The 230686-nt window shown below is 44.8% G+C and carries 215 protein-coding genes, 27 tRNA genes, 7 rRNA genes, 1 other RNA gene and 1 riboswitch (2 of these 251 only partly in view); of the genes, 108 read left to right on the plus strand and 142 right to left on the minus strand.

Annotated features, from left to right (window positions below; all coding sequences use genetic code 11):
- Together mrcB and hrpB are read right to left on the minus strand one after the other, a co-directional pair.
- Window positions 1-1536, minus strand: partial view of a penicillin-binding protein 1B gene (gene mrcB / locus AC3CID_RS12905; protein ID WP_146454935.1) — the 5' portion only. The gene continues 864 nt to the left of window position 1, outside the view; only the first 1536 of its 2400 coding nucleotides appear in the window; the start codon lies at window positions 1534-1536; the stop codon falls past the left edge of the window.
- A complete protein-coding gene (gene hrpB, locus AC3CID_RS12910; RefSeq protein WP_488527295.1) occupies window positions 1533-3971 on the minus strand; it encodes an ATP-dependent helicase HrpB in 2439 nt (812 codons plus the stop codon). Before hrpB ends, mrcB begins: the two co-directional genes overlap by 4 nt.
- A 94-nt stretch (window positions 3972-4065) precedes the next feature.
- Between hrpB and sfsA the strand changes: the two genes are divergently transcribed.
- The 7 genes from sfsA to panC all read left to right on the plus strand — a co-directional run bounded on the left by sfsA (window position 4066) and on the right by panC (window position 10221).
- A complete protein-coding gene (sfsA, locus tag AC3CID_RS12915) occupies window positions 4066-4827 on the plus strand; it encodes a DNA/RNA nuclease SfsA (protein WP_054547498.1) in 762 nt (253 codons plus the stop codon).
- Window positions 4828-4962: 135 nt separating this feature from the next.
- Window positions 4963-5409 (plus strand): RNA polymerase-binding protein DksA, encoded by a 447-nt coding sequence (gene dksA / locus AC3CID_RS12920; RefSeq protein WP_017073117.1) that lies wholly within the window; start codon window positions 4963-4965, stop codon window positions 5407-5409.
- 199 nt (window positions 5410-5608) lie between these two features.
- Window positions 5609-6484 carry a tRNA glutamyl-Q(34) synthetase GluQRS gene (gene gluQRS / locus AC3CID_RS12925; RefSeq protein WP_114633995.1) on the plus strand — a complete coding sequence of 292 codons (876 nt, stop codon included), beginning with the start codon at window positions 5609-5611 and terminating at the stop codon, window positions 6482-6484.
- 183 nt (window positions 6485-6667) lie between these two features.
- Window positions 6668-8023, plus strand: a complete 1356-nt coding sequence (gene pcnB / locus AC3CID_RS12930; protein ID WP_004735460.1) for a polynucleotide adenylyltransferase PcnB — start codon at window positions 6668-6670, stop codon at window positions 8021-8023.
- Window positions 8020-8505, plus strand: a complete 486-nt coding sequence (gene folK / locus AC3CID_RS12935; protein WP_054547496.1) for a 2-amino-4-hydroxy-6-hydroxymethyldihydropteridine diphosphokinase — start codon at window positions 8020-8022, stop codon at window positions 8503-8505. The genes pcnB and folK overlap by 4 nt, the downstream gene beginning before the upstream one ends.
- Window positions 8506-8527: 22 nt before the next feature.
- Window positions 8528-9322, plus strand: coding sequence for a 3-methyl-2-oxobutanoate hydroxymethyltransferase (panB, locus tag AC3CID_RS12940; protein WP_054547495.1), 795 nt, complete (start codon window positions 8528-8530; stop codon window positions 9320-9322).
- An 8-nt stretch (window positions 9323-9330) separates the two neighbouring features.
- Window positions 9331-10221 (plus strand): pantoate--beta-alanine ligase, encoded by an 891-nt coding sequence (gene panC, locus AC3CID_RS12945; protein WP_054547494.1) that lies wholly within the window; start codon window positions 9331-9333, stop codon window positions 10219-10221.
- Between the two features lie 106 nt (window positions 10222-10327).
- On the opposite strand, the gene AC3CID_RS12950 is transcribed toward panC, so the two are convergent.
- The 3 genes from AC3CID_RS12950 to AC3CID_RS12960 all read right to left on the minus strand — a co-directional run bounded on the left by AC3CID_RS12950 (window position 10328) and on the right by AC3CID_RS12960 (window position 13970).
- A complete protein-coding gene (locus AC3CID_RS12950) occupies window positions 10328-11098 on the minus strand; it encodes an ABC transporter permease (protein WP_004735456.1) in 771 nt (256 codons plus the stop codon).
- Window position 11099: 1 nt separating this feature from the next.
- Window positions 11100-12017, minus strand: coding sequence for an ABC transporter ATP-binding protein (locus tag AC3CID_RS12955; RefSeq protein WP_054547493.1), 918 nt, complete (start codon window positions 12015-12017; stop codon window positions 11100-11102).
- A 321-nt stretch (window positions 12018-12338) separates the two neighbouring features.
- On the minus strand, window positions 12339-13970 hold the full coding sequence (locus AC3CID_RS12960; RefSeq protein WP_488527296.1) for a SulP family inorganic anion transporter: 1632 nt from the start codon (window positions 13968-13970) through the stop codon (window positions 12339-12341).
- A 287-nt stretch (window positions 13971-14257) separates the two neighbouring features.
- Here AC3CID_RS12960 and can point away from each other — a divergent pair, with 287 nt between their 5' ends.
- Window positions 14258-14917: a carbonate dehydratase gene (can, locus tag AC3CID_RS12965; protein ID WP_004735453.1), complete on the plus strand. Its 660-nt coding sequence runs from the start codon at window positions 14258-14260 to the stop codon at window positions 14915-14917.
- 94 nt (window positions 14918-15011) lie between these two features.
- Here the strand turns inward: can and hpt are convergent, their stop codons facing one another.
- On the minus strand, window positions 15012-15542 hold the full coding sequence (gene hpt, locus AC3CID_RS12970) for a hypoxanthine phosphoribosyltransferase (protein ID WP_004735452.1): 531 nt from the start codon (window positions 15540-15542) through the stop codon (window positions 15012-15014).
- Between the two features lie 337 nt (window positions 15543-15879).
- Between hpt and AC3CID_RS12975 the strand changes: the two genes are divergently transcribed.
- Window positions 15880-16485, plus strand: a complete 606-nt coding sequence (locus AC3CID_RS12975) for a LuxR/HapR/OpaR family quorum-sensing transcriptional regulator (protein ID WP_054547492.1) — start codon at window positions 15880-15882, stop codon at window positions 16483-16485.
- Between the two features lie 191 nt (window positions 16486-16676).
- Here AC3CID_RS12975 and lpdA read toward each other — a convergent pair whose 3' ends face one another.
- From lpdA to ampD, 5 genes are all read right to left on the minus strand, one after another.
- Window positions 16677-18104: a dihydrolipoyl dehydrogenase gene (lpdA, locus tag AC3CID_RS12980; RefSeq protein WP_004735450.1), complete on the minus strand. Its 1428-nt coding sequence runs from the start codon at window positions 18102-18104 to the stop codon at window positions 16677-16679.
- Window positions 18105-18346: 242 nt separating this feature from the next.
- A complete protein-coding gene (gene aceF, locus AC3CID_RS12985; protein WP_488525023.1) occupies window positions 18347-20236 on the minus strand; it encodes a pyruvate dehydrogenase complex dihydrolipoyllysine-residue acetyltransferase in 1890 nt (629 codons plus the stop codon).
- A 26-nt stretch (window positions 20237-20262) separates the two neighbouring features.
- Window positions 20263-22926, minus strand: coding sequence for a pyruvate dehydrogenase (acetyl-transferring), homodimeric type (gene aceE, locus AC3CID_RS12990; RefSeq protein WP_171315082.1), 2664 nt, complete (start codon window positions 22924-22926; stop codon window positions 20263-20265).
- 62 nt (window positions 22927-22988) lie between these two features.
- Entirely contained in the window at window positions 22989-23750 is a 762-nt protein-coding gene (gene pdhR / locus AC3CID_RS12995; RefSeq protein ID WP_009847596.1) for a pyruvate dehydrogenase complex transcriptional repressor PdhR, read from the minus strand.
- Window positions 23751-24233: 483 nt separating this feature from the next.
- The gene (gene ampD / locus AC3CID_RS13000; RefSeq protein ID WP_488526653.1) at window positions 24234-24833 is read right to left on the minus strand and encodes a 1,6-anhydro-N-acetylmuramyl-L-alanine amidase AmpD; all 600 of its coding nucleotides are present in this window, start codon (window positions 24831-24833) and stop codon (window positions 24234-24236) included.
- A gap of 83 nt (window positions 24834-24916) precedes the next feature.
- Between ampD and nadC the strand changes: the two genes are divergently transcribed.
- The 8 genes from nadC to yacG all read left to right on the plus strand — a co-directional run bounded on the left by nadC (window position 24917) and on the right by yacG (window position 32056).
- Window positions 24917-25807, plus strand: coding sequence for a carboxylating nicotinate-nucleotide diphosphorylase (nadC, locus tag AC3CID_RS13005; RefSeq protein ID WP_488526654.1), 891 nt, complete (start codon window positions 24917-24919; stop codon window positions 25805-25807).
- Between the two features lie 255 nt (window positions 25808-26062).
- Window positions 26063-26527 carry a pilin gene (locus AC3CID_RS13010; protein ID WP_488526655.1) on the plus strand — a complete coding sequence of 155 codons (465 nt, stop codon included), beginning with the start codon at window positions 26063-26065 and terminating at the stop codon, window positions 26525-26527.
- Complete coding sequence (gene pilB, locus AC3CID_RS13015; RefSeq protein WP_488526656.1) at window positions 26527-28212, plus strand: type IV-A pilus assembly ATPase PilB; 1686 nt, start codon at window positions 26527-26529, stop codon at window positions 28210-28212. The genes AC3CID_RS13010 and pilB overlap by 1 nt, the downstream gene beginning before the upstream one ends.
- Window positions 28213-28226: 14 nt before the next feature.
- Complete coding sequence (locus tag AC3CID_RS13020) at window positions 28227-29456, plus strand: type II secretion system F family protein (protein WP_237291070.1); 1230 nt, start codon at window positions 28227-28229, stop codon at window positions 29454-29456.
- 67 nt (window positions 29457-29523) lie between these two features.
- Window positions 29524-30393 carry a prepilin peptidase gene (locus AC3CID_RS13025; RefSeq protein WP_004735439.1) on the plus strand — a complete coding sequence of 290 codons (870 nt, stop codon included), beginning with the start codon at window positions 29524-29526 and terminating at the stop codon, window positions 30391-30393.
- Between the two features lie 2 nt (window positions 30394-30395).
- Window positions 30396-31010 carry a dephospho-CoA kinase gene (gene coaE, locus AC3CID_RS13030; RefSeq protein WP_488526657.1) on the plus strand — a complete coding sequence of 205 codons (615 nt, stop codon included), beginning with the start codon at window positions 30396-30398 and terminating at the stop codon, window positions 31008-31010.
- Window positions 31011-31036: 26 nt separating this feature from the next.
- On the plus strand, window positions 31037-31777 hold the full coding sequence (gene zapD, locus AC3CID_RS13035) for a cell division protein ZapD (protein ID WP_017087400.1): 741 nt from the start codon (window positions 31037-31039) through the stop codon (window positions 31775-31777).
- Between the two features lie 81 nt (window positions 31778-31858).
- On the plus strand, window positions 31859-32056 hold the full coding sequence (gene yacG / locus AC3CID_RS13040; protein WP_488526658.1) for a DNA gyrase inhibitor YacG: 198 nt from the start codon (window positions 31859-31861) through the stop codon (window positions 32054-32056).
- Here the strand turns inward: yacG and AC3CID_RS13045 are convergent.
- From AC3CID_RS13045 to ffh, 6 genes are all read right to left on the minus strand, one after another.
- Window positions 32053-32211: a hypothetical protein gene (locus AC3CID_RS13045; RefSeq protein WP_488526659.1), complete on the minus strand. Its 159-nt coding sequence runs from the start codon at window positions 32209-32211 to the stop codon at window positions 32053-32055. The genes yacG and AC3CID_RS13045 overlap by 4 nt on opposite strands.
- 220 nt (window positions 32212-32431) lie before the next feature.
- On the minus strand, window positions 32432-32785 hold the full coding sequence (gene rplS, locus AC3CID_RS13050; protein ID WP_004735514.1) for a 50S ribosomal protein L19: 354 nt from the start codon (window positions 32783-32785) through the stop codon (window positions 32432-32434).
- A 59-nt stretch (window positions 32786-32844) separates the two neighbouring features.
- Entirely contained in the window at window positions 32845-33585 is a 741-nt protein-coding gene (gene trmD, locus AC3CID_RS13055) for a tRNA (guanosine(37)-N1)-methyltransferase TrmD (protein ID WP_004735512.1), read from the minus strand.
- A gap of 26 nt (window positions 33586-33611) precedes the next feature.
- Window positions 33612-34166 carry a ribosome maturation factor RimM gene (gene rimM / locus AC3CID_RS13060; protein ID WP_004735510.1) on the minus strand — a complete coding sequence of 185 codons (555 nt, stop codon included), beginning with the start codon at window positions 34164-34166 and terminating at the stop codon, window positions 33612-33614.
- A 24-nt stretch (window positions 34167-34190) separates the two neighbouring features.
- Window positions 34191-34439, minus strand: coding sequence for a 30S ribosomal protein S16 (gene rpsP, locus AC3CID_RS13065; protein WP_004735508.1), 249 nt, complete (start codon window positions 34437-34439; stop codon window positions 34191-34193).
- A gap of 212 nt (window positions 34440-34651) precedes the next feature.
- Window positions 34652-36046: a signal recognition particle protein gene (gene ffh / locus AC3CID_RS13070; protein WP_004735506.1), complete on the minus strand. Its 1395-nt coding sequence runs from the start codon at window positions 36044-36046 to the stop codon at window positions 34652-34654.
- Between the two features lie 200 nt (window positions 36047-36246).
- Between ffh and AC3CID_RS13075 the strand changes: the two genes are divergently transcribed.
- On the plus strand, window positions 36247-37041 hold the full coding sequence (locus AC3CID_RS13075) for a cytochrome C assembly family protein (RefSeq protein WP_017079954.1): 795 nt from the start codon (window positions 36247-36249) through the stop codon (window positions 37039-37041).
- A gap of 127 nt (window positions 37042-37168) precedes the next feature.
- Window positions 37169-38440, plus strand: a complete 1272-nt coding sequence (locus AC3CID_RS13080; protein WP_004735502.1) for an HlyC/CorC family transporter — start codon at window positions 37169-37171, stop codon at window positions 38438-38440.
- 188 nt (window positions 38441-38628) lie between these two features.
- On the opposite strand, the gene luxS is transcribed toward AC3CID_RS13080, so the two are convergent.
- The 24 genes from luxS to pncC form a co-directional block, all read right to left on the minus strand.
- Window positions 38629-39147 (minus strand): S-ribosylhomocysteine lyase, encoded by a 519-nt coding sequence (gene luxS, locus AC3CID_RS13085; RefSeq protein ID WP_017079953.1) that lies wholly within the window; start codon window positions 39145-39147, stop codon window positions 38629-38631.
- A 24-nt stretch (window positions 39148-39171) separates the two neighbouring features.
- Entirely contained in the window at window positions 39172-39822 is a 651-nt protein-coding gene (locus AC3CID_RS13090; RefSeq protein ID WP_054547482.1) for a transglycosylase SLT domain-containing protein, read from the minus strand.
- Window positions 39823-39832: 10 nt separating this feature from the next.
- Entirely contained in the window at window positions 39833-41401 is a 1569-nt protein-coding gene (gene gshA / locus AC3CID_RS13095; RefSeq protein WP_029222726.1) for a glutamate--cysteine ligase, read from the minus strand.
- Window positions 41402-41501: 100 nt separating this feature from the next.
- Window positions 41502-44360, minus strand: a complete 2859-nt coding sequence (locus tag AC3CID_RS13100) for a M16 family metallopeptidase (RefSeq protein WP_065205148.1) — start codon at window positions 44358-44360, stop codon at window positions 41502-41504.
- Between the two features lie 9 nt (window positions 44361-44369).
- Entirely contained in the window at window positions 44370-44831 is a 462-nt protein-coding gene (locus AC3CID_RS13105; RefSeq protein WP_004735497.1) for a YqaA family protein, read from the minus strand.
- Window positions 44832-44837: 6 nt separating this feature from the next.
- Window positions 44838-45791: an NADP-dependent oxidoreductase gene (locus AC3CID_RS13110; RefSeq protein ID WP_004735496.1), complete on the minus strand. Its 954-nt coding sequence runs from the start codon at window positions 45789-45791 to the stop codon at window positions 44838-44840.
- A 171-nt stretch (window positions 45792-45962) separates the two neighbouring features.
- Window positions 45963-47093 (minus strand): sodium ion-translocating decarboxylase subunit beta, encoded by a 1131-nt coding sequence (locus AC3CID_RS13115; RefSeq protein ID WP_004735495.1) that lies wholly within the window; start codon window positions 47091-47093, stop codon window positions 45963-45965.
- 9 nt (window positions 47094-47102) lie between these two features.
- Window positions 47103-48884, minus strand: a complete 1782-nt coding sequence (gene oadA, locus AC3CID_RS13120; RefSeq protein WP_428786281.1) for a sodium-extruding oxaloacetate decarboxylase subunit alpha — start codon at window positions 48882-48884, stop codon at window positions 47103-47105.
- A gap of 31 nt (window positions 48885-48915) precedes the next feature.
- The gene (locus tag AC3CID_RS13125) at window positions 48916-49173 is read right to left on the minus strand and encodes an oxaloacetate decarboxylase subunit gamma (RefSeq protein ID WP_010435831.1); all 258 of its coding nucleotides are present in this window, start codon (window positions 49171-49173) and stop codon (window positions 48916-48918) included.
- Between the two features lie 375 nt (window positions 49174-49548).
- Window positions 49549-49625 (minus strand) — tRNA-Arg (locus tag AC3CID_RS13130).
- Between the two features lie 84 nt (window positions 49626-49709).
- A tRNA-Arg gene (locus AC3CID_RS13135) sits at window positions 49710-49786 on the minus strand.
- A gap of 84 nt (window positions 49787-49870) precedes the next feature.
- A tRNA-Arg gene (locus tag AC3CID_RS13140) sits at window positions 49871-49947 on the minus strand.
- Between the two features lie 99 nt (window positions 49948-50046).
- Window positions 50047-50123: transfer RNA gene (locus AC3CID_RS13145), tRNA-Arg, on the minus strand.
- A 101-nt stretch (window positions 50124-50224) separates the two neighbouring features.
- A tRNA-Arg gene (locus AC3CID_RS13150) sits at window positions 50225-50301 on the minus strand.
- A gap of 101 nt (window positions 50302-50402) precedes the next feature.
- Window positions 50403-50479: transfer RNA gene (locus AC3CID_RS13155), tRNA-Arg, on the minus strand.
- A gap of 84 nt (window positions 50480-50563) precedes the next feature.
- Window positions 50564-50640 (minus strand) — tRNA-Arg (locus tag AC3CID_RS13160).
- An 85-nt stretch (window positions 50641-50725) separates the two neighbouring features.
- Window positions 50726-50818, minus strand: a tRNA-Ser gene (locus AC3CID_RS13165).
- Between the two features lie 48 nt (window positions 50819-50866).
- A tRNA-Arg gene (locus AC3CID_RS13170) sits at window positions 50867-50943 on the minus strand.
- A gap of 46 nt (window positions 50944-50989) precedes the next feature.
- Window positions 50990-51082: transfer RNA gene (locus AC3CID_RS13175), tRNA-Ser, on the minus strand.
- A gap of 476 nt (window positions 51083-51558) precedes the next feature.
- Window positions 51559-51756, minus strand: a complete 198-nt coding sequence (gene csrA / locus AC3CID_RS13180; RefSeq protein WP_004415691.1) for a carbon storage regulator CsrA — start codon at window positions 51754-51756, stop codon at window positions 51559-51561.
- 92 nt (window positions 51757-51848) lie between these two features.
- Window positions 51849-53030, minus strand: coding sequence for an aspartate kinase (locus tag AC3CID_RS13185; RefSeq protein ID WP_080583151.1), 1182 nt, complete (start codon window positions 53028-53030; stop codon window positions 51849-51851).
- 220 nt (window positions 53031-53250) lie between these two features.
- Window positions 53251-55833: an alanine--tRNA ligase gene (gene alaS, locus AC3CID_RS13190; RefSeq protein ID WP_488526660.1), complete on the minus strand. Its 2583-nt coding sequence runs from the start codon at window positions 55831-55833 to the stop codon at window positions 53251-53253.
- 343 nt (window positions 55834-56176) lie between these two features.
- A complete protein-coding gene (gene recA / locus AC3CID_RS13195; protein ID WP_004735435.1) occupies window positions 56177-57217 on the minus strand; it encodes a recombinase RecA in 1041 nt (346 codons plus the stop codon).
- Between the two features lie 138 nt (window positions 57218-57355).
- Window positions 57356-57850: a nicotinamide-nucleotide amidase gene (gene pncC, locus AC3CID_RS13200; protein ID WP_029406152.1), complete on the minus strand. Its 495-nt coding sequence runs from the start codon at window positions 57848-57850 to the stop codon at window positions 57356-57358.
- A 124-nt stretch (window positions 57851-57974) separates the two neighbouring features.
- On the opposite strand from pncC, the gene mutS reads away from it, so the two are divergent.
- Entirely contained in the window at window positions 57975-60536 is a 2562-nt protein-coding gene (mutS, locus tag AC3CID_RS13205) for a DNA mismatch repair protein MutS (RefSeq protein ID WP_372243657.1), read from the plus strand.
- Between the two features lie 157 nt (window positions 60537-60693).
- On the opposite strand, the gene rpoS is transcribed toward mutS, so the two are convergent.
- The 13 genes from rpoS to rlmD all read right to left on the minus strand — a co-directional run bounded on the left by rpoS (window position 60694) and on the right by rlmD (window position 74833).
- A complete protein-coding gene (rpoS, locus tag AC3CID_RS13210) occupies window positions 60694-61674 on the minus strand; it encodes an RNA polymerase sigma factor RpoS (protein ID WP_004735404.1) in 981 nt (326 codons plus the stop codon).
- A gap of 98 nt (window positions 61675-61772) precedes the next feature.
- Complete coding sequence (gene nlpD, locus AC3CID_RS13215; RefSeq protein WP_029222472.1) at window positions 61773-62687, minus strand: murein hydrolase activator NlpD; 915 nt, start codon at window positions 62685-62687, stop codon at window positions 61773-61775.
- A 34-nt stretch (window positions 62688-62721) separates the two neighbouring features.
- Complete coding sequence (locus tag AC3CID_RS13220; protein ID WP_004735402.1) at window positions 62722-63348, minus strand: protein-L-isoaspartate(D-aspartate) O-methyltransferase; 627 nt, start codon at window positions 63346-63348, stop codon at window positions 62722-62724.
- Window positions 63349-64092: a 5'/3'-nucleotidase SurE gene (gene surE / locus AC3CID_RS13225; protein WP_004735400.1), complete on the minus strand. Its 744-nt coding sequence runs from the start codon at window positions 64090-64092 to the stop codon at window positions 63349-63351.
- 76 nt (window positions 64093-64168) lie between these two features.
- Window positions 64169-65215 (minus strand): tRNA pseudouridine(13) synthase TruD, encoded by a 1047-nt coding sequence (gene truD, locus AC3CID_RS13230; protein ID WP_428785169.1) that lies wholly within the window; start codon window positions 65213-65215, stop codon window positions 64169-64171.
- A 22-nt stretch (window positions 65216-65237) separates the two neighbouring features.
- Window positions 65238-65717, minus strand: a complete 480-nt coding sequence (ispF, locus tag AC3CID_RS13235) for a 2-C-methyl-D-erythritol 2,4-cyclodiphosphate synthase (protein ID WP_029225100.1) — start codon at window positions 65715-65717, stop codon at window positions 65238-65240.
- Window positions 65718-65719: 2 nt separating this feature from the next.
- Entirely contained in the window at window positions 65720-66421 is a 702-nt protein-coding gene (gene ispD / locus AC3CID_RS13240) for a 2-C-methyl-D-erythritol 4-phosphate cytidylyltransferase (RefSeq protein WP_428785168.1), read from the minus strand.
- A complete protein-coding gene (gene ftsB, locus AC3CID_RS13245) occupies window positions 66421-66702 on the minus strand; it encodes a cell division protein FtsB (protein WP_004735394.1) in 282 nt (93 codons plus the stop codon). Before ftsB ends, ispD begins: the two co-directional genes overlap by 1 nt.
- A gap of 251 nt (window positions 66703-66953) precedes the next feature.
- Complete coding sequence (eno, locus tag AC3CID_RS13250) at window positions 66954-68252, minus strand: phosphopyruvate hydratase (protein WP_004735393.1); 1299 nt, start codon at window positions 68250-68252, stop codon at window positions 66954-66956.
- 81 nt (window positions 68253-68333) lie between these two features.
- Window positions 68334-69974, minus strand: coding sequence for a CTP synthase (gene pyrG / locus AC3CID_RS13255; protein WP_114634010.1), 1641 nt, complete (start codon window positions 69972-69974; stop codon window positions 68334-68336).
- A 132-nt stretch (window positions 69975-70106) separates the two neighbouring features.
- Entirely contained in the window at window positions 70107-70922 is an 816-nt protein-coding gene (gene mazG / locus AC3CID_RS13260; RefSeq protein WP_428785166.1) for a nucleoside triphosphate pyrophosphohydrolase, read from the minus strand.
- Window positions 70923-71151: 229 nt separating this feature from the next.
- Complete coding sequence (gene relA / locus AC3CID_RS13265) at window positions 71152-73377, minus strand: GTP diphosphokinase (protein ID WP_004735390.1); 2226 nt, start codon at window positions 73375-73377, stop codon at window positions 71152-71154.
- Between the two features lie 136 nt (window positions 73378-73513).
- Window positions 73514-74833: a 23S rRNA (uracil(1939)-C(5))-methyltransferase RlmD gene (rlmD, locus tag AC3CID_RS13270; RefSeq protein WP_488526661.1), complete on the minus strand. Its 1320-nt coding sequence runs from the start codon at window positions 74831-74833 to the stop codon at window positions 73514-73516.
- A gap of 165 nt (window positions 74834-74998) precedes the next feature.
- Here rlmD and barA point away from each other — a divergent pair, with 165 nt between their 5' ends.
- Complete coding sequence (gene barA, locus AC3CID_RS13275; RefSeq protein ID WP_428784804.1) at window positions 74999-77818, plus strand: two-component sensor histidine kinase BarA; 2820 nt, start codon at window positions 74999-75001, stop codon at window positions 77816-77818.
- A gap of 125 nt (window positions 77819-77943) precedes the next feature.
- On the opposite strand, the gene acpS is transcribed toward barA, so the two are convergent.
- The 11 genes from acpS to rpoE all read right to left on the minus strand — a co-directional run bounded on the left by acpS (window position 77944) and on the right by rpoE (window position 87232).
- On the minus strand, window positions 77944-78324 hold the full coding sequence (gene acpS, locus AC3CID_RS13280; RefSeq protein WP_017077798.1) for a holo-ACP synthase: 381 nt from the start codon (window positions 78322-78324) through the stop codon (window positions 77944-77946).
- A gap of 95 nt (window positions 78325-78419) precedes the next feature.
- On the minus strand, window positions 78420-79157 hold the full coding sequence (gene pdxJ / locus AC3CID_RS13285; RefSeq protein WP_009847651.1) for a pyridoxine 5'-phosphate synthase: 738 nt from the start codon (window positions 79155-79157) through the stop codon (window positions 78420-78422).
- Complete coding sequence (gene recO, locus AC3CID_RS13290) at window positions 79154-79882, minus strand: DNA repair protein RecO (protein ID WP_012604785.1); 729 nt, start codon at window positions 79880-79882, stop codon at window positions 79154-79156. Before recO ends, pdxJ begins: the two co-directional genes overlap by 4 nt.
- A gap of 102 nt (window positions 79883-79984) precedes the next feature.
- Window positions 79985-80956, minus strand: coding sequence for a GTPase Era (era, locus tag AC3CID_RS13295; protein WP_004735384.1), 972 nt, complete (start codon window positions 80954-80956; stop codon window positions 79985-79987).
- Window positions 80949-81626: a ribonuclease III gene (gene rnc / locus AC3CID_RS13300; protein WP_004735383.1), complete on the minus strand. Its 678-nt coding sequence runs from the start codon at window positions 81624-81626 to the stop codon at window positions 80949-80951. Before rnc ends, era begins: the two co-directional genes overlap by 8 nt.
- A gap of 26 nt (window positions 81627-81652) precedes the next feature.
- Window positions 81653-82549, minus strand: coding sequence for a signal peptidase I (lepB, locus tag AC3CID_RS13305; RefSeq protein ID WP_017077797.1), 897 nt, complete (start codon window positions 82547-82549; stop codon window positions 81653-81655).
- A 97-nt stretch (window positions 82550-82646) separates the two neighbouring features.
- A complete protein-coding gene (lepA, locus tag AC3CID_RS13310; RefSeq protein WP_017084320.1) occupies window positions 82647-84440 on the minus strand; it encodes a translation elongation factor 4 in 1794 nt (597 codons plus the stop codon).
- 137 nt (window positions 84441-84577) lie between these two features.
- Complete coding sequence (locus tag AC3CID_RS13315) at window positions 84578-85048, minus strand: SoxR reducing system RseC family protein (RefSeq protein WP_017084321.1); 471 nt, start codon at window positions 85046-85048, stop codon at window positions 84578-84580.
- A complete protein-coding gene (rseB, locus tag AC3CID_RS13320; RefSeq protein ID WP_114634014.1) occupies window positions 85045-86007 on the minus strand; it encodes a sigma-E factor regulatory protein RseB in 963 nt (320 codons plus the stop codon). Before rseB ends, AC3CID_RS13315 begins: the two co-directional genes overlap by 4 nt.
- Window positions 86004-86627: a sigma-E factor negative regulatory protein gene (locus AC3CID_RS13325; RefSeq protein WP_114634015.1), complete on the minus strand. Its 624-nt coding sequence runs from the start codon at window positions 86625-86627 to the stop codon at window positions 86004-86006. The genes rseB and AC3CID_RS13325 overlap by 4 nt, the downstream gene beginning before the upstream one ends.
- A 26-nt stretch (window positions 86628-86653) precedes the next feature.
- The gene (gene rpoE / locus AC3CID_RS13330) at window positions 86654-87232 is read right to left on the minus strand and encodes an RNA polymerase sigma factor RpoE (RefSeq protein ID WP_004735377.1); all 579 of its coding nucleotides are present in this window, start codon (window positions 87230-87232) and stop codon (window positions 86654-86656) included.
- A gap of 389 nt (window positions 87233-87621) precedes the next feature.
- On the opposite strand from rpoE, the gene nadB reads away from it, so the two are divergent.
- Entirely contained in the window at window positions 87622-89238 is a 1617-nt protein-coding gene (nadB, locus tag AC3CID_RS13335; protein ID WP_017084322.1) for an L-aspartate oxidase, read from the plus strand.
- Between the two features lie 73 nt (window positions 89239-89311).
- Here nadB and AC3CID_RS13340 read toward each other — a convergent pair whose 3' ends face one another.
- Window positions 89312-89752, minus strand: a complete 441-nt coding sequence (locus AC3CID_RS13340; RefSeq protein ID WP_488526662.1) for a protein YgfX — start codon at window positions 89750-89752, stop codon at window positions 89312-89314.
- On the minus strand, window positions 89700-89960 hold the full coding sequence (locus AC3CID_RS13345) for an FAD assembly factor SdhE (protein WP_004735374.1): 261 nt from the start codon (window positions 89958-89960) through the stop codon (window positions 89700-89702). The genes AC3CID_RS13340 and AC3CID_RS13345 overlap by 53 nt, the downstream gene beginning before the upstream one ends.
- A 167-nt stretch (window positions 89961-90127) precedes the next feature.
- Here AC3CID_RS13345 and ygfZ point away from each other — a divergent pair, with 167 nt between their 5' ends.
- The 3 genes from ygfZ to AC3CID_RS13360 all read left to right on the plus strand — a co-directional run bounded on the left by ygfZ (window position 90128) and on the right by AC3CID_RS13360 (window position 92333).
- Window positions 90128-91099: a tRNA-modifying protein YgfZ gene (gene ygfZ / locus AC3CID_RS13350; protein WP_054547464.1), complete on the plus strand. Its 972-nt coding sequence runs from the start codon at window positions 90128-90130 to the stop codon at window positions 91097-91099.
- Between the two features lie 4 nt (window positions 91100-91103).
- Complete coding sequence (locus AC3CID_RS13355; RefSeq protein WP_054547646.1) at window positions 91104-91565, plus strand: aminoacyl-tRNA deacylase; 462 nt, start codon at window positions 91104-91106, stop codon at window positions 91563-91565.
- Between the two features lie 561 nt (window positions 91566-92126).
- On the plus strand, window positions 92127-92333 hold the full coding sequence (locus AC3CID_RS13360) for a DUF1107 domain-containing protein (RefSeq protein WP_004735370.1): 207 nt from the start codon (window positions 92127-92129) through the stop codon (window positions 92331-92333).
- 155 nt (window positions 92334-92488) lie between these two features.
- On the opposite strand, the gene AC3CID_RS13365 is transcribed toward AC3CID_RS13360, so the two are convergent.
- From AC3CID_RS13365 to AC3CID_RS13375, 3 genes are read right to left on the minus strand one after another with little or no spacing between them, the layout of a single operon-like run.
- The gene (locus AC3CID_RS13365) at window positions 92489-93712 is read right to left on the minus strand and encodes an FAD-dependent 2-octaprenylphenol hydroxylase (protein ID WP_488526663.1); all 1224 of its coding nucleotides are present in this window, start codon (window positions 93710-93712) and stop codon (window positions 92489-92491) included.
- Between the two features lie 12 nt (window positions 93713-93724).
- Window positions 93725-94903, minus strand: coding sequence for a 2-octaprenyl-6-methoxyphenyl hydroxylase (gene ubiH, locus AC3CID_RS13370; RefSeq protein WP_488526664.1), 1179 nt, complete (start codon window positions 94901-94903; stop codon window positions 93725-93727).
- 24 nt (window positions 94904-94927) lie between these two features.
- Window positions 94928-95503, minus strand: coding sequence for a YecA/YgfB family protein (locus AC3CID_RS13375; RefSeq protein WP_171313212.1), 576 nt, complete (start codon window positions 95501-95503; stop codon window positions 94928-94930).
- Between the two features lie 307 nt (window positions 95504-95810).
- Here AC3CID_RS13375 and zapA point away from each other — a divergent pair, with 307 nt between their 5' ends.
- The 5 genes from zapA (at window position 95811) to serA (ending at window position 99169) form a co-directional block, all read left to right on the plus strand.
- Window positions 95811-96119, plus strand: a complete 309-nt coding sequence (zapA, locus tag AC3CID_RS13380; RefSeq protein WP_004735366.1) for a cell division protein ZapA — start codon at window positions 95811-95813, stop codon at window positions 96117-96119.
- An 11-nt stretch (window positions 96120-96130) separates the two neighbouring features.
- A non-coding RNA gene (gene ssrS / locus AC3CID_RS13385) (6S RNA) lies at window positions 96131-96313 on the plus strand.
- Between the two features lie 6 nt (window positions 96314-96319).
- A complete protein-coding gene (locus AC3CID_RS13390; protein WP_488526665.1) occupies window positions 96320-96919 on the plus strand; it encodes a 5-formyltetrahydrofolate cyclo-ligase in 600 nt (199 codons plus the stop codon).
- Window positions 96920-97021: 102 nt separating this feature from the next.
- On the plus strand, window positions 97022-97678 hold the full coding sequence (gene rpiA, locus AC3CID_RS13395; RefSeq protein WP_054547459.1) for a ribose-5-phosphate isomerase RpiA: 657 nt from the start codon (window positions 97022-97024) through the stop codon (window positions 97676-97678).
- Window positions 97679-97939: 261 nt separating this feature from the next.
- Complete coding sequence (serA, locus tag AC3CID_RS13400) at window positions 97940-99169, plus strand: phosphoglycerate dehydrogenase (RefSeq protein WP_017077788.1); 1230 nt, start codon at window positions 97940-97942, stop codon at window positions 99167-99169.
- Between the two features lie 120 nt (window positions 99170-99289).
- Here the strand turns inward: serA and AC3CID_RS13405 are convergent, their stop codons facing one another.
- Entirely contained in the window at window positions 99290-100003 is a 714-nt protein-coding gene (locus AC3CID_RS13405; RefSeq protein ID WP_054547458.1) for an oxidative stress defense protein, read from the minus strand.
- Between the two features lie 110 nt (window positions 100004-100113).
- Entirely contained in the window at window positions 100114-101010 is an 897-nt protein-coding gene (locus AC3CID_RS13410; RefSeq protein WP_488526666.1) for a LysR family transcriptional regulator ArgP, read from the minus strand.
- 142 nt (window positions 101011-101152) lie between these two features.
- Here AC3CID_RS13410 and AC3CID_RS13415 point away from each other — a divergent pair, with 142 nt between their 5' ends.
- Window positions 101153-101782, plus strand: a complete 630-nt coding sequence (locus AC3CID_RS13415; protein ID WP_479306262.1) for a LysE/ArgO family amino acid transporter — start codon at window positions 101153-101155, stop codon at window positions 101780-101782.
- Between the two features lie 110 nt (window positions 101783-101892).
- Here AC3CID_RS13415 and mscS read toward each other — a convergent pair whose 3' ends face one another.
- The 5 genes from mscS to tkt form a co-directional block, all read right to left on the minus strand.
- The gene (mscS, locus tag AC3CID_RS13420; RefSeq protein ID WP_102569438.1) at window positions 101893-102759 is read right to left on the minus strand and encodes a small-conductance mechanosensitive channel MscS; all 867 of its coding nucleotides are present in this window, start codon (window positions 102757-102759) and stop codon (window positions 101893-101895) included.
- Between the two features lie 378 nt (window positions 102760-103137).
- A complete protein-coding gene (gene fbaA, locus AC3CID_RS13425; protein ID WP_004735492.1) occupies window positions 103138-104214 on the minus strand; it encodes a class II fructose-bisphosphate aldolase in 1077 nt (358 codons plus the stop codon).
- Window positions 104215-104369: 155 nt separating this feature from the next.
- Window positions 104370-105533, minus strand: coding sequence for a phosphoglycerate kinase (locus AC3CID_RS13430; RefSeq protein ID WP_004735491.1), 1164 nt, complete (start codon window positions 105531-105533; stop codon window positions 104370-104372).
- Window positions 105534-105699: 166 nt separating this feature from the next.
- Window positions 105700-106749 (minus strand): erythrose-4-phosphate dehydrogenase, encoded by a 1050-nt coding sequence (epd, locus tag AC3CID_RS13435; protein WP_032545991.1) that lies wholly within the window; start codon window positions 106747-106749, stop codon window positions 105700-105702.
- Window positions 106750-106964: 215 nt separating this feature from the next.
- Complete coding sequence (tkt, locus tag AC3CID_RS13440) at window positions 106965-108959, minus strand: transketolase (protein WP_371706787.1); 1995 nt, start codon at window positions 108957-108959, stop codon at window positions 106965-106967.
- Between the two features lie 377 nt (window positions 108960-109336).
- Between tkt and metK the strand changes: the two genes are divergently transcribed.
- The 4 genes from metK to AC3CID_RS13460 all read left to right on the plus strand — a co-directional run bounded on the left by metK (window position 109337) and on the right by AC3CID_RS13460 (window position 113065).
- The gene (metK, locus tag AC3CID_RS13445) at window positions 109337-110491 is read left to right on the plus strand and encodes a methionine adenosyltransferase (protein ID WP_004735487.1); all 1155 of its coding nucleotides are present in this window, start codon (window positions 109337-109339) and stop codon (window positions 110489-110491) included.
- A 368-nt stretch (window positions 110492-110859) separates the two neighbouring features.
- Window positions 110860-111657 carry a DUF2189 domain-containing protein gene (locus AC3CID_RS13450; RefSeq protein WP_146454201.1) on the plus strand — a complete coding sequence of 266 codons (798 nt, stop codon included), beginning with the start codon at window positions 110860-110862 and terminating at the stop codon, window positions 111655-111657.
- Between the two features lie 78 nt (window positions 111658-111735).
- Window positions 111736-112236, plus strand: coding sequence for a SprT family zinc-dependent metalloprotease (locus AC3CID_RS13455; RefSeq protein WP_012604825.1), 501 nt, complete (start codon window positions 111736-111738; stop codon window positions 112234-112236).
- Between the two features lie 97 nt (window positions 112237-112333).
- On the plus strand, window positions 112334-113065 hold the full coding sequence (locus AC3CID_RS13460; protein WP_488526667.1) for an endonuclease: 732 nt from the start codon (window positions 112334-112336) through the stop codon (window positions 113063-113065).
- A 68-nt stretch (window positions 113066-113133) separates the two neighbouring features.
- Here AC3CID_RS13460 and AC3CID_RS13465 read toward each other — a convergent pair whose 3' ends face one another.
- The gene (locus tag AC3CID_RS13465) at window positions 113134-114480 is read right to left on the minus strand and encodes a hypothetical protein (RefSeq protein ID WP_171313540.1); all 1347 of its coding nucleotides are present in this window, start codon (window positions 114478-114480) and stop codon (window positions 113134-113136) included.
- Between the two features lie 194 nt (window positions 114481-114674).
- Between AC3CID_RS13465 and rsmE the strand changes: the two genes are divergently transcribed.
- From rsmE to AC3CID_RS13490, 5 genes are all read left to right on the plus strand, one after another.
- On the plus strand, window positions 114675-115406 hold the full coding sequence (gene rsmE / locus AC3CID_RS13470; RefSeq protein ID WP_146454206.1) for a 16S rRNA (uracil(1498)-N(3))-methyltransferase: 732 nt from the start codon (window positions 114675-114677) through the stop codon (window positions 115404-115406).
- Window positions 115407-115415: 9 nt separating this feature from the next.
- Window positions 115416-116366 (plus strand): glutathione synthase, encoded by a 951-nt coding sequence (gshB, locus tag AC3CID_RS13475; RefSeq protein WP_004735482.1) that lies wholly within the window; start codon window positions 115416-115418, stop codon window positions 116364-116366.
- Window positions 116367-116481: 115 nt separating this feature from the next.
- Entirely contained in the window at window positions 116482-117045 is a 564-nt protein-coding gene (locus tag AC3CID_RS13480) for a YqgE/AlgH family protein (protein ID WP_146454208.1), read from the plus strand.
- A 79-nt stretch (window positions 117046-117124) separates the two neighbouring features.
- Window positions 117125-117547, plus strand: coding sequence for a Holliday junction resolvase RuvX (ruvX, locus tag AC3CID_RS13485; protein ID WP_146454210.1), 423 nt, complete (start codon window positions 117125-117127; stop codon window positions 117545-117547).
- Window positions 117548-117645: 98 nt separating this feature from the next.
- Window positions 117646-117807, plus strand: coding sequence for a hypothetical protein (locus tag AC3CID_RS13490; protein ID WP_171313542.1), 162 nt, complete (start codon window positions 117646-117648; stop codon window positions 117805-117807).
- Window positions 117808-117884: 77 nt separating this feature from the next.
- Here the strand turns inward: AC3CID_RS13490 and AC3CID_RS13495 are convergent, their stop codons facing one another.
- On the minus strand, window positions 117885-118994 hold the full coding sequence (locus AC3CID_RS13495) for a PilT/PilU family type 4a pilus ATPase (RefSeq protein WP_065205686.1): 1110 nt from the start codon (window positions 118992-118994) through the stop codon (window positions 117885-117887).
- 14 nt (window positions 118995-119008) lie between these two features.
- Complete coding sequence (locus tag AC3CID_RS13500; RefSeq protein WP_076678824.1) at window positions 119009-120046, minus strand: type IV pilus twitching motility protein PilT; 1038 nt, start codon at window positions 120044-120046, stop codon at window positions 119009-119011.
- Between the two features lie 26 nt (window positions 120047-120072).
- Here AC3CID_RS13500 and AC3CID_RS13505 point away from each other — a divergent pair, with 26 nt between their 5' ends.
- From AC3CID_RS13505 to hemW, 7 genes are all read left to right on the plus strand, one after another.
- Window positions 120073-120777 (plus strand): YggS family pyridoxal phosphate-dependent enzyme, encoded by a 705-nt coding sequence (locus AC3CID_RS13505; RefSeq protein WP_488526668.1) that lies wholly within the window; start codon window positions 120073-120075, stop codon window positions 120775-120777.
- An 84-nt stretch (window positions 120778-120861) separates the two neighbouring features.
- Window positions 120862-121680, plus strand: a complete 819-nt coding sequence (gene proC / locus AC3CID_RS13510) for a pyrroline-5-carboxylate reductase (protein WP_017077774.1) — start codon at window positions 120862-120864, stop codon at window positions 121678-121680.
- A 75-nt stretch (window positions 121681-121755) separates the two neighbouring features.
- On the plus strand, window positions 121756-122313 hold the full coding sequence (locus AC3CID_RS13515) for a YggT family protein (protein ID WP_004735475.1): 558 nt from the start codon (window positions 121756-121758) through the stop codon (window positions 122311-122313).
- A gap of 29 nt (window positions 122314-122342) precedes the next feature.
- Entirely contained in the window at window positions 122343-122633 is a 291-nt protein-coding gene (yggU, locus tag AC3CID_RS13520; RefSeq protein ID WP_009847703.1) for a DUF167 family protein YggU, read from the plus strand.
- 28 nt (window positions 122634-122661) lie between these two features.
- Complete coding sequence (locus AC3CID_RS13525; RefSeq protein ID WP_004735472.1) at window positions 122662-123093, plus strand: DUF4426 domain-containing protein; 432 nt, start codon at window positions 122662-122664, stop codon at window positions 123091-123093.
- Window positions 123094-123141: 48 nt separating this feature from the next.
- Complete coding sequence (locus AC3CID_RS13530) at window positions 123142-123741, plus strand: XTP/dITP diphosphatase (protein ID WP_237300293.1); 600 nt, start codon at window positions 123142-123144, stop codon at window positions 123739-123741.
- A complete protein-coding gene (hemW, locus tag AC3CID_RS13535) occupies window positions 123741-124928 on the plus strand; it encodes a radical SAM family heme chaperone HemW (RefSeq protein WP_488526669.1) in 1188 nt (395 codons plus the stop codon). Before AC3CID_RS13530 ends, hemW begins: the two co-directional genes overlap by 1 nt.
- Window positions 124929-125212: 284 nt before the next feature.
- On the opposite strand, the gene glsB is transcribed toward hemW, so the two are convergent.
- The gene (gene glsB, locus AC3CID_RS13540; RefSeq protein ID WP_004735469.1) at window positions 125213-126133 is read right to left on the minus strand and encodes a glutaminase B; all 921 of its coding nucleotides are present in this window, start codon (window positions 126131-126133) and stop codon (window positions 125213-125215) included.
- A 187-nt stretch (window positions 126134-126320) separates the two neighbouring features.
- Window positions 126321-127040 (minus strand): tRNA (guanosine(46)-N7)-methyltransferase TrmB, encoded by a 720-nt coding sequence (trmB, locus tag AC3CID_RS13545; RefSeq protein WP_108101751.1) that lies wholly within the window; start codon window positions 127038-127040, stop codon window positions 126321-126323.
- Window positions 127041-127205: 165 nt separating this feature from the next.
- On the opposite strand from trmB, the gene mutY reads away from it, so the two are divergent.
- The 16 genes from mutY to AC3CID_RS13625 all read left to right on the plus strand — a co-directional run bounded on the left by mutY (window position 127206) and on the right by AC3CID_RS13625 (window position 133563).
- The gene (gene mutY / locus AC3CID_RS13550; RefSeq protein WP_488526670.1) at window positions 127206-128267 is read left to right on the plus strand and encodes an A/G-specific adenine glycosylase; all 1062 of its coding nucleotides are present in this window, start codon (window positions 127206-127208) and stop codon (window positions 128265-128267) included.
- A gap of 28 nt (window positions 128268-128295) precedes the next feature.
- Window positions 128296-128568, plus strand: coding sequence for an oxidative damage protection protein (locus AC3CID_RS13555; RefSeq protein WP_171309481.1), 273 nt, complete (start codon window positions 128296-128298; stop codon window positions 128566-128568).
- A gap of 69 nt (window positions 128569-128637) precedes the next feature.
- A complete protein-coding gene (mltC, locus tag AC3CID_RS13560) occupies window positions 128638-129771 on the plus strand; it encodes a membrane-bound lytic murein transglycosylase MltC (protein ID WP_017084369.1) in 1134 nt (377 codons plus the stop codon).
- 103 nt (window positions 129772-129874) lie between these two features.
- Window positions 129875-129950: transfer RNA gene (locus AC3CID_RS13565), tRNA-Phe, on the plus strand.
- Between the two features lie 74 nt (window positions 129951-130024).
- Window positions 130025-130100 (plus strand) — tRNA-Thr (locus AC3CID_RS13570).
- A gap of 7 nt (window positions 130101-130107) precedes the next feature.
- Window positions 130108-130183: transfer RNA gene (locus AC3CID_RS13575), tRNA-Phe, on the plus strand.
- Between the two features lie 56 nt (window positions 130184-130239).
- Window positions 130240-130315, plus strand: a tRNA-Asn gene (locus AC3CID_RS13580).
- A gap of 70 nt (window positions 130316-130385) precedes the next feature.
- Window positions 130386-130461, plus strand: a tRNA-Thr gene (locus AC3CID_RS13585).
- 7 nt (window positions 130462-130468) lie between these two features.
- Window positions 130469-130544 (plus strand) — tRNA-Phe (locus AC3CID_RS13590).
- 56 nt (window positions 130545-130600) lie between these two features.
- Window positions 130601-130676, plus strand: a tRNA-Asn gene (locus AC3CID_RS13595).
- Window positions 130677-131177: 501 nt separating this feature from the next.
- On the plus strand, window positions 131178-132803 hold the full coding sequence (locus AC3CID_RS13600; RefSeq protein WP_488526671.1) for a methyl-accepting chemotaxis protein: 1626 nt from the start codon (window positions 131178-131180) through the stop codon (window positions 132801-132803).
- Between the two features lie 235 nt (window positions 132804-133038).
- Window positions 133039-133114: transfer RNA gene (locus AC3CID_RS13605), tRNA-Phe, on the plus strand.
- Between the two features lie 56 nt (window positions 133115-133170).
- Window positions 133171-133246 (plus strand) — tRNA-Thr (locus tag AC3CID_RS13610).
- A gap of 24 nt (window positions 133247-133270) precedes the next feature.
- Window positions 133271-133346, plus strand: a tRNA-Asn gene (locus AC3CID_RS13615).
- 36 nt (window positions 133347-133382) lie between these two features.
- Window positions 133383-133458, plus strand: a tRNA-Thr gene (locus tag AC3CID_RS13620).
- Between the two features lie 29 nt (window positions 133459-133487).
- Window positions 133488-133563 (plus strand) — tRNA-Asn (locus tag AC3CID_RS13625).
- Window positions 133564-133912: 349 nt separating this feature from the next.
- On the opposite strand, the gene AC3CID_RS13630 is transcribed toward AC3CID_RS13625, so the two are convergent.
- The 15 genes from AC3CID_RS13630 to AC3CID_RS13700 all read right to left on the minus strand — a co-directional run bounded on the left by AC3CID_RS13630 (window position 133913) and on the right by AC3CID_RS13700 (window position 149428).
- Window positions 133913-134308, minus strand: a complete 396-nt coding sequence (locus AC3CID_RS13630) for a DUF2391 family protein (RefSeq protein WP_017079303.1) — start codon at window positions 134306-134308, stop codon at window positions 133913-133915.
- Window positions 134309-135331: 1023 nt separating this feature from the next.
- Window positions 135332-135408, minus strand: a tRNA-Asp gene (locus tag AC3CID_RS13635).
- Between the two features lie 30 nt (window positions 135409-135438).
- Window positions 135439-135554 (minus strand): 5S ribosomal RNA (gene rrf, locus AC3CID_RS13640).
- A gap of 42 nt (window positions 135555-135596) precedes the next feature.
- Window positions 135597-135673 (minus strand) — tRNA-Thr (locus AC3CID_RS13645).
- A 72-nt stretch (window positions 135674-135745) separates the two neighbouring features.
- Window positions 135746-135861, minus strand: a 5S ribosomal RNA gene (gene rrf / locus AC3CID_RS13650).
- Between the two features lie 98 nt (window positions 135862-135959).
- A 23S ribosomal RNA gene (locus AC3CID_RS13655) occupies window positions 135960-138853 on the minus strand.
- Between the two features lie 301 nt (window positions 138854-139154).
- A tRNA-Ala gene (locus tag AC3CID_RS13660) sits at window positions 139155-139230 on the minus strand.
- Window positions 139231-139251: 21 nt separating this feature from the next.
- Window positions 139252-139328, minus strand: a tRNA-Ile gene (locus AC3CID_RS13665).
- A 66-nt stretch (window positions 139329-139394) separates the two neighbouring features.
- Window positions 139395-140949, minus strand: a 16S ribosomal RNA gene (locus AC3CID_RS13670).
- A gap of 419 nt (window positions 140950-141368) precedes the next feature.
- A 5S ribosomal RNA gene (gene rrf / locus AC3CID_RS13675) occupies window positions 141369-141484 on the minus strand.
- A gap of 98 nt (window positions 141485-141582) precedes the next feature.
- Window positions 141583-144476 (minus strand): 23S ribosomal RNA (locus tag AC3CID_RS13680).
- A gap of 357 nt (window positions 144477-144833) precedes the next feature.
- Window positions 144834-146388 (minus strand): 16S ribosomal RNA (locus AC3CID_RS13685).
- The 16S, 23S and 5S rRNA genes sit together here with 4 tRNA genes alongside, the layout of an rRNA operon.
- Before the next feature lie 622 nt (window positions 146389-147010).
- Window positions 147011-148264 carry a cyclic di-GMP phosphodiesterase gene (locus tag AC3CID_RS13690; RefSeq protein WP_488526672.1) on the minus strand — a complete coding sequence of 418 codons (1254 nt, stop codon included), beginning with the start codon at window positions 148262-148264 and terminating at the stop codon, window positions 147011-147013.
- Window positions 148265-148347: 83 nt separating this feature from the next.
- Window positions 148348-148755, minus strand: coding sequence for a VOC family protein (locus AC3CID_RS13695; RefSeq protein ID WP_004735357.1), 408 nt, complete (start codon window positions 148753-148755; stop codon window positions 148348-148350).
- 588 nt (window positions 148756-149343) lie between these two features.
- Window positions 149344-149428, minus strand: a tRNA-Leu gene (locus tag AC3CID_RS13700).
- A 195-nt stretch (window positions 149429-149623) separates the two neighbouring features.
- Between AC3CID_RS13700 and AC3CID_RS13705 the strand changes: the two genes are divergently transcribed.
- Complete coding sequence (locus AC3CID_RS13705) at window positions 149624-150100, plus strand: RDD family protein (RefSeq protein WP_017083738.1); 477 nt, start codon at window positions 149624-149626, stop codon at window positions 150098-150100.
- 63 nt (window positions 150101-150163) lie between these two features.
- Here AC3CID_RS13705 and lptG read toward each other — a convergent pair whose 3' ends face one another.
- Window positions 150164-151234, minus strand: a complete 1071-nt coding sequence (lptG, locus tag AC3CID_RS13710; RefSeq protein WP_428783870.1) for an LPS export ABC transporter permease LptG — start codon at window positions 151232-151234, stop codon at window positions 150164-150166.
- Between the two features lie 3 nt (window positions 151235-151237).
- Window positions 151238-152338: an LPS export ABC transporter permease LptF gene (gene lptF / locus AC3CID_RS13715; protein ID WP_488526673.1), complete on the minus strand. Its 1101-nt coding sequence runs from the start codon at window positions 152336-152338 to the stop codon at window positions 151238-151240.
- Window positions 152339-152530: 192 nt separating this feature from the next.
- Here lptF and pepA point away from each other — a divergent pair, with 192 nt between their 5' ends.
- The 3 genes from pepA (at window position 152531) to AC3CID_RS13730 (ending at window position 157584) form a co-directional block, all read left to right on the plus strand.
- The gene (gene pepA, locus AC3CID_RS13720; RefSeq protein WP_004735335.1) at window positions 152531-154051 is read left to right on the plus strand and encodes a leucyl aminopeptidase; all 1521 of its coding nucleotides are present in this window, start codon (window positions 152531-152533) and stop codon (window positions 154049-154051) included.
- A gap of 106 nt (window positions 154052-154157) precedes the next feature.
- Window positions 154158-154607: a DNA polymerase III subunit chi gene (locus tag AC3CID_RS13725; protein WP_054548291.1), complete on the plus strand. Its 450-nt coding sequence runs from the start codon at window positions 154158-154160 to the stop codon at window positions 154605-154607.
- Between the two features lie 103 nt (window positions 154608-154710).
- Window positions 154711-157584 (plus strand): valine--tRNA ligase, encoded by a 2874-nt coding sequence (locus tag AC3CID_RS13730; protein ID WP_488526674.1) that lies wholly within the window; start codon window positions 154711-154713, stop codon window positions 157582-157584.
- Between the two features lie 119 nt (window positions 157585-157703).
- On the opposite strand, the gene AC3CID_RS13735 is transcribed toward AC3CID_RS13730, so the two are convergent.
- On the minus strand, window positions 157704-158705 hold the full coding sequence (locus tag AC3CID_RS13735) for a M48 family metallopeptidase (RefSeq protein ID WP_488526675.1): 1002 nt from the start codon (window positions 158703-158705) through the stop codon (window positions 157704-157706).
- Window positions 158706-159878 (minus strand): YjgN family protein, encoded by a 1173-nt coding sequence (locus AC3CID_RS13740; RefSeq protein WP_135458598.1) that lies wholly within the window; start codon window positions 159876-159878, stop codon window positions 158706-158708.
- 239 nt (window positions 159879-160117) lie between these two features.
- Between AC3CID_RS13740 and AC3CID_RS13745 the strand changes: the two genes are divergently transcribed.
- Entirely contained in the window at window positions 160118-161023 is a 906-nt protein-coding gene (locus AC3CID_RS13745) for a bifunctional helix-turn-helix transcriptional regulator/GNAT family N-acetyltransferase (RefSeq protein ID WP_171312975.1), read from the plus strand.
- 93 nt (window positions 161024-161116) lie between these two features.
- Here the strand turns inward: AC3CID_RS13745 and AC3CID_RS13750 are convergent, their stop codons facing one another.
- Together AC3CID_RS13750 and rraB are read right to left on the minus strand one after the other, a co-directional pair.
- A complete protein-coding gene (locus AC3CID_RS13750) occupies window positions 161117-161914 on the minus strand; it encodes a glycosyl hydrolase 2 galactose-binding domain-containing protein (RefSeq protein WP_146456652.1) in 798 nt (265 codons plus the stop codon).
- Window positions 161915-162039: 125 nt separating this feature from the next.
- Window positions 162040-162456 (minus strand): ribonuclease E inhibitor RraB, encoded by a 417-nt coding sequence (rraB, locus tag AC3CID_RS13755; RefSeq protein WP_004735324.1) that lies wholly within the window; start codon window positions 162454-162456, stop codon window positions 162040-162042.
- Window positions 162457-163033: 577 nt separating this feature from the next.
- Here rraB and arcA point away from each other — a divergent pair.
- The 5 genes from arcA to AC3CID_RS13780 all read left to right on the plus strand — a co-directional run bounded on the left by arcA (window position 163034) and on the right by AC3CID_RS13780 (window position 167633).
- Window positions 163034-164254 carry an arginine deiminase gene (arcA, locus tag AC3CID_RS13760; protein WP_004735323.1) on the plus strand — a complete coding sequence of 407 codons (1221 nt, stop codon included), beginning with the start codon at window positions 163034-163036 and terminating at the stop codon, window positions 164252-164254.
- A gap of 156 nt (window positions 164255-164410) precedes the next feature.
- Window positions 164411-165415, plus strand: coding sequence for an ornithine carbamoyltransferase (locus AC3CID_RS13765; protein ID WP_488526676.1), 1005 nt, complete (start codon window positions 164411-164413; stop codon window positions 165413-165415).
- A 288-nt stretch (window positions 165416-165703) separates the two neighbouring features.
- A complete protein-coding gene (gene pyrB, locus AC3CID_RS13770; RefSeq protein WP_004735321.1) occupies window positions 165704-166633 on the plus strand; it encodes an aspartate carbamoyltransferase in 930 nt (309 codons plus the stop codon).
- Between the two features lie 12 nt (window positions 166634-166645).
- A complete protein-coding gene (gene pyrI / locus AC3CID_RS13775; protein ID WP_341636141.1) occupies window positions 166646-167107 on the plus strand; it encodes an aspartate carbamoyltransferase regulatory subunit in 462 nt (153 codons plus the stop codon).
- A gap of 136 nt (window positions 167108-167243) precedes the next feature.
- Window positions 167244-167633 (plus strand): RidA family protein, encoded by a 390-nt coding sequence (locus tag AC3CID_RS13780; RefSeq protein ID WP_004735319.1) that lies wholly within the window; start codon window positions 167244-167246, stop codon window positions 167631-167633.
- A 120-nt stretch (window positions 167634-167753) separates the two neighbouring features.
- On the opposite strand, the gene AC3CID_RS13785 is transcribed toward AC3CID_RS13780, so the two are convergent.
- The 8 genes from AC3CID_RS13785 to mlaF form a co-directional block, all read right to left on the minus strand.
- Window positions 167754-168479, minus strand: a complete 726-nt coding sequence (locus tag AC3CID_RS13785; protein WP_488526677.1) for a 1-acylglycerol-3-phosphate O-acyltransferase — start codon at window positions 168477-168479, stop codon at window positions 167754-167756.
- A gap of 152 nt (window positions 168480-168631) precedes the next feature.
- Window positions 168632-169897, minus strand: a complete 1266-nt coding sequence (gene murA / locus AC3CID_RS13790; RefSeq protein ID WP_029224837.1) for a UDP-N-acetylglucosamine 1-carboxyvinyltransferase — start codon at window positions 169895-169897, stop codon at window positions 168632-168634.
- Window positions 169898-169905: 8 nt separating this feature from the next.
- Window positions 169906-170160, minus strand: coding sequence for a BolA family iron metabolism protein IbaG (gene ibaG / locus AC3CID_RS13795; RefSeq protein ID WP_017073431.1), 255 nt, complete (start codon window positions 170158-170160; stop codon window positions 169906-169908).
- Between the two features lie 13 nt (window positions 170161-170173).
- Entirely contained in the window at window positions 170174-170482 is a 309-nt protein-coding gene (locus tag AC3CID_RS13800; RefSeq protein ID WP_004735315.1) for an STAS domain-containing protein, read from the minus strand.
- The gene (locus AC3CID_RS13805; protein ID WP_237291209.1) at window positions 170482-171111 is read right to left on the minus strand and encodes an MlaC/ttg2D family ABC transporter substrate-binding protein; all 630 of its coding nucleotides are present in this window, start codon (window positions 171109-171111) and stop codon (window positions 170482-170484) included. The genes AC3CID_RS13800 and AC3CID_RS13805 overlap by 1 nt, the downstream gene beginning before the upstream one ends.
- Before the next feature lie 52 nt (window positions 171112-171163).
- Window positions 171164-171655, minus strand: a complete 492-nt coding sequence (gene mlaD / locus AC3CID_RS13810) for an outer membrane lipid asymmetry maintenance protein MlaD (protein ID WP_054548285.1) — start codon at window positions 171653-171655, stop codon at window positions 171164-171166.
- A 2-nt stretch (window positions 171656-171657) separates the two neighbouring features.
- The gene (gene mlaE, locus AC3CID_RS13815) at window positions 171658-172437 is read right to left on the minus strand and encodes a lipid asymmetry maintenance ABC transporter permease subunit MlaE (RefSeq protein WP_004735312.1); all 780 of its coding nucleotides are present in this window, start codon (window positions 172435-172437) and stop codon (window positions 171658-171660) included.
- Window position 172438: 1 nt separating this feature from the next.
- Complete coding sequence (mlaF, locus tag AC3CID_RS13820) at window positions 172439-173233, minus strand: phospholipid ABC transporter ATP-binding protein MlaF (RefSeq protein ID WP_146456656.1); 795 nt, start codon at window positions 173231-173233, stop codon at window positions 172439-172441.
- Window positions 173234-173498: 265 nt separating this feature from the next.
- On the opposite strand from mlaF, the gene AC3CID_RS13825 reads away from it, so the two are divergent.
- The 12 genes from AC3CID_RS13825 (at window position 173499) to mgtE (ending at window position 182769) form a co-directional block, all read left to right on the plus strand.
- Window positions 173499-174464 (plus strand): calcium/sodium antiporter, encoded by a 966-nt coding sequence (locus AC3CID_RS13825; RefSeq protein WP_146456658.1) that lies wholly within the window; start codon window positions 173499-173501, stop codon window positions 174462-174464.
- Window positions 174465-174498: 34 nt separating this feature from the next.
- Window positions 174499-175470 (plus strand): KpsF/GutQ family sugar-phosphate isomerase, encoded by a 972-nt coding sequence (locus tag AC3CID_RS13830; RefSeq protein WP_054548283.1) that lies wholly within the window; start codon window positions 174499-174501, stop codon window positions 175468-175470.
- Window positions 175470-176027 (plus strand): 3-deoxy-manno-octulosonate-8-phosphatase KdsC, encoded by a 558-nt coding sequence (gene kdsC / locus AC3CID_RS13835; protein WP_054548282.1) that lies wholly within the window; start codon window positions 175470-175472, stop codon window positions 176025-176027. Before AC3CID_RS13830 ends, kdsC begins: the two co-directional genes overlap by 1 nt.
- A complete protein-coding gene (gene lptC, locus AC3CID_RS13840; RefSeq protein WP_102442585.1) occupies window positions 176024-176587 on the plus strand; it encodes an LPS export ABC transporter periplasmic protein LptC in 564 nt (187 codons plus the stop codon). The genes kdsC and lptC overlap by 4 nt, the downstream gene beginning before the upstream one ends.
- Window positions 176568-177062 (plus strand): lipopolysaccharide transport periplasmic protein LptA, encoded by a 495-nt coding sequence (lptA, locus tag AC3CID_RS13845; RefSeq protein WP_004735305.1) that lies wholly within the window; start codon window positions 176568-176570, stop codon window positions 177060-177062. Before lptC ends, lptA begins: the two co-directional genes overlap by 20 nt.
- Before the next feature lie 2 nt (window positions 177063-177064).
- Entirely contained in the window at window positions 177065-177790 is a 726-nt protein-coding gene (lptB, locus tag AC3CID_RS13850; RefSeq protein WP_004735304.1) for an LPS export ABC transporter ATP-binding protein, read from the plus strand.
- A gap of 54 nt (window positions 177791-177844) precedes the next feature.
- Entirely contained in the window at window positions 177845-179305 is a 1461-nt protein-coding gene (locus AC3CID_RS13855) for an RNA polymerase factor sigma-54 (protein WP_004735303.1), read from the plus strand.
- Between the two features lie 60 nt (window positions 179306-179365).
- Window positions 179366-179653: a ribosome hibernation promoting factor gene (gene hpf / locus AC3CID_RS13860; RefSeq protein WP_004735302.1), complete on the plus strand. Its 288-nt coding sequence runs from the start codon at window positions 179366-179368 to the stop codon at window positions 179651-179653.
- Between the two features lies 1 nt (window position 179654).
- Window positions 179655-180116, plus strand: coding sequence for a PTS IIA-like nitrogen regulatory protein PtsN (gene ptsN, locus AC3CID_RS13865; protein ID WP_004735301.1), 462 nt, complete (start codon window positions 179655-179657; stop codon window positions 180114-180116).
- 1 nt (window position 180117) lies between these two features.
- Entirely contained in the window at window positions 180118-180987 is an 870-nt protein-coding gene (gene rapZ / locus AC3CID_RS13870) for an RNase adapter RapZ (RefSeq protein WP_004735300.1), read from the plus strand.
- 2 nt (window positions 180988-180989) lie between these two features.
- Window positions 180990-181265: an HPr family phosphocarrier protein gene (locus AC3CID_RS13875; protein ID WP_004735299.1), complete on the plus strand. Its 276-nt coding sequence runs from the start codon at window positions 180990-180992 to the stop codon at window positions 181263-181265.
- Window positions 181266-181413: 148 nt separating this feature from the next.
- Window positions 181414-182769, plus strand: coding sequence for a magnesium transporter (gene mgtE / locus AC3CID_RS13880; RefSeq protein WP_004735298.1), 1356 nt, complete (start codon window positions 181414-181416; stop codon window positions 182767-182769).
- Window positions 182770-182931: 162 nt separating this feature from the next.
- Here mgtE and pmbA read toward each other — a convergent pair whose 3' ends face one another.
- Entirely contained in the window at window positions 182932-184275 is a 1344-nt protein-coding gene (gene pmbA / locus AC3CID_RS13885; protein ID WP_488526678.1) for a metalloprotease PmbA, read from the minus strand.
- Window positions 184276-184393: 118 nt separating this feature from the next.
- Between pmbA and yjgA the strand changes: the two genes are divergently transcribed.
- The gene (gene yjgA / locus AC3CID_RS13890) at window positions 184394-184918 is read left to right on the plus strand and encodes a ribosome biogenesis factor YjgA (RefSeq protein ID WP_017083748.1); all 525 of its coding nucleotides are present in this window, start codon (window positions 184394-184396) and stop codon (window positions 184916-184918) included.
- A gap of 106 nt (window positions 184919-185024) precedes the next feature.
- Here yjgA and thiQ read toward each other — a convergent pair whose 3' ends face one another.
- The 5 genes from thiQ to mpl form a co-directional block, all read right to left on the minus strand.
- On the minus strand, window positions 185025-185729 hold the full coding sequence (thiQ, locus tag AC3CID_RS13895; protein ID WP_020477151.1) for a thiamine ABC transporter ATP-binding protein: 705 nt from the start codon (window positions 185727-185729) through the stop codon (window positions 185025-185027).
- Entirely contained in the window at window positions 185729-187342 is a 1614-nt protein-coding gene (gene thiP, locus AC3CID_RS13900; protein WP_065207454.1) for a thiamine/thiamine pyrophosphate ABC transporter permease ThiP, read from the minus strand. The genes thiQ and thiP overlap by 1 nt, the downstream gene beginning before the upstream one ends.
- Before the next feature lie 124 nt (window positions 187343-187466).
- A complete protein-coding gene (gene thiB / locus AC3CID_RS13905) occupies window positions 187467-188459 on the minus strand; it encodes a thiamine ABC transporter substrate binding subunit (RefSeq protein WP_146456662.1) in 993 nt (330 codons plus the stop codon).
- 53 nt (window positions 188460-188512) lie between these two features.
- Window positions 188513-188632, minus strand: a riboswitch (TPP riboswitch).
- Window positions 188633-188675: 43 nt separating this feature from the next.
- Window positions 188676-189299, minus strand: a complete 624-nt coding sequence (locus tag AC3CID_RS13910) for a flavin prenyltransferase UbiX (protein WP_016787846.1) — start codon at window positions 189297-189299, stop codon at window positions 188676-188678.
- A 37-nt stretch (window positions 189300-189336) separates the two neighbouring features.
- Entirely contained in the window at window positions 189337-190695 is a 1359-nt protein-coding gene (gene mpl / locus AC3CID_RS13915; RefSeq protein WP_488526679.1) for a UDP-N-acetylmuramate:L-alanyl-gamma-D-glutamyl-meso-diaminopimelate ligase, read from the minus strand.
- Between the two features lie 270 nt (window positions 190696-190965).
- Between mpl and fbp the strand changes: the two genes are divergently transcribed.
- Entirely contained in the window at window positions 190966-191976 is a 1011-nt protein-coding gene (fbp, locus tag AC3CID_RS13920) for a class 1 fructose-bisphosphatase (protein WP_065207457.1), read from the plus strand.
- Window positions 191977-192067: 91 nt separating this feature from the next.
- Here fbp and AC3CID_RS13925 read toward each other — a convergent pair whose 3' ends face one another.
- The 4 genes from AC3CID_RS13925 to tamA all read right to left on the minus strand — a co-directional run bounded on the left by AC3CID_RS13925 (window position 192068) and on the right by tamA (window position 198381).
- Window positions 192068-192424 carry a DUF2799 domain-containing protein gene (locus AC3CID_RS13925; protein ID WP_146456668.1) on the minus strand — a complete coding sequence of 119 codons (357 nt, stop codon included), beginning with the start codon at window positions 192422-192424 and terminating at the stop codon, window positions 192068-192070.
- 83 nt (window positions 192425-192507) lie between these two features.
- Complete coding sequence (locus tag AC3CID_RS13930) at window positions 192508-192864, minus strand: gamma-glutamylcyclotransferase family protein (RefSeq protein WP_146456670.1); 357 nt, start codon at window positions 192862-192864, stop codon at window positions 192508-192510.
- A 49-nt stretch (window positions 192865-192913) separates the two neighbouring features.
- Window positions 192914-196672 carry an autotransporter assembly complex protein TamB gene (gene tamB, locus AC3CID_RS13935; RefSeq protein WP_488526680.1) on the minus strand — a complete coding sequence of 1253 codons (3759 nt, stop codon included), beginning with the start codon at window positions 196670-196672 and terminating at the stop codon, window positions 192914-192916.
- On the minus strand, window positions 196669-198381 hold the full coding sequence (tamA, locus tag AC3CID_RS13940) for an autotransporter assembly complex protein TamA (protein ID WP_146456674.1): 1713 nt from the start codon (window positions 198379-198381) through the stop codon (window positions 196669-196671). The genes tamB and tamA overlap by 4 nt, the downstream gene beginning before the upstream one ends.
- 195 nt (window positions 198382-198576) lie before the next feature.
- Between tamA and msrA the strand changes: the two genes are divergently transcribed.
- On the plus strand, window positions 198577-199206 hold the full coding sequence (msrA, locus tag AC3CID_RS13945) for a peptide-methionine (S)-S-oxide reductase MsrA (RefSeq protein ID WP_488526681.1): 630 nt from the start codon (window positions 198577-198579) through the stop codon (window positions 199204-199206).
- A gap of 110 nt (window positions 199207-199316) precedes the next feature.
- Here the strand turns inward: msrA and AC3CID_RS13950 are convergent, their stop codons facing one another.
- Entirely contained in the window at window positions 199317-199517 is a 201-nt protein-coding gene (locus AC3CID_RS13950; RefSeq protein WP_004735283.1) for a DUF1107 family protein, read from the minus strand.
- 252 nt (window positions 199518-199769) lie between these two features.
- Between AC3CID_RS13950 and AC3CID_RS13955 the strand changes: the two genes are divergently transcribed.
- From AC3CID_RS13955 to AC3CID_RS13985, 7 genes are all read left to right on the plus strand, one after another.
- Window positions 199770-200321, plus strand: coding sequence for a YtfJ family protein (locus AC3CID_RS13955; RefSeq protein WP_017078800.1), 552 nt, complete (start codon window positions 199770-199772; stop codon window positions 200319-200321).
- 90 nt (window positions 200322-200411) lie between these two features.
- A complete protein-coding gene (locus tag AC3CID_RS13960; protein WP_488526682.1) occupies window positions 200412-200702 on the plus strand; it encodes a DUF2607 family protein in 291 nt (96 codons plus the stop codon).
- Between the two features lie 41 nt (window positions 200703-200743).
- A complete protein-coding gene (gene zrgA, locus AC3CID_RS13965; RefSeq protein ID WP_488526683.1) occupies window positions 200744-201481 on the plus strand; it encodes a zinc uptake protein ZrgA in 738 nt (245 codons plus the stop codon).
- A gap of 139 nt (window positions 201482-201620) precedes the next feature.
- A complete protein-coding gene (locus tag AC3CID_RS13970; RefSeq protein ID WP_019824198.1) occupies window positions 201621-202337 on the plus strand; it encodes an ABC transporter ATP-binding protein in 717 nt (238 codons plus the stop codon).
- Window positions 202334-203593, plus strand: coding sequence for an ABC transporter permease (locus tag AC3CID_RS13975; RefSeq protein WP_054548270.1), 1260 nt, complete (start codon window positions 202334-202336; stop codon window positions 203591-203593). Before AC3CID_RS13970 ends, AC3CID_RS13975 begins: the two co-directional genes overlap by 4 nt.
- A 14-nt stretch (window positions 203594-203607) precedes the next feature.
- On the plus strand, window positions 203608-204123 hold the full coding sequence (locus AC3CID_RS13980) for a DUF3299 domain-containing protein (protein ID WP_004735277.1): 516 nt from the start codon (window positions 203608-203610) through the stop codon (window positions 204121-204123).
- A gap of 351 nt (window positions 204124-204474) precedes the next feature.
- Window positions 204475-205383 carry a TIGR03899 family protein gene (locus AC3CID_RS13985; RefSeq protein WP_488526684.1) on the plus strand — a complete coding sequence of 303 codons (909 nt, stop codon included), beginning with the start codon at window positions 204475-204477 and terminating at the stop codon, window positions 205381-205383.
- 165 nt (window positions 205384-205548) lie between these two features.
- Here the strand turns inward: AC3CID_RS13985 and cysC are convergent, their stop codons facing one another.
- The 4 genes from cysC to cysD all read right to left on the minus strand — a co-directional run bounded on the left by cysC (window position 205549) and on the right by cysD (window position 210341).
- Entirely contained in the window at window positions 205549-206169 is a 621-nt protein-coding gene (cysC, locus tag AC3CID_RS13990) for an adenylyl-sulfate kinase (RefSeq protein ID WP_019825496.1), read from the minus strand.
- 24 nt (window positions 206170-206193) lie between these two features.
- Entirely contained in the window at window positions 206194-207918 is a 1725-nt protein-coding gene (locus AC3CID_RS13995) for an SLC13 family permease (RefSeq protein WP_065207468.1), read from the minus strand.
- Between the two features lie 65 nt (window positions 207919-207983).
- Complete coding sequence (gene cysN, locus AC3CID_RS14000) at window positions 207984-209414, minus strand: sulfate adenylyltransferase subunit CysN (protein ID WP_017083766.1); 1431 nt, start codon at window positions 209412-209414, stop codon at window positions 207984-207986.
- Between the two features lie 18 nt (window positions 209415-209432).
- Window positions 209433-210341: a sulfate adenylyltransferase subunit CysD gene (gene cysD, locus AC3CID_RS14005; protein ID WP_004735271.1), complete on the minus strand. Its 909-nt coding sequence runs from the start codon at window positions 210339-210341 to the stop codon at window positions 209433-209435.
- Window positions 210342-210791: 450 nt separating this feature from the next.
- Here cysD and AC3CID_RS14010 point away from each other — a divergent pair, with 450 nt between their 5' ends.
- The 11 genes from AC3CID_RS14010 to AC3CID_RS14060 all read left to right on the plus strand — a co-directional run bounded on the left by AC3CID_RS14010 (window position 210792) and on the right by AC3CID_RS14060 (window position 220794).
- A complete protein-coding gene (locus tag AC3CID_RS14010) occupies window positions 210792-212768 on the plus strand; it encodes a bifunctional 2',3'-cyclic-nucleotide 2'-phosphodiesterase/3'-nucleotidase (protein WP_017069395.1) in 1977 nt (658 codons plus the stop codon).
- Between the two features lie 327 nt (window positions 212769-213095).
- Entirely contained in the window at window positions 213096-213683 is a 588-nt protein-coding gene (locus AC3CID_RS14015) for a DedA family protein (RefSeq protein WP_488526685.1), read from the plus strand.
- Complete coding sequence (locus AC3CID_RS14020) at window positions 213680-214813, plus strand: ATP-grasp domain-containing protein (RefSeq protein WP_017063716.1); 1134 nt, start codon at window positions 213680-213682, stop codon at window positions 214811-214813. The genes AC3CID_RS14015 and AC3CID_RS14020 overlap by 4 nt, the downstream gene beginning before the upstream one ends.
- 19 nt (window positions 214814-214832) lie before the next feature.
- Window positions 214833-215375: a hypothetical protein gene (locus AC3CID_RS14025; protein WP_280584389.1), complete on the plus strand. Its 543-nt coding sequence runs from the start codon at window positions 214833-214835 to the stop codon at window positions 215373-215375.
- Window positions 215376-215377: 2 nt separating this feature from the next.
- A complete protein-coding gene (locus tag AC3CID_RS14030) occupies window positions 215378-216127 on the plus strand; it encodes an NRDE family protein (protein ID WP_488526686.1) in 750 nt (249 codons plus the stop codon).
- 12 nt (window positions 216128-216139) lie between these two features.
- On the plus strand, window positions 216140-216577 hold the full coding sequence (locus tag AC3CID_RS14035) for a YHS domain-containing (seleno)protein (RefSeq protein ID WP_017083771.1): 438 nt from the start codon (window positions 216140-216142) through the stop codon (window positions 216575-216577).
- A 10-nt stretch (window positions 216578-216587) separates the two neighbouring features.
- Window positions 216588-217031 (plus strand): hypothetical protein, encoded by a 444-nt coding sequence (locus AC3CID_RS14040; RefSeq protein WP_004735264.1) that lies wholly within the window; start codon window positions 216588-216590, stop codon window positions 217029-217031.
- A 12-nt stretch (window positions 217032-217043) separates the two neighbouring features.
- Complete coding sequence (locus AC3CID_RS14045) at window positions 217044-218798, plus strand: bifunctional lysophospholipid acyltransferase family protein/GNAT family N-acetyltransferase (protein ID WP_488526687.1); 1755 nt, start codon at window positions 217044-217046, stop codon at window positions 218796-218798.
- 71 nt (window positions 218799-218869) lie between these two features.
- Entirely contained in the window at window positions 218870-219436 is a 567-nt protein-coding gene (locus AC3CID_RS14050) for a Crp/Fnr family transcriptional regulator (RefSeq protein WP_114634052.1), read from the plus strand.
- A gap of 57 nt (window positions 219437-219493) precedes the next feature.
- Entirely contained in the window at window positions 219494-219946 is a 453-nt protein-coding gene (locus AC3CID_RS14055; RefSeq protein WP_488526688.1) for a GNAT family N-acetyltransferase, read from the plus strand.
- Window positions 219946-220794, plus strand: a complete 849-nt coding sequence (locus AC3CID_RS14060; protein ID WP_017096572.1) for a DMT family transporter — start codon at window positions 219946-219948, stop codon at window positions 220792-220794. Before AC3CID_RS14055 ends, AC3CID_RS14060 begins: the two co-directional genes overlap by 1 nt.
- 59 nt (window positions 220795-220853) lie before the next feature.
- Here AC3CID_RS14060 and AC3CID_RS14065 read toward each other — a convergent pair whose 3' ends face one another.
- Window positions 220854-221438 (minus strand): LysM-like peptidoglycan-binding domain-containing protein, encoded by a 585-nt coding sequence (locus AC3CID_RS14065; RefSeq protein WP_065207478.1) that lies wholly within the window; start codon window positions 221436-221438, stop codon window positions 220854-220856.
- Window positions 221439-221651: 213 nt separating this feature from the next.
- Here AC3CID_RS14065 and bamJ point away from each other — a divergent pair, with 213 nt between their 5' ends.
- On the plus strand, window positions 221652-222272 hold the full coding sequence (gene bamJ, locus AC3CID_RS14070) for a BamJ family beta-barrel-assembly machinery protein (protein WP_017078817.1): 621 nt from the start codon (window positions 221652-221654) through the stop codon (window positions 222270-222272).
- Window positions 222273-222406: 134 nt separating this feature from the next.
- The gene (locus tag AC3CID_RS14075; RefSeq protein ID WP_065207479.1) at window positions 222407-222901 is read left to right on the plus strand and encodes a DUF2780 domain-containing protein; all 495 of its coding nucleotides are present in this window, start codon (window positions 222407-222409) and stop codon (window positions 222899-222901) included.
- 318 nt (window positions 222902-223219) lie between these two features.
- Here the strand turns inward: AC3CID_RS14075 and rplQ are convergent, their stop codons facing one another.
- The 15 genes from rplQ to rplE form a co-directional block, all read right to left on the minus strand.
- The gene (gene rplQ / locus AC3CID_RS14080; protein WP_004729812.1) at window positions 223220-223600 is read right to left on the minus strand and encodes a 50S ribosomal protein L17; all 381 of its coding nucleotides are present in this window, start codon (window positions 223598-223600) and stop codon (window positions 223220-223222) included.
- Window positions 223601-223624: 24 nt separating this feature from the next.
- Entirely contained in the window at window positions 223625-224617 is a 993-nt protein-coding gene (locus AC3CID_RS14085; RefSeq protein ID WP_004729813.1) for a DNA-directed RNA polymerase subunit alpha, read from the minus strand.
- Between the two features lie 22 nt (window positions 224618-224639).
- Entirely contained in the window at window positions 224640-225260 is a 621-nt protein-coding gene (gene rpsD / locus AC3CID_RS14090; protein WP_004729814.1) for a 30S ribosomal protein S4, read from the minus strand.
- A 31-nt stretch (window positions 225261-225291) separates the two neighbouring features.
- The gene (gene rpsK / locus AC3CID_RS14095; RefSeq protein ID WP_004738778.1) at window positions 225292-225681 is read right to left on the minus strand and encodes a 30S ribosomal protein S11; all 390 of its coding nucleotides are present in this window, start codon (window positions 225679-225681) and stop codon (window positions 225292-225294) included.
- Window positions 225682-225700: 19 nt separating this feature from the next.
- Window positions 225701-226057, minus strand: a complete 357-nt coding sequence (gene rpsM / locus AC3CID_RS14100; RefSeq protein ID WP_004738779.1) for a 30S ribosomal protein S13 — start codon at window positions 226055-226057, stop codon at window positions 225701-225703.
- Between the two features lie 149 nt (window positions 226058-226206).
- The gene (gene rpmJ / locus AC3CID_RS14105; protein WP_000868186.1) at window positions 226207-226320 is read right to left on the minus strand and encodes a 50S ribosomal protein L36; all 114 of its coding nucleotides are present in this window, start codon (window positions 226318-226320) and stop codon (window positions 226207-226209) included.
- Window positions 226321-226361: 41 nt separating this feature from the next.
- Entirely contained in the window at window positions 226362-227696 is a 1335-nt protein-coding gene (secY, locus tag AC3CID_RS14110) for a preprotein translocase subunit SecY (protein WP_004736759.1), read from the minus strand.
- Between the two features lie 20 nt (window positions 227697-227716).
- Entirely contained in the window at window positions 227717-228151 is a 435-nt protein-coding gene (rplO, locus tag AC3CID_RS14115; RefSeq protein WP_004736758.1) for a 50S ribosomal protein L15, read from the minus strand.
- 5 nt (window positions 228152-228156) lie between these two features.
- The gene (gene rpmD, locus AC3CID_RS14120; RefSeq protein WP_004736756.1) at window positions 228157-228333 is read right to left on the minus strand and encodes a 50S ribosomal protein L30; all 177 of its coding nucleotides are present in this window, start codon (window positions 228331-228333) and stop codon (window positions 228157-228159) included.
- A 7-nt stretch (window positions 228334-228340) separates the two neighbouring features.
- On the minus strand, window positions 228341-228841 hold the full coding sequence (gene rpsE, locus AC3CID_RS14125; RefSeq protein WP_004736754.1) for a 30S ribosomal protein S5: 501 nt from the start codon (window positions 228839-228841) through the stop codon (window positions 228341-228343).
- A 14-nt stretch (window positions 228842-228855) separates the two neighbouring features.
- Window positions 228856-229209, minus strand: coding sequence for a 50S ribosomal protein L18 (gene rplR / locus AC3CID_RS14130; RefSeq protein ID WP_004736752.1), 354 nt, complete (start codon window positions 229207-229209; stop codon window positions 228856-228858).
- A 9-nt stretch (window positions 229210-229218) separates the two neighbouring features.
- Complete coding sequence (gene rplF / locus AC3CID_RS14135; RefSeq protein WP_004736750.1) at window positions 229219-229752, minus strand: 50S ribosomal protein L6; 534 nt, start codon at window positions 229750-229752, stop codon at window positions 229219-229221.
- Window positions 229753-229762: 10 nt separating this feature from the next.
- Complete coding sequence (rpsH, locus tag AC3CID_RS14140) at window positions 229763-230155, minus strand: 30S ribosomal protein S8 (protein ID WP_004736749.1); 393 nt, start codon at window positions 230153-230155, stop codon at window positions 229763-229765.
- A 29-nt stretch (window positions 230156-230184) separates the two neighbouring features.
- Window positions 230185-230490, minus strand: a complete 306-nt coding sequence (rpsN, locus tag AC3CID_RS14145; protein ID WP_004736747.1) for a 30S ribosomal protein S14 — start codon at window positions 230488-230490, stop codon at window positions 230185-230187.
- Window positions 230491-230506: 16 nt separating this feature from the next.
- Window positions 230507-230686: the end of a 50S ribosomal protein L5 gene (gene rplE, locus AC3CID_RS14150; RefSeq protein ID WP_004736744.1), read on the minus strand. The gene runs 360 nt beyond the window's last position; only the last 180 of its 540 coding nucleotides appear in the window; its start codon lies beyond the right edge, outside the window; its stop codon occupies window positions 230507-230509.

Consider the following 230686-nt stretch of genomic DNA (forward strand, 5'->3'; position numbering starts at 1 on the left):
GGGTTGCTCTAATGCGGTTAAGTAGATTGCTGGTTTAACCAAAGAACCAATAGGACGACTCGCATTCAAGGCTCGATTGAAACCATCGTAGCCAGTGCGTTTACCACCGACCATCGCACGAATTTCACCAGTATTTCTATCCACTGCAATAGCAGCAGCCTCTAGCTTGTTACCTGCAGTTTTAGATAAATCAGGCACCTTACGAGCAATCGATGTCTCTAGCTTGTCTTGAGAAACAGGATCCAGAGAGGTAAATACTCGAATGCCTTTCTGTGCTTCAAATCGATCACCGACATATCTCTTAAGCTCAATATTGACTTGCTGGAAGTAAGCGGGCTGACGGCTCGCAATGCGTGGGTTATCTTGAATATCCAAGTCTCGGCTTGCGGCTTCTTCGTACTGTTTCGGCGTCAATATGTCTTGTTGCATCAGCAAACGTAGAACCAAATCTCGTCGAGTCTTAGCTCGCTCAGGGTAACGAACCGGGTTGTAATACGAAGGTCCTTTGACCATACCGACCAGCAGTGCTAGTTGGTCGATTCGGAGTTCTTGAATCGGTTGCCCGAAATACAAGCGAGATGCTAATCCAAAGCCATGAATCGCTTGCCCACCATTTTGCCCAAGATAAACCTCGTTTAAGTAGGCTTCTAAGATGCGGTCTTTGCTGTAACGATGATCCAAAATAAGTGCAATATAGGCTTCGCGAACCTTACGCCATAATGTGCGCTCGCTAGATAAGAACAGGTTTTTTGCCAACTGTTGCGTCAACGTACTACCACCTTGTACGGTTCGCCCTGCTTTTACATTGACCACCATCGCACGAGCGATTGCCAGTGGCGATACCCCATCGTGCTGATAGAAATTTCGGTCTTCGGTTGCCAGCAATGCATCAACCATCACCTCTGGGAACTGATTACGTTTTAAGAACAGACGCTGCTCATCGCTACTTTTTTCAAGCATGCCAAGCATTTTTGGTTCAACACGCAGATACCCCATGTCGCCTTTCTTCTCTAGCGACTGAATACGAGTTAACTCGTTACCGTTGAAATGCAGCATCACATGACGATCCGCTTCCGGTCCATCGACAAACTCGAACGGGCGACGAATCATTTCAATCTTGGTTGAGGAAGAAGAGTATTCGCCAGGGTGACGAGGAGCGTTCACCTTACGATAATTGAGTACATCCAGCTCATTCTTAACCTGCACCAAACTCACCTGAGTTCCCGGAGACAGGTCCAGCACTCGCGCATAAACCACGGTTGGCAAATCAAACAGCTGACCTTCAAAACGTTGCTTGACCACAGAATCAAGATAAATACCGACGAACAACAGCAATGCGGCGAGCGCTAGGCCCACTTTCCAAGAAATGCCCCACAGGATCTTCAACCAACCTCTCTTACCTGACGACTTAGCTTTAGGTTTAGTCTTTTTCGCTGCTGCTCTTGGCTTTCTAGGCTTGGCTTTGGTCGCTGGTGACTTCTTTGCTGGCGCTTTTTTAGGTGGTGCTTTTTTTGGCGTTAACATTTTGGTCATCATCGATTCAACTGTCGTTTAGTTTTAGTGGTTGCTACATGATTAGCAGGGTCATCTGGCCAAGGATGTTTTGGGTAACGGCCTTTCATTTCTTTTTGTACTTCTTTGTAGGCGCCAGCCCAAAAGCCAGCTAAATCTTGAGTAATTTGTAGTGGTCGTTGTGCTGGAGAAAGTAGCTCAAGCACCACTTTTTTACGCCCTTGCGCAATTAATGGCGAGTCTCGTTCACCAAAGACTTCCTGCATTCGTACTGAGATCATTGGCTCAGACTGATACTGGTAGCGAATTGCTTTTTTACTGCCCGTCGGCATCAGATAGTCAGAAGGCAGCCATTGATCAATTTCTTGATTCAACGGCCAACCAAGGTATGCCGACAGTGCTTGTTCAATCGATACATTCGACAGCCCTTTGGCAGACTTAATGCCATTCAGATATGGTGATAACCACTCATCAAGATGTTCAATCAAACTCGCGTCATCCATCGCAGGCCAATCATGCTCAGGCATCCAAAGCTCTGCACAGCGTACACGCTCAACAAACTGTTTAGCCGAAGGGGTCCAATGTAAGCGATCCAGTCCGCATCGAGCGATATAATTGAGTAGCGCTTTGCTCGCCTGATTCACATCAGGCTCTGGTAAAGCTTTGGTGCTGATAATCAACTTACCCAAAGACACTCGCTGCTCTGCCACTAAGCGGCCACGTTTCTCATCCCAATCGGCGTAATCTGAACGCACAAACAGTTTTGGGAATTCAGCTTCTAGCTGCGAAATATCAACGGCAGTGGCTAAGAAAATCTGGCTGGCTCGCCCTGTGCTACGCATCAAATCAATCACTACGATATAGTCATTGTTCGCCAATGGATCATCGTCACGAACCTCTGCCCCGTGGCCATTAGCAAGAAGGAAAGCACTGCTGGTTGCGCTTCTCACTTGTGCAATTCGGTCTGGGAAGGCAAAACAAAGCACTAATGGTAGCAATGATTCGTCAAGTTGTGACAAATCTAAGTGATGATTGAGTTTACTTGCGAGGCTTTTTGCGCGTTGCATTACAACACTGTTTTTCGAGTGTTTTCTTTGCTTAAGGCGATGCAATGAATGCTGAATATCCGTCACATTGCGCTCAGGCTCTTCAAGTAAAGCAGCAGCAACAATCGAGATGTTCAGTAGTTCTTGGCTACTTTGCTGCGCTTTAATTAGCATACTGGCGATACGAGGTTCAAGTCCTAAGCGTTGAGCCTGTTTTCCTAGTGCCGTAAATTGACCATTACCGTCTAACAGTTCCAGGTTTTGTAAGAGTTGCTTGGCTTGTTCTGTTGAAGCTTTCGGTGGAGTGTCTAACCATTGCAATTCATCAGCACTTGCGGCTCCCCATTGTGTCAATTCAGACACCAACGAAGACAAATCAGAATGAAGAATCTCAGGTTCTGGCACAGCAGGTTGCTGCATCAACTGTGTTTCGCTGTACAAACGAACACACAGGCCCTCTTCAATTCGCCCAGCACGACCTGCTCTTTGTTCAGCAGAAGACTGCGAGATTTTCACTTGCTCAAGCTTAGTAATACCGGTTTTCAGATCGAACTTCGCCACACGCTCAAGCCCGGAATCGACCACCAGTCGAATACCTTCAATGGTCAAAGAAGTCTCAGCAATATTGGTCGCTAACACCACCTTTCGACGCCCTTTCTCTGATGGCGCGATCGCTTTCTGCTGTTGAGGAAAACTGAGTTGTCCATACAGAGGACACACATCGATATCGCTGGCGAGTTGTTCCAGTTGAGATTCGACTTGCTTAATCGCCGAGACACCCGGCAAGAAAGCCAAAAGTGAGCCTGACTGTTTCTCCATCAGAGAACGAATCACGCTGGCCATCTTAGGGGCTAAATATTCATTCGAGCCTAATGGCTGATAACGGAAGTCGACCGGGAAAGTTCGCCCTTGTGATTCAACATACTTGGCATCAGGCAACAAAGATTGCAAAGCTTGTTGATCTAACGTCGCCGACATTACAATCACTTTTAGATCATCACGCAGTGCTTCTTGGATCTCTAAGCTAAAGGCCAGCGCGGTATCTGCATGGATACTGCGCTCATGAAACTCATCAAAGATCACCATATCAACCCCAGTCAATTCAGGGTCGGTCTGGATCATTCTCGTCATAATCCCTTCGGTTACGATTTCCAAGCGAGTCGCACTGCTGGTTTTAGATTCACCACGAACTCTAAAACCTATGCTCTCTCCCACTTTTTCTCCCAATTGGCTGGCTAAGTAAGTTGCGATATTCCTTGCCGCCAAACGCCTCGGCTCAAGCATAATGATTTTGCCTTGAACTGCGTTGGTCTTAACTAACTGTAATGGGAAGAATGTTGACTTACCCGCACCGGGAGCAGCCTTTAGAATAAGTTGAGTGTGTGTTTCTATGCCAGCGAGCAGATCTGGCATCACAGCTTCTATGGGCAGTTGTGGCAATGGGAGAACCTTGTGGTGTAATGTTGGCAACATTGTACATAAAAACCTACCTGTCTAAATAAGTAATATGCACTTCAATCCTCCATTAGAGCCAGCGACTCTTATTAAACGCTATAAACGTTTTCTCACTGACATCCAACTTCCAGACGGCAGCGAACGTACTATTCATTGCGCTAACACTGGAGCAATGACGGGATGTGCGACCCCTGGCAATACGGTGTGGTACTCAACATCCGATAATGCAAAAAGAAAATACCCAAACAGCTGGGAGATCTCAGAAACAGACAAAGGTCACCGTATTTGTGTAAATACTGCGCGAGCAAACCAGTTGGCAGTGGAAGCAATTGAAAATAATACTATAGTTGAACTCTTAGGCTATAACGCGTTACGAACCGAAGTGAAATATGGCAGTGAGAATAGTCGAATTGATATTCTGCTTGAAGATAACGAAAAGCCACCTTGCTATATCGAAGTAAAAAGCGTCACTTTGCTCGATGAACAACAAACGTCCACTAAGCAACAAATATCAACTAAACAACAAGCGTCAACCAAAGGGCAAGGCTTTTTCCCTGACGCGGTCACCACCAGAGGCCAGAAACATCTGCGTGAACTCACAGAAATGGTCGAATCTGGAAATAGAGCCGTACTTTTATTCACTGTTTTGCATTCAGGTATTGAAAAAGTGTCTGCGGCACACCATATAGACGCCAAATATTCGTTATTACTAAAACAAGCACAAGACGCTGGTGTTGAAGTGCTTTGCTATAAAGCAGAGCTCAGCAGTACTCAAATACAACTAAAACAAGCTGTTGAATTTATCAATAGCTAAGCAAAAATGCTGAACTATTCACATTGATTGCAAGTTTGAGCAAGAGTATTTGCCACCATTCGTTCTTTCTGCTATAGATACCCGCCTTAAAATTAGCTGCTTTGCAGTTGACTAGGTGTAAATAGGAGATGCTGTATGCCAGAATCTAAGAAAAAAGCGCTAGGCATCCTAGCCATCGCAGGTGTTGAACCGTACCAAGCAAAACCAGGTGAAGAATACATGTCACCTGAGCAAACGGAACATTTTACAAAAATTTTAGCAGCTTGGCGCAACCAGCTCAGGGAAGAAGTTGATCGTACTGTGCACCACATGCAGGACGAAGCAGCAAATTTCCCAGACCCAGTTGACCGTGCTTCTCAAGAAGAAGAATTCAGCCTAGAGTTACGTAACCGTGACCGTGAGCGCCGTCTTATCAAGAAAATTGAGAAGACACTAGACAAGATCGAAGAAGACGATTTCGGCTTCTGTGACTCTTGCGGTGTCGAGATTGGCATTCGTCGTCTTGAAGCTCGTCCAACTGCTGACCTTTGTATTGACTGTAAAACACTTGCAGAGATCAAAGAGAAACAGATGCAAGGTTAATTCTTGCGGATGTAAAGAAAGGGAGCTTTGGCTCCCTTTTTTGTTTGTTATCCAAGCTGGATATTTCAAGATTTTGATAGCAAATCAACAGCTTTAGCTTGTTTTTACGTATTAATACGATGACTAAACGAACCAAAGCAATAGATAAACGTCTTAAGAATCGGCTACTGCGGTACCATCAAGATTAGGTTTTTCACTTATGAATTATATCGGGCGCTTTGCACCATCACCGTCAGGTCCTCTTCATTTTGGATCACTGGTTGCTGCTCTTGGTAGCTACTTTCAAGCGAAATCGAACCAAGGACAATGGTTAGTTCGCATGGAAGACCTCGATCCACCAAGAGAAATGGCCGGCGCTGCAGACCTCATTCTTAAGACGCTTGAGGCTTACCACCTATTTTGGGATGACGAAGTCGTTTATCAAAGCCAACGTCATGGCTTGTATCAAGCTCAAATCGATCAATGGGTCGCTGACAATCAAGCCTACTACTGCCAATGCACACGCAAGCAGATAAAGTCTCTGGGTGGGTTTTATAATGGTCACTGCCGAAACGCAGGTTTGATTGATTCAGGCGAACAAGCCGTGCGCTTGTGCATGGACTTTCCAGTCGAGTCTTTTGACGATGTTCGTCACGGCACGATTCAAATCCCTAAAGCATTGGCTGAAGAAGATTTTATTATCAAACGCAGAGATGGATTGTTTGCCTATAACTTGGCGGTTGTCCTTGATGACATCGAGCAAGGGGTAACAGAAGTCGTAAGAGGCGCTGACCTGATAGAGCCTACAGGTCGACAAATCAGTTTGTATAAGACACTCAAGCAAAAAACCGTGAGTTACTTGCACTTACCATTGGCAACCGATGGCTTGGGGAATAAACTGTCAAAACAGAACCATGCCACCGCGATCGATCTCGACAACCCAAAACCAACGCTGCTCGACGCTATGCGATTCTTAGGTTTTGGTATCCCGCATGCCCTCTGTGAGGCTTCAATGGATGAGATTTTGTTATGGGGAACTCAGCAATGGAACGTCAGCCAGTTACCTGATAGTTTACAAAAAGAGCACAGCGATTAGCTCAAAACTAACGGTAAATAGCAAAAACGACACATAAAAATGCCATAACCAACTGCAGTGGTTAAGCAGACGATGTTCTCAAATGGCTCGCGCTAAGCTATCATTAGCCGCAATTAAACTCTGCACTACCACTTTGGACTAAGAGAAAAACAAAGTTGGCGATACCTACTTTGTTCTAAACTAATGAATACAAACGACAATACCCCAAGCGAACAACGCGGATTCCACGAATTAGCTCTGAATATATATACTCGTCAAGAGCACAATATTTCACGCAAGCAGATCAGCGACAACGCACTAAAAGTGCTATATCGCCTGAATGGTGCGGGTTTTGACGCATTTCTAGTCGGTGGTGGTGTTCGCGATATCTTATTAGGCTCACAGCCAAAAGATTTTGATATTGCGACCAACGCAACACCAGAACAAATCAAAAACCTCTTCAGAAACTGTCGCCTTATCGGTCGCCGTTTCCGCTTAGCACATATCATGTTTGGTCGTGACATCATTGAAGTGGCAACTTTCCGTGGCCACCACCAAGAGCCATCGAAAAACGTTTCTGCGCAATCTGATGAAGGCATGTTGCTACGCGATAACGTGTACGGCAATGTTGATGAAGATGCAGAGCGTCGTGACTTCACTATTAATGCGATGTACTACAACATTGCAGACTACAGCATTCACGATTACGCGGGTGGTGTGGAAGATTTAGAAGACAAGCTGATCCGCTTAATTGGCGATCCAGAAACTCGCTACCGTGAAGACCCGGTACGTATGCTTCGCGCAATGCGTTTCGCCGCTAAACTGGATTTCGATATTGAAGAAGACACAGCAGACCCTATCGAAGAGCTGGCACACCTGCTAAAAGATATCCCAGCAGCGCGCCTTTACGAAGAGTCTCTGAAATTACTTCAATCAGGTCACGGTTTAGAAACCTATCACCTAATGCGTGAATACAACCTGTTCCAACAGATGTTCCCTGCAATTGCAGAGCACTTCACTGAAGGTTACGACTCTCATACAGAGCAGATGCTTGACTTAGTACTCGACTCAACCGACCTTCGCATAGAAGATGGCAAGCGAGTAAACCCTGCATTTATGTTTGCAGCGATTCTTTGGTACCCAATGAACAAGCTCGCAGACAAGCTTGTCGCTGAACAGGGTATGGCGCATTACGATGCGATCATGGAAGCGAGCAACATCATTCTTGACCAGCAAGTTAAGTCTATTGCTATTCCTCGTCGTCACACGGCGACCGTTCGTGAAGTTTGGCAACTGCAATTGCGACTGCCTCGTCGTAACGGTAAACGTGCCGTTCGTCTTATGGAACTGAATAAGTTCCGTGCTGGTTACGACTTCCTAGAAATGCGTGGCGAGATTGAGGGTGGCGAAACCAAAGAACTAGCAAAATGGTGGGAGCGTTATCAGACCGCAGGCCGCAACATGCGTCAAGCGATGGCTAACGACGTTGCAGCACCATCAAAATCTGGCCATCGTCGCCGTAAGACTTACCGAAATAAAAAGAGTAAGCAGTCCGAATGATAACGGCTTATATTGCGGTCGGCAGCAACCTTGCCGACCCAGTTAGCCAAGCAAACTTGGCTATCGAAACGCTAAAAAGCCTACCGCGATCAACGTTTGTTGCGACCTCTCAGCTATATAGTAGCACTCCAATGGGGCCGCAAAACCAACCTGACTACATCAACGCGGTAGTAGCAATCCAAACCGAATTAACGCCAATTGAACTACTTGATTGCACTCAAAAGATCGAGCTAGAGCAAGGGCGTGTCCGTAAAGACGAGCGTTGGGGGCCAAGAACCTTGGATCTCGACATTGTGTTATACGGCAATGAGGTGATCGATTCAGAGCGCTTAATCGTTCCTCATTACGGAATGAAAGAACGAGAGTTTGTACTTTACCCGCTTGCTGAAATCGCACCAAGTTTACAACTCCCTGATGGGACTGAGCTGACAGAACTACTCAAAATAGTTGATAAGAACGGGCTCAATGTTTGGCAACAATAGCCAAGCGCATTAAGGAAAACCAATGAAAAAAGTAACCATTAACGACCTGATCAAATGCAAAAGTGAAGGCCGTAAATTCGCGACGTCGACAGCTTATGATGCGAGCTTTGCTCAGTTATTCGAAAGCCAAGAAATGCCAGTTCTGCTTGTCGGTGACTCACTGGGTATGGTTCTACAAGGCCATAACGACACATTACCAGTAACCGTTGAAGACATTGCTTACCATACTCGCTCAGTGCGTGCAGGTAGCCCAAACTGTCTTCTTATGGCTGACATGCCTTTCATGAGCTACGCAACGCCAGAGCAAGCCTGTGAGAGCGCAGCAACATTGATGCGTGCTGGTGCGAACATGGTAAAAATCGAAGGCGGAAGCTGGTTGGTTGATACTGTGAAGATGCTAACAGAACGTGCAGTACCAGTATGTGCACATTTAGGCTTAACGCCTCAGTCTGTGAACATTTTTGGTGGTTACAAAGTACAAGGTCGTGACGACGAGCAAGCCGACAAAATGGTTGCTGACGCTCTAGCACTACAAAACGCAGGTGCTCAAATCGTTCTCCTTGAATGTGTACCCGCTTCATTGGCAAAACGAATTACAGAAGCTTGTGACGTACCCGTTATCGGTATCGGCGCAGGTAATGTTACCGATGGTCAGATCCTGGTTATGCATGACATGTTCGGTATTTCTGCGAACTACATGCCGAAATTCTCTAAGAATTTCCTAGCTGAAACAGGTGATATGCGTAAAGCCGTCGCTCTATACAAAGAAGAAGTAGAGAGCGCTCGTTTCCCTGATGATGCTCATACAATCGCTTAGGAGTAACTATGCAAACTTTTGCTGAAATAGCGGCTCTTCGTGAGCAGATTAAACAGTTTAAGCGTGATGGACGTACGGTTGCTTTTGTCCCGACAATGGGAAACCTGCATGAAGGTCACCTGACTCTGGTCAAGAAAGCTCGTGAACTGGCGGACATTGTTGTGGTAAGCATCTTTGTTAACCCGATGCAGTTTGATCGTACCGATGACTTGAACAACTACCCTCGTACGTTAGAAGCTGATTTAAGTAAGTTAACAGCCGAAGGTGTTGAGCTCGTGTTTACACCGACACCAGAAGTCATGTACCCAGATGGATTAGATAAACAGACGTTTGTTGAAGTTCCAGGCATATCTCACATGCTTGAAGGCGCGTCTCGTCCAGGTCACTTCCGCGGCGTATCAACGATTGTCACTAAACTGTTTAATATCGTTCAGCCAAACTTTGCATGCTTCGGTGAGAAAGACTTTCAGCAACTTGCTGTTATTCGCCAGATGACAACAGATTTAGCGTTAGACATTGAAGTTGTCGGCGTAGCGACTGTTCGTGAAATGGATGGCTTGGCAATGAGCTCTCGCAATAGCAACCTAACGATTGACGAGCGTCAACGAGCTCCTGTTCTAGCGCGTACTATGCGTTGGGTCAGCAGCGCAATTCGTGGCGGTCGTGATGACTACGCATCTGTTATTGAAGATGCGACAGACCAGCTACGCGCAGCTGACTTACAACCAGATGAGATCTTTATCTGTGATGCGAAAACGCTGCAAGCGATCACATCAGAAACGACTCAAGCTGTGATTCTGATGTCAGCTTTCCTAGGTAAGACGCGTCTTATCGATAACCAAGTTCTAGATTTGGTTACGGAAACAAAAGAAGAATTAAAAGAAGAAACGGCTGAATAGTCGGCTTCTGCTTTTAACGCAAAACAAGAACACCAAACGAAAAACATAAAAAAGGTCGATGTTATATCGACCTTTTTCTTTACCTGTTGCTTAGATTAACCAAAGGTTAGCTACGTAAGCCAATCCCCTTAGTCACTAGGTAGTGTGCAACGCCATACAGCGCTACGATAAACACACCCAATACACCAAACGACGTTACAATACCCACATCAGACACTCCCAAGAAGCCATATCTGAACGCGTTAACCATGTACACAATTGGGTTCAGTTTCGACACACCTTGCCAAAATTCAGGTAATAGACTAATCGAGTAAAACACACCACCAAGGTACGTCAGCGGTGTCAAGATAAAGGTCGGGATAATAGAGATATCGTCAAACGTGCGTGCAAATACAGCGTTGATTAAACCACCCAGAGCAAACACAACCGACGTTAGAAATACTGTCGCAATAATCACGCCCCAATGGTCAACTTGCAGGTCGACAAAGAAAAGCGATACGAATGTGACTATGGTACCCACTAACAAGCCACGCACCACACCGCCCATTACGAAACCGGCAATAATCACGTAGTTAGGAACTGGCGCGACAAGCAACTCTTCAATGTTCTTCTGGAATTTGGCACTAAAAAACGACGAAGCAACGTTGGAATATGAGTTAGTGATCACCGACATCATGATCAGGCCGGGAACAATGTATTCCATGTAGCTAAAGCCGTTCATTTCACCAATACGCGCACCAATCAAGTTGCCAAATATGATGAAATACAGCGTCATGGTAATCGCTGGCGGGACAAGCGTTTGCACCCAGATACGAGTAAAGCGATTGATCTCTTTGGTCAACAAGCTACAGAAAGCGGTCCAATATAGGCTGTACATATTATTTACTCCCCTCACGGACAATACTCACAAATAGCTCTTCTAAACGGTTTGCTTTGTTACGCATAGAGAGGACTTTCACCTGCTGTTCACTCAATTGAGCAAAAATGGTATTCAAACCTAGGTTCTTGTCGATTTCGATTTCTAGCGAACCATTAACCATCACTTGGCTATTCACACCTTCAAGTTTAGGTTCAGTCACGCCCTCTTCAAGATCAAGAATAAAGGTCTCTGCACTCAACTTACCCAGCAGCGACTTCATTGTTGTATTCTCGATCAGCTCACCACGGTTGATAATACCAATGTTACGACACAACATTTCCGCTTCTTCTAGGTAGTGTGTAGTCAAGATAATGGTAATACCCTGCTTCTCATTGATCTCTTTCAGGAACCCCCACATTGAACGGCGCAATTCAATATCAACGCCCGCCGTTGGCTCATCAAGAATCAACAAATGAGGCTCATGCATCAGTGCACGTGCGATCATCAAACGACGCTTCATACCACCAGACAAGTTACGTGCACGTTCGCTACGCTTTTCCCACAAATCGAGCTGAGATAAGTATTTTTTCGCTCGCTCTTTCGCCAGTGCTTTTGGCACACCGTAATAACCCGCTTGTTGCAGCACGATCTGCTCAACGGTTTCGAACGGGTTAAAGTTAAACTCTTGCGGCACTAGACCTAAGTTCTGTTTCGCCAACTCCAGATCGGTATCAATGTCGTAGCCGAACACTTTAACCTTGCCTGAAGTTTTGTTAACCAGTGAAGAGATAACACCAATGGTGGTTGATTTACCTGCGCCATTTGGACCAAGCAGAGCGTAAAAATCGCCTTTTTCTACTTGTAAACTAACGCCTTTAAGAGCCTCAAAGCCCCCTGCATAAGTTTTTCTTAATTGCTCAATTTCTAATGCATACATAGAGATAGACTGCCATTTGCTATAGATAAGATGTTGATGACCGAGCTTGAGGAAGAGAGTAATGCTTAAAACGAGCTAGCAGAAAACTAACCCAAACTTGTTTACTCGGCCATTTTGCAAACAAGTCTATCGTTGATTAACGATTAATACAAATACCGAGTGAGGGTTTCTTTCGAAAGCGAACAAGAATATTAGCTACGTAAAGACCAGTTCAGTGTTCAGTAAACATAAAAATGCCGTTAAGTTAATAACTTAACGGCATTAATCACCAATACTAGATTTGGCATCTATAACTGATTCATGTCAGATTATTACTGAAAATTAGACTGACTCAAATTGATGTTCACCTCTATCAACATAGCTTGTTGCAGCTGTCAGAGCTTCATACCTGAATCGGTAAGTGTTAGATTCCGGCACAAGATCAAGCACGTGGAATTTCTCTAGCTGCTGACGAGTATTCTCATTCGGACACAACAAGTACACTTCACACTGCGCATCCAACGCATCTTTAATCGCATTTTCTAGTGCAAGCCCAACCGTCACATCAATCATCGGCACATCTGTTAGATCTAGAATCATCGCTTCGTAATCAGAGATACTAGAGTGCTGACGTGAAATCGCCTTTGAAACACTGAAGATCATCGGCCCAGAAAGGTAAAAGAACAGCACTTTACCATTGGCACTATCCAGTAGCTGACGTTCGCTATCGGTCAATGGGATATCATCTTCATCATCACCATCACTGATCGCCTTAACTTGTCTGGCTTGCTCTCGGCTCAATCTTTCAATAATCAGGATGTTCGATATAAAGACACCAAGACCAACAGCAATAATCAAGTCCACGAATACAGTCAACAGCATCACGCCGTACATTACACCCATGCCGGCATAACTCACTTTGTGTGCTCGCTGGATAAAGCTCCAGTCAAGAATATTGAAACCAACATACATCGCAATGCCAGCCAATACCGCCATAGGGATCGGTTCGGTTAAGCCACCAGCAACCAATACCACCAATGCCAAAACTAAGGCTCGAATAACACCAGAAAGTGGAGAACGAGCACCCACCTGAATATTGGTTACGGTACCCATGGTTGCGCCCGCACCAGGTAGCGCACCAAACAGACCAGAGATCATATTCGCGATGCCTTGGCCACGAAGTTCTTTATCTGAATCATGTTCTTTACGAGTCAGTGAATCTCCGATAACCGCAGTCAGAAGCGTATCAATGCAACCCAACGTACCCAGCACCAAGGCGTCGATAACCATGGTCGTAAATTGTTCAGAACTGATTGTCGGAATAACGAGAGAGGGCAAACCCGCGGGGATCTCACCGATACGGCGGATAGAGTCGGTATCAAAAATAATGACGGATAAAAGGGTGACAGCAACCAAAGCAACCAGTTGAGCGGGCACATACTTACGATATTTAGCCGGAAAACCAAACAAAATACCGAGTGTTAATGCCCCTAAAAACAGTTCGCTTATTTTCAGATGGGCTAACGTATCAGGCAATGCGGAAAGCGTGCCCATCACCCCGCCAGATGGAGCCGCATGTCCTAACAATGGTGATAGCTGCAAGATAATCAGAATAACGCCGATACCCGACATAAACCCAGAAATCACGCTATATGGCATCAAAGTAACGTATTTTCCGAGCTTTAAGGTGCCAAGTAATATCTGAAAAGCACCCGCCATCATGACCACGGTAAAGGTCATTGCCATTCCGGTTTCAGGGTACTTAGCCACCATGCTCGTCATCACAGCCGTCATGATCACCGTCATTGGTCCGGTAGGTTCTGATATCAGACTGCTCGAACCGCCAAACAACGCCGCAAATAGACCGACCATGATGGCGCCCCAAAGGCCAGCTTCCGCGCCCGCACCAGACGCAACACCAAATGCCAACGCTAAAGGCAATGAGATGATGGCTGTGGTGACACCGCCAAACATGTCTCCTTTGAGACTGATATCCGCAAAACGACTTCCAAACAAAACACACCTTCCTGATGATGAAAATGACAAACCTTATCACTTTAACAAATGAGTTAATCAGACAGAAAGTGTTAATTCAATCACATTATTCATGACTTATAACCAGATGGTAGTTTCTGTGCTAAGTTAATGATCTTAACGACTAGAACACGTCAGATGAGTACGTGTTGACGCAGTTTTTACGGGATTGAATTTGTAACATTGTGTATAGTTACAATTCTTAATGAAGGGATGTAAGACGCAAAATGCCAGAGATTAAACAGCTTTTTGAAAACAACTCTAAATGGTCTGAAGAAATTCGATCTCAAAGACCTGAGTATTTTACAACGCTTGAAGAAGGGCAAAGCCCTGGCTTTCTATGGATTGGCTGCTCTGATAGCCGAGTACCGGCCGAGCGTCTCACTGGTTTGTATTCTGGCGAACTGTTTGTTCATCGAAATGTAGCAAACCAAGTGGTTCATACCGATCTCAACTGCTTATCCGTTGTGCAATACGCCGTTGACGTACTCAAAGTTAAACACATCATTGTATGCGGTCACTATGGTTGTGGTGGTGTTAATGCAGCGATTGATAACCCTAAACTTGGCCTTATCAACAACTGGCTACTCCACATTCGCGATAACTACCTTAAGTACCGTAAGCAAATTGAATCTCTACCTCGTGAACAATGGGGTGACAAGTTGTGCGAAATTAACGTTGCAGAGCAAGTCTACAACCTTGGTAACTCAACCATCATGCAAACCGCATGGGAACGTGGACAAGATATTGAAATCCACGGCGTAGTTTATGGTATTGGTAACGGCAAACTACAAGACCTTGGCGTTCGTTGTTCAAGTAATGACACGTTAGAAAATAGCCACTTAGAAGCGCTTGAAAAAATCCTATCGTCTCCCACTCTTGGTTAACCTTTAACGTATAACCCGTTGATATAAGAAAAAATAGATATAAGAAAGGCTCGTATTGTGCGAGCCTTTTTTGTTTTTCTTCATAGAGCAGTGATTACTCTTGAGGTACTACTTTACCGATGTACGGTAGGTGACGATATTTTTGTGCGTAGTCGATACCAACACCAACAACGAACTCATCAGGAATCTCAAAACCAATCCACTTTGTATCGACAATCACTTCGCGGCGAGAAGGCTTGTCTAATAACGTACAGATTTCGATAGATTTAGGGCCACGTAGGCTCAAAATCTCTTTCACTTTAGTCAGTGTGTTACCTGTATCGATAATGTCTTCTACAAGCAGAACATCTTTACCTTGGATATCATCATCAAGGTCTTTCAAAATACGAACGTCACGTGAGCTTTCCATGCCGTTGCCGTAGCTAGACGCGGTCATGAAATCAACTTGGTGAGTTAAATCGATAGCACGAGCAAGATCCGCCATAAAGACAAAAGATCCACGTAATAAGCCAACTAAAACGAGATCTTCACTGCCTTTGTAGTGCTCCGTGATCTGCTTGCCTAATACGTTCACTCGATCCTGAACTTCTTGCTCAGAGATCATGACTTCAACTGTATGCTTCATACTGCTCTCATTTTATTTGGTGATTGCGACGAATGTTGACAGTTTCGTCAGTTGTGTCGCTCAATTTTGTGGGTAAGTCTAGCACTGCTCAAATACCCACACCACCTTATGGTTCTAATTTACTGTGAGATTCTCAATTAAATGTGCGCTGATGCCCTATCCAATACTCGCTTCCTTTCACATCAATCCTGATCACGCTTTATGGATCTAGTTTGATGTAACTGCCTATAAAACAAGCTCAAAGGATTGACCATTCGCATATGCACCATTACACTCATCTTGGCTTAAATAATAATAAAATCATTAATATAAAAATTTCGTTGGCAAGGAAAATAAAATGGACTCAATATCTAAGAGACCTAGAACTAGGCTTTCACCTTTAAAAAGAAAACTTCAATTGATGGAAATCGCTCTTGAGGTATTCTCTCGCCGCGGTATTGGTCGTGGTGGACACGCTGATATTGCAGACATCGCTCAGGTGTCTGTAGCAACGGTATTTAATTACTTCCCTACCCGTGAAGATCTGGTTGATGAAGTGCTTAATCATGTTGTACGCCAATTCTCTAACTTCCTTTCAGACAATATCGATCTAGATATTCACGCAAAACAAAACCTACATAATATTGCGACTGAAATGGTGACGTTAGTGGCTCACGATAGCCATTGGTTGAACGTATGGTTTGAATGGAGCGCTTCGACTCGTGATGAAGTGTGGCCTCTGTTTGTAACCACTAACCGCACTAACCAGATGTTAGTACAAAACATGTTTAGTAAAGCGATTGAACGCGGCGAAGTTTGCGACGATCACGACCCTAAACATCTTGCGAACCTATTCCACGGCATTTGCTACTCACTGTTCATTCAAGCGAAACGTGTAGATACTCAAGAAGAACTTTCGACCTTGACGGATAGCTACTTGAACATGCTGTGCATTTATAAGTAGATTCGAGTAAATAATTTAAGGGTTGGCCTAATCGGTCAACCCTTTTTTTGCCGTATGTGATCGCTCTTCGCATCCCGAGCGCAGCGTACTCGCATCTCGGAGTGAAACGTTCCTATTCCTTACTTCAGACATAAAAAAGCCGCTGACGAATCAGCGGCTTTCAAAAACATTAGCGAGTCGCTAAGAAAGAATTACTTCTTCTTTTTAACTGCTTTTTTGTTTGGAAGGTCAGTGATTGAACCTTCGAATACTTCCGCAGCTAGACCAACAGACTCGTGTAGAGTTGGGTGAGCGTGGATAGTAAGAGCGATATCTTCTGCATCACAACCCATTTCGATTGCTAGGCCGATTTCGCCAAGAAGTTCACCACCGTTAGTACCAACAACAGCACCACCGATTACGCGATGAGTATCTTTATCGAAGATCATCTTAGTCATACCGTCAGCACAGTCTGAAGCGATTGCACGACCAGAAGCAGCCCAAGGGAAAGTAGCAACTTCGTAGTTCAGGCCTTCCGCTTTCGCTTCTTTCTCAGTCTTACCTACCCAAGCAACTTCTGGCTCAGTGTACGCAATTGATGGGATTACTTTAGGATCGAAGTAGTGCTTCTTACCAGAGATAACTTCAGCAGCTACGTGACCTTCATGCACACCTTTGTGAGCAAGCATTGGTTGACCAACAACGTCACCGATCGCGTGGATGTGAGGAACGTTAGTACGCATTTGCTTATCAACATTGATGAAACCACGCTCATCAACTTCGATACCCGCTTTTTCAGCGTCGATAAGTGCACCGTTTGGAACACGACCGATAGCAACAAGAACAGCATCGTAGCGCTCAGCTTCAGCTGGTGCTTTTTTGCCTTCCATTGAAACGTAGATACCATCTTCTTTCGCTTCAACAGCCGTCACTTTAGTTTCAAGCATTAGCTTGAACTTGTTCTTGATGCGTTTAGTGAAGACTTTAACGATGTCTTTATCCGCAGCAGGGATAACTTGATCGAACATCTCAACAACTTCAACTTTAGAACCTAGAGAGTGATAAACCGTACCCATCTCAAGACCGATGATACCGCCGCCCATGATAAGCAGTTTTTCTGGTACTTCGTTTAGTTCTAGTGCATCCGTAGAATCCCAAATACGTGGGTCTTCATGTGGGATGAACGGAAGTTTGATTGGGCGAGAACCCGCTGCAATGATTGCATTATCAAAGTTAATTGTTGTCGTTTCTTCGCCAACAACTTCGATGCTGTTAGGACCAGTAAACTTACCGAAACCGTTAACAACAGTAACATTACGCATCTTAGCCATACCGCCAAGACCGCCAGTCAGTTGATCAACTACTTTGTCTTTCCAGATACGAACTTTGTTGATGTCCGTTTGTGGCTCGCCGAATACAACGCCGTGCTCTGCCATCGCTTTTGCTTCTTCAATTACTTTAGATACGTGAAGAAGTGCTTTTGATGGAATACAACCAACGTTTAGACATACACCACCAAGAGTGCTGTAACGTTCAACTAGTACTGTTTCTAGACCTAAATCCGCACAACGGAATGCCGCTGAGTAGCCAGCAGGACCTGAACCAAGTACAACAACTTGGGCTTTAATTTCTTTGCTCATTGTGACCTCTTGTAGTCATTATCCCTAACAGGCTGAGTAGATGTTCTTAAAATTATTGGGCTTTCAAACAGGAAACATTTTACAGAGATGTTAACAGTGTGAAAGTAGCTTTAAGTTAGCCTGTGAGCTAGACAACAATTCCCCCGCAGTTTATGAGAAATGCCGGAAACTGTTCTCTAAAAATAGTCTTTATATAAAGAATTAAGGTGACCCGAAAGTCACCTTAATAATTACTTTCTCAATTACAGTACTAGACGACGAATGTCAGATAGTGCGCTGTTTAGGAAAGTAATGAAGCGTGCACCTTCAGCACCATCGATCACGCGGTGATCGTATGATAGAGACAGTGGAAGCTGTAGACGTGGTTGGAACTCTTTACCATTCCAAACTGGCTTAATCTCAGACTTAGATACACCTAGGATACCTACTTCTGGAGCATTTACGATTGGAGTAAATGCAGTACCGCCAATACCACCAAGGCTAGAGATTGTGAAACAACCGCCTTGCATGTCTGCCGCTGTTAGCTTACCAGAACGTGCTTTCTTAGAAACAACCATTAGTTCTTCAGATAGCTCGTAAATACCTTTCTTGTTCACGTCTTTGAAAACAGGAACAACTAGGCCGTTTGGTGTATCAACTGCGATACCCACGTTTACGTACTTCTTAAGAATGATGCTTTCGCCATCGTCAGAAAGAGACGAGTTGAATGCAGGGAATGCTTCTAGCGCTTTAGCAACAGCTTTCATGATGAACACAAGTGGAGTGATCTTCATGCCAGTGTCTTTCTTCGCTTCGATTGCGTTCTGTTCTTTACGGAATGCTTCTAGCTCAGTGATGTCTGCGTTGTCCCACTGTGTAACGTGCGGGATCATTACCCAGTTACGGTGCAGGTTAGCGCCAGAGATCTTCTTAATCTTAGAAAGCTTCTGAACTTCAGTTTCGCCGAACTTGCTGAAGTCAACTTTTGGCCATGGTAGTAGACCAAGAGCAGAACCGTCGCCGCCTTTGCCAGATGCCGCAGCACCAGACTCGAGACGCTTAAGTGCATCTTTAACGTAAGACTGAACGTCTTCTTTAAGGATACGGCTCTTACGACCAGTACCTTTAACCTTAGAAAGGTTAACGCCAAATTCGCGAGCAAGACGACGAACAACTGGAGATGCGTGCGCGTAGTCACCGTTCTCTTGGAAGTCGCCAGCTGCTGGAGCTACTGCTTCTGCTTTAGGTGCAGATGCTGCTGCCGGAGCTGCTGCTTGTGCTGGAGCTGAAGCCGCTACTGCTACTGGAGCTGCGCCTTCAACAACGAAAGTCATGATTGAAGAGCCTGTTGACACTTTGTCACCAGCTGCAATCTTGATCTCTTTTACTGTACCAGCGAATGGTGCAGGCACTTCCATTGAAGCTTTGTCGCCTTCAACAGTAATTAGAGATTGCTCTTCTTCTACTGTATCGCCAACCGCTACCATGATTTCAGTAACTTCTACTTCGTCGCCACCGATATCAGGAACGTTCACTTCTTTCTCAGCAGATGCTGCTGGAGCAGCTGCAACTGGTGCCGCCGCTGGAGCAGGAGCTGCTGCAACTGGTGCGCCAGAACCTGCCACTTCAAATACCATTACTAGAGAACCAGTAGATACTGAATCACCAGAAGCGATCTTGATTTCTTTAACGATACCAGCGAATGGTGCAGGTACTTCCATTGAAGCCTTGTCACCTTCAACAGTAAGAAGAGATTGCTCTTCTTCTACTGCGTCACCGATAGCTACCATGATTTCAGTTACTTCAACTTCATCACCGCCGATATCAGGAACGTGAACTTCTTTAAGCTCAGCTGCTGCAGGAGCAGCTGCAACTGGTGCCGCCGCTTCAACTGCTGGAGCAGCCGGTGCTGCTGCAGCACCTTCTGCTTCGAAGATCATGATAAGAGAACCAGTAGAAACAGAATCACCTTCTGAAATCTTGATTTCTTTAACGATACCCGCTTGAGACGCAGGAACTTCCATTGAAGCTTTGTCGCCTTCAACAGTGATCAGTGACTGCTCTTCTTCAACCTTGTCGCCAACGTTTACAAGAATCTCAGTTACTTCAACCTCGTCAGCACCGATGTCTGGTACATTAATTTCGATTGTCATTGTATTTACCTACCTTAATGCCAGTCTTATGCGTATTGCGGGTTAGTTTTTTCAGTGTCGATATCGAACTTAGCAATTGCTTGTGCAACTACAGACTTCTCGATATCACCACGTTTAGCCAGTTCAGTTAGAGCTGCAACTACGATGTAGCCAGCGTTAACTTCGAAGTGACGACGTAGGTTTGCACGGCTGTCAGAACGGCCGAAACCATCTGTACCAAGTACTTTGTAAGACTCAGTTGGCATGTACGCACGTACTTGCTCAGCGTAGTTCTTCATGTAGTCAGTCACTGCGATTGCAGGTTCTTTACCAAGAACAGTCGTGATGTACGGTACTTTATCTTCAGCTTCTGGGTGAAGCATGTTGTCACGCTCTACCGCTTGGCCGTCACGAGTTAGTTCGTTGAACGACGTTACAGAGAATACGTCAGATGCTACGCCGTACTCTTCGCTTAGAATTTCAGCCGCTTTACGCGCTTCGTTCATGATAGTACCAGAGCTCATTAGTTGAACTTTGCCCTTAGCACCAGCGTGAGATTCAAGCTTGTAGATACCCTTACGAATGCCTTCTTCAGCGCCTTCTGGCATTGCTGGCATTGCGTAGTTCTCGTTCATTACTGTTAGGTAGTAGTAAACGTTCTCTTGGTTCTCACCGTACATGCGACGGATACCGTCTTGCATGATAACCGCTAGCTCGTAAGCAAACGTTGGGTCGTAAGAGATACAGTTAGGGATCGTGTTCGCTTGAATGTGCGAGTGACCATCTTCGTGCTGTAGACCTTCACCATTCAGTGTTGTACGACCGGCAGTAGCACCTAGTAGGAAGCCACGAGCTTGTTGGTCGCCTGCTAACCAAGCCATGTCGCCAATACGTTGGAAACCGAACATTGAGTAGTAGATGTAGAACGGGATCATCGGTAGATCGTTTGTGCTGTATGAAGTTGCAGCTGCAACCCATGAAGCCATAGAACCTAGTTCGTTGATACCTTCTTGAAGAACTTGACCAGACGTTGCTTCTTTGTAGTAAGAAACGATGCCTTTATCTTCAGGTGTGTATTCTTGACCGTGTGGGTTGTAGATACCAACCTGACGGAATAGACCTTCCATACCGAATGTACGAGCTTCATCACAGATGATAGGAACGATGTTCTTACCAATGTTCTTATCTTTAAGAAGGATGTTTAGCGTACGTACATAAGCCATAGTTGTAGAGATATCACGCTTCTGTTCACCTAGTAGAGGTGCGAATGCGTCTAGCTCAGGAACCTTGAACTCTTGAGTAAACTTAGGAAGACGAGCAGGCGTGTAACCGTGTAGAGCGTTACGACGAGCGTGCATGTATTCGTACTCAGGCGTACCTTCTTCTAGTTTCAGGTAAGGAAGCTCTGTGATTTTCTCATCAGAAAGAATGTCTTCTAGGCCTAGGCGATCACGTAGGTGTTGAACATGAGTCATGTCCATTTTCTTAACACCGTGTGCAATGTTCTTACCTTCAGCTGCATCACCCATACCGTAACCTTTAACAGTCTTAGCTAGGATTACAGTTGGCTTACCGTTTGTCTCTTTCGCATTGTTGAAAGCAGCAAACAGTTTAGAAGAATCGTGACCACCACGCTTAAGAGCGAAGATTTCGTCATCAGTCATGTCTGCAACTAGTGCAGCTGTTTCTGGGTACTTACCAAAGAAGTGCTCACGTACGTATGCGCCATCTTTAGATTTGAATGTCTGGTAGTCACCATCGATAGTTTCGTTCATTAGTTGAAGAAGCTTACCAGTCGTGTCTTTAGCCAGTAGTGAATCCCAATTGCTACCCCAGATAACTTTAACAACGTTCCAACCTGCGCCCTTGAATAGGCCTTCAAGTTCTTGAATGATGCTACCGTTACCCATTACAGGGCCGTCTAGACGCTGTAGGTTACAGTTGATTAGGAAACATAGGTTGTCTAGCTTCTCACGCGCAGCGAAAGAGATAGCACCACGTGATTCTGGCTCATCCATCTCACCGTCACCTAGGAACGCGTATACGCGTTGCGCTGAAGTTTCTTTCAGGCCACGGCCGTCAAGGTACTTAAGGAAGCGCGCTTGGTAGATCGCAGAGATAGGACCAAGACCCATAGATACAGTAGGGAACTGCCAGAACTCAGGCATCAGTTTCGGGTGCGGGTAAGAAGGGATACCTTTACCATCAACTTCTTGACGGAAGTTATCTAGCTGTTCTTCAGTTAGACGACCTTCAACGAATGCACGAGAGTAGATACCTGGAGAGATGTGACCTTGGTAATAAACTAGATCGCCACCGTCCGTCTCGTTTGGAGCACGGAAGAAGTGGTTGAAACATACTTCATAGAACGCTGCAGCTGACTGGTAAGAAGCCATATGACCACCAAGGTCTAGGTCTTTCTTAGAAGCACGCAATACGATCATGATTGCGTTCCAGCGAATAATCGAACGAATACGACGCTCAAGAGTTACGTCACCAGGGTAAGCTGGCTCTTGTGCTGCTGGAATTGTGTTGATGTAGTTCGTGTTGATGCCTGTAGCCATATCAACACCATCTAAACGCGCTTTATCTAGAACTTGTTCTAGTAAAAACTGTGCACGTTCTACACCTTCTTCACGTACTACTGACTCAAGAGCTTCTAACCAATCTTGAGTTTCCAGAGCATCAACGTCATGCTTCATGTCAGACATGGCGATCTATCCTTTTTGTTAGTTGGATTCTACTAAACACGTAAAAAGCCGAAGTATTACGGCTATTTACCCTGTTGGATTCGACGTAAAGAACGTTCGCGGCGCGATTCTTCTTTGGTCAAATCCATCAATGTTTCTTCGATGTAAGCTAAATGAGAGTGTGACATTTCACGAGCCTGTTCTGGCTGTCCTGAAACGATCGCATCCACAATGTTAGCTCGATGTATACTCACTTTCTCCACAACGTCTTTACGACGATGCAACAGCTTTAAATTTTCTAAGACGTTTTGTTCGAGTAACGGAGCCAAGCTACGAACAATGTGCAATAACACCACATTGTGTGCTGCCTCTGTTAAAGCAATAAGAAAAGCCATCACCGCTGCAGATTCGGCTTCAATATCACCTTTATCTTGCGCACCGCGAATTTTTTCTTGGCATGCTTGAATTCGAGCAAAGTCTTCATCAGTGCCACGCAATGCCGCGAAGTAAGCCGAAATCCCTTCCATCGCATGACGCGATTCCAACAAGTCTAGTTGGGTTTCAGAATGGGAGGACAACAAATTAAGCAAAGGATCTGAAAAGCTTTTCCAGATATTTTCACTAACAAACGTACCTCCACCTTGACGGCGAGTAAGCAAGCGTTTTGCTTCTAAACGTTGTATCGCTTCTCGGATTGAAGGACGAGACACATCGAACTGTTTCGCCAGTTCGCGCTCAGGCGGCAGCTGCTGCCCTGGAGCCAGTGTTCCTTCCACTATCAACCTTTCTAACTCTTGTTCGATAACGTCCGAGAGTTTTGGCTGACGAATCCTTTGATAAGCCATAGTTTGTTATTCTTCTTTTTCTTCGCTGACAATTGGTAATACCAATTTTAAGTTGGGCAGAAATTAACATAATTAAAACGCCACTGTCCAGTCTAAAGTTGACCTGCGTCATAGAACGCAGTGTGAATTAACCACGATTTAACAAATGAAATTTAAAACAGCAACCAAATTGGTCTTACCATTTACAGGGGTAATACTTTTGGGGAGTATTCGTGCTAGAAAGTTTCAGGATAAAAATGAATTGTTTCAGAAAGATTAGCGCCACTTGATTAAAAATCGAACCAAGTGCACATTAGAGGCAGAAATCCTGTTCATAAGTCTTAACATTAGGGCGTTTGATAAGCTCGTCACACTCTCGATTTATTGATGCTCACCGCCCGACCACTTCCTTTACAAAAGCACAACAAAAATTCACAAACAATTATGCTCATCATTGATTATCTAGAGCCCTTCAATGAGCAAAGCCTTATTGTGAATTCGAATTTAGAAGCTCAATTGACCTTGATATTTCTTCCAATCAAACACCAAACCGGGGTCAGTTTTTCTTAGCGGGGCGATGTATTGATGGCCAGTGATACGCTGACGCGTAATCTGCGGGAACGTCGACATCAATGTATTCGTCAATTGAGTCAAAGATTGATATTGCTGCTCGGTATAAGCAACAAAGTCACTGCCTTCCAATTCAATGCCAATCGAGTAGTCATTACATCTTTCACGGCCAGCGAAGCTCGATTGACCCGCATGCCAAGCTCGGTCTAAGAAAGAAACAAACTGCACCACTTCCCCATCGCGACGAATCAAGCAGTGTGCAGAAACACCCATTTGGTGAATCACCTTAAAAAACGGATGATCAGCGGGGTCGAGTTTTCCCGTAAAAAACTGTTCGATGTAAGGCCCGCCAAATTGACCCGGTGGTAAACTAATATTGTGGACCACCAGCAAAGAGATATCTCCACCCTTTGGCCTTGCATCAAAATAAGGGGAAGGAACATGCCGAGCGTTGCCATACCATCCGTTAGAGCTGATCGTCATCTTAGTCTCACTTTCTTTTCTGCTAGCACAATAAGATGTGACCTTGCCCATAGAGCAGTCACGCTAGCCTCTTTAATTTGAAGTTAAGCAAGAGTATCATTCCATTCCCACTCCCTTTCAAGATTAGATTTGCGATGAAAAACACACATAACAGCCACCAACGCCTTGATTACTTAAAAGAGCAACTGCCGCTAGAGATCACTCGCTCAGTGGCTGAGACCATCAAAGAAGATCTAGGCGGAACGTTAGATCCAGCGGCTGATATCACGGCAAGTCTAATCCCAGCAGACGCAATCAACAGCGCAACCATCATTACGCGTGAGCACGGTGTGTTCTGTGGTAAAGCTTGGGCTGATGAAGTGTTTAAGCAATTGGGCGGTGAAGTCACTATCGAGTGGAACGTAGAAGATGGCGATAAAGTTGAACCAAACCAAACGCTTTGTTCGTTAACAGGCCCAGCACGCACACTATTAACTGGTGAGCGTAATGCAATGAACTTCATTCAAACGCTATCTGGCTGTGCGACTACAACAGCAATCTACGCAGACAAAGTTAAGCACACAGAATGCCGCCTATTAGACACTCGTAAAACCATTCCGGGCCTTCGCAGCGCACTAAAATACGCTGTTGCTTGTGGTGGCGGTTTCAACCACCGTATTGGCGTTTTTGATGCTTACCTAATTAAAGAAAACCACATCATTGCATGTGGTGGCATTGAGAAAGCTATCTCGACAGCAAAAGAGCTTAACCCAGGTAAGCCTGTAGAAGTTGAAACTGAGAGTCTAGAAGAGCTAGAGCAAGCAATCAACGCGGGTGCAGACATCATCATGCTAGACAACTTCACCACGGACATGATGCGTGAAGCGGTTAAAATCAATGCAGGTCGTGCAGCACTAGAAAACTCAGGTAACGTCACTCTAGACACTATCGCAGAATTCGCTGAGACGGGCGTTGATTACATCTCTGTTGGTGCACTCACTAAGCACTTAAAGGCGATGGATTTATCAATGAGATTCAAAGCTTAATCTATTGAAATATAAATAACTTATTTATAAAGGCACGGTTAACTACCGAGCCTTTTTTATTGCCTAATTTATCAGTATTTCAATCACTTATTTAAGTTGATCGCATAAATTTGCGCGTCATATGAAACAAGACACCAATAAGTACAAAACCGCTCGCGACCACACCTGAACACCATTCCACTTACCCACCTCAACTTCTATTCTTTCCAACAACCAGTGCTTGCGCTGAAACAAACTAAACAATGGAATAGAACAATGAATAACAAAAACAAAAGAACAAATCAGAAAGGCTTTACGCTGATTGAATTGATGATAGTGGTGGCGATTATTGGTATTTTGTCAGCTTTTGCAGTGCCTGCTTACCAAAACTACACAATGAAAGCACACGCTAGTGAAATGTTAAGTGCTTCATCTGCGATGAAAATGTCTCTCGGTATATGCCTAGTAAATGGCGAAGCTAATTGCTCATCAGGTAACGGTGGTGTACCAGATTCACAGACTCTAGGAGAATTTACAGTCTCAGCAGTTGCTGGTGTTAGTGATGCAGCTACAACGATTCAAGCAATTGTCGATGCTGGCCAAACAAAAGGAAGATTAGTTGAAGGAGACAGCATAACCATAACTCCTGACTTAACAACCGCAGGAGTAACATGGGAAGTGACATGTACAAATGGAGGAACGCAAAGCGCGGATGTATCTGATTGGTGTCCAGCTAACTAATGCTAACCAACCTCCCTACAATTCTTCGTCAGGCTAACCTCCTTAGCCTGACTCAAGAACAAACCGTTGCGGAACATGTACATGCTTCAGGTGTCTCTACGCCTGAAGCTTTGCTCGTTCTAGACACCTTCACAGGCGAGAGTCTCGCGCATAGCATTCAGGCCATCTTCGGTTTGCCGTTGGTGCAGTTGGCTAATACTGACTATGAATCCTTGTGTGAACAATTAGGGCTTCGCGAGCTGATCACAAAGTATCGCGCCATTCCAATTTCAGTTTCTAGCTCAAGTCTTACACTCGCCTCAGCCGACCCAACCGACTTACAGGCGGAAGATGATTTTCGCTTTGCGACGGGATTACAGATTGAATTGGTTGTCGCCAATTACTCTGAATTAGAAGGCGCAATACGAAAGCTGTATGGGCGTTCGATTTCCGGGCAAGACTCCAAGCGCAAAGAGATCACCCAAGATGAACTCGCTAATCTCGTTGAAATCTCTGACGATGAGATGACTTCAATTGAAGATCTCAGCCAAGACGACTCCCCTGTCAGCCGTTTTATCAATCAAATACTGGTTGATGCGGTGCGTAAAGGCGCATCAGACATCCACTTCGAACCTTATGAAGAACGCTTCCGGGTGCGATTACGTTGTGATGGCATCCTTGTTGAAATACAACAACCCGCTTCCCATTTAAGTCGCCGTTTATCAGCTCGCTTAAAGATCCTCGCTAAGCTTGATATCGCTGAACGTCGCCTGCCGCAAGACGGTCGTATTAAGTTGCGGTTAAATGATGAACTGGCGATTGATATGCGTGTATCTACGCTGCCAACATTGTGGGGAGAAAAGATCGTACTGCGTCTTTTAGACAGCAGCGCGGCCAATTTAGATATCGATAAATTGGGTTACAGCGAAGATCAAAAAGCACTCTATCTCAATGCATTGAAACGTCCACAAGGGATGATCTTAATGACCGGCCCAACCGGCAGCGGTAAAACGGTTTCTCTCTATACTGGCCTTCGCGTTCTTAACACTACAGAACGCAACATCTCAACAGCCGAAGATCCTGTTGAAATTAACCTGTGTGGCATCAATCAGGTACAAGTGACACCTAAGATCGGCTTTGGTTTCGCTGAAGCGTTGCGATCATTTTTACGACAAGATCCTGATGTGGTGATGGTCGGAGAGATCCGTGATTTGGAAACCGCAGAGATCGCGATCAAAGCCTCGCAAACAGGCCACTTAGTGCTTTCGACACTGCACACCAATTCTGCAGCAGAAACCGTGACTCGCCTCTCTCATATGGGGATAGAACCTTTTAACCTCGCTTCATCATTAAGCCTGATTATCGCCCAACGACTAGCAAGACGATTGTGCGACCACTGTAAAGCCGCTGATGACTCACCTGATATATTTCTACGCCACTCTATTCCCAATAGCCAAATCATCTACAAAGCCAACTCACAAGGGTGTAATGAGTGTAATCAGGGATACTCAGGGCGAGTCGGTATTTATGAAGTCATGCCGTTTAGCGAGCAGCTAAAAAGCAGCCTGATTGACAAACCGAACGCGTTAGCCATTGAAAACTTAGCGCGCCGGGAAGGCATGAGAACTTTACAAGAGTCAGGACTAGATAAACTGCTTGAAGGCACCACCAGCTATCAAGAGCTACAACGTGTTCTATACCTATAATTCACGGAGCGAAAATGAGTAGTAAAAGCAAACAATCACAACTAAAAAACTACCATTGGAAGGGAATCAATAGTTCTGGCAAGAAAGTATCAGGGCAGAGCTTAGCGCTCACCGAATTAGAAGTGCGAGAGAAGCTCAAAGAGCAGCATATTCAGATTAAGAAAATCAAAAAGAAAAGCATCTCAGCAATCACTCGTTTAACCCATCGAGTCAAAGCCAAAGATATCACTATTTTGACTCGCCAACTGGCTACCATGTTGGCTACTGGTGTGCCCATCGTTCAAGCCATCAAGTTAGTGTCAGACAATCACCGCAAAGCAGAAATGAAATCGATTTTATCGCACATCTGCAAAGGTGTAGAAGCCGGCACGCCAATCTCAAAAGCGATGCGAACCGCAAGTCGCCACTTTGATGATCTCTATACCGACTTGGTCGCGACAGGCGAACTCTCCGGCAACCTTGCACAAGTATTTGAACGCTTGGCGACCTATCGAGAAAAGAGTGAGCAACTAAAATCCAAGGTTATAAAAGCTCTCATCTACCCAGCAATGGTTGTAGCGGTCGCCCTTACCGTTTCCTACTTAATGCTAACCATGGTCATCCCGGAATTTGAATCGATGTTTTCTGGTTTCGGAGCAGACTTACCTTGGTTCACTCAGCAAGTGCTTTATCTTTCCCACTGGATGCAGGCCTACAGTTTTTATACTGCGATCGGTATTGTTTTATTAATTCTGTCTTTTCAGCAACTGCGTCAGCGATCTTACTCGATTCGACTTTCAACCAGTCGTCTTGGTTTACGCTTCCCTATCTTGGGTGCTGTCATCACTAAGGCATCAATTGCAAAGTTCAGCCGAACGCTATCAACCAGTTTTAGTTCTGGGATTCCTATCTTAACCAGCCTTAAAACAACGGCTAAAACGGCGGGTAATCTACATTATGAATCGGCAATCATCGAGGTTCACCGAGAAACAGCCGCGGGTATGCCGATGTACATTGCAATGCGCAATACCAATGCCTTCCCGGAGATGGTTTTGCAGATGGTGATGATTGGTGAAGAGTCCGGAAATCTTGATGATATGCTCAATAAAGTCGCTTCCATTTACGAGTTCGAAGTAGACAACACCGTCGATAACCTAGGTAAGATTCTAGAGCCACTGATCATCGTATTTTTAGGCACCGTAGTAGGCGGACTTGTCGTCGCGATGTACTTACCGATCTTTAATCTTATGAGTGTGTTAGGATAGTTAAAAGCAACTAAACACCCATGAGCAGCCAACCTCTGCTCACCTTGATTAAGTGGTAAAGGACACTATGGAAGTATTTCACTACTATCCTTGGCTATTCCCCGTATTAGCTTTCATTTTTAGCCTTCTTATCGGCAGCTTCCTCAACGTAGTCATACACCGTTTACCGATAATGATGGAACGAGAGTGGCAACAAGAGTGCTCGGAGTATTTCTCTCAATATAAAATTCCAGCACCAGAGGGAAAGTTCAATCTCAGTATCCCTCGTTCTACTTGTCCTAAATGTAAAACCCAATTAAGAATTATCGACAATATTCCAGTATTAAGTTGGTTGTTCTTAAAGGGCAAGTGCCATAGCTGTGCTAACCCAATCAGCGCTCGTTACCCATTGGTCGAACTGCTTACGGCGATACTTTGTACCGTAGTCGCGAGCCACTTTGGTTTCAGTTACTACGCCATTGCTTTGATTTTTTTCACGTTTGCATTGATTACCGCAACCTTTATCGATCTCGATACTATGCTGTTGCCTGACCAAATTACCTTGCCTTTAGTTTGGTCCGGTATCGCGTTAGCTCTGTTTAATATCAGCCCTGTATCTCTTCAAGATTCCGTAATTGGCGCAATGGCAGGCTACCTAGCACTTTGGTCGGTTTATTGGCTGTTCAAGCTGTTAACAGGCAAAGAAGGCATGGGTTACGGCGACTTCAAACTTCTGGCTGCACTTGGCGCGTGGCTTGGCTGGCAGCACCTACCAATGATCATTCTTTTGTCGTCGCTGGTCGGTTTAGTTTTCGGATTGATTCAACTTCGCTTGAAACAACAAGGCATAGATAAAGCCTTTCCATTTGGACCTTACCTTGCAATTGCGGGTTGGGTGAGTTTGATGTGGGGTAACGACATCATGGGCTGGTATTTCACTTCTGTACTAGGAATTTAACTATGGCAATTATTATCGGATTAAGCGGTGGTATCGCCAGTGGAAAAACCACGGTTGCTAATCTCTTCAATGAGCATTTTAATATTGATATTGTCGATGCTGATATCGTTGCACGCGAAGTCGTCGCAGTGGGCAGTGACGGCTTAAAGCAGATTACTGATCGTTTTGGTGAGACGATCTTGCTTGAAGATGGATCACTCAACCGAAGTAAGCTGCGTGAGTTAATCTTCTCGGATCCCACAGAGAAACAATGGCTCAATGACCTGCTGCACCCCATGATCCGTAACAAAATTGACAGTGACCTGTCTAAAGTCACATCCCCTTATGGTTTATTAGTCGCACCGCTATTGGTTGAAAACCAAATGCAAAGCATGGCCGATCGCGTATTAATCGTTGATGTGCCAACAGAAGTGCAAATAGAGCGTACGATGAGTCGTGATAATGTTTCTAGGGAACAGGTTACAGCAATTTTAAAATCACAGGCTTCAAGAGAACAACGCTTAGCAGTTGCAGATGACGTGATTAAAAACCATACTAAAAACCAAGAACTTTTGCCTCAAATCACAGATTTACATCAAAAGTATCTGGCAATCAGTACTGTAGATGGGTCAGAATAGAATAATGTTGAATGAAGGTTTGCTCGATGATCACCCACAAATTTGAACATCCTCTAAATGAGAAAACACGCATCTACTTAAGAGTTGAATCACTCTTGAGGCAGCTGCACTTGTCTTCTACATTTTCCGATGCTCAACAGTATCAACTCTTTTTCCGTTCCATCTTTGATCTGATTGAAATCTTCGAACAGATCCAACTCAAGAGTGAACTCGCAAAAGATATTGAGAAGCAGCGTGTAACCTACAAAAGCTGGTTAGATGTTGAAGGTGTTGATCAAGAGATGCTGACTTCACTACTCAACGATATTAGTAACATCTATCGTGAACTGATGCAGGCGGAGCGTTTTGGGCAGTCACTTAAAGAAGACCGCTTCTTGAGTGCCATACGTCAACGCTTTAATTTGCCAGGTGGCTCATGCTGCTTTGATTTACCCGCACTGCATTATTGGTTGCATCTTCCTCTCGATAAGAGAATGCGAGATGCCAAAGCTTGGATGGATAGCCTACAGCCTCTGTATGAAGCGCTAACGCTATGGTTAAAGCTCACCAGAGAGACTGGTCACTTTAAAGAGCAAATTGCTCGCGCTGGCTTCTTCCAGAGCGATGCTGATGAAGCGAATATCCTTCGCCTTTCTATTCCAATGCAATACGGTGCTTACCCGATGATCTCCGGGCATAAAAACCGTTTTGCCGTTAAGTTCATGAGCTTTGAAACAGGACAAGCCTGTACTCAAGACATCGAATTTGAATTGGCTGTCTGCAGCTAATTAATTTCCTTTTATAGTTTGGCTTGAGCCTTCACTCGAGCCTAAACTCTTTCTTACAATACCCTCGAATTAAGAATCACTATGTCGAAAAAAATCACCATCGTTAAATGCCCTCAATGTAATGCCGACGTTGAATGGGGCGAACAAAGCCCACACCGCCCGTTTTGCAGTAAGCAATGTCAGATGATTGATTTCGGTGAATGGGCAGACGAAGAGAACAGCATTGCTGGCGCATCAGACATGTCAGATAGCGATGGTTGGTCGGAAGATCCACACTAAGCGAGTAACGAGTAACGAGTAACGAGTAACGAGTAACGAGTAACGAGTAACGAGTAACGAGTAACGAGTAACGAGTAACGAGTAACGAGTAACGAGTAACGAGTAACGAGTAACGAGTAACGAGTAAATTTTGAAGGGTTGACGTTTTGCGTCAATCCTTTTTTATTGCCGGTAATAGGTTATTGGTAGAGATTCCCTGCTCCTTCCTTCGTCAGTCTAGGGAATGACAGTTATATGTAACACTGTTCTCCAATCGTCATCCCCAATTACGAGGAACGAGCGAATTGAGGCTCTCTTACCTACTCAGCTCTAAATAGCAGACACAAAAAAGCGGAGCCAAATGGCTCCGCTTTTATCGATAGAATGCAAAAAGAATTACTTCTTAGTAAGCTTCTCTTTAATACGAGCTGACTTACCAGAACGCTCACGTAGGTAGTACAACTTGGCACGACGTACTGCACCACGGCGTTTAACTTCGATGCTATCAACCATTGGAGAGTGAGTTTGGAACGCACGCTCTACGCCTTCACCGTTCGAGATCTTACGAACTGTGAATGCAGAGTGTAGACCACGGTTACGAATAGCGATTACAACGCCTTCGAAAGCCTGTAGACGCTCACGGTCACCTTCTTTTACCTTAACCTGAACTACAACAGTGTCACCTGGTGCGAATTTAGGAAGGTCTGATTTTAGTTGCTCTTCTTCAAGAGCCTTGATGATGTTGCTCATTTGTATAAATTCCTAGAATAAACTGATACTAAATTTAATAGGTTACTGCTTGCTTTTCTTTAAGAGCGTTGCTCTTTAATGAATTCAGCCAGTAATTGTTCCTGTTCGTCAGTCAGAGCTAGGTTTTCCAGGAGCTCTGGTCTTCTTAGCCAAGTTCGGCCCAACGATTGTTTTAATCGCCAGCGACGAATGTCCTTATGGTTTCCAGACTTGAGCACCGATGGCACATCTTTATCGTCTAGCACCTCAGGGCGCGTATAATGGGGACAATCTAGCAAACCATTTGCAAAAGAATCTTCTTCTGCTGAAGCGAAATCTCCAAGTACACCCGGAACAAACCGAGAGACTGAATCAATCAACGTCATGGCTGGCAGTTCGCCACCCGTCATCACAAAATCGCCAATCGACCATTCTTCGTCGACTTCAGATTGAATAATGCGCTCATCTACCCCTTCATAGCGACCACAAATAAGAAGCAAGTTCTCGTTTGTTGCCAACTCTTCAACACCTTTCTGGTCGAGTTTACGACCTTGAGGTGAAAGATAGATTACTTTCGTCTTTCCCGGTGCTGCTTGCTTGGCAGTTTGGATAGCATCGCGCAAAGGCTGAACCATCATTAACATGCCAGGACCACCACCGTAAGGTCTATCATCAACAGTGCGATGTTTATCATGAGTGAAATCGCGAGGATTCCATGTCTCAATAGATAAAAGACCTTTTTTAACCGCTTGACCTGTTACTCCAAAATCAGTAACAGAACGGAACATTTCAGGAAACAGGCTAATAATGCCAACCCACATGTGTTCTCTCGCTCTGTAATTTGGAGTTAGAATCCAGGATCCCAGTCAACTTCGATCCGGCGAGCTTCGCGATCAACTTTCTTGATCACTTGCTCTTCAAGGTACGGTACTAACCGTTCCTTTTGGCCAAAAGCATCTTTAAGATTTGCTTTAATTACTAGAACATCATTCGAGCCAGTTTCTAATAGGTCAGTGACCTCACCAAGGTCGTAACCTTTAGTGGTAAAAACTTGCATACCGAACAATTCGCGCCAGTAGAATTCATCTTCTGACAATTCAGGTAACGAAGCAGGGTCAATAGCAATTTCAAAGTTAGTCATCAGTTGCGCGTCTTCACGAACATCTAATCCCGCTAGCTTACATACATAACCTTGGCCATGACGTTTCCAGCTCTCAACTTTGTACTCAACCCACTTACCCTTTTGGTTTAAATACCAAGGGCTGTAATCAAATATGCTTTCAGCATTGTCTGTGTAGGAGAACACTTTAAGCCAGCCACGAATACCATAGGTAGACCCAAGTTTACCCATGACAATTCTATTATTTTGCTCGCTCATCGTTTCTTTACCCTTCATCGACATAAGCTATTTCTCTTTAAAAAAGAATTAAGCCGCTTTTTGAGCGTCTTTAACTAGCTTAGCTACACGATCAGATAGAGATGCGCCTTGACCAACCCAGTGGTTAACACGATCTAGGTCTAGACGTAGACCTTCTTCTTGACCTTGAGCAGTAGGGTTAAAGAAACCTACTTTCTCGATGAAACGGCCAGTTACAGAGTTACGGCTATCCGCAACTACGATTTGATAAAATGGGCGCTTCTTTGCACCGTGACGTGCCAAACGAATGGTTACCATGTCGTCCTCTTTGCTTTCTTAATAAAATAATTAACCCCAAGTATAAGTAAATAGCTTGGGGTCTCGTGCCAAATTAAAGCCCCGGAATTTTACTCTTATTCCGGTGCAATGCAAGGGCTTTAGCTATTTTTTCACCAACATAGCAACCGGACACTTTCTGTGACACGGCTAACACTATGAAAAGTAACGTAGCTAAAGCTTACATTTGTAGATTATCGACCAAACGGGTTAAAACCACCACCCATTCCGCCCATACCTCCACCGCCGCCCATCATGCCTTGCATGTTGCGCATCATGCCTTTCATTCCACCTTTCTGCATTTTCTTCATCATCTTCTGCATTTGAGTGAACTGTTTAAGCATACGGTTTACATCTTGTACCTGCGTACCAGAACCTGCAGCAATACGCTTTTTGCGTGAGCCTTTGATTAGATCTGGACGCTGGCGTTCTTTCATTGTCATAGAGTTGATGATCGCTTCCATTTGCTTGAACATCTTGTCATCAACTTTATCTTTAACGTTGTCTGGTAGCTGAGACATACCTGGAAGCTTATCCATCATGCCCATCATGCCGCCCATGTTTTTCATCTGACCAAGCTGCTCACGGAAGTCTTCAAGGTCAAAGCCTTTCTTCTCTTTGAACTTCTTAGCCAGTTTCTCTGCTTTCTCGGTATCAACGTTTTTCTGTAGATCTTCAATAAGAGACAGTACGTCGCCCATACCTAAGATACGAGAAGCAACACGATCTGGGTGGAATGGTTCTAGTGCGTCAGTCTTTTCACCAACACCTAAGAATTTAATCGGCTTGCCAGTGATATGACGAACAGACAGTGCAGCACCACCTCGAGCATCACCATCAACTTTCGTCAAGATAACACCGGTTAGTGGGAGCGTATCACCAAAAGCTTTTGCAGTGTTCGCAGCATCTTGACCAGTCATTGCATCAACAACGAACAGAGTCTCTACTGGTTTAATGGCAGTATGAAGCTCTTTGATCTCGCCCATCATCTCTTCATCGATAGCCAAACGACCAGCAGTATCGACAATTAGCACGTCGTAGAATTTCTTCTTCGCATGGTCGATTGCAGCGTTTGCAATATCAAGAGGCTTTTGATCAGCTGAAGATGGGAAGAAGTCGACGCCAACATCGCTTGCTAACGTTTCAAGCTGTTTGATCGCCGCTGGGCGGTAAACGTCGGCAGACACAACCAAAACTTTCTTCTTGTCACGCTCAGTCAGGAGCTTAGATAGCTTACCTACCGATGTGGTTTTACCCGCACCTTGTAGACCTGCCATTAAAATAACGGCTGGCGGCTGTGCTGCTAGGTCAAGAGCCTCGTTAGACTCACCCATCACCGCTTCAAGTTCAGCTTGAACGATCTTAATGAATTCTTGACCAGGTGTTAGAGATTTAGAAACCTCAACACCCACAGCGCCTTCTTTTACGCGCTTAACAAAATCGCGGACAACGGGCAGTGCAACGTCGGCTTCAAGTAGCGCCATACGTACTTCACGCAGCGTCTCTTTTATATTGTCTTCGGTCAGACGACCTTTACCGCTGATGTTCTTCAGCGTTTTGGATAGACGATCCGTTAAATTATCAAACATAGTTTTCTCTTCGCTCAAAACTGCGACTATTACTGTGAGTATACATTAGCGCGGATTAGAGTCATACCCGTTGTAGAGCGTTAATCATCCACGCTTGTGATGTGAGACATTATTCACTTGGAATTGAATGAGGTTCACCATAGCCCCAAAGAGCGATGCGAGGTATAATTCGCCAATTAGTAATCATTTAAATGGATACCATGGACAGTCTTATTGCGATCGCAGCAGCCTTTCTTTATACAATGGCGATTTCCACGATCATTCCAGGTCTCGTGCACCAAACAGGAATCCGCGTAAAAACGGTGTTTATCAGCGCATTACTTGCTTTAGCTTTCCATGCTTGGTTGCTTGGCGATTTAATTTTTAATGCCAGTGGCCAAAACCTCAGTATCTTGAACGTTGCTTCATTGATCAGTTTAATCATCTCTTTGGTCATGAGCGGTGCGATGCTCAAAACCCGTTTGTGGTTCATCTTGCCGGTTGTTTATAGCTTCGCTGCTCTAAATCTAATGGCGGCCACTTTTCTTTCAAGCACGTTCATTAAACATCTAGAGAATGATCCAAAGCTGCTACTGCACATCTCTTTGGCTTTGTTCTCATACGCGACGTTGACTATCGGTGCGCTATACGCCCTGCAACTTGCGTGGCTAGATCACAAACTTAAAAAGAAAAAAGCGTTAGTGATAAACCCGAACCTACCTCCTTTAATGATGGTGGAAAGACAGCTTTTCAAGATCATTCTGATCGGTAATGGCTTATTAACAGGTACTTTATTGACAGGCCTTATCTTCGTACAAGATATGTTTGCTCAAGGAAAAGCACACAAGGCTGTATTGTCTTTTATTGCTTGGGTTATCTACTCCATCCTTCTATGGGGTCACTATCAGAAAGGTTGGCGTGGACAAAAAGTCACTTGGTTCGCACTTGCCGGTGCCAGCATGCTCACACTAGCCTACTTCGGTAGCCGCTTCGTTCAGGAAATCATCCTGAATTAGTCTGTAATATGAAGGCAAGGTCTCACACACCTTGCCTTTAAAATATTGAGTCCGTTAGATTCAATTGACATCTCGACCATGTTCGGTCATAAATTAATCAAGATACACAAATAGGAAAAGAATAGTTTTGGACGACATATCAACGGGTATCTTATTTGCGCTACTCGCGTGTCTCATTGTAATTTCTGGTTATTTCTCTGGTTCCGAAACGGGCATGATGTCCTTGAACCGCTACCGTTTAAAGCATTTGGCCAATACGGGTCATAAAGGTGCCAAACGCGTAGAAAAACTTCTGAACCGCCCAGACAGATTGATCGGCCTTATTCTCATCGGCAACAATCTCGTCAACATTCTTGCGTCTGCGATCGCGACTATTCTTGGTATGCGCATCTACGGGGATATCGGCGTAGCGATTGCTACCGGCGTCCTGACTCTCGTGATCCTCGTGTTTGCCGAAGTAACCCCAAAAACCATCGCTTCTCTGTTTCCAGAGCGTGTCTCTTATGCCAGTAGTATCCTTTTGATGATACTGATGAAGGTACTGTCACCATTGGTGATATTGGTGAACTTCATTACCAACGGTTTTATTCGTATCTTAGGTGTCAAAGCCCGCCACGATGCGACCGACCACTTAAGCTCTGAAGAGCTGAGAACCGTGGTAAATGAAGCGGGAAGCCTGATACCTCAGCGCCACCAAGATATGTTGGTGTCTATTTTAGATTTAGAACACGTGACCGTGAACGACATCATGGTGCCTCGAAATGAAATCACTGGCATCGACATCAATGATGACTGGAAATCTATCGTTCGCCAATTAACTCACTCCCCTCATGGGCGTATTGTGTTATATCGTGACCAGATAGATGAAGTGGTTGGCATGCTTAGGTTACGAGAAGCTTACCGCTTGATGCTTGAAAAGAACGAATTCAATAAAGAGACACTGCTGCGTGCTGCGGATGAGATCTACTTTATTCCTGAAGCGACACCACTCAATATTCAACTACTTAAGTTTCAGCGCAATAAACAGCGCATCGGTTTGATTGTGGATGAGTATGGCGATATCAACGGCTTGGTTACCCTTGAAGATATTCTAGAAGAAATCGTTGGTGAGTTTACGACCTCAATTGCACCAAGCTTATCTGAAGAGATCACACCGCAAAGCGATGGCAGCTTCTTGATTGAAGGCAGCGCCAATATCCGTGACATAAACAAAGGCTTGCAGTGGACACTACCTACAAATGGCCCAAGAACACTTAATGGTTTAATACTGGAACACCTTGAAGACATTCCTGAGAGTCACCTGAGTGTTCAGGTTGCGAGTCATCCAATGGAAATTGTTGAACTCGAAGAGAACCGTATCAAGCTCGTTCGCGTGTTCCCGCAGATCGTTAACGGATAAAAGTGGTTTGCAGGACTGGGATAACTAAGTGAGTAATCACAAGCTCACATGCGACAACTGCCTAGCTCTAAAATACGTTGACGAAAAAGGCCCGGTTCATTGAACCGGGCCTTTTAGTATCTAACTCGCTCTGTCTCTAGAGTGAAATGTATCTAGAGTAAAGCGTATTCAAGGTGAACTAACAATGACTAGTCGATCTTAAGCTCTTGAAGCATCGACTCTGGCAATGCCAGTTCATCATTTTTGTTTACAGAGATACCGGCAGCGATGATCGCATTAGCGATATCTTTAGCTTCATCCAAAGAGTGCATTGCCGCAGTACCACATTGATACTCGTTCAGCTCAGGGATCTTATTTTGATTCTCAACTTTCAGCACATCTTGCATTGCAGCCAACCAACCGTCTGCTACTTGCTGCTCTGAAGGCGTACCAATTAGGCTCATGTAGAAACCAGTACGACAACCCATCGGTGAAATATCGATGATCTCTACATCTGAACCGTTCAATTGATTACGCATAAATCCTGCGTAAAGGTGCTCGAGAGTATGGATACCTTTCTCAGATAGAATGTCTTTGTTTGGCGCAGTAAAACGCAGGTCAAACACAGTGATGGTATCCCCTTTTGGGGTTTGCATTGTTTTAGCTACACGAACTGCAGGTGCGTTCATGCGCGTGTGATCAACAGTGAAACTATCTAATAAAGGCATTGCTCTTCTCCGTGACGGTTGGCTTTAGAAAAACCAACTTCTATTGTCTTCTAGTTCTTTACGACACTGTTTAAGCTGCCATCCATAATCTTTTGCTTGCTGTTCGACTTTGCGCGCCACCTTAATCAACGATGGTTTGCTATTGTATGACTTGCGCTTATAACCACCACGACCTTCATGATAAGCCAAGTACTGGTTATATGGGTCCCAAAGTGAAACCCCTAACTGACGACGCGTCTCGCTGGTGTACCAACCGATGAACATCAATGCATCATCAAAGTTGGTTCTTGAACCACCGTTATTGGTCGCCTTTTGGAAGTCTTCCCAAGCAGGGTCTTGAGCTTGTGCATATCCGTAGGCACTGCTCACGCGTCCCCACGGAATAAAGCCAAGAATGTAATCTTTAGGTGGGCGTGCATCATGACGATAGCTACTCTCTTGTTTCACAAAAGCCATCGCTACGTTGATCGGCGTGCCCCACTCTTCTTGCATATCGAGAGCATCTTCATACCACGACGGGTGTTCTCTGAAGATGCTACACAAGTTATCTTGCTGCTTTGGTGGTGGCGTTGCACATCCAACCAATAGGCTAGAGACAACACCAACAGTCACTACTGGCAACCATTTTCCACTTACGCGTTTAGGCTGGCCTAATAAGGCTTGCTTCCTTTCCACCAAAGTCTCGCTATGCTTTTAAATACGAAAAGTAATCCGTTAAGAAGCTGTCAAAATCTTGAGTGCTTGCTTCTTCACTTTGTTGCTGAGCAATAACAGAGCGTTGAACTTCCGCTTCCATCAACTCAGCTGAGTAAACTTTATATTGGTGTGCTTTGTGTTGCTGAGCGTACGTTTTTCCTAACGCACAACCCACTTTACCCAAGCCACCTAATTTTTTGGTCTCTTCTAGCAACTGGCCAGAAATGGTCAGCTCTGGGTTATCGATCCAAGTTTCAAGCGTATCGCACGTTTCTTGATATGCACGACCACCTTGCTCAGCATCCATCAACTCAGCGATAACACGAAGATCTTTGAATACGCGTTTAGCCCAATCTTGCAGAGACAGTCTCTCGCCATCACAACCAATCTTGAGTTCTAAACCAACCTGACGACCTTCTAAGATCACCTTGTTCCAGTTATCGCGCCAGCATTCAAGTTCGCAGTTATCCATCTCAGCAGAGTCAGATAGAACACTCCAAGTTAAGAATAGATCGAGGAAGCGAACTTGTTGCTCATTGATACCAATTGAGCTGAATGGGTTTACGTCCAAAGAACGAACCTCGATGTACTCAACACCAGCACGAGCCAGTGCTTCCGATGGTTTTTCACCACTTTTCGCCACGCGCTTAGGGCGAATTGGCGCATAAAGCTCGTTCTCGATTTGAAGAACGTTACTATTCAATTGACGGTATTCACCATCAACCTTAGTGCCAATCTCAGCAAACTCTTCTGATGGCGTGCGAATCGCTTGGTTCAAACCTTCAAGGTACTGGTCTAGGCTGTTGAAGCCAATCTTTAATACGCTTTGAGCACTATTGGTGTAGCCAAGATCACTCAGGCGAAGTGCCGTTGCTTTTGGCAGATACAGTGTCTCGCCAACCTTCTCAAAAGGTAACTTTGTCTCTCTTCCTTTGATGAAAGAAGGACATAGTGCAGGTGAAGCACCGAAGAAATATGGGATTAACCAACCAAAACGGTAATAATTACGAATCAAACCAAAGTACGCATCTGACTTAGCTTCACAACGCGCTTCTTCTGTTTGCTCTCCAAACAGGCTATCCCAAAAACTTTCTGGGAAAGAAAAGTTGAAGTGAACACCAGAAATAATCTGCATCAGGCTACCGTAACGGCGCTTTAGGCCTTCACGATATAGCGTCTTCATTTTGCCGTTGTTAGAGGTGCCGTATTGCGCTAGCTGAATGTAATCTTCACTGCCTACGTAACAAGGCATAGAAAGCGGCCACATCTTTTCGCCATCTAACTTGGTTTGTGTGAAGTGATGGATATCAGACAACTGATTCAAAAGAGTCGGAACGTCGTTAGAAACAGGCGTAATAAACTCCAGTAGCGACTCGGAAAAATCGGTCGTTACCCATCCGTTCATCAACGCAGATCCCAAAGCCTTTGGGTGCGGCCCAGTAGCAAGGTGCCCATCTTCCGTGTAGCGTAACGTTTCCCTTTCAACACCACGACCAAATTGAGAGAAGGTCTTAGGGTTGGTTGCAACTTGCTTTAGTCGCGCAGCAAAATCAGTCAAAATTCAGTTCACTTATCTTATATCGTTCTGATTAGAACTATCATAAATTAGGTTGGAGGAGGAAAAATAGAGTCTTTTCCCTCCCCCTTTAATGTGTACTCTAACGAATGATTTCAAGCTCTTCTATTGGAATATCTAACTTTTCTAATTGAGGACGAAGCGAAGTCGCATCGCCAACAACGATTATTTGATAATCATTCGGGTCAAACCATTTCTTCGATAGCTCGTTTAAGGTCTCTTTTGAGACGGTTTCAACTATCTGATTACGTTGTTGTAGGTAATCTTCATCTAGGCTCAATGCGACAATATTACTCAACAAACCAGCCTTTTGACTTGGTGTTTCGTATTTAAGCGCATCTTGTTGACCGACGGCAAGGCGCATAAATTTCACCTCTTCGTCAGTTAATCCACTCTGACTAAATTCATTTAGCTCGGTGATAAACTCTTGAATCGATGGAACCGTCGCATTTGCTCTTACTTGGGCGCTAAAAACCACGGCACCAGTTTCTCGAGTACTTGCAAAATAACCGCTAGCACCGTAAGTGTACGCTTTGTCTTCACGTAAGTTTTGGTTAATGCGGCTATTGAAGTTACCGGCTAAGTTAAAGTTGGCTAGCTGGCTCAAATACAACTCACCCGTCGCGTCGAAAGGTAAACCTTTACGCACTAAACGAACAATACTTTGCGGCGCACCCGGTTTATCAACTAAATACAGATGCTGTCCTGAAAGCTCTTTGATGATCTGAGGACGCGTTAGTGGTGCCGCATCGCCTTGCCATTGTTCGAAGAATTGAAGCTGCTTGCTGACCTCTTTCTTCGAGATGTCGCCTACAATAACAATATTAGCCCCCTCAGGAGTATAGTGCTGACTGTAAAACAGTTTTACATCGTCTAAGGTTAACGATTCTAAAGAGGCCTTAGTACCATCACTCGCTCGACCAAAGATGCTGTTGCCAAACAAAACTTCACGTGTGGCTTGAGAAGCCATCCAGCTTGGTTGTTGATGCTGATAAACAACGCCTTCAAGCATCTGCTTCTTCACGCGTTCGAAGTCTTGCTCATCAAACTTAGGCTCAAACAAAACCTCTTGTACGATCGCTAAGGTTTGAGGCAGGTTTTTCTCTAGCGTTGAAACCGAGATATCCGTGGTATAACTACCTGCGCCAATGCTAACGCTACTGCCAAGCTTATCTAAGGTCGCCTGTAGTTCTTCAACCGTTCGTTTAGTCGACCCCTCTTCCATCATCGAAGCCGTTAGGTTCGCTAAGCCTTCTTGCCCTTTACGAACATAGCGTTCGCCTGCAGGCAGTTGAATTTGTAGCTGTACTGTCGGCGTTTCACTGGTCACGGTACCAATCAAGTCAGTGCCGTTCGCAAAGTGCATGCGATACAACTCAGGCATGGTCGCTTCAACACCAAAGTTCACTTCTGGCATCACGCTGCGATCAAATGTGTTTGGCGCCTTTCTGAAATCCAGTTGGTCTTCCGTCACCTTGCTGTATTCAGGAAGGGTACGTACAGGTGTGGTAAAGGTGGCCTCACGAACCGCTAAATCGAGTTTTTTCTTAGGAACCACACTCAACGTAACCTTGTGCTTGCCTTCGATGAAATCTTGGTATGCCTTGCTTACGCTTTCTGGAGTAACCGCTCGAATTTGATCGAGTTGTGACTCAATGCGATCCGGCTGACCATAGAAGGTTTGGTTAGACGCGAGCTGCGAAACCTTGCCTTTAACACTTTGCAGTGCAAAAACCGCATCCGCTTCTGCCATACCAGTGATCTGGTCTAAACGCGCTTGTTCAACGCCCTCTTTCGAGAATTGATCTAAGGTATCCATCAGCTCTTTGTTTAGAACCGTCAAATCACCTTTTTCACCTGAATTACCCATCGCATACACATACATGGTACATGCAAGCTCAGCACAATCATGGAAAGATCCTGCGCTCACCGCTTTTTGCGTTTTTACGAGGTTTTGATACAGGTAACTGTTGGTGCCAGAACCTAACACGTTGGACAGTGCATTCAATGAAGCCTGCGTCTCTTCACCACGATACGTTGTTGGCCATCCAACTAGCACCATCGGCTGACGAATATTATCTTTTAAGGTGATGTACTTGTCTTCAGTCAGCACTGCAGGTTGCTTCTCTGCCGCCTTAACTTCAGGTCCTTGAGGGATAGGGCCAAAGTACTTGTTAACCCACTCTAGCGTGTCATCAACGTCGATATCACCACCGATAGTCAACACGGCATTGTTTGGGCCATACCAACGTAAGAAAAATGCCTTAAGATCATTCACATCAACACGGTCTAAGTCTTCCACATAACCAATTGGTTGCCACGAGTACGGGTGACCTTCAGGGTAAAGCGCTTCACCCATGCGTTCCCACATTAAGCCATAAGGACGGTTTTCGTAGCTTTGCGCTCGCTCGTTCTTAACCGTACCTCTTTGAACTTCAAATTTCTTCTGAGAAACCGCATCTAACAAGAAACCCATTCTGTCCGATTCTAACCACAACATTTTTTCGAGTTGGTTAGAAGGAACGGTTTCAAAGTAATTAGTTCGGTCACGGTTGGTGGTGCCATTTAACGAACCACCCGCTTCGGTAATAATCTTGAAGTGCTGTTGATCACCGACGTTCTCTGAGCCTTGGAACATCATGTGTTCAAAGAAGTGAGCAAAGCCTGATTTGCCAATCTGTTCACGAGCAGAACCCACATGATAGGTCACATCAACATGAACAAGTGGATCAGAATCATCAGGAGAAAGAATAACGGTCAAGCCGTTTTCAAGCTGATACTTCGCATAAGGAATCACGACTTTATCTTTAGAAGGCTTAACCTCTTCTAACAGAGTGACGCCTTCCGGTAACGAGGAAAAGAAGGGTGTTGAGCTAGGTACATTGTAAGAACAGCCAGCGATGGCGATAAGAGAAAATGTACCAAGTAAAACCTTTTTCATAGGTTCTCCTTAGAAAAAACCGAAGTAGATAGCAGCAAGTAAGCTGTAGCGAGCGGCTTTGCCAATCGCTATCAAAATAACGCTAGGGATAAATTTCATTCTCAGCCAACCCGCAGCCAGACATAAAGGATCACCAATGATGGGTAACCAACTGAATAACAATGTCCAGTAACCATAACGGCTCAGCCAAGCCATAGCCTTATGACCATGCTTTTCAGATTGAGTTCGATTAGGCAACCACAAACCAATCCAATAGTTGGTCAGGCCGCCCAAAGTATTACCGAGTGTCGCCAGAAGAATGATCGATGATGTTGAGAACTGATCTAAGCTCAAGGCTGCCACAAGGCTCGCTTCTGATCCCCCAGGCAATAATGTGGCACTCAAAAAGCCACTAATAAAGAGTACCCACAGCGCCGAGTCAGAGAACCACAGCGCTATGTTTTCAAACAGAGAATTAAAAAACTCTAGCACTGCATATCAACCTTCTTGCATTTTAAGTAGTACCTTGCCTCTGGTATGTCCGGTTTCAACCTGTAGATGAGCTGACTGCGCTTCGTCTAACTGGTAGATACCTTGAATTTCTGTTTTGAGCAATCCGACACTGACCATGTACAGCATAGTGTCCATTTGCTCTGGGTTTGGCTCAACCAGCATGCCTGATGCAGTAAAGCCTAATAATGTTGCTTTTTCGCAGATCAATTCTGCAGATAAAGTTGGGACTGTCACCACTCTTGCGCCATCTTTTAGACACTTCAATGCATCGAGAGCGGTATCGCCACCGACCAAATCAATCAGCACATCAACATCAGAGACTCTTTCCGATGCTGGCGCAAACTTATAGTTAATCGCATGAGCGCCTAACGTTGCTAAGTAATCAAGATTCGCTTCACTACAAGTTGTGTAAACCTCGGCTTTCGCTGCCACGGCGATTTGAACCGCTAGATGACCAACGCCGCCGGCACCCGCTAAGATAAGTACGCGATCGCCCTCTTTCACTTCAGCTTTGTTGAGCGCTTGGGCTGCTGTTTGACTGGCTAATGGTAATGCTGCGGCCGCTTCTAGAGTCACCGAATCAGGAACCATGCTTAATGCCGCTTCTGGGACACACACATATTGGCTGTAACCGCCACCTTGCAGTGGGAAACCAATAAAGCCTGCCACGTTGTCGCCAACCGTAAAGCGCTCAGCCTGCTCCCCTAGGGTGACAATTTGCCCTGAAATGTCATAACCAGGAACCCAAGGCAGGTTATCTTTGTTCTGTGCTGCAGCCCAACCTAGACCAGCACGGGTTTTAACATCAATCGGATTAATGCCCGAAAAGGAAACTTTAACCACGACTTCTCCAGCCTTAGGCTCAGGAATAGCACGGGTTTGAATACTGAGGTTTTCGACACCGCCGAATTGAGTAATCGCTATCTGTTTATTTTCCATTTCCACATTTCCTTGATTGATAAAAGCCCTAATGAGCAAGCACCCTAATTGATAAAAAGAAAGGGATGCGAAAGCATCCCTTTGACTATAAACCATTTAATAAGGCTAAGTTAACCGCTCATTCGTAAATTGACGACCAATTAACGTAACGATACGTGACCTAGGAACCTACTAGCCCACTAGAGCTAATAGAATACCCGCAGCAACCGCACTACCAAGTACACCTGCCACGTTCGGGCCCATCGCATGCATCAACAAGAAGTTTTGAGGGTTTGCCTCAAGACCAACCTTGTTTACAACACGAGCCGCCATCGGAACCGCTGATACACCGGCCGCGCCAATCAATGGGTTGATGTCTTCTTTAGAGAAGCGATTAAGCAACTTCGCCATTAACACGCCACCCGCCGTACCAATACTGAACGCCACCGCACCTAAACCTAAAATACCCAGCGTCTCTAAGTTCAAGAACGTGTCCGCTTGAAGCTTAGAACCAACACCTAGGCCTAGGAAAATAGTTACGACGTTAATCAGTTCGTTTTGAGCTGTTTTTGAAAGGCGATCAACCACACCCGCTTCACGCATTAAGTTACCCAAGCAGAACATACCTACTAGAGGTGTTGCTGAAGGTAGGAACAGAATCGTCATCAGTAGTACAGCAAGCGGGAAAAGGATCTTCTCGGCTTTACCAACGTGACGTAACTGCGCCATCTTAATCTTGCGTTCTTCCGGCGTCGTTAGTGCTTTCATGATAGGTGGCTGAATAATAGGAACTAAAGCCATGTAGCTGTAAGCCGCAACTGCAATGGCACCTAGTAGGTCAGGAGATAACTTACTCGCCAAGAAGATCGCGGTTGGGCCATCGGCACCACCAATGATCGCAATTGACGAAGCATCGGCCATTGAGAATTCCATTCCTGGAACATAGTTCAGCAAGATCGCACCAAATAGCGTTGCGAAGATACCAAACTGAGCCGCAGCCCCTAGCCATAACGTTTTAGGGTTAGCAATCAACGCACCGAAGTCCGTCATTGCACCAACACCCATAAAGATCAGCAGTGGAAAAATACCCGTTTCAATACCAATGTAGTAAACGTAGTAAAGCAAACCACCGGGATCAGTAAACCCAGCATTTGGAATATTTGCTAATACAGCACCAAAACCAATCGGTAATAAAAGTAACGGTTCAAACCCTTTACGAATTGCCAAAAACAACAATAAGCAACCGACCAGCATCATACAAATCTGGCCGAACTCAAAGTTAGCAATCCCTGTTTCAGACCATAAGGTCATCAATCCTTCCATGGTACTCCCTTACGCTAAGCTTAGTAGTGGAGCGCCTACAGTAACTGCATCGCCTTCTTTAACATTCAATTCCTGAACGATACCACCACGAGCAGCACGAACTTCCGTTTCCATCTTCATCGCTTCCAAGATCAGTAGCACATCGCCTTCAGCCACTTCAACACCTGGCTGAACGATAACTTTAAAGATGTTGCCTGCTAATGGAGCTGGAACTGCTTCTGCATCAGAAGCCGCTGCAGGTGCAGCTTGAGCCCCTTGTGCTGGCTTAGCTGATGGAGATACTGATGTGAGTTCGCCTTGTGGCCCGACTTCAACATCATAAACTTGACCATCAACCTTCACGCTGTAGCTTTCAATGCTACCAGCAACAGGCTGTGGTGCCGCAACAGGAGCTGCCGTTTCTGCAGTTGGTGCAGGTTCAAATGCTTCAGGGTTACGACGGTTCTTAAGGAACTTAAGGCCGACTTGTGGGAAAAGTGCGTATGTCAGTACATCATCAACGGTATCTTCAGCGAGTGAAATACCATCTGATTTCGCTTTTTCTAAAAGGTCTGTCGTTAACGTATCCATTTCAGACTTAAGTAAATCAGCAGGACGACACGTGATTGGTTCAGCACCATCTAACACTTTCGCTTGCAGTTCAGCATCAACCTCAGCAGGCGCTTGACCGTATTCACCTTTCAGCAGACCCGCAGTCTCTTTCGTGATGCTCTTGTAGCGCTCACCGGTTAAGACGTTGATAACAGCTTGAGTACCGACGATTTGAGAAGTAGGTGTTACCAAAGGAATGTAACCCAACTCTTTACGTACGCGCGGGATCTCTTCAAGCACTTCATCCATACGATCGGCTGCGCCTTGCTCTTTAAGCTGACCTTCCATGTTGGTTAACATGCCGCCAGGAACTTGAGCAATCAAGATGCGAGAATCCACACCTTTTAGCTGACCTTCCCATTTCGCGTACTTTTTACGTACGTCACGGAAGTAAGCCGCGATGGGTTCGATCTGATCAAGCTTAAGATTGGTGTCGCGCTCTGTGCCTTCTAGCATAGCAACAACTGTTTCGGTTGGCGTATGGCCGTAAGTACAGCTCATAGAAGAGATTGCGGTGTCTAGAATATCAATGCCAGCCTCAACAGCTTTAACCGCTGTTGCTGTCGATAGACCTGTTGTCGCATGGCTATGCAACGCTAGAGGAACGTCACACGATGATTTGATACGTGTAATCAGCTCTTCCGCTTCATAGGGCTTTAATAAACCTGACATATCTTTGATACATAGTGAGTGACAACCTAGATCCTCTAGGCGTTTAGCCAAATCAACCCAAGTATCTGAGTTGTGAACCGGACTGGTTGTGTAAGACAACGTACCTTGAGCGTGACCACCAACATCAATCGTTGCTTTCACTGCTGTTTCAAAGTTACGTACGTCATTCATCGCATCAAAAATACGGAATACGTCCATGCCGTTCTTATGGGCACGTTCAACAAATTTTTCTACTACATCATCCGCGTAGTGACGGTAACCCAATAAATTTTGACCACGCAGTAGCATCTGCATTGGTGTGTTTGGCATCGCTTTTTTCAGCTCACGCAAACGCTCCCACGGATCTTCTCCTAGAAAACGAATACACGAATCAAACGTTGCGCCGCCCCAAGTCTCTAAAGACCAGTAACCGACTTTATCCAGTTCTGCCGCAATTGGCAGCATATCTTCGATACGCATACGAGTAGCAAATAGTGACTGGTGCGCGTCACGAAGTACCACATCTGTGATAGCTAGTGGTTTAGACATGCTCATAAACTCCTTTTTAATCCTTTAAATGCTACTTAGCAGTAGACGCACGGTATTGATGAACCGCGGCCGAAATTGCTGCCACTACCTGTGGACTAACAGCTGAAGGGTTTGATTGTGATTTTTTAATTTTTTTAGGTGCTGCGATCGGCTCTGGTACTTCTTCTGGTACCAGTTTTGACATCAACCGAACGAGGTAAACTAGAATAGTTAGGAAAATAAAGACAACGGACATCCCCGTTATCATTAGAGTCGCCGCATCTCCTAGCAGGCTTCCAATATTAGTCATGTTGCTTCCTTTCTTCGTCATCCTGACATACGTGCAGGATTTCAGCGAATAGTGATCCCGACCCATGGATTATCTCGATTGGTAAAAGTTTGTCAATTTTGTTTAAGGTTCTGTTACGGATAACGCACACATAAGGTTAATTATTCGCCTATCAGATCACATAAATCTGTCAAATACGTCATTTATAGATATTTAAACTGTGACTTAAACGGGGCTTTTCTTAGAAATGATATGAGAAAGGTGGAATAACAAAGAAGCAATCAAGAATTACTTTAAATACAATAAGTTAAACAACGACAAAATTTAACATTATCGCAACAAATTTACAGCAGATATAAAAAAAGCCTCGTATAAACGAGGCTTTCTTTAATAAGGTGGTGCGCCCTGGAGGATTCGAACCTCCGACCGCCTGGTTCGTAGCCAGGTACTCTATCCAGCTGAGCTAAGGGCGCAACGGTTTCGATATTAAGCTGTTAGTTAAAGCAATAAAGCAAAACTAAACGTTTAACATCAGGGTTAATAAAAACCCTAAATAGTGGTGCGCCCTGGAGGATTCGAACCTCCGACCGCCTGGTTCGTAGCCAGGTACTCTATCCAGCTGAGCTAAGGGCGCAACGGTTTCGATATTAAGCTGTTAGTTAAAGCAATAAAGCAAAACTAAACGTTCAACATCAGGATTAATGAAAACCCTAAATAGTGGTGCGCCCTGGAGGATTCGAACCTCCGACCGCCTGGTTCGTAGCCAGGTACTCTATCCAGCTGAGCTAAGGGCGCAACGGTTTCGATATTAAGCTGTTAGTTAAGGCAATAAGCAGTTAAGACTATAAAGCAAAACTAAACGTTCAACATCAGGATTAGTGAAAACCCTAAAAGTGGTGCGCCCTGGAGGATTCGAACCTCCGACCGCCTGGTTCGTAGCCAGGTACTCTATCCAGCTGAGCTAAGGGCGCAACGGTTTCGATATTAAGCTGTTAATTAAAGCAATAAAGCAGTTAAGGCAATAAAGCAAAACTAAACATTCAACATCAGGATTAGTGAAAACCCTAAATAGTGGTGCGCCCTGGAGGATTCGAACCTCCGACCGCCTGGTTCGTAGCCAGGTACTCTATCCAGCTGAGCTAAGGGCGCAACGGTTTCGATATTAAGCTGTTAGTTAAGGCAATAAAGCAGTTAAGACTATAAAGCAAAACTAAACGTTCAACATCAGGATTAATGAAAACCCTAAATAGTGGTGCGCCCTGGAGGATTCGAACCTCCGACCGCCTGGTTCGTAGCCAGGTACTCTATCCAGCTGAGCTAAGGGCGCAACGGTTTCGACACTGAGCTTTTAGCTAAGGCAATAAAGCAAAACTAAATATTCAACATCAGGATTAATAAAAACCCTAAATAGTGGTGCGCCCTGGAGGATTCGAACCTCCGACCGCCTGGTTCGTAGCCAGGTACTCTATCCAGCTGAGCTAAGGGCGCACGGTATCTTCAAGTGAAGAAGTTGTGAAATATATCACATTCTTGTTTCTACGAAACAAAAAAAAGGCCATAGGCCTGTAATGAATGGCGGTGAGGGAGGGATTCGAACCCTCGATGCGGCTACAAACCACATACTCCCTTAGCAGGGGAGCGCCTTCGGCCACTCGGCCACCTCACCTAATTCATTATTCTTATTCATTACTTCTTAACAAAGTAATCTAAAGAATGGTGCGCCCTGGAGGATTCGAACCTCCGACCGCCTGGTTCGTAGCCAGGTACTCTATCCAGCTGAGCTAAGGGCGCACATTGTTACTTCTGTGTTTGCTTGCAAATTCAAACGTGCAAGAAATGGCGGTGAGGGAGGGATTCGAACCCTCGATGCGGCTATAAACCACATACTCCCTTAGCAGGGGAGCGCCTTCGGCCTCTCGGCCACCTCACCGTCTTGCGGAGGCACATATTACGTTTTACCGAAAATATGTCAAACACTTTATTGAAAAAAACCGGACAAAAACATTCAACCGTTTGCAATTTAATCAAAGCGCTTGCAAATTGAACTTATAACATCCAATTAGCGCTTTTTCCCTTAAAAATTAAGGTGAAAGATTGGCAATAATTAACAGCGGAAAACAATTATCTAATTTATCTCGCAGTAAGTGTCACTGCTGTTTGCACCATACTACGGGATGCTCTATTTCACCATAGGGTAAGTCAGTAAAACTTGAACTATGGCAAACAAATATCACGATGCTTCAATAAGAGTTAACTCAGGCGGCGTAACTTTTCTATATCAAGCATTCAGCCCAACATCTAGAACTAAGCCAGCTAGTGAATCAACCAATCACTAACTTGTGATTTTGCTCTCCCAAGATCAAAAAAGGCTAGCAACAATGCTAGCCCCTCTTCTACGCAAAAGTATTAGTAGTTGCCAGATGCAACGTTACCATTACCTTTTTCAGCTTGAATGCGCATGTAGATCTCTTCACGGTGAACAGATACTTCTTTAGGTGCGTTAACACCAATACGTACTTGGTTACCTTTAACGCCTAGTACAGTAACTGTTACTTCATCACCAATCATCAGTGTTTCGCCAACACGGCGAGTCAAAATTAGCATTCTTTGCTCCTTGAGTAATCTCTAAATTTATCTAGCTACGAGAGCATTATCCAACAAAAGTTATATTTTCGTAAACTATCGATTGAGTTTATTTAACCAAAATGCACTTCTTTTTTAAGATAACCCTGTGTTTCACGCGCTACGATGTATGCATTGTGTAATATGTTAGCAGCTATATCGACTTGCGTTGGTGATATCACCAAAGTTAAAGACTGCTGCTGCAATAAGTGATGTTGTACATCAATTTCGCCTTCAGACAACAATCCATGTGAACTGACCACAATTTCTTGCGTTCGGCTTCCTACCACAGTTAACAAACTAACATATTCACTATTACGGATTTTTTCAGCAAAAACTAGTTTTAATTTAGCACTTATGTCCGGTTTGATAATGAGCGCTGCCCGTTCTGTTTCCTCGATCACACTACAGACTTCGATCCCTAACAACTGGCAATGCGACATGAGAGACGGTAAATCTTGATTCAAACACTCGATGCGAACCATATCTCTTTGAATGGCTATCCCAGCAATATCATTCAAACAATCATTACCCGCGATGAGAGTGCCCTCGCCTTCTTCAAAACTCGAAAGTACTCTCAGTGGTACATTGTGTCGCCACGCATGCTGAACACATGGCAGGTGCAAAACCTTCGCGCCTCTGCGAGCCATTTCTTCCATAGAGGGAAAGTCTAAGGTGTCTAATTTTTTAGATTGCTTAACCACTCTAGGGTCGCAGGAATATACGCCATCAACGTCGGTATAGATCTGACACTCTTTAGCTTGAAGCGCGCCCGCTAATGCAACGGCCGTGGTATCTGAACCACCTCGCCCTAAGGTTGTGATGTCACCTTTCGCATTAACGCCTTGAAAACCTGCAACAATGACAATCTGGTCATCATCTAACAGCGCTCTAATAGGAGCGGTATCAATACGCTCAATCGTCGCATTATTATGATTAGAATCGGTGTGTATCTTGGCTTGATAGCCGGTCATCGATGTCGCTTCATAACCCAACTTGTGCAACGTCATCGCTAACAAAGCCATGGAAACTTGTTCTCCAGCCGTTAACAGCACATCCAACTCTCTAGCATTTGGCACGCTATCAACTTGTGAAGCTAAGTTAACCAACCGATTTGTTTCACCTGACATAGCAGAAACGACAACCAAGATCTGGTTCCCTTCATTTTTCGCTTCAATGATTTTTTCTGCTACATGATGGATCCGCTCTATTGAACCCACCGACGTTCCACCAAATTTCTGCACGATAAGAGGCATTTTCACCCGTCCTCACCTTCCCAAGACCAATGTCTATATATGACAAAAAAACACATACTCCGCGTCAGGGCGAAGCAATAAAAAATTAACCAAGGAGTCTAACGTTTCCATTGGACTTCTTGGTTAATCTCAATCAAACCTTGTTTAAACACGCTTCCAATAGGCAAAATAAAAGATGCCCAATCAACTGATTGGGCATCTTTATATCAATTACTAAAGCTTAAAGACGCTCTTCTAGCCAAGTACGCACAGATTTAAGCGCTTCTGGCAGTGCTTCAACGTCGGTACCGCCCGCTTGAGCCATATCTGGACGACCGCCGCCTTTACCGCCAACTTGCTCAGCAACCATCTTAACGAGGTCACCCGCTTTTACTTTGCCGATAAGGTCTTTGGTTACGCCAGCAATCAAGCCAACTTTACCGTCTGCGATATTCGCAATTAGGATGATGCCGCTACCTACTTGGTTTTTAGCGTTATCAACCATAGTACGTAGGTTCTTGTTGTCTGCGCCTTCAATTGCAGCAACCAAAACTTTAGTACCAGAGATGTCTTCTACTTTGCCCATGATATTTGCGCTTTCTGCAGCAGCCATCTTTTCTTTAAGCAGTTGGATTTCTTTCTCTAGCGATTTCGCTTTCTTAGCTGATTCAGCCAATTTCTCTTCGTAAGCGTTAGCCTGAGCTTCTACTGCATCTAGAGCCGCTTCACCCGTTACCGCTTCGATACGACGAATACCTGCAGCGATACCACCTTCAGATGTGATCTTGAATAGGCCGATATCACCCGTATTGTTTGCGTGGATACCACCACAAAGCTCAGTAGAGAAATCGCCCATCGACAGAACGCGAACTTCATCATCGTACTTCTCGCCAAACAGTGCCATTGCACCTTTTTCTTTCGCTGACTCGATGTCCATGATGTTGGTTTCAATCACGTGGTTCTTACGAACTTGTGCGTTAACCAAACGCTCTACTTCTTTAATCTGTGCCGGTGTTACCGCTTCAAGGTTAGAAAAGTCAAAACGTAGGTTGTCTGGCTTAACTAAAGAACCTTTTTGAGCAACGTGCTCACCTAGAACTTCGCGCAGTGCGGAGTGAAGTAAGTGAGTTGCTGAGTGGTTTAGTGAGATAGCAACACGACGCTCAGCGTCAACCGTTGCTTCTACTTTATCGCCTTGAGCAAATACACCTTCAACTAGCTCACCGTGGTGAGCAAATGCGTTACCTAGCTTCTGAGTGTCTTGTACTTTGAATAGACCAGATGCTGTTTTTAGCGTACCAACGTCACCACATTGACCGCCTGACTCAGCGTAGAATGGTGTCTCTTCAAGGATGATGATTGCTTTGTCGCCAGCCGATAGTGAAGATACTTCTTCGCCGTCAACAAATAGCGCAGAGATTTCACCAGCGCCTTCAGTCGCTGTGTAACCACAGAACTCAGTGTTAGTGTCTACTTTGATCGTTGCGTTGTAATCAGTACCGAATTGGCCTGCTTCACGTGCACGCTTACGCTGTGCTTCCATCGCCTTCTCAAAGCCTTCTTCATCGATAGTAAAGTCGCGTTCACGAGCTACATCGTTAGTAAGGTCAGCAGGGAAGCCGTATGTATCGTAAAGTTTGAATACTGTTTCACCGTCAAGCTCTTTGCCTTCAAGTGCGTCTAATGCGTCGTTTAGGATAACCATGCCGCGCTCTAGCGTGCGACCAAAGTTCTCTTCTTCGATGCGAAGTACTTTTTCAACAAGCTCTTGCTGTTTCTTAAGCTCTTCAGCCGCAGAACCCATCACTTCAGCCAGTACACCCACAAGTTTGTGGAAGAACACGCCTTGTGCACCAATCTTGTTACCGTGACGAACTGCACGACGAATAATACGACGTAGAACGTAGCCACGACCTTCGTTTGAAGGCATTACGCCATCAGCGATTAGGAATGAACAAGAACGGATGTGGTCAGCAATAACGCGCAGCGATTGGTTAGATAGGTCGTCGTGACCTACTACTTCTGCTGTCGCCTTGATTAGCTTTTGGAATACATCAATTTCGTAGTTAGAGTGAACGCCCTGCATAATTGCAGAGATACGCTCAATACCCATACCAGTATCTACAGCTGGCTTAGGTAGCGGTTCCATAGTGCCGTCAGCGTGACGGTTGAACTGCATGAATACGTTGTTCCAGATCTCGATAAAACGGTCACCATCTTCTTCAGGTGTACCAGGACGACCGCCCCAGATGTGCTCACCGTGATCGTAGAAGATTTCAGTACATGGACCACAAGGACCTGTGTCACCCATTGTCCAGAAGTTATCAGACTCAAACTTCTTGCCGCCTTCTTTGTCGCCGATGCGAACAATCTTGTCAGCTGGGATGCCCACTTTCTTGTTCCAGATTTCGAATGCTTCGTCATCTGTCTCGTAAACCGTTACTAACAGGCGATCTTTTGGCAGACCTAGTGTTTCAGTCAGGAATTCCCAAGCAAATCCAATCGCTTCTTCTTTGAAGTAATCGCCAAAGCTGAAGTTACCTAGCATTTCGAAGAATGTGTGGTGACGAGCCGTGAAACCTACGTTTTCAAGGTCATTGTGTTTACCACCCGCACGTACACAACGCTGAGCCGTAGTTGCTCGAGTGTAGGCACGCTTTTCGGCGCCTAGGAAGCAATCTTTGAATTGGTTCATACCTGCGTTAGTGAACAGCAGGGTTGGATCGTTATGTGGAACTAACGATGAACTGTCTACGATTTGGTGTTCTTTGCTCTCAAAGAACTTAAGGAACGCGTTGCGAACCTCATCAGTGCTCATGTACATGCAGCTCTTCCTGAAAATAGTCGAGTTAGAATTTTGCCGTATTGTAGATCATGGTTAAGGCTTCGACTAGTTTTCTTGTAGAAAAGACACCCTTGGGCAGGATTTTAGTTGGAAATCGATAAAATGAAGAATATTCCACTAGCTCAGATAGGGAACAAACAAAAAATTGGCAAGCTACCTCAAACAACCAAATAGATCTAGCAAGGCGCTGCAAGGATGGGGACAGATACTTTGTCTCGTCCTAAAATACGTTGACAAAAAAAGCCCCGCATAAAATATGCGAGGCTTCCTATTCTTTCAAAGCGGATGTTCCTTTCAAACACCCGCTCTATAAACCGTTAGCTTATAGCTCTTCGTTTTCTTCTTCTTTCTCTGCGCCTTTCTCTTCAAGAACAGCAGGAGTCAGTAGCAATTCACGAAGCTTAGTGTCAAGTTCCAGAGCGATCTCTGGGTTTTCACGTAGGTGCTTACAAGAGTTCGATTTACCTTGGCCGATCTTGTCGCCTTTGTAGCTGTACCAAGCGCCCGCTTTCTCTACTAGCTTATTCTTAACACCTAAATCGATAAGCTCACCTTCGCGGTTGAAGCCTTTGCCGTAAAGGATTTGAGTTTCAGCTTGTTTGAATGGTGCAGCAATCTTGTTCTTAACAACCTTGATACGAGTCTCGTTACCAACCACTTCATCACCATCTTTGATTGCACCAGTACGGCGAATATCAAGACGGACAGATGCGTAGAACTTAAGTGCATTACCACCGGTTGTTGTTTCTGGGTTACCGAACATCACACCAATCTTCATACGAATTTGGTTAATGAAGATAGCCATACAGTTAGACTGCTTAAGGTTACCTGTTAGCTTACGCATTGCTTGAGAAAGCATACGTGCTTGAAGACCCATGTGGCTATCGCCCATTTCGCCTTCGATCTCAGCTTTAGGTGTTAGTGCAGCAACCGAGTCAATAACAAGAACATCGATAGCACCTGAACGAGCCAGTGCATCACAGATTTCTAGAGCTTGTTCACCGGTATCAGGTTGAGATACAAGCAAAGCATCGATATCAACACCCAACTTTTGAGCGTAGATAGGGTCAAGTGCGTGTTCCGCATCCACGAATGCACACGTTTTACCCACTCTCTGCGCTGCAGCAATAAGCTCAAGCGTTAGCGTTGTTTTACCTGATGATTCTGGACCGTAAACTTCAACGATACGTCCCATCGGTAAGCCACCAGCACCTAGTGCGATATCTAGAGATAGAGAACCTGTAGAAATAGTTTCTACGTCCATTGTGCGGTTATCACCAAGACGCATGATAGAACCTTTACCAAATTGCTTTTCAATCTGACCAAGGGCTGCAGCTAACGCTTTTTGTTTATTCTCGTCCATTTCTATCTCCACATAATCGGTTGTCTCAACAAGCGACTTAGAATCTATTTCTAACCCACAAGGGGTGACTAATTGGCTTTTATTATACTGTTGATTCATACAGTGTCTATACCTGTATGAAAATAATTTGTACAAATGTTACTTGTCTTCCATTGATAGGTAATCATAAATAACTTGTAGGGCATGGTGCGTAGCTTGTTGGCGTACTTGTGATCTATCGCCTGTAAATACATGCGTTCCTACTTTGTTCCACCCATTTACTGCTTTCCAAGCAAAACACACAGTCCCTACGGGTTTATCTTCCGTGCCACCGCCCGGGCCAGCAATACCGCTGATAGACACAGAAATAGTGCCGTTTGAATGTTGTAGCGCCCCGTGAGCCATTTCTATAACCACTGGCTCACTCACAGCACCAAACTCAACTAAGGTTTCAAGCTGAACACCGATCATCTCTTGTTTCGCTTCATTACTGTAGGTCACAAAAGCACGGTCAAACCATGCAGAGCTCCCTGCGATATCCGTTACCGCGCTAGCAACACCACCGCCAGTGCAAGATTCAGCCGTCACTAATACATGTTTATGCTTCGCAAGTAAGTGTCCGAGTTTTTCACTAAGAGCTTGAGTCGTCTGCATCTTTGGCTTCCCTTAATCTAGATGTATATCATTTGGATTTGCATCTTTTCGCATGTGTCGCTTTTCGCACGAAACGCTTTCACGTATCCTAAGCCGCAATAGAAATAAACGAAAGAAGTTAACTGTGAAAGCCGATCAAAAACATACTCCTATGATGCAGCAGTACCTAAAACTAAAAGCAGAAAATCCAGAAATTTTGCTGTTCTACCGCATGGGAGATTTCTACGAGCTTTTCTACGATGACGCTAAGAAAGCCTCTCAACTCCTCGATATTTCACTAACTAAGCGTGGCTCTTCAAACGGTGAGCCTATCCCTATGGCGGGCGTCCCATACCATGCCGTGGAAGGTTATCTTGCGAAGTTAGTGCAGTTGGGCGAGTCCGTAGCAATTTGTGAGCAGATTGGTAATCCAGCAACTTCAAAGGGCCCTGTTGATCGCGCTGTCGTAAGAATTGTGACTCCGGGAACCGTAACCGACGAAGCATTGCTTTCTGAGCGTGTTGATAACCTGATTGCATCCATTTACCACCACAATGGTAAATTCGGCTACGCGACGCTTGATATTACTTCTGGCCGATTCCAGCTATGTGAGCCGGAAACCGAAGAAGCAATGGCGGCAGAGCTACAAAGAACGTCACCACGTGAACTGCTATTCCCTGAAGATTTCGAACCTGTAAATTTGATGGCAAGTCGTAATGGCAATCGCCGTCGCCCGGTATGGGAATTTGAATTAGATACAGCGAAGCAGCAACTGAATCAACAATTTGGTACTCGTGACTTAGTTGGCTTTGGTGTTGAAAGCGCAAAACTAGGTTTATGCGCTGCGGGTTGTCTGATTCAATACGTAAAAGACACGCAACGTACCGCTCTTCCACACATCCGTTCACTCACAATGGATAAGCAAGATCATTCGGTGATCCTTGATGCGGCTACTCGCCGTAATTTGGAGATCACCCAAAACCTTAGTGGCGGCACAGACAACACCCTAGCCGAAGTACTCGATCATACTGCGACTGCAATGGGCAGCCGCATGCTTAAGCGTTGGTTACATCAACCCATGCGTAATATTTCAGCTCTTGATCAACGCCTAGATGCGATTGGTGAGATGAAAGATCTGGCTCTGTTTACTGAGTTACAACCAACGCTGAAACAGATCGGTGATATCGAGCGTATTCTTGCTCGATTGGCACTTCGTTCTGCTCGTCCACGTGATATGGCACGACTCCGCCAAGCAATGGAATACTTACCAGAGCTTGCAGAAACGCTAACGCAACTTAAGCACCCATACCTGACTCAGCTTGCTCAGTATGCATCTCCTGTCGATGAAGTGTCAGAGCTGCTTGAGCGTGCGATCAAAGAGAACCCACCGGTGGTGATCCGTGATGGTGGCGTGATAGCTGAAGGCTACAACGCAGAACTTGATGAATGGCGCGATCTTGCCGCGGGTGCAACCGAGTTTCTGGATAAGCTTGAGCAAGAAGAGCGTGAACGTCACGGTATCGACACGCTTAAAGTTGGCTACAACAACGTACACGGTTTCTTCATTCAAGTTAGCCGCGGACAAAGCCATCTTGTGCCACCACACTATGTTCGCCGTCAAACACTGAAAAATGCAGAACGCTATATTATTCCTGAGCTGAAAGAGCACGAAGACAAAGTTCTCAGCTCTAAATCGAAAGCCCTAGCTATCGAGAAGAAGTTGTGGGATGAGTTGTTTGATTTGTTACTGCCTTATCTAGAGCGACTACAAAACATTGCTTCTTCAGTGTCTCAACTGGATGTTCTACAAAACTTAGCTGAACGCGCAGACACCCTTGATTACTGTCGTCCAACCATGACTGAATCAGCTGGCGTACAAATTCAGGCGGGTCGCCACCCCGTTGTTGAACAAGTAATGGACGAACCGTTTATTGCTAACCCTATCGACCTCAATGATCAACGTAAGATGTTGATCATCACGGGTCCAAACATGGGTGGTAAGTCGACCTACATGCGTCAGACCGCACTCATTGCGCTGATGGCTCATATCGGTTGTTATGTTCCAGCAGAAAGCGCAACGATTGGTTCTATCGACCGTATCTTTACGCGTATTGGCGCATCCGATGATTTGGCTTCGGGTCGTTCAACATTCATGGTTGAGATGACAGAAACCGCGAATATTCTGCACAACGCAACACCAAATAGCCTTGTGTTAATGGATGAAATCGGTCGTGGTACCAGTACTTACGATGGTCTATCTCTAGCTTGGGCAAGTGCTGAATGGCTAGCCAATCAAATCAATGCGATGACACTATTTGCAACGCACTACTTTGAGCTAACTGAGCTACCGAACCAAATTCCAACCTTAGCGAACGTACATTTAGATGCGGTTGAACATGGCGACAGTATTGCCTTTATGCACGCAGTTCAAGAAGGTGCAGCAAGTAAATCTTACGGCCTTGCGGTTGCTGGATTGGCTGGTGTACCTAAAGCGGTAATCAAAAATGCACGCGCGAAGCTGACTCAGTTAGAGGCATTGAGTATCGACTCTCCAACATCAAAGCCAAGCGGCGTTGATATCGCTAACCAACTGAGCCTGATACCTGAACCGAGTGAAGTAGAACAAGCACTAGCGAATGTTGACCCTGATGATTTAACTCCTCGCCAAGCGTTAGAAGAACTCTATCGTTTGAAGAAGTTGCTTTAGTCTCTTTCCAAGTAGCTTGTTATTGTCGCTTGCTATTGTCGTTTTGTACTGTCACTTAAATAGGCAGCATCAGATAAAAAAGCCACAAACAAAAAAACGCTGACTTAGAGTCAGCGTTTTTATTTGGCTTCTATTCAAAGAAACATCATCAGTTCATTTAGTCATTTTCTACATTGAACAGATTTTCCATATTCAGACCTTGCTTGATAAGAATCTCACGTAGACGGCGAAGGCCTTCAACTTGGATTTGACGAACACGTTCACGAGTCAGGCTAATTTCACGGCCTACTTCTTCTAGTGTTGACGGTTCGTAACCAAGTAGTCCAAAGCGACGTGCAAGCACCTCTTTCTGCTTAGGATTCAGTTCATCAAGCCAGAAAATCAATGAGTTCTTGATATCGCTATCTTGAGTTGAAACCTCAGGATCTGAATTGTTGATGTCTGGAATAATATCCAACAGTGCTTTCTCACCGTCACCACCAATTGGCGTATCAACAGAGCTCACTCTTTCGTTTAGACGAAGCATCTTACTCACATCACCAACAGGCTTATCTAGCTTAGAAGCAATTTCTTCTGCCGTTGGTTCATGATCAAGTTTTTGTGATAGCTCTCTTGCGGTACGCAGGTAGATGTTCAGCTCTTTCACAACATGGATTGGCAAACGGATAGTGCGAGTCTGATTCATTAGCGCACGTTCAATGGTTTGACGAATCCACCATGTCGCGTAAGTTGAGAAGCGGAAACCACGTTCTGGGTCAAATTTCTCTACGGCGCGAATCAAACCTAGGTTGCCTTCTTCAATAAGATCAAGAAGTGCAAGACCACGGTTACTATAACGACGTGAAATTTTTACCACTAAACGCAGGTTACTTTCGATCATGCGTTTACGTGCTGCTTCATCACCGCGCAGAGCTCGTCGTGCATAAAGCACTTCTTCTTCAGCGGTTAGTAGTGGTGAGAAACCGATTTCGCCTAGATAAAGCTGAGTAGCATCTAAACTTTTAGACGTAACTTCAACTTCTTCTTTCGCTTCGGTTTTCTTTTTGACTGTTCGTTTTGCTTTTCCAAGAGCTTCCGGTTCCGTGGTTGCTTGGTTAAGATCGAACTCTTCTTTGGTTACTGCATTGCTTATACTCATAACGCCTCCCCCTGGCGAAATTAGCATGACATCACAACTTGATATGTCGCTAAATGACTATGTCACTCCATACAATACGTAATTTTTGCATATTGTATTTAAGGTAAATATCGTTTTGGATTGACCGATTTACCTTGGTAACGAATCTCAAAGTGCAGCCTAACACTGCTGGCTCCAGAGCTTCCCATAGTTGCAATCTTCTGCCCTGGTTTCACACTTTGCCCTTCAGATACTAATAGTCGGTCGTTATGCGCGTATGCACTTAAGTAATTATCATTGTGCTTCACAATCACTAGATTGCCGTAGCCTCGTAGTGCATTACCCGAATAAACAACCGTTCCCCCTGCAGTAGATACTATTGGCTGACCTCGCTGTCCTGCTATGTCGATGCCTTTATTTCCTTGTTCGCCTACAGAGAAATTCTTGATTACTCTCCCTTTAGTTGGCCATAACCATTTGGATACTTTATCACTTGTTGGTTTGGTGGACGGTGTAACATTCTGTTTACCTTTAGAACCAACATACTCCTTTGATTTGGATTGTTCAACCTTCTTTGGTGGATCTTTTTTCACCACTTTGGTGGTAGTTTGAGCTGGAGCAGGTTTAGAGTTTTTACTCTTCTGTGGCGTAGTTTTCGGTTTACTTGCCGCAGATGAAGTTGTGGATGCCGCGACAGGCGCAGCAACGGCTGCAACCGCTACTGTTGATTTACCATACGCTGGCGCATTGTAACTCGGGCGCCACAACTTAAGCTTCTGCCCCGGGTGGATAGTGTAAGGAGCAGCGAGTTTGTTATAACCGATGAGGTCTTTAACGTCTTTATTGGTGACATAAGCAATGAAGTAAAGGGTGTCGCCTTTTTTTACTTCATAGTAACTGCCGCGATAACTACCACGATCAATCGATGAGTAATTCTTGTTTAGGCTTGAAACGGGCGCAGGTGAATTCGCCGCACACCCAACAAGTGCACAACTAAGCAATAAAGTACTTCCTTTTAACAACTTCGAACGCATCGACTCTCTATCCACCTACACCATTAGTCTTTTATTAAGCTAGCTCACCAGGGACGAGAGGTACAAATCTCACCATCTCGATAACACTCGATAAAAACTCGTCACCATGGCGAACAATCTTCAACAATTGCTGTTCGTCATCACCAACAGGAATCAATAAGCGACCACCATCTTTCAGCTGTTGCAAAAGCGCTTGAGGAATCGACTCTGCGGCAGCAGTTACGATAATCGCATCAAAAGGGGCTTTCGAAGACCATCCTTGCCAGCCATCACCGTGCTTGGTTGAAATATTGTAGAAATCGAGCTGTTTAAGACGACGCTTGGCATCCCATTGCAATGATTTAATTCTTTCAACCGAATACACATGATCAACCAGTTGAGCCAAGACCGCCGTTTGATAACCTGAGCCAGTTCCGATTTCTAAAACACGGCTATCTTGCTGTAATTCTAGCAACTCTGTCATCTTAGCAACAATGTACGGCTGAGAAATCGTCTGGCCCTGTCCGATAGGAAGCGCATTATTATCATAAGCTTGATGATACATCGCCTGTGATAAAAAGCTCTCTCTCGGCAGTTGATAAATAGCATCAAGAACCTTTTGATCCTGAATACCATTTTCAATCAGAAAAGTAATTAAGCGCTCTGCATGCGGATTACTCACTTACTTCTCCTCTAACCAAGTTGTCATCGCACCCAACGACTCGTGCGCAGTCAGGTCAACTTGTAATGGTGTTACCGATACAAAGCCATGCTCGATAGCGTAAAAATCCGTGCCTTCACCGGCATCTTGCTCTTTTCCCGGAGGACCAAGCCAGTAGATATCATGACCTCGTGGGTCTTTTTGCTTAATCATATCTTCAGCATGATGACGAGCACCTAAGCGTGTCACCTGAGTACCAGACAACTGCTCTAACGCTAAATCAGGGATATTGACGTTTAACAGGCGATTGGTTGGGATTGGGTTTGCTAAATGTTGTTCGACGATACGACGAGCAATGGCCGCCGCTGTCTTAAAATGTTTTTTACCCACCAGAGAAAACGCCACCGATTGAACGCCTAAAAAGTGCCCTTCCATTGCGGCTGCCACTGTACCTGAATAAAGCACATCGTCACCCAAGTTAGCACCATGATTAATACCCGTTAATACCAGATCAGGCATATCATTCTTTAGCAGTTCATTTAACGCAAAATGTACACAGTCGGTCGGTGTCCCTTGTACCGAATATGTATTTTCGGTAATTTCTTGAACACGTAGAGGCTGTTCTAAAGTTAATGAATTTGAAGCACCCGAGCGATTACGGTCAGGTGCCACAATGATAATTTCAGCAAGATCACGTAATTCATTGGCCAGCTCATGAATACCTTGAGCGTGCACACCATCATCGTTGCTGAGTAAAATCTTCATCTTGTATCCTTTCTTTTGTTCCAATGCCAAGTCACTTAATTTCCGATATCAAGTGACTTCGCTCCAAGCAGAATCGTTATTGCTCGTAGCTTCTCTCTACGTGAACTTCTTCAACCAATTCACGAACAATAGCGGTTGCGAAACAACCTGAATCGAGAGAGAACTTAAGAGTGACATTGTCTTCGTTCACTTCCCACGCTAAACCCATCGGCTTCAGCGAAGCTTCGCGGCGATCATGGCGCATACGGTTGCCACAAATAAGAGCCATTAGATCCGGTTCAGCATCAAGGTGCTTCTGCTCTAAAGCTTGAGAGGCATCCGTCGTCGGTAACGCATTATCTCCTGCTAAAGCAACAGTAATAAACGCAGAGCCGTTCGCGATGTCTTGGTTTACCGCTTCGATGTTATCCGCTGTTACCGCTAATTGAGCGCCGTCTTTCACGACAATATCGCCAACCAATGCCGACGCAAACGCATCTTGCTCAATACGGTCAGAAAGAATTAAGTTGTAAATCCAAGAACGAGCCGCAGAAAGATACAAGCTGCGCTTATTCTGATTACGCGTACGAACGTTTTCACGACCCCAACGACGAGCTTCAGATAAGTTGTTACCTTCATTACCAAAGCGCTGAGCACCGAAGTAATTTGGCACGCCCACTTGAGCGACTTTTTCTAAACGCTTTACCACATCATCACAATCCGTTACTTCAGACAAAGTTAGCTCGAATTGGTTGCCAACTAAATCGCCTGGACGTAACTTTTTGTTGTGACGTGCTGTCGCCAAGATCTCAATGCTTGGGTATTGTGCTAAGAAAGCTGAAAAGTCAGGCTCACCTTTAGGTAAGTGCACACTCAACCACTGTTCTGTAACAGCGTGACGGTCTTTCAAACCCGCCCAGCTCACGTCTTTCGACTTAACACCGCATGCTTTAGCCAGTTCGTTTGCAACGAAACTCGTATTTTCACCCGTTTTACGAATACGAACCATTAGGTGTTCGCCTTCACCAGTGAACTCAAAACCCAAGTCTTCATTAACGACAAAGTGTTCGGCTTTTGCTTTTAGTTTTGCTTTCGCAGTTGGTTTACCGTTTAGGTAAACCAATGAAGATAAAATATCTGACATGCTGTTCTTTTCGTGTTGGTGCTTACGCACTTTTGGTAATTAGGACCACCGCTTCACACGCGATGCCCTCTTTGCGACCTGTAAAACCTAAACGCTCAGTAGTCGTCGCTTTTACATTCACATTACTAATGCTAGTTTCTAAATCTTGTGCAATAGCTTGGCACATAGAGTCTATATGAGGTGCCATTTTAGGAGCTTGAGCCATGATAGTAATATCAGCATTACCGATCTCATAACCTTGCTCTTTGACTCGACGATATACATCTTTAAGCAGTTCACGGCTATCCGCGCCTTTCCACTCATCATCAGTATCGGGGAAATGACGACCAATATCACCCGCAGCAATAGCACCTAGCAAAGCGTCACACAACGCATGAAGGGCGACATCTCCGTCTGAATGTGCAATAAGCCCTTGCTCGTAAGGAATGCTCACGCCACCAATAATTACTGGGCCTTCACCGCCAAACTTATGCACATCAAAGCCATGACCAATACGAATCATCATTATTCCTTATTCTGACTTAAATAAAACTCAGCCAAAGCTAAATCTTCAGGCTGAGTAATCTTAAAATTATCTGAACGCCCAGCAATCAATGCTGGTGATAAACCCTTCCACTCAAATGCAGAGGCCTCATCGGTAATCGAAACGCCTTGTTGCAAGGCTTCGCTCAAGACTTTCCGTAAAGGCTTAGATCGAAACATCTGAGGGGTAAGCGCATGCCAAAGATCGACACGATCGACCGTGTGTTCAATTTGTCCTTGCACACCACGTTTCATTGTATCGCGAACCGACGCAGCTAAAATCGCCCCCACATCATGGGTCATGGCCCCAGAGATCAGTTTGTCGATATCGCTCAGCTGGATACAAGGCCTAGCGGCATCATGCACCATCACCCAGTCACTGAGTTGCTGTTGAGTAATATAATCCAGAGCAGAAAGCACCGAGTCGGCTCTTTCCGTTCCGCCTGAAACTCTGATCACCTGCGGGTTAAGGTTAAGCGGTAATTCAGGGTAGTAAGGATCATCGTCGCTGACCGCTACCACAATTTTAGACACCTGAGGGTGAGACAACAGTTTCTCAACCGTGTGCTCTAAAATCGTTTTACCGTGAATTTGAAGATATTGCTTGGGACGGTCTGCCTTCATTCGGCTGCCGACGCCCGCAGCGGGGACCACTGCAATAACGCTTTGAAGTTGGTTGGACATTAATGAGATTCCTCACCAATAATACGATAAAACGTTTCGCCTTCTTTCACCATACCCAGCTCATGACGTGCGCGTTCTTCTATCGCGTCTAAGCCTTGGCGTAGATCGTCGATTTCCGCAAACATCTCTGCATTACGAAGATGAAGCTTTTCATTTACTTGCTGCTGAACTTGGATTTCGTTGTTCACACCGTAGTAATCAGAAATACCATTTTTACCGAGCCACAGTGTGTGTTGTAGCCAGCCAAACACTATGAGCAGTACTAAAGCAAAAATTCGCATAACACCTTTCGCCGGTTGAAAAAGAAGGAACTAGAATAAGGCACATATATACCATAATGCGCTTATTGGTGCGAGATATGTGGTGTCAGGGGATCAATAAGTCGAGGAATTATTGGACAGAATAGTGAGTGGTAACAATGAAGTTCCCTACTCCTTTCTTCGTCAGTCTAGGGAATGACGAATTTGAGGCAAAAAAAATGCCCCGCATAAGCGAGGCATTTAAAAAGCTTAGATGAATAATTCGCTAGGAATTATTGACCTTTAACTTCTTTAAGACCGTTGAAAGGAGCTTTAGAACCTAGAGCTTCTTCGATACGGATAAGTTGGTTGTACTTAGCAACACGGTCAGAACGGCTCATAGAACCAGTTTTGATTTGACCTGCAGCTGTACCTACCGCTAGATCAGCGATAGTTGCATCTTCAGTTTCGCCAGAACGGTGAGAGATTACTGCAGTGTAGCCAGCGTCTTTAGCCATCTTGATAGCAGCTAGAGTCTCTGTTAGAGAACCGATTTGGTTGAACTTGATAAGGATAGAGTTAGCTACGCCTTTCTCGATACCTTCAGCAAGAATCTTAGTGTTTGTAACGAAAAGATCGTCACCAACGATTTGAAGCTTGTCGCCTAGAAGTTCAGTTTGGTGCTTGAAGCCATCCCAATCTGACTCGTCAAGACCGTCTTCAATAGAAACGATTGGGAAGTTGTTCGCTAGTTCAGCTAGGTAGTGGTTGAACTCTTCAGAAGTGAAAGTTTTACCTTCGCCCTTCATGTTGTAGATGCCAGCTTCTTTGTCGAAGAACTCAGATGCTGCACAGTCCATAGCAAGAGTAACGTCTTTACCTAGTTCGTAACCAGCAGCTGCAACAGCTTCTGCGATAACTTCTAGAGCTTCAGCGTTAGATTTAAGGTTAGGAGCGAAACCACCTTCATCACCAACTGCAGTGCTGTAGCCTTTAGACTTAAGAACTTTAGCTAGGTTGTGGAATACTTCAGCGCCGATACGCAGACCTTCTTTAAGAGTTTTAGCGCCAACTGGTTGGATCATGAACTCTTGGATGTCAACGTTGTTATCAGCGTGCTCGCCACCGTTGATGATGTTCATCATTGGTAGAGGCATAGAGAACTGACCAGCAGTACCGTTTAGCTCAGCAATGTGCTCGTATAGAGGCATGCCTTTAGCAGCAGCAGCAGCTTTTGCGTTAGCTAGAGAAACAGCAAGGATAGCGTTAGCGCCAAACTTAGACTTGTTCTCAGTACCGTCTAGGTCAAGCATAACTTGGTCAACGTCAGCTTGTGCTTTAGCGTCTTTACCAACTAGAGCGTCAGCGATTGGGCCGTTTACAGCTTCAATTGCTTTAAGAACACCTTTACCTAGGAAACGTGATTTGTCGCCGTCACGTAGCTCAAGAGCTTCGCGAGAACCAGTAGATGCGCCAGATGGAGCAGCAGCCATACCTACGAAACCGCCTTCTAGGTGTACTTCAGCTTCTACAGTTGGGTTACCACGTGAATCGATGATTTCACGACCTAGAACTTTAACGATCTTAGACATTGAATGTTTCCTTCTCGTTGAATATATAAATGTCAAATTTAAAGGTAGCAGCACAACTTACGCAGCTACCTGGATTCCTTTTTACTTTTCTAATTCGCCGCGCTGGAATTCGCCAGCCGCTTTAACGAAACCTGCAAACAATGGGTGACCATCGCGAGGTGTTGAAGTGAACTCTGGGTGGAACTGAGCAGCAACGAACCATGGGTGGTTCGGGTTCTCAATAACTTCAACCAGTTTCTTGTCCGCAGATAGACCCGATACTTTTAGGCCCGCTTTTTCAATTTGTGGACGAAGATTGTTGTTCACTTCGTAACGGTGACGGTGACGTTCATGGATCGTCGCGCTACCGTATAATTCGTAAGCTTTCGTCCCTTTCGCAAGGTGACAAAGCTGTGAACCAAGACGCATTGTGCCGCCTAGGTCAGATTTTTCAGTACGCTCTTCAACTTTACCTTCGCCGTCAATCCACTCAGTGATTAGGCCAACAACAGGGAATTTAGTTTCTTTGCAGAATTCAGAAGAATGTGCACCTTCCATCTTCGCAACGTTACGAGCGTACTCAATAAGAGCAACTTGCATACCTAGACAGATACCTAAGTAAGGTACTTTGTTTTCACGAGCGTATTGTGCAGCAAGGATCTTACCTTCAACACCACGATCGCCAAAGCCACCAGGAACTAGGATTGCATCTAGGTCTTGTAGAATTTCTGTGCCTTTAGATTCAACATCTTGTGAATCTACATATTTAATTGTGACACTTAGGCGATTTTTCAAGCCTGCGTGTTTCAGCGCTTCATTTACTGATTTGTATGCGTCAGGCAGTTCAATGTACTTACCAACCATACCAATCGTCACTTCACCCGTTGGGTTAGCTTCTTCGTAAATTACTTGTTCCCACTCAGACAGATCAGCTTCTGGTGCATTGATACCGAAACGCGTACATACAAGATCATCAATGCCTTGAGCACGGATTAATTGTGGGATCTTGTAGATTGAATCTACATCTTTCATAGAGATAACGGCTTTTTCTTGTACATTACAGAAAAGAGCAATTTTCTTACGTTCGTTTGCTGGGATAACACGATCGGAACGACAAACTAGGATGTCAGGTTGAATACCGATAGACAGTAGCTCTTTTACAGAGTGTTGCGTTGGCTTAGTTTTCACTTCACCCGCAGCTGCTAGGTATGGCACTAGAGTAAGGTGCATGAACATTGCGCGTTCACGGCCTAGTTCTACTGCTAACTGACGAATCGCTTCCATGAATGGTAGAGATTCGATATCACCTACAGTACCACCAACTTCAACAAGCGCGATATCGTGGCCTTTAGCGCCAGAGATTACACGTTCTTTGATAGAGTTAGTGATGTGTGGAATAACCTGGATTGTTGCACCTAGGTAGTCACCACGACGTTCATTACGTAGAACGTCAGCATAAACACGACCTGCTGTGAAGTTGTTACGCTTAGTCATCTTGGTGCGAATGAATCGCTCATAGTGACCAAGGTCAAGGTCAGTTTCAGCGCCATCTTCCGTAACGAACACTTCACCGTGCTGAGTCGGGCTCATAGTGCCTGGATCAACGTTGATGTAAGGGTCAAGCTTCATCATAGTCACTTTAAGACCACGAGCTTCTAAAATAGCCGCAAGAGATGCTGCTGCAATACCTTTACCTAGAGAGGATACAACCCCGCCAGTAACAAAAATGTAATTTGTCGTCATGTTTAACCTGAAATTGGTTGAATGAGGGAAATGGATTACTTCTGGACGGGATGAAAATATACCAGAAGCCCCTTATCGCCACAACGTGAAATCTATCACACTGCAATTTTTTATTTTTTGCTTCAAATCAATTCATGATAAAAGCTTTGATGATCTTTTCTCCGCCACTTTGACTTCATCCCACATGGAATCAAGCTGTTGTAGAGAAAAGTCGGTCAAAATTTTATCTTGCTGACGAACTTTTTGTTCCACACCTTTAAAGCGGCGTGAAAATTTTAGATTGGCTTTATTGAGAGCCGTTTCTGGATTTTTACCCAAATGTCGCACTAAATTGACGGTAGCAAACAACAAATCACCCAGTTCTTCTTCAACTAAATCTTCATTTGGCGTTACTTGAAGAACTTCTTCTAGCACCTCATCAACTTCCTCTAAAACCTTATCAGCGACGGGACCAATAGAGTCCCAATCAAAGCCAAACTTCGCGACTTGCTTTTGAATCTTTGTAGCACGCGAAAGTGCAGGTAGAGAGTTTGGTATTGAGTCTAGAATACTTTCTTGAGTTTTGCCTGCCTGTGCTTTTTCTTTGGCTTTTTCAGCTTCCCAGTTCGCATTAATTTCTTCATCACTGGCAAACTCAGTATCAGAGAACACATGCGGATGGCGGCGCGTTAGCTTCTCATTGATACCGTCGACCACATCAGAGAACTCAAACAAGCCCTGCTCTTTCGCCAGTTGGCTGTAGAAGATCACCTGAAACAGCAGGTCGCCCAACTCTTCTTGTAGATTCGGCCAATCTTTATTGTGAATCGCGTCCACCACCTCGTAGGTCTCTTCGATAGTATGCGGCACAATTGTTTCAAAATTTTGTTTTAAATCCCAAGGACAGCCACTTTCAGGATCGCGCAGCTTAGTCATGTTCTGTTCAAGTTGTTCAATCGGGTGATTCATCGTTTTCTTCCTATTCACTGTCTTTGATTTTTAAATTTATAACGTCTTCTAAAACTAAAAAAGGTGAGCAGCCAAAACCACTCACCTTTGTTGATACTGTCTGATTCTCTAAATAATTGAAACTGTGGCTAGGCGACAAGCAAGCGAGACTCCTGAGCATAGCTTGTCTATGTGATTGAGCGAGTGCGCGCAGGCAACAACGCCATCAGCTTCAAGTATGACGAGAATTTTAGCCGAGGCGTTTTACGCTCATGACATCTTTGATTTGTTCTACTCGGCTCGTCACTCGACTCAGAATCTCAATATTGGTCACTTCCAAATCAAAATCCATCACCGACAGTTGACGTTTATAGTCAATACGGCTCTTCATTGTCGTCACACTGACTTTTTCGTTCAAAAACAGTGACGTTATATCTTTCAACAAGCCTGTGCGCTCTAGGGCCTCTACACGCAGCGTTAAGATATACGAGCCGACAAAACCATCGCCCCACACAGTATCGATGATACGTTCGGGTGCATGTAGGTTAAGTTCACTTAACTGTTCGCAATCGCTACGGTGCACTGAAATACCGCGACCTTGAGTTATGTAACCTTTGATCACATCGCCTGGGATTGGCTGGCAACAACGAGCCAAGTGGGTCATTAGGTTATCGACACCTTCAACGACGACAGCATCCTTTTTCGGACGACTCTGATGAGCGGGCTTATTGTCAGACTCAAGCAACTTTTCGAGCGCTTTTTTATCTTCTTCTTCCGCTGTCGGCTTGTTGACTAAAGCATTGATGTGATTAACGACTTGGTTGATACGCATATCGCCGCTACCAATACCCGCATATAGTTCATCTGGAGTATTGACGTTGAATCGTTTCAGCGCGTATTGCTCGGCATCTTTCAGCGTCGCTCCGACTCTGCCTAATTCGACTTCAAGAATATCTCGTCCGGCTTCAAGGTTTTTCTCACGACTCTGAGCGCGGAACCAGGCGTTAATTTTTGCACGAGCTCGACTTGAGTGAACAAAGCCTGTGGTCGGGTTTAACCAATCACGTGATGGGTTCGGTTCTTTTTGAGTGATGATCTCAACTTGATCGCCCATCGCCAGCTTATGAGTAAACGGGACGATTCGACCTGCTACTTTGGCACCGATACAACGGTGTCCAACCATCGAGTGGATGTGGTAAGCAAAATCCAACGGTGTTGCACCCATTGGTAAATCGACCACATCACCACGAGGTGTAAAGGCATAAACACGGTCATCAAAGACTTGGCTGCGCACTTCATCCAGCATTTCACCAGAATCCGACATCTCTTCTTGCCAGTCGATAAGCTTACGAAGCCAGGTGATTTTCTCATCGTAGCCACTGCGTACGCCGCTTGAAGCACCTTCTTTGTACTTCCAGTGCGCTGCAACGCCTAATTCAGAGTCTTCATGCATCTGCTTGGTACGGATCTGAATTTCAATGGTCTTGCCTTCAGGGCCAAGAACTACGGTATGAATCGATTGATAACCGTTGGGTTTAGGGTTCGCCACATAGTCATCAAATTCACTTGGGAGGTGTTTATATTTGGTGTGAACCACACCTAAACCGGCATAACAGTCTTGCAGTTGGTCTGCGATAATACGCACCGCACGTACGTCAAAAAGCTCATCAAACTCTAAGCCTTTTTTCTGCATTTTACGCCAAATACTGTAGATGTGTTTTGGTCGACCGCTGACTTCAGCATTGATGCTTGAGCGGTTCATTTCTGACGTTAAATCGTCAACAAAGTCAGTGATGTATTGTTCGCGCACGATACGGCGCTCAGACAGCTGTTTAGCAATCTGCTTATAGATATCGGGTTGTTGGTAGCGGAAAGCGTAGTCTTCAATTTCCCACTTTAGCTGACCAATACCTAAACGGTTTGCTAGAGGAGCATAAATATTGGCACACTCTTTTGCTGCCGCACGGCGCACAGCATCAGGAGCCTTTTTTACTTCTATTAGGTTACAAATTCGCTCTGCTAGTTTGATGACGACGCAGCGGAAGTCATCCACCATCGCAAGCAGCATTCGTCGAACATTATCGACTTGACCCGAGGCAGCACTGCCTTCAAGGGTGACGTTTAGCTGGCCCAAAGCCGCCATTTCTTCCACGCCATCAATCAGCTTTACGGTTTCCTTTCCGTAACTTTCTTCAAACGCTTCACGCTCAAAAACACCGCTTGATACGACAGGGAAAAGTTGCGCTGCCACTAAAGTTGCGCGATCCATAGACAAGGTGACCAAGATTTCAATCATCTCGCGCCCACGCCAAAGCAAAAGCTCGCCTTGCTCGTGATCTTTTAATAGCTCTTCACAGTGACGATAAACTTTGGTCAGTTTATTCGAGGTTTTCGCGTCTTGATTCAGTGACGCAATCCAATTATCTAGCTCAAACTGTTCGCTTGGGTTTAAATGTGCGCTTCGTACCGCAACCATCATGCCTTCCTAGTTATTATGTTTTATACCCAATTCAATATGACTAACTGATTCCAAGTTAGTTCGACTCATATTGATATCAGCGCAGGCTTCCCTGCACCTTTGTGATTCATTTTTAAGTCTTGTTTAAGGGCCTCTAAGCCTTGATAAAGAGAGCCATCGATTCTAGATGACTGGTGTGTGGGAACATGTCCAACATACCCAGCTTGGCTAATTGATAGCCTTGTTTTTCTAAGCTCTCTGAATCTCTAGCTAGAGTAGCAGGATTACACGAAACATAAACCACACGCTTCGCACCTAACCCTGAAATTTGATCAACGATCCCACTCGCTCCAGCACGTGCTGGATCAAGTAAGATTTTATCAAATCTTTCTTTTGCCCAAGGCTGTGAAGAGAGCTCTTCTTCAAGATTCGCTTGGTAGAATTCTGTATTACTCAATTGATTTAAAGTTGCGTTAGATGTGGCCTGTTGAACCATTTCATCAACACCTTCAACACCCACTACAAACGCAGATTGTTGTGCAATAGGCAAACTGAAGTTCCCTAAGCCACAAAACAGGTCGAGCACTCGCTCATCGGCTTGAGGCTCTAGCCACTCAATCGCTTGAGCAACCATTTGCTGATTCACTTTCTGGTTAACTTGGATAAAGTGGTTTGGCTCAAAAGGTAAAGTCACGCCTGTTTCGCTATAAGCTGGCACATCACCGACTAAACGAACGAGCTTGTCCGTTTCAGGCATAGTATACAACGTGGCACCTTCCGCTTTAGCGAGTGCAATCAATGCTTGCTCATCTTTCTCAACCAAAGGCTTAAGGTGACGTAGCACCATCACCGGGCCAGTATCGCCCAACACCAATTCAACGTGTCCTAAAGACGTAAGGTTGCTGAAAGTATTGAGCAAACTTTTCAGTTTTGGCAGCAATACATTAAGGCGAGGATCCAGCACGGCACAATCGGTGATGTTTTCAATCTGCTTACTTTGTTTCTTACGGAAACCGAACTGAAGCTGCTGTGTCTTCTTATCAACAAACAGGCTGATACGCGCGCGACGTCGATAGCCGGTTTCATCACCCACAATCGGCTCAACAACTTCGGTGTTAGCCGTTTGGTATTGACTCATCAGGTGCGTCAAAGATTGCGATTTATGCTCAACCTGAGAAGCGTAACCAAGATGTTGAAGGTGACAGCCACCACACTGATTAAAGTGCTTACAGAATGGCTTTAAACGCAGCTCACTCGGTTTAAGTAATTTGATGAGTTTTGCTCGCGAAAACTTACTTTTGCTCTCAGTAAGTTGAATAACCACCTGCTCACCGGGCAATGCGCCATCAATGAAAACAGGTTTATTCTTCTGATAAGCGATGCCAGCGCCATTGTGATCCATTCGTTCAACCAAAACCGATTGATGCTTGGTCTCGAGTTGAGTTTTCTTTTTTGGTTGGAAAAAACGTGCCATTGCTTGTGCCTAATGTATCTTTTAATAAGTAATTGGTATCCAGGACTCACTATTATGTCTTGGAATCATTGTCGAACGTCACCGCTTTGATTAAGCTTACCGTTCACTTAACCGCCATTGTGTGCGTTATTTTCCCATATCCAGACCTCGATGTAATTAAAGAACATGACCAGATATGGCTTAAGAGCCCGTGTAATTACCTTAACTCTAGCTCCAACCTTGATTATTGGGTTGCTATTGAGTGCATTTTTCTCATTTAACCGCTATCAAGACCTTGAGGGCCAAGTGGTTAATACTGGTACTAGCATCATTGAACCACTGGCGATTGCGAGTGAGTCAGGCATGAAGCTCGAGAGTCGAGAGTCTGTTCGTCAGCTTATTAGCTATGCGCATCGAAAAAACTCTAAGCTGGTGCGCAGTATCGCGGTGTTTGATGAACGTCATGAGTTGTTTGTAACCTCAAACTTCCACCCTGATTTTGAAAGCCTGACCTATCCGAAAGATAAACCCATCCCGCATTTAAGCTCATCGAACCTGCTCGATAATACGCTAATTCTTCGGACACCCATCATCGCTGAAGGTCAATACATCAACTCAGCCAATGGGCAGTCTCAAGCCAACCAAGCGATCGGCTATATTGCGATTGAGTTAGACTTGTCGTCACTTCGATTGCAGCAGTATCAAGAAGTGTTCTCTGCCTTCTTGGTGTTGATTCTGGGGCTGGGACTTTCTGGTGTATTTGCTTTTCGCTTGATGCATGACGTAACCCAACCGATCACACATATGAAAAACATGGTCGACCGAATTCGTCGTGGTCATCTCGATGTGCGTATCGAAGGCAAAATGCACGGTGAGCTAGACTCACTGAAAAACGGTATCAACGCGATGGCGGTATCGCTATCAGAATATCACGTCGAGATGCAGCACAGTATCGACCAAGCTACGTCTGATCTGCGTGAAACCCTAGAACAATTAGAGATTCAAAACGTTGAGTTAGACATTGCGAAAAAACGCGCTCAAGAAGCGGCACGTGTTAAATCTGAGTTCTTGGCTAACATGTCTCACGAATTGAGAACACCGCTTAACGGTGTGATTGGCTTTACTCGTCAAATGCTTAAAACCCATCTATCGACCAGTCAAACAGATTACTTGCAAACCATTGAACGTTCAGCAAATAACCTACTCAGCATCATCAACGACATTCTTGATTTCTCGAAACTGGAAGCCGGTAAATTAGCACTCGAGAACATCCCATTCGAGTTCCAAGCCAGCCTTGAAGAGGTTGTGAACCTTCAAGCGACCAACGCCCATGAGAAAGGCCTAGAGTTAACTCTTAAGATAGACCCGAAAGTGCCACCAGGCGTTGTTGGTGACCCACTGCGTATTCAGCAGATCCTAACCAACCTCGTTGGTAACTCAATCAAGTTTACTGAACGTGGCAACATTGATATCAGTGTTGAACTTCGTTCACAAAGCGAAGACAGCATCGAGTTGCAATTCATGGTTCGCGATACAGGTATTGGTATCTCTGAGCGTCAACAAGCTCAGCTATTCCAAGCCTTCAGCCAAGCCGACGCAAGCATCTCTCGTCGTTATGGCGGTACGGGGCTAGGCCTAGTTATCACCCAAAAACTGGTCAGCCAAATGGGTGGAGAGATCAGTCTTACCAGTCGCCTACACCAAGGTTCAACCTTCTGGTTTACTTTGAGACTATCAACGACTGATATGCCGATGACTGAGCTGATTGAGACTCAGTGTCTGCAAGACAAGCAGCTGCTGCTTATCGAGCCAAACATGCAAGCGGCGTCGATTACTCAGCAAATCTTAACTCAAGAAGGCTTAGTGGTAACGTATCGTTCGGTTATGCCAGACGAGAGCACCTCGTATGACTACGTACTGTTGAACCTAGCTGCAAACCAAGAGTATCAATTTGATACCGTGAGTGGTTGGGCTATTGGTGCGAAGAAAATCGCTCAGAACGTAATTATTGGTACGCCGAGTACTGAGCTAGCGTTGGGTGAGCAACTAATGAAAGAGGTCGATGTTCAATGCATCACTAAACCTCTTTCTCGCAAGAAGTTACTGCAAACTCTGGTATCAAATCAGGCGCCAACCTTGATTGCACCCGCGATTGAAACACACTCAGAAGAGAAGCTACCGCTCACTGTATTGGCGGTCGACGACAACCCAGCAAACCTTAAATTGATCACCGCGCTACTAAAAGAGCGTGTAGAGACTGTCATCAGTTGCACCAGCGGACAGAAGGCCATAGACAAGGCGAAGGAGACCCCATTTGATATCATTTTCATGGATATCCAAATGCCTCAAATGGATGGTGTGACGGCCTGTAAGAATATAAAAGAGCTAGCGAATAATGCGAATACCCCCGTCATTGCCGTCACAGCACACGCGATGGTTGGCGAACGTGACCGTCTGCTTGAAGCCGGCATGGATGACTACCTAACCAAACCGATTGAAGAGCACGTGTTACAGCAGGTTCTGATTCATTGGAGCCCTACCTCTGAGGTTGAGCACATTGAAAAAATAGACCCCGCCCACCCAGCAGTCTCTGCGGAAGTAGACAATAGCTCAGTTTCAGATTCTGATTCTGAGGCTAGCGTGCATAAGAATATCATCATTGATTGGCAAGCAGCTATGAAGCAAGCCGCCAACAAAGAAGACCTCGCACGCGATATGCTGCAAATGCTAGTCGACTTCATTCCTGAGGTTTATGAAGCCGCAGAGAAAGCGATAGAAGACAGTGACTACCCCGTTGAAGCGCTGACACACATCATCCACAAGATGCATGGCAGCAGCTCATACAGCGGTGTACCAAGGCTGAAGTCGGTGTGTGCGACGATAGAGAAAGAGCTGCGTTCCGGCACTTCCGTTGAAGATATTGAACCTGAACTTTTTGAACTTCAGGATGAATTAGATAAGGTTCAAGCAACCGCGATTCATTATTTGAAACCAGCCAAGACCTAGCGAACATTTCTTACTCACAAATATTCGTTAAACGGTTTACCAGCCAATAAAAAAGCAGAGCTCATGAGCTCTGCTTTTTTCTGTCTAGAACCTCGGGCACTAGATATAGAGTAACGGTAATCTATTTACGACTCGAGTAGTACCGTCGCCACCGCATAATGGCGCTCATCTGAGATAGTCAGATGAATCGACTTTGTACCACTCGCTTCTGCGATTTCACGCGCCTTTTTATGTAGGCTTAGAACTGGCTTGCCATGCTCATCGTTTGAAATCTCGAAATCGTGAAAGGTCACACCAAGCGCGATACCCGTGCCCAACGCCTTAGATGCCGCTTCTTTTGCAGCAAAGCGTTTTGCAAGGTAACGTCCTTTTTGCTTCAGTTGCTGAAATACTTCAAACTCAGAGTCGGTCAAAATACGCTGAGCAAAAGCGTCGCCACTTCGTGACAGTGCCTTTTCAACACGTTCGATTTCTGCGATATCTGTACCTAATCCAACAACAGCCATGTTTACCCTACTACCAAACTTCTATCTATTAACTTTATCGATTCTACTGATTAACCGCTTAACGCTTACTACTAAACTAATGACGAGTTAAAGAACTAAGCGTTGTTGCGTGCTGTTTCCATCACGGCTTTCATGTCTGCAACGGCTTTATTCAAACCATCAAATACTGCGCGTCCCATGATCGAGTGACCGATGTTCAACTCGTAAATCTCAGGAAGTGCCGCAATCGGCGCTACGTTATGATAAGTCAGACCATGACCAGCATTCACTGTGATACCAAGATCGTCTGCGTAGCTTGCGCCTGCAGCAATCTTTTTAAGCTCATCTTGCTGATCTTCTTCTGTTTTCGCATCCGCGTAATGACCAGTATGAAGCTCAATGAACGGTGCGCCACACGCTTTTGCTGCGTCGATTTGCTCACGATCTGCATCGATAAACAGAGATACTTTGATACCCGCAGCCGACAGTTTTTCCGTCGCTGCTTTGATCTTTTCAAGTTGACCAACCACGTCCAAGCCGCCTTCCGTCGTCAGCTCTTCACGCTTCTCTGGAACCAGACAAACGAACTCAGGATTAGTATCGAGTGCAATTTGAACCATCTCGTCCGTCACTGCCATCTCTAAGTTCATGCGAGTCTGGATTGTCTCAGCAAGAATACGTACATCGCGATCAACAATATGACGGCGATCTTCGCGCAGGTGAATGGTAATGCCGTCAGCACCCGCACGTTCAGCAATTTCAGCTGCGTGTACTGGATCTGGGTATTTAGTACCACGTGCATTACGTAGTGTAGCAATATGGTCGATATTAACGCCTAAAAGGATTGAGCTCATTTTCCAATACTCCGTGCTCTAGAGAGGGCTATTGTGGGCATAAATAGCTCTCTACTTTTTAATGGTTTGCCGCCAAGATACGGCTTTAAGGCTATGCGTGTAAAGCGTTTTGCTGCTTTTAACTGCTCTTTAGTGATAAACCTGCGTTCACTGATTGCGATAAGTTCATCGCCCATAAATGTCAGGTTATCTCGACGTACAGAAGCGATGAAACCTTTCTGCTCTCGATAGCGATAAGTCATACTTGGATCGATCGCTTCACCAGTACCAGCACAATGCAAAAAGTCGACGCCATACCCCATAGCGGAAAGTAGAGCCAATTCAAAACGACGTAGCGCTGGCTCAGGGTTCTCATTATGAGCGAGTTCTGTTAAAGCATGAAGATAGTCGTGAAAAAATGCGGGCATGGCCACTTCGGCCATCAACACACGGCCAACTAGCTCATTGACATACATAGCGGAATACAGATTAATACCGGCAAGAGGAAGCCCCAAGCTGATCGGTTCAGCTTGGCGTAACGTTTTCATTGAACCATTGCCAGACCACTTAAGCAGTAGCGGCGTAAAAGGTTGCAATGCACCTTTCAAATTAGAACGCTTACTCCGCGCACCTTTAGACATCAAAGTCACCCGACCGTATTCTTCACTGAAGACGTCCAGAATCAGGCTCGACTCACTGTATGGTCGACGGTGCAACACAAAGCATCGCTGTAACCCTTCGCTCAATCACTTACCCTTCTTACAGATACAAAAAGAGAGAGTTCGCACTCTCTCTTGAAATTATATTCAGTTCAACTTTCTTAATCTCAGAAAGTGACGTTCAATATATTATAGATCGTCGATGTAGCCTAACGAGCGAAGTGCACGCTCATCATCAGCCCAACCAGACTTAACTTTAACCCAAGTCTCTAGGTAAACCTTACGACCGAACAGTTCTTCCATGTCGATACGAGCTTCACGACCAATCGTTTTGATCTTCTCGCCCGCTTTACCAATCACCATCTTCTTCTGACCGGTACGTTCAACAAGAATCAAAGCATTGATGTGGAAGCCATCGTTATCAGGGTTGTAATCGAAACGCTCGATTTCAACCGTTACTGAGTAAGGTAGCTCTTCGCCTGTGAATCGCATCAGTTTTTCACGGATGATTTCAGAGGCCATAAAGCGCTGTGAACGATCCGTTACGTACTCTTCAGGGAAGTGATGCGTCGCTTTAGGTAAAGAGTTACGAACGTGCTTGCGCAGTACATCGATATTCTTACCTTGCTTCGCCGAGATTGGCACAACATCAAGGAAGTCCATCTTCTTAGACACTTCCATCATATGTTGCATCACGTCGGTACGGTCTTGAACGTTGTCTACTTTGTTAATACAAAGGACGACTGGGAAATCTGTTTTTCTCAGCTTGTTCAGTACCATTTCATCGTCGTCAGTCCAGTGAGTACCGTCAACAAGAAAAAATACTAGGTTCACATCGCTCAGTGAGCTGTTCGCCGCACGGTTCATCAAACGGTTGATTGCGCGCTTTTCTTCGATATGAAGTCCAGGAGTATCAACGTAGATCGCTTGGTAATCACCTTCAGTTTCTACGCCCATAATACGGTGGCGTGTTGTCTGAGGTTTACGTGATGTGATCGAGATTTTCTGACCCAAAATATGGTTCAGAAGCGTCGATTTACCTACGTTTGGTCGACCCACGATAGCGATGAAGCCACAGTGTTGGTTTTCCGGTAGGCCCGTTTTTTTGCTATCAGATGAAAAGAATGCATCGATATCGAAATCTTGATTGTTATCAGACATTGCTTAGTTGCTCTAATGCTGTTTCAGCAGCCGCTTGTTCTGCCTTGCGGCGGCTAGTGCCTTTACCGATAACAGGTTTATCCACACCTGCCACTTCACACTCAACCGTAAACTCTTGGTTGTGTGCTTCACCTTTAATATTAGTCACTGTGTAGACAGGTAGGGGATTTCTTCGACCTTGTAAAAACTCTTGTAAGCGAGTTTTCGGATCTTTTTGAGATACACCAGGCTGAATAGACTCTAGGCGAGATTGGTACCAGCTTAAAATAATGCGGCGAACAACCTCGGTATCACTATCTAAATAGACAGCACCAATGATCGCTTCTACTGCATCCGCTAGAATAGAATCACGACGGAAACCGCCACTCTTCAACTCACCTGGACCTAATTTTAAGTAATCTCCTAGTTCGAATTCACGACCTAGTTCTGCCAATGTATGACCACGTACTAATGTTGCGCGCATGCGGCTCATATCACCTTCGTTTACCTTAGGGAAACGGTGGTAAAGATCATCAGCGATAACAAAACTTAAAATTGAATCGCCCAGAAACTCAAGACGTTCGTTGTGTTTACCTGCGGCGCTACGGTGAGTCAGCGCCAAATGGATAAGATCGGCATCATTAAACTGATAGCCAATCTTTCTCTCTAGTTTATCAATTGGAGAATTCATGCTCTCTCGATGTGTTATGTGATCGATTAGTGAATCCCACCGATGCGATTAAAACGCACACCAGTAGGAATCCATGTTGGAAGTACACTGTCTGAACCGCGTTCGAATTCGAAGCTGATCCAAATAGCAACGGCCTTACCAACAAGGTTTGCTTCAGGGACAAAGCCCCAGTAACGGCTGTCAGCACTGTTGTCACGGTTATCACCCATAACAAAGTATTGGCCTTCTGGAACGATCCACTCGTTAACACCATTGCGAGGTTGATATGCTTGCACACGATCACGACGTAATGGGTTAACTAAGATTTGGTGCTCCACGTCACCCAGTTGTTCATTCAACTGAATCAGAGGCACACCATCTTGAATAAATTGGCTTTCTTCAACGTTACTTAACTTCACTGGTTTACAGCTACTGCCACCCTTCGCTTGAATGCAGACTTCTTTATTGCTGCTGTAGCGAATGGTATCACCCGGCATACCAACAACACGCTTGATGTAGTCGATATTCGGCTGAGGTGGGTATTTGAATACGATTGAATCACCACGTTCTGGTTTGCCCGTTTCGACTAGTTGAGTGCGCCATACCGGGTCTTTTAGACCGTATGCGTACTTCTCTACTAAGATGAAATCACCAACCAATAGTGTTGGCATCATCGAACCAGATGGGATTTGAAACGGTTCATAAATAAATGAACGCAAAACCAAAACAAATGCAATTACAGGGAAAATGGACACACTGTTCTCAACCCACCAAGGCTGAGCCGTAACTTTTGCGCTGGTTGCAGCGTCTAGGCCATTCGATTGTGCTTCAACGTCAGCAAGCTTTTGCTGGCGTTTCTTCGCCCACACAAACTTTTCCAACGCCCATACAATGCCGGTCACTAGAGTTACGATCACTAAAATAAGCGAAAATGTATTAGCCATTGATATCCCTTAAATTTCATTTCTTTAAAAATAACGAAAGTGAAAGAATAGCGAGCTACTCTTCCACTTTCAATTATTCGTTTAATGCTGGATAAAGTTAGTCTTTACCAACATGAAGAATCGCTAAGAATGCTTCTTGAGGCAGTTCAACGTTACCGATCTGCTTCATACGCTTCTTACCTTCTTTTTGTTTCTTAAGAAGTTTCTTCTTACGACTGATATCACCACCGTAACATTTTGCGATTACGTTCTTACGCAGTTGTTTCACTGTAGAACGAGCAATGATGTGGTTACCAATCGCTGCTTGAATCGCGATATCGAACATCTGACGAGGGATGAATTCTTTCATCTTCTCAACCAGTAGACGACCACGAGACTGTGCAATGTCTTTGTGCGTAATGATAGCCAGTGCATCAACCGTTTCGCCATTAAGCAATACGTCTACACGAACCATGTTCGACATTTCAAAACGTTGGAAGTTGTAATCCAGTGACGCATAGCCACGAGATGTTGATTTCAAACGGTCGAAGAAGTCTAGAACCACTTCTGCCATTGGTAGGTCATAAGTCACAGCAACTTGCTTACCGTGATAAACCATATCCACTTGAACACCACGTTTTTCTACACATAAGGTAATTACGTTACCTAAGTAGTCAGACGGTACAAGGATATTACAACGAGCGATAGGCTCACGAATTTCTTCTACATCATTAGTCGCAGGTAGTTTAGCTGGGCTATCAACGTAAAGAATGCTGCCATCCGTTTTTACAACTTCGTACACTACGGTTGGTGCCGTTGTGATTAAGTCTAGGTCGTATTCACGCTCTAAACGCTCTTGGATGATCTCCATGTGAAGCATTCCTAAGAAGCCACAACGGAAACCAAAGCCAAGTGCTGCTGAACTTTCTGGTTCGTAGAACAGTGATGCATCGTTCAGGCTTAATTTGCCTAGTGCGTCACGGAAGTTTTCGTAGTCATCAGACGATACTGGGAATAGACCTGCGTATACCTGAGGCTTCACTTTTTGGAAACCAGGCAGACGTTCTGTGCTACCGCCTTTTGCAAGCGTCAACGTATCACCAACAGGTGCGCCAAGGATGTCTTTAATACCACAAACAACCCAACCAACTTCGCCAGTATTTAGCTCTGTTGTGTCGATTTGCTTAGGTGTGAAGATACCTAGACGGTCAACACCCCAAACTTGGTCTGTCGACATTACTTTAATCTTGTCGTTCTTCTTCAGCTTACCGTTCTTGATACGAACCAAAGAAACAACGCCTAAGTAGTTATCGAACCAAGAGTCAATGATCAACGCTTGTAGTGGCGCGTCTGGATCACCTTCCGGTGGTGGGATAGCTGTTACGATGTTTTCAAGAACGTCATCAACACCGATACCGGTTTTTGCAGAACAACGCGTCGCTTCCATCGCATCGATACCAACGATCTCTTCGATTTCTTCAGCAACACGCTCAGGTTCAGCAGCAGGTAAGTCAATCTTGTTCAAGATTGGCACTACTTCCAGTTCCATTTCTATAGCGGTGTAACAGTTTGCTAGAGTTTGTGCTTCAACACCTTGACCAGCATCCACAACCAATAGCGCGCCTTCACAAGCGGCTAGAGAACGAGATACTTCGTAAGAGAAATCTACGTGTCCTGGAGTGTCGATAAAGTTAAGTTGGTAAGTTTCACCATCTTTCGCTTTGTAATCTAAAGTCACACTCTGCGCTTTAATTGTAATACCACGCTCGCGTTCTATATCCATAGAATCGAGGACTTGAGCTGCCATCTCACGTTCACTTAACCCTCCACAAACTTGGATTAAGCGGTCAGAAAGGGTCGACTTACCGTGGTCGATGTGGGCGATAATCGAAAAATTACGAATGTGCTTCATAGGCTTGGTGTGACTAAACTCTTTGAATAGGGATAATAAGAAAGCCGCGACGCGTCCAATCTACAGTCAGCATTGGTGGCGGCATTTCAATCAAGTTGGCAGATTCTACCCAATTTAAGGGCAAGAAGCATCATAAATTAGACGAGAGGCTCGCCTAGGATTCGAATCAAGACGACTTCTTGCTTGGATTTGTCTTCCATAGGTTTGGCTAACCGCTTCGCTAAGGCAATGCCACCAGCAGTAAACAGAGCAGCGCTTAAGATAACAATGCCCTCGCCCCCTTGGAGTAAGGGTTGCAACAAGAGTTGTCCAAAACCAGCACCAATCATCAACATGAAAAGTGGAATGAGGTAAACAATAGCCGCAGACTGCAGTAGGCTTTTTTCTGGAAAGCCAATTTCCACGATCTGTCCGGCTTTAACTAAACTTTTGGTTTTTAGCTGCCAAAACAAAGATTTATTGCCGACAGCTTTAGTGACAATACCCGTTCCGCAGCTTTTTTGAGATGAGCAACTGCTGCAACTGGTTTGTTGTTCGCAGCTCAGTTGAACAAAGTATTGTTGACCGCTTTGTTCAACCGAGCTAACGGTTGCCAGCGCCGTCATCATTGCGCTGGTACCGGTTTATTGAACGTAACTGATTGCGCAATACGTTTGGCGGTTGCTGGCGGAATATCACCCACCACAGAGATCTCTTTGTCACCAATCACTAAGCTGTGTAAGGTTCTGCGTCCTTGGCGTACCAACTGCCCTTTCAATGAATGTTCGTCTTTATCGGCGATATAAACTGAAAAGCTAAACAACCCATCACTGAAAAGTTGGCTTTCAACCATTTTATCGGTCGCAGCCATTGGATAACGACTAAGCTCTTTTGACTTAAATCCTTCAGGAATCCAAGAGGCTTGCCAGTTAGTTTCACTCACTAAGCCTTCCGGCAGTGATAAGACTTTCGGCAGTTGAGCGCTATTCAAGCCCCCCATTGCCTCAGCAATCTTATCGTTCACCACGAAAGAGATAGTACGGTACTGTTCAAGCACTTCGCCATCACGATCCAACAGGTCGGCACGTAAAGGAAGACTCGTTTTTTCATCTACCCAAACGACGTAAGAGTAACGAAGGCCATCTTTCGGTACCACGCGCAATACTTGCGTAGTACTTCCAGCTTCACGAGCACGGCCAACTTTAACGAAATCGTAATAGTCGTTGAGCGCGTCAATATCTCGATTAATCATCGGAATAACAGGTGCAACCATACTGCCAGATTGAATGGTAAACGGTTCTGTGCCCGGTTCAATATAACTGACTTCATCACCACGTCGAATAACTTCACGGATAGGCCCGCTCAAGTAAACAAGGTGTGCAAGTTGTTGGTCGTCGTTAACCGCATGGCGATAAACAAGAGGTTCAATACTGCTCTTCTTTATCAAAATGTAGGAGAGTTCGTAATTTAGATGCTGACTGGCCTCGTTCATCTGATGTAACAACGCCTTTGCAGTGGGTTCCTCTGCAAAGGCTGTTGGAGACATCAAGCTGAACAGTGTCAGTGCACTGACCAGGATTTTCTTCATTCAATGTCCGATTCTAGATGTGCATCTTGCATTGGCGATGCATCACTGTTTAATCTTAGCTGCAGCTCATAATCTTCTAGCATTGCATGAACGCGTTTACGCTGCTCTTGCAAGTTAGCTTCAGATGCTGGCTTCTCAACAGAGTCACGCGTTAAACTTACTGGTTCCGCAGAACCCGCAAATGGAATCGTCTGGAGTACAGGCAACTGCTCTGGCGCAGCAGGGTCGCTGCCACCATATTGTTGAACACCTAATACAACGACGAGTGAGACACACGCTGCCACGGCAACTTGTCCAAACTGTTGTAACCACGCCGGAAGCTGACGCTTCGCTTGCTGAGGTTTAGGCTGCTCTTCAATTGGAGCAACAGTTGGTTCAACACGCACTTGGTGCAGGTTCGGCATTACACTATGTGCAGGCTCATTATCAAGCGCTGCCGCAACACTGTTAGCAATGTTCCACTCTGGAGTTTCTGGCGCATCCCCACGCATAACATCACCAATTAGATGGTAACTCTGCCAGGTATCCATGCTTTCTTGATCAGATTCGAGATCTACAATGAGAGCTTTATCGATCGTTTCACCATCCATGAGTGCCGAAAGCTTTTCTTTATCAGCCATTATTTTCACCATAATTATTACAAGTTCTAGCGTTGCAAAAGAGGCTTAATTTTCTTTTCCACCGCTTCACGAGCTCGGAAAATACGCGAACGTACGGTTCCTACAGGGCAATCCATTACTTCTGCAATCTCTTCGTAGCTCAAACCTTCGAGCTCACGCAACGTCATTGCAGTTTTTAAGTCTTCTGGTAGCGCTTCAATCGCTCCAAAAACAACTTGTTTCAATTCGTTTGACAGCGTTAAGTTCTCAGGGTTCGATATTTCTTTTAACGCGCTGCCTGTTTCGTAATATTCTGCATCTTCTGCATCTACATCTGTTGCTGGCGGCCTACGGCTCTGGGCAACGATATGATTTTTAGCGGTGTTCACGGCAATTCGGTACAACCATGTATAGAAGGCACTCTCGCCACGAAAGTTAGGTATCGCGCGGTAAGCTTTAATAAAAGCTTCTTGTGCTACGTCAGGTACATCACCGGAATTATTCACGTATCGAGAGATAAGATTACAAACTTTATTTTGGTACTTAACCACTAGTAAGTTAAAAGCCTGCTTATCTCCACTCTGAACTCGCTCAATCAACACTTGATCGGTTAGCTGCTCGTTCATTCGAGCGGGTACTCCTATTGTTATAACCCTTACCTTCACAGATATGGGTACTAATTATGCGAAATGTAGTATTGACACCACCGTCTACAAGAGCACTATTGTGACTAAGCCAAATACCGAAAGTTCCAACTTTCTTAAAATTATTTGCCATTATTGTTTCACAATGTGATGTAATAAAAATAGCTATCCCTATCAATTTGGGGAAACTTGAGCAAAAGCAATGGTATTGAGCAATTAAATATTTCTAGATAGCTGTCTGTACATTGATTTTGTGTAGCGTTTTAGGATGACTTTGGAAAGATTATAACAGTCTTAGCCAAACTCCTAAAACAAGACAACGTCAATTGAGAGTGGACAACTCGACTATAGCCCGGGATTTAATAAGTTTTATGAACGCAAACCGTGAACATCAGTGTGATGTATTAGTGGTAGGAAGTGGTGCGGCAGGCTTGTCATTAGCCTTACGTGTAGCAGAACATGCAAAAGTAATTGTATTAAGCAAAGGACCACGCAGCGAAGGATCGACGTATTACGCACAAGGTGGTATCGCCGCGGTGTTCGATGAGTCGGACAGTATTGAGTCTCATGTAGAAGATACTCAAATTGCTGGGGCTGGGTTATGCGAAGAAGATACAGTTCAATTCATTGCTGAAAATGCTAAAGAGTGTGTGCAATGGCTGATTGATGGTGGTGTTCCATTTGATAAAGATGAGAACAGCACGGAAGGCCAACCAAAATATCACCTCACTCGTGAGGGTGGCCACAGCCACCGCCGAATTCTGCACGCTGCCGATGCAACTGGCATGGCAATGCAAACCTCACTGCAAGATAACGTCAACAATCACCCCAACATCGAGATCTTCGAGCGCCACAATGCGCTAGATTTGATCACAGAAGATAAGGTTGGTGGTTCGAAAGACAAAGTTATCGGTGCCTACATTTGGAACCGTAACCAAGAACACGTTGAAACCGTGCGTGCTAAATTTGTTGTGTTAGCAACAGGCGGCGCTTCAAAGGTTTACCAATACACCTCTAACCCAGATGTCTCTTCAGGTGATGGTATTGCTATTGCTTGGCGTGCGGGTTGCCGTGTAGCCAACCTTGAGTTCAACCAGTTCCACCCGACTTGCTTGTTCCACCCAGAAGCGCGTAACTTCCTACTGACGGAAGCACTACGTGGTGAAGGTGCCTACCTGCGTCGTCCAGACGGTTCTCGCTTCATGAAGGACTTCGATGAGCGCGGTGAACTGGCTCCGCGTGATGTGGTTGCTCGTGCGATTGACTTCGAAATGAAGCGCCTAGGTGCTGACTGCATGTATGTTGATATCAGCCACAAGCCTGAAGAATTCATCACAACGCATTTCCCAATGATCCATACTCGTTTGATGGATTTAGGGATTGATATGACCAAAGAGCCAATCCCTATCGTACCAGCTGCGCACTATACCTGCGGTGGTGTGATGGTGAATAAGCAAGGTCAAACCGACTTAACTAACTTGTATGCGATTGGTGAAGTGAGTTACACCGGCTTACACGGTGCGAACCGCATGGCGTCAAACTCACTGCTTGAATGTGTAGTGTATGCTTGGGCAGCAGCAAAAGATATCGTTGAAAACATCGACCAATCTCAACTGTGCGCCGAACTGCCTGCATGGGACGAAAGCCAAGTCACCAACAGTGATGAAGAAGTGATCATTCAGCACAACTGGCACGAGCTAAGACTGTTCATGTGGGATTACATGGGTATTGTTCGAACGGACAAACGTCTAGAACGTGCAATGCGCCGTATTCAGATGCTGCAGCAAGAAACTCATGAGTACTACAGCTACTTTAAGGTTTCGAACAACCTATTAGAACTGCGTAACTTGCTACAAGTGGCTGAGCTAATGGTTCGCTGTGCGATGCAACGTAAAGAGAGCCGCGGCTTACACTACACGTTGGATTACCCAGAACTTGCAAAAGACAGTGGCCCAACGATTCTGACGCCAGAGAGAAACCAGTCGTAATCATTATTTGAAAGCTATTAGCTAATCAACTAAACGCAATCAAACGAAAAGGAGCCTAGTGCTCCTTTTTCTTTTATCTCGCGTCCTCATTTACCTCGTGCGATCGTTGTAAGTTCGCCAGAAAGTGGCGATATTCACGCTCACGACAACTATCACGCCAAAGTATTACCGAATGCCCACATTCGAATTTTAGTTTGACGAAAAACTGTGCCCAGATCTTATCAACGGACTTAAGTGTGTAGGATTGGTCATTGAGTCGAATCTCGCCATCTTCTTTATAATCAAAGCATCCATGTGCTGTATTCAAGATTACATGATTGGCTTTAAACAAACGGAACATTAGAGCTAAACAATAGAGGGCAACAACGAGTGGGATAGAAGAAAAGACAATGAAAAACAAAAGGCACCCAAAAACAGTGCCTTTTGCAAATAATGCGGAATATGAAGGTTTAAGCTGAAGCTTAACGAACCTTGCTGAGGTTATGCGCGACAATTTTATCAACCATTGAAGCATGGCCTAGATTTTCACTGCGCCCATGTCCCATAACCCAAGTAAACAAATCTGGGTCATCACACTCAAGTAGAGAAACAAACTCACGCTGTTCCTGCTCTTGCAATGAATCAAAACACTCTTCAAAAAATGGCATGATGACTACATCAAGTTCTAACATGCCACGACGGCAACCCCATTTAATTCGTGCTTTCTGCTCTGCAGTGTACATTGGCTATCCTCACCTATAATTTTTCTTTCTCGGAGTGTAACAAGTCATACGCTCTGCAACTACTATGTGAGTCACAGTCCCTATCTAAGCTCACAAAAAAACCTAGGCTGACAAAGAAACAGAACCGGATTAACATAGAGCCAAATAAAATTCTTAGGAAAGATAAAATGGATTGGAAAAACACATTTCAGCCGCTCGCTCATACGCAAAATGAATCGCTTCCAGAACTGATGATCACACACGTGTCAGACTGGAGCGCAATCACCATGATAGGCGATGACAAAAAGTCGTACCTACAAGGTCAAGTAACGTGCGATGTCGTCACTCTTCCTAATGATGATTCTACATTAGGCGCGCATTGTGATGCGAAAGGAAAGGTTTGGAGTATCTTTCGTTTGTTCCACCACAATGGTGGTTACGCTCTTATGCAGCCTAAATCGGCAATTGAAGTCGAGTTAGTTGAAATCAAGAAATACGCCGTGTTCTCTAAAATTGATATCGAGCAGACGTCTGACGTTGTTATCGGAATCATGGGTACTTCAGCGAACCAATACGTTGATTCGATTGCAGAGGGTCAAGGTAAAGTGCGTGCTATCTCTGGTGGTACAGCCGTTCAAGTCTCAGACAACCGTTGGGCTCTACTTGTTACTCAAGAAGCAGCAGAAGCCTTGGTATCAAGCAGCTCAGCTGAAAAAGTATCAGAAGCGCTTTGGCAGTATCATGAAATTCTTGATGCTCAGCCTAACCTATCAAAAGCAGATCAAAACGAGCACATCCCTCAAGCTCTTAACCTACAAGCGATTGGCGGTATCAGCTTTTCAAAGGGATGCTACACAGGTCAAGAAACGGTTGCTCGTGCCAAGTACCGTGGCATGAACAAGCGTGAGATGCGCATTGTTTCTGGAACGACTTCAGATGTACTGTCTCTTGAAAATACGATTGAACTAGAACGCAGCGTGGGTGAAAACTGGCGTGGTGCAGGCCGACTATTAAACGTCTATCAATTTGCTAATAACCAAGCGATTGGTTTGATGGTACTGCCAAACAACCTTGATGACGATGTTCAGCTTCGACTGACCGCGCAACCTGATCAAACATGGAATATCCTGCCACTGCCTTACAGCCTTGACGACGAGTAACCACGTGGAAACACTGATTACACGATGGCTGGATCAACAGCAGGTGAACTATCGCCTGCTGATGCAAAGTAAACCAACCACCAGCATCGAAGAGACAGCTCAAGAGCGAGGCATCGACGCCTCTCAAATGGTGAAGTGTATCCTGCTCAAGGATATGGGCAACCAATATGCGTTGGCCTGTACTGCTGGAGATCGCTCTGTCGACCCCAAGAAAGTACGCTCGGTACTGAATTGCCGTCGAATGACCTGTGTATCACTCGCTGATGTTGAAACGATCACAGGCTTTAAGGCTGGATGTGTTGGCCCTCTTGCTCTAAAGAGATACATGCCGATCATTTTTGATCCTTCAATTCAAAAAAACTCGACGGTTACTATTAGCTCGGGTGATCGAATGGCTGGTATTGCGCTGGATCCCAATGATCTTATGACCCTTTGCGCACCAATCGTTGCTGACATCAGTCGATGACCTTTTCGATCGAGTCATCGTTCGCAAACTTAAGTACAAATTTTCATTGAATACATTTTTAGTGTGAAGTTCGTCATAAGAAGAACATACCAATAATAAATAGTTACTCAAAATAAAGGCATAAGTAGTCACAAGGGCGAATTTACGTTATTGTAAATTTACTGACTCGCTTTTAAGCAAATCAGTACAAGTGAATCCACTGAGTAACATCAGTATCCACTTTTGTGTAATGCATCTGTGACTATTCGCCCGTTTTAGACGGGCTTTTTTTTGTCAAAAATTTACAATTTGATTACACAAACAAAAAAATCCCGCCTATTCTTATACTTGTAACATTATCACTGCTTAATACCGAACAGGAAAGTTCACAGCAGTTCACTACTCAGTATTATTTTGGGGAGGAGCTCACGTAAAAATAGATATTTACTGAAGAAAGTGCTTAGAACAGCACAAATATCTAATTCACGTCAACTCTACTGCATATTACTCCATGCTTATCACAATTATTATCTCGGAGTTTTTCTATAATATGCAGGCTAGGTAAATATAAGGATAATTAAAATGAGACTGTTTAAGCGCTATACACCGAGTATGATTGCTAAACATGTAAGTCGACTTTTCAAAGGACGAATCTACATTTACGGCGTAGGCAAATTTGAGTTTGATAACGGTAAACTCGTGCTGCCAGACCGAGCAGAAAGGCGTCACTTTCAAACGGTAAAAGAAATAAATAGTGAAATCATGAAACTGCGCTGCGCATACGCATGACCTGATTCTCTACAGAATTAAAAACAAAAAGGGTTGGCATAATGCCAACCCTTTTTTCGTGTTCAGATTGAGTCAATGGCAATCAGCTGCAGCTGCTGACCATCAACAACGGCTCACCCGTGCGCGACTATTGATTTGCGATTGTTGATTCACGATTATTGGTGCGTAACTGGACGCTTGGCTAGATCAGGAAGATTGCCTGACAAACCCAGTGCTCGCTTCATGATCTCATCTTTCGCCCCCGGTAATTGGCCCGCGAGCTTCATACCGATGCCACGAATCAGCTTCTTGGCTGAGTTATCGCCTTCAAACAGATCTTTAAAGCCCTGCATTGAAGCAATCATCTTCGCCGCCTCAGCTTTTCTCCAGCGTTCATAGCCACGAAGGTTACGTTTAGTACCAATGTCCTCGCCAGCAGCCCATAGCGTTAACAGCTCTTGCGCTAAGCTTGCTGCGTCTAATAGGCCAAGGTTCACGCCTTGCCCTGCTAACGGATGAATCGTATGAGCAGCATCACCAACCAAAGCCACACGCTCCACCGCAAAGTCACGTGCATAGCGCATGCGCAGTGGGAAGGCAAAACGGTCACCAACCACTTCGCATAATCCAAGCTTTGAGTCGAACTCTGCCGTTAGCTGCTTATTAAAATCAGCATCCGACATGGATACAAGCTTCTCGGCACGATTAGGCTCCGTAGACCAAACTATCGAACTCATGTGGCTTGGCTGCATTGGTAGGAATGCCAATGGCCCTTGTGGTGTGAATATCTGACGAGCAACGCTGTGATGCGGCTCTGTGGTCTTGATATTCGCGACAATCGCACTATGGCCGTAATCCCAATGTGTTAGTGGGATATCTTGCTGTTTGCGAACCCAAGAGTTTGCACCGTCAGCTCCAACAACCAACTTAGCGGTCAGCGCTTGACCATTGTCTAGCGTTAACCATGCTTCGCTCTCACCAATCGCCATCGTTTTGCACGTAGCTGGCATGTATAGGCTGACATTATCTTGCTTCTTCACCTGTTCAAGCAGTGCGAGTTGAATCACACGGTTTTCAACAATATGACCGAGATTCGGCTGAGCCAAACGTGTCGAGTCAAACTCAATACGAGCAAAGCTATCTTGTTCCCACACCTCCATCGCTTGGTAAGGTGCCGCACGTCTTTGTTCAATGCCTTGCCATGCGCCTAAGTTACGAAGAATCACTTCACTAGAGCGGCTCAATGCCGACACACGCACATCAGGCAATTCGCTAAGCCCTTCACTGGGTGCCCTGCCTTCAATGACGGCTATTCTTAGGTCACTGTCTTTCAACGCAGCAGCAAGCGCTAGGCCAACCATGCCTCCACCAACAATCGCGATATCAACACTTTGCATCATTATTTTTCTACCTTATCTTTCTACTAGGCCAAGCGTATGACGCAAAAGTGGACCTTTAAGTGGTGGAAGGTTATCAATTACGGCTAACCCAAGATTACGCCCAATGCGAGCGGTCAAAAAATCGTTTGAGAATAAATGGACTAGGCTTGATGTCAGCGTAATCGTCGTGTCTCTATCTTGTTCTCTACGCTTTCTAAAGTTAACAAGACCATTGTAACGCCCAACATCATCGAGTTGGGTACACAACTCTTCCGCCAAGGAAGCCACATCACGGATGCCAAGATTAAAACCTTGTCCTGCAATTGGGTGAAGCGTTTGAGCGGCATTACCAATAATCGCAAATCGATGAGAGATATTTTGCTGACGATGACGAAGAATCAGTGGGTAACTGGCACGCTTGCCTACCTTCTCGAGTCTGCCAAGTCGCCAACCAAAGTCACTCTGCAACTGCTCAAGAAATTCGTTGTCGTTTAGCGTCACCACTTTTTGCGCTTGCTCCGGTGACAAACACCAAACCAGCGACAAACGGTTGTCACTCATCGGTAAGAGAGCGACTGGCCCATGATGAGTAAAACGCTCAAATGCTCGACCTTGATGAGGTTCGCTCGCCACGATATTGGCAATCACAGCAACTTGTTCAAAGTCATGCTCACTCAATGAGATATTGAGTTGCTTGCAACAGGTTGAGATAGCGCCATCGGCAGCGACCAATAACTTAGTTGTTACTGTTTGCCCACTTGTCAGTTCAATCGTCGTTTGCAACTCTTCACGTTCGACTTTACTGACAGACTCAGGGCAAAACATCGTAATTGCAGCTTCGGATTCAAGCTTCTGCTGATAGATTCGACCCACATCCGCCAACTCCACCACATAGCCAAGCGCATCAACAGCAAGCTCTTCACTGTAGATGTCCGTCATTCCGGCATGCCCTCTATCCGATACATAGATATCTTTAATCGGGGTTGCTACCGGTGCGATAGATTGCCACAAATGCAAAGAATCAAGGATCTGCACCGTGCCATAAGACAAAGCGATCGAACGAGAATCAAAACCAGGGTGAGCTTGATGATCAACCTGATAAGGCTCTACTACCGCGATCGATAGTGAACCTTGACTGAGGTGATTCAGAGCAAGGGCTAAGGTCGCCCCTGCCATTGCGCCACCAGCAATTACAACATCATACTGAGCCATTATAACCTCAAACCGACAAGCGGATTAATGAATGGTTGGAGCTGCATCTGCAGATGGGCGAGCACCGAATTCAGCATGAATCGTTAGTGCACACGCTTTTACGTGTTCAATAACGTGCTCTAGAAGCTGCGCCTGCTCTTCCATATCATCTTCTTCATCAATACCCAGCTTTGCCATCTCTTCAAGATCAGCCAAAGCTTCTTTGGTACCGTCAGAGGCTTTATTCAATTGAGCGCCAACCAAGCCTAAGCCAGAAATGAAGTGGTTAATCCAATCAGACACACCGTCCGCAAGATCAAACAGGCTTGCGCTTGCGTCTTCGTCCGGCAACAACATAGACAGCTCCATGCCTGAACCTGTGATTTCGCTGGTCGTTACTTTTAGCGTTGCTTCCGCAAGCGTTAATGCGCGATCTGGCCAGCCCATACCTTCATTGGTGTAATCAAAGATCAGTGGTTGCCAGCTTTTATCTGCCAGGTTTAAGCCTCCGCTCAACATACCCGTTAATAAACCATGCATCTCAGCAGGGTTTACGGCTAGGCTTGCCGATTGAAGTTCAGTCGCAACCGTTAGGTAGTCAGGTAAAGTAGTTTCGCTCATCAGATAGCTCGCTCAGTTATTCTTTATATCGATAGTATAATCGTACCACTTCACCCCAATTCTGATAAGCATCGATCCTGAGCAATTGAAGGATGACTGACTACCAATTGTTCAATTTGCTGAATTACTGTGTGCTCAAGCTCTCATTTACAAACAGTCACTCTGAAAAGCTTGAATCTTAATAGCGGTTTACCTATAGTTTCTCCCTCAGAGGAGATTGCTTCCTCATCGGTACTTGCACTTTTTCTTTGTAAAAATATGATAAAGGGCAACAGCCTTAAATAGTGCGTTAAAGAGTTCATCCATCATGAGTAATCAAGCGGTAGACGTTGAAATATTAGGAAAACTGACTCGAGTGAATTGTCCCCCAGGGCAAGAAGAGTCATTGATTGCAGCGGCGGCCGATCTTGATAATCGATTGAAAGAGATGGCTGAACGTACTAAGGTAACCAATGAAGTGAAGCTGCTAACGATCGCAGCTCTGAACATTTGCTATGAATTACAAACCAAGAAGTTTGAAGCAAATGATGAACAAAACGCACTGACCGAGCGAATGGAACAGCTCACGACATCACTTTCAGATGTCCTCAGTAAAGTTAAGCACGGACAGCAATAGCGTACACAAAATTTACCCTGGAGTGTTTGTCAGAGGATTCACGTCCCCGAGCCGATAAGCAATCCCTAAGGGTTAGTACTTGAGTGCTATTGAGCATGCTCGGTCCGCCGAGAAGCCTACGGTAATCATTGCTGATCCGCCTTGAACTCGCTGGTTCAAGGGCCATCTATTCTCAACGGCACTTTGGGGTATCCCTTCTTATGAAGACGCTCACACGCAGCGAATTTCGCAAACAGATCCGTATCAAACGCAATGCCTTATCTGGCGACCAACAAACTCAATCCGGTATAGACTTAGTTAAACAGTGCTCTCAGCTTGATGAGATTCAGTCAGCTCAACATATCGCCCTCTATATTTCCATTGATGGCGAACTCGATACCCAGCCTTTAATTGAATGGTTATGGGCGCAAGGCAAGCAAACTTATTTACCAGTATTACACCCCTTCTCTGCCGGACATTTGCTGTTTCTGCATTACTCACCAACCACACCCACTGTTTTGAATAAGTACGGCATTGTCGAACCTCAGCTCAATCAGATGCTGGTTAAACCTTGTCAGCAACTCGACGTCATTCTGACTCCCCTTGTAGGCTTTGACTCTCAAGGGCATCGCTTAGGCATGGGCGGCGGATATTACGATCGTACCTTGGTTCGATGGTTTGAGACTGGTGAAGGCGCAACGCCAATTGGTTTAGCTCATGATTGCCAGCATGTCGATACACTGCCAATTGAAGAGTGGGACATTCCGTTACCTAAAATCGTGACTCCGAGTAAGACTTGGCAATGGGAAAACAGCCATTAAAGCGCTATAATCGCGCCGCAAACGTTAACCTCGATATCCAAACGTTAACTTCAATACGCGAACGATTAATTCAAAGCGCAAGACCTTATTCAGGAGAATGGCATGACTCAAGATGAAATGAAAAAAGCAGCTGGCTGGGCAGCACTTCAATATGTTGAAGAAGGCAGCATTGTAGGTGTAGGTACTGGCTCTACAGTAAATCACTTCATCGACGCACTAGGCACAATGAAAGAAAAAATCAAAGGTGCGGTTTCAAGCTCTGTAGCCTCTACTGAAAAACTAGAAGCGCTAGAAATCAAAGTATTTGAGTGTAATGACGTATTCAAGTTAGACATCTATGTTGATGGCGCAGATGAGATCAACGGTTCACGCGACATGATCAAAGGCGGCGGTGCTGCTTTGACTCGTGAAAAAATCGTAGCGGCTATCTCTGATAAGTTTATTTGTATTGTTGACGGTACTAAAGCCGTTGATGTGTTGGGTAAATTCCCATTGCCTGTTGAAGTTATCCCGATGGCACGTTCATATGTTGCACGTGAACTAGTAAAGCTTGGTGGTGACCCAGTTTACCGCGAAGGTTGCACCACTGATAATGGCAACGTGATCCTAGATGTATACGGCATGGCGATCGAAAACCCAAAACAATTAGAAGATATCATCAACGGTATCGCTGGTGTGGTTACGGTTGGTCTATTTGCTCACCGTGGTGCTGATGTGGTTATCACAGGCACACCTGAAGGTGCAAAAATTGAAGAATAAATAATAGAAGATTGAGTTTTTCTGTTACTTCATTACATACGGTGCCCAAGGGCGCCGTTTTTTTTGCTTTTCGCCCGTAAAATTATGTCTTATTCCGTAATTTTCTTACCCAAAACATTTTTTTTTTGTTACTTTATTGTTCAGAAGACGCACAGGGAAAACGTTTGTCTCCTGACAAAATGGTGAATAAGTTCCTCTTTTAGCCGTTTTGTAGCACGTGCGCCGCATTTGCCCAACCTTTCCATTTTAAGGACGAGAACAATGGCCAAAGTTTCACTGGAAAAAGAAAAAATTAAAATTCTACTTCTAGAGGGTCTTCACCCTTCTTCTGTAGAAGTACTGCAAGCCGCTGGTTACACAAACATTGAGTACCATAAAGGCTCACTACCTGAAGATGAACTTCTTGAAGCAGTGAAAGATGCTCATTTCATTGGTATCCGTTCTCGCACCAACATCTCCCAAGAAGTTATTGATGCAGCTGAAAAGCTAGTTGCAGTCGGTTGTTTCTGTATTGGTACTAACCAGGTTAACCTTCAAGCGGCAGCAAAACGCGGTATCCCTGTTTTCAATGCACCGTTCTCAAATACTCGAAGCGTTGCTGAGCTAGTTCTTGGTCAAGTTCTATTGCTACTACGCGGTATCCCAGAGAAGAATGCTCTTGCTCACCGTGGTATCTGGAAAAAGAGTGCTGACAACTCTTACGAAGCTCGTGGTAAGCGTTTAGGTATTATTGGCTACGGTCACATTGGTACTCAGCTAGGTATTATTGCTGAAAACCTGGGTATGCGAGTTTACTTTTACGATATCGAAAACAAACTGTCTTTGGGTAACGCAACTCAAGTTCACACTATGACTGACTTGCTGAACAAGTGTGACGTGATCTCTTTGCACGTACCTGAAACCAATGAAACGAAGAACATGATGGGTAAAGAAGAGTTCGAGCGCATGAAGCCTGGTTCTATCTTTATCAATGCAGCACGTGGCACGGTAGTAGATATCCCAGCTCTGTGCGGCGCTCTAGATTCTGGTCACCTTTCAGGTGCAGCAATCGATGTATTCCCAACGGAACCAAAAACCAATGCTGACCCATTTGAGTCACCATTGATGCAGTTCGATAACGTGATCCTAACGCCTCACGTGGGTGGTTCAACACAGGAAGCACAAGAGAACATCGGTGTAGAAGTTGCAGGTAAGCTTGCTAAGTACTCTGATAATGGCTCAACGCTATCCAGTGTTAACTTCCCTGAAGTATCATTACCATTGCATACAGGTGCTTCTCGCCTGCTACACATTCACGAAAACCGTCCGGGTATCCTAACTCAAATTAACACCATCTTCGCAGAGGAAGGGATTAACATCGCAGGTCAGTACTTACAAACTGCAGCAGATATGGGTTATGTGGTTATCGACGTGGAAGCGAATCGTTCAGAAGAAGCTCTGCTTAAACTGAAAGAGATCGAAGGCACCATTCGTGCTCGTTTACTTCACTAATCATCGAATTAGATCATAAGTAAAAATAGAAAAGGCTCTCGTAATGAGAGCCTTTTTAGTATTTGGTCTACTGTAGGTAAATAGATCATGATGATCTAATCCCTTCCTGAGGTATGTTCACTACTCTTCTAGTTGGTAGATCACATTCACTCGATCACGAATGGTGATCGTCGAATCTTCATAAGAATTCGACTCGGTTCTCGCATCCATTGCCATTGAACGCATCAATACAGGCTGAGAAGATTGTGCGTTGTAATCTATGCGCCAGACATCACCTAACTCGCGCTCAAAACCGCTCGCTAATGATTTAGCTTTTGATGTCGCATCTTTAATGGCCTCCAAGCGCGCTTGCTCCTGATACTTAGCTTGGTCACGAACCTGAAGTTGGATATTATCGATCTGGTTAATACCCTGCCCGATGGCAATATCCATGTAGTCATTTAAGTTGGCTAGCTCATTCACTTGAACGGTCACATTACGTGACGCACGGTAACCAACCAGTTCAGGTTTACCATTTTTCGGGTAATGATATTGAGGAGATAAATACAGGTTAGAGCTGTGTACACTCGCCTCATCAACACCCGCTTGATGTAGCTTATTTAGAAAGCCAGTCACCACTTTATCAACGGTATTTTTAGCCTGCTCAGCAGTCATCGTCGATTCCACGACTCTAACTGAAAATGTCGCCATGTCTGGTGTCGCGATCACTTCACCATAGCCTGTCGTTGAAATATGCGGAAAAGATGGCGAGTCAGCCAATGATGGAAAACTCACAGCACTCAATGCTGCAGTAAGAGTAAGAGACGTTGCTAACATCTTTGGTACAAACTTCATTAGGTAGACCTATGCTGAAAAAATGTTCTTTTATCATAGAGCAATTTGTCACATAACCAATCCCGCGACAGGACTTCTAACACAACTTTGACGCTGCAAAAACCAACAGCTTACTGAGGTAAGTGGTTGTGGGCATAATTTAATATCGCTTGAGATATCTCTTTTAATACCCCGCTCTCTAATTGCCAATGGTGCCAATAGATTCGGTAAGACAATAAAAAGCCGGGCGTAATATCAATCAAAGCACCAGACTCTAGCTCCTCGATAATCTGCAATCGAGGAATCAAACAGTAGGCAACGCCCGACAATGCCAAGCGTACAAATGCTTCTGAACTACCGACAGTATGATTGATCACGCTATCTCTCGGGACGTTAAAATGATCATGCAAAAATTTCTTATGCAGATCATCGTATTGGTCGTACGAAACCGCTGGGGCTTTGGTTAGTGTCGAATAGTTCACTCCATCAGAGAAGTAACGTTGATGGAAGCTAGGGTTCGCCACACACACATAATCCATTCTTCCAAGATAGTCCGCACTGCAACCCGGAATAGGTTGAGGTTCGAGGCTGATAGCCCCAGCAACCTCACCACTTTTAATCTTCTCAATGGTTCTTGATTCACCATGAATCGCGAGGTTAAACTCAACTTGACGTGAATTCATCACATCAGATAACGCAGGAAGTAACCATGTCGCCAAGCTATCAGCATTGGTCGCAATAGACAGAGAAAGAGGTTGAGCTCCCTCTTCGTTCATTAACTCTGGGACAAGCTCGTGCTCTAACAAGCGAACACGACGATACAAACCCAACAGTTTTTTTCCTGCTGGTGTTGGCCTTGGTGGGCTCTCTCTTACCAGAGCAGGCTGTGCTAACCATTTTTCCAGCTGTTTGATGCGTTGAGACACCGCAGACTGGGAGATATATAACTGCTCGGCTGCCCTTTCAAAACTGCGTTGTTTCACCACCGCGTCCAGTGCTTCTATCCATTTATAATCCAATCCACGCATCAACTTGCTTCCTTTTTGACCTAACTACCGCCAACATTAGCAACTCTAATAATAGATTAAAATCATTAATTATACTTATTTAAAGTGTCAGAGTATCTTCGCCATATAGCACGTAAATATCGTTAATTAAGTGGAGGTTGAAATGAATTTTTGGGTTTTATTACAAGGTTTTGGTCTAGGGGCGAGCATGATCATCCCTATTGGCGCTCAGAACGCGTACGTCTTAAATCAAGGGATTAAACGCAATCACCACCTAACCACAGCGACGATTTGTAGCCTACTCGATACCTTGTTCATTTCATTGGGTATCTTTGGTGGCGGAGCGATCCTGTCGCAAAATGAATTACTGCTCACCTCAGTGACACTGGGTGGTATCGCATTCCTAACCGTTTATGGTTTCTTGTCACTGCGCAGTGCGTTCAGAACACATATTAGTGATGAATCAAAGGGTGAGATACTGGCTCGCGGTAAGCGCACCGTTGTTTTAGGTGCATTGGCAGTAACCGTATTAAACCCGCATCTTTATTTAGATACTGTAGTGATTCTTGGATCCATAGGCGGGCAGTTTGAAGGCAACGATAGAATAGCTTTTGCTATGGGGACTATCTTAGCTTCATTCGTGTGGTTTTACTCTTTGTCATTAGGTGCTGCAAAGCTAGGCCCAACACTATCGAAACCCAAAGTTAAGAAAGGCATCGATATCGCGGTAGCAACCATGATGTTCGCTATTGCACTTGTACTCGCCAATGGACTCATTGAGCAGTACGGCTAAATCCGTTCATATTGAGTCATCCACAAACTTAACTCATCAAAAAAAGGCGGATAACCTAAGTTATCCGCCTTTCCTTATAAAAGCTTATAGCTAGAAAAACTAACTAGAAATTAAGCTTCTACTTTATTCATGTGCACATCCACTTGCGGGAATGGGATTTCGATACCTTCGTTATCCAAGCCTTCTTTGATTGCTTGCATCAGGTCGAAGTAAACATTCCAGTAGTCAGCAGTGCTGACCCAAGGACGAACAACAAAGTTAACTGAAGAATCCGCTAGTGTGTGAACACCAACTTGAACGCCAGGCTCTTTAAGTACACGCTCATCAGATTCACAGATCTTAGTCAGTAGCGCTTTTGTCTTTTGAAGATCGGCGTTGTAAGAAACACCAATCATTAGATCAATACGGCGCGTATCATGACGAGAGTAGTTAGTAATTGGGCTACCAATAACGCTGCCGTTAGGTACTACAACCATTTTGTTGTCTGGTGTTGTTAGAACGGTTTGGAAGATCTGAATTGAATCTACTGAACCCGCTACACCACCAATTTCCACGTAGTCACCAGACTTGAATGGACGGAATGCAACGATAAGTACACCCGCAGCAAAGTTAGATAGTGAGCCTTGTAGTGCAAGACCAACAGCCAAACCAGCCGCACCAATAACAGCGACTACAGATGCAGTTTGAACGCCTAAACGACCAAGTGCAGCAATTAAAACAATAACAAACAACAAGTAACGAACTAAACCATGGACGAATTCCACAACTGCTCGGTCCATTTTCTTCTTCTGAAGAACCTTAGACACGCTATTCGCTACTGCTTTAACAATAAGATTACCAATAAATAGAATTATCAGTGCTGAGATAATGTTTACACCGTATTGAATAAACAGATCTGAGTTATTTGTTAACCACTGCTCTGCGTGAGACAAACCATCCACAATTGGAGTCTCAAGCGCTGTCGAACTATCAGCCATAATGTGCATCCTCTATATAATATGCTATGAGCTAAACTGCCTTAAGCCAAACTTACCCAACAACAAAATAAACCGTACAACTCATGTTAAGTCGTTGTGTTAAAAGTAAATTAAAGCCAAGTCCTTTTTTATAAACTGAACCAAGTTCAATTTTTCGGCACGATATCCTATCTTTGACAGATTGCAAAGTCATATTTATGTAAGCTTTTGAATTAATAAAACTTACCAATAAACACAAATACCGATAACTAAAAGACTACGAAATTTATTCACCGCACGCTAGGTTTTTTACATATTTAGTACAAGTTTTTATCAGACATAAAAAAACCCGCTCAATGAGCGGGTTTTTAAAACTTAAAGAGTACTTAATTCAAAGAATTACAGTACGTCTACAGCGTTAAGGTCAGCGAATGCTTTCTCAAGACGAGTAACCATTGAAGACTGACCAGCACGTAGCCATACGCGTGGATCGTAGAACTTCTTGTTTGGAGCAGCTTCGCCAGTTGGGTTACCGATTTGACCTTGTAGGAAATCACGGTTCTCAGCTTCGTAAGTACGAACGCCATCCCATGAAGCCCACTGAGTATCAGTATCGATGTTCATTTTGATAACGCCGTAACCGATAGACTCTTGGATTTCTGCTTCAGAAGAACCAGAACCACCGTGGAATACGAAGTTAAGAGCGTCAGCTGCAATGCCAAACTTCTCAGCACAGTATGCTTGAGAATCACGCAGGATAGTTGGAGTAAGTACAACGTTACCAGCTTGGTAAACACCGTGTACGTTACCGAAAGAAGCTGCGATAGTGAAACGTGGGCTAACTGCGTTTAGTTTCTCGTATGCGTATGCAACATCTTCAGGAGAAGTGTAAAGCTCAGATGCGTCCATATCAGAGTTATCAACGCCGTCTTCTTCACCACCAGTACAACCAAGTTCGATCTCGATTGTCATGTTTAGTTTAGCCATGCGAGCTAAGTAAGCTGCACATGTTTCAATGTTCTCTTCTAGAGACTCTTCAGAAAGGTCTAGCATGTGAGAAGAGAATAGTGGCTTACCAGTTTGTGCGAAGAACTCTTCACCAGCGTCTAGTAGACCGTCGATCCATGGAAGAAGTTTCTTAGCAGCGTGGTCAGTATGAAGAATAACTGGAACACCGTAAGATTCTGCTACTGCGTGAACGTATTTTGCACCAGCTACAGCGCCAAGAATTTGTGCGCCTTGACCTTCAAGTTTAACGCCTTTACCAGCGAAGAAACCAGCACCGCCGTTAGAGAACTGAACAACAACTGGAGCTTTTGCTTTAGCAGCAGCTTCAAGAACAGCGTTGATAGTATCAGTGTTGATTACGTTTACTGCAGGAAGAGCAAATTTGTTTGCTTTTGCTACTTCAAATACTTTCTGTACGTCATCGCCAGAAATCACACCAGGTTTTACAAAATCGAAGATCTTAGACATGGAAATAGTCCTATTTATTCTATCGTTTTAAGATTAAAAAACTTAAGTTTAAAAATTTGCAATCGTTTGCTCACAACTTATGCCATTCTAGCAAAAAAGTGTGATATGCAGCAAACGTTAAAAGGCGAGATTCACATCTCGCCTTTCTAAATCAATTATGCTTTAGCACGCTCTTCAAGCATTGCTACTGCAGGAAGTACTTTACCTTCAACAAACTCAAGGAAAGCGCCGCCGCCAGTAGAGATGTAAGAAACATCTGCTTTGATACCGAACTTGTCGATAGCTGCTAGCGTGTCACCACCGCCTGCTACTGAGAAACCTTCAGAGTCAGCGATTGCCTTAGAAATGCCAGCAGTACCCGCTTCGAAATTTTTGAATTCGAATACGCCTACAGGGCCGTTCCAAAGAATTGTTTTTGCGTTGCCGATGATTTCAGCTAGAGCTGCAGTTGAATCTGGGCCAAGGTCGAAGATCATGTCGTCGTCTTGAACTTCAGAAACGTGCTTGATTTCAGCTTCTGCGTTTTCGTCGAATGCTTTAGCACATGCAACGTCAGTCGCTACTGGGATAGCACACTCTTTCATTAGCTTCTTAGCCGTTTCAACTAGGTCAGCTTCGTATAGAGACTTACCTACGTTGTGGCCTTCAGCAGCGATGAACGTGTTCGCGATACCACCACCAACAACAAGTTGGTCAGCGATTTTAGAAAGAGATTCTAGAACAGTTAGTTTAGTAGATACTTTAGAACCACCAACGATAGCCACTAGTGGGCGAGCTGGGTTGTCCATTGCTTTACCAAGAGCTTCAAGCTCAGCAGCTAGAAGAGGGCCAGCACATGCTACAGGAGCGTAAGTACCAACGCCGTGTGTAGAAGCTTGAGCACGGTGAGCTGTACCGAATGCGTCCATCACGAAGATGTCACATAGTGCAGCGTATTGCTTAGAAAGTGCTTCTTCGTTCTTCTTCTCGCCTTTGTTAAAGCGAACGTTTTCAAGAACAGTTAGTTCACCAGCGTTTAGCTCAAGACCATTTACGTAATCTTTCGCTAGTTTAACGTCGCAGTCTAGTGCGTCGTTTAGGTAGTTAACTACAGGAGCTAGAGAGAACTCTTCGTTGTATTCGCCTTCAGTAGGACGACCAAGGTGAGAAGTAACCATAACTTTTGCGCCAGCTTCTAGGCAAAGTTTGATAGTTGGTAGAGATGCAAGGATACGTGCATCTGAAGTTACTTTACCGTCTTTTACTGGTACGTTTAGGTCAGCACGGATGAATACGCGTTTACCTGCAAGTTCCAGGTCAGTCATCTTGATCACAGACATGATTTGTCCTCTCAAATTTAAATAAAAATAAAGTTTTGGAAACTCAGCAACCCTGCTAAGCCTATAAATTATTCAACTGGTAATTCTTTAACTACTCATAATATGTGGACACTTAGCATTTATTTCAAGCTAAAAAATAAATAATCCACACATTTGCTTCTAGGTCTTACTTCTTGCCTTCAGAAGCTTGCATTGCAAGAACCGTATCCAGCATCCGGTTCGCAAAGCCCCATTCATTGTCACACCACACAAGCATTTTTACTAAGTGGCCGTTGCTCACTCGAGTTTGTGAACCATCAACAATTGCGCTATGGGGATCGTGATTAAAGTCGATGGAAACGAGCGGCGCTTCAGTATAGTCAACTATATTGTGTAATGTACACTGGGATGCATTAACAATGGTTTGATTTACGTCATTAACTTTCACATTTGCATTAATTGTGACACTTAAATCCATCGCAGTGACGTTTACCGTCGGCACACGCACAGATATAGCTTCAAATTTGTTAGAAAATTTCGGGAAGATCCTTTCAATACCTTTATGCAATTTGGTATCGACAGGAATGATGGATTGGCTTGCTGCTCGAGTTCGACGTAGGTCGCTGTGGTACGCATCGATCACTTGCTGGTCATTCATAGAAGAGTGAATGGTCGTAATCGTGCCGGACTCAATACCAAAGGCATCATCAAGCACCTTGATGATAGGGACAATACAATTGGTGGTACATGAACCATTGGAAACGATTCGATGATCGGCTTCGATAGTCTCGTGATTCACACCATAGATAATGGTGTTATCAAGGTCATTAGCACCAGGATGTGAAAACAGCACCTTTTTCGCTCCAGCAGCGATGTGTGCTAGGCCGTCATCTCGGCAACCGTAGACACCGGTACAATCGAGAACAATATCGACTTCAAGGTCACGCCAAGGCAACAACTCAATATCAGCAAGATGTAAGATACGAATCGTATCGAACTCTCCTTTATCTTCAGCACCAATACCATGATGAACATAGATGTGCTCTTGATCGTTAGAGATTTTCTTGCCGAAGCGGCCGTGACTGGTGTCGTATTGCAATAGGTGAGCCATAGCGTCAGGCTGAGCAAGCTCATTGACAGCTACTACTTTGATTTGTTGGCTTTTGCCACTTTCATAAACAGCGCGTAATACATTACGCCCTATTCTTCCAAATCCGTTTATCGCGACTTTTAGCATAGTTCCGTACATCTAACCAAAATTTCGTGCAACAGATGATAACTGAATCCTACCTAAAAGGCATTACTTGAATAACTCAGCTTACTTATGACAGATTGATCTGTTGCTTGTAAGCCTTAGTCTAAGTGATAACAAACCCCAGATACAAAAAAACCGAGCTCAGCGCTCGGTTTTTTCCTTCATTTAACTGTTAGCACAAGGCCATCAGTCAATGATTAAGCAAGAAGCTCTTTCGCTGTGTTTACTACATTTTCAGTAGTGAAACCGAACATCTTGAATAGCTCACCCGCTGGTGCAGATTCGCCGAACGTTGTCATACCGATGATCTTGCCACCGAAACCAACGTACTTGTACCAGAAGTCAGCGATGCCAGCTTCTACAGCGATACGTGCTGTTACGTCAGATGGAAGTACAGATTCACGGTATTCAGCGTCTTGCTTATCAAACGCGTCAGTTGCAGGCATAGAGACTACGCGTACTGCTTTACCTTCAGCTGTTAGTTGTGCTGCTGCTTCAACAGCAAGCTCAACTTCAGAACCTGTAGCAATGATGATTAGCTCTGGCTTGCCAGCACAATCTTTCAGGATGTAACCACCCTTCGCGATGTTTGCTACTTGCTCAGCGTCACGATCTTGTTGTGCAAGGTTTTGACGAGAGAAGATAAGTGCAGAAGGACCATCTTTACGCTCGATTGCCAGTTTCCAAGCAACAGCAGACTCAACTTGGTCACATGGGCGCCATGTGCTCATGTTTGGAGTCAGACGTAGAGAAGCGATCTGTTCAACCGGTTGGTGAGTAGGACCATCTTCGCCTAGGCCGATAGAATCGTGCGTGTAAACTTGGATGTTCTGAATTTTCATCAGAGCAGCCATACGCATTGCGTTACGCGCGTATTCCATGAACATTAGGAACGTTGCGCCGTATGGTACGAAACCACCGTGCAGAGCGATACCGTTCATGATAGCCGTCATACCGAATTCACGTACACCGTAGTGGATGTAGTTACCAGAGAAGTCATTTGCTTCAAGCGACTTAGAGCCAGACCACATAGTCAGATTAGAAGGCGCAAGGTCAGCAGAGCCGCCCATGAATTCAGGTAGCATAGCACCGAACGCTTCTAGAGCATTTTGAGATGCTTTACGTGATGCGATGTTTGCTGGGTTAGCTTGAAGATCAGCAATGATTGCGTTTGCTTTTTCTTCCCACTCAGCTGGTAGTTCGCCGTTAGTACGACGTTTAAATTCTGCTGCTAGCTCTGGGTGAGCGGCTGCGTATGCGTCAAACTTAGCATTCCAAGCAGCTTCTTTCGCTGCGCCCGCTTCTTTCGCATTCCACTCAGCTGCGATATCAACCGGGATTTCGAAAGGACCGTGTTCCCAACCAAGTGCTGCTTTAGTTGCTGTGATTTCATCAGCGCCTAGTGGAGCACCGTGACAGTCGTGCGTACCCGCTTTGTTTGGAGAACCAAAACCGATAATAGTTTTAGTACAGATAAGCGTTGGACGAGGATCCGCTTTAGCTGCTTCGATAGCCGCGTTGATAGCATCAGAGTCGTGACCATCAACGGCCGAGATTACGTGCCAGCCGTAAGCTTCAAAACGCTTAGGTGTATCGTCAGAGAACCAACCTTCAACTTCGCCATCGATAGAGATGCCGTTGTCATCCCAGAAAGCAACCAGCTTACCAAGACCTAGCGTACCTGCTAGAGAACATGCTTCGTGAGAGATACCTTCCATCAGACAACCATCACCCATGAATGCATAAGTGAAGTGATCGACGATGTCGTGGCCTTCTTTGTTGAACTGTGCAGCCAATGCTTTCTCAGCCATCGCCATACCAACAGCGTTAGTGATGCCTTGACCTAGAGGACCAGTAGTCGTTTCGATACCAGGAGCGTAACCGTACTCTGGGTGACCAGGAGTCTTAGAGTGCAGTTGACGGAAGTTCTTAAGGTCTTCAATTGAAAGCTCGTAACCTGCAAGATGAAGCAGAGAGTAAATCAACATTGAACCATGCCCGTTAGACAGAATAAAACGGTCGCGGTCAGCCCACTCTGGGTTTGCTGGGTTGTGGTTCAAGTGACCACGCCAAAGAACTTCAGCGATGTCAGCCATACCCATAGGTGCGCCAGGGTGGCCTGAATTTGCTTGTTGAACGCCATCCATGCTAAGTGCGCGAATTGCATTGGCTAGATCTTTACGAGAAGGCATGTCTGCTCCTGAGTACATAAGCGATTTAAAAAAGAGATTGATGCTAAAATTTTCATTTTTATTAGCGCGGGTATTCTCTCAAACGACTTTAGCGACTGCAAACGTTTTACTGGCATTTTAACGGTCACTTTTCGCAATTTTCGAACATTTACATCACTTAGCAATGTGTTATCTCGACCGATACGCAAACGATTAGTTATGACATATCATAAAAAAGAGCTTGTAATTCGACCGCTGGAATTTAGAATAGCCGTCTAGATGTAGAAACACCTACAAAATATACTGTATTTAATGGCGGCGCTTCCTAGCTTGCGACGCCTAAAATTATTTGCATTTAACTATTTGCAACTAAAAACTAAACTAAAAGTGGAGCTCTCATGGCTAAGCACCTATTCACTTCTGAATCTGTTTCAGAAGGCCATCCAGATAAAATTGCAGACCAAATCTCTGATGCTGTTCTTGATGCCATCTTGGAACAAGATCCAAAAGCACGTGTTGCTTGTGAGACTTACGTAAAAACCGGCATGGTTATGGTTGGCGGTGAAGTAACAACGTCTGCATGGGTTGATATCGAAGAAATCACTCGTGAAACAGTTCGTGAAATTGGTTACGTTCATTCTGATATGGGCTTTGACGCAGACTCTTGTGCTGTACTAAACACAATTGGTAAGCAGTCTCCAGACATCAACCAAGGTGTTGATAAAGCCGATCCTAAAGATCAAGGCGCAGGCGACCAAGGTATCATGTTTGGTTACGCGACTAACGAAACACCAATCCTAATGCCAGCTCCAATTACTTACTCTCACCTTCTTGTTAAGAAGCAAGCTGAAGTACGTAAGAGCGGCAAGCTTGACTTCCTTCGTCCAGATGCGAAATCTCAAGTTACGTTCCAATACGACCAAGGTAAGATTGTTGGTATCGACGCAGTTGTTCTTTCAACTCAACACTGTGATTCAGTTACAACACCTGACCTACGTGAAGCGGTAATGGAAGAGATCATCAAGCCAGTACTTCCTGCTGAGTGGATCAATAAAGACACTAACTTCTTCATCAACCCAACCGGCCGTTTCGTAATCGGTGGCCCAATGGGTGACTGTGGTCTAACAGGTCGTAAGATCATCGTTGATACCTACGGCGGCGCAGCTCGTCACGGTGGCGGTGCATTCTCTGGTAAAGATCCATCAAAAGTTGACCGTTCTGCAGCTTACGCAGCGCGTTACGTTGCGAAAAACATCGTTGCTGCTGGCATGGCTGACCGTTGTGAGATTCAACTGTCTTACGCTATCGGTGTTGCAGATCCAACATCTATCATGGTTGAAACGTTTGGTACTGAGAAAGTAGCTCACGAGATCATCATTGAAGCTGTTCGTCAAAACTTCGACCTACGTCCATACGGTCTTCAAGAAATGCTGAACCTTCTTCAGCCTATCTACAAAAAGACGGCTGCATACGGTCACTTCGGTCGCGAAGAGTTCCCTTGGGAAGCGACGGACAAAGCAGCAATCCTTGCGGACTTCGCTGGCCTAAAATAATTTAGCCACTGCGATTTGTTTCTTTAAAGCCCTTACTTCTTAGTAAGGGCTTTATTTTTATGTACTTACCAAACCTTCCCCTGCTAGAACACCCTGTCCAAGTCTTCTTTACCGTTAACCACTTAGTATAAAAATCCGCTGATAATTTGTGTTTTCTAGCACTACTGACAATAGTTAAGGTAACTCCTAGGCGATCAAGCTCACATTTAACTTAAATTAATTCAGTCCGATAGCGCTCGTTAAATGTACGCAAGAACAATAACTGGGATGACAAAGAGCAGTTTAGCTCAACACCATAACGCTCTCGTAAGCGATACTTCAGAGCCTTGTGGAATTATAACTAGGACGTTATTTAACTAGGGGGATCTATGCCTCGTACCGTGCACCCATCCGAACTAAACGATAAGAAACACAAGGTCAGCGATCAGGATTACGCTCGCACCATTCCTTGTAACCAAGTAAGCATATCCGCCCCATTCCACTGGTTATCGCTTGCACTGCATGACTTAGTGAAAATGCCAATAATCAGCGCATTTTACGGATTGTGTTTCATGGCTGCGGCCATCGCCATCGTGCAACTTGTCCAATGGCAAGGAACACATTTGGTCGTTATGCCAAGCTTGATTGTGTACATGCTAATAGGGCCGTTTCTTGCCCTAGGCTTGTATGACGCAGCCTGGGAAAGAGAAAAGGGGCACAACGCTAGCCTGCTGCATTCGATGAAAGCCATCACACGGAACTCAACCCACCAATGGGCGTTTGCGATTGTATTAATGGTCGCGATGATATTCTGGATGCGTATCGCTGCATTATTGCACGCACTTTACCCTTCAGTACAAGGTGCACCATTGACCGAATTTGCTCCCTTCTTAATTACAGGGTCTGTGATTGGTTTTGTTATCGCGAGCCTGATATTTAGTATCTCAGCATTTTCAATTCCACTAATGATGGAGAGACGTGTAGATGTAATGAGTGCGATTTTTACTAGCTTCAACGCTGTTAAATCAAACATCCCTGCGATGGTCGTTTGGGCTGGTATCATTGGTACTGGTATCTTAGTCGGCTTCGCGACCTACGGTGTGGGTATGATTGTAACGATGCCATTACTTGGTTACGGAACATGGCATGCTTACCACGAAGTAATCAAAAAGAAACATCACGTTTAAATCGTTTCACGATCGATGAGCAATGTTATGATGAGGCCTTAGCTTAAACGCTGAGGCTTTTTTTGGAGTTAACAACGCTTGTCTTACACCCCGCAACAACATCGAGTAAATAAAAAACTGGGCGAATGCCTAGCTATTGCTAATCAACATTTTTCTCGTGAATTTCCATGCCCAACCGTCACTTACAAGTTAAGAGGAAAGGCAGCGGGAAAAGCCTACCTCCAGTTAAACGAGATAAAACTCAACCAAGTGCTATTCAGCGAAAATGAAGACGCCTTTATTAACGAAGTCGTGCCTCATGAACTCGCACATCTGATCACACATCAGGTCTTCGGACGAGTTAGGCCTCACGGCAATGAGTGGAAATACGTGATGGAAAAGGTATTCAATGTACCGGCCAGAACGACCCACAGCTTGGAAATCACCTCAGTGCAGGGCAAAACTTTTGAGTATCGCTGTGATTGCACCACTTATCCCCTGTCGATAAGACGACACAACAAAGTCATCCGCAACCAATCAACGTATCGTTGCCAACAATGCCAGCAAACCTTAGCTTTTACCGGCCTTCAATTGAGCTAAGTCTTAAGCTCACAAGGTAACGCGAATAAATGTAATAGAGTGAACTAACATTTGAGTGCTAGACTGTTGTTTACCATACTTTCATCAGTCTTTTTCTATGCAAAAAACCTCTCCAAAAGTATTTGGCCTATCGGTGCCATTTTGCCTATCAATAGTATTTGGCCTACTGGTAACCCAAAGCGTTTTCGCCGCCCCGCCTAGTTCATTCTCGAAAGCAAAAAAGGAAGCAGTAAAGATTTATCTCGATCACCCTACTTCATTTTATTGTGGCTGTGACATCACTTGGAAAGACAAAAAGAAAGGTATCCCCGACCTCGACGCCTGTGGTTATCAAGTGAGAAAACAGCAAAAGCGCGCTTCCCGTATTGAGTGGGAACACGTGGTTCCAGCTTGGCAATTCGGCCACCAGCGTCAGTGCTGGCAAGATGGCGGACGTAAGAACTGTACTCGCAATGACAAAATATTTAAATCGATGGAAGCCGACCTTCATAATCTAACTCCGGCGATTGGCGAGGTTAACGGTGATCGCTCCAATTACAATTTCAGTCAGTGGAATGGAATGGATGGCGTGAGCTACGGTCAGTGTGAAATGCAGGTCAACTTCAAACAACGTAAAGTGATGCCACCCGACAGAGCAAAAGGTTCTATCGCGCGTACTTATCTTTATATGAGCCAAGAGTATGGTTTCAAGCTATCTAAGCAGCAGACTAACCTGATGATGGCGTGGAACAAGCAATTCCCTGTCGATAAGTGGGAATGTACCCGTGATGAGCGAATCTATGCCATCCAGGGGAATCACAACCAATTTGTATTTGAAAGCTGTAAATAATAGCCAGCAAGATAAAAAGGCCCTTGTCACACAGGGCCATAATCACTTTTAATGCTCTATTATTAAGTTTAGTTTTCTAAGTCTTCTAGATAACGAGTATTCTCACTAAAACCTGTCATTGAAGCCGCCGAAATAACGGAGCGCGCCTCAGGGTTTACGTCCATCAATTTCTGACTTGCACACCAACCTTGCCCAACACTTAACATTTCAGGAGCGGCAGGAAGAGAAGCCAATTCAGCTCTAATCGTCAACTCTGATTTACCCAATATACCACTAGCAACAAACACGGCTCGATCTTGAACATCATTATCAGATAAACGAGAACGTTGGCCCCACTGCACTTTCCAGTCGTTACATGAATAATCTTCTATTTGTGGAATACTAAGAAAAGCGACATCAGACAAAGCGCGGTACTTTTTGTACATCATGTAAGCTTCAAAGAGCATAGCCACATCTTCAGCAGGACTTGAGTAAGAGTAGAATGCCGCTGCTTTATCGGCTTCAAATGCATCCCCGGCAACCTCTCCTGTAAGTCGTCTAATTTCGTTTGTCATTGATTCACCTTGAAAGGCAATTTGAGCCGCTTTATTCAGCAGGTTTGAAGTTAAAGGATCCCTTTCAATAAGCTCGTGATTTAATTTTTTTAACGGATGAATATAGTTAGTGATATCCCCATAAGAAGGGATTTGAGTCAGGTCGTGCTCTTGCAAGAAATCATTCGCGTGTGCAAGTTCATGAGAAAGGAGCCTAAATAAACCAGGAGCAATATGATTCGCTTCTCTCGATTCATTCCTTAACGGGGTATAGGTATTTGAATAAGAGATATAGTCATTTGTTGCTTCATGAATATAGCGCTGAGCTTTATCGAATTTAAACTCTGTTTGAAAACCATTTCGATAATCTTCTTGCTTATGAATAGAATCCCACTCGCTTTTATTGCGCCATACATACTTAGGGTCTATATACATAGATGCTGTAGACGTTGTGTAAAATGATGGGCGAATATCATAACTGATCACAATGCTGTTCAATGGCTTAAAAAGATTCAGTAAATCTTGGTCATTAATTTCTTTTAATGCTTCGATAAAACTGTCGGCCATCCACTGATGGGACACTACTAACCTTTCTTGAATCTGCTCAATTGTCACATTTACTTGGTTAACCCCAAGAGGCTTTATTACCGATAAATCACAAGAGCTATTCACTAAAAATGCTTTTGAACATTCTTCAATATCCTTCGACATACTCGAAGTTTGGTAAGTCGAAACAGACGCTAAACTTGGCGTTCCGTTCACATTAGGTGACACGATACTAGCAGGAACATCGGAAGATGAATCCGATCCACCACCACAACCCGCCAAGAGTAAGCTACTGACTGCACACGTTAAAATAGAACGTCTTTTCATACAAAACATAGATAAAGCCTTTATTAATTATATTTATATTCAATCGGTTGAATTGTATTTATTGGCTTTATAAATTTCAAACTCTAAATCATAAGGATAAGATCTCTCGCCTATTTTTGTTCGCTACTTGTTTTTTCCTTACTTAGCATCCATGTTAGGCAGAGACAAAATACCCAAATGACACTATTTATAGGTTTACCAGCATGAGAATCCCTCGTATCCATCACCCAGAACGCATTCATCAGTTAGGTTCACTCGCTTTAGGCGAAGATGCCACGGGTCATGTTGGTCGAGTCCTTCGTATGAAAGAAGGTCAAGATGTTCTTCTATTTGATGGCAGTGGCGCTGAATTCCCTGCGACAATTGCTGAAGTATCAAAAAAGAACGTCACAGTTAATGTTACTGAACGTATCGAGCGCAGCAGCGAATCTCCGTTAGACTTACATTTAGGCCAAGTGATTTCACGTGGCGACAAAATGGAATTCACGATTCAGAAATCGGTTGAGCTTGGTGTGAACACCATTACCCCCCTTATTTCAGAGCGCTGTGGAGTTAAGCTTGATACTAAACGCTTCGAGAAAAAGCTCGCGCAGTGGCAAAAGATTGCTATCGCGGCATGTGAACAATCTGGCCGTAATACGGTTCCAGTTATTCGCCCAATCATGCAACTTGAAGAGTGGTGCAGCGAACCGAGCGAAGCGTTAAAACTAAACCTGCATCCTCGTGCAAAATACTCAATCAATACCCTTCCAGAGCCGATCAGTAAGGTGCGCCTATTGATCGGTCCTGAAGGCGGACTGTCAGCTGAAGAAATCGGTATGACAGAACAATACAAATTTGAAGAGACGCTACTCGGCCCACGTGTACTTCGTACCGAGACAGCAGCTCTAACCGCAATTACTGCCTTACAAGTCCGTTTTGGCGATCTAGGCTAGGAGAAAAAAATGATCAAACTTGGCATCGTAATGGATCCAATTTCATCCATTAACATCAAAAAAGACTCTAGCTTTGCCATGATGCTTGAAGCTCAGCGTCGTGGTTACGAAATCCATTACATGGAAATGGATGATCTACATTTAGATCAAGGCGTAGCCATTGCTGACACTAAGGTTGTTGAACTAAAAGAAGATCCAAACGGCTGGTACGAATTCAAATCAGAACAGACTATCGCTCTCTCTGATTTAGATGCAGTACTGATGCGTAAAGATCCTCCGTTTGATACAGAATACATCTACGCAACTTACATTCTTGAGCGTGCTGAAGAGAACGGCGCACTGATCGTCAACAAGCCACAAAGCTTACGTGACTGTAACGAGAAGCTATTCACGGCTTGGTTCCCTGAACTGACACCAACCACTATCGTGACTCGTAAAGCTGAAAAAATTAAAGCATTCCGAGAAGAGCACGGTGACGTGATCTTAAAGCCACTTGATGGCATGGGTGGCGCGTCTATCTTCCGAGTAAAAGAGGGCGATCCAAACGTATCAGTGATCATTGAAACACTGACTAACCACGGTCAAAACTACGCTATGGCACAAACCTTTGTTCCAGACATCAGCAATGGTGACAAGCGTATTCTTGTGGTTGACGGTGAACCAATGCCTTACTGTCTAGCGCGTATTCCTGCAAAAGGGGAAACTCGAGGTAATCTTGCTGCTGGTGGTACAGGTGAAGCTCGCCCGCTGAGTGAAACAGACTGGGCTATCGCAAGAGCAGTTGCTCCAGCACTGAAAGAGAAAGGTTTAATCTTTGTAGGGCTTGATGTTATCGGTGACAAGCTGACTGAAATTAACGTGACTAGCCCTACTTGTATCCGTGAAATTGAAGCCGCTTTTGATATTTCAGTTACAGGTAAATTAATGGATGCAATTGAGCGTCGCGTTAACGCTAAATAGCCTAAACTAAAGAAAGCCTTAGCTATTCGAAACACAAAAATATCTAGGCAAAGAACAATGAGCGGCTTTACGCCGCTCTTTTTCCTTTACTGGGAACACACTGGCAGGAGGCTCTATGAATTTAACGAACCACTTTCTGGTCGCTATGCCCGGAATGAAAGACCCATACTTTCAAAATTCGGTGATCTATCTTTGTGAGCACAATGACGAAGGTGCGATGGGTTTGATGATCAACGCTCCTATCGATGTCACTGTCGGCAGCATGCTTAAGCAGGTTGAGGTTGACTCTGAACAACCGAAACCCAATCAAGCAAGCCTTGATAAGCCTGTATTGAATGGTGGGCCGGTCGCAGAAGACCGTGGGTTTATTTTGCACAAACCTAAAGGCAGCTATCAATCCAGTATCAGCATGACGGATCAAATATCGGTGACAACCTCAAAAGATATCTTGATGGTATTAGGTACAGAAGATGAACCGATGAATTATCTAGTCGCTCTTGGTTATGCCGGATGGGAACCTGGGCAACTGGAAACCGAACTGACTGAAAACTCATGGTTAACCGTAGAAGCAGATCCAAAGGTCATCTTCGATACGCCAATTTCAGACCGCTGGAAAGTCGCAGTGCAGATGTTAGGTATTAATGCCGCTCAGCTTTCTGCTGACGCTGGTCACGCCTAACTCAGACTCAGACTCAGACTCAGACTCAGACTCAGACTCAGTATATAAACTCTCAAACACAGATTAATTTGGAAACCCCATGTCACGAACAATTATGGCATTTGACTACGGTACAAAAAGTATCGGCAGTGCGATAGGACAAGAGATCACAGGCACAGCCAGCCCTTTAAAAGCCTTTAAAGCGAAAGATGGCATCCCAAACTGGGATGACATCGAAAAGCAAATCAAAGAGTGGCAGCCGAATATTATCGTGGTTGGTCTTCCTACCGACCTTCATGGTAAAGATCTAGCCGCGATTACACCAAGGGCGAAAAAATTCGCTAACCGTCTTAAAGGACGCTTTGGTGTCGATGTTGAATTACATGATGAGAGACTTTCTACGACAGAAGCTAGGGCCGACCTTTTTGAAATGGGCGGCTATAAAGCACTAAGTAAAGGTAACGTCGATAACCAATCCGCAGTTGTTATTCTAGAAAGTTGGTTTGAAGCACAATATTCTTAGTAAAAACTAAGCGATTAACATTTGAGCTAATTTATGATCCCACATGAATTTCACGCCGTAGTGCCAGTGCAATTCATAATAAGGACGTGGGAGTTCATATGAAAATTTTTTTAGTCATCTTCGCTTCTCTAGCAATCACAGCATGCAGCTCTATGAGCGGAGGCTCAGCAGGTTATACCGGTGAACAATATCCGACAAAAATCAAATTAGAGAAAGAACGAGGATATTCTGGTAAAAACAATAGTTACGGTAACCACTAAATTATCTAGCCTCAAAAAACCGCCTTCACAGCGGTTTTTTATCGTTCAGCATTCAGCATTCAGCATTCAGCATCAATCTAACCCATATCAATCTTCACGCCAGCCAAAGCACCAGTTCCGTAGTCATCATCACCACGTCTGGTTTTTAGCATTAAGCGTAAGTCATTCGCGGAATCAGCACTGTGGAATGCGTCTTCTTCACTGATCTTGCCTGCAAGCACCAAGTCATACAACGCTTGGTCAAAGGTCTGCATACCAATCTCTTTCGATTTAGCCATAGTCGCTTTTAGTTCATGCAACTCACCACGACGAATCAAGTCAGACACTCGCGGGCTGTTAAGTAGAATCTCAAACACGCCATGGCGACCGCTGCCATTCTTATCTCGGATTAATTGCTGAGCGACCACACCACGTAGATTCATCGACAGATCAAACAAGAACTGCTCTTTCTGCTCTTTAGGCACCAAGTGAAGAATACGTTCTAACGCTTGGTTGGCATTATTCGCGTGCAGTGTTGCCATACACAAGTGGCCCGTTTCAGCAAAGGTCATCGCGTATTCCATGGTTTCACGGCTACGGATTTCGCCAATCAAAATCATATCAGGTGCTTGGCGCAAAGAGTTCTTAAGCGCAACTTCATAACTCTCGGTGTCGAGCCCAACCTCACGTTGAGTCACGATACACTTTTTATGTTCGTGAACGAATTCAATCGGGTCTTCAACCGTCAAAATATGCCCGGAACGATTGGTATTGCGATAACCTGTCATCGCAGCCATCGAGGTTGACTTACCGGAGCCCGTCGCCCCAACCACCAGCACAAGTCCACGCTTTGCAATTGACAGGTCTTGCAGTACATCAGGAAGCTTTAATTGCTCAAAGGTTGGGATGTTAGTCTCGATACGACGAATTACCGCTCCTGGTAGCTCTCGTTGAAAGAATGCGCTAACACGAAAACGGCCAAAATCACGCACGATGGCAAAATTAGCCTCACGCGTTTGCTGATATTCATCACGTCGGTCTTGATCCATCATCGCGTCAAGCAACTGTGCGACCTGAGCCGAATTCAGCTTATCTCCTTGAGGGCGAAGTTCACCATCCACACGAAACAGGATTGGAGCATCGACAGTGATGTAAAGATCCGACGCTTTTTGTGAAAGCATCCCCTCAAGGATTTGATTCAATTCCATTTTGTTCACCTTGATTAAAACATAGAGGTTTGAATTTCGATCTTTTTCTCGACCTCTTCCGAATCAACCAAACCTTGAGCCATAAGCTGCTTCGCATTTTGCTCCATGGTCTGCATACCATGTGCCGCGCCCGTTTGAATTATCGAATACATCTGCGCGACCTTGTCTTCGCGGATCAAGTTTCTAATCGCAGGTGTCGCCATCATGATTTCATGACAAGCCACACGACCACCACCTACACGCTTTAACAGCTTCTGAGCAATCACTGAACGTAACGATTCAGACAGCATTGAACGCACCATATCTTTGTCGCTACCCGGAAATACATCGATAATACGGTCTATGGTCTTTGCAGCAGAGCTAGTATGCAAGGTACCAAAAACTAAGTGACCTGTTTCTGCAGCGGTTAACGCTAAGCTGATCGTCTCTTGGTCACGAAGCTCACCAACAAGGATTACGTCTGGATCTTCACGTAACGCACTACGCAACGCCGCTTTGAAGCTGTGAGTGTCGCGGTGCACTTCTCGTTGATTGATTAGGCATTTGTTGTTGGTATGAACAAATTCGATCGGATCTTCAATCGTCAATATATGCTTATTATGGTTACGGTTAACATAGTCCACCATCGCCGCCAAAGTTGTCGACTTACCTGAACCAGTGGGCCCAGTGACCAATACTAGACCTTTTTCGTAATTAGATATTCTTTCAAATATCTCAGGAGCCCCTAGCTGTTCAAGGGTGGGAATCTCTACTGGAATGGTACGAAACACAGCAGAGCAGCCACGAGATTGGTTAAAAGCATTAACACGGAAACGACCAACGTTGGGTAATTCAAAAGAGAAGTCGACTTCCAGTTTTTCTTCAAATTCACCGCGTTGTGAATCACTCATGATCTCAAAAACCAAACGATGCACATCAGCATGGCTCAAAGCTGGTATTCCAAGCTTCCTTACTTCACCATCTATACGTACCATTGGAGATACACCCGCAGAAAGATGTAGATCTGACGCGTTATGCTTTACACTAAAATCTAGTAACTCAGTGATATCCATTTATTTTCCCTTAAGTAAAGTCAGCTATGAGTAGTATTCAACAAAATATCGAACAAATCACCTCACAGATACGTAGTGCTGAGCAAAAGTGCGGACGAGCTCCAGAGTCCGTGCAACTTTTAGCCGTCAGCAAAACTAAACCTATTGATGCGATTCTAGAAGCCGCACTCGGAGGCCAAGTTGCCTTTGGTGAAAACTATGTTCAAGAAGGTGTTGATAAAGTAAAACACTTTTCAGAACAACATTCTAACCTAAATTTAGAGTGGCATTTTATTGGCCCAATTCAATCCAATAAAACCCGCCCAATCGCAGAAAGCTTCCAATGGGTGCATTCTGTTGAACGCGATAAGATCGCACAAAGACTTAGTGACCAACGACCAAGCGAACTTCCACCTTTGCAAGTTTTGATTCAGGTAAACACCAGTGGTGAAGAATCCAAGTCTGGAGCGTCAGAAGAAACAGTTTTTGCACTCGCGGAGTTGATTTCGTCGCTCCCTAACCTCACTTTAAGAGGATTGATGTCGATTCCTGCAAACGTATCTGACTATCAATCTCAGCTTAATGCATTTTCTCAACTGGCGGAGCTTAAAGACAAGCTAGCCGCAAAGTATCCAAACATAGATACCCTTTCGATGGGTATGAGTGGTGATATGGATGCAGCAGTTGAGGCTGGCAGCACAATGGTTCGTATTGGAACGGCTATCTTCGGTGCTCGTAATTACGCGAAATAGCAAATAGTTAGCGACCAAAAGTCGATGATAAGTATTGATATCGCTTCGCTTTAACTGCGCAGCGACACGCTCAGGATTTTATATATGGAACATAAGAACATCGCCTTTATTGGGGCGGGAAATATGGTTCGCTCGATTGTAGCGGGCTTAGTGGCGAGTGGTTACCCAGCGCAAAAGATTACGGCAACAGCGCCTTCAGACACCAGAAGGCTGCCGTTAGAGCAAGAGTACGGCATCAATACCACCAGCGATAATATTGCCGCAGCAGAGCAAGCAGACGTTGTTGTGTTATCCGTGAAGCCACAAATGATGGCTGATGTATGCAAACCCTTACAAGATATCGACTTCAGCAACAAACTGGTTATCTCAATTGCCGCGGGCATTAATGCGAATCGACTCAATGAGATGTTAAACTGCCAGCTGAACCTTGTGCGTGTGATGCCAAACACGCCATCACTACTTGGTAAAGGGATGAGCGGCCTTTATGCTGACTCAACGGTTAGTCAGGGCGATAAAGAGTTCGCTTCTCAGCTAATGCAAGCCGTAGGTGAGGTAAGCTGGGTTGAACAAGAGTCTGGTATCAACAACATCATTGCAGCTGCAGGGAGTGCTCCGGCTTACTTCTTCCTGTTTATGGAAGCGATGCAAGCTGAAGCAATTAACCAAGGTTTTGACCAAGAAACCGCTCGTAAATTAGTGCAGCAATCTGCATTAGGCGCGGCAGAGATGGTAGTAGCAAATCCAAATACTGAATTATCAACACTGCGTGAGCAAGTGACTTCAAAAGGCGGAACGACCGCAGAAGCATTGCGCACGTTTAACGACCATCAACTATCAGACATCGTAGCGAAAGCCATGCAAGCGGCGGTTGCTCGAGCTGAAGAGATGGAAAAACTGTTTTAATACTCGTTACAGTACAAAAGCATTGTGCCGTTCGGGTTATACCTAGCGGCAAGTAAATCCGAAAAAGGAAACAATATGAATTCGATGAGCTTTCTGATCTCGACCGTTTTTGATCTTTACATCATGGTTGTGATCTTGCGTATCTGGCTACAAGCATCACGTGCAGATTTCTACAACCCATTCTCACAATTTATCGTAAAAGCGACACAACCGGTTGTTGCCCCACTACGCCGAGTGATTCCATCAATAGGCAGCCTTGACCTGGCGACAGTTGTTTTCGCTTATGTGCTGTGTGTACTTAAGTTCGTCGCTCTAAACTTGATTATCTCTGGCGGTGCGGCTGTATTTGATATCAGCTTCCTGATCTTTGGCGCACTATCTCTGCTAAAAGCGGCTGGTGGGTTAATTTTCTGGGTTCTGCTAATCCGTGCAATCCTGAGCTGGGTTAGCCAAGGCCGTAGCCCAATCGAATACGTATTCCACCAGTTAACAGAACCAATGCTAACGCCGATTCGCCGTATCCTTCCTGATATGGGTGGCTTCGACCTAAGTGTGCTTGTTCTGTTCATTGTTCTGCAATTTGCGAACTTCCTAATGGGCGACATGATCGGTCCTATTTGGTATCAGCTATAATTAAAGTACGAACATCAGGTACTTTGACGATGCCAAAAGCAGTTTGGGCCGAAGAAGACGATATTCTTCTTAGGCTCTATATCCAACCCAAAGCAAGCCGAGACAAGATTGTCGGCTTGCACGGAGAGGAACTGAAAATTGCCATTACTGCACCACCGGTTGATGGCAAAGCAAATGCTCACTTAGCGAAATACCTTGCGAAACAATTTAAGGTCGCTAAAGGGCAAATTAAGATAGAAAAGGGAGAGCTCGGTCGACATAAACAAGTTCGAATATGCTCACCAAGCCAGATCCCAACTGAAGTCAAAGCCATCCTATGATGGCTTTTTGCTATTTATTGGAGTCATTATGCGTCTATGGATAACAGCACTACTCACCGCTCTGATTGCCCTACCAAGCTCGGCAGGACAGTTTAAAAGTATCAAGGATGTCGAGGTTCATTACTCGGCTTTCAATTCCACGTTTTTAACTGCGCAGGTTGCTAAGCAATATAAGCTGAAACGAAACGGATACTCAGCGATTCTAAATATCAGCGTGCTAGACAACGCTTCCCTCGGCAAGCCTGCAACAACGGCTAAAATTACGGGAACCGCACGAAACCTAGTAGGTAACACTCGCACGCTTAACTTCCGTGAAATAAAGGAAGGCGATGCGATTTATTACCTTGCAGAGTTCCCTATCACTCACGAAGAAAACATCACTTTTAATATTGATGTTAACGCAGGTTTGAAAGGCACAGGTCCACTACGTTTCACACAAAAATTCTATATAGAAGAGTAGCTTCAAAGCTCACTTTTCTAGTCATTAACTTATTAGAGCCACATCCCCATGAGTAAGATTGTTTTAGCAACAGGCAACCAAGGCAAAGTTCGCGAGATGGCAGATATTCTGTCTGAGTTTGGTTTCGACGTTGTCGCGCAAAGTGAGTTTAACGTTTCAGAAGTCGCTGAAACGGGAACAACTTTCATTGAAAATGCCATCATCAAAGCTCGCCACGCTGCGAAAGCAACGGGGCTACCAGCCATTGCTGACGATTCTGGCTTAGAAGTTGATTACCTTAATGGTGCACCCGGTATCTACTCAGCGCGTTACTCTAGTGAAGGGGCGAGTGATAAGCAGAACATCGAAAAGCTGTTAGATGCCATGCAAGGTGTGGCTACTGAAAAGCGTACCGCCCGTTTCCACTGTGTGTTGGTGCTAATGCGTCACGAAAACGATCCAACACCATTGGTGTGTCACGGTAAATGGGAAGGTCGTATTCTGACTGAAGAACACGGTGATAATGGCTTTGGCTACGATCCTGTGTTCTTTGTGCCAGAAGATAACTGCGCCTCAGCAGAGCTTGAATCATCACGTAAGAAGCAACTGTCACACCGTGGTAAAGCCCTCACGTCATTATTTAAGACTCTCAAGGAGCAAGCTCTGTAATGCACAATGCAGCGCTTATACCACCCGCACTTAGCCTTTATGTCCACATCCCATGGTGTGTACAAAAGTGTCCGTATTGTGATTTTAACTCTCACGCTCTCAAAGCCGAGATTCCTGAAAAAGAGTACATCGATGCACTGCTTGAGGATCTCGATACCGATATCGAAAAATACCAACTCAATGGCGCACCTCGCCCATTGCATTCGATCTTTATTGGTGGCGGCACGCCGAGTCTATTTTCTCCAGAAGGAATAGGTCGATTACTACAAGGTATTGAACAACGCATCCCGTTCAAACCTGAAATAGAAATCACCATGGAAGCCAACCCAGGCACCATAGAGGCTGAACGTTTCGCAGGTTACCAAAAGGCAGGCATCACACGAATCTCAGTAGGCGTACAAAGTTTTGAGCAAGAGAAACTGGAAAGGCTTGGCCGTATTCATGGTCAAGATGAAGCAGTGAATGCGGCTCATTTAGCGCATAAGATTGGATTGAATAGCTTCAACCTAGATTTAATGCACGGCTTGCCCGATCAAAGCATTGATCAGGCCTTGGCTGATTTGGACAAAGCGATCGAACTTAATCCTCCACATTTATCTTGGTATCAACTGACAATAGAACCTAACACCATGTTCTATTACAAAACGCCAAAGCTACCTGACGATGATGACCTTTGGGATATCTTCGACTTAGGCCATAAGAAGCTCTCAGACGCAGGTTATGTGCAGTACGAAATTTCAGGCTACAGCAAGCCGGGATATCAGTGTCAGCATAATCTCAACTACTGGCGCTTTGGTGACTACCTAGGTATCGGTTGTGGCTCTCATGGCAAGCTGAGCTTTGCTAATGGACGTATTGTTCGCACTACCAAGGTTAAACACCCTAAAGGCTACCTAGCAGCGTATCAGAATCTGGTGAAGCCCTATCTGTCGGATGAACTTGAAGTACCCAATGAGGACCGCCCTTTCGAGTTCTTCATGAACCGCTTCAGGCTAATGGAAGCGTGTCCAAAGCAAGATTTCATTGATACGACGGGGTTAGAGTTTGATTCGATTCAGCCAACGATAGAGTGGGCCAAAGATCTCGGTTATCTCAATGAAACCGACAGCCATTGGCAGATCACTGAAAAAGGAAAACTCTTCTTAAACGATTTGCTTGAAGCCTTTATGGCAGAAGAAGACGAATAGTTCGAGATTCGAGATTCGAGATTCGAGATTCGAGATTCGAGAAGTATTGCGTAAGGGTTGGCTTTAGGGTCAACCCTTTTCTAATTTGCACGCCGACAAATAATAGATTCCCGATTACGCTCCTTCGTCGCTATCGGGAATGACGGGTATCAAACAAGTCTTATCCCCCAAGAAGTTAGGGGCCAGTACGTCGAAAGTTACAAACAACACCGTCATCCTCAAGAACGAGGGACGAGTGAGTTGGGGATCTCTTGCAAATGTAGAACCCCAACTAAAAAGCGCTTTTAAAAAATAGAACGACCAATGCGCTCAGAGAGCAATTCTAAAGCCTGAGTTCCCGCCAGTGAATTACCCGACGCGTCCAGTTCTGGAGACCACACCGCGATCGTCATTTCGCCAGGAACAATCGCAATAATCCCGCCACCGACACCAGATTTTCCGGGCATACCAACACGATAAGCAAACTCTCCCGCCCCATCGTACAAACCACATGTCGCAAGCAAAGCATTCAGCTGTTTGGTTTGAACTGGCGTGATGATCTCTTTCTTGGTCTGAACCGACACACCTTTGTTTGCCAAGTAGCTAAAGGTTTTCGCCAAGTCAACACAGGTCATTTTAAGCGCACAAGCATGAAAGTAATTGTTGAGTACAGGGATAACATCATTCTCAAAGTTACCAAATGAACGCATCAAATACGCGATGGCAGCGTTGCGATCGCTGTGCATCATCTCAGAAGCCGCCACAACCTTGTCATACACAATATGAGTATCGCCCGATAGCTGACGCACAAACTCCAATAAACGGTGTCTAGGTGCAGATAGACGGCTTTGCAATAAGTCAGCAACGATAATAGCGCCAGCATTAATAAACGGGTTACGAGGGATGCCGTGCTCCATCTCAAGCTGAATCATCGAGTTAAAGGCTTGGCCGGAAGGCTCTTTGCCTACGCGTTGCCAAATCTCTTCAGGCTTATACAACACCATCGCCAACGTCAGACTTAAAGCTTTAGAGATTGATTGCACAGAAAAGGCTTCATCGGCATCGCCAGCTTGAATAACTTCACCTTCATTGGTGTATACCGCAATCGCCAGTTTCTGATTAGATACACGAGCCAATGCAGGAATATAATCAGCGACCTTTCCCTGACCAATTAAAGGGCGAACTTCATCTAAAATCTCGGCCAAAATAGCTTGAGTTGGTTTCATGTTTGCTTACTTCTTTATTGTTATTTTTGTAGGGGGTGTGACATTACTTTCTGTCCTTAAACCTTTATCGCAATAAAAGCCTAAGGACAAAAAAGCCAACATTACAATAATGTTGGCTTTAATCAATCCCATAAAGTGTAGGGTTTAATCCTAAGTCGGATTCACCTTCACTTAATTTGATTCAGAATTACTTAGTACGCTTGAACTTAATGTCCCAAACACCATGACCTAAACGGTGGCCACGCGCTTCAAACTTAGTTAGCGGACGCTCATCCGGACGAGGAATGTAATCACCATCTTCAGCGATATTCTCGAAGCCAGGAGCAACCTTCATCACTTCAATCATGTGTTCTGCGTAGTTTTCCCAGTCAGTAGCCATGTGGAAAATACCAGTATCAAGTTGAAGCTTGCCGCGAACCATCTCGGCGAATTCAGCCTTAACGATACGACGCTTATGGTGACGAGCTTTGTGCCATGGGTCAGGGAAGAACAGTTGCAGCGTATGCAGGCTGCTGTCTGGAATCATGTGTTCAAATACTTCTACTGCATCGTGACACATTACGCGTAAGTTAGTTACACCCGCATCACGAGCGGTACCTAAACACGCACCAACACCTGGACTATGAACTTCAATACCTAAGAAATTTTTCTCAGGTGCATTCTTTGCCATTTCAACCAGTGATGCACCCATACCGAAGCCAATTTCTAGTACAACAGGGTTGTCGTTGCCAAACACTTCTTTCCAATTTAGAAGTTCTGGGTTGTAGTCGATACCCATTGTTGGCCAACATTCGTTCATCGCGTTTTCTTGGCCTTTTGTTAAGCGGCCTTCGCGGCGAACAAAACTACGGATCTTACGAACCAGTTTGCCGTCTTCAGTATATTCGTTAGTGGTCACTTCACTCATTGATTTTTGCCTGCACATTGATTAATCAAAGCGGGGATTATCCAAAGAATTGCCTCCGGTGCAAGTCTTTCCGTGGATAAATTCCCACACAATTTGTCTGTTTTACATCCAACCGTAAGTGTGGTGCAATTTCACCCCTAATAATAGCAAAGCATAGAGCATGTCGTGACTCCTTTCGCAACCGCCATATTAAAGTGGTATGACGCCTTTGGGCGTAAAGAATTACCTTGGCAACAAAACAAAACCGCCTACACCGTTTGGCTATCTGAAATCATGCTTCAGCAGACTCAAGTCGCCACGGTGATTCCATATTACCAGCGCTTCTTAGAACGCTTTCCAACGGTGATTGACCTAGCGAATGCCGAGCAAGATGAAGTGCTGCACTTATGGACAGGGCTTGGCTATTACGCACGAGCTCGTAACTTACACAAGGCTGCCAAGATTGTTACCGAGCAATACGGTGGTGAATTTCCTCTTTCTATCGAAGAGATGAACGCGTTGCCAGGAATTGGACGATCTACTGCCGCTGCAGTTCTGTCTTCTGTTCACAAGCTTCCTCATGCGATTCTTGACGGTAACGTTAAGCGTACACTGGCGAGAAGCTTCGCTGTAGAAGGTTGGCCGGGGCAAAAGAAAGTCGAAAATAGGCTTTGGGAGCACGCTGAGGCGCAGACGCCCGATAAAGATGTCGATAAATACAATCAAGCCATGATGGATATGGGTGCCATGGTTTGTACTCGTAGCAAGCCTAAATGCACGTTGTGCCCGATTGAAAACATGTGTGAAGCTAAGAAGCTCGATAGACAGCTCGATTTCCCTGGCAAAAAACCTAAGAAAGAAAAGCCAGTAAAGGAAACATGGTTTGTAATTCTGTACCACGACAATCAAGTATGGCTCGAACAGCGCCCTCAATCTGGTATCTGGGGAGGGTTATTCTGTTTCCCTCAAAATGAAAACGCAGAGATTGAACATCAATTAGATCTTCGCTCGATCAAAGATAGTGAAATACACTCGCTTAAGACCATGATTGCGTTTAGACATACTTTCAGCCACTACCACTTAGATATCACGCCTGTATTAGTAAAATTAGATAAACAACCGGATTTGATAATGGAAGGGACTAAAGGTCTCTGGTATAACTTATCAAAACCGGAAGAAATTGGCCTAGCCGCTCCTGTAAAGCAGCTTATTGAGAGCCTACCCTTTGAACTAAACGACGACGTTTGAATCAACGAACGCGATAAGAGGAACCACTATGAGCCGCACTGTATTTTGTGCTCGCCTTCAAAAAGATGCTGAAGGCCTAGATTTTCAACTTTACCCAGGTGACTTAGGTAAGCGTATCTTTGACAACGTCTCTAAAGAAGCTTGGGGACAATGGCAGAGCAAGCAAACCATGCTCATCAATGAGAAGAAGCTAAACATGATGGATCCAGACCATCGTAAACTTCTTGAAACTGAGATGGTTAACTTCCTTTTCGAAGGTAAAGATGTCGTTATTGATGGCTACACTCCACCAAGCGAATAAGACATTTATTTAAGCAAATTTTAATGACATCATGGTTAACGCTGCGATGTCATTTTTGTATGAGGAACTATGAAAAAGCTAAGTTACTTCCTAACAGCCATGTTGTTAACTGGGTGCAGTCGTGAATTTGTCGAAAGCATTTATGATGTTAATTACGAACCAACCAACCGATTTGTAAGTAATTTAGCGGAGCTACCCGGTCAATTTGAAAAAGACACTGGGGCGTTAGATTCTTTAATTAATAGCTTTTCTGGCAATATCCAAAAACGTTGGGGCAGCAGTGAAGTAAAGATGGCGGGCAAGAGTAACTATGTGAAATACATAGATAATTACTTGAGCCGCTCAGAAGTAAACTTTAGCCAAGGTCTAATCACAGTTGAAACCGTATCCTCAACTGATCCTAAAAAGCACCTCAAAAATGCAATAATGACGACACTTTTAACGCCAGATGATCCTGCGAATGTCGATCTATTCTCTTCCAAAAGCATCAAGTTAGAAGGTCAACCTTTCCTCTATAACCAAGTCGTTGATCAAGATAAGAAGCCTATCCAATGGACATGGCGCGCTAATAAATTTGCTGATTACCTGATCGCCAATAACTTAAAAACCAAGGAAGTCGACTTTAAAAAAGCGTATTACGTCGAAATTCCAATGGTGGCCGATCACGCCAGCAAACGAAGCTATAAGTACGCAGACATCGTTCGTCGCGCATCTCAACGTTATGACATTCCTGAAGACTTGATTTATGCGATCATCAAAACAGAGAGTAGTTTTAACCCATACGCTGTGAGCTGGGCGAATGCTTATGGACTTATGCAGGTAGTCCCAAAAACCGCAGGCCGAGATGTCTTTAAGCTCGTCAAAAAGAAACCTGGTGAACCAAGTCCTGAGTACTTATTCAATCCAGAAAACAACATTGATGCTGGCACTGCGTACTTTTACATCCTTAAAAATCGTTATTTGAAGGACGTGCAGCACCCAACAACGCTTGAGTACAGCATGATCTCAGCATACAACGGTGGCACTGGTGGGGTACTAAATACCTTCAGCAAAGACCGAAAGCGAGCAATGCGTGACTTAAATTCATTGCAACCTAGTCAAGCTTACTGGGCACTGACAAAGAAACACCCAAACAAAGAGTCGCGTCGATACTTAGAAAAAGTAACAAAATTCAAGAAAGATTTTAACCAAGGTAAAACGTAAGCCTCACTTTTGAATAAAAAAACAACTAACGAACGTTTTTTTTAATTATTTTCAAAAAAGGTGTTGACGGTTATGCAGAAAATCCGTTTAATAGCGCTCCGTTGCCCGGATAGCTCAGTCGGTAGAGCAGAGGATTGAAAATCCTCGTGTCGGTGGTTCGATTCCGCCTCCGGGCACCACAATTTGATTTGTTGGTGTCATTACTCTTTAACAGGGAGTAGCAACACGAACAAAAGCATAAAGAATTTAGTGTGCCGACTTAGCTCAGTAGGTAGAGCAACTGACTTGTAATCAGTAGGTCACCAGTTCGACTCCGGTAGTCGGCACCATTCTTTTGCCTCGATAGCTCAGTCGGTAGAGCAGCGGATTGAAAATCCGCGTGTCGGTGGTTCGATTCCGCCTCGAGGCACCATTATTTGGTACTTAACAAATAATGGTCTTTATAGACCTGATGTTGAGACAAGTAATTCCCCTTTAGTTCAGTTGGTAGAACGGCGGACTGTTAATCCGTATGTCGCAAGTTCAAGTCTTGCAAGGGGAGCCATTTTAAAGAACTTCATTTTATATGAGGTTTTAATTAGAGAGCTTACTCTCTAAAGCAAAGAATTTAGTGTGCCGACTTAGCTCAGTAGGTAGAGCAACTGACTTGTAATCAGTAGGTCACCAGTTCGACTCCGGTAGTCGGCACCATTCTTTTGCCTCGATAGCTCAGTCGGTAGAGCAGCGGATTGAAAATCCGCGTGTCGGTGGTTCGATTCCGCCTCGAGGCACCATTATTTGGTACTTAACAAATAATGGTCTTTATAGACCTGATGTTAAGACAAGTAATTCCCCTTTAGTTCAGTTGGTAGAACGGCGGACTGTTAATCCGTATGTCGCAAGTTCAAGTCTTGCAAGGGGAGCCACATTCAAGAAAGCCAAGTCGAAAGACTTGGCTTTTTTTCGTTTGAGCTAACGCTAACGCTAACGCTAACGCTAACGCTAACGCTAACGCTAACGCTAACGCTAACGCTAACGCTAACGCTAACGCTAACGCTAACGCTAACGCTAACGCTAACTCTAACTCTAACTCTAACTCTAACTCTATTCAGTATTGCCGCCAGCTCAACATCAAGCCCTGATCACCCCCATAAAGTTAAAGCATCCCCTTTCCTATCTCGACAGTACCCATCCTTGAATTCGTCCAAACCCTCTCGATACAAACTAAACCACCTCTGAAATTAAGCACCTTTAGCCGCGTATCGTCACATAAAAATAAACAGCATGATAACTCGTTACTTTTTTTGCTTCGTAAATTTAATCTCTATCATGTTTTGATATCTTTCTGATATCTGCCCTACACGACTTAGATTAAGATTCGATGAATTATATCTAATACTAATTATTGAATCGCTACGCAGGAAAATATGAAATTAAAAACGCAAGCTTACTTATTATCGGGCATCATCTTGATCGCTCTGCTAGCGCTAACTGCTACTGGTTTATGGACATTGAGAGTCGCTAGTAACATGGACAACAAAGCTCGTGTGACTGAGCTATTTAAGAGCGCATACAGCATTCTTACTGAAGTCGAAAAAATGGCTATTGATGGCACTCTAGAAGAACAACAGGCCAAACAGCTTGCCACTCGCCTACTACGTAACAACATCTATAAAGATAATGAATACGTTTATGTTGCGGATGAAAACATGACCTTTGTTGCGACACCTCTGGATCCACAACTACACGGAACCAGCTTTAATGATTTTAAAGACGGTGATGGGAATAGCGTTGGCCAACTCATTCAACGAGTACTTGGCAGTCGTACTGGCCAGATCATTGAGTACACCTGGACGCAAAAACTTCCAGATGGAACAATTGAAGAAAAACTATCAATGGCAGAGAAAACGCCACATTGGGGTTGGGTTGTCGGCACAGGTATCGGCTTCAATGAAGTTAACGCGCGTTTCTGGTCTACCGCTCAATGGCAGCTATTCCTTTGTGTGGCAATTGCGGGTCTTATCCTATCGAGCTTGATTGCATCCATAAAGCGCATGCTAGCGCTTCTTGGTGGCGAGCCTAAGGATGTAAGAGAAGCAGTACAAGCAGTCGCAGAAGGCCGCATTCAAACCTATTTCGAAACTCAGGCAACAGACGGCAGTATCTACCACGCCGTACAACAAATGAGTAAGTCACTGGCTGAGTTGGTATCAAACCTTGACACTTCAATGCTGGCATTAAGGGGCGAACTGCAACGCGTAGAAGATCGTGCTGGGGCAATTGCTCAGCTAACAGAGACACAACAGCAATCAACAGAGATGATCGCAACAGCAATGACCGAGATGGCCTCTTCAGCCAACAATGTTGCTGATTCAGCGGGTGATACTGCGCGTAATACTGACGAAGCTGATAAACAGAGCCAACATACTCAGCAGTTAATTCACAACACGGTAGATAACATTCAAGGTCTAGCAGGCCAACTAGGAACTGCCAGTGAAGCCGTCGCTAACCTAGATAGCGATGTACATAACATCGTTAAGGTCTTAGACGTCATCGGTGATATTGCAGAACAAACTAACCTTCTAGCGCTAAATGCGGCAATTGAAGCTGCGCGCGCTGGTGAACAAGGCCGCGGATTTGCGGTTGTGGCTGATGAGGTTCGTAACCTTGCAGGTCGAACACAATCAAGCACGAAAGAAATCCAGCTAATGATCAATAACCTTCAAGAAGGCTCTCGTAACGCAATAAAAACTATGGAAGTGTGTGCGACGACCAGTGAAAGCACCGTAACAGAGTCCCAGAATGCCTCTGAAGCTCTACAACAGATTGTTATCGCATTAGAGTCTATTTCATCGATGAGTCATCAAATCGCGACAGCCGCCGCTGAGCAGACTCAGGTGAGTGACGATATTTCGAAGCGTATCAATATGATCGAAGAAAGTGGCAACCAACTGAGTAATGTGGTGACAGAAAGTCATAACAGCACTCAAACTCTCACCTCCCTTTCTAACGAATTAGAAGCTTGGGTTAATAGGTTTGAAGTAAAACACTAAACTCTCGAGTAAATTCTTAAATATAAAAGCACGTTTTCATACGTGCTTTTTTTGTTTCGGTGCCTATTCAGTCCAGTTAACCGTAGTTTCAGTATCTTTTAGAGCATGCTAGACCTAGGTTTTTAGCCCCAAACGAACAAAAACAATCCACTAAGTATAGAAAAACATCAAACGATACTTTTTTTGCAATTTAATGTTGACCCAGAACGCGAAAACACGTTTAATACACCTCGTCGCCCGGATAGCTCAGTCGGTAGAGCAGAGGATTGAAAATCCTCGTGTCGGTGGTTCGATTCCGCCTCCGGGCACCACAATTTATTTGTTGGTGTCCTAGACAACAACAGTAAAGCACAAAGAAATATTATGTGCCGACTTAGCTCAGTAGGTAGAGCAACTGACTTGTAATCAGTAGGTCACCAGTTCGACTCCGGTAGTCGGCACCATTTCTTTAAAGCTTTAAGAATAATTCCCCTTTAGTTCAGTTGGTAGAACGGCGGACTGTTAATCCGTATGTCGCAAGTTCAAGTCTTGCAAGGGGAGCCAAGTTAATCATCAAGCATAAGCTTTTTGATTCATGATGCCGACTTAGCTCAGTAGGTAGAGCAACTGACTTGTAATCAGTAGGTCACCAGTTCGATTCCGGTAGTCGGCACCATTCTCTTGATTAGAGACTAAACAATCAATTCCCCTTTAGTTCAGTTGGTAGAACGGCGGACTGTTAATCCGTATGTCGCAAGTTCAAGTCTTGCAAGGGGAGCCAATTAGAAAAGGCCGCATCATTGATGCGGCCTTTTTGCATTTAAAGATCCGAACTCATCCATACCAGTCTACTCACCTTTTACTACCTCATTTAATTCGAAAACCAACACTTTTAATGCTCTTCTAAAGCAATCAGACTTTTCTCTTTAATTCCGCTCAAGCTATCACAAGAACAAACTTGTCACTCTTGCAAGAAGCCAGTCATCACGAAGGGCTACTTTCGTTATCTATAGAAGTGCTCTGCTGAGAAATTCTAGTCGTAATGGGGGCGGGAATTAAAAGCTAAATAATGAATTCAAATAAGCTCTAGAAAGGCTCTGTTGGTTGCTTAAATTGAAATGGCATACGACTCACTCTTTATCGAAACTATCCACTACAATCGCTCCCATAGACGCTGGCATAGAAATAACAATTACCCTTTTGATAGATACAATTGGATCGCTTAATAAAGGAAGCTTGTCCAAACAAGTCAGCACCAAAGCAACAACCAATGCAGTCATCACATAAGCAATAACAATTCTGAAAATAAACACTGGCAACCGAGCGACAATATCTTTCTGAAATACACTCTCATACGTGTAAAAGCCCAGGAATACAGCAGACAATAGAAACAACAACAGCAAGTTAGCTGTGGGCAAAGTCTCTCCTAACTTCCACGCTTCTTCAGAAAAAGAAATCGGCACGGCCAAAGCAAAAGATCCTACAAAGATCTGGCTCGCATCTTCAAAGTTAAAGCTTAATTTCATAATTCGACCCATTAGGTTTTAAGGCTTTATCTATTTTTAAAATAATCACAAAATTATCTGCCGATGATTTGGGGAATTTTCTATTCTTACCAAGCAACAGAAATGACAATTCTTAGCTTAATATTAGTCGTAATAACTTAAACATAGCTTGAACTAACCAGCAAGAAATCAATATGTTCAGAGTAAAAGCGGTGAAACAACTAATTCATATCGAGTCAACAAGCACATCAGAATCGAAGAAATACCGGCAAACATCCTAAGATACCAGTACCTAGAACCAGAGAACCTCAATCAGTTGGGTGATAAACATCACTGCACGGATCGGGGGATAGTCTATTTCTTAGCTTATATATCCTTCCAGCATCACTTGGGGAGCTCAACCTAGCGACTCTCACCTTCAAACTGAATCTAGTCCGCTTTCCCCCTTTGAGATGCTTCAAACAGGGTGCTCAATACAATTAAGATTGGTTTAAGTTTAATGCATAGCAAGAGCATGAAAACGAATCATTAAGGGCTCTAGCGTTCTTAGCAGAAGTCCCCATGATGGAGTCCTAATTACACACCAGAACTATCCTCTAGATTCACAGATAGAACAGATAGAACAGAAGTCAGGTTTCCTAGACAAAGATCTATTAACTAATACTTGAGGAGGGCTCCAAGCAATGAGCAAGCAGGATGAGTTGTAATGCTTGTATAGTTTCAGGTATTGAATTGGGGCGCTGAGTCAGAACAGTCTCATTAGACTAACTTACAACGTCGTATGGCTCGAGTATTTGATTAGTAAGCTTAAAGATCTGCGTGCGTTTGAAGTCATTCTTGTATCAAACCACAATTGGAATCAGAAATGATGTGATTCTAGTCGTAGGATTGGGATTTCTGATAAGTGACGGAATTATGGGGACGCGTTGGCTAGGAGTTATGGTTTACGGGAAACCTTATGTGGAAGTCATTAGATGGAAGGGCGAAACACTATAATTTAGATGTAAAAAAGCCCCGCTATTTCTAGCGAGGCTTCTAAATAAGTGGCGGAGTGGACGGGACTCGAACCCGCGACCCCCGGCGTGACAGGCCGGTATTCTAACCAACTGAACTACCACTCCGCAGTGTCTATTCAGCATAATGCAATTTAAGCCTGACGATGTCCTACTCTCACATGGGGAAACCCCACACTACCATCGGCGCTATTGTGTTTCACTTCTGAGTTCGGCATGGAATCAGGTGGGTCCACAATGCTATGGTCGTCAAACAAATTCTGTTGTCAACTTGATTAATCAAATCAACTAAATAGTGGTGCTGATACCCAGACTCGAACTGGGGACCTCACCCTTACCAAGGGTGCGCTCTACCGGGCTGAGCTATATCAGCAATTCAGGATTCGTTTAAAAACGATTCTGAAAACTTTTGTCTTCACTTTTAAAAAGTGAAAATAAATTTAAAGCCTGGCGATGTCCTACTCTCACATGGGGAAGCCCCACACTACCATCGGCGCTATTGTGTTTCACTTCTGAGTTCGGCATGGAATCAGGTGGGTCCACAATGCTATGGTCGCCAAGCAAATTTTAAAATTCGGAAAGCTAATCTAAAAGTTATTTCTCTTCAAACTCATTCAAGGTCTGGTACTTCTGAGTCCACAAAACCCCTTGGGTGTTGTATGGTTAAGCCTCACGGGCAATTAGTACAGGTTAGCTCAATGCCTCGCAGCACTTACACACCCTGCCTATCAACGTCGTAGTCTACGACAACCCTTTAGGACACTTATAGTGCCAGGGAAAACTCATCTCAAGGCTCGCTTCCCGCTTAGATGCTTTCAGCGGTTATCGATTCCGAACTTAGCTACCGGGCAATGCCATTGGCATGACAACCCGAACACCAGAGGTTCGTCCACTCCGGTCCTCTCGTACTAGGAGCAGCCCCTTTCAATTTTCCAACGCCCACGGCAGATAGGGACCGAACTGTCTCACGACGTTCTAAACCCAGCTCGCGTACCACTTTAAATGGCGAACAGCCATACCCTTGGGACCGACTTCAGCCCCAGGATGTGATGAGCCGACATCGAGGTGCCAAACACCGCCGTCGATATGAACTCTTGGGCGGTATCAGCCTGTTATCCCCGGAGTACCTTTTATCCGTTGAGCGATGGCCCTTCCATTCAGAACCACCGGATCACTATGACCTGCTTTCGCACCTGCTCGAATTGTCATTCTCGCAGTCAAGCGGGCTTATGCCATTGCACTAACCACACGATGTCCAACCGTGTTTAGCCCACCTTCGTGCTCCTCCGTTACTCTTTGGGAGGAGACCGCCCCAGTCAAACTACCCACCAGGCACTGTCCGTAACCCCGATTCAGGGGCCAACGTTAGAACATCAAAACTACAAGGGTGGTATTTCAAGGACGACTCCATCACATCTAGCGACGCAATTTCATAGTCTCCCACCTATCCTACACATGTAGGTTCAATGTTCAGTGCCAAGCTGTAGTAAAGGTTCACGGGGTCTTTCCGTCTAGCCGCGGGTACACTGCATCTTCACAGCGATTTCAATTTCACTGAGTCTCGGGTGGAGACAGCGTGGCCATCATTACGCCATTCGTGCAGGTCGGAACTTACCCGACAAGGAATTTCGCTACCTTAGGACCGTTATAGTTACGGCCGCCGTTTACCGGGGCTTCGATCAAGAGCTTCGACCGAAGTCTAACCCCATCAATTAACCTTCCGGCACCGGGCAGGCGTCACACCGTATACGTCATCTTACGATTTTGCACAGTGCTGTGTTTTTAATAAACAGTTGCAGCCACCTGGTATCTGCGACTCTCGTCTGCTCCATCCGCAAGGGACTTCACTGATAAGAGCGTACCTTCTCCCGAAGTTACGGTACCATTTTGCCTAGTTCCTTCACCCGAGTTCTCTCAAGCGCCTTGGTATTCTCTACCCGACCACCTGTGTCGGTTTGGGGTACGATTCCTTACAATCTGAAGCTTAGAGGCTTTTCCTGGAAGCATGGCATCAATGACTTCACTACCGTAGTAGCTCGACATCGTATCTCAGCGTTAATGAAAGTCCGGATTTACCTAAACTTTCCGCCTACATACTTGAACCTGGACAACCGTCGCCAGGCCCACCTAGCCTTCTCCGTCCCCCCATCGCAATTGTAAGAAGTACGGGAATATTAACCCGTTTCCCATCGACTACGCCTTTCGGCCTCGCCTTAGGAGTCGACTTACCCTGCCCCGATTAACGTTGGACAGGAACCCTTGGTCTTCCGGCGAGGGAGTTTTTCACTCCCTTTATCGTTACTCATGTCAGCATTCGCACTTCTGATACCTCCAGCATGCCTTACAGCACACCTTCAACGGCTTACAGAACGCTCCCCTACCCCACATACCCTAAGGTACGTAGCCGCAGCTTCGGTGTATAGCTTAGCCCCGTTACATCTTCCGCGCAGGCCGACTCGACCAGTGAGCTATTACGCTTTCTTTAAATGATGGCTGCTTCTAAGCCAACATCCTGGCTGTCTGAGCCTTCCCACATCGTTTCCCACTTAGCTATACTTTGGGACCTTAGCTGGCGGTCTGGGTTGTTTCCCTCTCCACGACGGACGTTAGCACCCGCCGTGTGTCTCCCGGATAGTACTTACTGGTATTCGGAGTTTGCAAAGGGTTGGTAAGTCGGGATGACCCCCTAGCCTTAACAGTGCTCTACCCCCAGTAGTATTCGTCCGAGGCGCTACCTAAATAGCTTTCGGGGAGAACCAGCTATCTCCAGGTTTGATTGGCCTTTCACCCCTAGCCACAAGTCATCCGCTAATTTTTCAACATTAGTCGGTTCGGTCCTCCAGTTGATGTTACTCAACCTTCAACCTGCCCATGGCTAGATCACCTGGTTTCGGGTCTAATCCTAGCAACTGTACGCCCAGTTAAGACTCGGTTTCCCTACGGCTCCCCTAAACGGTTAACCTTGCTACTAAAATTAAGTCGCTGACCCATTATACAAAAGGTACGCAGTCACACCACGAAGGTGCTCCTACTGCTTGTACGTACACGGTTTCAGGTTCTATTTCACTCCCCTCACAGGGGTTCTTTTCGCCTTTCCCTCACGGTACTGGTTCACTATCGGTCAGTCAGTAGTATTTAGCCTTGGAGGATGGTCCCCCCATATTCAGACAGGATATCACGTGTCCCGCCCTACTCGTTTTCACTGATTATGAGATGTCGACTACGGGGCTATCACCCTTTACTGCGGCACTTTCCAGAGCCTTCGTCTGTCTCATTAAAAGCTTAAGGGCTAATCCAATTTCGCTCGCCGCTACTTTCGGAATCTCGGTTGATTTCTCTTCCTCGGGGTACTTAGATGTTTCAGTTCCCCCGGTTTGCCTCCTGTTGCTATGTATTCACAACAGGATACTTGCTTATGCAAGTGGGTTTCCCCATTCAGGAATCCCAGACTCAAAAGGTTATTACTACCTAATCTGGGCTTATCGCAAGTTATTACGCCTTTCATCGCCTCTGACTGCCAAGGCATCCACCGTGTACGCTTAGTCACTTAACCATACAACCCGAAAGGGTCTTAGTGTATGGCAACTAACCAAGGTTTTTGGTTGTCATTAAGAAGGGTTAATTCTTGATAACTGTTTGCCGGACTCAATTGTGAATCAAACTCAGTTTGATTCGAATACAAGACACTTGAATGTGTTTGTTGTGTTTATCTAATGAAAGATAAACATTGAGAACTTTTAAATTTGATTTGAATTACTCGTAAGTAATCAAATCAGTCAGCTTTCCAAATTGTTAAAGAGCTAGATTTCTTTCGAAACCATTTTTAAATATTTTCAGATAAAAACACTTAAAGATGGTGGAGCTATGCGGGATCGAACCGCAGACCTCCTGCGTGCAAGGCAGGCGCTCTCCCAGCTGAGCTATAGCCCCATCTTTGTTTCTAGTCGATATTGGTGGGTCTGAGTGGACTCGAACCACCGACCTCCCGCTTATCAGGCGAGCGCTCTAACCAGCTGAGCTACAGACCCAATATCGTCTCTTTTACTTTCTAAACCTAATCAATCTGTGTGGACACTCATCGTGGTATCTTCGTATAAGGAGGTGATCCAGCCCCAGGTTCCCCTAGGGCTACCTTGTTACGACTTCACCCCAGTCATGAACCACAAAGTGGTGAGCGTCCTCCCCGAAAGGTTAAACTACCCACTTCTTTTGCAGCCCACTCCCATGGTGTGACGGGCGGTGTGTACAAGGCCCGGGAACGTATTCACCGTGACATTCTGATTCACGATTACTAGCGATTCCGACTTCATGGAGTCGAGTTGCAGACTCCAATCCGGACTACGACGCACTTTTTGGGATTCGCTCACTATCGCTAGCTTGCTGCCCTCTGTATGCGCCATTGTAGCACGTGTGTAGCCCTACTCGTAAGGGCCATGATGACTTGACGTCGTCCCCACCTTCCTCCGGTTTATCACCGGCAGTCTCCCTGGAGTTCCCGACATTACTCGCTGGCAAACAAGGATAAGGGTTGCGCTCGTTGCGGGACTTAACCCAACATTTCACAACACGAGCTGACGACAGCCATGCAGCACCTGTCTCAGAGCTCCCGAAGGCACACCTGCGTCTCCGCTGGCTTCTCTGGATGTCAAGAGTAGGTAAGGTTCTTCGCGTTGCATCGAATTAAACCACATGCTCCACCGCTTGTGCGGGCCCCCGTCAATTCATTTGAGTTTTAATCTTGCGACCGTACTCCCCAGGCGGTCTACTTAACGCGTTAGCTCCGAAAGCCACGGCTCAAGGCCACAACCTCCAAGTAGACATCGTTTACGGCGTGGACTACCAGGGTATCTAATCCTGTTTGCTCCCCACGCTTTCGCATCTGAGTGTCAGTGTCTGTCCAGGGGGCCGCCTTCGCCACTGGTATTCCTTCAGATCTCTACGCATTTCACCGCTACACCTGAAATTCTACCCCCCTCTACAGCACTCTAGTTCACCAGTTTCAAATGCAGTTCCGAGGTTGAGCCCCGGGCTTTCACATCTGACTTAATGAACCACCTGCATGCGCTTTACGCCCAGTAATTCCGATTAACGCTCGCACCCTCCGTATTACCGCGGCTGCTGGCACGGAGTTAGCCGGTGCTTCTTCTGTTGCTAACGTCAAGATGCGCAGCTATTAACTACACACCCTTCCTCACAACTGAAAGTACTTTACAACCCGAAGGCCTTCTTCATACACGCGGCATGGCTGCATCAGGCTTTCGCCCATTGTGCAATATTCCCCACTGCTGCCTCCCGTAGGAGTCTGGACCGTGTCTCAGTTCCAGTGTGGCTGATCATCCTCTCAGACCAGCTAGGGATCGTCGCCTTGGTGAGCCATTACCTCACCAACTAGCTAATCCCACCTAGGCATATCTTGACGCGAGAGGTCCGAAGATCCCCCTCTTTGGCCCGTAGGCATTATGCGGTATTAGCCATCGTTTCCAATGGTTATCCCCCACATCAAGGCAATTTCCTAGGCATTACTCACCCGTCCGCCGCTCGACGCCCAACAAATCCTCCGAAGATTCAATGTTGTCGTTTCCGCTCGACTTGCATGTGTTAGGCCTGCCGCCAGCGTTCAATCTGAGCCATGATCAAACTCTTCAATTTAAGATTTTGTGACTCAACGAATACTGACTTCAAAACTACTATGTAATTTTAAAGCTATTACCATTCCAACAGAATGGTAATGAATTGACTGTGCCAAATAACCCCCCTCTATATAGAAAGTAATTATTCGTATTGGTCACTCAGTTCATTGAAATCATTGTGTTACCGAAGTAACTGTTTTACTTCTCTTAATAAAAGGGAAGATAAAACGTTTTGATATTCATCAACGAGTGCCCACACAGATTGATAGGTTTAAATTGTTAAAGAGCGTGTTCTCTAAAAAGAGAACGCTTTCAGTGCCTTAGCACTTAAGCAGGACGCGTATAATACGCTTTCCACTTTGAAAGTCAACATAAAACTCTAAGAAACTTAGAACTCTATGGTGACTTGTCTATTAAATAGACAAAGTCGAAATTAAAGCCTGGCGATGTCCTACTCTCACATGGGGAAGCCCCACACTACCATCGGCGCTATTGTGTTTCACTTCTGAGTTCGGCATGGAATCAGGTGGGTCCACAATGCTATGGTCGCCAAGCAAATTTTAAAATTCGGAAAGCTAATCTAAAAGTTATTTCTCTTCAAACTCATTCAAGGTCTGGTACTTCTGAGTCCACAAAACCCCTTGGGTGTTGTATGGTTAAGCCTCACGGGCAATTAGTACAGGTTAGCTCAATGCCTCGCAGCACTTACACACCCTGCCTATCAACGTCGTAGTCTACGACAACCCTTTAGGACACTTATAGTGCCAGGGAAAACTCATCTCAAGGCTCGCTTCCCGCTTAGATGCTTTCAGCGGTTATCGATTCCGAACTTAGCTACCGGGCAATGCCATTGGCATGACAACCCGAACACCAGAGGTTCGTCCACTCCGGTCCTCTCGTACTAGGAGCAGCCCCTTTCAATTTTCCAACGCCCACGGCAGATAGGGACCGAACTGTCTCACGACGTTCTAAACCCAGCTCGCGTACCACTTTAAATGGCGAACAGCCATACCCTTGGGACCGACTTCAGCCCCAGGATGTGATGAGCCGACATCGAGGTGCCAAACACCGCCGTCGATATGAACTCTTGGGCGGTATCAGCCTGTTATCCCCGGAGTACCTTTTATCCGTTGAGCGATGGCCCTTCCATTCAGAACCACCGGATCACTATGACCTGCTTTCGCACCTGCTCGAATTGTCATTCTCGCAGTCAAGCGGGCTTATGCCATTGCACTAACCACACGATGTCCAACCGTGTTTAGCCCACCTTCGTGCTCCTCCGTTACTCTTTGGGAGGAGACCGCCCCAGTCAAACTACCCACCAGGCACTGTCCGTAACCCCGATTCAGGGGCCAACGTTAGAACATCAAAACTACAAGGGTGGTATTTCAAGGACGACTCCATCACATCTAGCGACGCAATTTCATAGTCTCCCACCTATCCTACACATGTAGGTTCAATGTTCAGTGCCAAGCTGTAGTAAAGGTTCACGGGGTCTTTCCGTCTAGCCGCGGGTACACTGCATCTTCACAGCGATTTCAATTTCACTGAGTCTCGGGTGGAGACAGCGTGGCCATCATTACGCCATTCGTGCAGGTCGGAACTTACCCGACAAGGAATTTCGCTACCTTAGGACCGTTATAGTTACGGCCGCCGTTTACCGGGGCTTCGATCAAGAGCTTCGACCGAAGTCTAACCCCATCAATTAACCTTCCGGCACCGGGCAGGCGTCACACCGTATACGTCATCTTACGATTTTGCACAGTGCTGTGTTTTTAATAAACAGTTGCAGCCACCTGGTATCTGCGACTCTCGTCTGCTCCATCCGCAAGGGACTTCACTGATAAGAGCGTACCTTCTCCCGAAGTTACGGTACCATTTTGCCTAGTTCCTTCACCCGAGTTCTCTCAAGCGCCTTGGTATTCTCTACCCGACCACCTGTGTCGGTTTGGGGTACGATTCCTTACAATCTGAAGCTTAGAGGCTTTTCCTGGAAGCATGGCATCAATGACTTCACTACCGTAGTAGCTCGACATCGTATCTCAGCGTTAATGAAAGTCCGGATTTACCTAAACTTTCCGCCTACATACTTGAACCTGGACAACCGTCGCCAGGCCCACCTAGCCTTCTCCGTCCCCCCATCGCAATTGTAAGAAGTACGGGAATATTAACCCGTTTCCCATCGACTACGCCTTTCGGCCTCGCCTTAGGAGTCGACTTACCCTGCCCCGATTAACGTTGGACAGGAACCCTTGGTCTTCCGGCGAGGGAGTTTTTCACTCCCTTTATCGTTACTCATGTCAGCATTCGCACTTCTGATACCTCCAGCATGCCTTACAGCACACCTTCAACGGCTTACAGAACGCTCCCCTACCCCACATACCCTAAGGTACGTAGCCGCAGCTTCGGTGTATAGCTTAGCCCCGTTACATCTTCCGCGCAGGCCGACTCGACCAGTGAGCTATTACGCTTTCTTTAAATGATGGCTGCTTCTAAGCCAACATCCTGGCTGTCTGAGCCTTCCCACATCGTTTCCCACTTAGCTATACTTTGGGACCTTAGCTGGCGGTCTGGGTTGTTTCCCTCTCCACGACGGACGTTAGCACCCGCCGTGTGTCTCCCGGATAGTACTTACTGGTATTCGGAGTTTGCAAAGGGTTGGTAAGTCGGGATGACCCCCTAGCCTTAACAGTGCTCTACCCCCAGTAGTATTCGTCCGAGGCGCTACCTAAATAGCTTTCGGGGAGAACCAGCTATCTCCAGGTTTGATTGGCCTTTCACCCCTAGCCACAAGTCATCCGCTAATTTTTCAACATTAGTCGGTTCGGTCCTCCAGTTGATGTTACTCAACCTTCAACCTGCCCATGGCTAGATCACCTGGTTTCGGGTCTAATCCTAGCAACTGTACGCCCAGTTAAGACTCGGTTTCCCTACGGCTCCCCTAAACGGTTAACCTTGCTACTAAAATTAAGTCGCTGACCCATTATACAAAAGGTACGCAGTCACACCACGAAGGTGCTCCTACTGCTTGTACGTACACGGTTTCAGGTTCTATTTCACTCCCCTCACAGGGGTTCTTTTCGCCTTTCCCTCACGGTACTGGTTCACTATCGGTCAGTCAGTAGTATTTAGCCTTGGAGGATGGTCCCCCCATATTCAGACAGGATATCACGTGTCCCGCCCTACTCGTTTTCACTGATTATGATGTGTCGGTTACGGGGCTATCACCCTTTATTGCGAGACTTTCCAGACTCTTCACCTGCATCATTAAAAGCTTAAGGGCTAATCCAATTTCGCTCGCCGCTACTTTCGGAATCTCGGTTGATTTCTCTTCCTCGGGGTACTTAGATGTTTCAGTTCCCCCGGTTTGCCTCCTGTTGCTATGTATTCACAACAGGATACTTGCTTATGCAAGTGGGTTTCCCCATTCAGGAATCCCAGACTCAAAAGGTTATTACTACCTAATCTGGGCTTATCGCAAGTTATTACGCCTTTCATCGCCTCTGACTGCCAAGGCATCCACCGTGTACGCTTAGTCACTTAACCATACAACCCGAAAGGGTCTTAGCGTATGGCAACTAACCAAGGTTTTTGGTTGTCATCAAGAAGGGTTAATTCTTGATAACTGTTTGCCGGACTCAATTGTGAATCAATGTAAACATTGATTCGAATACAAGACACTTGAATGTGTTTGTTGTGTTTACCTAATGAAAGATAAACATTGAGAACTTTTAAATTTGATTAACATGACTCGTAAGTCAGTTAATCAGTCAGCTTTCCAAATTGTTAAAGAGCATAAAGCAAAAAGCTTTAATCAATAACTTACGTTATTAATTAAAGCTCTGGCTTTAACTAAATCTAAACCATCAATCTGTGTGGACACTCATCGTGACTATCTTCGTATAAGGAGGTGATCCAGCCCCAGGTTCCCCTAGGGCTACCTTGTTACGACTTCACCCCAGTCATGAACCACAAAGTGGTGAGCGTCCTCCCCGAAAGGTTAAACTACCCACTTCTTTTGCAGCCCACTCCCATGGTGTGACGGGCGGTGTGTACAAGGCCCGGGAACGTATTCACCGTGACATTCTGATTCACGATTACTAGCGATTCCGACTTCATGGAGTCGAGTTGCAGACTCCAATCCGGACTACGACGCACTTTTTGGGATTCGCTCACTATCGCTAGCTTGCTGCCCTCTGTATGCGCCATTGTAGCACGTGTGTAGCCCTACTCGTAAGGGCCATGATGACTTGACGTCGTCCCCACCTTCCTCCGGTTTATCACCGGCAGTCTCCCTGGAGTTCCCGACATTACTCGCTGGCAAACAAGGATAAGGGTTGCGCTCGTTGCGGGACTTAACCCAACATTTCACAACACGAGCTGACGACAGCCATGCAGCACCTGTCTCAGAGCTCCCGAAGGCACACCTGCGTCTCCGCTGGCTTCTCTGGATGTCAAGAGTAGGTAAGGTTCTTCGCGTTGCATCGAATTAAACCACATGCTCCACCGCTTGTGCGGGCCCCCGTCAATTCATTTGAGTTTTAATCTTGCGACCGTACTCCCCAGGCGGTCTACTTAACGCGTTAGCTCCGAAAGCCACGGCTCAAGGCCACAACCTCCAAGTAGACATCGTTTACGGCGTGGACTACCAGGGTATCTAATCCTGTTTGCTCCCCACGCTTTCGCATCTGAGTGTCAGTGTCTGTCCAGGGGGCCGCCTTCGCCACTGGTATTCCTTCAGATCTCTACGCATTTCACCGCTACACCTGAAATTCTACCCCCCTCTACAGCACTCTAGTTCACCAGTTTCAAATGCAGTTCCGAGGTTGAGCCCCGGGCTTTCACATCTGACTTAATGAACCACCTGCATGCGCTTTACGCCCAGTAATTCCGATTAACGCTCGCACCCTCCGTATTACCGCGGCTGCTGGCACGGAGTTAGCCGGTGCTTCTTCTGTTGCTAACGTCAAGATGCGCAGCTATTAACTACACACCCTTCCTCACAACTGAAAGTACTTTACAACCCGAAGGCCTTCTTCATACACGCGGCATGGCTGCATCAGGCTTTCGCCCATTGTGCAATATTCCCCACTGCTGCCTCCCGTAGGAGTCTGGACCGTGTCTCAGTTCCAGTGTGGCTGATCATCCTCTCAGACCAGCTAGGGATCGTCGCCTTGGTGAGCCATTACCTCACCAACTAGCTAATCCCACCTAGGCATATCTTGACGCGAGAGGCCCGAAGGTCCCCCTCTTTGGCCCGTAGGCATTATGCGGTATTAGCCATCGTTTCCAATGGTTATCCCCCACATCAAGGCAATTTCCTAGGCATTACTCACCCGTCCGCCGCTCGACGCCCATTAACGCACCCGAAGGATTGTTAGTGTCGTTTCCGCTCGACTTGCATGTGTTAGGCCTGCCGCCAGCGTTCAATCTGAGCCATGATCAAACTCTTCAATTTAAGATTTTGTGACTCAACGAATACTGACTTCAAAACTAATATTTACCGAAGTAAACATGTAATTCTAAAGCTATTACCATTCCAACAGAATGGTAATGAATTGACTGTGCCGAATAATTTCTTTCTACAAGAGAAAGTCGTTAGACGTATTGGTCACTCAGTTCATTGAAATCAATTTGTTACCGAAGTAACTGTTTTATCCAAAGGATAAAACGTTTTGATATTCATCAACGAGTGCCCACACAGATTGATAGGTTTAAATTGTTAAAGAGCTTCACTTGTTGAGCGTTCCTTTTTAAGTAAGGAGCCTCTCTAAGTGGACGGCCATTCTAGCGTTTTAATTCTCAGTGTCAAACACTTATTGGGAATTAATTTCTACTTTTAAAAAGTAGGAGCGATTAAACGCTTTAAGCTAGTTGCCTTACCAACATTCTGCGCTGAAGCCTTGTGGCGTCTGCCGTGTCAGTGAGGCGGCATTATAGAGATGCAGCTCTTATTGGCAAGCATTAAATGCGTTTTTTATTGAAAAAAGAGGTTAAGCGAAGACATTTCAACCAAGGGCTTATTTATACCACTTTCAACCCAAGTTTCGAACAAATTACCCACAACACCCTGTGGATAACTACTCACCATTATCAAAAAAGTAAGATAAACGAGCCCTAGGGTTTAGATATTCTCTAACTTGTTCCGGTAACTTACTTGGATGAACTGCATTGACAATTTTTATCTCTTTACTAAAGAGGTCAATGATCGGGGCTTGGGTTCTTGGCACGCTAGGATCATAGATCAGTACATTCGGGTAAAGCATGTGTTTAGCATTAACTGAAATCACTATTCCAATTGATTCATTTGAAAGCTGCACGACAGTGCCCGGTGGGTACACTCCCATAAACTTGACTAACAGACTCAAGTTATCCTGACTATATAGGTGTTTGCAGTTCTTATATAAATGAGAGAGTGCTAAGTAAGGGATCTTCTGCTGGGATTGCGCTTTACTGTGGCAAAGGTTATCAAATGCATTTGCTACCGTGACTATTTTTGCAAACTCATCTATACCATCTTCAGTTAAGCCTTCTGGATAACCCGAACCGTCATTCATTTCGTGATGCTGACCAATAACTCTCTTCGCACTGTCAGGAAAACCCTCAATAGCCGTGACTATATCTACCCCATACTTAGTATGAAGTTTGAGATAATTCGCCTCTGGCACAGTCAAAGCTGCCTGCTTTCTTAGTATCGCTACGGGTATCTTTATTTTACCTATATCGTGAAACAACGCGGCAAATGAAAGGTCTTTCAACTGTTGCGTATTGTAGCCTTTTGCTTTACCAATCATTAACGCAACAACAGAGACATTTAATGTATGGAAGTAAATGTCTTCAAAGTCAGCTTTTGCATTCATGAGATGCAAGGTTACGTTATCGTCACTCACTAGCGTTTCAACAATATCATCAACAAGAGCTTTAACCTCCCCTACCGCATCTAATGGGCGATTACGGATTTTGGTCATCACAGAACGCATTCGGGCAAGCGAACGTTCGAACTCTTTCTCGCAATGACTCACCCTACGACGGTAAGAGCTTAGAGTTTCGATACGCTCATGCTTATCTTTCCACATTCTTTCGGCTTCAAGACTTACTTGTAAATCAGTATCAAGGTCTTGTTCGCTCACATGATTAACGGGTAAAGGTGATGTATCGCTTTGGTTCGGATTTATATAGACGTGCTTAATCCCAAGATGTCGAATTACTTGTACTTGAGCGTCATCTTTGATTTTAAAGCTGTTAAGTAGAAATGGGTGTTCATTCCATTTTACTGGGAGTCGTACATGTAGACCGGGCTGAATGCGATCTACGGTAATCTTTATGCTGCCCATTTTTATATATAATATTGATCAATAATCTCTATTTATAATTCTAATAAAACCGAGCAGCAATTTCACTATCCAATTTCACAGGTTCAACTTAAAGAATCACAGTGCACCATCCAACGTATGCCGAACTTATCTTCCACTTTGCCAAACCGAGCTCCCCAAAACGTATCCGCTAAAGGTGTCATTATTCGCCCACCTTGCTTCAGGTTTTCAAAGATTTGCTCTTGAGTCGCGGTATCCTCAGTAACAAGGGAGAGAGCGAGGTTGTTACCTTCGAGCTCTTTCGCTTTAACACCATCAGACATCATCAGCTTCATACCAAACGCTTCAAACTCAGCATGCATAATCCAATCAGGTTGAGCTCCCTCTATTACTTGTGGCGCATCACTAAAAAGTTGTTTCGATAAAACCACACCGCCAAAACACTTATGGTAAAAATCCAACGCTTCATTACAACGGCCATCAAAAAACAAATAAGGGGTTACTGTCAGCATATCTCTCTCCTCTGCTATTTCTTTAAACATAGACAATAGAAGAGAGAATGATAGGTAACATTCTGATTTAAGGTGATTAATTTACTAAGAAGTTGAACTACGAAAGGAAACGGTGAAATTTCGGGATGAAACATAAAGATCTGACTGATTGGACAGGCATTCCTGCCGCCACAACGAAGGCAACGTTTTCTGTTCTCCAGATACAACAAAGCCCCGACTTGAGTCGAGGCTTTGTCATTTAAATATGGTACATGTAGGCGACTTGACTGGGCTTGCATCCAAGCCGACACGCTGGGTTAGGAATTCACAAACGCCCAAAACGACGAAAGGTCGCTATAAAAGCAATCTTTCTATATTTGGTACTGGCTAGACGGACTGATTGGACAGGCATCCCTGCCGCCACAGCGAAGGCAACGTTTTCTGCTCTCCAGATACAACAAAGCCCCGACTTGAGTCGAGGCTTTGTCATTTAAATATTGTACAGGTAGGCGACTTGACTGGGCTTGCATCCAAGCCGACACGCTGGGTTAGGAATTCACACACGCCCAAAACGACGAAAGGTCGCTATAAAAGCGACCTTTCTATGTTTGGTACCGGTAGGCGGACTTGAACCGCCACGCCCGAAGGCAACGGATTTTGAATCCGTCGTGTATACCAATTTCACCATACCGGCATTATCTTGGGGCATTGCCCTTTCGATGTCTGGCATTATACGTATGCGAACTGATGTGGCAAGTATAAAAACTTGAATTCATGTGTGTTTGCCGATAATTTCGCCACTAAGTCATAAGCTGTGCGTCATGTCTCTTTTCACGCCAGGCCTTAGACTATATTCTGACGCCTAAATTTTTGAAGAAGTAATAACACCATGACATCAACAAACACAATGCCACCAGCAGGAGTAATGCGCCGATTTGGTGCCTTGTTCTATGACGCCCTTATCGTAATCGCTATTGAGATGCTGGCGGCTGGCGTCATTGTCGCTCTGCTGCATGCGCTCATGGCACTTGGCGTTTTTAACCATAGCGGTTATGCCGATGTTAGTGACTTCTTGAGCAACCACCCGATTTGGAGCCCTGCATATACCTTTTACTTGGTCGTAGTTTGGGTGTACTTCTTTGTGTTCTTTTGGACAAGAGCAGGTCAAACGCTAGGCATGCGAGCTTGGAAACTGCGCATTCAAAACAAAGATGGCTCCGCTATTACTGTAACCCAAGCTCTGATTCGCTTAGGTACTTCAGGATTTGGATTAGCAAACTTATGTGTTCCATTCGATCCTCAGAAGCGTGGCTTTCACGACATCTGGGCGAAGACCGAAGTAGTAGTGTTACCACAAGCACGATAACGCGATCAAACTTGCTACAGTCAAGATCAAAAAAGGAAGGTGTTATGCCTTCCTTTTTTCTATTTACAGTTTCCGCCTCAAGAGCATTACGGCGATTCCGAGGAATACCACGCTAGGGGCTAGCGCACCAAAGGCCGGTGGTATTTGATAAACCAAACTGACCGGACCAAAGAACTCACTGGATATATAGAAGGTAAAACCTGCAATAACCCCCGAAAGAATCCTTGCTCCCATAGTCACACTTCGTAATGGGCCAAAGATAAACGACAATGCCATCAACATCATGACCGCTATCGAAATCGGCTGAGTTATCTTTCTCCATAAGGCGAGTTCATAGCGTGATGCATCTTGCTCCGAGGCTTTAAGGTAGGAAACATAATCGTACAACCCACTTAAAGACAGCTCTTCTGGTTTAACCGTCACGATCGCAAGCTTATCCGGAGCGAGTGATGTTTCCCAAGTATAAGTTGGTAAGCTTTCTTTGGTAATCTGAAGATCATTTTCGAAAGACGTAATCTCGACATCGTTCATAGTCCAAACGTTGTTTCCAACGTAATCGACTTCTTTTGAATATATAGCCGTTTTCAGAGCCTTGTTCTCATCAAAGCGCCACATATTCATACCATATAACTTCTCATCGTCTATTTTGACAATGAAGATAAAGTCATTGGCATCACGCGCCCAAACCCCACTTTGGGTAGAGATAATATTACCACCAGCAATCGATATAGTTCTTAAGTCACGAGCCATCTTCTGTGCTTGGGGCGCTCCCCACTGACCAAGAAGAGTCACCACTATCATTAGTGGAATAGCGGTTTTGAGTACCGATAGGCCAATATCTAATTTAGAGAAACCCGCCGCCTGCATTACCACCAGTTCGGAACTCGCAGCAAGCATACCCAGTCCAATCAACGCACCAAGTAATGCAGCCATTGGAAAGAACATTTCGATATCACGAGGGACACTCAATAAAACGAAATACAGTGCTTGTAGTAGATCATAGGTACCACGACCAACTTTTCTCAGCTGCTCTACATACTTGATAATTCCAGAAAGACCAACAAACGTCACCAATACCAGTGACGTCGTTGCGATGATGGTTCTGCCTATATATAAATCGAGAATCTTAAACACGGCTTAAGCTAACCTTTTATTCTTGAATTTTTCTTTTAAACGCCTTACTGGCACGCTATCCATAAAGTTTGCACCAATTGCGACAAATAACAATAACGCATTAATTGGCCACATGCCGACTACCGCTGGGATACTCCCTTCTTCAATCGAAGATTTGGTTGCACTGATTGCTAAGAAATAGGTTAGGTAAATAAGGATTGCTGGACCAATTTTAGCGAAACGACCCTGTCGAGGGTTTACCGCAGACAGTGGCACTACAAGCATGGTCAACAATGGGATACAAAGCACCAAAGAAATTCGCCACTGCAATTCCGCTTTCGCACTGTTTTCTGGGTGACCAATCAGTTCGAATGTAGGAATGGCTTCCCAATCTCGACCTTTTTTCTCAACTTCACGCTGACCAATTAAGCCTTCGTACTCTTCAAAGTGCGTCACCATATAATCAAGACGTGTCGGAACCCCTTCATGACGAGTGCCGTCATACATAACGATGACTTGGCGACCATCGCTCAGTTCTTTGACATCACCCGACTTAGAAAACATCACACTAGGCAATACCGAATCACGTGGGCGCATTTGAGCAACGAACACATTTTCTAACTTATTACCGTCGATATCATCAATGAAAACGACAGAAGAACCATCCGGCGTACCTTCAAACTTACCTTTCGGAAGTAAATCAACACTGTTTTCTGCAGCCATCTCTTCATACATTTGTTCAACTTTATCTTGCGACCAAGGAGACAACCAAAATGAGTTGAAGGCAGCAACAGATGCAGTAATTAAAGCCAAATAAAGCGCAGATTGGATAAGGAATTTATTACCAATACCCGTTGCGTTCATTACGACTATTTCACTTTCAGCGTAAAGACGGCCAAAAGTAAGCAAAATACCAATATAGATACTGAGTGGAAGCATCAATAAACCCATCGCTGGCATATTTAGACCAACAATCGACAATATGAGGCTCGCAGGAATATCACCATCAGAGGCGTCCGCTAAAACACTGATGAATTTTTGGCTGAGAAACACGAGAAAGAGAACAAAAAAGATCGCAAATTGGCTCTTGATTGTCTCGCGGATCAAATATCTAACAATAATCACGCTCAAATTACCTATACAAAACTTGTTTTTTTGATTGAATCACTATAATTTCCCGTTGAACCTTTTATTTTTTTAAATTTTTAGCTAAGTGTTAGCGTTCTTCTTTAAGGTTAGTTCCATTATAGGATCCAACAAGTAAGAACCCATTATCTAACATTTAGTTCGATTTGTCTTCAGGATGTAGGAGTACGCATGGAGTTCAGTGTAAAAAGTGGCAGCCCAGAGAAACAGCGCAGCGCATGTATCGTTGTCGGTGTATTCGAACCGCGCCGCCTTTCTCCAGTAGCCGAGCAATTAGATAAGATTAGCGATGGCTACATTAGTTCACTGCTTCGTCGCGGTGATCTAGAGGGTAAACCTGGCCAGATGCTGCTACTGCATCAAGTACCTGGTGTACTTTCAGAACGTGTTCTACTGGTAGGCTGTGGTAAAGAACGTGAGCTAGGCGAGCGTCAATACAAAGAAATTATCCAAAAAACCATCAGCACACTAAACGAAACTGGTTCTATGGAAGCAGTATGTTTCCTTACAGAACTTCACGTTAAAGGTCGCGACACTTACTGGAAAGTTCGTCAAGCGGTAGAAGCGACTAAAGATGGTCTTTACACATTCGACCAATTTAAGAGCAACAAACCAGAGACTCGTCGTCCATTGCGTAAATTGGTCTTCAACGTACCAACTCGTCGCGAGCTAAGCCTTGGCGAAAAAGCGATTTCTCATGGTCTTGCTATTGCTTCAGGTGTGAAAGCATCTAAAGATCTTGGCAACATGCCACCAAACATCGCAAACCCTGCTTACCTAGCTTCTCAAGCTCGTCGTTTAGCTGACGATTATGAGACAGTAAAGACTAAGATCATCGGTGAAGAAGAGATGGAAAAGCTGGGTATGACTTCATACTTAGCTGTAGGCCGTGGCTCTAAGAACGAATCTATGATGTCTATCATGGAATACAAAGGCGCTGCTGACCCAAATGCAAAACCTATCGTTCTAGTCGGTAAAGGTCTTACTTTCGATTCAGGCGGTATCTCGCTTAAGCCTGGTGAAGGCATGGATGAGATGAAGTACGACATGTGTGGTGCTGCATCTGTATTCGGCACAATGAAAGCACTGGCGAAACTTAACTTGCCAATCAACGTTGTAGGTATCCTTGCGGGCTGTGAAAACATGCCTGGTAGCAATGCTTACCGCCCAGGTGACATTCTAACAACCATGTCAGGCCAAACCGTTGAAGTATTAAATACTGATGCAGAAGGTCGCTTGGTTCTATGTGATGCCCTAACTTACGTTGAGCGCTTTGAACCAGATTGTGTTGTCGATGTTGCTACGCTAACTGGTGCATGTGTTATCGCTCTAGGTCACCACATCAGTGGCGTTCTATCTAACCACAACCCACTGTCTCATGAACTTGTTAATGCTTCAGAGCAAGCAAGTGACCGCGCATGGCGTCTACCTATGGCAGACGAGTACCATGAGCAGCTGAACAGTCCGTTTGCTGATATGGCAAACATCGGTGGCCGCCCTGGCGGTACTATCACCGCAGGTTGTTTCCTGTCTAAATTCACTAAGAAGTACCACTGGGCTCACATCGACAGTGCAGGTACTGCGTGGAAGTCAGGTGCAGCGAAAGGCTCGACAGGTCGTCCTGTCTCAATGCTAGTCCAATTCTTATTGAACCGCAGCGGCCAAGAGACTGAAGAGCAATCTTCAAAATAATGAAAAGGGCCTACGGGCCCTTTTTTAATAAGCGCTATTTGTTAGACCCTGTTAACCAAGTAATATTGATATCCACGATTTTCAGTTCAAGTTTTGAGTGTTAAGTATGCAGACTGCCACGTTTTACATTGTGCCTTCAGACAGCCCGCAAGCCAGCGAAGATGGTTTTGCTCGCTATGTGTTGTTTCTTGCTCAGCACTTTGCTAAACAAGGCGCTAAACTTTATCTCAACTGCAATGACAAAGAACATGCCGAACGTATCGCTGAGGTTTTCTGGCAGGTCGAACCCAATGAATTTATTGCACATAACTTAGTTGGCGAAGGCCCAAAGTATTCAACCAACATCGAAATTGGCTATCAAGGCGTAAAACATAATTGGAATCGCCAACTGGTAATAAATCTGGCCGATAATAATACAACCTTTGCGAACGCCTTTGCTCAGGTGATAGACTTCGTTCCTTGCGAAGAAAAAGCTAAGCAACTCGCTCGAGAAAGGTATAAAATTTATCGTCAGGCTGGATATCAGCTACAAACTATCGAGATTCAACATCCATAGTCAAACCTCATAGTTAAAGCTATCTTTGGATTTAGATTCAAGAAGCTTCACTTATGAAGTTTGACCACGATTAACCATTCACAGTATCCGTTATAAGAGCACTATGGAAAAGACATACAACCCAACATCAATCGAACAAGCTCTGTATAAGACTTGGGAAGAGAAAGGCTACTTTAAGCCACACGGTGACACATCAAAAGAAGCTTACAGCATCATGATCCCGCCACCGAACGTCACTGGCAGCCTACACATGGGTCACGCGTTCCAAGATACGATCATGGATACGCTTATCCGTGCTCAACGTATGAAAGGCAAAAATACTCTTTGGCAAGTGGGTACTGACCACGCTGGTATCGCCACTCAAATGGTTGTTGAGCGTAAGATCGCCGCTGAAGAAGGCAAAACAAAACACGACTACGGCCGTGAAGCTTTCATCGACAAGATCTGGGAATGGAAAGGCGAATCAGGTGGCACGATCACTCAACAACTTCGTCGTCTTGGTGCTTCTGTAGATTGGGATCGTGAGCGATTCACTATGGATGACGGCCTATCGGCTGCGACTCAAGAAGTGTTTGTTCGTCTATACGAAGAAGACCTAATCTACCGTGGTAAGCGTCTAGTAAACTGGGATCCTAAACTGCACACTGCTATTTCTGATCTTGAAGTTGAAAACAAAGACAAAAAAGGTTTCATGTGGCACTTTCGCTACCCATTAGCGAACGGTGTTAAAACGGCTGACGGCAAAGACTACATCGTCGTTGCTACTACACGTCCTGAAACCATGCTTGGTGATACCGGCGTTGCGGTTAACCCAGAAGATCCTCGCTACAAAGATCTTATCGGTAAAGAAATCCTGCTTCCTATCGTAAACCGTCTTATCCCTATTGTAGGTGATGAGCACGCGGATATGGATAAAGGCACAGGTTGTGTAAAAATTACGCCAGCCCATGATTTCAACGATTACGAAGTGGGCAAGCGCCATAGCCTACCAATGATCAACATCCTAACGTTCAACGGTGATATCCGAGATGCGGCTGAAATCTTCACAACTAACGGTGAAGAGAGCGATGTGTACTCAACAGAGCTTCCAGCTAAATACCAAGGTATGGAGCGCTTTGCTGCTCGTCGTGCAACGGTTGCTGAATTTGATGAACTAGGCCTACTTGAAGAGATCAAAGATCACGATCTAACCGTTCCTTACGGTGACCGTGGTGGTGTGGTTATCGAACCAATGCTGACTGACCAATGGTATGTGCGTACAGCACCTCTTGCTGCTCCTGCTGTTAAAGCCGTTGAAGATGGTGAGATCCAATTCGTACCTAAGCAGTACGAAAACATGTACTTCGCGTGGATGCGTGACGTGCAAGACTGGTGTATCTCTCGTCAACTTTGGTGGGGTCACCGTATCCCAGCATGGTACGACAACGATGGTAAAGTTTACGTAGGTCGCACTGAAGAAGAAGTTCGTGAAAAGAACAACCTTTCACCGGTAATTGTTCTTAAGCAAGACAACGACGTTCTTGATACATGGTTCTCTTCTGCACTTTGGACGTTCGGCACACAAGGCTGGCCTGAAGATACTGAAGCAATGAAAACATTCCACCCATCAGAAGTACTAGTATCTGGTTTTGATATTATCTTCTTCTGGGTTGCTCGTATGATCATGATGACTATGCACTTCGTGAAAGACGAAGATGGCAAGGCTCAAGTACCTTTCAAAACAGTTTACATGACGGGCCTTATCCGTGATGAAAACGGCGACAAGATGTCTAAGTCGAAAGGTAACGTACTTGACCCAATCGATATGATTGACGGCATCGGCCTTGAAGAGCTAGTAGAAAAGCGTTGTGGCAACATGATGCAACCTAAACTGGCTGCTAAGATCGAAAAAGCAACACGTAAGACTTTCGAAGATGGTATCGAACCATACGGTACTGATGCACTGCGTTTCACTCTTGCTGCTATGGCTTCAACTGGCCGTGACATCAACTGGGACATGAAGCGTCTTGAAGGTTACCGTAACTTCTGTAACAAGCTATGGAACGCAAGCCGTTACGTACTGATGAACACAGAAGAGCACGATTGTGGCATGTCACTGTCTGTTGAAGACCGTGCAAACATGGAATTCTCTCTAGCAGACAAGTGGATTGAATCTCAGTTTGAAGTTGCAGCGAAAGAGTTTAACGCTCATCTAGACAACTACCGTCTAGACATGGCAGCAAACACGCTTTACGAATTCATCTGGAACCAATTCTGTGACTGGTACCTAGAGCTAACTAAACCTGTTCTTTGGAAGGGTACTGAAGCTCAACAACAAGCGACTCGTTACACGTTGATCACGGTTCTTGAGAAGACACTACGTCTTGCTCACCCTGTTCTTCCTTACATCACTGAATCTATCTGGCAGAGCGTCAAGCCGCTAGTAGACGGTGTTGAAGGCGAGACAATCATGACTCAAGCGCTTCCTCAGTTTAATGAAGCTAACTTCAATGCTGAGATCGTTGACGACATCGAATGGGTTAAGACTTTCATCACTGCTATTCGTAACCTACGTGCGGAATACGACATTGCACCAAGCCAAGGCTTAGAAGTAATGATCAAAGTAGCCGATGAAAAAGACGCTGCTCGTATCGAAGCAAACAAGATTGTTCTAAACTCTCTAGCAAAACTTGATGTACTTAAAGTGCTTGCAGACGGTGAAGCAACGCCAGCGTGCGCAACGAAACTCGTTGGCAAATCCGAGCTAATGGTGCCAATGGCTGGCATTATCGACAAAGATGCTGAACTTGCTCGTCTAAACAAAGAAAGCGCAAAGACTCAAGGTGAGATTAAACGTATCGAAGGTAAGCTAGGTAACGAAGGTTTTGTTGCTAAAGCACCAGAGGCGGTTATCGCGAAAGAGCGTGAAAAGCTTGAAGGTTACCAAGAGACTCTTGTTAAGCTTGAAGAGCAAAAAGCGACAATCGCTGCTTTGTAATTCATGCTGTAGTCTTTAAAAAATAAAAAGGGCAGATGAGTATCTGCCCTTTTTGCTATCTGTAATTCTTTACGCATCGTCTGAGTAAAGTACTCAATTGTATATACCTTAACGAGGTACTAATGTGCAGCTCTTAATGACTCAATTCGTTCACCTAATTCAGGGTGAGAGCTGAGCCATGTGGGTAGTTCAGCATGTCCATCAGAACTCTTTCCAAGCAATTCAAACATCTCAATCATCGCTTGATTAGAACCATGTAGCTTCATCATGGCATCAGAAGCAAAAACATCCGCTTCACGCTCTGCTTCTTGAGATTGTCCGTTATTAGCAACAAATACTCCTAACCCCGCGAGATTGTCGATCACACCAGAACTTTCACCCGTCAATAGCGCCACTGTCATCGAGAGCAAACTCGATCGAACTAATACTCTCATGACATGCTGATGCTGAATATGCCCTAATTCATGCAATAGAATGCTGTCTAACTGCCTATCCGTTTTAGTTAAGCGAACGAGGTCATCCAAAACAATAACTGTCCCACCACTGAGCGCAAAAGCATTCGCTCCGAGTTTTGAAGAACGAAACTCGAGCTGCACTCCATCATAAATCTCTATATCTTTCAGATGGGAGTCAAAGCGCTGGCGAATGCGAGCTTGTTCCTCAATAGGAATAGTCGAGTTATCAAAAAGCTGTTCATCCAAAGATTTTAGAACTTGTCTTTCAACGAGTTGAGGCACCGAATCAGGCAAATAAGTGACTATTTTATGAGTTAACCACGGAACCCCATGAGTAAACATAGAAATGGTAAGTAACACAAGAACAACACTACTAACTAAGATAGCCGTGATGTTCTTCTCTAATTTACCTAAGAAATTATGTTTACCTCTGTCTCTCAAATAGGAGTCCAATTCATCACTTGCCTCCGTGATAAATTGCCATCCATCTGGGAATTTGAGCTTTGTTGGAGCGGATCCAACGCCTCGCATAATTTCAACACGTTCGAAATATGCAGAAACAATAGAACCATCCACACTCAGGAGCAATTTATCAGGGTGAGATATATCTAAAATGGCCTCGCAGCGTTCAGAACTACGAGGCGGGTGTGCAACACCAGAGATCATTTAGCCAATACCAAGATCAACATTAAACGCTTGAGCTATCTCATCAGAAATAGCCGATTTCACATCAGACGGTTGGTCGTTTGCTATTAATAAATCTAAGTCGCCTTGAACATACGAATTCTCCGACAAGTAGTTCATCGTTCTTACCATCACCCATGGTCTAGCTAACCCGAGGGTAATCACTTGAAGCAGAAAGTTAGTTAATACTAAAAGCATGTAGCTTTTTATCGTTAATGTCGAAGCAAAATTTAACGTTGAATCGGCCTCATTTTCTTTTCCTTCAAGCACTAATTCAGAGAACGTGTAATTTCTAATTTTTACTTGAATGTAAGCAGCAATCGCAATACTCATAACAATGAAAACAAAGTAGTAAGCAACCATCATTGAAGTCAAACTTCCGTTGTTAGCGATTTCGGATAACGACTCAGGGTTGCTGATCATGTTGAAGCCAACGGCACTGAATAAAGCCAAAACGGCAACAATAGAGGCAACCAGCCATGCAATCATACTGATGAAGTATACTTTGAAATAAAAGCCATCTTGGTAATCAGCTTTAAACTGACGATCGCCATAGCGATAACCATTAGAAAAATAATTGGCGATACCGGCAAGTAGCCAGGATTGTAAATAAACATAAGAAGGTATGGATATTAAAATGGCGATGCCACCAGCAATCATGTTCATTTGCATAGTAAATATTATTGCCATGATTGCCGTAAATACGCCGACACCCACAACAAGACCGCGCCCAAGAATTGCCCAGTAGGCTCCGGAAACAGTACCATGGAAAGAGAAGTGAACATTGCGAAAGCTTGTCATTGCAGAATCAAAACGAGCATTGCTGCGAGATAACAATGGTAACAATGCAAAAAAAACCAGTAATAAAACCAATGCCACCTGAGGGGCAAACTGATTACTGACTCCCCAAGCGACTACACAAATCAACGCAATGATTCGCCCTTTCAATATTTGCATAGGCTTACCATGATATTCAAAGCTATCACTACCAATAAATGTATTCCCATAAAAGTAACGTTTATTTCGAACTTTCGCCCAAGCCGAGTAAATACCCAATGTGATGACGGATAAAAGAATATTAACGATCCAAATACCAAAATATTCGTTACCCTTTCCCTTAAAATTCACCCTAGTTTCTAACTGTTTTGTTTCCATTTCTCTATTCCATTTGACGTTTTAAAAACAACCATGTACATCTACGTGCACATCAACAGTGTAAAAATATAGAAACACATCATTCTGATCAATTGATAATTAATATAAAAAGAGAGCAAACTATCAACACTAACCCTTTGATCTCTAATTTATTCCCCCTACTTACAATAATCCTGTTGACATGGTTGCGACGCGCAATTAAATTATAGTTGTACATCGCAACCATACTGAGAGGCAACATGACTTCAGCACAACTTAGAGAATTATCACGTCAACTCGTTCGACAACTTGGAATGCTAGACAAAGATTGTGGTGATATTGCCCTACCTCCGATTCAAGCTCATACACTTATCGAACTAGAGCAGCAGCCATTAACCGTGAATCAATTAGCGGATAAGCTCAATATTGATAAATCCAACGCCAGTAGAGCAGTCAATAATCTAGCGAAGAACTCGTTAATTCAAACCTCACCACACCCCAACGATAAGCGCAGTGTTGTTGCTTCAGTAACAGAGCAAGGGATAAACACTCTTGCCCAACTTCACAGTCAACAGAATCAGTTTTATGACTCGGTACTTGAGCGTTTAACAGAAGCGGAAACTCAACAAGTTTCTGGGGGAATTAAGCACTACCTTAAAGCACTGCAACAAAGCCACGCTTCAAGCGGTGTAATGGTTCGTTCCCTACAACAGCAAGACAACACCGCAGTGGCCAATGTAATTCGCCAAGTCTCTTATGAAAACGGGCTAACTGAAGATAAAGGTTATGGTGTGGCTGACCCCACCTTAGAAGACATGTTCAATGTTTATAACAATGAAAGATCTCAGTATTGGGTAATTGAACTTGATGGAAAGGTTGTCGGTGGTGGCGGATTTGCACCATTAGCAGGTATGCCAGAGGTCTGTGAACTGCAAAAGATGTACTTCTTGCCAGAAACAAGAGGCAAAGGCTTAGCGAAGAGGTTGGTTAATATGTCGATGGAGAAAGCTAAGGAACTGGGTTATCAACATATGTATCTAGAAACGACCGAATGCCTTAATGCCGCCATTAAACTTTACGAAAAATTGGGCTTTGAACACCTTGATTCAGCTTGGGGAGAAACAGGCCATGACGCTTGTGAGGTTGTCATGGCCAAAACGCTATAATATGTTTTGAAATAGGGTTAGCGTCGGCAGTTCATCAGATGACAAGCAAGTGAGCGAATTGATTCCTTACGTAACTGGTTAATTAAATAACCGCTAACTACGCAAAAAATTACTGACGCAAGAAGCTGGATTCAAGGCGACAAAAGAGCTCTCTTCCTGGCCATCAAGTACCACTTCTAACGAGTATAAATGTTTAGGGTTAGGATTCTCAATATCAAAAATGATCGGCGCCTCAACCTGGAAAACAACACCCGTATGTTCTGCTCGCACATCTATCGGCATCACCAATGTCATACCATTAAACTTGATTGATGCCGATATTAGCCCCGGCTTTAGCGTTTGATAGATAACATCCACTTTGAACTCACAACCACCACCGTAATGCCAGATCTGCTCTGTCACAACTTGCTCAAGCTTGACGTGACGAACGAACTGCAGATATGGCGCTTGCCAGATTCCGATACGAGAATCCGATTTAGCGACAGCCGATGAAGAGACTGACTCATCCATATCCTCTTCAAGCAATAAGCTCTCCTCTTCTTCAAGGAAAAGAATCTCAAAACGGTTGCGACCAGACTGCATGTAAGGTCGAATATCTTTACGATATTCGACTTGGCTACCATCACAATCAAACACAGCCACACCATTGAGTCGAACTTCCGCAAAGTAATCAACACCTGCCATTACTAACTCAACAAACGGGCACGCCAACATCGCATCATCCACTTCGATGTCATGCATCAGGTGCCACTCTTGCTCTGCGATTTCACTTTCACTCAAGCTATCAGGAAGCTTTGAACTTAACGGAGCCGGAAAAGTAATGTCATCTTGTGGAATAGAGAGGTCCGTCAGTGGCGATATTTGCCAAAGACCATCGAGAGGTAATCGCATAGCATTCCTTGAGCTAGATCAATTTTGACCGCATTATAATGAATGAATGCATATAAAGACATTTATTTTTCTGAGGATAAAAAAATGCCAGCTCAAGGCTGGCATTCTTTAAAACTGGGAAGAAATTACTCTTCGTCTTCATCATCTTCGTCTGGGTAGATAGCATCTTCACCTTCGTAGTAAGTGCCCCAACCGTCGTAGATAATGTCAAACTTCTCTGCAAGATTTACAAGCTTCTCAACTTGCTCATCAATCGCTTCTGCATTCAGAGTACACTGCATCGTTGCATCACAACAAAGTAGCTTGTTGCCATCTTCGTCTTCTGTCTCTTCAGCTTCAAGCACTTCAAAGCCCATTTTGAATGCTTCAACAACGGCTTTCTCAAGTACTGCGAAATCTTCAGCAAAAAGGTGATGCTCGATATCGTATAGAGCTTCAGGATCGCTACCATCTTCGATTAGTGCTTCAATGATGTCGCGAGTCTCTCCTTTTTGAAATTCAATTAATTCCGCTACTGATAGATATTCATCTTCGTGAGACATGTGTCTGCTCCAGAGTGTTGACTATGAAAAGATCAAATTTGATTGCCACGAAATATGGCATGGATCGCCTAGAAAAGCCACCTAGATCAGGTATAGAAGAGTAAGTTTATCGCTAGATAACAGAGGGGATATCAATTAAAAAGTGAAATCAAAATCACAGAAACAAATTTTCAACATATTATTAACTAACGTGTGTTTTAGCATTTCATTTTTATTGTTACTTTTCGCCTTACTTCTCTAAAACTGAGTGGTTAGTCATATCAAATGCATACTGACGATCACTTCATTGGTGCATAAGATCTCATTTTAGAATGGATAATTGCATAAATTTTGAATGAAAAATCATGTTCACCAAGCAAAATGGATTATCGAATCACTGAAATTTGAGCATAGAACCGCAAAAAGTTTGTTCCAGCATTGAGTCTTTCAATTGGATTTTAATATCACTAATTTTTAATTAATCAGCATTAAAAACCAATAATTGATAAATAACACAACCTTTACGCAAGTTTCAAAACTTGCATATTACGAACAAGCTTGTCATAAATAGACGCTGGATTAATAGTAAGGATGCAAAATGAGTAAGCTGTACGTTGGCTCCGAAGTCGGTCAATTAAGACGAGTTCTCCTAAATCGACCTGAAAGGGCACTCACCCACCTCACCCCTTCTAACTGTCATGAGCTACTCTTTGATGATGTACTTGCAGTAGAAGCGGCAGGTGAAGAACACGATGCCTTTGCGACGACACTTCGTAACCAAGACGTCGAAGTGTTATTACTGCATGACCTACTGGTTGAGACACTCGCTGTGGCTCAAGCTCGTGAGTGGCTACTGACGACTCAAATCTCAGACTTCCGTTACGGCCCTACATTCGCACGTGATTTAAGAGAATACCTTGCTCAAATGGACAACGAGCACTTAGCCACGATCCTACTGGGTGGTTTAGCCTACTCTGAACTTCCTATTAAATCTTCTTCAATGCTACCGAAGATGCACCGCCCGCTTGATTTCGTTATTGAGCCGCTACCCAACCATCTATTTACCCGCGATACTTCTTGTTGGGTTTATGGAGGTGTCTCTCTTAACCCAATGATGATGCCTGCTCGTCAACGAGAAACGAATCACTTGCGAGCAATTTACCGCTGGCACCCTGTATTCGCAGGCCAAGATTTCATTAAGCACTTCGGTGACGAAGATCTTCACTATGACAACGCGAATATTGAAGGTGGAGATGTACTGGTTATCGGTAAAGGTGCCGTGCTTATCGGTATTTCAGAGCGTACTAAGCCACAAGGTGTTGAAAACCTAGCCGCTAGTTTATTCAAATCCGGTCAAGCTAAAGAAGTGATTGCGATTGATTTACCAAAGCACCGCTCTTGTATGCACCTTGATACGGTAATGACACACATGGATATCGACACATTCTCAGTCTATCCAGAGATCGTTCGTAAAGACCTAGATACTTGGCGCTTAACGCCGAAAGAAAATGGCGAAATGCGAGTAGAGAAAGCTGAAAACTACCTAACAGCGATTGAAGGCGCACTGGACCTCGATCAACTGAAGATCATCACAACCGGTGGTGATAACTACGAAGCTGAACGTGAACAATGGAATGACGCTAACAACGTACTGACGGTGAAACCGGGTACGGTTATCGGTTATGAGCGTAATGTTTACACTAATGAGAAATACGACAAAGCAGGTATCGAAGTTCTGACGATTCCGGGCAATGAGCTAGGTCGTGGCCGAGGTGGCGCTCGCTGTATGAGTTGTCCTATCGAAAGAGACGGTATCTAAGCCACAAAACTCAATAAAGCGAACACACTAACTTATCTAGGCCAGTATCATTGCACTGGCCTTTTTTATCAAATTAATAAAATAAATATTCACAAATATAGCATTTTTATGTTTAACTGAGTTCTTCATTGATTCTATATACGCAAGGAGCGAGAGATGGCCTTTAATCTTCGCAATCGTAACTTTCTAAAACTTCTCGACTTTACTCCTAAAGAGATTCAGTTTTTACTCGACCTGTCTGCCGACCTTAAAAAAGCTAAGTATGCAGGTACAGAGCAGAAAAAGCTTAACGGTAAAAACATCGCTTTGATCTTTGAAAAAGCATCCACTCGAACTCGATGTGCTTTTGAGGTAGCTGCTTTTGATCAAGGTGCTCAAGTCTCTTATTTAGGCCCTTCTGGTTCTCAGATTGGTCAGAAAGAATCAATGAAAGATACAGCGCGTGTATTAGGTCGCATGTACGATGGCATTGAATACCGAGGGTTTGGCCAAAGCATTGTCGAAGACTTAGGCGCTTATGCCGGTGTACCGGTTTGGAATGGCTTAACCGATGAGTTCCACCCTACTCAGATCTTGGCTGATTTCCTCACTATGTTTGAGCATGGTCGTGGTAAACATCTGCACCAAATCAGCTTTGCTTACCTTGGTGATGCACGTAATAACATGGGTAACTCTCTGTTAGTGGGCGCCGCGAAAATGGGCATGGATATTCGCCTTGTCGCGCCAAAAGCATTTTGGCCAGAAGAGCAGCTTGTCGAAGAGTGCCAAGCTATCGCGCAAAGTACAGGTGCAAAAATCACGCTGACAGAAGACGTTGCTGAAGGTGTGAAAGGCTGTGATTTCCTTTATACCGATGTTTGGGTTTCTATGGGTGAAGCGCCAGAAGCTTGGGACGAACGTGTGGCTGTAATGACACCTTACCAAGTGAATATGGATGTCATTAAGCTCACAGGTAACCCTCAAGTGAAATTCATGCATTGCCTGCCCGCTTTCCACAACAATGAAACCGTGATCGGCCAGCAAGTTGCAGACAAATATGGAATGAACGGTTTGGAAGTGACTGATGAAGTGTTTGAGTCGGACTACTCAATTGTGTTTGATGAAGCTGAGAATCGCATGCACACCATCAAAGCGGTAATGGTTGCGACCTTAGGTCAATAACGAAGAATCAAACATAAACAAAAGCTTGATGTAATCGCTTGCGCTCACAGATTGAAAGCGTATAATTCTCGGCAATTTGTCTGAGAGTAGTGAAAATGACGCCAAGCAATGTTGTGATAAAACATAATGATATTGTGAAAACACATAATAAAATTGTGGAAACACCAAATATTGCTCGCAAGCTAGCATGCTTACCAGGCCGTCTATTCTGCTTTTCAGCACTTTTTTAAAGCCTCCCATTACGGGGGGCTTTTTTATGGCCAATACATTATTGTGGGGAAGAAGATCATGGCGAATTCGCTCTATCAAAAGCACATCATCTCAATTCCAGAGCTTTCTCGTGAAGAGCTAGAATTGATTGTTCAAACGGCAGGTCAACTAAAAGCTGAGCCAAACCCAGAGCTCATCAAGAATAAAGTTGTTGCAAGCTGCTTCTTCGAACCTTCAACGCGAACTCGTCTCTCTTTTGAAACGGCTATTCAGCGCATCGGTGGTGATGTGATTGGTTTCGACAGCGGTGGTAACACTTCACTGGCAAAGAAAGGCGAAACGTTGGCAGACTCAGTACAGGTTATCTCTTCATACGTTGATGCTTACGTAATGCGTCATCCTCAAGAAGGTGCTGCGCGTCTGGCTTCTGAGTTTTCTAACGGTGTACCGGTTATTAACGCAGGTGACGGCGCAAACCAACACCCAACACAAACGCTATTAGACCTATTCTCTATCGCTGAGACACAAGGCCGCCTAGACAACCTCAACGTTGCATTCGTTGGTGACCTTAAGTACGGCCGTACGGTTCACTCGTTGACTCAAGCGCTAGCGAAGTTCGATAACATCTGTTTCTACTTCGTGGCACCTGAAGCACTGGCGATGCCAGACTACATTTGCGAAGAACTTGATGAGGCGGGTATCAAGTATCAACTGCTGACAGACATGGAAGATGTCATTCCAGAGCTTGATGTCTTGTACATGACTCGAGTTCAAAAAGAACGCTTCGATGAATCGGAATACGCGCACATCAAATCAGCGTACATCCTGACGGCTCCAATGCTGGAAAATGCACGTGATAACCTAAAGGTTCTTCACCCTCTTCCTCGTGTTGATGAAATTACTGTCGATGTCGATAAAACACCTTACGCTTACTACTTCCAGCAAGCAGAGAACGGTGTTTACGCACGCGAAGCACTGCTAGCCCTTGTTCTTAACGAAACGCTGTAGAGGAGAGATATCATGTCTAAAGAGACTCAATTAAAAGTTGAAGCAATCAAGAACGGAACGGTTATCGACCATATCCCAGCCAACATCGGGATCAAGGTACTCAAACTGTTCGACATGCATAACTCTAATCAGCGAGTAACGATTGGCCTAAACCTGCCATCTTCTGCTCTAGGCGGTAAAGACTTACTCAAGATAGAGAATGTGTTTATCACGGAAGAACAAGCGAGCAAGTTAGCACTTTACGCGCCTCACGCGACCGTAAACCAAATCGAAGATTACGAAGTGGTTAAGAAGTTGGCGTTGGAACTTCCAGAGCAAATCAACGATGTGTTTGAATGTCCAAACACCAACTGTATTACTCACAATGAGCCCGTTGAAAGCAGCTTTAAAATCTTTGAAAAGAAAGAAAGTATTCGACTGAAGTGTAAGTATTGCGAAAAAGTATTCTCTCGCGAAATTGTGACTGAAAGATAACGCCATACGGCAACACCATTTGAATGAAAAAACTATCAAATACCTCGCTTGTGCGAGGTATTTTGCTCTTTACCTATCCAAAGTTTGTAGGCACACTGAAAATTGCTTTTTATCTAATAACTGATGGAATAAACCAATGACTAAAGTACTTCACACAGAATCTGCTCCAGCTGCAATCGGCCCATACGTACAAGGTGTTGACCTTGGCAATATGGTACTGACTTCTGGTCAAATCCCAGTAAATCCAGCAACTGGTGAAGTATCTGCAGATATCGCAGAGCAAGCTCGCCAATCTCTAGACAACGTTCAAGCAGTTGTTGAAGCTTCTGGCCTGACTGTAAAAGACATCGTGAAACTAACAGTATTCGTTAAAGACCTAAACGACTTTGGCACAGTAAACGAAGTTTACGGCAAGTTCTTTGATGAGCACGGCGTTGCAAACTACCCTGCACGTTCATGTGTTGAAGTAGCTCGTCTACCAAAAGATGTTGGTATCGAGATCGAAGCTATTGCGGTTCGCAAATAGATTTTAGGCTCTAGAATAAACAAACGACTTCGAGTAAATGGCGGAGTGCTGAACGTTTATCAGATATAAAAAAGGTTGCCCATTTGGCAACCTTTTTTATTGTTCGTTGTTTTGCTTAAATTATTTCTTATTAAGCTCAATCACTTCTTTGTCTAATTCTTCAAGCTTAGCGGCCATTTGCTCACGGGCTTGGTTAGCGAGTTGACGAACATTAGACTTGTCGTAACCTTCAGTGCTAATTGGTGGCAACATTTCAACAATCACATGACCATTGTTCCAACGGTTCAGCTTCACGCCACCTGTAGAGCTACATACGATTGGGATAACCGGTAAACCAGCACCAATTGCCGCATGGAAAGCACCCGTTTTGAATGGCAACAAACCACGACCACGAGAACGAGTCCCCTCAGGGAACATCCATACTGAGACATCGCTCTCTTTTAAGCTAGTCACTACCTGATCAATCGTACCTACTGCTTTACTGCGGTTAGCACGATCAATGAGGATGTTACCCGTCAACCAGTAAAGCTGACCAAAAAGAGGCATCCACGCTAGGCTTTTCTTACCAACAGTCACTACCTTAGGTGTCACCGCTGATGAAATCGTGAATAGATCCCAGCTGTTTTGATGGTTCGCAACATAAACATGTTGGCCACGAGAGTAGGCATCTTCCGGGATACGAAGCTCTAACTTCATGCCGAATATTTTCGACATGCGACCGAAATAGCGGCCAAAGGTAAATACGTGTTTCGGGTTACGTGGACTAAGTAGACAGTAACCACACCCAAATACAAACATAAGAATCGCAAATATCGCCAATGCGAAAATACGTAATACTGCTATCATTTTGTTCCTCACCAACCACAAAGCTCATTCATCTATTCCCATTAAAATAGGCGATAGATTCACTTGCGGTAAATACAACTATAAAAAAGCCGAAACCAAGGTTCCGACTTTTATGTTTTCATCTTACTGATTCATGAACTCACTAACCTAAGTTAGCTCGACTCACTAAATCGTGTAATGTTTGCGCCTAAAGCTGAAAGCTTATCTTCAATCTTATCGTAACCACGATCGATGTGGTAAATACGGTCAACGATGGTTTCACCTTGAGCGATACAGCCTGCAATAACAAGGCTCGCAGATGCACGAAGGTCCGTTGCCATTACTTGAGCGCCACTCAGTTTTTCCGTTTCACCACAGATAGCCGTGTTACCTTCGATTTCTGCTTTTGCACCCATTCGCTGTAATTCAGGAATGTGCATAAAGCGGTTTTCAAAGATAGTCTCAGTGATAACACCACTGCCCTTCGCCATCATATTAAGCAAGGTAAACTGCGCTTGCATGTCCGTTGGGAAACCCGGGTGAGGTGCAGTTACGATTTTCACCGCTTTCAACTCACGATCTGTCATATCAAGACTGATCCAGTCTTCGCCAGTTTCAACTTTCGCACCCGCTTCTTCAAGCTTCGCTAAAGCAGCTTCAAGAAGATGAGCGTTAGTATTACGACAAGTTACCTTACCGCCAGAAACAGCAGCTGCAACAAGGAAAGTACCGGTTTCAATGCGGTCAGCAACCACAGAGTGTTGACCACCACCAAGACGTTCGACGCCTTCGATAGTAATCGTGTCTGTACCTGCGCCAGAAATTTTAGCACCTAGCTTGTTTAAGAAGTCAGCCGTATCAACAATTTCAGGCTCGCGCGCTGAGTTGTCTAATACTGTTGTGCCTTCTGCTAGCGTTGCTGCACACATGATAGTAATGGTGGCACCCACACTTACTTTATCCATCACAATGTGCGCGCCTTTCAGACGACCATCAACACTTGCCTTCACATAACCATCTTCCAATACAATGGTTGCACCTAGCTGTTCTAGGCCATGGATATGCAAATCGACAGGTCGAGCACCAATTGCACAACCACCAGGAAGTGACACTTGGCCTTCACCAAAACGAGCAACTAGAGGACCTAAAGCCCAGATAGAAGCACGCATTGTTTTCACTAAATCATACGGCGCGCAGAACTCGTTGATTTCGCGGCCATCAACGTGAACACTACCATTACGCGATACTTTTGCGCCTAAACGCTTAAGCAGTTCCATCGTAGTATCGATGTCACGTAGGTGAGGAACATTACTTACTTCAACTGGCTCTTCAGCAAGAATTGAAGCAAATAAGATAGGTAGCGCTGCATTTTTTGCGCCTGAGATCGTCACTTCACCGCTTAGCGGTTTATCCGATCCAATAACTCGAAACTTTTCCATCATAAACCTTAAAGTGACATCAGTTTCTTATCACGTTCCCACTCTTCCGGCGTGAAAGCCTTAATAGAAAGAGCATGGATATCATTGCGTTGAATGTATTCCACTAGTGGGCCGTAGATTAGTTGCTGCTTCTTAACTCGACTCATGCCGTCAAAGCATTCATCAACCGCAACAACTTCGTAATGACTGCCTTCACCCTTCACGATAATTTCCTGAAGGTTCAGTGCCTCTGCTAATAATTCTTGTACTTTTGTGCTGTCCACAAATAGCTCCTGCCTAATTTTTTATGTGTTCTGCCATCATTGGCTGGATATTGCTCAATTGGAACAACGTTCGTAATTGTTCTGGCACGAAACTGAGCATTATATGACAGTTTTGATTTTTTGCATGCTCTAATAAGTGAATTAGCATCACCATTCCTGCTGAATCGACTCGATTTATATGGCTAAGGTCAATTTCAACGCTCGATTCCGTCGTTTGCCACTTTTCCAATATACGCCAGATTGCAGGGACACTGTCTCGGTCTATGTCACCGAGCAGCTGATACTCTTTAGAGCTTAGTGCTTGCCATTGAGAGTGGCTCATTATTTATTACTCTCAAAACGAATCGGTTGTGCTGCAAGTTTCTCTAATTCATCGGCAACTTGTAAAATGCCTTCTTGACGAATTTTAGTATTCCACTCTGATTGCTTGCTCGATAACAGGCTAATACCTTCAGCAACCATATCAAACGCCTTCCACTCGCCTGACTTCTTGTCTTTGCGTAGCTTAAATTCAAGCTTAATGTTTGGTCGCGGCGTATCTATGATACTAACCTTAATACTGGTAATACGGCTATCTGCTTTGATTTTTGGTTCTGGACCAAATTCAATCGTCTGATCCGAGTACTGAGTCAGTACTTGAGCGTAAGAAGAAACGAGGTATTTACGGAACGCATCGATAAATACACGTACGTCTTTTCTGTCCGCCCCTTTTAGGTTAGGTCCTAACAACTTAAGTGCCGCATATTGCGCGTTCACATAAGGCATCAATTCATCTTCCACAATGACCTTCAATAACTCAGGATCTTGCTGGATATTCTCTTGCTCACTCTTTAAACGATCAAATGCCACTTCAGCAACTTGCGTCATCATCTGATAAGGCTGAGTGCGATCAATCGATTCTGCAGCAAAAACTTGAGCAGAAATAAGTGAAGCCATTGCTACCATAAACATTGATTTCAAGTAACCGATAACTTTGAAGTTACTAATAGTTTTCAACATCATCTTATTCCTTAACTTCGCTGTCATCAGAGCCACCAACGCTATACAGCACTTGGCCAATCAAATCTTCTAGTACTAATGCTGACTTGGTGTCTTCAATAGAATCACCATCAACCAACATCTCTTCATCATCAAAAATGAAGCCAGGAACCAGACTGATGTACTGCTCACCGATTAAGCCAGAAGTTAAGATTTGAGCACTAGAGGTATCTGGAAATTGTGAGTACTTCGCATCAATCGATAATTCAACGACAGGAAGGTAACTCTCGGTATCAAGCTCAATACTTTTAACTCGACCGACAACGACGCCACCCACCTTCACTGGAGAACGAACTTTTAAGCTACCAATGTTGTCAAAGGTCGCTTTTAGATTGTAAGTATGGTTCGAACCTAAGCCTTTTACGTCAGCGACTTGAAAGATCATGATTAAGATTGCGCAAATTCCGACAATAACAAAGGTGCCGACCCATAATTCTAATTTTCGAGTTTGTTGCATGATTAATTCCCAAACATCAATGCGGTAAGAACAAAATCTAGCCCTAATACCGCTAGAGAAGAGTGCACTACAGTGCGTGTGGTTGCCTGACTAATACCTTCTGAGGTCGGTACCGCATCATAACCATTAAAAAGTGCGATCCAAGTTACTGTGATAGCAAAGACCATACATTTGATCGTGCTGTTACCAATATCTCGGCCTAGCTCAACGGAAGACTGCATCGCAGACCAGAAACTACCGTGGTCAATGCCCTTCCAATCGACACCAACCAATTGAGCACCCCAAATCCCGACCGCCATAAAGATCATCGCGAGCAGTGGCATTGAAATAAGCCCGGCCCAAAGGCGTGGCGCAATAATGCGTTTAAGAGGATCGACGGCCATCATCTCAAGGCTAGAGATCTGTTCGGTTGCTTTCATTAAGCCGATCTCAGCCGTTAATGCTGAACCTGCGCGGCCTGCAAACAATAACGCAGTCACCACTGGGCCCAACTCACGTAACAGTGAAAGCGCGACCATTTGACCAAGGTTACCTTCAGCACCGTAGTCGATTAACACGACATAGCCTTGCAGGCTGAGCACCATGCCAATAAACAAACCCGAAACTAAAATGATAGCTAATGACTGAACACCAACGCTATAAAGTTGTTTAACGAATAAAGGGAAATTCTTTAGTCTCGGGATGCCAAACAAAGCCCCGAATAACATCAGGCTTGCTCGACCAAATGACTCACAGATCGCAAGTGTTCGCTTACCGACACCCGCAATAGCTTTAACAATCATATTAAAACAAATCCTCTTTTAAGCTCTTCGCAGGAAATCTAAACGGCACAGGGCCATCCGCGTCACCTTGCAAGAATTGCTGCACTCTCGGATCGCTGTTGTTGTACAACTCATCAGGTGCACCAGCAGCAATGATTTTTCCATCAGCCATCAGATAAACCCAATCGGCAATACTCATCACCTCAGGCACATCATGAGAAACGACAATAGAGGTTAAGCCCAAAGCTTGATTGAGATTACGGATCAGCTCAACCAAGACGCCCATGGTGATCGGGTCTTGGCCAACAAACGGCTCATCGTACATGATAAGTTCAGGATCCAATGCGATCGCACGAGCCAACGCAGCACGTCTCGCCATCCCACCAGACAATTCACTCGGCATCAATTGCGCAGCACCTCGTAACCCTACAGCTTCAAGCTTAAGTAACACGATGGTACGAATGAATTTTTCGTTAAGTTCAGTGTGCTCTCGCAGCGGAAACGCCACATTATCAAAGACATTAAGATCAGTAAAAAGTGCACCCGATTGGAAAAGCATGCTCATTTTCTTGCGGGCTTGATATAGCTTACGACGTGATAATGCAGGGATATTGTCGCCATCAAACCAAATGTCGCCCTCATCTGGCGGTAATTGTCCGCCAATCAAACGCAGCAAGGTCGTTTTACCGATCCCTGACGGGCCCATGATTGCGGTTATTTTGCCTTGAGGCACCTCTAAACTGATGTCATCAAAGATAACGCGCTCACCGCGTGAGAAGCTGAGGTTCTTAACTTTCACAAGCTCAGTGTTCAACATATTTTTGTTGTTTCCTTGCTTTAAAATACGCCAATTATGGCTGCAATAATAATGAGTCTACTTTAGAATTAAAAGCACTGTTCAATTAATTCATATTAAACAGGAATCTATGCAGGGATTTGAAAGCCTTAGAAAATTATCTATTGAGCTCTCTTTCTTGCCTGCTAACTGGTAATTAATTTGCCGAGTGACTTCCCTTTTATCTAGCAACAGGTCAAAATTAGCGGTTAATTCTCCGTTTTTTATTAATTTTTTAGGAATCATCATGCTTGAAGCGATTGCGTTTCTTATTATCGGTCTAGGTTTTTTGGTGTGGAGTGCAGATAAGCTGGTTTACGGCGCCGCTGCTCTTGCTCGCAACTTTGGTATCTCACCATTAGTTATCGGTATGACGATTCTAGCAATGGGGTCTTCGGCTCCTGAAATGATGGTTTCAGCAACAGCTGCTCTTGATGGAAAAACAGATACGGCTGTAGGTAACGTTCTCGGTTCAAACATCGCCAACATCGCACTGATTTTGGGTATTACAGCGCTTATCAAACCGCTATCAATTAGCTCTGGTGTGATTCGCCGTGAGCTACCATTGATGATTGGTGTCACTCTACTAGCGGGTGCTTTGCTGTGGGACAACCATTTAGGGTTCTACGAAGGCGTATTGTTGTTTGTTCTTTTTGCCGCATTCTTATTCGCAATGCTGCAAATCAGCCGCAGTGAGAAAAAGAACGGCGATGCCTTCCTTGAAGAACAAGAATCTGAAGTTCCTGAAGGCGTGAGCAACCCTAAAGCCGCAATGTGGGTGGTAGTTGGTCTGGTAATTCTGCCTCTAGCTGCCAACATGTTGGTTGATAACGCCGTTGTTATCGCGAAATTCTTTGGCATGAGCGACCTTGTGATTGGTTTAACCATTATTGCCGTTGGTACAAGTCTGCCTGAGCTAGCAGCATCACTTGCTGGCGTAATGAAGGGTGAGGATGATATGGCCGTGGGTAATATCATTGGCTCGAACGTATTCAACATCCTTGCTGTTATGGGTATCCCTGGCATCCTCAACCCTTCAGTCTTGAGCGAGTTTGCGATGGGTCGTGATTTCTGGGTAATGCTAGGTGTATCGCTACTTCTTGTTGTAATGGCACTAGGTAAATCACGTAGTGTGAATCGTATTGAAGGCGGTGTGTTAATAGTGACATTCGTGGCCTACCAAGCTTACCTACTTATGAACATGTCAGCTTAATTATTGATTTAACTTCCCGTACTTGGAGTATTTAATGTCTCAGTCATTCGATTATCGCAGTGTTGCAAAGCAAGTTTTGGAAACCGAAGTTGCAGGTCTTACTCAATTGGACCAATATTTTAATGATGACTTTTGCAAAGCTTGCGACCTTATCCTGAACAACAAAGGAAAAGTGGTTGTGATGGGCATGGGAAAATCTGGCCACATCGGCAAAAAAATAGCAGCAACACTAGCAAGTACTGGGACATCCGCTTTCTTCGTACACCCAGGGGAGGCTGCGCACGGTGACTTAGGAATGATCGGGGCTGGCGATGTTGTTATAGCAATATCCAACTCTGGCGAATCAGGTGAAATCCTAAGCTTATTCCCGGTATTGAAGCGTTTGAACATCAAGATTATCAGCATGACAGGTAAGCCAGCATCAAACATGGCGACTTTGTCTGATATTCATTTACAAATATCAGTACCAGAAGAAGCGTGTCCACTTGGTCTTGCGCCAACAACCAGTACAACGGCTACCTTGGTGATGGGTGATGCATTAGCCGTCGCACTTTTACAAGCCAGAGGCTTTACTGCGCAAGATTTTGCTTTGTCCCACCCTGGCGGCGCTTTGGGTCGACAACTATTATTGAAGCTTGAAGATATCATGCATACGGGCGATGCACTCCCTGTGGTAGCACCGGAAGCGTTGGTACGAGACGCTCTTTTGGAGATATCTCAAAAAGGCTTGGGGATGACGGCAGTCGTGAGTGAAGACGGTCTAATGGCCGGTATTTTTACTGATGGTGATTTGCGCCGTATCCTAGACAAGCGCATCGATATCCATGACACGCAGATCGGCGACGTGATGACGCTAAATCCGACGGTAGCAGAACCAAACATGCTCGCGGTTGAGGGTTTGAACTTGATGCAAGCTAAGAGCATCAATGGCCTAATGCTGTGCCATGAAGGCAAACTAGTCGGAGCGTTAAACATGCATGACTTACTGAAAGCAGGAGTAATGTAATGACACAGACAGTCGAAACTCTATACGGCACAGTAGATTCAGAAGTGTTTGCCGTAGCAAAAGAGATCAAATTGCTTATTTGCGATGTCGATGGCGTATTCTCAGATGGTCGCATCTACATGGGCAACAACGGTGAAGAACTGAAAACCTTCCACACTCGTGATGGCTATGGCATTAAGTCACTGATGAGCGCCGGTATCGAAATTGCAATCATCACTGGCCGTAAATCTCAAATTGTTGAGAATCGAATGACCGCTCTCGGTATTAAGCTTATTTACCAAGGTCAGGATGATAAAGTTAAGGCCTATCAAGATATTTGCGATAAACTTTCAGTGAACCCTGAAAATACGGGCTACATCGGAGACGATCTGATCGACTGGCCTGTGATGGAAAAAGTTGGCTTGAAGGTATGTGTAGCAGATGGTCATCCACTACTTGCAAAGCGTGCAAATTACGTGACAACCATTAACGGTGGTCACGGCGCGGTACGTGAAGTTTGCGACCTTATTTTACAAGCAAGAAATGAACTCGACGTGCATAAAGGTTTAAGCATATGAGTTTTACTCGTATTATCTATTTAATACTCATATTTATTGCCTCTTGGTCAACCTATTACTTGTACGACAAAGAGCAAACATCAACGATACAAGTGGCTCCAAATTTGGAGCTGCCCGCGTTTAGTGGCAAAAGTCTAAACAACATTAGCTATGACGAAAGCGGTATTCGTAGCTATCAGGTTGAATCGACGTATTTAGAGCACTACTCAGTGGTTGGCGATACGCACTTTCAAAACCCGGTTCTTTCGGTATTCCGAGAAGGGCACACGATTGAATGGCAAGTCACCGCTGATCGCGCGATTATGGATGAGAATCAAGTTGTCACGTTTTATGACAACGTCGTGGCAAAGAACCTGTTGCCAGAAGCTAGCTTCGATACTATGACCACAGATAAAATGGTTGTTGAGCTGCCTAGCCGAGATTTTTATTCAGAGACTCCGGTCCATATGATCGGTACATTGTTTGAAACTGAGGGACAAGCAATGAAAGGTAACTTCGGTACCAACAATGCAACCCTCTTTAATTCTGTTCAAGGTAGATATGAAACTCTTACACCTTAGTTTATTCGCTTTGACCCTTGCGGCGCCTAATGTCTATGCCCTTTCTTCGGATAGCGAGCAACCTGTCTACATTGACTCAGACAGCCAGCAATTGGATATGAAAAGTAACCAAGTGACTTTCCTTGGTGATGTAAACCTTAAGCAAGGCAGCATCAATATCAATGCCGATAAGGTTATTGTTACCCGCAACGCCGTAAACGGTGAGATTGAAGAAATTCAAGGCTTCGGTAAGCCAGCGACCTTCTCTCAACTGACTGACGACGGGAAGACACTCTACGGTGAAGCTGACGACTTACATTACCAGCTTGTTGCCGACAAATTGATCATGACTAAGAATGCAATGCTATCTCAAGATGGCAGCATCATTCGTGGCTCTAAGATCACCTACCAGATCGGCTCTCAAAAATTAGTCGCTGACAGTGGTGAAAACAAACGAGTGTCAACGGTTTTACAACCAACGGAAGTGAATAAGTAACGATGGCTGTTCTTAAAGCAAAAAACCTAGCGAAAACCTACAGCAAGCGCAAAGTTGTTACCGATGTAAGCTTGCAGGTAGAGTCAGGCCAGATCGTTGGTCTGCTTGGCCCTAACGGTGCGGGGAAAACGACCTCTTTCTATATGATAGTTGGCCTGGTTGCGCGTGATGAAGGTACTATCAGCATTGACGACCGTGACATCAGTATCTTGCCAATGCACAGTCGTTCTCGTCTTGGTATCGGTTACCTACCGCAAGAAGCATCGATTTTCCGTAAGTTGTCTGTTGAGAACAACATCATGGCCGTTTTACAAACCCGTGATGAAATGACTAACGAACAGCGCCAAGATAAGCTGGAAGACCTTCTAGAAGAGTTCCACATCCAACATATCCGCACCAGTAATGGTATGGCTCTGTCAGGTGGTGAGCGTCGTCGTGTGGAGATTGCTCGAGCTCTAGCAGCAAACCCGCAATTCATTCTGCTGGATGAACCGTTTGCCGGTGTTGACCCGATCTCAGTTATCGATATCAAGAAAATCATTGTTCACCTACGTGATCGCGGCTTGGGCGTTTTGATTACCGATCACAACGTTCGTGAAACATTAGATGTGTGTGAAAAAGCTTACATCGTAAGCCAAGGACACCTGATCGCTGAGGGTACTCCTGAAGATGTTCTCAATAACGAACAAGTTAAACAAGTTTATCTAGGCGAACAATTCCGTCTATGATTATATAGAGATTATCGAGAGTTCTAAGAATAATAACTAGGTAAGTCACACTGAATGAAACCCTCATTACAACTTAAGCTAGGCCAACAGTTAGCAATGACTCCTCAATTGCAGCAAGCGATTCGTTTGTTGCAATTGTCTACTTTAGATTTGCAGCAAGAGATTCAAGAAGCACTTGAATCTAATCCACTACTCGATGTCGAAGAAGGCAATGAAGATACGCCTACATCGGAAGAGAAACCTAGCAGTGACGAGAAAGAAACAGTTGAAGCCACAGAACAAGATTTACCTGATAGCTCAGACTTAATCGAAAAATCAGAAATTGGCAACGAACTAGAAATCGACACAACTTGGGAAGACGTCTACAGCGCAAACACAGGTAACACTGGTATTGCGATTGATGACGACATGCCTGTTTATCAAGGCGAAACGACTCAAAGCCTACACGACTACCTACTTTGGCAACTCGACCTAACACCATTCTCTGAAACTGACCGAAGCATTGCTTTCGCGCTGATTGATGCCATTGATGACTATGGCTACCTCACCGTATCTTGTGAAGATATCCTTGAAAACTTCGATAGCGAAGAAGTAGAGCTTGATGAGATTGAAGCCGTCCGCAAACGAGTTCAGCAGTTTGACCCGCTGGGTGTCGGTTCAGTGAATCTACAAGATTGCTTGTTACTGCAACTGGCAACCTTTCCCCAGGATACCCCTTGGCTTAACGAAGCTAAGTTAGTACTTACTAGCCACATCGACCAACTCGGTAACCGCGATTACAAATTAGTCATCAAAGAAACCAAACTGAAAGAAGCGGAACTACGTGAGGTTCTGCAACTGATTCAGCAACTGGATCCTCGACCTGGCAGTAAGATTACACCGGACGAAACTGAATATGTGGTTCCTGACGTAACGGTGTTCAAAGATCTTGGAAAGTGGTTAGTCACCATTAACCCTGATAGTGTCCCTAAGCTGAAAGTAAATCAGCAATATGCCGCTCTTGGTAGTAAGGGCAGCAGCGCAGACAACCAATTCATTCGCTCAAATTTGCAAGAAGCAAAATGGCTAATCAAAAGCTTAGAAAGCCGAAATGAGACGCTACTCAAAGTTGCGCGATGCATTGTTGAACATCAGCGTGATTTCTTCGAACATGGCGAAGAAGCGATGAAGCCAATGGTTCTGAATGATGTTGCGTTAGCCGTTGATATGCACGAATCCACGATCTCTCGTGTGACGACTCAAAAATTCATGCACACGCCACGTGGCATCTTCGAACTCAAATACTTTTTCTCAAGCCATGTCAGCACTGACAATGGCGGTGAATGTTCATCTACAGCAATTCGCGCACTGATTAAGAAGCTTGTCGCAGCGGAAAATACCGCGAAGCCTCTCAGTGATAGTAAGATTGCTGCTTTACTGGCTGACCAAGGAATTCAGGTAGCTAGACGTACCATAGCGAAATACCGTGAGTCTCTGGGCATTGCCCCATCGAGTCAGCGTAAACGCCTGCTATAAGCTAATTTAGTTAACTATTAATTTGGTTATAATCTGGCAACCAACTGAAAAGGAAAGTCTATGCAAATCAATATTCAAGGCCATCACGTTGATCTTACCGATTCAATGCAAGACTATGTTCGCACTAAATTCGACAAGCTTGAGCGCTTCTTTGATCATATCAATAGCGTTCAGGTTGTTTTAAAAGTTGAGAAAATCAATCAAATCGCGGAAGCTACCCTGCATATAAATCAGGGGGAAATCCATGCGACAGCAACTGATGAAAGCATGTATGCCGCGATTGATTCATTGGTTGATAAACTCGTCCGCCAACTCAACAAGCACAAAGAAAAGCTAAGTAGTCACTAACATGCAATTAAGCGAAGTACTTTCATTGGACTGCACCAAAAGTGCAGTCCAATGCACAAGCAAAAAAAGAGCCCTTGAGCTCATCAGTCAGATCGCTGCAGAAAGCTGTGGTCAAGATTCAACAGAACTGTTTGAGTGCATGTTGAGCCGTGAAAAAATGGGCAGTACTGGTATTGGTAACGGCATCGCTATTCCTCATGCTCGTATGAATGTCAGTGATAAAGCGATAGCTGTATTACTACAATGCCAAGACCCAATCGAATTTGATGCGATTGATAATCGTCCTGTCGACCTACTATTTGCCCTGCTTGTTCCAAGTGAACAGTGCAAGGAACATCTAAAAACCCTTTCATGTATGGCAGAACGACTTAACGACAAGCAGACTCTTAAAAAGTTGCGTAATGCTCAAAGCGATCAAGAGCTTTACGACATCATGATCCAAGTGCCAACTTGCGAGCAATAACATGCGATTAATCGTTGTGAGTGGCCAATCTGGGGCCGGTAAAAGTGTTGCGTTACGAGTCCTTGAAGACTTGGGGTATTACTGTGTTGATAATCTTCCTGTAAACCTGCTAAGCGACTTCGTCGAATCGGTACGCGAGATCAATCAAAACGTCGCTGTTAGCATTGATATTCGCAACCTACCGAAAGAACCGCAGTTAGTTACAGAGACACTAGAACAACTAGAAGCCGCCACTGATATTGATGTGAACGTTTTGTTCCTAGACGCAAGTAAGCAAACGCTACTCAAACGCTACAGCGAAACACGCAGAATCCACCCTTTATCGATCGGCCAAGAAAAGTTATCTCTTGAGCAAGCGATTGATTTAGAAAAGACACTCCTAACACCTCTCGCAGAACAAGCCAGCATTGTGATTGACAGCAGTGACTGCAACCTCTACGAATTGAGCGAAAAGGTTCGATTTAAAGTTGAAGGCAAAGAGAAGCAAGAGCTGATCATTGTCTTTCAATCTTTCGGTTTCAAATACGGACTACCAAGTGATGCTGACTATGTGTTTGATGTTCGCTTTTTGCCAAACCCTCACTGGGAACCAGCACTACGACCATTAACGGGTCTTGACGCACCCATTCACTCTTTTCTTGAAAAACACTCAGAAGTTCTTGAACTCAAGCAGCAAATTCAAGGCTTTGTTGAGCAGTGGTTGCCAATGTTAGAGAAGAATAATCGCAGTTATCTAACGGTCGCGATTGGTTGTACTGGCGGTAAACACCGCTCGGTTTACCTAACTCAGAAAATTGGTGAATACTTCGAACAACTTGGCCATCAAGTTCAAATCAGACACGCCTCCCTAGAGAAGCACCAACAGGGCTAACCATGGAATTAACTCGAACTGTACTGATCCAAAATCGCTTGGGTCTTCACGCTAGAGCAGCCGTAAAATTGGTTGAGCTTGCACAAAGCTTTGATGCAACCATCACTATCCATAGTGAAGAAGATAAAACGGCAACAGCAGACAGTGTAATGGGGCTACTTATGCTGGAGTCGGCGCAAGGGCAACACATCACTATCCAAGCCGCAGGCACCGATTCACAGCAAGCGCTTGATGCCGTTTGTCACCTAATTGAAGACCGGTTTGATGAGGGCGAGTAGCAAAAACGCTTCACTCACAACATCTAAAACTCAAACCACGCATCAACCAATATTAATTCTTAGTTCTACCTAAGTTAATGATTTAAATAAGCCCCAGAATTAAGTTACTATTCCAAGCATTGTTAGAATAATGAGATAGGAGGAAAATATGGCAGAGCAATTAGAATTCGACCAAGCTCACCAAACCCTCCAAGAAGTCAGCGAAGCCCTAGAAAACGGCCGATTTGTTCACGTACGCCGACAACTTCAGGATATGGAACCTGAGGATATTGCACACCTTTTAGAAGCCTCCCCTCGCAAAAGTCGTGACGTACTCTGGCAACTCACCGATCCAGAAGACTACGGTGAAATTCTTGATGAGCTAAACGAAGATGTCAAAGATGCTCTTGTGTCAAAAATGGCACCAGAAACCTTGGCAGAAGCAACCGAAGGTATGGAAACCGATGACGTCGCGTACGTACTTCGAAGCCTGCCGGACGATGTTTCTCGAGAAGTCCTTTCCCAAATGGACTCTGTCGATCGTGCATTAGTAGAAACTGCCCTTTCGTACCCTGAAGATTCAGCGGGTGCGTTAATGAACACCGACGTAATCACGATCCGCGGTGATGTCGATGTTGAGGTCGTACTGCGTTATTTACGTATGCGTGGTGAATTACCTGACGCTACCGATGCATTATATGTTATCGATGACGACGAACGCCTCATTGGTAACCTATCGCTCAGCACACTGATTACAACCCAGCCTGATGTGTCTGTTTCAGAAGTGATGGAAGATGCCGACGAAGCGATCGCCGTTGAAACCAGTGCCTCTGATATCGCCAGCCTGTTCGAACGTCGTAACTGGGTGTCAGCTCCTGTTGTCGATGTAAATCAACACCTTGTAGGTCGTATCACGATCGATGATGTGGTTGATGTCATTCGTGAAGATGCTGAACACTCAATGATGAGTATGGCGGGTATGGATGATGACGAAGATACCTTCGCACCGGTCGTAAAATCCGCTCGTCGTCGTAGTGTATGGTTAGGTGCAAACGTTTTAGCAGCACTCGCGGCAGCGTCTGTGTCTAATATGTTTGAGGCCACACTGAATGAGATGGCCGCGATTGCCGTTTTGATGACTATCGTACCGTCCATGGGTGGTGTTGCAGGTAACCAAACCGTCGCTCTAGTGATTCGTGGTTTAGCGCTTGGTCACATTGGTGACAGTAACAAACGCGAACTACTACTCAAAGAAGCCTCTATCGGCTTCCTTAACGGCATTCTATGGGCCGTTATCATTGGCGGTATAGTGGTTGCTTGGAAAGGCAATTGGATCTTGGGAGGCATCATCTCAGCAGCGATGATGACAAACTTGATTGTCGCGGGTATTGCCGGTGTAACCATTCCTGTAATGCTGAAGAAGATGAATATCGACCCTGCCCTTGCTGGCGGTATGGCTCTGACCACAGTAACCGATGTGATTGGCCTATCGGTATTCTTAGGCCTAGCCACCATTCTTATCTAACTCATGCTTATCTAACTCATACATATCTAGTGTAATAAACAGATAGCCTATTCTAAGACGAGATGCTGAATACAAAAAGGGAGCCAGAGGCCCCCTTTTTAATATGTCAGATTTACGCTTCAGGTTTGAGCTTCAGATTTAAACTAAAGCAAATTAAGCAAATTACTCACCCGCGACTTTCATCGATTCAAGCAGGATAGAACCGGTTTGAATTTGTGAACGAGTTTCAACGTCGTTACCTACCGCTACAATCTGAGTGAACATATCTTTTAGATTGCCCGCGATCGTCACTTCCGATACTGGGTATTGGATCTCTCCGTTCTCAACCCAGAAACCTGCAGCACCACGAGAATAATCACCTGTCACGGTATTAACACCTTGACCCATCACTTCAGTCACAAGGAAGCCTGTGCCTAACTCTTTTAGCATTTGCTCAAAGTTTTGACCGGTCGATTTAACGAACCAGTTATGAATACCACCCGCATGACCTGTTGGCGTCATATCCATTTTACGTGCGGCGTAGCTCGTTAGCAGGTAAGTTGCTAACACACCGTCGGTGATGATTTCACGATCTTGAGTGAACACACCTTCGCTATCGAATGGGCTTGAAGCCAAACCACGTAAGATATGTGGACGCTCAGAGATATTGAACCAATCTGGCAAGATTTTCTGACCTAGATGGTCCAGTAAGAACGAAGACTTACGGTAAAGATTACCACCGCTAATTGCCATCACAAGGTGGCCAATTAGACCTGTAGCGACATCGTTCGCGAACATAATTGGATATTGGCCTGTTGGTAGCTTTTTAGCATCCAAACGGCTGATGGTTTTTTCTGCCGCTTCTTGACCAACACGCTCAGGCGCCCATAGCTCATCACGATGACGTGCAACGGTATAGCTGTAGTCACGTTCCATTTCACCATTAGTGCCTTGTCCAATCACACAGCAGCTCGTGCTATGGCGGCTTGAGGCGTAGCTTGCTAGTAAGCCATGGCTGTTACCATAAACCTTAACACCATAGTGACTGTCGTAGCTTGCACCATCACTTTGTTTGATCTTGTCGCTATAAGCTAGCGCTTGCTTCTCAGCAGCAATCGCAATCTCAGCGGCATAGTCGGGGTTTGGTTCATCAGGGTGGAAAAGATCCAAATCTGGAATTTCTTTTACCATGTATTCTTTTGCTGCAGGACCTGCAAATGGGTCTTCAGAAGTGTACTGAGCGATATCAAGCGCAGCCGCGACTGTTTGAGCAATTGCCTTTTCACTCAGATCAGATGTAGATGCGCTGCCTTTTTTCTGGCCGCGGTAAACAGTAATACCTAGAGCACCATCACTATTAAATTCAACGTTTTCCACTTCACACATACGTGTTGAAACACTTAAACCCGTTGACTTAGTAATAGCGACCTCAGCTGCGTCTGCACTCACTGATGCCATATCCAACGCTTTAGCTACTGCGGCTTCTAGCTCAACTCTTTGCTGGGCGACTTGCTGTTTTACATCCATATCTATTCTAATTTTTTAGGTCAATATTAGGTAGGATAACAAGAATTTCGCTTTCTCCCCAAGATTCTTGCTAAAATAGGCAATATATTCGTTTGAGATAGTGACATAGGCAGAAAAGATGGCTCGCAAAAACCAAAAAGCCCCATGGGAACCAGAAGAAGAAATCATCTGGGTAAGTAAGACAGAAATGAAAACGGACATGGATGCCCTGCAAAAGCTGGGAGAAGAGCTTGTTGAACTAAAGCCTTCTATTCTTGATAAGTTCCCTTTGTCTGAAGACCTGGCACAAGCGATTAAAGATGCACAACGCTTTAAAAATGAAGCAAAGCGCCGTCAGCTTCAATACATTGGTAAAGTAATGCGCAATGTAGATCCAGAGCCAATTCAAGCGGCTTTAGATAAAATTCGCAACAAACACTCTCAAGCAACAGTTGAACTACACAAACTAGAACAACTGCGTGACCGCGTTGTTGCAGAAGGCGATGCTGCCATTTCTGACGTTATGGAAATGTACCCTGAAGCAGACCGTCAACGTCTTCGTCAGCTAGCTCGCCAAGCTAACAAAGAGAAATCAGCAAACAAGCCAGCGAAGTCTTCTCGCGAGATCTTCCAAATCTTAAAAGAGCTAAAGCAAGGCGACTAATCTTAGTCTCCCTTTGCTCAGAAAGATAATAAAAGACCTAGCACATGCTAGGTCTTTTTTTTTCGACTTACTCAATGTCAAAGCCCACAAGACCAATACTCAGTCGTCACTCACCCGCTTTAACAAACGAACTTAATTCTTGCTGAGGGTGAGTAGCTGTCAGTACCTCTATCGAGTCTTCAACCAACACCTTACCTAGCGCCACAAAAATAAACTTATTCGCGATACTGCGTGCATCACCTAAATGGTGCGTCACCATCAATACCGTAATATTTCGTTCTGCCGCTAATCGCTTCACTAAGCTAAGCATCTCCTCGCGCAGCAAAGGATCAAGCGCAGAGAAAGGTTCATCAAGCAACCAGATATCATGAGGCTGAACAAAACAGCGGGCTAACGCGACACGCTGGCGCTGGCCACCCGATAAATGCTCAGGCAATCTATCTAAATACTCTGCAACACCTACTTGTGCGGCTGCTTGCTCAACTTTGAGCTTTTGGGTTGCTGTAAGCTTTAATCCTGGATGCAGCCCTAAACCAATATTTTCACGTACGGTGAGATGGGCAAAAAGATTGTGTTCTTGGAACAACATCGCCAATGGACGTTGGTGCGCTTCTTTACCAATAAGCGATTGTCCTGCCACTGATATCTCACCCGATGTAGGCTCTATGAATCCCGCAACTAGCGCCAACAACGTTGATTTACCAGCGCCACTCGGCCCCATCAACGCGACAATGTCGCCCTGCTCAGCTTGGAAATCAAAGCGAAACAACTCTCGGTGATAGTGGTAGTCCACCTCTTTCATCACTAACATCATCGGTTCCTTAACTCTTTAGCATTAGGGTTTGAGCTTCGAGTAAATAAAAATTCTATTAAGCTAAAACTGCCTACACTTAGCAGCAGCAAACTCACCGAAACCACCGCCGCAGCTTCCATTTGATAGCTGCCTAACAATTGGAATAGATACAAAGGCAGCGTTCTAAAATCTTGGCTACCAAACAAGGCAATGGCACTCAAGTCCCCCATCGCCAGCATAAAGCTAATAGAAAAGGCTTGCGCCATTGGTTTACGTAGTGCGCGCCACTCCACCAGCCTAAAACGTGTGAAACCTGTCATTCCCAAGCTTGCACACACGTATTGATACTGTTGAGATAAATGCAACATAGGTTGGGCTAAGGTTTTGATCACATAAGGCAGTGCCATTAAGCTATTTACTGCAATCACAATAAAGAAAGCTAAGCTAAATACATCGGTAAATGAACGCAGTAATAAGAAGAGTCCCGTACTGATCACTAACCCTGGTGTCACTAAGATAATGGTACCAATCAGCTCGATTTTATCGGCTCTAAAGTTCTTGTTCTGCAAACGCCATGCACGACTGGTCAGCAGTATCGCAATACCAATACCGACGGCAATAACACTTGCTAAGGACGCAACTTTAACTGAGGTCATTAGCGCAGCCCAAAACGGTTCGCTGCTGAGCACAGTCAGTGCTTGTGAGTTAATACCACTGACGATAACCATGGCTAATGGCGGCAATACCAGCATTGAGACTACTATGATCCAAAAGCTATCCCAAGCTTTTGACCACCAGCAGTCCTTAACCAAATATTTCTCTTCCGACAACTGACTGGCCGTCACTGAAATAGGTTTCGACAGGCGCTGAATACTCACCGCGAGCACTCCACACAGCAGCATTTGCCATATCGCGAGTAACGCACCAGCCTGTAGGTCAAAATCGAACTTAATCGCTTGATAGATTGCCAACTCGATAGTGGTCGATTTCGGACCTCCACCTAGCGCCATCACGGTAGCAAAGCTAGTAAAGCACAACATGAAGACTAAGCCACATACATGAGGCAGTTGTTGTCTCAATCGCGGCCATTCGACCCATTTGAATTTATTCCAATGACTCATACCCAAATGAGCACACAGCTTATGTTGCTCGGCAGGCACGGTATCTAAAGCTTGTAAAAGTAAACGACTGGCATAGGGAAGATTAAAGAAGACATGTGCGAGCAAAATGCCATTCAACCCATAAATCGAGAATGGTAATTCAATATCGAAGTTCGCCAGAAATTTAGCTAACCAACCACTGTTGCCATAAATTGCAAGCAAGCCAAACACACCGACTAACACAGGCAAAACCAAGGTCGATGCGAACAGCCTTAACAACAGAGCTCGCCCAAAAAATTGCCTGCGACACAAAGCATGAGCAATAGGTATAGCAAAGCCAACACTCAGCACAGTTGAGAGTGTCGCTTGATAAAAACTGAATTTCGTTACGTGCCAATAGTAAGGATCGGACCATACTTGGCTGATATCAAGAGAAGGGGCATTGCTAAGCAATGCCCCAACTGCTGAAACCACAAAGGCGGTAATGAGTATCGCAACCCAGATCCCGACCTTAGGTGTTTTCTTTATCATAAATTGATTTTTTACCGTAAGCGGTTCACTCAGTTAATATCGAACGAACCTTTAAATACAGAAAGTTAGAAAGCTGAGCTTTAGGAAACTCATCTTTAGAAAGTTAAGCTAGAAAGCTAATCCTTTAAAAAGTAAGTGCACTCTGCCATTCACGAATCCATGGCTTACGCTTAGCAGCGATTTCTTCAGGCGTAAAACTCAGAGCTTTCTGCGGTACTGTTAACTGCTCGAACCCTTTGGGTAGCTCGATACCCGTCACTGGGTACATCCAGTTGCCAGTTGGCATCGCCGATTGGAATTCATCACTTAAGATAAACGCCATAAACTCATCGGCCAGTTTTTCATTTTTGCTGCCTTTAACTTTCGCAGCCACTTCCACTTGAGTGTAATGACCTTCTTCAAAGCTTGCAGCTGCATACTTAGAATCACTTTCTGCAATGATGTGGTAAGCAGGAGATGTTGTGTAAGACAAGACTAAGTCCGACTCCCCCTTTAAGAACATAGAGTAAGCTTCAGACCAACCTTTAGTAACCGTAACCGTCTTCTGAGCAAGTTTCTTCCAAGCTGCTGTCGCTTCATCACCGTATACTGACTTCATCCATAGCATCATGCCTTGACCCGGCGTAGATGTACGTGGGTCTTGGTAAATAACCTTGAGGTCGTCACGCTGCTCAACCAGTTCTTTCAAGCTCTTAGGTGGGTTTGCTAGTTTCTCTTTGTTATAGATAAACGCAAAGTAACCAAAATCATAAGGAACAAAGGTGCTGTCGTCCCAGCCGTTAGGAAGTGTCACTGAAGACGTATCAACATTGTGCTCAGCCAATAAGCCCGTCGCTTTCGCTTCAGCCATCAGATTGTTATCTAGGCCTAACACGATATCAGCTTTGCTGTTACCACCTTCAAGACGTAAGCGGTTCAGAATAGATACGCCATCTTCTAGCGCGACAAAGTTCACATCGCAGCCACACTTTTCTTCAAATGCTTTTTCAACGGCAGGACGAGGGCCCCAATCCGCAGCAAAAGAGTCATAGGTATAAACCGTTAGGGTATTGTCTGCAGCAAAGGCAGAAAAAGAGATGGCTGTAGTAACAGCAAGAGTTGTTAATGTAAATTTCACTGGACGCTCTCCATGGTCTGAGCGGCACAGGTTTGAGGGAGGAGAACGGTAGAAGTTGTTCCTAACTCAATTCCTACGCCAGCATTATCTGGTTCAGGTTTACGGGTCCCAAGCACTTGCTTGATCTCAGCTCGCATTCATTATTTGAATGGTTCGCTCCCCGATGAGTGTTCAGAATTGTAATTCGAATTTTAACAATAAGCTATCAAGTTTGGATCAATTACGTTGATCGTAACCCCAACGTGGCACTAAACCTTGCTCGATGCCAAGATGGTCCAAAATGCGCGCCACCATAAAATCGACCAGATCTTCAATCGACTTAGGTTGATGATAAAAACCCGGAGCGGCAGGCATGATCGTCACGCCCATAGTCGATAGCTTATGCATGTTCTCTAAGTGCAGCGTCGAGAATGGCGTCTCACGAACCACCAACAACAGTTGGCCTCGTTCTTTCATGACCACATCTGCAGCACGCTCAATCAGATTATCCGATAAGCCATGAGCAATTGAAGCCAAGCTTCCCGCTGAACATGGACAAACGACCATCTGCTTCGGCGCTGCAGAGCCAGAGGCAACCGGTGAGAACCAATCATCTTTGCCACACACCACCAGCTTTTCGGGGTCACACCCAAGGTGTTTAACCAAAGCTTGTTTCGCTGCATCGGGTCCTGCAGGTAACTTAAGTTCATGCTCGGTCGCCAACACCACTCGCGCAGCCGACGATATCAGTAAATAGACCTGATAATCCGCCGCCAAAAGGCATTCAAGTAAACGCAGGCCATAAGGCGCACCTGATGCGCCAGTGAAAGCGAGGGTTATAGCTTTATCGTGTTTTGTCATGTTCTCAATTACTTCAAAATATAAGATCGTGGATCAGTTAGCCTTTGAGTGCCAACGCATCCAACAGTTTCTGGTGAATACCACCAAAGCCACCATTGCTCATTACCAAGATTTGGTCGCCCGCTTGTGCCTCTGAGACAATTCTAGCAACGAATGTATCCATGTCATCACTTACATGTGCGGGTTGATGGCACGCATCGGCAACATCTTGTACAGACCAATCAATGTTATCTGGTTGGAATAAGTAGGTAGAATCCGCCTGTTTAAGAGAATCAGCCAAGGTTTCTTTATGCACACCACGCTTCATGGTGGCAGAACGAGGCTCTAAAACGGCAATGATTTTTTTCGTATCGACCTTATTACGTAAGCCACCCAGAGTAAGTTCAATCGCTGTAGGATGATGAGCAAAATCGTCATAAACAGAAACACCTACTACCTCACCTTTGAACTCTAAGCGACGCTTGGTATTAATGAACGCCGCCAGTGATTCACATCCTAAGTCGGGTGTCACACCAACATGTCTTGCCGCCGCAATCGCCATCAAGGCATTACTTACGTTATGATCGCCAACCAAATCCCAGCCTACGGTTCCAACACATTCGTCTTGGAAATAGACCTCAAATTTGGAGCCATCTTTAACCAGTTTCTTGGCATCCCAATCGCCAAGTTCGCCGCTCGATTCAGTCTCACTCCAACACCCACGAGAAAGAACATCTTCAATAGCCGTATCTTGCTTCGGTGAAAAAATACGACCATTACTTGGCACAGTGCGAACCAAATGATGAAACTGTCGCTTGATCGCTTCAAGATCATCAAAGATATCCGCATGATCGAACTCAAGATTATTCATGACCAAGGTTCTTGGGTGGTAATGAACGAACTTAGATCGTTTATCGAAAAAAGCACTATCGTATTCGTCGGCTTCAACCACGAAGAACATGCTTTCACCAAGGCGAGCAGATATACCAAAGTTACCCAACACACCACCAACTAAGAAGCCCGGTGCATAGCCACAGTCTTCCAAGATCCAAGCCAACATGCTTGATGTAGTAGTCTTGCCATGCGTTCCCGAGACCGCAAGAACCCAACGGTCATGCAGTAGAAATTCTTGCAACCATTGCGGGCCTGATGTGTATCTAAGGTTATTATCCAATACATACTCTACACACGGGTTACCACGGCTCATGGCATTACCGATAACCACGAGATCAGGCCTTGGCTCTAATTGACTAGGGTCGAACCCTTCAATAATTTCAATCCCTTGCGATTCCAACAAAGTGCTCATTGGAGGGTAAACATTCGCGTCACTACCCGTAACCTTGTGACCTAATTGACGAGCCAATACCGCGGCACCACCCATGAAGGTGCCACAAATTCCTAAGATGTGAATATGCATATATTGCTTCCAAACGCTTGGCTAAATGAGCCATGTCTAAATCAAACTACTTGCACTCATTATCATTAAATGGCGATTAAAAGCGAGCAGCAATGCAAAACAAATTTAGTCGACATAGTAAGTGAGATCTGTGTCGCTTAGTTCATTACCATTAAAAAGATCTAACCTTTAGAATTTAGGTAAGCGTCTAGATGAATAAAGCCCACTCAAGAGGCCTAATCTACAGTGCTCAAATCCCCCCTAATATTGAGAGAAGTTTAAGGAAATAACATGTCTGAGATGCGCACCCTTGGTGAGTTCATTGTTGCAAAACAAAATGATTTCCCCCATGCAAGTGGTGATCTATCATCCCTTTTGTCATCAATTCGTCTTGCTGCAAAAATTGTTAACCGTGAAATCAACAAAGCAGGTCTTGTCGACATTACTGGCGCTGTTGGTACAGACAACGTTCAAGGTGAAGAGCAACAAAAGCTAGACCTTTACGCGAACGACAAATTTAAAGCGGCTCTAGAAGCTCGTGACCAAGTTTGTGGCGTTGCAAGTGAAGAAGAAGACGAAGCTGTTGCCTTCAATAAAGAGCTCAACAAAAACGCAAAATACGTTGTTCTGATGGATCCACTTGATGGTTCTTCAAACATCGATGTGAATGTATCGGTTGGTACGATTTTCTCTATCTACCGCCGAGTGTCACCGATTGGTACCCCACCAACACAAGAAGATTTCCTACAACCTGGACACAAACAAGTCGCAGCTGGTTACGTAATTTACGGTTCTTCAACCATGCTTGTTTACACAACAGGTGCTGGCGTAAATGGTTTCACCTACGACCCATCACTGGGTACCTTCTGTCTATCTCATGAAAACATGATGATCCCTGATGAAGGTAAGATCTACTCGATCAACGAAGGTAACTACTTCCGCTTCCCTACCGGTGTTAAAAAGTACATCAAGTACTGCCAAGAAGATGAGCCGAGTGATAACCGCCCTTACACCTCTCGTTACATCGGTTCTCTAGTATCAGATTTCCACCGTAACCTGCTGAAAGGCGGCATCTACTTATACCCAAGCACACAAAGCCACCCTCAAGGTAAACTGCGTTTACTTTACGAGTGCAACCCAATTGCTTTCCTTATGGAACAAGCGGGTGGTATCGCTTCAGACGGTGCTCAACGTATCATGGACATCAAACCAACTGAGTTACACCAACGTGTACCTTTCTTTGTTGGCTCAACAGACATGGTTCGCAAAGTAGAAGAGTTTCTTGAGCTTAACCGAGACTAATTCTCTCGCTTATTTCTCAAAATAACGTCACTAAAAAAGCCAGCATTTATATGCTGGCTTTTTAGTGCTCACTAAGTGATTGTTTACCGGTTTATCGAACCTGATACTTCGATTCAGCCCCCCGTTCAAAGTTGAAACGGAACCATTTATCAACGTCATCGCAAATCCCAAGGTAAGTCTCACCTCGACGCCCTAACGCTCTTGGGTTTTGAGAACAATACTGAGTTTTTCCGACTTCATAACCTTGCCCATAAGCGGCATACAAATCGGCATCAATTGATGGTGAAGACGCAGCTTCAGCCAAGCTTGCTTCAGTCTGCTTCGTTTTGCCTTTCATCGCCATTTCTTCGCCAAAGCTCTGCCAATCAGTAGCATTCGATGATGTTGGTGGTGGAATTTGCGCACAACCGAATAACATTACTGATAGCACCAATAATAGATATTTCATGATTTCCTCCTGATGGAAAAAAGACTAGCCTGTACATTGAGACTGTTAGCTATTACGTCAGAATGCTTTCATTAGTTCACTCACTAGAGCGGGTTATTCCGCTTACACCAGTCACCCGAAAGTATTTCTTTATTAGCTGTTAGATCAAGCTGATACAAATATACCCATGCTAATCCAAATATAGTCTCTATTTGCTCGCGACGATACTCAACAGGAACATCTTCTAGCCGATCGAGCGACTCCAAAATTTCGTCGTTAATGATATAGACCTCGCCAGCGACACTTTTCTTTCCGAAAATCATCGCCGGATACGCAACTAAATCAAAAAGTGCGTATTCCTCAGGTGTGTCAAACCTTCCTAAACACTCACACGGTTTTAAATAGTGGTGGTTCGATTGGTCTTTTCTCAATGTTCCATAAACAAAAACGAGGTGCTGCATGCTCACTCCCTAGCATTCGTCATCCGCTAATCAATCACCGCTTAAAGTGTTACTCGAATTCAAACTGATAGAGAAGATCCACAGCACTGTCTAGACCCGATACAGCCTCAACGTAGAGATCCTGCATCAATCGATAACGAACGGTAAACTCGCCTAACGAGTTAAAGATACCCACACCATACTTCACCTGTAAACCAGGCAGAATGTAGCCACTTACCGTTACTTGTGAGTCATCCCCAGAGCCTGCTGTATCCAGTTGTAAATCTTGTACACCAAAGGCTTCACCGATTTCGCCAACAACCTTACCACTCTTCGCCAAACTCAAACCGATCAAGGTTGTTGTCATCGAACCGCTCGACTCGCCATCAATATCTTGGCCACGCAAAATATAAGACAGCGCATTGGCTTGCGGCATCGCTGGATCAGAGTAAATCTCGATGGTCGGCTCAGTCGCTGGGCCCGTCACTCGAATGCCGGCGGTCACATCGTCCTGAGTATTGTCAGGATTACGAATCGCGTTGATGGCTACATATGGCTGATCCGGTGGACCATTCATTAGAATTTTACCCTCTTCGATCAAGAGGTCTTGCCCGAATGATTGGTAAGTACCATCGACGATATTCACTTCACCAGTGATGAATGGGCCTTGGTCTTTTTGAGCTACATTGAGCTTACCAACCAAGTCGCCTTCAAGACCGAAGGCAGACAATTTAAAGTCATCACCAATGGAGATATTAATATTGGTCATCACATTGAATGGGATCGTATCTTCACTTTCAGGCTCAAGATCTTTGTTCAATATAACCTGATCGGAAGACACACCAACCGCTGACGGTGGTAAGTCTTCTACCACAATTCGTCCCCATGGTAGTGCTATGTCACCCGTAATTTTTGCCAGCTCGGGCGTGACATCAATAGTCATATCAGGTACGACCTTAACCTTGACCATCGGCGGGATATCAACCATCAACTCATCGGCAAAAACTCTAACGTTAGAGTGCCATGCTTTAAGATCTTGCCAATCCCCGGTTCCCTCAATATCAAGATGACCGTCAGGCGTTTCTACATTCGCATCCAGTTTTGCACTATAACCATCAAAATCGAGGTCGATGCGGCCATCTTTCACATCAACAGGCGTAACGTCGCCTTTGACTTGAATACCATCAACCGAGAACTGACCAAAAACTTGAGGGTGCATCAAAGATCCTTTAACTTGAAGATCACTCTCAAGGTCGGCTTTCAATAGGCTGTACTCACCTAGGATTGGTTGCAAGAAATCGAGGTGGAACGTAGTCAGCTTAATTGCGGCATCGACCATTTTGTCTTCGGCAAGAATATCCGGTAACGACACCGTACCAGACAGGTCACCATTATCAGACACATCCAACTTAAAATCGGCATCCAGTTTGTTATCTTTCAGCTGGGCATTCAATGCAATACTTTCCCAACCCAGTGTGATTGGCTCGCCAACTTGTTGAACAACCTGACCTTTCGGCATATCAACGCTTACCGTAACCTCCGGCTCACCTTGTTCAGACCACTTAGCATGGGCAGTCGCATTGACTAAGCCCTGTAATTGCGTCTCTTTTGGCACAAAGGCTTTAATCTGCTCGAAATCAAATTGATTGATGGCCACCTTGGCCTCACCCGATTTTCCGACACGAACGTCTTCGTCCAAACACACACTCGAACCAGATTGTTTCCAACAGTGCGCTTGAACATCGGCAAACTGTTTATCGACATCCGCCTTTATCGCGACAGGTTGATCTAATACCCAAGGGCCTTGCTGAGTAGTTATTTTGACGCGGTCTAACGACCCATCCCAAATAATAGAAGGCTTTTGAATCAACTCACCAGAGATGGCCAAACTTGTCGACACGATGTCGGATATCACATCAAGTGTCACTGTGTGTTTCTTCTCGCCACCACTGACCGTGAGATCAATGCTTTCCACGCTTTGATCTTGATAGGTTAAGTTCTTAGCTTTGAGTACAAGATCGGCTTGAGCCTCAGGTAATGGAAGAGGGATCACAGAGCCATTAAGCGACAAGGATTCTAGTGTTGCTTCGTTATTCCAATCGACCTTATCAACATTTAAAGCGAGATCAACTTCAGGCTCTTTCGTTGGGCCGCTAAGTTGGATGCTACCGATCACTCTACCTTTCAGCTCAGGACTACTTTTTGCAAGCTCAGGGAAGAAGATCTCAACGCCCATGTCCCATTGCTTATCAAGTTGCCCCTGTGCCTTAATCGAGTTAACACCATGAGCCAAGCTCAAACCGCTGGTTTTCAGCTTTGGTTCACCGCTCGCGCTGCGATCCGACGCTGACAACTGACCTTCGATATCCAGAGGGTACTCTCGCAAGATCCCTTCAATATCCAGTTTAGGCAATTCAATCGCCCAACCGCCCGCTTCCGTCAACTCACCCGAGGTGACGATGCTTCCGCTAATGTTACCCTCGGCTTCTGGCCATTGCAGGCCCGGCTGAATGTCTTTAAGTGTTACATCAGCTTGCCAGTTAACGAGACTCTTCCAGTTAGCTTTGACCACACCATTCAACTCACCACCTAATGTATTCAGCTTTAGACGCTCGAACTCAATCTGTTCCGTCGTGCCTTTACCCTGCAGATCGATGGCTAACTCAGGGATTTCCTTACCATCGGCCTCACCTTTAAGTAGAACATTGAAACCATCTAGTGAGCCATTAGCTTTGAATTGCTCAATTGTCGCTTGGTAATCGCTTTTTCCGGTAAGAGGCCACTGCGCTTGTCCGCCCTCTAAAAGAAGGTCAAATGGTAGAGTAGGCTCTAAGGGTTGAATATCCCCAGATAGCTTTACCTCAATCAGCTCAGAAAACTGAGAATCTAAGTGCAGCTTAGCCACGCTTCCTTGTGCTTTTAGTGATAATTTCTGACCAGCAAGGTCGGTTTCTTTCACTAACGCATCCAAAGAAAGTTCTAGAGGATATCCCCCCTTGAGCTCAACCTTCGTCGCTAAATTCGCACTTGCTTGGGGCATATCAAGCTCTAGAGTGGAAACATCTACCGTGTGCTTACCCGCCGTAGCTTCAAGGCCAAGGTGGTTGACAATAATTGGCGCTTCTTGTTCTAAGGTGAAACGGTTTAGGTCAAAACGCTCAAGTACAACCTGCAAAGGAATTAAGACTTCAGGTAACTCGATAGCCGTTTTAGTGGCAGCCTCTGGTTCTACAATTTCTGTTTGCGGTTCTTCTGTCGATTCAGCAAGCTTAATTTTTAGGTCATTGAACAAGGTTGGCGAAACCGTCAGCGTTTCACCCTGCATGCTCAGAGCGGTTGAGAACAAACCCCATTCAATTTCATGACCCAAGATATTCAGTTTGATATCAGATAAAGCGATTCGATTGATCACTATTGGTAGTGGTGTTTTCACCGATGTCACGGGCGGAGTAGGTTCTGCTTCTTCTTTAGAAGCTGGTGGTAATTCAGTAAATGCGAAATCCAACCCTTGAATCGCTAAGCGGTCAACACACAATTTAGGGTCGAGTAAACAACGAGGGTTAATAGCCAAGTTCAGCTTTTGAACCTTGGTGTCGATATGCAGGCTGTCATCTTTAAACTGAACATTATTAAGCGTAAAGCTTGGGAAAAGTGCCCCTTTAGTACTTTCCACTTTAAGTTGTGGTAATGCTTTTTCAGCGCCCCACAGCACAGTGTTCAACCCCGGGTTAGTGAACAAAACAAAACCGAGCAGGGCTATCAACAACAGCAAAATAGACGTCAATGAGATCGACGTCCACTTCAAGCACTTGCCCATCACTTTGATCATAATTCTGGCCCTAAACTAAAGTGTAACTGGAACTCATCACCTTTTGCTGCATCTAGGCCCCAAGCAAAATCTAGACTCACTGGACCAACGGGGGACGCCCAACGCACCCCAACACCGGTGCCGTGCTTCCACTCTGGTTTGTCATTAAATGCATCACCAATATCGTAGAATGCTGCGCCCCACCAGTTTCCAACCAAGCGGTATTGGTATTCAAACGAGCTGGTTGCCATGAATTTCGCACCCGTTAATGCACCACTTTTATCGCGAGGAGAGATCGACTCATAACCGTAACCACGAATGCTGTTATCACCACCGGCAAAGAATCTTAGGGAAGGAGACAGCTTCTCAAACTCGTCGGCAAAGTTACCGCCAAATTGAAGCCGAGTTAGGCCTCGGTGGTTATCGCCAATGCTTCGAATCCAAGCGGTTTGGCCTTGAAAACGAACAACCTTAGTTTCGGATAACAAGGTATCATCGGCCGCTTCAAACATAATGGTTTGTTTATCGCCCCACATCGGCATCGAACCACCTCGCGTTCGAGTTCGTGAGAAAGAGAAACCCGGCAAAACAAACTGTGCCAAGTCATCTTGTAAACCTTGTTCATAGTTTTCGACCAAGTATCGAATGAACACCGTGCGTTGCCAGCCGTTATCTAGGCGCCAGTACCTTTCTAAGGCGAGGTTTGACTCCAAACTTTTGGTATCTCGGTTATCCAAGTTCTTCATACCGTACTTAATTTGATAGTAGTCATTAAGCACGTCATCCAATGGGATTTTATAAGCCGCGGTAATCGTCTGCTCGGGCTTGGAGATCGACAAACTACTATTGAAGCTATGACCTTTCTCGTTAACCCAAGGTTTTTTCCATTTGAGAGTGCCTTTCACGCCCAAGTCTGTTGATACACCGATACCTGTTTCGATTTGGTTACGCGCTTGCGGAGCAAGGCTAACCTTCATCGGGATTTCTCGGCCTTCGCCTAACTGACTTAAATCTGGTTCAACAAATACCGAGGAGAACCAATCCGTATTGGACAGGTTTTGGTTGTACTCGCCGACTTTGGTAATTGAGTAAGGTTCACCATCTTCAAACGGCTTGAGAGATTGCACTTTGTCATCTTCAATTTGACTGCCCGTCACAGTGGTTGTGCCAAAGTGATAGCGGATGCCACTGTTATAATGAAGGCGGACATAAGCGCGGTTTAATTCAGGAGCGACTTCTAGCTTGCTAAGATCATACGCCCCATCGAAGTAGCCTTTCGCTAATCCAAGGTTGCGGATCGATGATTTCAAAGAATCATAATTGCCATGATTCAGAATCGAACCTTTAGACAGCTTACTCCTAGCTATTAAAGCCAAAAAGTCAGGATCATCTTTGGCTTCACCAGTCAGAACGATATCTGAGGTATAAATAACAACAGGCTCTCCCGGCTCAACCGTAACGGTCATTTCGGTATCATCTTGGGAGTGAGAAAATGTGATCTTAGGGTGGTAGTAACCTAACGCATTCAGGGCTTCTTTTATCATAGACTCCAAGCGAGATTGGAACCTTAATGAAACCGAGTACTCTTCTTCAGGAATCGCACTCAGATAAGCATCAACATTATCCTCAAGCGCTCCATTAAGCCCTTTAATTTCAAGGGAAACATCAGCGAAAGCGAGCGTCGATGACAATAGAGTGCCAATCAGAACTGGTAAAGTTTTTCTTATCATGCTTAATTGGTGAAGAAGTTATCAATACGTTAATAAATGAAAAGAAATAATACCGCTAAAAAGACATTGAGTCTGTAATAAATCTTGGAATAACACGGTCTAATTTAAAGACTTAATCAATATGAACCTACAGTTAATATAAACCTGGATCTAATGTTAACTTAAGCGGTAAACGTATGCGAAAAGGAATATAACATGCTAAACAAACAACAACTGGTTTCCGCAGCAACCGCATTACCGGGAAATGCAGACCCAATCCGAATCACTGAGCGCCATTTTGTCAATCAAACGGACTTGCTCGATGCTCCTATGGGTTCCCAACAAGAAGTCCTACTTGGTATGGGATGCTTTTGGGGAGCTGAGCGTTTGTTTTGGCAACTTGATGGTGTTATTTCCACATCCGTTGGCTACGCAGGTGGATACACAGTAAACCCAACCTATGAACAAGTATGCTCAGGACAAACAGGCCATACTGAAGTGGTTCGTGTTGTTTTTGATAGCGAGCAAACCTCATTAGCAACGTTGCTTGAAACCTTCTGGGAAAGTCACGATCCCACTCAAGGTATGCGCCAAGGTAATGATTTAGGCACTCAATATCGCTCCGCTATCTACACCTTCAGTGAGCAACAACAATTGGTTGCTGAACAATCTAAGCAGGAATACCAACGAGCGGTCACTGAATCATTAGGCAACGAGATCACGACGGAAGTTCTGCCTGCTGGAAAATATTTTTTCGCAGAAACCTACCACCAACAATACCTAGCCAAAAATCCTAACGGTTACTGTGGGTTGGGTGGTACGGGTGTCTGCTTCCCTCCGCAATAATGTGTGTTAGGCATACAAACGAGAACAACATCCATTAAAAAAGGGCTTCCGCTAGGAAGCCCTTTTTTAATGGAAATCTATTTGACGCAATGCAAATCTATAACAGTCAGTTACACCGGCAGCGCAGCAATGGTGCCGTTAACTTCTTTAAAAATAGTGAGCTTTTGTTTGTCTGAAACTTCAGGAAGAAGCACTTTGCCTTGGTCGAAGCGAAACTCTCCGATACCCTCAATAGCAAACTGGCCTTTGAATAGGACTTTAACGAAACGTGCCACTTGGTGTGGACGATAAGTAGAAAATTTTCTTAACATAATACAACCTCAATTCCATTTGAGTACTACAGTCACGTACCTAAACACCAACGTATTCAAAGCACATTCAATCGCTAATTCCTTTAGCAAACAGCAAGATAATCTATTGTTCATCTCGATATTGATGCATTATACCTTTTGGTAACAACCCTGCAACTTATTTCTACGTCGTACGATAAAAAAGTTAAAGAGGCATTTTTCAAATTTCATATTATACTTCCAGAGCAAACCAATAAGCGGAACAAAAATATAATGAAAAACAAAACTCTACTGGCTTTTTTAGCCGCAGCCTCTCCACTCTTCGCCAATGCTCACAACCTATCTGTAGGTACAACTCTACCTGCTGTCGATGTTAGCAACTATGGTGAAATCGTACTAAACGACGGAAATACCGGATATCAAGCTTGGGCAACCAATGATCTTCTAGGTAAAGTTCGCGTCGTTCAAGCTATTGCTGGCCGTAGCAGCTCGAAAGAGCTCAACGCACCACTGATGGCAGCCATTACAGCATCTAAATTCTCAGAAGACAGCTACCAAACCACGACCATCATCAACCAAGATGATGCGATTTGGGGTACTGGGTCTTTTGTTAAATCGTCAGCAGAAAGTAGCAAAGAAGAATTTCCATGGTCTTCTATGGTGCTAGATGAAGACGGCACGGTAGCGTCATCATGGGCTTTAAAAGAAGAAAGCTCTGCGATTATCGTTCAAGACAAGCAAGGTAAAATCTTGTTTGTTAAAGAAGGGGCATTAAACGAATCAGAAGTCACTCAAGTCATTGAGTTGATTAAAGCGAGCCTTTAATAAGATATTCGCGTCTTTTTCGAGACCTGACCAAAGGATATTGTTATATTATAACAGTATCCTTTTTTAATTCTGTGGTTAATCATACTCATGTGGCAAAACACACCTAACAATGTGAAACGCAAAACAGGCTTCTTGCTTGGGCTGATGCTCATGTTAAGCGTGTTAGCGGCAACACATATGGTGGATATTGACCCCGATCACCACACTTCGCATCACTGTGAGCTGTTTTCGATAAATCAGTTCATTACAGGGCACTCACTGCCACAAGTTCCAGAGTTCCATTCAGAATTTACTGTCGCTATCACAGAGTCAGTCATTTCGTTACAGCGCCTGTATTTTGCCTATTTAGCACGTTCACCTCCTGTAAAGATTGCTTAATTACCACTACTTTTTAACTAACCTTTATCCAGGAAAAAAACATGAAACCTACTATTTTAGCCGTTGTTATCGGCATGACTGTCTCAACGAATGTTCTAGCTAACGAAGAATTCCGCTCTCACGAAGCACACGTGCACGGTAAAGTTGAAGTGAACATCGCTCAAGATGGGCAAGAGCTGCTTGTTGAAGTAACAGCTCCCGGCGCTGATGTGGTTGGCTTTGAACATGCTCCAGAAACTGCCGAGCAAAAGAAAGTGTTTGAACAAGCTATCGCGCAACTGAACAAGCCAGAAGAACTATTTGGTTTCAACAATGCAAGCTGTACTTTGAAGTTCAAGTCAGTGACGAACACCCTAGAAGACGATCATGATGACCATGAAGGCCATGACCACGCTGAAGGCGAACATGACGACCACGAAGGCCATGACCACGCTGAGCACGATCATGACGACCACGAAGGCCATGACCACGCTGAAGGCGAACATGACGACCACGAAGGTCATGACCACGCTGAGCACGATCATGACGACCACAAAGACCATGACCACGCGGAACACGGTCATGATGACCACGAAGGCCATGACCATTCAGAAGGTGGCCACGGTGAATTCACGGTTGAGTATCACTACCAATGTTCAGACATTGCGAAGCTAGATACGGTGAGCACTCAATGGTTCTCTAAGTTCAGCAACACAAAATCAATGACGGTAAACCTGCTAACTGACAGCGCTCAAATTCAAGAAGTGCTTAACGCAGATCGTATTAGTTTTCGATTCTAATCAGTATTAGATTGAATTAAACGTAGATAAGCAGCCAAGTAAGTATTCACTTACTTGGCTGTACAAATCGGTGTGCTCTGGGAATTTATTATTCGAATAACTGTCCAGTAGATACACCGCTTTAATTATTGGAGCTAATATGTCTTCTGACAGTTCATCACTTGTCGTCAAACTCGAAAATATCAGCTTTCGTTGGAAGCCTGAATTGCCCCCAACGCTAGAGATCCCCTCACTGCATATCCAAGCCCAAGAGCACCTTTTCATCAAAGGGCCTAGTGGTTGCGGGAAATCAACATTGTTAGGGTTACTGACCGGAATCAACCAAGCTGAACAAGGCGAAGTATCTATCTTAGGCCAAGACCTCACTCAGCTAACACCTCGCCAGAGAGACAAATTCAGAGCCGATCATATTGGTTATATATTCCAACAATTTAACCTGCTTCCTTACTTGTCAGTCATCGACAACGTGACGCTTCCTTGTCAGTTTTCTAAGATTCGTAAGCAGCAAGTCACTGAAAGTCAGAACAGCCTGCAAGCAACCGCTCAAGAGTTGTTGCTCAGATTAAAGCTACCTCAAGCTCTAATGGACAAGCCCGTTACCGAGTTGAGTATTGGTCAACAACAACGTGTTGCTGCCGCTCGTGCTTTGATCGGCCAACCCAAAATCATTATTGCCGACGAACCGACATCGGCTCTGGATCATGACAACCGAGAAGCCTTTATCGAACTGTTGCTAGAACAAGCGAATCAGGCGGGTTCTACCCTGATCTTTGTTAGTCACGATCCAACATTAGAAAAACTGTTCACTCGAACCATAGATTTAAAAACCGTTAACCAAGCTAAGGTTGTCGTATGAAAGTAATTACTCACTTAGCCTTAAAAAGCGTACTCAACCGTAAAGCCACAGCCATTCTAACTATTCTCACTGTGGCGGTGTCAGTCATTCTATTACTCGGTGTGGAACGTGTAAGAACCGAAGCTAAGAGCAGCTTTGCGAATACGATTTCAGGTACTGACCTTATCGTCGGTGGCCGCTCTGGTCAGGTAAACCTGCTGCTTTATTCCGTATTTAGAATCGGTAATGCGACCAACAACATCGACTGGAAAAGCTATGAAGAATTTAGCCAGCACAACGCTGTAAAGTGGGCGATCCCAATCTCATTGGGTGACTCACATAAAGGCTTCCGCGTAATGGGCACGAACCATAGCTACTTCGAGAATTATCGCTATGGAAGTAAGCAACCACTTACTTTTCAGCAAGGCAAAGAGTTCAATCAGCTATTTGATGTCGTGATTGGTGCCGATGTCGCGAAGAAGTTAGATTACAAGATTGGTGATCACATCATTCTGGCGCACGGTATCAGTGATGTCGCCTTCAGTCGCCACGACAACCTGCCCTTCACCATTGTCGGAATACTCGCGCCAACCGGCACACCAGTAGATAAAACGGTGCATGTTTCGTTAGAGGCCATTGAAGCGATTCACGTTGGTTGGGAATCGGGGGCTAACCTCGGGCACACACCGAATGCTGAAGCGCTAAAGCAACGTGACTTCCAACCGAAGCAGATTACCGCGATGATGGTTGGCCTTAAGTCGAAGATCCAAACCTTTGCACTGCAACGAGAGATCAATAACTACCGCCAAGAACCTTTGAGCGCCATTATGCCAGGCATTGCGCTTCACGAATTATGGGGAATGATGGCAGTAGCAGAACAAGCACTACTGATTGTTTCAGGGTTTGTTGTAATCGCGGGACTGTTAGGGATGCTGAGTAGTCTACTCACTAGCTTGCAAGAAAGACGTCGAGAGATGGCTATTCTGCGCGCGATGGGAGCAAGGCCTCGTCATGTGTTTGGTTTACTGATCAGTGAAGCAAGTGCCCTAACCTTCCTCGGTATCACATTGGGTGTTGCCGTGTTGTTTGCCCTGATCGCAGTAGTTGCTCCTATTGTGCAACAAAGTTATGGTATCAACATATCGATATCCGCAATCACACCTCATGAGTGGAAACTGCTTATTTTGGTGCAAGTTGCCGGAATCATTATCGGCTTTATTCCCGCTTTCAGGGCTTACCGTCAGTCATTGTCTGATGGCATGACTATTCGAATCTAAAATAGGAACCTACGATGCAACGCAAATTCCTACTGATACTTGGGTTACTTATGTTCCCATTTATCAGCACAGCTCACGCTGAAACCACTCAGACTGACGAATCGGTATTAACACTCGATTGGATTGACTTGATTCCAGAATCAGAGCGAGCACAACTCGACTCATTTGGCATGCCGATGGTTAACCACGACAGTATGGACAAACCTCAACAATCGACACTTGGCGCTGTTCGCCCAGAGCTGAATGGCAGCACAGTCAAGATTCCTGGCTTTGTGATTCCATTGGAAGGCGATGAGAACATGATCACTGAGTTTCTGCTGGTACCGTACTTTGGCGCATGTATTCACGTGCCACCGCCACCACCAAACCAAATCATCTACGTGAAGTTCCCTAAAGGTGCACCAATCCAGCAGTTATGGGATGTGATCTATTTAGTGGGTACGCTGAAAACTGAGTCAATAAGCCATGACTTGGCGCAAACCGGTTATCTTATTGAAGGTACTGCGATTGAAGAATATGACGACATGTAGTCATTAGAAGGGTGGCTCAAGGATGAGCTGCCGTCACTGAACGAGTGAGATCATTCAATAACAGTTTAATAACGATTATTTTATTCTAAATTATGCGATGTAATTAGATAAGTACGCTAGAACAGCGACATAAGTAGCGAGTAATAACCCTATACTAAGCTGTTTCTTCAGCTTGTTATCATTGACTTGATTCATAACTCCTCCTTGAGAATTACAACAAATTTAACATTTTATTATCATTAGCAAAAGTAAAATTTTGTTGAAACCTTCAACTCTGCACGCAAAATCTAGCCACCAATAAGATAAAGAGTTACATTTTAGACAGTTAAGTCGTCTCCTAACGGTACTCTTATGTCAGAAACTAAACAGCCAGTGATCATTGAGCATGCTAGCGATACACAGCAAAAGCATGAGAAAAAGCCTCATATTACCGACAGTGCAAGCAGAATGCTGCACATCGCACAAAGCTTCGGCCTCGATTCCTTAATTAGTCATAGTACAAGGCCAAACGATAAAGCTGAGAGTACGCTTATCGAACGGGCACTATTACGAGAGAAAAAACGTAGAGAGCTTCGCCAAAAGAACCTAGAACAAATTCTAAAGTTGGCACACTCTTCATGTAAGGATGAAGCGGCTGGAGACCCTGATCAGGACTGGCTATACCGCTTCTTCGATATGGCACAAGAGATCCACAATACATCGATGCAGAGGCTATGGGCTCAAGTACTGAAACGAGAAGTCACCAACCCAGGCTCGACGTCAATGAAGGCGCTTCAGATCTTAAAAGACATGACACCAAAAGAAGCGCTCACCCTGCAAAGAGCCGCGTCACTGGGTTGTAGCTTTGGTAGTGATAACAGCAGGAAACTATTACTCGGCTTTAAATCCCATGCTGGAATCTTCAGCTTTGGCAAAAGGGACACCACCAACACCATCAACCTTGGTGGACACAACCTGCCCTACTCTAGTTTGCTCCACTTGATTGAACTCGGGATTATTCTAGGAACAGAATTAGAATCTGGAGAGATTGATTTCGACCCAGCTCTACACCTAACTTATCAAGGTAAGGGCATGTCACTGGCACCGTTATCAAAAGGCGTGAAGCTGGTTTACTTTCGATTCAGCCCAACAGGCAATGAGCTTTGTACCTTGCTTGGCAACAAGCCAAACACGCAATATTACGACCAACTGATTGCGCTATTGAGCCAGAAATTCACGGTTCAGACAGAAGTTAAAAGCAGCGTAAATTACACCGTCTAGACACTCGACGGTGCAAAAAATAGACGGTGTAAAAGTGAAGTGTATTGAGAGGAATAAAGAGAATCTAGAGGATAGGTTTCTTGTCTCGGTAAACCAAGGCTGCACGACTTATCAGTCATAAATCAATAGATAAGTAAGTGCTCAGCCTTAATCATACCAACGATCTCAATTGGCTAAAATATTACGCTTCTCTAACGCATCAATACACAGCTCGACCAATTCATCGAGTGTCTTCTCACCTGCGGGTAAATTAATCTCAGGGTTCTGAGGCGCTTCGTAAGCTGAACTAATACCAGTGAAGTTCGGGATCTCTCCAGCACGTGCTTTCTTATACAGGCCTTTAGGATCACGCTGCTCACAAACCTCAAGTGGCGTGTTCACAAACACCTCTAAAAACTCGCCTTCAGGTAGCAAGTCTCGCACTAACTGTCTTTCAGCTTGATGTGGGGAAATAAAAGCAGACAACACAATTAAGCCCGCATCTGCCATCAGCTTAGCTAGTTCACCAATACGACGGATATTCTCTCGGCGATCCTGCTCAGAGAAGCCCAAGTCGCTACATAATCCGTGACGCACATTATCGCCATCCAATAAATAAGTATGGTAACCAAGCTGTGCCAAGCGGTTTTCTAATGCTCCAGCGACTGTCGACTTCCCAGAACCAGATAAACCCGTGAACCAGAGCACGGCTGGTTTTTGTGATTTCAGATCAGAGCGAAATGTTTTATCAATCGAGTGTTGATGCCACACAACATTCTCATCTTTTGGTTTGAGTACTGCGGTCATAATTAGTCCTTTAAATAAACAGCATTAAAATGGGAAAAAGTAAGGAATTAGGGTCAGCACCAAGCCCGAATAGACAATCGAGATTGGGATGCCGATACGCAGATAATCCGTAAGGTGGTAATTACCTACGCTATAAACAAGTAAGTTGGTTTGGTAGCCGTATGGCGAAATAAAACTGGCACTGGCACCAAACAGAACCGCCATAATAAACGGCATTGGATCGACGCCATAGCCCACGGCCATACTGTAGCCAATGGGGAATGAGAGTGCCGCTGCCGCATTGTTGGTCACCAACTCAGTCAGGACCAGCGTCATGAAATAGGTCGCGACTAGCGCTCCAAATACGCCCCAGCCATTAAAGGCCTCCATAAACATCAGCCCCATTCGCTCAGACAACCCAGATGAAATCATCAGTTGAGCAATAGAGAGTGCCGAACCAACGATCACGACAATATCGACGGGGAAGCGGCGGCGAAGCTCACCAAGTTGTACTACGCCAAATGCCAACAGCAATAATAAAAATCCCGCTAGCCCTTTAATAATAGGGACTACATCAGCGAGCGATAACCCAATCACACTAGCAAATCCGAGCAACACAAACGTCGATTTATCGGCATCAAGCTTGGCGCTTGAGTCTAGGTCGTTCATCAACACAAATTCTTTATTGTGTTGTTGACGCTGTTCTTCAAAACGTTTTCCGGGAACCAAAATCAAGGTATCACCAGCGGTCAATGTGATATTCCCTAACCCACCTTCAAGGCGCTCATGGCCACGACGAATAGCGACTACAACCGCATCAAAACGATCTCTGAACTGGCTGGTTTTTAACGTTTTATTACAGAAGCTTGCCGATGAACTGACTACGACCTCAACGAAGCTCTGGCCGTTCAGGTGGTGCTGACCAAACAGAGTTAGCCCTTGGATCTCTTGCAGTGTCGCAACACTCTCGACATCACCACAAAACAGTAATCGATCACGAGCTTGAAGAATAAAATCAGGGTCAATAGACGCGGTTGTTTTACCGTCTCGAATCACTTCCGCTAAGAACAGTTTTCTCAATGCTCTGAGGTTATTCTCGCTGACGCTGCGGCCAACTAAAGGAGAACCCGGCTCAACTCGCGCCTCGAGAAAGTAAGGTAGATCGTCTTGAGATCCATCATCGTAGCTGGGTAAGAAGTAGCTCAGCGGAATGAGGATCAACACACCACCGACCAACACCGCTAAACCGATCAAGGTCGGTGTGAAAAAGTTTAAACTTGGCAGTCCAGCATCTTCAACAAAGCTATTGATGATCAAGTTGGTAGAGGTGCCGATCAATGTCAGGGTTCCACCTAAGATGGCAGCGTATGACAAAGGGATTAGCAGTTTAGATGGCGCATGCTGTTGATTACGTTTGATCGCCCCGATCAAAGAAACAACCACCGCCGTGTTATTAGTAAAAGAAGAAAGTAACGCTGTGGAAATACCCAACTTCGCAACCACGGTACCTAGCCTACCTTCAGAGATATTACGGCTAACCCAACTGATTAAGCGAGTTTTCTCCAACGCACTTGATGCGAGGATAAGAAGAATTAAAGTCAGTAACGAGGAGTTAGTGAAGTTATTGGCTAAGCTCGACAAATCGATCATGCCAGCCATAAAAGCAATAAACGCCGCGCCAGCAAAGATAAAGCTTGGCTTAATACGGGTAACGAGCAGGCAAGTAATGATGCCGAGCAAAATCGCTAATACAAATCCTTGTTGCCACATATACCCGTCCTTTATGGCGGAAACGATGGGTTTCCGCCTGATTCAATAAGCTGTTACTTAGTCGTTTATGACTTCAGTAATTGGCTTAGATCTTTGGCATCCCAATGAGGGAAGTGCTTGCGTACCAATGCGTTGAACTCAAGTTCAAATGCAGAGAAGTTACCGACTTGCTGTTCAACAGAGTCCAAACGGTCTCGAATCAAACCAGCACCAACCGTCACGTTAGTTAGGCGGTCGATAACAATGAAACCACCGGTATCGGCACTCTCACGGTATTTATCCAGCGCGACAGTCTCGTTCAATGACCATTCACACAAACCAATACCATTCAGTGGCAACTCATCAACAGCGTAAGTCGACAAGTTGTTGATGTCATATTGGTGACGAACCGTTTCAACCTGACCGACGGTTTTCTTGCCTGCGATTTTGATGTCGTAAGCTTTGCCTGGTTGCAGTGGTTGCTCTGTCATCCATACGATGTCAGCCAATACATGGTTAGTAGATTCAATTTGAGCATTTTCCAGCACAATCAAATCACCACGGCTGATATCGATTTCATCTTCAAGAGTCAGCGTTACTGCCAAACCCGCTTGCGCCGATTCAAGTTCGCCATCAAAGGTCACAATGCTTGCCACCTTAGACGTTTTACCTGATGGCAGCGCCTTGATTTCATCACCCACGCTGACACGGCCAGAGGCAACGGTGCCAGCAAAACCACGGAAGTCTAAGTTAGGACGATTGACGTACTGAACAGGGAATCGGAATTCACCCGCAGAGCGTTTTTGGTCAATGTCTACGTTCTCTAGTACTTCTAATAGAGATGGGCCTTCGAACCATGCAAGCTCTTTACTTGGCGCTGCAACGTTAATGCCTTCAAGCGCGGAAACAGGCAGAATTTGAATATTAGTTTCGCCTTCTAGGTTTTCAGCAAACTCTAGATACTGATCGCGAATCTCCTCAAAACGATCTTGCGAATACTCGACGAGATCCATTTTGTTGACTGCGACGATGAAGTGCTTCAAACCAAGCAGGTTAGAAATAAACGAGTGACGACGTGTTTGATCCAGAACGCCCTTACGAGCATCAATTAAGATCACCGCTAGATCACACGTTGAAGCGCCGGTTGCCATGTTGCGCGTGTACTGCTCATGCCCTGGGGTATCAGCAATAATGAATTTACGCTTTTGAGTCGAGAAGTAACGATAAGCCACATCGATCGTAATCCCTTGCTCACGCTCAGCCTGTAGTCCGTCAACAAGCAGTGCTAAATCAGGTTTCTCACCTGTGGTACCCACTCGTTGGCTATCAGAGTGAACCGCCGCTAGCTGATCTTCATAAATCTGTTTTGTATCATGGAGCAAGCGACCGATTAACGTACTTTTACCGTCATCTACCGAGCCACAAGTTAAAAATCTAAGCATAGATTTATGCTGATGCTGACTTAGATAACCTTCAATCCCTAGTTCAGCCAATTCGGCTTCTACTGCACTATTCATTTTTCTTTCCTTAGATTCTTAGAAATAACCTTGGCGCTTTTTCAGCTCCATAGAGCCCGACTGATCATGGTCAATCGCTCGACCTTGACGCTCACTAGACGTCGCCACCAGCATCTCTTCAATAATGCCTGTTAGCGTATTCGCCTCAGATTCAACCGCTCCGGTTAATGGGTAACAGCCTAAAGTACGAAAACGAACGCTTTTCTCTTCAATCACTTCACCTTCTTGCAGCTCCATACGGTCATCATCAACCATGATCAGCATGCCATCACGCTCAACTACAGGGCGTTTGTCTGAAAGGTAAAGTGGAACAATATCGATGCTCTCTAGGTAGATGTATTGCCAGATATCGAGCTCAGTCCAGTTAGATAAAGGGAATACACGAATGCTTTCGCCTTTATTAACCTGACCGTTGTAAGTGTGCCAAAGCTCTGGACGCTGGTTTTTTGGATCCCACGTATGGTTCTTATCGCGGAAAGAGTAAACACGTTCTTTCGCACGAGATTTTTCTTCATCACGACGCGCACCACCAAAAGCCGCATCGAACCCATACTTGTTTAACGCCTGCTTAAGGCCCTGTGTTTTCATGATGTCAGTGTGCTTCGAAGAACCATGTACAAATGGGCTACAACCCATCTCAATACCTTCTGGGTTCTTATGTACTAAAAGGTCGAAGCCGTACTTTTTAGCCGTACGATCACGAAACTCAATCATCTCGCGGAATTTCCAATCCGTATCTACATGCAATAGTGGGAATGGAATCTTGCCTGGATAAAACGCTTTGCGAGCTAAATGAAGCATCACAGAAGAATCTTTTCCGATGGAGTACATCATCACTGGGTTATCAAACTCAGCCGCTACTTCACGGATAATATGAATACTTTCCGCTTCGAGCTGTTTTAGGTGGGTTAAACGTTCTTGGTCCATTTCAGTGCTTCCTTTAAGGCTCGCGTTACGAGCAATTCATTACTTGGTCTTGCCAAGCAAGGGATTTAACTCATCCACTTGAGTGAATGGGAGTATTGGCACTAGAAGAAAACAGAAGCTTCGTTTTGAGCTATCCTTGCTATTCATCTGCCTGATACGTCCTTGATATAGGCATTATGACGAGCCTCTCATATTACTGGAAATTCTAAAATTTCATTTTTTATTCGAAAAGCTGATAAGGGATTGAATTTACCGATAAGCAGGTGAAATGAATGGACTAATATTATCGATATCAGTTGCGCATCGATTGAACAGCTTTGGGAGGCGTCTTGCAGAACACCATAAAGTAATCGATCTAAGTCACGAATTAACATTCGTTGTAATCATTGTTTCATTCGGTTTTGTTACATTACGCAACGAATTTTCTACTATCCACTTTGGAGCTACAAAATGAAAGTTGCAATGAAACCTTTGTCATTGGCTGTACTTGCGGGTCTTGGTTTGACTTTAGCAGGCTGCACAACAACACCAGATACCGATGAAGTGATTAAATTACGTGTCGTAGAAACGACGGATATCCATACCAACCTAATGGATTACGACTACTACAAAGACAAGCCATCGAAAAAAATCGGCTTAGCACGTACTGCAACTTTAGTAAAAGAAGCTCAAAGCGAAGTAACCAACAGCGTTTTAGTTGATAACGGTGACTTGCTGCAAGGTAGCCCAATGGGTGACTACATGGCAGACAAAGGCATCGAAGCTGGCGAAGTTCACCCTGCATATAAAGCAATGAACCAACTAAGCTACGACGCTGCAAACCTAGGTAACCACGAATTCAACTACGGTCTTGAGTTCCTAGAAGAATCGATCAACGACGCTGATTTCCCTTACATCAGTGCTAACGTTTACGACGCAGAAACCAAAGAACACTACTTCACGCCTTACATCATCAAGACGCACACGTTCGAAGATACTGCTGGCGTAGAGCACGAAGTAAAAGTGGGTTACATCGGTTTTGTTCCACCACAAATCATGACGTGGGATAAGAAGAATCTAGAAGGCAAAGTGATCGCTCGCGATATCATTGAGACGGCTAACGAATTAGTGCCTCAAATGAAAGCGGAAGGCGCTGAAGTTATCGTTGCTATCCCTCACTCAGGCGTATCAACTGACCCATACAAAAATGGCGAAGAGAACTCAACGTTCTACCTATCTGAAGTAGACGGCATCGATGCGATCGCATTCGGCCACTCTCACGCAGTTTTCCCAGGTAAAGGTTTTGATGACATTCAAGGCATCGACAACGAAACTGGCACAATGAACGGCGTTGCGGCAGTAATGCCAGGTCGTTGGGGTAGCCACGTTGGTGTTATGGATCTAACACTTGCACAAAAAGACGGTAAGTGGGAAGTTGTTAAAGGCCAATCAGAAGCACGCCCTATCTACGACAAAATCGAGAAGAAATCGCTTGCTGCAGCTGATGAAGGCATCGTAACAGCACTAGAAAAAGACCACGCTGGTACTCGTGAGTTTGTTAACCAACCGATTGGTAAAGCAGACGATGTGATGTACAGCTTCTTGTCTCTAGTACAAGACGATCCAACAGTTCAAATCGTTAACCTTGCACAGAAAGATTACGTAGAACAGTTCATCCAAGGTGACCCAGACCTAGATGGTACGCCAGTACTTTCAGCGGCAGCACCATTCAAGGCCGGCGGCCGTAAGAATGACCCAGCGAACTTCACTGAGGTTGAATCTGGTCAACTGACATTCCGTAACGCAGCTGACTTGTACCTTTACCCGAACACGCTAGTTGCGATGAAGGTAACAGGTCACGAAGTAAAAGAGTGGCTTGAGTGTTCTGCAGGTCAGTTTAACCAAGTGGATGTTAACTCCACAGCACCACAACAGTTGATTGAGTGGGATAACTTCCGTACTTACAACTTCGATGTTATCGATGGTGTTGATTACCAAATCGACGTAACTCAACCTGCTAAATACGATGCAAACTGTAAAGTCGTTAACCCTGACTCACAGCGTATTGTTGGCCTAACTTACCAAGGTAAGCCAATCGACATGAAGCAAGACTTCCTGATCGCAACCAACAACTACCGTGCATACAGCGCTAAGTTCCCAGGCACAGGTGAAGACTTCATCGCATTTGATGCACCAGATGAGAACCGTACTGTTCTTGCAAACTACATCTCTCGCGTAAGCAAAGAGCAAGGTCAAGTGAGCCCAAGCGCGGATAACAATTGGTCATTTGCGCCAATCAAAACAGATAACAAGCTAGATATCCGCTTTGAAACATCTCCAAGCGACAAAGCAGCAGAGTTCATTAAAGAGAAAGGTCAATACCCGATGAAACGTGTTGCGACTGACGATGTTGGTTTTGCTGTTTACCAGATTGACCTAACTAAATAGGTTGCTTAAGTAATCCATAGTTAACGTTATGAAAGGCTGAGTTTAACGACTCGGCCTTTTTCTTTTCTTATAAATGTTCAGTCCAAAGCTCTAATTTGTCGAACGACAAACTCTCGTTCAACCCGCTTCCAAATGCCACGCCTTCAGCTTCAAACAGCAGTCAAACAGCAGTCAAACAGCACGACTCAAACCACCAATTGAATAAATCCAACACAAAAAAACACTAATCAGCTGTAAGTTTTTATCTGCTCCTCCTGTCTATTTAATTTACTACACTCAATGAATGGTGGTTAAGCCATTCATCTATAGGATAGATAAGGACATTTGATGAGCACCGTCGAGAGCATTCAAGCATGGTTACATTCAGGAGAGGAGTCGCTGCTATGGCTGATGCTTGGCATCATCGCGCTTTCTTATCTGCTTGAAGATCTTGCGATTGTTACGGCGGCAGGTATCTCGACTCAAGGTCTAATACTTCCTCAATATGCGCTGCTTGCTATTTTCATCGGTATTGCCACGGGTGATCTCGGTCTTTATTACCTTGGTAAATCAGGACGTTACTTCCGAGGTGTTCGATATAAAGCCCTCACTAATAAGTACTTTCGTTCGCTTCGTACCAAATTACGTCAGAACGCATTCAGCAGTCTTTTTGTTATCCGCTTTATTCCAGGGCTTCGCACCGTCGGGTTTACCTTAAGTGGCTTTTTCGCCATCCCACTGCCTACTTTCTTGTTTGCTGTCATCAGCGCCACCGCGATCTGGACTGGCATTGTCTTCTCTGCCATCTACCATTTAGGGACATCAGCGTGGCTGCAAGCCTCTGAATATCAATGGATCGTTATCCCGTGTGCCATCGCTTTGCTGTTTATCGGTAATCGATTAATGAATAAAACCTACTCTAGAGGATTATCATGAGTTCACCGCAAGATATTCGCATCATTCCCGCACATCAAATCAATGCAGGCATGCCTTTGCTTGAAAAAGATACCGTGCGCAGTGTCTCTCCTTATGAGTTTCTTCCGACTTGGTTCTTCTACACGCCAGTGGTGATTCAAAGCCTGATGCAAGGGTTACGGCACTTTGACTGGGCACTGCCGCTCATTGCCAACCCAAGCATCAAGTTAAGCGGAATGGTAGGCGAATCAAAACACGAGATATTAAGCCTTGCCGGATCTTCAAGTCAGCGTTGGATCTCTCCGTTTATCACCCTCACCAAAACGGATCTCAGCGGTAAGAAACAAGCTGAAGATGCACGCAGCGCACTAATACAATCCGATCTTGATTTCCCGATTGTAGCTAAACCAGATCTTGGCTGTCGAGGCGTTGGCGTCAAGCTGATCAACACACAAGATCAACTTGAGCAATATGTTGAATCTTTCCCAAATAATGCTCGCTTTCTACTGCAAGAAAAGGCGCCTTATCAGGCAGAAGCTGGCGTTTTCTATGTTCGTTACCCAAACAAAAAGCAAGGCGAGATCATCTCGATCACACTCAAATATGCGCCAATGGTGATGGGTGATGGCAAGTCGACACTCAAGCAGTTAATTGAAAATAGCCCGCGTGCTGGGCAGCTCAGTCACCTGTATCTACCAAGGCATGAAGATAAATTGGATCACGTGCTCGCAGAGGGCGAAGAGTTCCAACTCGCGTTCGCAGGTAGCCATAGCCGTGGCTGCATCTTCCGAGATGGCAATCAATACATTACTCAGGCTTTAACTGAACGTTTAGACGAGATATTCGATGACTTCGATGGTTTTCATTTTGGCCGACTCGACGTCAAGTTTAAAGACATGCACAGCTTAATGAACGGCGAGGATTTCACGATCCTTGAGGTCAATGGCGCAAGCAGTGAGGCTGGGCATATCTGGGATCGCAACACACCGCTGCGAGAGATATTTTCTACGCTACTTCTGCAATACCGCATTCTTTTTGATATTGGCGCTCAGCAAAAACAACGAGGCCATAAGACTCCTTCTTTCAAGAGCTTATTCGCTGCGTGGCAAGAAGAGCGACGTCTTGTTCAACAATATCCGACCACTGACTAACTTTGTACGAGGACCATGAATGAACCCCATAGCCCAACCGAGCGCCCTCACTTCTTTCTCTCCTTGTATCAAAGGAGCGGTAGAGATATTGAATCAGGGTCTAGAGTTTTTGTTAGCGATATCTGACAGCGACTATCTGACACGAGCAAAGCCGCACGTCACAAGCTCTATTGGTGAGCATACTCGTCACACGCTCGATCTTTTTCACGCCTTAATCTTAAAAGAGAATGCGACCGTTGATTACAACACTCGTCGTCGCGGTCACCCGGTCGAATACGACCGCTCTATTGCAGTAAAAGAGATCCATTATGTGATCAACTGGCTTGAACGATTAGACCGCAGAGATCTCGAAGCGCCTATCATGATCCAAACCGAAGTTTCAATGGATACACAAGTATTCGCCAGCCTGCCTTCTACGTTAGAAAGAGAGGTCACCTTTGCTGCTCTGCATGCCAATCATCACTATGCGATGATCAAGGTGATCACGACCTTTCTTGATGTCGAAACATGCAATACCTTTGGTTATGCCCCAACCACCAGCAGCTATCTGAGGGAGCAATAATCATGTGTTCAGTATCTTGGCTGCTTGAAGAAAATGGTTATCAGGTCTTTTTTAACCGTGACGAACAAAAGACGCGAGCACTAGCAATGCCACCTAAACAATATCGAGTTAACGGCATCGATATCATCATGCCACTCGACCCAACTGGCGGTGGTAGCTGGATCAGTATCAATGAGTTCGGGCTTTCGCTATGCCTACTCAATAACTATCAAGGCATCGTACCTGATGGCCTTTTAGTCAGCCGTGGTTTGCTACTCAAGAACCTATCATCGAGTCGTAACATCAGCCTGCTCTCTGAAGCATTTCATCAGCTCGACCTGCACTCTTTTGCCCCGTTTACCTTGTTGGCTTTTGCGCCGAATTTAACTCAGAACAATGGTTTGGTTATCGCCTACATGTGGGATGGTATTCAACAGCACATCGTCGACACCGATTCTCCACTCTTCTCATCCGGTGTTGATTTAGAGCAAGTGCAAGCCTACCGACAAGCGAAATACGATCAGCTTATGACAACAGGAAAGAATCAGCAGAACTTACTTCAATTTCACTCTCACCATCACAGCGAACAACCTCATTTAGCGACCTGTATGCATCGTGAAGACGCACATACGGTGAGCTTTACACACTTACGCAATCTACACGGCCAAGCCTCGATGTTTTATGCACCCGGCTCGCCTTGTGAACCCATTAAGCCATGCCAGATAAATCAACAGCGCTTTACCTTCGATTTATCACCCGTAATCAATCTATAGATGGAGTCCATCATGAGAAAACTATTAACCATGGTCATGCTACTTGTTAGCCCGTACGTATTTGCCGCCGATGAAATCTACACCGGGTTCTTTAGCAGTAAGGCGCTCGATGGCTACGACACTGTGGCTTATTTCACTTCAGGCAAGCCCATCGAAGGCAGTAACAAATTCAGCACTGAGTACAAAGGCGCGGACTGGTATTTCTCTTCTGAAAAGAATCTGACTTTATTTGTTAATAATCCTGAAAAATATGCCCCTCAATATGGGGGTTATTGCGCTTGGGCTGTTTCAGCAAAAAGTGACTTTGCACCTGGTGACCCGAACCAATGGACAATTGTTGATAACAAGCTTTACCTCAACTACGACCAAGAGATTAAACAGCGTTGGGAACAAGACCGAGCACAGCATATTCAAAAAGCCGACACCGTTTGGCCGCAACTGATCAAATAAGGGAATAACCATGACATTCACTCCAGCTAAACATATTCCTGCGGCATTTATCGCTTTCGTATTTGTTCAGTCGCTGTTTTTTAAGTTCACAGGCTCATACGAGACTGAGCATATCTTTGGCACCTTGGCAACATGGTCTGGCTTAAGTTGGTTCGGTTCATTTGGCGGCTACTTGATTGGGTTCGCTGAATTGATTGCGGCCATTTTGCTGTTTACTCGTTGGCATGGCCTGGGTGCCATCATGAGTGTGGGGATTATGAGTGGCGCGATATTTTTCCATCTGTTTACGCCGCTCGGTATTCAAATGCCTGAGTTTAACGCAGCGGGTGAAATTGTCGGTTATGACGGCGGATTACTGTTTGGCATGGCATGCCTAGTATGGCTTTGCGGTGCATTTTTAAGTGTAAAAGATTTCAAGAATCAAGACGGTTTCCTAAACAACTTTAGTCAATAAGGTAACTTCATTATGATTGATAGTCCTTTTCGTTTACCACGTTACACGCCTTTTGGTTTAGGTGAGTCTGTTGTCGAGTGGGCAACTGGGCTATCTAAGCTAGATAAGCTCTATCAAGATAGACCTGATGAGTTATCTAGCTTTGAATTCATGCATCACACCTTGTCAGCATTGAATATCGACTATTCCGTTTCAGCAGGCGCCACTGATAATATTCCCGAACAAGGGCCAGTAGTCATTGTAGCTAACCACCCGCTTGGTGCGATTGAAGGCGTGATCCTTGCTGATCTCGTAGGATCGGTAAGAAAGGATGTGAAGGTGTTGGCCAATGAGTTGCTCAAGCGACTGCCTGAACTGGATGATCTTTTCATTGGGGTCGATGTCTTTAACAGTAAAGAATCGAAACGCACCAATGCTAAAGCTATTCGAGATGCCAATCGTCATTTAGCAGACGGTGGACTCTTGATTGTGTTCCCTGCTGGCGAAGTATCGAGTTACCGTAAAGGGGCCAAGACACTAACAGACATCGAGTGGAGCAAATCAGTCGCAAAGTTTGTTAAGCGTCACCAAGCCACCACGGTGCCTATCTTTATCAATGGCAAGAACAGTGAGCTTTTCTACCAAGCGGGCCGTGTTCACCCACTACTGAGAACGGCTTTACTTGGCCGTGAACTTCTTAATAAACAGGCGACGACTATCTCTATCTCGATTGGCTCTTCGATTCCGTATTCAGAGATCAAATCGTTTGAAAAAGAGATGGATATCGTCAACTACCTACGACTCAATACCTACCTAATGAGTCAACAAGATAGCCCGAATACGCCAATCCACGCGCCCTCTTTTGACACCCAAGTGATTGCGCCTATTCCACCAGAAGTGTTGGCAATAGAGGTCGGTTCTCTTCCTGAAGAGATGAAGTTACTTGAGCAAGGGGACTTCGAGGTCTACTGTACGCCAAGCCAATCTATTCCTAACTTAATGCGCGAAATTGGTCGAGTTAGAGAAGAGAGTTTCCGAGAAGTCGGAGAAGGCAGCGGGCTTGCCTGTGATTTAGATGAGTATGACCTTTACTACCATCAACTGTTTGTTTGGAATAAAACCAAGGCTGAATTAGTGGGTGCATACCGACTTGGTATGGTCGACAAGCTCATCGCTGAGCACGGGCTTGATCAACTCTATTCCCGCAGTCTGTTTAACTACAATCAAGAATTCATCGATACCTTAGACAACAGTATCGAGCTTGGGCGTTCTGTAGTAAGCAAGCCTTATCAAAAGAGCCTTAACTCACTATTACTATTGTGGAAAGGTATCGCGGCCTTCGTGTATCGTCACCCTCAATACACTCACCTATTCGGCCCGGTCAGTATCAGTAATGATTACAGTCATAATGCTCGCCTGTTGATTGCGACGACTTTATCGATACATCATTATGACGAAGAAAAAGCGAATTTAGTTTCTCCTTCGTCACCACTCAATACCAGTAATCATGTGTTCTGGCAGAATCACCTGTTATCGTCACTGGCAAGTGTTCCTCTGCTCTCTAAAGTGTTAGCACGTATGGAGCAAGGAAAAGGCCTGCCAGTACTACTGCGCCAGTATCTAGGGATGAACGGTAAGTTGGTGTGCTTTAACGTCGACCCATCATTTAATGATGCTCTGGATGGCTTGATTGTGGTTAACCTTAAGAAAGTACCATTGAAAACTCTTGGTAAATACATGGGTAGAGAACTTGCTCAAGATTATCTAGAACAGCACGCTCGACGCTGATTTAGCCTGCTCTGTACCTATACTCAAATAAGTGCGATGATTTCGACACTTATTTGGGTTAGGTTATTTTCATGCACACCTCTTTTATCAAACAACTACAAAGCTTTGACTTCTCTGAGAGTCAGGTTGAATCTCTATTAGCTGTCGCGAAGCCGCTTGAGCTGCCAACCCGACACATCCTGATCAATCAAGGTGAGATGGCGAGTTCAATCTACTTTGTACTTGAAGGCTTATGCCACGCTTGTTATCTCACTAATGACGGTAAGCAATACAGCAAAGAATTCTACTGGGAACAAGACTGGATCATCGGCTTTGAGAGTTTGATAAAGAACCAAGCGTCCCCTTACCTACTAGAAACACTCACACCAATTACTATGTTAGAACTGCCAATGAATGCGGTTATTGAGTGGCGTGCAGCAAATAACCCTTTGTATTTAAAGCTGTTAGAAACTCAGCTGATGCATAAGGAAAACAAAGAACGCTTTATGCTGCTCTATACTCCAGAGCAACGCTATCAGCTTTTCTGCGAACATTACCCCGACCTTGAGCAGCGCTTGAACGACAATCAAATTGCGGCCTATCTAGGAATAACCGCCATCAGCCTGAGCAGAATTAAAGGTCGAATTAACAATAGTTAATGCCAACAATCATCGCACATAGTACATTCAGAGCATCGATAACCTCTGGATGTAAACATGATCACTTGGCACTCAATTCCCTTCTCTGAACTTTCAACACAACAGCTTTATCAACTACTTAAATTACGAGTAGATGTGTTCGTCGTTGAGCAAAATTGCCCTTATCCAGAGCTCGATGGTAAAGATACACTCGCAGGTGTTGAACACTTGCTTGGCTATGCTGATGCAGAGCTAGTGGCGTGTGCACGTTTGTTACCACCCGGCACCTCTTACGACAACACGAGCATCGGCCGAGTGGCGACCAAGCAATCGGCAAGAGGTGATGGCTTGGGTCATCAATTGATCAAAGAATCGTTAACACGCTGTGAGTCTCTTTGGCCGAACAAGACCATCGATATTGGCGCGCAACAACACCTAGAAAACTTCTATGCGAGCCACGGGTTCGAAACTATCTCTGAGATGTATCTGGAAGACGATATTCCGCATGTAGACATGAGATTAGAAAAGTAATGACGAATATCACTGTCGGTATTCTATTGTTGGTTGCAGGTAACTTGTTTGCCTCGCTTTCCGACGTAGCGGTAAAACTATTGAATGGCGAAGTACCGCCCTTACAGTATATTTTTTTCCGACAGTTGATATCTCTGCTCATCATCACCCCTTTGTGGCTACAGCAGAAAAAAGAACAACGGCGCTTACAACAAGCTAAAGTGACCTTTATTCGAGGACAACTGATCCTAATCGGCAGCGGATGTATGGTCGTCGCGATCACCCACCTTTCTTTAGCTACCGCCAACGCAGTATTTTACGTCGCGCCCCTGTTGATGTTACCTCTCTCTATGTTTCTACTCAAAGAGCAACCGGCACTTGGCAAGGTTATCGCCACCACTATCGGTTTTATTGGTGCATTGATTGTCTTGAGGCCATCACAATTTCATTGGGCAGCACTGTTTGCTTTGGGTACAGCACTCACCCTCGCACTATTCAATGTATTGGTAAGAAAGCTTCCTAGTGAGCAAACGGTGGTTACTACGCTGTGGTGGACAACGTTATGCTCTATTCCAGCCTCATTAGTACTGTGCTTCTTATACTGGCAGCCGGTGTCTGTGGAGCATTTGGGATACATAGCATTAAGTGCGACGCTAATTTTAAGCTACAACGGACTTGCGGTCGCTGCCTACCAAAAAGCACACTCTAGTCAAATTGCCTTGGCTGAATACTCAGGCTTAGTGTTTGTCGCAATAATAGGCGCGATATGGTTTGATGAGATTCCAGATACGTTAACCTTTATCGGAATTATGCTCATCATTTTACCGCTTGCACCTTTCAAGCGACCAAAAAAAAGAGCTAATCATTAGCTCTTTTCTATCGACTGTCTGTATCTGACGAAGCGCTTTAACGCAGGCTCAGTATTGAGCTATTTACTACGGCCAAAGCCACCGTCTGACAATCGGAAAAACATCACCGAAGTGTTGCCTTTTTCTAGCTGAAGAATGTCTAGTTTCCCGGTCTCGGCGAGTTTGAATCGAACTAGCTGGCCTTTACGAATCTGACTAAGTGGTTTGTCTGCCCCTTCAATACGCACTAGCGCGTTCAAGTCAGACAACGGTAAGTCGTTATTTCGAAAAACCTGCGCTAACGTATCCCCTTGCTTCACAAGATACTCTTGCCAATTGTTGTTACTCGGTTCTGATGAACTGCTCTTGGCATTTTGCTGTTCGCTTAAGCCAACCGTGTTTATCTCAAGCTCGACGCGCGATGTTGCTGGGGCTGCGTCTACTTTAGGTTCTGGTAGCGGCACAAAAAGTAAGATCAATACGATCGGCGAAATCACCATCAATAGTCTCTGGTGTAATTTCGGCAATGATCCCCAGGCCTGCACGGTTGAGGTTTTCATTTTCTTGATATCGATCGAACTTAATTTATCTTTGACCTGATTCAGTCGATCCTTGAACTCTGCTAAGTGGTCTACTTTCTGTTTTTTCTTTTGACGACGATTCATGCCACTGCGTCCTATACATTGAATAACTACAGTATAAAAACCAAAGTACCAACAGTATAGATCTTTCCGCCACAACAGAGACCAAAGCAAGAAAATTGACATAGCTGTGATTTGGACACGGTAAAGCGTAAGTGATCAGGGGCTAGCCGTTTATTCAGGCTGCTAATACTGGTATTCTTACCCTTTTCGTACTGACAAAAAGAGTGACTTTTCATGTCTGAAGTAAAATTTGAAACTGTAGAGCAAAAAGCTAGCTACGGTATCGGTCTACAAATGGGCCAACAACTTGCTGGTTCTGGTCTTGAAGGCCTAAACGTAGACGCAATCGCTGCTGGTATCGCAACAGCTCTAGTTGGTGACATGCCAGCTATCGAAGTTGACGAAATCAACAACGCACTACAAGAGCTACACACTCGTGGTGAAGCTGCACGTCAAGAACTAGCTAAAGCAGCTGCTGCTGACGGCGAAGCTTTCCTAACTGACAACGCTCTTCGTTCAGAAGTAACAGTTCTTGAGTCTGGTCTTCAGTACGAAGTACTAACTGAAGGTACTGGCGAAATCCCTACTGCAGACAAGCAAGTACGTGTTCACTACCACGGTGAACTAACTGACGGTACTGTTTTCGACAGCTCTGTATCTCGCGGTCAACCTGCTGAATTCCCAGTAACTGGCGTAATTCAAGGTTGGGTACAAGCTCTACAAATGATGCCTGTTGGCTCTAAGTGGAAGCTATACATCCCTCAAGATCTAGCATACGGTGAGCGCGGCGCAGGTGCTGCAATTCCACCATTTGCAGCTCTAGTATTTGAAGTAGAACTTCTAGCTATCCTTTAATTTTTATAAAAACCTTTAGTAAAACAAAATACTATAGGCAAATAAAATTAAAATAATCCAACGGCGATGTGACTACATCGCCGTTTTTCGTTTATAGTGAATAGGTCGATTACTTTATTACTTAAGGAAGAATAATGAAGAAAATACTCATCACTATGCTCAGCAGCCTTGCTGTAGTCTCTTGCGCTAGCACTAGCGACTCTGAACAAACCGGTTCAACATCAGATACCAACTATTCCCAACTATCACAAACTGCCCTGATGGCAGCTGTAAATATGTGGTCTCAACAAAACGAAACAACACCACTTGCAGATACCGTTGCTGATCAAGCATCTGTAACAAGCGATCAAGCGATTGGCGGTATCGGTTCAATGCTAGCACTTGCACAAAATTCGCTTGGCACTGCAGACAATAAAGAACTCGCATCACTCATTCCTGGAATGTCTTCACTTGAATCGACTGGCTTATCATCAGTTCTAAGCTCACAAGGTGCTGTTGAAAGTGCGTTTGCTGGGTTAGGTATGGATTCGTCAATGGTTACGACATTTGCACCCATCATTCTTCAAGCACTTCAATCACAAGGTGCAACGAGTGGCCTTATGGATTCACTCGCCGCTCTTTGGCAGTAGGCCATCACGATTAGCGATTAGTTGAAGAATATTGTAAGGGCACTTCGGTGCTCTTTTTTGTGCGTGGAAGAAAAGATATTTGAGATACGAGATACGAGATACGAGATACGAGATACGAGATACGAGATACGAGATACGAGATACGAGATACGAGATACGAGATACGAGATACGAGATACGAGATACGAGATATTTTTAAAAAATAGAGCTGAGCAGGCAAGCAAAAATGCCAAACATCGTGGTGCAATTTTTCAATTCGATAGAAACAAAAAAAGCCGAGCTAATGCTCGGCTTTTTGTATTAAGAATCTAGTATAGATTACTCAGCAGCTTCTTCAGCAGCTGGGCGGTCTACAAGCTCAATGTAAGCCATTGGAGCTTTATCACCAGTACGGAAACCACATTTAAGAATGCGAGTGTAACCACCTTGGCGAGCCGCGAAACGCGGGCCTAGTTCATTAAATAGTTTTGCCACAACTTCGTTATCACGAGTGCGAGCAAATGCAAGACGACGGTTAGCAACACTGTCTGTCTTAGCTAGGGTAATCAATGGCTCAATTACGCGACGTAGTTCTTTTGCTTTAGGCACGGTAGTTTTAATAACTTCGTGACGAACAAGAGAGCTAGCCATGTTGCTGAACATCGCTTTGCGATGACTGCTGTTGCGGTTGAGTTGACGACCACTTTTACGATGGCGCATGACCTAATCCTTCTAACTTTTCGATTAATCTTCAGCGATTGACGCTGGTGGCCAGTTTTCTAGGCGCATGCCTAGAGAAAGACCACGTGAAGCAAGCACATCTTTAATCTCTGTAAGAGATTTCTTACCAAGGTTTGGCGTTTTAAGTAGCTCAACCTCAGTGCGCTGTACAAGATCACCGATGTAGTGAATCGCTTCTGCTTTCAAACAGTTAGCAGAGCGAACTGTTAGTTCAAGATCGTCTACAGGACGTAGTAGGATAGGATCGAATTCTGGCTTCTCTTCCTTCTCCTCAGGTACACGTACATCACGAAGATCTACGAACGCATCCAGTTGTTCAGCTAAAATAGTAGCTGCACGACGGATTGCTTCCTCAGGTTCTAGAGTACCGTTCGTTTCCATATCGATAACAAGCTTGTCTAAATCAGTACGTTGTTCTACACGTGCCGCTTCTACAGCATAGGCGATTTTATCAACCGGGCTGTAAGTAGCGTCAACTAATAGACGACCGATAGGACGCTCATCTTCTTCAGTATGGATACGAGCTGAAGCTGGAACGTAACCACGACCACGTTCTACTTTGATACGCATAGCGATCTCAGCATTGTCATCCGTTAGGTGACAAATTACGTGCTCAGGGTTAGCGATCTCTACATCACCATCGTGGGTGATGTCACCTGCAACAACAGGGCCTGAGCCTGATTTGTTCAGTGTAATAAACACTTCATCTTTGCCTTCAGCAACGCGTACAGCTAAACCTTTAAGGTTTAGAAGGATTTCCAGGATATCTTCCTGAACGCCTTCTTTAGTGCTGTATTCGTGTAGCACACCTTCAATTTCAACTTCTGTTACGGCACAACCCGGCATAGAAGATAGAAGAATGCGGCGAAGAGCATTACCTAGAGTGTGGCCGAAACCGCGCTCTAATGGCTCAAGAGTTACTTTCGCGTGTGTCGTATTGATCTGTTCAATGTCAACAAGACGCGGCTTAAGAAATTCTGTTACAGAACCCTGCATTGTGTCCTCTCTTTTTTTAACCTTACTTAGAGTAAAGTTCGACGATCAAGTGTTCATTGATGTCAGCTGATAGGTCAGAACGCTCAGGCATACGCTTGAATGTACCTTCCATTTTGCTAGCATCTACTTCAATCCAAGTTGGCTTTTCACGTTGTTCAGCAACTTCTAGAGCCGCTTTAATACGAGATTGCTGTTTAGCTTTCTCGCGGATAGAAACAACGTCGTTAGCCGCTACTTTGAAAGAAGGAACGTTTACAACTTTACCGTTAACTAGAACAGACTTGTGGCTAACTAGTTGACGAGATTCAGCACGAGTAGCGCCAAAACCCATACGGTAAACTACGTTATCAAGACGACCTTCAAGAAGCTGAAGCAGGTTTGCACCTGTGTTGCCTTTAAGACGTGCAGCTTCTTTGTAGTAGTTGCGGAATTGTTTTTCTAGAACGCCGTAGATACGACGAACTTTTTGCTTCTCACGAAGCTGAACGCCATACTCAGATAGACGACCGCGACGAGCGCCGTGTACACCTGGTGCGTTATCAATTTTACACTTGGTATCGATCGCACGGACACCAGACTTAAGGAATAAGTCAGTACCTTCGCGACGGCTAAGCTTCAGCTTAGGACCCAAATATCTTGCCATGATCTTTCTCCAATATTCCTAGAAACGAAACTTAAACGCGACGTTTCTTAGGTGGACGACAACCGTTATGAGGGATTGGTGTCGCATCAACAATGTTAGTGATACGGAAACCAGCAGCGTTCAGTGCACGAACAGTAGATTCGCGACCTGGACCTGGACCCTTAACCATAACTTCCAAGTTCTTTAGGCCATATTCTTTAGCCATTTCACCACAACGCTCAGCTGCAACTTGTGCTGCGAACGGAGTAGATTTACGAGAACCACGGAAACCTGAACCACCTGCTGTAGCCCATGCAAGAGCGTTGCCTTGGCGGTCAGTGATAGTTACGATTGTGTTGTTGAAAGAAGCATGAATGTGCGCTACGCCATCAGCTACTTGCTTGCGTACGCGCTTACGCGCGCGAGTTGGTTGTTTTGCCATTGTACTCTACCTTATCCGACTATTTCTTGATCGGCTTGCGCGGACCCTTACGGGTGCGAGCGTTGGTTTTAGTACGCTGTCCACGTAGTGGTAGACTGCGACGATGACGAAGACCGCGGTAACAGCCAAGGTCCATAAGACGCTTGATGTTCATCGATACTTCACGACGTAGATCACCTTCTACAGTGTATTTAGCTACACCATCACGCAGTTGATCGATCTGCTCTTCAGTTAGTTCACTGATCTTAGCATCTTCAGCAATACCCACTTCAGCTAGAATAGCTTGAGAGCGAGTTTTACCAATACCGTAGATTGCAGTAAGTGCAATTACAGAATGCTTATGATCAGGAATGTTAATGCCGGCTATACGGGCCATTATTCACTCCTAAGGGGGTTCATAAAAGAATTATCCGCAGCAAAGCCCGTTATGGATACGCTGCGGCATACTACTTCTTTTGCACGCAAAAGGTAGGCCGAGGAATATACTCGACTCTACCTAGTATTTCAAGTAAAAATTTCTGCTGATTAGCCTTGGCGTTGCTTATGCTTTGGCTCACTGCAAATCACGCGAACGACACCGTTACGCTTGATAACTTTACAGTTACGGCAGATTTTTTTAACGGAAGCACGAACTTTCATTGCTAAACTCCGTAAATGGAATCGAAATAATTACTACCGAATTAACGGCCGTAACCTTTCAGATTCGCTTTCTTTAACACAGAATCATACTGTTGTGACATCAGATGAGTCTGTACCTGTGCCATGAAATCCATGATAACAACCACTACGATTAGTAGGGAAGTGCCGCCAAAGTAGAAACGAACGTTCCACGCGACCATCATGAACTCAGGAATCAGACATATAAAAGTAATGTATAGAGCGCCCGCAAGGGTTAGTCTAGTCATCACTTTATCGATATATTTCGCTGTCTGCTCACCTGGGCGGATACCGGGTACGAATGCACCAGACTTCTTCAAGTTATCAGCTGTTTCACGTGGGTTAAACACCAACGCTGTATAGAAGAAACAGAAGAAGATTATAGCTGCTGCATAAAGCATTACATACAACGGTTGACCTGGGCTAAGAGCTAATGACACGTCAGTTAACCAACCGAACGCGCTGCTTTCACCATTTTGACCAAACCACTGCGCTAATGTTCCTGGGAACAAAATAATACTTGATGCAAAAATCGCTGGTATAACACCTGCCATATTAATCTTAAGTGGCAAATGAGAACTTTGTGCTGCAAACACTTTACGACCTTGTTGACGCTTCGCATAGTTAACGACGATACGACGTTGACCACGCTCCATGAAAACCACGAAGTAAATTACAGCAAAAGACAATACCGCGATAAACAACAGAAGAAGCACATGCAATTCACCTTGACGCGCTTGCTCGATTGTTTGACCGATTGCAGAAGGCAATCCAGCAACAATACCTGCAAAAATCAGAATGGAAATACCATTACCGATTCCTCGCTCAGTGATTTGTTCACCTAACCACATCAAAAACATGGTACCAGTTACTAAACTCACGGTAGCAATAAGCGTAAACATGGTTTGGTTGATAACAACCAGATTGTCGACCATGTTTGGTAAGCCTGTTGCGATACCAATAGCTTGGAATGTTGCAAGTACAAGCGTGCCGTAGCGTGTATATTGGCTTATCTTACGACGGCCTGCTTCACCCTCTTTCTTGAGTTCCGCTAACGCTGGATGAACTACAGTTAGCAATTGGACTACGATCGATGCCGAAATGTACGGCATGATACCCAATGCTAATATAGATGCACGCTCAAGAGCACCACCGGAGAACATGTTAAACATTTCTACGATGGTACCTTTTTGCTGATCGAACAAATCGGCAAGTACAGCTGCGTCAATACCAGGGATCGGCACAAAAGAGCCGGCTCGGAATACTAAAAGTGCACCAATTACGAATAATAAGCGCGACTTTAGTTCACTTAAGCCGCTTTGAGCACTACGAAAATCTTTTCCTGGTTTCTTAGCCATCTGTACCTCGTTCCTCGAGATTATTCCTCGATTTTACCGCCTGCAGCTTCGATTGCAGCTTTAGCGCCTTTAGTCACGCGTAGACCTTTAACAGTCACAGCTTTGCTTAGGTCACCAGAAAGAACGATCTTAACAAACTCGATGTTCTTAGTGATAACGTTAGCAGCTTTAAGGCTGTTAAGATCAACTACGTCACCTGTTACTTTCGCTAGCTCAGCTAGACGAACTTCAGCAGACACTAGGCTCTTACGAGAAGTGAAACCGAATTTAGGTAGACGTTGTTTTAGAGGCATTTGACCGCCTTCAAAACCTGGACGAACAGAGCCGCCAGAACGTGACTTTTGACCTTTGTGACCGCGGCCACCTGTTTTACCAAGGCCAGAACCGATACCACGACCTACACGCTTCTTAGAAGGTTTAGAGCCAGCAGCCGGTGATAGAGTATTCAAACGCATTCTGATTACTCCTCAATCTTAACCATGTAGTAAACCTTGTTGATCATACCGCGTACGCACGGTGTATCTTCAAGTTCTACTGTATGGTTGATGCGACGAAGACCTAGACCTTTAAGACACGCTTTGTGCTTAGGTAGGCGACCAATTGAGCTTTTAGTTTGAGTTACTTTAATAGTTGCCATCGTGTTCTTACTCCGAAATAGATTCAACAGTTAGACCACGTTTAGCAGCAACCATTTCTGGTGACTTAACGTCTACTAGAGCACCAATCGTTGCGCGAACAACGTTGATTGGGTTCGTTGAACCGTATGCTTTAGAAAGTACGTTATGTACGCCTGCAACTTCAAGTACGGCACGCATTGCACCACCGGCAATAACACCTGTACCTTCAGCAGCTGGCTGCATGTAAACTTTAGAGCCCGAATGACGACCTTTCACCGGGTGGTGAAGAGTGCCTTCGTTAAGCGCAACAGTAACCATGTTACGACGCGCTTTTTCCATTGCTTTTTGAATCGCAGCAGGTACTTCACGAGCTTTGCCGTAACCGAAACCTACACGACCATTACCGTCACCAACTACTGTTAGTGCAGTGAAGCTCATGATTCGACCACCTTTAACCGTCTTAGATACACGGTTAACAGCGATCAGCTTTTCTTGCAAATCATTAGCTTGTTGTTGTTCTTTAGCCATCTTCCAACCCTACCTTAGAATTTCAGACCAGCTTCGCGAGCAGAATCTGCTAGCGCCGCTACTCGACCGTGGTATTGGAAACCAGAACGATCAAATGCAACTGTAGCTACGCCTTTTTCAAGAGCGCGCTCAGCAACAGCTTTACCAACTGCTTTAGCTGCATCAACGTTACTAGTGTTCTTAACTTGCTCACGGATCGCTTTTTCTACAGTAGAAGCAGCTGCGATAACCTCAGAGCCGTTTGCCGAGATAACTTGAGCGTAAACATGGCGAGGAGTACGGTGTACTACCAAGCGAGTTGCGCCAAGTTCTGCAATCTTACGACGTGCACGTGTAGCACGACGGATGCGAGATGCTTTCTTATCCATAGTGATACCTTACTTCTTCTTAGCTTCTTTAGTACGCACATTTTCATCTGCGTAACGAACACCTTTACCTTTATAAGGTTCAGGAGCACGGTAAGAACGAATGTCAGCCGCAACTTGACCTACTACTTGCTTATCGCAACCAGTAATAATGATCTCAGTTTGGCTAGGGCACTCAGCTTTAATACCTTCAGGTAGAGCGTGCTCTACTGGGTGAGAAAAGCCTAGTGTTAGACCTACAGAGTTGCCTTTGATAGCAGCACGGTAACCAACACCTTTAAGAGTTAACTTCTTAACGAAGCCCTGAGTAACACCCACAACCATGTTATTAACTAGAGCGCGAGCTGTACCAGCCTGTGCCCATGCGTTAGTAACACCTTCTTTCGGACCGAAAGTTAGGTTGTTTTCTTCCTGTGCAATAACTACGGCGCTGTTAAGAACGCGAGTAAGCTCACCTTTGCTACCTTTTACAGTAACTTCTTGGCCGTTTAGTTTCACCTCTACGCCAGCTGGAATAGCGACAGGTGCTTTAGCAACACGAGACATAATCTACTCCTTAAGCTACGTAACAGATGATTTCACCGCCAAGACCTGCTTTGCGAGCAGCACGGTCAGACATCAGACCCTTGGAAGTAGAAACAACTGCAATACCAAGACCACCCATCACTGTAGGTAAAGAGTCTTTATTTTTATAAACTCTTAGACCAGGACGTGATACACGCTTGATTTGCTCGATTACAGGTTTAGCTTGGAAGTACTTAAGAGTAACTTCTAGCTCAGGTTTTACTTCGCTGTCAACAGCGAAGTCTACGATGTAACCTTCAGCTTTAAGTAATGCAGCAATTGCAACTTTAAGCTTTGAAGAAGGCATTTTTACAGCAACTTTATTTGCTGCCTGACCGTTACGAACTCGGGTCAGCATATCCGAAATCGGATCTTGCATGCTCATAAGATTTACTCCAAATGATTAAGTGGCAATTACCAGCTAGCCTTACGAAGACCCGGAATCTCGCCTTTCATGCAAGCTTCACGAACCTTAATGCGGCTTAGACCGAATTTACGTAGGTAACCGTGTGGACGACCAGTTTGGTTGCAACGGTTGCGCTGACGTGATGCACTTGAATCACGTGGAAGAGATTGCAGTTTAAGAACCGCATTCCAACGATCTTCTTCAGATGCGTTTACATCGCTAATGATAACTTTTAGCGCAGAACGCTTTTCAGCGAACTTAACTACTAGTTTTGCACGTTTAGCTTCACGTGCTTTCATTGATTGTTTAGCCATAACAGTAACCCTACCCTTACTTACGGAATGGGAAGTTAAAGGCAGCCAGCAGAGCTCGGCCTTCCTCATCGGATCCCGCAGATGTCGTGATAGTAATATCAAGACCGCGGACACGATCGACTTTATCGTAGTCGATTTCCGGAAAGATGATTTGCTCGCGAACGCCCATGCTGTAGTTACCGCGTCCGTCAAAAGA

The organism is Vibrio sp. QJM3NY_21, assembly GCF_057785975.1.

Bases quoted from the DNA above. Each gene is read 5' to 3' on its own strand.
- hrpB (WP_488527295.1), bottom strand. From the start codon at position 3,971: ATGCCAGATCTGCTCGCTGGCATAGAAACACACACTCAACTTATTCTA.
- sfsA (WP_054547498.1), top strand. From the start codon at position 4,066: ATGCACTTCAATCCTCCATTAGAGCCAGCGACTCTTATTAAACGCTAT.
- dksA (WP_017073117.1), top strand. From the start codon at position 4,963: ATGCCAGAATCTAAGAAAAAAGCGCTAGGCATCCTAGCCATCGCAGGT.
- gluQRS (WP_114633995.1), top strand. From the start codon at position 5,609: ATGAATTATATCGGGCGCTTTGCACCATCACCGTCAGGTCCTCTTCAT.
- pcnB (WP_004735460.1), top strand. From the start codon at position 6,668: ATGAATACAAACGACAATACCCCAAGCGAACAACGCGGATTCCACGAA.
- folK (WP_054547496.1), top strand. From the start codon at position 8,020: ATGATAACGGCTTATATTGCGGTCGGCAGCAACCTTGCCGACCCAGTT.
- panB (WP_054547495.1), top strand. From the start codon at position 8,528: ATGAAAAAAGTAACCATTAACGACCTGATCAAATGCAAAAGTGAAGGC.
- panC (WP_054547494.1), top strand. From the start codon at position 9,331: ATGCAAACTTTTGCTGAAATAGCGGCTCTTCGTGAGCAGATTAAACAG.
- AC3CID_RS12950 (WP_004735456.1), bottom strand. From the start codon at position 11,098: ATGTACAGCCTATATTGGACCGCTTTCTGTAGCTTGTTGACCAAAGAG.
- AC3CID_RS12955 (WP_054547493.1), bottom strand. From the start codon at position 12,017: ATGTATGCATTAGAAATTGAGCAATTAAGAAAAACTTATGCAGGGGGC.
- AC3CID_RS12960 (WP_488527296.1), bottom strand. From the start codon at position 13,970: ATGTTTGGCGGTGTCACCACAGCCATCATCTCATTGCCTTTAGCGTTG.
- can (WP_004735453.1), top strand. From the start codon at position 14,258: ATGCCAGAGATTAAACAGCTTTTTGAAAACAACTCTAAATGGTCTGAA.
- hpt (WP_004735452.1), bottom strand. From the start codon at position 15,542: ATGAAGCATACAGTTGAAGTCATGATCTCTGAGCAAGAAGTTCAGGAT.
- AC3CID_RS12975 (WP_054547492.1), top strand. From the start codon at position 15,880: ATGGACTCAATATCTAAGAGACCTAGAACTAGGCTTTCACCTTTAAAA.
- lpdA (WP_004735450.1), bottom strand. From the start codon at position 18,104: ATGAGCAAAGAAATTAAAGCCCAAGTTGTTGTACTTGGTTCAGGTCCT.
- aceF (WP_488525023.1), bottom strand. From the start codon at position 20,236: ATGACAATCGAAATTAATGTACCAGACATCGGTGCTGACGAGGTTGAA.
- aceE (WP_171315082.1), bottom strand. From the start codon at position 22,926: ATGTCTGACATGAAGCATGACGTTGATGCTCTGGAAACTCAAGATTGG.
- pdhR (WP_009847596.1), bottom strand. From the start codon at position 23,750: ATGGCTTATCAAAGGATTCGTCAGCCAAAACTCTCGGACGTTATCGAA.
- ampD (WP_488526653.1), bottom strand. From the start codon at position 24,833: ATGGGCAAGGTCACATCTTATTGTGCTAGCAGAAAAGAAAGTGAGACT.
- nadC (WP_488526654.1), top strand. From the start codon at position 24,917: ATGAAAAACACACATAACAGCCACCAACGCCTTGATTACTTAAAAGAG.
- AC3CID_RS13010 (WP_488526655.1), top strand. From the start codon at position 26,063: ATGAATAACAAAAACAAAAGAACAAATCAGAAAGGCTTTACGCTGATT.
- pilB (WP_488526656.1), top strand. From the start codon at position 26,527: ATGCTAACCAACCTCCCTACAATTCTTCGTCAGGCTAACCTCCTTAGC.
- AC3CID_RS13020 (WP_237291070.1), top strand. From the start codon at position 28,227: ATGAGTAGTAAAAGCAAACAATCACAACTAAAAAACTACCATTGGAAG.
- AC3CID_RS13025 (WP_004735439.1), top strand. From the start codon at position 29,524: ATGGAAGTATTTCACTACTATCCTTGGCTATTCCCCGTATTAGCTTTC.
- coaE (WP_488526657.1), top strand. From the start codon at position 30,396: ATGGCAATTATTATCGGATTAAGCGGTGGTATCGCCAGTGGAAAAACC.
- zapD (WP_017087400.1), top strand. From the start codon at position 31,037: ATGATCACCCACAAATTTGAACATCCTCTAAATGAGAAAACACGCATC.
- yacG (WP_488526658.1), top strand. From the start codon at position 31,859: ATGTCGAAAAAAATCACCATCGTTAAATGCCCTCAATGTAATGCCGAC.
- rplS (WP_004735514.1), bottom strand. From the start codon at position 32,785: ATGAGCAACATCATCAAGGCTCTTGAAGAAGAGCAACTAAAATCAGAC.
- trmD (WP_004735512.1), bottom strand. From the start codon at position 33,585: ATGTGGGTTGGCATTATTAGCCTGTTTCCTGAAATGTTCCGTTCTGTT.
- rimM (WP_004735510.1), bottom strand. From the start codon at position 34,166: ATGTCGATGAAGGGTAAAGAAACGATGAGCGAGCAAAATAATAGAATT.
- rpsP (WP_004735508.1), bottom strand. From the start codon at position 34,439: ATGGTAACCATTCGTTTGGCACGTCACGGTGCAAAGAAGCGCCCATTT.
- ffh (WP_004735506.1), bottom strand. From the start codon at position 36,046: ATGTTTGATAATTTAACGGATCGTCTATCCAAAACGCTGAAGAACATC.
- AC3CID_RS13075 (WP_017079954.1), top strand. From the start codon at position 36,247: ATGGACAGTCTTATTGCGATCGCAGCAGCCTTTCTTTATACAATGGCG.
- luxS (WP_017079953.1), bottom strand. From the start codon at position 39,147: ATGCCTTTATTAGATAGTTTCACTGTTGATCACACGCGCATGAACGCA.
- AC3CID_RS13100 (WP_065205148.1), bottom strand. From the start codon at position 44,360: ATGAAAAAGGTTTTACTTGGTACATTTTCTCTTATCGCCATCGCTGGC.
- AC3CID_RS13110 (WP_004735496.1), bottom strand. From the start codon at position 45,791: ATGGAAAATAAACAGATAGCGATTACTCAATTCGGCGGTGTCGAAAAC.
- AC3CID_RS13115 (WP_004735495.1), bottom strand. From the start codon at position 47,093: ATGGAAGGATTGATGACCTTATGGTCTGAAACAGGGATTGCTAACTTT.
- oadA (WP_428786281.1), bottom strand. From the start codon at position 48,884: ATGTCTAAACCACTAGCTATCACAGATGTGGTACTTCGTGACGCGCAC.
- AC3CID_RS13125 (WP_010435831.1), bottom strand. From the start codon at position 49,173: ATGACTAATATTGGAAGCCTGCTAGGAGATGCGGCGACTCTAATGATA.
- csrA (WP_004415691.1), bottom strand. From the start codon at position 51,756: ATGCTAATTTTGACTCGCCGTGTTGGCGAAACACTGATGATTGGTGAT.
- AC3CID_RS13185 (WP_080583151.1), bottom strand. From the start codon at position 53,030: ATGCCTCTTATCGTGCAGAAATTTGGTGGAACGTCGGTGGGTTCAATA.
- alaS (WP_488526660.1), bottom strand. From the start codon at position 55,833: ATGTACATGAGCACTGATGAGGTTCGCAACGCGTTCCTTAAGTTCTTT.
- recA (WP_004735435.1), bottom strand. From the start codon at position 57,217: ATGGACGAGAATAAACAAAAAGCGTTAGCTGCAGCCCTTGGTCAGATT.
- pncC (WP_029406152.1), bottom strand. From the start codon at position 57,850: ATGCAGACGACTCAAGCTCTTAGTGAAAAACTCGGACACTTACTTGCG.
- rpoS (WP_004735404.1), bottom strand. From the start codon at position 61,674: ATGAGTATAAGCAATGCAGTAACCAAAGAAGAGTTCGATCTTAACCAA.
- nlpD (WP_029222472.1), bottom strand. From the start codon at position 62,687: ATGCGTTCGAAGTTGTTAAAAGGAAGTACTTTATTGCTTAGTTGTGCA.
- surE (WP_004735400.1), bottom strand. From the start codon at position 64,092: ATGAAGATTTTACTCAGCAACGATGATGGTGTGCACGCTCAAGGTATT.
- truD (WP_428785169.1), bottom strand. From the start codon at position 65,215: ATGTCAGATATTTTATCTTCATTGGTTTACCTAAACGGTAAACCAACT.
- ispF (WP_029225100.1), bottom strand. From the start codon at position 65,717: ATGATTCGTATTGGTCATGGCTTTGATGTGCATAAGTTTGGCGGTGAA.
- ispD (WP_428785168.1), bottom strand. From the start codon at position 66,421: ATGTCCAACCAACTTCAAAGCGTTATTGCAGTGGTCCCCGCTGCGGGC.
- ftsB (WP_004735394.1), bottom strand. From the start codon at position 66,702: ATGCGAATTTTTGCTTTAGTACTGCTCATAGTGTTTGGCTGGCTACAA.
- eno (WP_004735393.1), bottom strand. From the start codon at position 68,252: ATGTCTAAGATCGTTAAAGTTCTAGGTCGTGAAATCATCGATTCACGT.
- pyrG (WP_114634010.1), bottom strand. From the start codon at position 69,974: ATGACGACAAATTACATTTTTGTTACTGGCGGGGTTGTATCCTCTCTA.
- mazG (WP_428785166.1), bottom strand. From the start codon at position 70,922: ATGAATCACCCGATTGAACAACTTGAACAGAACATGACTAAGCTGCGC.
- relA (WP_004735390.1), bottom strand. From the start codon at position 73,377: ATGGTTGCGGTACGAAGCGCACATTTAAACCCAAGCGAACAGTTTGAG.
- rlmD (WP_488526661.1), bottom strand. From the start codon at position 74,833: ATGGCACGTTTTTTCCAACCAAAAAAGAAAACTCAACTCGAGACCAAG.
- barA (WP_428784804.1), top strand. From the start codon at position 74,999: ATGACCAGATATGGCTTAAGAGCCCGTGTAATTACCTTAACTCTAGCT.
- acpS (WP_017077798.1), bottom strand. From the start codon at position 78,324: ATGGCTGTTGTTGGATTAGGTACAGATATCGCAGAAATCGAACGTGTT.
- pdxJ (WP_009847651.1), bottom strand. From the start codon at position 79,157: ATGAGCTCAATCCTTTTAGGCGTTAATATCGACCATATTGCTACACTA.
- era (WP_004735384.1), bottom strand. From the start codon at position 80,956: ATGTCTGATAACAATCAAGATTTCGATATCGATGCATTCTTTTCATCT.
- rnc (WP_004735383.1), bottom strand. From the start codon at position 81,626: ATGAATTCTCCAATTGATAAACTAGAGAGAAAGATTGGCTATCAGTTT.
- lepB (WP_017077797.1), bottom strand. From the start codon at position 82,549: ATGGCTAATACATTTTCGCTTATTTTAGTGATCGTAACTCTAGTGACC.
- lepA (WP_017084320.1), bottom strand. From the start codon at position 84,440: ATGAAGCACATTCGTAATTTTTCGATTATCGCCCACATCGACCACGGT.
- AC3CID_RS13315 (WP_017084321.1), bottom strand. From the start codon at position 85,048: ATGATGACGGCGCTGGCAACCGTTAGCTCGGTTGAACAAAGCGGTCAA.
- rseB (WP_114634014.1), bottom strand. From the start codon at position 86,007: ATGAAGAAAATCCTGGTCAGTGCACTGACACTGTTCAGCTTGATGTCT.
- AC3CID_RS13325 (WP_114634015.1), bottom strand. From the start codon at position 86,627: ATGGCTGATAAAGAAAAGCTTTCGGCACTCATGGATGGTGAAACGATC.
- rpoE (WP_004735377.1), bottom strand. From the start codon at position 87,232: ATGAACGAGCAGCTAACCGATCAAGTGTTGATTGAGCGAGTTCAGAGT.
- nadB (WP_017084322.1), top strand. From the start codon at position 87,622: ATGAACGCAAACCGTGAACATCAGTGTGATGTATTAGTGGTAGGAAGT.
- AC3CID_RS13340 (WP_488526662.1), bottom strand. From the start codon at position 89,752: ATGCTTCAATGGTTGATAAAATTGTCGCGCATAACCTCAGCAAGGTTC.
- AC3CID_RS13345 (WP_004735374.1), bottom strand. From the start codon at position 89,960: ATGTACACTGCAGAGCAGAAAGCACGAATTAAATGGGGTTGCCGTCGT.
- ygfZ (WP_054547464.1), top strand. From the start codon at position 90,128: ATGGATTGGAAAAACACATTTCAGCCGCTCGCTCATACGCAAAATGAA.
- AC3CID_RS13360 (WP_004735370.1), top strand. From the start codon at position 92,127: ATGAGACTGTTTAAGCGCTATACACCGAGTATGATTGCTAAACATGTA.
- AC3CID_RS13365 (WP_488526663.1), bottom strand. From the start codon at position 93,712: ATGATGCAAAGTGTTGATATCGCGATTGTTGGTGGAGGCATGGTTGGC.
- ubiH (WP_488526664.1), bottom strand. From the start codon at position 94,903: ATGGCTCAGTATGATGTTGTAATTGCTGGTGGCGCAATGGCAGGGGCG.
- AC3CID_RS13375 (WP_171313212.1), bottom strand. From the start codon at position 95,503: ATGAGCGAAACTACTTTACCTGACTACCTAACGGTTGCGACTGAACTT.
- zapA (WP_004735366.1), top strand. From the start codon at position 95,811: ATGAGTAATCAAGCGGTAGACGTTGAAATATTAGGAAAACTGACTCGA.
- AC3CID_RS13390 (WP_488526665.1), top strand. From the start codon at position 96,320: ATGAAGACGCTCACACGCAGCGAATTTCGCAAACAGATCCGTATCAAA.
- rpiA (WP_054547459.1), top strand. From the start codon at position 97,022: ATGACTCAAGATGAAATGAAAAAAGCAGCTGGCTGGGCAGCACTTCAA.
- serA (WP_017077788.1), top strand. From the start codon at position 97,940: ATGGCCAAAGTTTCACTGGAAAAAGAAAAAATTAAAATTCTACTTCTA.
- AC3CID_RS13405 (WP_054547458.1), bottom strand. From the start codon at position 100,003: ATGAAGTTTGTACCAAAGATGTTAGCAACGTCTCTTACTCTTACTGCA.
- AC3CID_RS13410 (WP_488526666.1), bottom strand. From the start codon at position 101,010: ATGCGTGGATTGGATTATAAATGGATAGAAGCACTGGACGCGGTGGTG.
- AC3CID_RS13415 (WP_479306262.1), top strand. From the start codon at position 101,153: ATGAATTTTTGGGTTTTATTACAAGGTTTTGGTCTAGGGGCGAGCATG.
- mscS (WP_102569438.1), bottom strand. From the start codon at position 102,759: ATGGCTGATAGTTCGACAGCGCTTGAGACTCCAATTGTGGATGGTTTG.
- fbaA (WP_004735492.1), bottom strand. From the start codon at position 104,214: ATGTCTAAGATCTTCGATTTTGTAAAACCTGGTGTGATTTCTGGCGAT.
- AC3CID_RS13430 (WP_004735491.1), bottom strand. From the start codon at position 105,533: ATGTCTGTGATCAAGATGACTGACCTGGAACTTGCAGGTAAACGCGTA.
- epd (WP_032545991.1), bottom strand. From the start codon at position 106,749: ATGCTAAAAGTCGCGATAAACGGATTTGGAAGAATAGGGCGTAATGTA.
- tkt (WP_371706787.1), bottom strand. From the start codon at position 108,959: ATGCCTTCTCGTAAAGATCTAGCCAATGCAATTCGCGCACTTAGCATG.
- metK (WP_004735487.1), top strand. From the start codon at position 109,337: ATGGCTAAGCACCTATTCACTTCTGAATCTGTTTCAGAAGGCCATCCA.
- AC3CID_RS13450 (WP_146454201.1), top strand. From the start codon at position 110,860: ATGCCTCGTACCGTGCACCCATCCGAACTAAACGATAAGAAACACAAG.
- AC3CID_RS13460 (WP_488526667.1), top strand. From the start codon at position 112,334: ATGCAAAAAACCTCTCCAAAAGTATTTGGCCTATCGGTGCCATTTTGC.
- AC3CID_RS13465 (WP_171313540.1), bottom strand. From the start codon at position 114,480: ATGTTTTGTATGAAAAGACGTTCTATTTTAACGTGTGCAGTCAGTAGC.
- rsmE (WP_146454206.1), top strand. From the start codon at position 114,675: ATGAGAATCCCTCGTATCCATCACCCAGAACGCATTCATCAGTTAGGT.
- gshB (WP_004735482.1), top strand. From the start codon at position 115,416: ATGATCAAACTTGGCATCGTAATGGATCCAATTTCATCCATTAACATC.
- AC3CID_RS13480 (WP_146454208.1), top strand. From the start codon at position 116,482: ATGAATTTAACGAACCACTTTCTGGTCGCTATGCCCGGAATGAAAGAC.
- ruvX (WP_146454210.1), top strand. From the start codon at position 117,125: ATGTCACGAACAATTATGGCATTTGACTACGGTACAAAAAGTATCGGC.
- AC3CID_RS13490 (WP_171313542.1), top strand. From the start codon at position 117,646: ATGAAAATTTTTTTAGTCATCTTCGCTTCTCTAGCAATCACAGCATGC.
- AC3CID_RS13495 (WP_065205686.1), bottom strand. From the start codon at position 118,994: ATGGAATTGAATCAAATCCTTGAGGGGATGCTTTCACAAAAAGCGTCG.
- AC3CID_RS13500 (WP_076678824.1), bottom strand. From the start codon at position 120,046: ATGGATATCACTGAGTTACTAGATTTTAGTGTAAAGCATAACGCGTCA.
- AC3CID_RS13505 (WP_488526668.1), top strand. From the start codon at position 120,073: ATGAGTAGTATTCAACAAAATATCGAACAAATCACCTCACAGATACGT.
- proC (WP_017077774.1), top strand. From the start codon at position 120,862: ATGGAACATAAGAACATCGCCTTTATTGGGGCGGGAAATATGGTTCGC.
- AC3CID_RS13515 (WP_004735475.1), top strand. From the start codon at position 121,756: ATGAATTCGATGAGCTTTCTGATCTCGACCGTTTTTGATCTTTACATC.
- yggU (WP_009847703.1), top strand. From the start codon at position 122,343: ATGCCAAAAGCAGTTTGGGCCGAAGAAGACGATATTCTTCTTAGGCTC.
- AC3CID_RS13525 (WP_004735472.1), top strand. From the start codon at position 122,662: ATGCGTCTATGGATAACAGCACTACTCACCGCTCTGATTGCCCTACCA.
- AC3CID_RS13530 (WP_237300293.1), top strand. From the start codon at position 123,142: ATGAGTAAGATTGTTTTAGCAACAGGCAACCAAGGCAAAGTTCGCGAG.
- hemW (WP_488526669.1), top strand. From the start codon at position 123,741: ATGCACAATGCAGCGCTTATACCACCCGCACTTAGCCTTTATGTCCAC.
- glsB (WP_004735469.1), bottom strand. From the start codon at position 126,133: ATGAAACCAACTCAAGCTATTTTGGCCGAGATTTTAGATGAAGTTCGC.
- trmB (WP_108101751.1), bottom strand. From the start codon at position 127,040: ATGAGTGAAGTGACCACTAACGAATATACTGAAGACGGCAAACTGGTT.
- AC3CID_RS13555 (WP_171309481.1), top strand. From the start codon at position 128,296: ATGAGCCGCACTGTATTTTGTGCTCGCCTTCAAAAAGATGCTGAAGGC.
- mltC (WP_017084369.1), top strand. From the start codon at position 128,638: ATGAAAAAGCTAAGTTACTTCCTAACAGCCATGTTGTTAACTGGGTGC.
- AC3CID_RS13600 (WP_488526671.1), top strand. From the start codon at position 131,178: ATGAAATTAAAAACGCAAGCTTACTTATTATCGGGCATCATCTTGATC.
- AC3CID_RS13630 (WP_017079303.1), bottom strand. From the start codon at position 134,308: ATGAAATTAAGCTTTAACTTTGAAGATGCGAGCCAGATCTTTGTAGGA.
- AC3CID_RS13690 (WP_488526672.1), bottom strand. From the start codon at position 148,264: ATGGGCAGCATAAAGATTACCGTAGATCGCATTCAGCCCGGTCTACAT.
- AC3CID_RS13695 (WP_004735357.1), bottom strand. From the start codon at position 148,755: ATGCTGACAGTAACCCCTTATTTGTTTTTTGATGGCCGTTGTAATGAA.
- AC3CID_RS13705 (WP_017083738.1), top strand. From the start codon at position 149,624: ATGACATCAACAAACACAATGCCACCAGCAGGAGTAATGCGCCGATTT.
- pepA (WP_004735335.1), top strand. From the start codon at position 152,531: ATGGAGTTCAGTGTAAAAAGTGGCAGCCCAGAGAAACAGCGCAGCGCA.
- AC3CID_RS13725 (WP_054548291.1), top strand. From the start codon at position 154,158: ATGCAGACTGCCACGTTTTACATTGTGCCTTCAGACAGCCCGCAAGCC.
- AC3CID_RS13730 (WP_488526674.1), top strand. From the start codon at position 154,711: ATGGAAAAGACATACAACCCAACATCAATCGAACAAGCTCTGTATAAG.
- AC3CID_RS13735 (WP_488526675.1), bottom strand. From the start codon at position 158,705: ATGATCTCTGGTGTTGCACACCCGCCTCGTAGTTCTGAACGCTGCGAG.
- AC3CID_RS13740 (WP_135458598.1), bottom strand. From the start codon at position 159,878: ATGGAAACAAAACAGTTAGAAACTAGGGTGAATTTTAAGGGAAAGGGT.
- AC3CID_RS13745 (WP_171312975.1), top strand. From the start codon at position 160,118: ATGACTTCAGCACAACTTAGAGAATTATCACGTCAACTCGTTCGACAA.
- AC3CID_RS13750 (WP_146456652.1), bottom strand. From the start codon at position 161,914: ATGCGATTACCTCTCGATGGTCTTTGGCAAATATCGCCACTGACGGAC.
- rraB (WP_004735324.1), bottom strand. From the start codon at position 162,456: ATGTCTCACGAAGATGAATATCTATCAGTAGCGGAATTAATTGAATTT.
- arcA (WP_004735323.1), top strand. From the start codon at position 163,034: ATGAGTAAGCTGTACGTTGGCTCCGAAGTCGGTCAATTAAGACGAGTT.
- AC3CID_RS13765 (WP_488526676.1), top strand. From the start codon at position 164,411: ATGGCCTTTAATCTTCGCAATCGTAACTTTCTAAAACTTCTCGACTTT.
- pyrB (WP_004735321.1), top strand. From the start codon at position 165,704: ATGGCGAATTCGCTCTATCAAAAGCACATCATCTCAATTCCAGAGCTT.
- pyrI (WP_341636141.1), top strand. From the start codon at position 166,646: ATGTCTAAAGAGACTCAATTAAAAGTTGAAGCAATCAAGAACGGAACG.
- AC3CID_RS13780 (WP_004735319.1), top strand. From the start codon at position 167,244: ATGACTAAAGTACTTCACACAGAATCTGCTCCAGCTGCAATCGGCCCA.
- AC3CID_RS13785 (WP_488526677.1), bottom strand. From the start codon at position 168,479: ATGATAGCAGTATTACGTATTTTCGCATTGGCGATATTTGCGATTCTT.
- murA (WP_029224837.1), bottom strand. From the start codon at position 169,897: ATGGAAAAGTTTCGAGTTATTGGATCGGATAAACCGCTAAGCGGTGAA.
- AC3CID_RS13800 (WP_004735315.1), bottom strand. From the start codon at position 170,482: ATGAGCCACTCTCAATGGCAAGCACTAAGCTCTAAAGAGTATCAGCTG.
- AC3CID_RS13805 (WP_237291209.1), bottom strand. From the start codon at position 171,111: ATGTTTATGGTAGCAATGGCTTCACTTATTTCTGCTCAAGTTTTTGCT.
- mlaD (WP_054548285.1), bottom strand. From the start codon at position 171,655: ATGCAACAAACTCGAAAATTAGAATTATGGGTCGGCACCTTTGTTATT.
- mlaE (WP_004735312.1), bottom strand. From the start codon at position 172,437: ATGATTGTTAAAGCTATTGCGGGTGTCGGTAAGCGAACACTTGCGATC.
- mlaF (WP_146456656.1), bottom strand. From the start codon at position 173,233: ATGTTGAACACTGAGCTTGTGAAAGTTAAGAACCTCAGCTTCTCACGC.
- AC3CID_RS13825 (WP_146456658.1), top strand. From the start codon at position 173,499: ATGCTTGAAGCGATTGCGTTTCTTATTATCGGTCTAGGTTTTTTGGTG.
- AC3CID_RS13830 (WP_054548283.1), top strand. From the start codon at position 174,499: ATGTCTCAGTCATTCGATTATCGCAGTGTTGCAAAGCAAGTTTTGGAA.
- kdsC (WP_054548282.1), top strand. From the start codon at position 175,470: ATGACACAGACAGTCGAAACTCTATACGGCACAGTAGATTCAGAAGTG.
- lptC (WP_102442585.1), top strand. From the start codon at position 176,024: ATGAGTTTTACTCGTATTATCTATTTAATACTCATATTTATTGCCTCT.
- lptA (WP_004735305.1), top strand. From the start codon at position 176,568: ATGAAACTCTTACACCTTAGTTTATTCGCTTTGACCCTTGCGGCGCCT.
- lptB (WP_004735304.1), top strand. From the start codon at position 177,065: ATGGCTGTTCTTAAAGCAAAAAACCTAGCGAAAACCTACAGCAAGCGC.
- AC3CID_RS13855 (WP_004735303.1), top strand. From the start codon at position 177,845: ATGAAACCCTCATTACAACTTAAGCTAGGCCAACAGTTAGCAATGACT.
- hpf (WP_004735302.1), top strand. From the start codon at position 179,366: ATGCAAATCAATATTCAAGGCCATCACGTTGATCTTACCGATTCAATG.
- ptsN (WP_004735301.1), top strand. From the start codon at position 179,655: ATGCAATTAAGCGAAGTACTTTCATTGGACTGCACCAAAAGTGCAGTC.
- rapZ (WP_004735300.1), top strand. From the start codon at position 180,118: ATGCGATTAATCGTTGTGAGTGGCCAATCTGGGGCCGGTAAAAGTGTT.
- AC3CID_RS13875 (WP_004735299.1), top strand. From the start codon at position 180,990: ATGGAATTAACTCGAACTGTACTGATCCAAAATCGCTTGGGTCTTCAC.
- mgtE (WP_004735298.1), top strand. From the start codon at position 181,414: ATGGCAGAGCAATTAGAATTCGACCAAGCTCACCAAACCCTCCAAGAA.
- pmbA (WP_488526678.1), bottom strand. From the start codon at position 184,275: ATGGATGTAAAACAGCAAGTCGCCCAGCAAAGAGTTGAGCTAGAAGCC.
- yjgA (WP_017083748.1), top strand. From the start codon at position 184,394: ATGGCTCGCAAAAACCAAAAAGCCCCATGGGAACCAGAAGAAGAAATC.
- thiQ (WP_020477151.1), bottom strand. From the start codon at position 185,729: ATGTTAGTGATGAAAGAGGTGGACTACCACTATCACCGAGAGTTGTTT.
- thiP (WP_065207454.1), bottom strand. From the start codon at position 187,342: ATGATAAAGAAAACACCTAAGGTCGGGATCTGGGTTGCGATACTCATT.
- AC3CID_RS13910 (WP_016787846.1), bottom strand. From the start codon at position 189,299: ATGACAAAACACGATAAAGCTATAACCCTCGCTTTCACTGGCGCATCA.
- mpl (WP_488526679.1), bottom strand. From the start codon at position 190,695: ATGCATATTCACATCTTAGGAATTTGTGGCACCTTCATGGGTGGTGCC.
- fbp (WP_065207457.1), top strand. From the start codon at position 190,966: ATGTCTGAGATGCGCACCCTTGGTGAGTTCATTGTTGCAAAACAAAAT.
- AC3CID_RS13925 (WP_146456668.1), bottom strand. From the start codon at position 192,424: ATGAAATATCTATTATTGGTGCTATCAGTAATGTTATTCGGTTGTGCG.
- AC3CID_RS13930 (WP_146456670.1), bottom strand. From the start codon at position 192,864: ATGCAGCACCTCGTTTTTGTTTATGGAACATTGAGAAAAGACCAATCG.
- tamB (WP_488526680.1), bottom strand. From the start codon at position 196,672: ATGATCAAAGTGATGGGCAAGTGCTTGAAGTGGACGTCGATCTCATTG.
- tamA (WP_146456674.1), bottom strand. From the start codon at position 198,381: ATGATAAGAAAAACTTTACCAGTTCTGATTGGCACTCTATTGTCATCG.
- msrA (WP_488526681.1), top strand. From the start codon at position 198,577: ATGCTAAACAAACAACAACTGGTTTCCGCAGCAACCGCATTACCGGGA.
- AC3CID_RS13950 (WP_004735283.1), bottom strand. From the start codon at position 199,517: ATGTTAAGAAAATTTTCTACTTATCGTCCACACCAAGTGGCACGTTTC.
- AC3CID_RS13955 (WP_017078800.1), top strand. From the start codon at position 199,770: ATGAAAAACAAAACTCTACTGGCTTTTTTAGCCGCAGCCTCTCCACTC.
- AC3CID_RS13960 (WP_488526682.1), top strand. From the start codon at position 200,412: ATGTGGCAAAACACACCTAACAATGTGAAACGCAAAACAGGCTTCTTG.
- zrgA (WP_488526683.1), top strand. From the start codon at position 200,744: ATGAAACCTACTATTTTAGCCGTTGTTATCGGCATGACTGTCTCAACG.
- AC3CID_RS13970 (WP_019824198.1), top strand. From the start codon at position 201,621: ATGTCTTCTGACAGTTCATCACTTGTCGTCAAACTCGAAAATATCAGC.
- AC3CID_RS13975 (WP_054548270.1), top strand. From the start codon at position 202,334: ATGAAAGTAATTACTCACTTAGCCTTAAAAAGCGTACTCAACCGTAAA.
- AC3CID_RS13980 (WP_004735277.1), top strand. From the start codon at position 203,608: ATGCAACGCAAATTCCTACTGATACTTGGGTTACTTATGTTCCCATTT.
- AC3CID_RS13985 (WP_488526684.1), top strand. From the start codon at position 204,475: ATGTCAGAAACTAAACAGCCAGTGATCATTGAGCATGCTAGCGATACA.
- cysC (WP_019825496.1), bottom strand. From the start codon at position 206,169: ATGACCGCAGTACTCAAACCAAAAGATGAGAATGTTGTGTGGCATCAA.
- AC3CID_RS13995 (WP_065207468.1), bottom strand. From the start codon at position 207,918: ATGTGGCAACAAGGATTTGTATTAGCGATTTTGCTCGGCATCATTACT.
- cysN (WP_017083766.1), bottom strand. From the start codon at position 209,414: ATGAATAGTGCAGTAGAAGCCGAATTGGCTGAACTAGGGATTGAAGGT.
- cysD (WP_004735271.1), bottom strand. From the start codon at position 210,341: ATGGACCAAGAACGTTTAACCCACCTAAAACAGCTCGAAGCGGAAAGT.
- AC3CID_RS14010 (WP_017069395.1), top strand. From the start codon at position 210,792: ATGAAAGTTGCAATGAAACCTTTGTCATTGGCTGTACTTGCGGGTCTT.
- AC3CID_RS14015 (WP_488526685.1), top strand. From the start codon at position 213,096: ATGAGCACCGTCGAGAGCATTCAAGCATGGTTACATTCAGGAGAGGAG.
- AC3CID_RS14020 (WP_017063716.1), top strand. From the start codon at position 213,680: ATGAGTTCACCGCAAGATATTCGCATCATTCCCGCACATCAAATCAAT.
- AC3CID_RS14025 (WP_280584389.1), top strand. From the start codon at position 214,833: ATGAACCCCATAGCCCAACCGAGCGCCCTCACTTCTTTCTCTCCTTGT.
- AC3CID_RS14030 (WP_488526686.1), top strand. From the start codon at position 215,378: ATGTGTTCAGTATCTTGGCTGCTTGAAGAAAATGGTTATCAGGTCTTT.
- AC3CID_RS14035 (WP_017083771.1), top strand. From the start codon at position 216,140: ATGAGAAAACTATTAACCATGGTCATGCTACTTGTTAGCCCGTACGTA.
- AC3CID_RS14040 (WP_004735264.1), top strand. From the start codon at position 216,588: ATGACATTCACTCCAGCTAAACATATTCCTGCGGCATTTATCGCTTTC.
- AC3CID_RS14045 (WP_488526687.1), top strand. From the start codon at position 217,044: ATGATTGATAGTCCTTTTCGTTTACCACGTTACACGCCTTTTGGTTTA.
- AC3CID_RS14050 (WP_114634052.1), top strand. From the start codon at position 218,870: ATGCACACCTCTTTTATCAAACAACTACAAAGCTTTGACTTCTCTGAG.
- AC3CID_RS14055 (WP_488526688.1), top strand. From the start codon at position 219,494: ATGATCACTTGGCACTCAATTCCCTTCTCTGAACTTTCAACACAACAG.
- AC3CID_RS14060 (WP_017096572.1), top strand. From the start codon at position 219,946: ATGACGAATATCACTGTCGGTATTCTATTGTTGGTTGCAGGTAACTTG.
- AC3CID_RS14065 (WP_065207478.1), bottom strand. From the start codon at position 221,438: ATGAATCGTCGTCAAAAGAAAAAACAGAAAGTAGACCACTTAGCAGAG.
- bamJ (WP_017078817.1), top strand. From the start codon at position 221,652: ATGTCTGAAGTAAAATTTGAAACTGTAGAGCAAAAAGCTAGCTACGGT.
- AC3CID_RS14075 (WP_065207479.1), top strand. From the start codon at position 222,407: ATGAAGAAAATACTCATCACTATGCTCAGCAGCCTTGCTGTAGTCTCT.
- rplQ (WP_004729812.1), bottom strand. From the start codon at position 223,600: ATGCGCCATCGTAAAAGTGGTCGTCAACTCAACCGCAACAGCAGTCAT.
- AC3CID_RS14085 (WP_004729813.1), bottom strand. From the start codon at position 224,617: ATGCAGGGTTCTGTAACAGAATTTCTTAAGCCGCGTCTTGTTGACATT.
- rpsD (WP_004729814.1), bottom strand. From the start codon at position 225,260: ATGGCAAGATATTTGGGTCCTAAGCTGAAGCTTAGCCGTCGCGAAGGT.
- rpsK (WP_004738778.1), bottom strand. From the start codon at position 225,681: ATGGCAAAACAACCAACTCGCGCGCGTAAGCGCGTACGCAAGCAAGTA.
- rpsM (WP_004738779.1), bottom strand. From the start codon at position 226,057: ATGGCCCGTATAGCCGGCATTAACATTCCTGATCATAAGCATTCTGTA.
- rpmJ (WP_000868186.1), bottom strand. From the start codon at position 226,320: ATGAAAGTTCGTGCTTCCGTTAAAAAAATCTGCCGTAACTGTAAAGTT.
- secY (WP_004736759.1), bottom strand. From the start codon at position 227,696: ATGGCTAAGAAACCAGGAAAAGATTTTCGTAGTGCTCAAAGCGGCTTA.
- rplO (WP_004736758.1), bottom strand. From the start codon at position 228,151: ATGCGTTTGAATACTCTATCACCGGCTGCTGGCTCTAAACCTTCTAAG.
- rpmD (WP_004736756.1), bottom strand. From the start codon at position 228,333: ATGGCAACTATTAAAGTAACTCAAACTAAAAGCTCAATTGGTCGCCTA.
- rpsE (WP_004736754.1), bottom strand. From the start codon at position 228,841: ATGGCTAAAGAACAACAACAAGCTAATGATTTGCAAGAAAAGCTGATC.
- rplR (WP_004736752.1), bottom strand. From the start codon at position 229,209: ATGGATAAGAAAGCATCTCGCATCCGTCGTGCTACACGTGCACGTCGT.
- rplF (WP_004736750.1), bottom strand. From the start codon at position 229,752: ATGTCTCGTGTTGCTAAAGCACCTGTCGCTATTCCAGCTGGCGTAGAG.
- rpsH (WP_004736749.1), bottom strand. From the start codon at position 230,155: ATGAGCATGCAAGATCCGATTTCGGATATGCTGACCCGAGTTCGTAAC.
- rpsN (WP_004736747.1), bottom strand. From the start codon at position 230,490: ATGGCTAAACAATCAATGAAAGCACGTGAAGCTAAACGTGCAAAACTA.